Source organism: Ectopseudomonas guguanensis, from assembly GCF_900104265.1.
GTDB classification, from domain to species: Bacteria; Pseudomonadota; Gammaproteobacteria; order Pseudomonadales; family Pseudomonadaceae; genus Aquipseudomonas; species Aquipseudomonas guguanensis.
The window spans coordinates 1-226528 of sequence record NZ_FNJJ01000004.1; the positions used below are offsets into that span (position 1 = coordinate 1).

Here is a 226528-nt window from a genome sequence, read left to right on the forward strand (position 1 = left end):
GATAGCGGTGATGCAATTGCACCACCGCTTGCTCCAGCCTCGGATCGCTGCGCCCTGGGCTGCTCAGGGGACGCCGGGACCGGTCCTGCAAACCGGCATCGCCATGCTCACGGTACCGATCCAGCCATTTGTAGCCAGTTCTAGGACTGATGCCATATCGCCGACAGAGCTCCCGCACATTACTTTCGGGCTGCCCCGCCAACAGAACAAACTCTCGCCTTATCGACATAGTGCTGCGCTCCGGCCACGGCATCTCTCGATCTCCCGATTCGATGAACACCGGTAGCCTAAATGCGTTACCTATGTCTCCCGACACCCGTTACCTATGTCTCCCGGCTGAACACGTGGCGCACCCTACGGATCTGGTTGCCATCCATCTAGGGTGCGCTGTGCGCAACGGCCAGGGCGGTGGAGCATTGGTGCGCGCGGCGCCCCCGGACCTGGAGTCGCCATCCGCCCGTGCGCCTATGGACAGCGATCAGCTGCCGATCACTCCGCCATCGATGCGGGTCACCAGCACGGTGGTCGAGCGCGGGCGGCTGTGGCCGTCGCTGGCCGGGTAGCTGAGGGTCGGGTGCTGGATATTGGCCCACATCGCCTTGCCATCCGGGCTCCAGGCCAGGCCGGTGATCTCGCAGCCACGCGGGCCGACCATGAAGCGGCGCACCTCGCGGGTGGCGGGGTCGGCGCAGAGCATCATGTTGCAGCCCATGCCCTGCATCGGCGCCTCCTCGTCGTCGTAGTCGGTCTGGATCCACAGCCGCCCGGCGGCGTCGAAGGCCAGGCCGTCCGGCGAGGAGAAGACGTCGCCATCGATGGTGCCGGTGAGATTGGCCGGTACCGGCCCACCCTCGGCAGTCCGCGCGCCCCTGGCCTCGCCGGCGAGGAGGAACAGCTCCCAGGTGAAGGTGGTGGCGGTCGGGTCGCCGCCCTGCTCGTTGAAACGCAGGATCTGCCCGTGCAGGTTGTGCGGGCGCGGGTTGGCGGCGTCCGTGGGCTGCTTGTCGCCACGGCCGTCGTTGTTGGTCAGGGCGACGTAGACCTCGCGCGTTCTGGGGTGCACTGCCGCCCACTCCGGGCGATCCATGGGCGTGGCGCCAGCGCGGTCGGCGGCGGCGCGGGCGTTGAGCAGCACCTCGGCCTGGCTGGCGAAGCCGTGCTCGGCGCTCAGGCCGTTATGCCCGTGCACCAGGGCCAGCCACTGGCCGCTGCCGTCGGCATCGAAACGCGCGGCGTACAGCGTGCCTGCATCCAGCAGATCGCGGTTGGCGCGAGGATTGGCGGCGTCGAAGCGCCCGCTGGGGACGAACTTGTAGACGTACTCGCCGCGGGCGTCGTCGCCCGAATAGAAGGCCATGCGCCCGTCCTCGCCAAGGGCCAGGGCCGCGCATTCGCGGCTGAAGCGGCCGAAGGCGGTGCGCTTGATCGGCTGCGCGCCGGGATCGAAGGGGTCGATCTCCACCACCCAGCCGAAGCGGTGCGGTTCGTTGACGTGGCCGCCGTGGGGCTGGTCGGCATAGGGCGTAGCGTCGAAGCGCGGGTCGGCGGTTTCCCAGGCGTAGTTCTTGCTGGTGCCGGTGCTGGCCAGGCCATAGCGCTTGTGCGACACACGCTGCTGATAGTCGGCGGGATCGCGGTTGATGAAGTAGTTGTGCCAGTTCTCCTCGCAGGTAAGGAAGGTGCCCCAAGGCGTAACGCCGGTGGCGCAGTTGTTCAGGGTGCCGAGCACCGTCAGGCCTGCGGGGTCGCTGGCGGTCTTCATCATCTCCAGTCCGGCCAGCGGCCCGGCCAGACGCATCGGCGTGAGCATGCTGATGCGCCGGTTGTAGGGCGAATCCATCACCCTGTGCCACTGGCCGTCCGAACCTTTTCTCACCTCGATCACCGAAACGCCATGGGCGGCCTGCTCCTTGCGCACCTCGTCCAGAGGCCGCGGTCGCGACTGGTCGATCACCCCGGACGGATGCAACGGCGGGTTGACGTACTCGTGGTTCATCACCAGCAGACCGCGATCCTCTTCGCCCTCGAAGGGGAAGAAGTTCATGCCGTCGTGGTTGTCGCCGGCCTGCTTGAGCTGGGCCGGCCAGTCGTCGCTGGCGTCCGGGTGCCAGTCCGGCGCGCCGGGCTCCACCGCATCGCCCCAGGAGAAGAACGGCACGGCGCGGTAGCCCGGCGGCACCAGCACCTGGTCGAACTGGGGATCGAACTGCAGCGGCACGCTGGTGAAGTTCAGCAGCGGGCTGGCCGAGGCCTTGCTGCAGGCGGCCAGGCTGCCGCCGAACAGGCCCAGGGCGGCCAGGCCGAGGCCGCCCTTGAGCAGGTTGCGCCGGGTGGGGTCGATCAGCGTCGCCAGCGGTGGGTTGGCGCTGGGGTTGATCGACTGGTCGTCGTGAGCTTCGAGGCGTTGGTGAAAGTCCTGCGGATCGTGCTTCATCGGGTTCTCTGAACTGGCTGGTTTTCCCGGATTGCATCCGGGCTACGGAGGGATTGAGGAGCGGCGTCATTCGATGCGGTAGGTAAAGGTGTTCCTGACGCTCTCCACCGCCACGGCGCGGCCGTCGATCACCCGTGGCTGGTAGCGAAAGCTTTTCGCCGCGTTCAGCGAGGGGCGGACGAACAGCGGGTGGCAGTCGGGTTCGGCCTCGGGGTTTTCCACCCGGCCCTGCTCGTTGACCCGGTAGCGCACCGTGCACTGGCCTTCGAGGCCCTTGTCCAGGGCGCGCTGTGGGTAGGCCGGGGCCTGCTTGGCAATCGGCAGGAACTCGCGGCTGGCGGCTGCTGCTGCCTCGGCCTGGCGTGCGCGTTCGGCTGCCGCGGCCGCCTGCTGACGCTCGGCCTGTTCGCGGGCCTCGGCCTGGCGCTGCTGCTCGAGCTGTTCGCGGGCCTCGGTCTCGCGGCGCTGACGCTCCTGCTCACGCCGCTGCGCTTCGCGCTGGCGTTGCTGCTCCTGTTCCAGGCGCTGCTGCTCGGCGCGTTTGCGCGCCAGGGCGGCCTGTTCCAGACGCTGGCGTTCGATGGCCGGATCGGGCTGTACCGGCTGCGCCGGCGCTGGCGGTTCGGCAAGCGCCACGGGCGGCGGTGGCGGCGCCGGCGGGGCCAGGGTCAGCAGTTGCAGCTGCACCGTGCTGATCTGCGGTGCGGGAGGCTCGCCGACCTGCCAGTGAGCGAGCAGCAGTGCGCCCAGCCCCAGGTGCAGCGCGACGGTGGCCGCCAGCGCGCCACAACGACGGCGCCAATGCACCGGGGCCACGAGCGGGCGTCGCATGGCGTACTCGGCGGGCAGGGTCAGGCTGCTCATTGCGGCGCCTCGGTGACCAGCCCCAGACTCCGCACCCCGCCCTGCTGCAGGGCGGCGATGCCGGCCACCACGCTGGCGTAGTCGGCGGCCTGGTCGGCGCGGATGTACACCTGGGTGTCGCCCTGCTCGGCGACCAACTGAGCCACCCGCGCGCTCATCACCGCCAGGTCCACCGCCTGCTCGCTGGCCGCGCCCAGTTCGGTGTCCAGCTCGCTGCCGAGGTTCCAGTAGTAGCTGCCGTCGGCCTGCACCGAGAGGGTGAGGATGCGCTGCTGGTTATCGCTGGGCAGCGCCTCGGCGGCGACCTTGGGCAGCTCGATCTGCACCCCCTGGGTGAGCATGGGCGCGGTGACCATGAAGATCACCAGCAGCACCAGCATCACGTCGATGTAGGGCACCACGTTCATCTCGGCCTTGGGGCCATGCTTGCTCTGCGGCCTGCGCATGACGTTCCCCTCAGGCCGCTGCGGCGACGCGGCTGGCGCTGCTGTGCAGCCGGCGCTGCAGGCGTCCCTGCAGTTCATTGGCGAAGCTGTAGTAGCGCGCGCCGAGGCCTGCCACCCGCGCGGAGAAGCGGTTGTAGGCGATCACCGCGGGAATCGCGGCGAACAGGCCGATGGCGGTGGCGATCAGCGCCTCGGCGATACCCGGGGCGACGGTGGAGAGGGTCGCCTGCTGCACCTGCGACAGGCCGATGAAGGAGTTCATGATGCCCCAGACGGTGCCGAACAGGCCGACGTAGGGGCTCACCGAGCCGACCGTGGCGAGCAGCGGCAGGCCCTTTTCCAGGCGCTCCTCCTGTTCGGCGATGGCCACCAGCAGGCTGCGCTCGACCCCTTCGATCACCGCGTCGGCGGCGATGCCGGGCTCGCGCTGCAGCTGCAGATACTCGCCGTAACCGGCCTGAAACAGCTGCTGCACGCCGGCGTCCTGATCCGCGTCGACGGCGCATTCGCGCTGCAGCTGGGCCAGCTCGGCGCTGCCGCGAAAGCGCTGCAGAAAGACTTTCGCCTCGCACTCGCTGCGGCGCAGCACGGCGCTGCGCCGGACGATCAAATACCAGCTGACCAGCGACGCCAGCACCAGGCTGAGCATCACCGCCTGCACCAGGACGCTGGCCTCGCTGACCAGACCCCAGACGGTCATCTGTTCGAGTGAACTGTGCATCTTCGACTCCTTGTTTGCTGCGCCCGCCATGGGTGGCAGGCGCCCTTTCTATTGCGGTTACCGGCGAAATTGCCTCGCCGCCGTGGGAGGGGCTTTAGCCGCGAGCTTTGCGCCCCTCATGCGTCTATTCCAGGCCCAGGGCCTCGGCCACCGCGCTCCAGGGCAGGTACTTGTAGTTCTGCCGGCCTTCGGGCATGCGCTTGCGGCCGTCCTGCACCACCAGCATCCCCTGGCTCCAGGGGCCGCCAAGGTTGGCCGAGGTCACTTCCAGGCCGTCGGTTTCCGACACGCCGTCGATGCCACGCGCGGCGTCCAGGCCGATGCGGAAGGCGCCGCGCACGGTGTAGGGCGCCTGGCCGTCGAGCACCACGTAGCTGTCGTTGCCCTGGCTGGAGATCACCAGGTAGTCGCGCTGCTCGCCCTGGTAGAAGGCCAGGCCCTCGATATCGGCCCGTACCCTGTCGCCGGCGGCGATCACCTGCTGCAGCTCGGCCGGCGCCTCGGCGCGGGCATCCAGGGTCCACACCGCGACGTCCTCCTCGCCGACGAACAGGCGCTGGTTGCGGTCGTCGGCGACGCAGCCTTCCGGCTGGCTGGCGACCTTGAACTGGCGCGCCAGGGTGGCCTGCACGCGGCCGCTGCTGCCGTCGAGGCGGTACTGCACGAAGGTGCCGTCCTTGTCGTTGGCGATCGCATGGATGACCCCATCGGGCTGCTGGAACAGGCACAGGCCATAGATGTCGCTCAGCGCCGTCGGCGCCAGGCCGAGGTCGCTGAGTTCCCCACTGGCGCGGTCGATGGCGAAGAACTGCAGGGCGTTGCCGTCGCGGTGGCTGGCCACGGCCAGGTCGACGCGCTGCCCACCGAGGTCGAAGCCGGCGCGCAGATCGACGTTGTTCAGGCGACCGACGCGCAGGTCCTGCAGCTGCCTGCCCTGCAGGTCGTAGACCAGCAGGCCGCCCTGCTTGTCGGTGCCCAGCACGCGGCTGCGGCTCGGCTCATCCGGGTGCAGCCAGATCGCCGGGTCGTCGGCGGCATCGCCCAGGCTCGGCACCTCGTCGGTCTGTACCAGCGGCGTCAGCACCGACAACGGCTCGGCCAGCGCCGGCGCGTCCGGCGCCCAGTCGAGCTGGGCGCGGTACAGGCCGCTATCGCCAGCGATCAGCAGTTCCAGGCCACCCTCGAGCGGCCGCGCGCTGAGGCGCTCCGGCTCCTGAAGCCCGGGCAGCGACAGTGGCGCCTCGGCGCGCCAGCCCTTGCCCTGGCGGGCGTAGCGGTGCAGCACACCGGCCTCGGGATCGAGGGCGAGCACCCCGCCCGGCACCACCGCCATCCCGCCCATGGCCTCGGCGATATCACCGAACGGCTGGCGCAGGCCCACCGGATGGCGGATCAGGTCATCCTCGGCGCCGGCGGCGTAGGCCCACAGGCCGACGTTCTCCTCGTTGATGTAGAGCAGCTCGGCGTCATCATCCACGCGGCAATGCTCGCTGGCCGGCGGCAGGCTCAGGCGCCGCACCAGGCGCGGCTCGGCCAGCGGCTGCAGGGCCTGGGCCACCAGCCACTGCTCGCCGATGCCTTCTTCGCCGACCAGGAACAGGAACTGGTTGTCGGCCGCGTCACGCGACAGGCACAGGCCGTCGACCTTGAAGCTGGCACGCGGCAGGAACACCGGCTCGCCCCAGCGCCGGTCGGCGCCGCGCAGCGCTACCAGCATGGGCTGCTGGCGGTCGATGTCGACGCTGGCCAGCAGCAGGCCCTCGGCATCGCTGCGCTGATCCAGGGCGCCGAAACGCCCGGGCAGATGGGCCAGGCTGGCGCCCTGCTCGTCGAGCAGGTAGAGGCCCTGCTTCTCGCTGCTGAGCAGGTAGCGCGCGCCTGGCCAGAAGGCGGCCTGGTCCAGCAGGTGCAGGTCTTCCACGGCGATCCGCTCGGCCGGCTGCCAGGGCTGCGCCGTCAGCGCCGCCGGGGTCGCGGCGGCCGCCTGCACGGCCGAGGTCTGCGCCTCGCAGCCGCCAAGGGCGAGCAGGCCGGCAAGCAGGGCGACGGCCAGGGGAGCGGGAGAAAATACAGCGTTCATCAAAGGGGCGATCCTTGTTCGGGTCGCCCTGCGCTGCCCGGCGGGCGCGCAGGGCAGTGCATTAGAAGTGGGTGAAGGTCAGGCCGAGGCTGTAGGTCGGGCCGTATTCCTCGTACTGGGCGTTGTAGCGACGATTGCCGGTGTAGACGTAGTAGGACTCGTCGGTGAGGTTCTGCGCCTCGAACTTCAGCTGCAGGTTGTCGCTGAGGAAGTAGCCGGCGCTGAAGTCGACGAACAGCTGCGAATCGGCGTAGAGGTCGTGGGCCTTGTCGTCCACTGCCGCCACTTCGGCCAGGTACCTGGATTTGTAGTTGGCCGCCAGGCGCAGGCTGAGCTTGTCGTTCTCCCAGCCCAGGGTCAGGTTGCCGACCTGGTCGGACTGATTGGGCAGGTCGATGCTGCGCCTGCTGCCCTGGCCTTCGATGCGTGCGTCGGAGCGGCTGAAGGTGGCGTTGGCGCCCAGCAGCAGACCGTTCCAGGGTGCCGGCAGCCAGTCGAACTTCTGCGAATAGGCCAGCTCGATGCCGTACAGCTTGGCGCTGCTGCCGTTGGCGAAGGTGTTGGCCTCGCTGAAGTCGACCCAGGCGCCGCTGCCGGCCAGGTCCGTGGCATAGACGAAGTTGTCGATGTCCTTGTAGAAGGCGAAGGCCGAGACCACCCCGGCGCGGCCCAGGTAGCGCTCGATGCCGAGGTCGAAGTTGCTCGACTCCAGCGGTTTGAGGTCCGGGTTGCCGAAACTGGCCTCGTCGCCGTCGATGACGAAGCCCGGCGCCAGCTGGCCGAAGGTCGGGCGCACCACCGAGTGGGTCCAGGCGGCGCGGATCTGCGTGTGCTCGTCGAGCTGGTAGCGCGCATGCAGGCCCGGCAGCCAGTGGTCGTAGCGCTTGCAGCTGTCGATCGACTCATAGACATCGTCACGCAGGCCGGTGCCCTTGGCCTCGAACTCGGTGCCCTCGTAGCGCACCCCGGCGATGAAGCGCCAATCGTCGACGTCGACGCTGTTCATCAGGTAGGCGGCGTTGATGTCCTCGCTCATCTTGAAGTCGTTGATGCGCGACTCCTCCTCGTCATAGAAGTCGGACTTGTTCAGCCCGGCGAGCAGGCGCTCGATGGCCTTGGCGCTGATGCCCGGCCCGAAGCGGCCGAGACCGTAGTCGAGCTCACCCCTGACGAACTGACCGAGATTGAGCTGCTCGTCCGTCAGGCCGAAGTCGCCCAGGTCTTCGTAGACCCAGGCCTCCAAGTCGTTGTCCTTCTTGCGCCGGCTGAGCTTGCCACCGAACTTGGCCTGCGCCGCATAGCCGCTCATCTCGTAGTCGCGGGCCAGATCGAGCTTGATGTTCTTTTCGGTGTCGGTGGTCTTCTGTTTCTCCCACTCAACCTCGTCGAGGGTGAAGTTGGCCGGGTCGTAGAAGGCCGAGCCAACGCTCAGCTTAGGCTTGCGCGTGCCGCCGAAGCCGACACCGGCAAAGTCGTCGTTGCCCTCGAAAGTGGCGCCAGCGATGCCCTCCGGGGTCTTTTCGCTGGCCTTGCTGTAACCAAGCTGGCCACTGACCGTCCACAGGCCCAGGCTGCGCTCGCCGCCGAACACGTAAGACTGGATCTGCTGGGTTTCCTCGCGGCTTTTCAGTTCACGCCAGCCTTCGGCCTCGCCGGTCTCACCGGGCAACTGCGCGTCGGCGAACTCGACGCCGGCAGCGTTGCGCGTTTCCGTGTCCTTGTAGCGGCTGTAGAGCGTGCGCAGGTAGTAGCTGGACTCGTCGTCCGGCTTGTAGTCGAAGTTCAGCCCCAGGCCGGTGCGCTCGCGGCGGATGTCGTAGGCGCGCTGCTCCAGCTCCTCGAGCCGGGCGCCGTCGCTGAAGTCCCAGGCGCCACCGGTTTCCAGGTTGTCGGAGACGAAATCGCGCTGCTGCCAGCTCAGCGCCGCGGCCACGCCGAAGTTGTCGATGCCGTCGCCGAGGCTGAAGCGCTCGCTGATGGCGCCGGAGAATTTCGGGCTGGTCTGGTCGCTCTTGTCGTTGTAGCTGGCCTCGCTGCTGAGGCTGTAGAACAGGCCGTCGTGGTCGAAGGCCGACAGGCTCTCCACCTGTACGGTGCCGCCGAGGGAGTTGGCGTCCATGTCCGGGGTCAGGGTCTTGACCACCGACAGCGACTGCACCAGCTCGGCCGGCAGCACGTCGAGGGCCACCGCGCGGCGATCACTCTCCGGCGCCGGCACCAGGGTGCCGTTGATGGTCACGGCGTTGAGATCCGGGCCGATGCCGCGCACGCTGACGAAGCGCCCCTCGCCCTGGTCGCGCTCCACCGACAGGCCGGGAATGCGCTGCAGCGCCTCGGCGGCGTTGTCGTCCGGCAACTGGCCGATGCCGTCGGCGTGCACCACGCTGGTGACGCTGTCGGAGCGCCGCTGATCCTGCAGCGCCTTGTCGATGCTGGCAGCCTGGCCGACCACCTCGACGTGTTCGAGTAGCACCGGCTCCTCGGCCAGGGCGACGGCGCTGGCGGCGATGGCCAGTGCCAGAGTGCTGATACGAAAGCCCGCGTGGCGGGTCCTGCTGTGACCTAGGCGCATGGCCTGCTCTCCCCAAGAGTGAAATCCACCGGCACGGGGCCGGCTCGATGGAGGCGCAAGCTAGGTGCGGCGAATGACGCTTCTGTGACAGCACAGCGGCGAAGGCCACCAGATACGGACTTTTCGCCGCGTTTTCCCGGCGCTATGAGCCGAAAAGACCCGATGCGGCACGCTCTGGCAGCGGGGAGTGAAGGCTGCCGACCAGCGTGGTGGGTGCGCGCGGCGCGCCCAACGGTCGTGCGCAGCAAAAAATTCTGCAATTGCCCTGAGCCGAATCGACCTCCCCGCTGCAACCAAAGTGTCACGGGCATCTGTTCTGCTGCCGCCATCGAAGCCCGCGGAGTCCCGCCAATGCCGCCCCTGTTGAAACTGCATGCCTGGAAACTCGCCGGCCTGTTGCTGCTGGCCAACCTCGGCCTGCTCGCCCACCTGATCGCCGGCAGCATCAAGCCAACCAGTCTGTGGAACTGGACCGACATCCTCGGCGAGGGTGGCTCGGCGCTGCTGGTGCTGCTGTGGATCGGCCTGCTGCTGAAGAGCCGCCCGGCCGGCAGCGTGACCAACCTGCTGTTCTTCGGCCTGGCCTGCCTGTTCTTCTCGCTGTGGATGGACTCGGTGGACGAGTTCGTCCAGTTGCCGGCCGGCGTCGGCTGGGACAAGTGGCTGGAGTCCGGGCCGATGCCGGTGGGCTTCGTGCTGATGACCCTGGGCATCTATCACTGGCACCGCGAGCAGCTGGCCATCAGCGCGCAGATGGAAAAGCGCGAGCGGCTGTTTCGCGAACACCGTCTGTTCGACAAGCTCACCCCGCTGGGCACCGCCGACTACCTGCGCCTGCAGGTGCAGCAGGCCCTGCAGCAGAGCCGCGAAGAGGGCCAGCCGCTGGCCCTGGCGATTCTCGACCTGGACGGTTTCGGCCGTCTCAACCGCGAGCATGGCCACGCCGAGGGCGATCGGGTGCTGCAGAGCCTGACCCAGTTGCTGCTGCTCAACCTGCGCCGCCAGGATCTGCTCTGCCGCCTGGCCGGCGACCGCTTCGTCGCGCTGCTGCCAGCCACCGGCGCGCAGCAGGCGCAGCAGATCGCCGGCGAATTGCAGGAGGCGGTGCGTCACCTGGCCTACCGTAGCAGCCGCAACGGCGAGCGCCTGCGGCTGTCAGCCTGCGTGGCCAGCGTGCTGGCCCAGGACGAGGATGGTGAAAGCCTGCTCAGACGCCTCAACCTGGCCCTGGCGCACGCCAAGCAAGCCCCCGCCGTCAAGCGCGCCTGAGGAATCCGCCATGGCCATCAAGGGCAGTTGGTACGAACGCGACAGCCGCTTCATCGCCGCCCACCATCAGCCGGCGCTGTTGCTCGACCTGGCGCTGGCGCGCGATCTGGACAGCCACCGCCTGCTGCGCGGTAGCGGCCTGTTCCATGAAGACATCCTCGGCGGCCAGGCCTGCATCAGCCCGCAGCAGTTTCTACAGATGATCGACAACGCCAGGCGTCTGCTCGATGCCGACGACAGCAGCTTCCTGTTCGGCCAGCGCCTGCTGCCAGGGCACTACGGCGCGGCCAGCCAGGCCCTGCAACAGGCCGGCAACCTGCAGCAGGCGCTGGAGCTGCTGGTGCGCCTGCGCGCGCTGCTCAGCCCGCTGCTGGCTCCGCGCCTGCTGCTCGACGAGCAGCGCGCCTACGTGGTGTGGCTGGACGCCTGCGGTTGCGGCGAGCAGCGGCGCTTTCTGCTCGAGGCGAGCATGACCGCGCTGGCCTCCTGCAGCCGCTGGCTGGCCGGCGAGCGCCTGCCCTGGCATTTCGAATTCGCCCATGCGCAGCCGCGCTACATCGAACAGTACTGGGCGCACCTGGGCGAGGACGTGGCGTTCGCGCGCCAGGTGGACGTGATGAGCCTGCCGCGTGAATACCTGACGCGGCCCTGGCCGGGGGCCTCGCTCACCGCCGGGCGGGTGGCCGAACAGCAGAGCCTGGCGCAATTGCAGGCGCTGGGCTTCTCCGCCAGCCTGCTGGATCGCCTGTATGCCCACCTGCGCAGTCATATCCGCCAGACCCCGAACCTGGACAGCGTGGCGCAGGCCTTCGGCATGAGCCCGGCCACCCTCAAGCGCAAGCTGGGCAAGCACGACAGCCATTTCCAGGAACAGCTCGATCTGGTGCGCAAGCACATCGCGCTGTACCTGTACCGGGTCAAGGGTTACAGCAACGAGGAAGTGGCGGCCTATCTGCAGTTCAACGACAGCACCAACTTCCGCCGCTCGTTCAAGCGCTGGACCGGCCTGTCGCCCAGCGCGCTGCGTCAGCTGCTGGGTTGAGCGAGCGGTTGGCTGAGTCGGTGGGGTAATGCGAAATCGGGCGACCGCCCAAAAAAGAAAACCCCGCGATTGCGGGGCCTTGCAGACTGTTGTCCTGACATCCTTGATCTGCACACCGTCCTGGTGGCTGTCCAGCGGGTCCCTGTTTCTCTAGGCGCTTCCTGCGCTGAATCCATGCACGGCAGAGTACGCCGCTGCCGGTACCTGCGACAGTGGCGATAGACAGCAGCCTTTGTAAGCCATGGCTTACACGGGCTGTGCCCGACGTTTTTTTGTGACGGACGTCTTGCTAGACTGCGCCTTGTCCTACAAAAACAACAGACCCCGTCAACGGCGGTCATTGGGGCCGATCATGCGCACTGCCATCCTGCTTCTCGGTTGCCTGGCAACCTGTATCAGCCTTCCCGCGGTCGCCAGCGGGCAGAATCAGCTGGGCGACCCCAAGCAGGCCATCGAACAGGCCTTCTGGAAAGACCTCTACGGCGCAGGCGGAACTTCGCTGTACTGCGGCCAGACGTTCACCACGCCCGGCAGTACCTTCACCGCCAGCCCCATCTACAGCAGCAAGCAGCTCAAGAGCGCGCTGCGCTGCGTCACCGACCGCCAGTGCACCATCATGAATCCGCGCTACCCCTTTATCGCGGCGGACCTGCACAACCACTACCCGGCCCTGACCCGCGTCGAACTGGCACGCCGCAACGCCCAGTTCGCCGAGCTGGCCGACGACGTGCCGAGCAAGTTCGCCGATATCGGCTGCGACATGAAAGCCAGCTTCCAACTGGTGGAACCGCGCGACGAAGCCAAGGGCAATATCGCCCGGGCGATCTTCTACATGCACGTGGAATACGGCCTGCCCATCGTCGGCCTGGTGCCCATGTACAAGGCCTGGCACCGCATGGACCCGCCGGATGCCGAAGAGAGGGCGCGCAACGACAAGATCGAGGTGCTGCAGGGCACGCGCAACCGCTTTATCGACGATCCCTCATTGGTCGATCAGCTGATCGCCGATTGAAGTCTCGCTGCGTTCGATATCGCGACGCCGCTCCGTAGGGTGTCGCGGGGCCGCCCAGGCTGTGCGCACCGATCTGTCTGCTGAACTACAGCGTGCTTGGTGCGCACAGCGCACCCTACAAATCGCGCGCACCCTACGCTCTGCGTTTATGCAGCGAACGCAGCTTGTAGCGATCGCCGGGGTGGATCAGCCGCGCGTAGCTGATCAGGTGATCGTCCGACCAGGTACGGCGGATCACGCTCAGGCAGGGCATGGCCGGGTCGATCTGCAGCAGCTCGGCGGTACGCGCATCCACCAGCACCGCTTCGACCACATGCTCGACATCCGAGATCGGGCAGCTGGCGACCAGCACCTCGTTGGGCGTCACCTGAGTGAAGTCGCTCTGCAGGTAATGCGGCACCCAGCGCGGGTTGACGAAGCGGTCCTCGAGCTGGATCGGCAGGCCGTCCTGCAGGTGCACGAGGATGCTGTGAAACACCTCGGCGCCCAGACGCAGGCCCAGGCGCAGGGCCACCTCGTCATCGGCGGCGATGGCCTCGCAGCGCACCACTGCGTTGCTGTAGGCATGGCCGCGGCCGCGCACTTCGCTGGCGATGTTCATCACCTCGTGCAGCGGCGATTCGGCCTTGCGGTCGGTGACGAAGGTGCCGAGGCCGGCCTGGCGCACCAGATAGCCCTTCTGCACCAGGTTCTGGATCGCCTTGTTGGCCGTCATGCGGCTGACCGAGAAGTCCCGCGCCAGTTGCTCCTCGGGCGGAATCTGGTGATTGACCGGATAGGCACCGCCGTGAATGCGCTCGAGCAAGAAATCCTCGATGGCCTTGTAGCGCGGGGTGGTACTGGTCACGGCGGCTCCTTGGAAATGCCCGGTGCGCGGATGATAGCGGAGCGAAGCGCTCGGCTCCCAGCGCCGTAGCCCGGATGAAATCCGGGAGCCTCGAAATCAAGGCCCCGGATTGCATCCGGGCTACGCTATCGCCGTTCTCAGCCCACCGACGGCAGCATCCCGGCGGGCAGCAGCGGCGTCAGCACGCGCTCGGCCAGCAGTTCGTCGGCGGCGGCGATGTCCGGGGCGAAGAAGCGGTCCTCGACGTAGTACGGCACCTTGGCGCGCAGCGTCTGGCGCGCCTGCTCCAGCGCCGGCGTGCTCTTCAGGCCTTCACGGAAGTCCAGGCCCTGGCAGGCGCCCAGCCATTCCACGGCGAGGATGCCGCGGGTGTTGGCGGCCATTTCCCACAGGCGCTTGCCGGCGCCGGGTGCCATGGAAACGTGGTCTTCCTGGTTGGCCGAAGTGGGCAGGCTGTCGACGCTGTGCGGGTGGGACAACGCCTTGTTGTCGCTGGCCAGCGCCGCCGCAGTTACCTGGGCGATCATGAAGCCGGAGTTGACCCCACCATTGGCCACCAGGAAAGGCGGCAGCTGCGACATGTGCTTGTCCATCATCAGCGAGATGCGCCGTTCGGACAGCGAGCCGATCTCGGCGATGGCCAGGGCGATATTGTCGGCGGCCATGGCCACCGGCTCGGCGTGGAAGTTGCCACCGGAAATCACCTCGCCTTCGGCGGCGAACACCAGCGGGTTGTCCGATACGGCGTTGGCCTCGACGCCGAGCACTTCGGCGGCCTGGCGCAGCTGGGTCAGGCAGGCGCCCATGACCTGCGGCTGGCAGCGCAGCGAGTACGGGTCCTGCACCTTGTCGCAGGCGGCGTGGGAACGGCCGATCTCGCTGCTGTCAGCCAGCAGGTGACGGAACGCCGCTGCCGCGTCGATCTGCCCGCGCTGACCACGGGCGGCATGGATGCGCGCATCGAAGGGCGAGCGCGACCCCAGCAACGCCTCGACACTGAGCGCGCCGCAGACGCTGGCGGCGGCGTACAGGTCCTCGGCCTCGAACAGCCCGCGCAGGGCGTAGGCGGTGGACACCTGGGTGCCGTTGAGCAGGGCCAGGCCCTCCTTGGCGGCCAGGGTCATCGGCTCCAGGCCGGCGATGGCCAGCGCTTCGGTGGCCGGCAGCCATTCACCCTTGTAGCGCGCCTGGCTTTCGCCGAGCAGCACCAGCGACATATGCGCCAGCGGCGCCAGGTCGCCGGATGCGCCGACCGAGCCTTTCAGCGGGATATGCGGATAGACCTCGGCGTTGACCAGGGCGATCAGTGCGTCGATCACCTTGCGGCGGATGCCGGAGAAGCCGCGCGCCAGGCTGTTGATCTTGAGCAGCATGATCAGGCGCACCATTGCATCGCTCAACGGCTCGCCGATGCCGGCGGCGTGGGACAGCACCAGCGAGCGCTGCAGCTTTTCCAGATCGGCGTTGGCGATGCGGGTCGAGGCCAGCAGGCCGAAACCGGTGTTGATGCCGTAGGCGGTGCGGCCCTCGGCGATGATCTGGTTGACGCAGGCGACGCTGGCGTCGATGGCCTCGTGGGCGCTGGCGTCCAGGGTCAGGTGCACGGGCGCCTGGTAGGCGGCGCGCAGGTCGGCCAGGGTCAGCTGGCCGGGTTTCAGGTTCAGGGTGTTCATGTTCTGTTCTTCCACGGGTGAGATCGCGCCTGGCGAAGCAGAGCCGAATAATGGCTGAAGTCGCGGTACGTACAGTGATTGATGCGCCGGCCCATCGGGCCGACGGCGAACTTGTCTTAACCGATCATCGGCAGCTTCAGTCCCTGCTCCTTGGCACAGTCGATGGCGATCTGGTAACCGACGTCGGCATGACGCATCACCCCGGTGCCCGGGTCGTTGGTCAGCACGCGGGCGATGCGCGCGGCGGCTTCGTCGGTGCCATCGCAGACGATGACCATACCCGAATGCTGGGAGAAGCCCATGCCGACGCCGCCGCCGTGGTGCAGCGAGACCCAGGTGGCGCCGCTGGCGGTATTGAGCAGGGCGTTGAGCAGCGGCCAGTCGGACACGGCGTCGGAGCCGTCCTGCATGGCCTCGGTCTCGCGGTTGGGGCTGGCCACGGAGCCTGAGTCCAGGTGGTCGCGACCGATCACGATAGGCGCGCTCAGCTCGCCGGAGCGGACCATCTCGTTGAAGGCCAGGCCGAGCTTGGCGCGCTGGCCCAGGCCGACCCAGCAGATACGCGCCGGCAGGCCCTGGAAGCTGATGCGCTCGCGGGCCATGTCCAGCCAGCGGTGCAGGTGGGCGTCGTCGGGGATCAGTTCCTTGACCTTGGCGTCGGTCTTGTAGATGTCCTCGGGGTTGCCGGACAGCGCCGCCCAGCGGAACGGGCCGATGCCGCGGCAGAACAGCGGGCGGATATAGGCCGGGACGAAACCGGGGAAGTCGAAGGCGTTGTCCACGCCCTCCTCTTTCGCCATCTGGCGGATGTTGTTGCCATAGTCGAAGGTCGGCACGCCCATCTTCTGGAAGTCGAGCATGGCTTTGACGTGCACGGCCATGGACTGCTTGGCGGCCTTGACCACGCCCGCCGGATCGGTGGCTGCACGATCCTTGTATTCGGCCCAGGTCCAGCCGATGGGCAGGTAGCCGTTGAGCGGGTCGTGGGCGCTGGTCTGGTCGGTGACCATGTCCGGGCGCACGCCACGCTTGACCAGTTCCGGCAGGATCTCGGCGGCGTTGCCCAGCAGGGCGATGGAGATGGCCTTGCCTTCAGAGGTGTACTTGGCGATGCGCGCCAGGGCGTCGTCCAGATCGGTGGCCTGCTCGTCGACGTAACGGCTGCGCAGGCGGAAGTCGATGCTGCTCTGCTGGCATTCGATGTTCAGCGAGCAGGCGCCAGCCAGGGTGGCGGCCAGCGGCTGGGCACCGCCCATGCCACCCAGGCCGGCGGTCAGCACCCAGCGGCCCTTGAGGTCACCGCCGTAGTGCTGGCGACCGGCTTCGACGAAGGTCTCGTAGGTGCCCTGGACGATGCCCTGGCTGCCGATGTAGATCCAGCTGCCGGCGGTCATCTGGCCGTACATGGCCAGGCCCTTGGCATCCAGTTCGTTGAAGTGCTCCCAGCTCGCCCAGTGCGGCACCAGGTTGGAGTTGGCGATCAGCACGCGCGGCGCATTGCTGTGGGTCTTGAACACGCCGACCGGCTTGCCGGACTGCACCAGCAGGGTCTCGTCGTCGTTCAGCTCCTTGAGGGTCTTGACGATCGCATCAAAGCACTCCCAGTTGCGCGCGGCGCGGCCAATGCCGCCGTACACCACCAGTTCCTTGGGGTTTTCGGCCACGTCCGGGTCGAGGTTGTTCATCAGCATGCGCAGCGGCGCCTCGGTCAGCCAGCTCTTGGCGGTGAGCGTGGTGCCGCGCGGGGCGCGGATTTCGGTGTCGCGGTATTTGGTGGTCACAGCGGTTTCCTCTTGTTGTTCGGGGCTCAGAGGCTGAGCAGATGAATCAGCCGCGCCGCCACCTTGGCGGTGCGGTTGTCGATGTCGTATTCGGGGTTGATCTCGGCCAGGTCGGCCAGGCGCAGCTTGCCGCTGGCCTTGAGCCGCTCGATCAGCGGCTCGAGCAGCTCCAGGCGCACGCCACGGGCGGCCGGGGCGCTGACGCCGGGCGCCTCGCAGGCCGGCAGCACGTCGATGTCGATGGTCAGGTAGAGCGCGTCGCAGCCGGCGGCGAAGGCGTCCAGCTCGGCGCCGATGGACTCCAGGGTGGCCTCGCGGATTTCCCGGTCTTCGCGCACCAGCACGTTCAGCTCGGCGGCGCGAGAAAACAGCGCGCGGGTGTTGCTGGCGCGACTGACGCCCAGGCAGGCGTAGCGGAATGGCCAGCCGCGCGCGGCGCACTGCTCGGCGATCTGCGCGAAGGGGGTGCCGGAGGAATGCACATGGGCCGGGTCGCGCAGGTCGAAATGGGCATCGAAATTGACGATGCCGATCTGCGGCGCAGGGTTGCCGGAGAGGTGCTCGGCCAGACCGGACCAGCTGCCGAAGGCCACCTCGTGGCCGCCGCCTATCACCACTGGTAGGTGGCCGGCATCCAGCAGCGCGCAGACGTTGCGACCGAGGCGGGCCTGGGCCGCTTCCAGGTCGCCGTCTTCGCAGGTGACGTCACCGGCGTCATAGGCCGGCGCCTGACGATGCCAGGCCAGGTTGGCCAGCGCCTTGCGCACGCTTTGCGGCGCGCCGGCGGCGCCGACGCGGCCATGGTTGCGGCGCACCCCCTCGTCGCAGGCGAAGCCGAGCAGGGCCAGGCCCGGCTCGCTGGCTTCGTTGAGCGCGCGGATGCGCTGGTGCCAGCGCGCGCTGTCGGCTTCAGGATCGGTGCGGCCGGTCCAGGCGCTCATGCAATGACGGTCAGCGTGCATAAACCACTTCTCCCTTGAAAACGCGCTGGCGCAGGCGCCCGGCCTGCACTGCGTAGGCCAGTTCGGCCGGCTGCTGGATATCCCACAGACACAGATCGGCAGGCGCGCCGACAGCGATGCGGCCAAGGTCGGGCAGACCGAGGGCACGGGCGCCGTGGGCGGTCATGCCGGCCAGCGCTTCGCGCGGGGTCAGCCGGAACAGGGTGCAGGCCAGGTTGGCCATCAGCGTGGGCATGCAGATCGGCGAGGTGCCGGGGTTGGCGTCGCTGGCCACGGCCATCGGCACGCCGTACTGACGCAGCAGCTCGATGGGCGGCAGCCGGGTTTCGCGCAGCACATGGAAGGCGCCGGGCAACAGCACGGCGACGGTGCCGGCCTCGGCCATGGCGCGCACGCCGGCCTCGTCGAGGTATTCGATATGATCGGCGGACAGCGCGCCGTAGCGCGCGGCCAGGGCGCTGCCGCCGAGGTTGGACAGCTGCTCGGCATGGGCCTTGATCGCCAGACCATGGGCCTTGGCCGCCTGGTAGATGCGCTCGCACTGCGCCGGGGAGAAGCCGATGCCTTCGCAGAACACGTCCACCGCATCGGCCAGGCCTTCGGCTGCGGCGGCCGGAATCATCTCCTCGCAGACCAGGCTCACATAGTCGTCGGCGCGACCGGCGTATTCCGGCGGCAGCGCGTGGGCGCCGAGCAGGGTGGTGAGCACCCGTACCGGGCGCAGCTGGCCGAGGCGGCGGGCCACGCGCAGCATCTTCAGCTCATCGGCGACGGTCAGGCCGTAGCCGGACTTGATCTCCACCGTGGTCACGCCATCGGCCAGCAGCGCATCGAGGCGCGGCAGGCTGGCGGCGATCAGCTCGTCCTCGCTGGCCGCGCGAGTGGCGCGCACGCTGCTGAGGATGCCGCCACCGGCACGGGCGATCTCCTCGTAGCTGACGCCCTCCAGGCGCTGCTCGAACTCGCCGGCGCGGTTGCCGGCGTAGACCAGATGGGTGTGGCAATCGACCAGGCCGGGAGTCAGCACCCCGCCGCGGCCGGCGCAGGCGGCGCCCTCGGCACATGCCTCGTTGAACTCGCGCGCCGGCCACAGACCGGCGATGCGCCCGTCCTCGACCAGCACATTCATCGCCTCGCTCAGCTGCACCAGGCCATCGAAGACCTGCACGTCGCGCCACAGCCGTTTCGAAGTTGATTGTGTCGGCATGGGCTTCTCCCTGCTTGTTTTGTATATACAATATGAGTGGTTCGGTCGACCGTCAAGCCATGCCGGCTTGCCTGACCGGATGGTCATCCGACGGTGAAAGCCGCCGCTCAACCAGCGAAGCACCTGATACGGAGCCGATTCGCCCGTGAGATAGAGACTGCGCGCCGGCGCCATCGACAGCTGCCATTCGTCGGCTTACGTCTATGTATATACATTTGGAGAAAGCATGCCCTGCACCCTGCTCGACCTCGCCTCCGCCCGCGCCATGCCCTGGAAGAACGGCGGCGGTGAAACCCTGGAACTGGCCATCGCGCCAGCGGGCGCCGGGCTGGAGGATTTCGCCTGGCGCATCAGCAGCGCGCGGGTCGGCACGGCGGGCCCCTTCTCGAACTTTGCCGGCGTCGATCGCAGCCTGGCGCTGCTGAGTGGCGCGGGGTTGCGCCTGCAGCGTGGCAACGGACGGATCGAGGAGCTGCACGCCGGCGGCGCGGTGGCGCAGTTTGCCGGCGAGGAGGCGATCACCGCGGCGCTGCTGGACGGCGCGGTCGGCGACCTCAATCTGATGACCCGCCGCGGTGCCTGGCGCCATCGCCTCGTCCCGCTACCGCTGCATGGGCAGCAGGAGGTGGAGAACGATGCCGAGGTGATGCTGCTCTGGTGTCAGGCTGGCGCGGCCGTGGAATGCCGGCTGGCGGAAGGTGAAATGCGCTCGCTGGAAAGCGGCCAGGGGTTGCTGCTGGAAAGCCTGCCAGGCGCGCTGGCGCTGCATGCCCGGCAACCCGCCCTGCTCTATCTGGCCTGGCTGTGGCGCGAGACCAACGGTAGCTGAGCGGTCATCAAAACTTAACCCCGCGCCACCAGCATCGAGCCATTGCTGCCACCAGGGAGAATGGCCGATGACCACCAATGCCGATGTCTTGCCCGTCGAACCCTCGCTGCCGGCCACGCGCCAGTGGCTGTCCTGGATGCTGGTGGTGGCGCTGATCTACCTGCTGCTGGCCGGCGTTGGCGCCATCGGCGACGGCTTCAAGGCCGCCACCGGCAACAACGCCCGCGAACTCTTCGCCTTCGCCACCAACCCGCTGGTCGGCCTGATGATCGGCCTGGTGGCCACCGCACTGATCCAGAGCTCCAGCACCGTGACCTCGATCATCGTCGGCATGGTCGCCGGCGGCCTGCCGATTCCCATCGCCATTCCGCTGATCATGGGCGCCAATATCGGCACCTCGCTGACCAGCACCATCGTCAGCCTCGGCCATATTCGCAGCGGCGAGGAGTTCCGCCGCGCCTTCTCGGCAGCCACGGTGCACGACGCCTTCAACATCACCGCGGTGGCCATCCTGCTGCCGCTGGAGCTGCTGTTCCAGCCCTTGCAGCGCCTGTCCGAATCGCTCGCCGGCCTGCTGGTCAGCGATGCCAGCGTCGACATGAAGAGCGTCAACTTCATGAAGACCCTGCTGTCGCCGGCCTCCGACCTGCTCGCGGGCAGCGTCAGCTGGCTGCCCGGCGCGGTGTGGAGCGGCGTCGCGCTGATCCTGATCGGCGTGGCGATGATCCTGTTCGTGGTCACGGCCATCGGCAAGGTCCTGCGCAAGGTGGTGGTCGGCCGCGCCAAGGACATCATGCATGCCAGCGTCGGCCGCGGCCCGCTGTCCGGCATCGCCTCGGGCAGCGTGATCACCGTGCTGGTGCAGTCGTCCTCGACCACCACGGCGCTGATCGTGCCGCTGGCCGGCAGCGGCGTGTTCAGCCTCAAGCAGGTCTACCCCTTCACCCTTGGCACCAATATCGGCACCTGCGTCACCGCGCTGCTGGCTGCCACCGCGATCACCGGGCCGACCGCGGAGGTGGCCATGCAGATCGCCCTGGTGCACCTGCTGTTCAACCTGCTGGGCATCCTCATCATCTACGCACTGCCCTTGCTGCGTGGCGTGCCGCCGATGATCGCCGAGGGCCTGGCCACGCTGGCGCAGCGCAGCAAGCTCTACGTGGCCGCCTACATCGCCGGTGTGTTCTTCGCCCTGCCCCTGCTGCTGATCGGCGCCAGCCAGATCTGAGCCCTGCCAAGGAGTTGCCATGAGACGCGAACAGAGTCGCCACGAAACTCAGCAGCGCATCCACGAGCTGCGCGAAACCCTCAACGAGCTGGAGATGCAACTGGCCGGGATGGAGGAGCAGGAGCAGGCCCAGCACGAGCAGATCGAGCACCTCGACGACTATATCGATGCCGTCGATACCAAGCTCAGCAGCCTGCAGCTGTTCTGGAATTCGCTCAAACAGGAATGGCGCAAGCCCAAGGCGTGATCCCATGACGACCCGACTCTCTCTCGCCAAGCCGCTGCTCGGCGGCCTCGCCGTCAGCCTGCTCAGCGCCTGCTACGAAGCGCCACCGGTGACGTTGGCCGAGGCCGACCTGCACATCGATGGCTCCAGCACGGTGTTTCCGCTGACCCGCGAGGCGGCGCGACGCTTCGAGCGCGCGGCCGTGGGCAGCCGTATCGCAGTGGACTTCTCCGGCACCGCAGCCGGCTTTCGCCGCTTCTGCGCCGGCGAGACCGACATCAACAACGCCTCACGGGAAATCAATGCCGAGGAACTGGCCCAGTGTCAGGCCAGAGGCATCGACTTTCGCGTTGTGCCGCTGGCCATGGACGCCATCGCCGTGGTGGTCAACCCGGCCAACACCTGGGTCGATGCCATCAGCGTCGAGGAGCTGAAGAAGCTCTGGTCACCGGCTGCCGAGAAGAAGCTCAACAGCTGGCGCGACCTGCGGCCGGACTGGCCGGATGAGCCCATCGTGCTGTTCGGCCGCGGCCAGGACTCCGGCACCTACGACGTGTTCACCCAGGCCATCGTCGGCACCACGCACAGCAGCCGGCAGGATTACCAGGCCAGCGAGGACGAGGAGTTTCTCGCCAGGGCCATCGCCGCGCAGCCCAATGCCCTGGGCTTCTTCGGCATCGGCGCCTACCACCGGCACTGGGACGAGCTGAAGCTGGTGGCCGTCGACGCCGGCAAAGGCGCGGTCTTCCCCACCCTGGAGACGGTCGCGCAGAACCGCTACCAGCCGCTGACCCGGCCGCTGTTTCTCTACGTCAGCCAGCGCAGCCTGGCGGACAAGCCGCTGCTAGACAGCTTTCTGCGGCACTACCTGGACGGCCTGCCCGGCTGGATTCACTTCACCGGCTATATGCCGCTGGCCCGCGACAGCTACCGCAGCAGCCTGGAGGCCCTGAGCAAGACGCCCTGAGCGCGCGCAGGGCAAGCCGTACGCACCGCAGCGACCCGGTGCGCGCGGCGCACCCTACCATCGACACATGGTCGCGGAGGCTAGTAGCGCGACGGCACCAGCATGCTGTCCGGCACCGGCATGCGCAGATAGTCCGGGTTGTAGACCCGCGCCGGCAGTTGCACCTGTGCCCGCGGCACCGTCTGGTAGGGAATCTGGCTGAGCAGGTGGGCGATGCAGTTGAGCCGTGCGCGCTTCTTGTCGTCGGCCTCCACCACCCACCAGGGCGCCTCGGGGATATGGGTGCGCTCGAGCATCACTTCCTTGGCCTGGGTGTAGGCCTCCCAGCGTCGCCGCGACTCCAGGTCCATCGGGCTCAGTTTCCACTGCTTGAGCGGATCGTGAATGCGCGCCAGAAAGCGGCGGTTCTGCTCGTTGTCGGTGATGGAGAACCAGTACTTGATCAGCAGGATGCCCGAGCGCACAAGCATGCGCTCGAACTCCGGCACCGAGCGGAAGAACTCCTCGTACTCGGCATCGCTGCAAAAGCCCATGACCTTCTCGACGCCCGCGCGGTTGTACCAGCTGCGGTCGAACAGGACCATTTCCCCGGCGGCCGGCAGGTGCGACACGTAGCGCTGGAAGTACCACTGGGTGCGTTCGCGGTCGTTGGGTGCCGGCAACGCCGCGACCCGGCAGATACGCGGGTTGAGGCGCTGGGTGACGCGCTTGATCACCCCACCCTTGCCGGCGGCGTCGCGGCCCTCGAACAGCACCACCACCTTGAGCTGGTTGTGCACCACCCAATCCTGCAGCTTGACCAGCTCGCCCTGCAGACGCAGCAGCTCGGAGAAGTAGGTGCGCCGCGACAGATCGCCCGGCTGCAACGGAACGCCGCCTTCGGCGCGGGCGATCAGGCCATCCATGCGCGCATCGTCCAGCTCCATTTCCAGTTCCTCGTCGAGGCTGTCCTGGAATTCGGCCTGCAGCAGCTGCTCGTAGGCCTGTAACGAACTGTACATCTGATCGGTCATGACCGCTCCTCGCTGACTGGATTGCCCGGCTGGGTCACCCCAGGCTAGCGAGCAGCAATGACAGCGGCGTGACCGGCAAAAAGGCGCAGCCCCTTGCAAAGCTGCGCGTCGGTCCTACCAAGCTGGGCGCTAGAGCACGCCGATCTCCCGTGCGGTCTGGTCCACCGCCAGCTTGGTCTTGCTGACCAACTCGTCCAGGTCGGTGCGCGTGGCCACCAGCGCCGGGGCCATGATCATGCGCCCTCCAGTGGCGCGGATGATCAGGCCGTTGTCGAAGCCAATGCTGCGGCAGCGCCAGGTCAGGTCGGTTTCGTTGGCGAAGCGCTTGCGGCTGGCCGGGTCCTCGCTGAACTGCAATGCCGCGACCAGACCGCTGCCCTGAATCTCGCCGATCAGCGGGTGGCCGGCGAACACCTCGCGCAAGCACTGCTGCAGGTAGGGGCCGGTATCGACCTTGACCCGCTCGACCACGCCCTCGTCGCGCAGCGCCTTGATATTGGCGATGGCCACTGCCGCCGCCACCGGGTGGCCGGAGTAGGTCAGGCCGTGGGCGTAGACGCCGCCCTGCTCCACCAGCACCTCGGCGATGCGTTTGGACAGCACCAGGCCGCCCATGGGGATGTAGCCGCTGGTCAGGCCCTTGGCGATGGACAGGGTGTCGGGCTGGAAGCCGAAGTGCTGGTGGGCGAACCATTCGCCGGTGCGGCCGAAACCACCGATCACCTCATCGGCGCACAGCAGCACGTCGTACTGGCGGCAGATGCGCTGGATCTCCGGCCAGTAGCTTTGCGGCGGGAAGATCATGCCGCCGGCGCCCTGGAATGGCTCGGCGATAAAGGCGGCGACATTCTCGGCGCCCAGCTCGAGGATCTTCTCCTCCAGCTGCAGGGCGCAGCGGCGGCCGAACTCGGCCGGGCTCAGCTCGCCGCCGGCGGCGAACCAGTAGGGTTCGTCGATATGGGCAATATCGGGAATCAGTCCTCCCATCTCGTGCATAAATTTCATCCCGCCCAGCGCGGTGCTGGCCAGGGTGGAGCCGTGGTAGCCGTTCCAGCGGCCGATCATCACCTTCTTCTGCGGCTTGCCGAGAATCTGCCAATAGCGGCGCACGGTGCGGATCAGCACCTCGTTGGCTTCCGAGCCGGAGTTGGTGTAGACGGCGTGGCTGTAGTGGCTCGGCAGCAGGCTGAACAGCTGCTCGGAGAGTTCCACCACCGCCGGGTGGGTGGTGTGGAAGAACATGTTGTAGTACGGCAGCTGCTCCAGCTGGCGGCTGGCGGCGGCGGCCAGGTCCTTGCGGCCGTAGCCGAGGTTGGTGCACCACAGGCCGGACATGCCGTCGAGGTAGCGCTTGCCGTCGTTGTCCCACAGGTGCAGCCCCTCGCCGCGCACCATCACCCGCGGGCCCTCGGCGTTGAGCGCCTTCTGGTCGACGAAGGCATGGATATGGTGGGCCGCGTCCAGTTGCTGGTAGTCGCGGGTGGAGCGGGTGGGAGTGTGGGGGACTGTCATGGCAGTGACCTCGCCTCGATGGGTTGTCGGGTACCGGGCCGGGCCCCGGCGGAAAATCGGTTATTCGCGTAGGGTGCGCTGCGCGCACCGATACCTGCGGAGATGCTGGTGCGCACGGCCTAGGCGGCCCCGCGACACCCTACCGAGCCAGCACCTGCTCCAGCGGCTCGGGGGTGAACAGCGGCTTGCGCATCACCAGTTTGATCCACAGCACGGCGATCAGCGACACTAAGCCGAGCACCGCGCCGGCGCTGTAGAAGATGCTCGCGGTCATCTCCGGGCTGGGCGACACGTAGTAGATCGACACCAGCATGCCGGCGATGCCGAGCACTTGCGGCAGCGGGTAGAACGGCGTCTTGAACGGCCGCGCCAGGTCCGGATAGCGACGGCGCAGGGCGATCACGTCGAGATGGCAGATGATGTACGCCAGCAGCCAGGCGATGGCCGCGGCCAGCAGCAACAGGCCGATGGCGTCGGGCCGATCGCCCATCAGCAGCACCGGCGCGCCGGTGATCAGGGCGACGAACAGCACCGCCACCCAGGGCGTGTTGAAGCGCTTGCTGAGCAGCTTGAACTGCGGGAAGGCCTGGCCGTTGACCGCCATGCCGAACAACATGCGCGGGATGGCCGCCAGCGAGGTATTGAGCGTGCTGCAGGTGGCGGTGGCCGCGGCGATCACCAGGAACAGCTTGCCGCCTTCGCCGAGCAGCGCAGTAGCGAACAGGTAGTGCGGCAGCGCGGCGCTGGCCAGCTCCTCCTGCGGCACGTAGAACAGCGCGCCGATGGAGTACAGGGCGATGGTGACGAAGATCACCCCGACGCCGAGCATCATCGACCAGGGAATGTTGCGTTCCGGCTGCTTGGACTCCTCCACCAGCGGGCAGACGAACTCGGCGCCGACGAAGCCCCAGATGGCCAGCGCCACCAGGGTCAGCACCCCGGCGCCGAGCGGGTTCCAGTCGTGGGTCAGGGCCTGAGTCAGCGCCGGCTGGCTGCCGCTGCCGGTCATCGCGGTCAGCCCCAGGGCCAGCAGCACTATCACCATCACCAGCGCCAGGGCCGACTGTAGGCGGGCGAACAGGTCGATGCCGAGCAGGTTGAGCAGGGTGAACAGGATCAGCACGCCATAGGCGATGCTCATGCTGGGGACCACCCCGGGGTAGACCTCGGCGATGATCAGATCGAGCAGCAGCAGCTCGGCCGACAGGGCGAACATTGCCACCACCACATAGCCGGAAAAGGTGGCGAGGATCGCTGGGAAGTGCCCCAGGGCCACCTCGGTGTAGCTGCTCAGGCTGCCGGCGCGGGGAATCATCAGCGCCAGCTCGGAGAACGACATGACGTAGGTCAGGGCGAGGAAGAAGGCCAGGGTCAGCGGGATCAGAAAGCCCAACCCGGCGATGCCGGCGCCCTGCAGCATCAGCACCATCACGCCTTGCGACACCACCAGGCCAATGGCCACGGCGAGCAGGGCGCCGAGGCCGAGGCGGGCCCTGGGCTTGGCGACGGGCCGCTCCGTGGCCAAGGTGGAAGCGAGGCTGACATCGGGATCGATCATGGTGGTTCTCCTGCAATCTTGTTGTTGTGACAGGTGGAACGACGGGCCCGCGCGCGACTCAGCCGCGCAGTTGAACCCAGGTGGTTTTCAGGTGGTTGTACTTGTCGAAAGCGTGCAGCGACAGATCGCGGCCGAAGCCGGACTGCTTGCAGCCGCCGAACGGCACGCAGACGTCGAGGGCGTCCACGGTGTTCACCGACACGGTGCCGGCGCGCAGGCGCCGGGCCACGCGGTGGGCGCGGTTGAGGTCGTCGGTCCACAGCGAGGCAGCCAGGCCATAGACGCTGTCGTTGGCCAGGCGCAGGGCCTCGTCCTCGCTATCGAAGGCGGTCACCGACAGCACCGGGCCGAATACTTCCTCGCGGGCCAGGCGCATGCTCGGCTGCACGCCGGTGAAGATGGTCGGGGTAATGAAGTTGTCCGAGCCGCCAACGCGCAGGCGCTGGCCGCCGCAAGCCAGCCGCGCGCCCTCGCCCTGGGCCTGGTCGATAAAGGCCATGATCCGCTCGGTCTGCCGCGCCTCGACGATGGCGCCCATGCGGCTGTTTGGATCGAGCGGGTCGCCCGGCTGCCAGTCGCTAGCCTTGGCCAGCAGGCGCTCGACGAACTCGTCGTGGATCGAGCGTTCGATCAGCAGCCGCGAATTGGCCGAGCACACCTCGCCCTGGTTGAAGAAAATGGCGAAGGCGGCCTTCTCCGCCGCCAGGTCGAGGTCCTGGCAGTCGGCAAACACCAGATTGGGGCTCTTGCCGCCACACTCCAGCCAAACTTGCTTCAAGTTTGATTGAGCTGCGTAGGCCATAAAGTACTTGCCCACCTCGGTGGAGCCGGTGAAGGCCAGGCAGTCCACGTCCATATGCAGGCCGAGGGCCTTGCCGGCGCTCTCGCCGAGGCCCGGCAGCACGTTGAGCACGCCCTCCGGCAGGCCGGCCTCGAGCGCCAGCTGGCCCAGGCGCAGGGCGGAGAACGGCGACTGTTCGGCCGGCTTGAGCACCACGCTGTTGCCGGCGGCCAGTGCCGGGGCCAACTTCCAGGCGGCCAGGTCGAGGGGGAAGTTCCAGGGCACCACGGCGCCGATCACCCCCAGCGGCTCGCGGCCGATGGTGGCCAGGACGTTGCCGGCGGTAGGCGCGACCTGGTCGTAGAGCTTGTCCAGCGCCTCGCCGTACCAGGCGAAGACGCCGGCGGCGCCGGGCACGTCGACGTTGTAGGCATCCATCACCGGCTTGCCCATGTTCAGCGAGTCGAGCAGCGCCAGCTCCTCGCGGTTGGCCAGGATCAGCTCGGCCAGGCGCAGCAGCACCGCCTTGCGCTCGCGCGGCGCCATGCGCGGCCAGGGGCCCTGCTCGAAGGCGCGGCGGGCGCTGGCCACGGCGGCGTCGACATCGGCGCCGTCGCAGGCGGCGACATTGGCCAGCAGCTTGTTGGTCGCCGGGTTGATCGACGCGAAACTGGCGCCGGATGCGGCCGGGCGCAGCCGCCCGTCGATCAGTGCGCCGGTGGGGAAAGCCTGGGCGGCAGCCCGCTGCTGCCAGTCGGAGAGTTGCAACATCGCCTCGATCCTCGCCACGGCCGTCATGGGCGGCCCTTGTTGTTGTCGAGGTCGATGGTGGCGCAGGGGGGAAAACAGCGAAATTAGTAAATATATGTTCGCGACTTACGAAAAAACTGGGCTGCTGGCGGCGGGCGCTGGAGTATGTTGAGGCCTCGAAATCCATCACAAGACGGGTCTGCAGATCCGCGCCGGAGGAGCCCAATGGCCACCTACACCCTGCGTCAGCTCAAGTACTTTGTGACCACCGTGGAATGCGGCAGCGTGGCCGAGGCCTCGCGCAAGCTGTATATCGCCCAGCCGTCGATCTCCACTGCGATCAAGGGCCTGGAGGACAGCTTCGGCCTGCAACTGTTTATCCGCCACCACGCCCAGGGCGTGTCGCTGACGCCGGGCGGCGCGCGCTTCTACAAGAAAGCCCAGGAACTGCTGCGCATGGCTCGCGAGTTCGAGCAGAACGCCCTGGCCGACAATGACGTGATCGCCGGGCAGATCGATATCGGCTGCTTCGAGACCGTCGCCCCGCTCTATCTACCGCGTCTGATCGCCGGCTTCAACGCGCTCTACCCCGGGGTGGAGATCCGCATCCGCGACGGAGAGCAGCAGGAGCTGGTGCAGGGCCTGACCGCCGGGCGCTTCGACCTGGCCATCCTCTACGCCCACGACCTCGACGCCACCATCGACAGCGAACCGCTGATGCCGCCGCAGAAGCCGTACGCCCTGCTCCCCGAAGGGCACCGCTTCACCGGCCAGGCCCTGGTGTCGCTACGCGACCTGTGCCTGGAACCGATGATCCTGCTCGACGTGCTGCCGAGCCGCACCTACTTCGTCAGCCTGTTCGAGGAGCTTGGGCTAAGCCCCAACATCGTCTTCAGCTCGCCGTCGATCGAGATGGTGCGCGGCATGGTCGGCCAGGGCTTCGGCTTCTCCCTGCTGGTCACCCGCCCGCACTCGGAATGCACCTACGACGGGCGAAAGGTGGTGATGGTGGACATCGCCGAAGAGGTCAGCGGCTCCGGCCTGGTCGCCGCCTGGCTCAAGCGCGCGCAACTGACCAAGCCGGCGCAGCTGTTCGTCGAGTACTGCAAGGAGCAGTTGGCGGCGGGAGACAGGGGCTAAGGGCTGGAGCATACGGCCCGGGCATCGGCGCCAGCGTTCTGCGTCCAACTGTAGATGGTGATTGCGAAGGCTCCCGGATGCCATCCGTGGGCGTTTCAGGCGTCCTGCTGCAGCCACTGCGCCAGCCGCGCCAGCAGCACGTCGCAGGCGTCCAGCTGTTGCAGGCTGACGAACTCGTCGGGTTTATGGCCCTGCTCCATGCTGCCGGGGCCGCAGATCACCGTGGCGATGCCTGCTTCGTCGAACAGCCCGCCCTCGGTGCCAAAGGCCACGGTGCTGAAATCCCGCGAACCGCTGAGCAGTGCCAGCAGCTCGGCGGCTTCGCCCTGCGGGTCGGTGGCCAGGCCCGGGTAGGCCGACAACGCCTGGAACTCGATGGCGCTGGCCGCGCTCACCGCGCGCATCTGCGGCAGCAGCTCGGTTTCGGCGTAGGCGCACAGATCACGCGCCACCTGCTGCGGATCGTCGGCCGGCAGCGCGCGCACCTCGAAGTCGAACTGGCATTCGGCCGGGACTATGTTCAGCGCCCGGCCGCCCTGGATCAGGCCGGTCTGCACCGTCGAATAGGGCGGGTCGAAGCGTGCGTCGCGGCGCGCCGGCGCGGCCAGCTGCGCACCGATCTCGCCGAGCTTGCCGATCAGCTTGGCGGCGTACTCGATGGCGTTGACCCCTTGCGGCGCATAGGCCGAGTGGCAGGCGGCACCGTGCACCTGGCAGCGCATCGCCAGCTTGCCCTTGTGGCCGAGCACCGGGCGCATCTCGGTGGGTTCGCCGATCAGGCAGATGGCCGGGCGCTCGGGGCTGGAGCGCAGGCGTTCGACCAGGCTGCGCACGCCGAGACAGCCCACTTCCTCGTCGTAGGAGAGGGCGATATGCAGCGGTCGGCGCAACGGTCGTTTGAGCAAGCGCGGCACGGCGGCCAGCACGCAGGCGATGAAGCCCTTCATGTCCGCCGTACCGCGGCCGTACAGCAGGCCATTGCGCTCGGTCAGCGCGAAGGCCGGCACGCTCCAGGCCTGGCCGTCCACCGGTACCACGTCGCTGTGCCCGGAGAGCATCACCCCGCCGCCGCCGGCCGGGCCGATGCGGGCATGCAGGTTGGCCTTGCTGCGCTCGGCGTTGTAGTCCAGCTCGCAACTCAGGCCGAGGCCCTTCAGGTAATCGCGGACGAAATCGATCAGTGCCAGGTTGGAGTTGCGGCTGACGGTGGGAAAGGCGATCAGGCGGGCAAGCAGGTCGCGGCTGGTGAGCATGGGGGTGTCTCCTGGGATGGTTGCAACACATTGCCACCCTCTCCCCCAGCCTCTCTCCCATCGGTGGGAGAGGGCTGGGGAGAGGCGCTGCCGTTATCTACTCGTCGCCCGGCACGCCATAGCTGGGCGCAGCGGTGGGGTCGAGGGCGCGGATCAGGTAGTCCTGCATCTGCGGGGCATAGGCCTGCCAGAGTTTGTCCAGCTCGCCGATTGGGTCCTGCTCAGCCCAGTCGACGCGCAGGTCGACCATCGGCCAGGTCAGGTCGCCGACCACCTTGAGCGCCGCCGAATGCACCGGCCCGGCTTCGCCGCCGGCGGCTATGGCCGCGTGCATGGCCGCCAGCAGGCGCTCGGCCAGTTGCCCCGGGCTCTGCTCGAAGGCGCTGACCAGCGCCTCGATTACCGCCGCGGAGGCCAGCAGGTTGCCGGCGGCCACGCATTGTTCGCCGGCCAGGGCTTTATGCACGCCGAGCGCCTGGCTGCCGGAAAACAACGCGCTGCGGCCCTGGCCGTCGAGCAGCGCGACCTGGCGGTACTGGCTGTAGCCGTTGCGGGCCAGGGCCTGGTCCAGCGCCGCGGCAGGCTCGTGGCCGGCCTCGAGCAAATCGAGAATCTGCGGGCCGAGGGCCGGCAGGGTGACGTTCTGCGATGCCACCGCGCCGACCCCGGCGCGCAGCCAGGGGCAACGCGCGCCGACGGCGATGCTCGACGAGCTGATGGCGATGCCCAGCTGGCCGGTTTCACTGCAGCGGCCGACGATGGAAAAGGTCATAAAGCCTCCTTGACGACAAATTCTGAAAGCGTCGCGAGCGAAGGACAGGCAAGGCGAAAACGGCTGAGGAAGCGGAGTTTACAAACTGTAAATGAGCATTCCGAAGCCGTTTTCAACACAGCATGGCCGAGCGCAGTAGCTTTCAGTCCGGGATCACCGCGATCACGTCGATCTCCATCAACCACTGCGGCTGGCCGAGGGCCGAGACCACCAGGCCGGTGGAGATCGGGAACACGCCCTTGAGCCACTTACCGACCTCCTGGTAGACCGCCTCGCGGTAGCGCGGGTCGATCAGGTAGGTGGTGGTCTTGACGATATGCGACAGGTCGCTGCCGGCCTCTTCCAGCAGCTGCTTGACGTTCTTCATCGCTTGCTCGGTCTGCGCGCGGGCGTCGCCGAGGCCGACCAGACGGCCCTCGAAGTCGGTGCCGACCTGGCCGCGCACGTACACGGTGTTGCCGGCGCGCACCGCCTGGCACAGGTCGTTGTCCAGGCTCTGGTTCGGGTAGGTGTCTTTGGTGTTGAACATGCGGATGCGGGTATGGGTGGGCATCGACTTACTCCCAAGAGGCGGTTTGTTGGACGGTGCTGGCCTGACGCTGCCCGGCGTCACGGTACTCGGCGTACGAGCGCTGGATGGCGATGTGGTCGGCGATGTGCTTGGCGTCGTGCCACACGCCCCAGATAAAGGTGGAGCCGCGGCGCGACAGCCAGGGCAGGCCGACGAAGTACACCCCCGGCTCGCTGGACACGCCGCGCTGGTGCGCAGGCTTGCCCGCCGCGTCGAAGGCATCGACCTGCAGCCAGCTGAAATCCACCGCGTAGCCGGTGGCCCAGATGATCGAGGCGATACCGGCGGCGGCCAGGTCGAGTTCGCGAATCGGCTGACGGATGCACTCGGCATCCGGGTAGATCCGCCGCGCCTCGGGCTCTTCCGGCAGGTCGAGGCCGTTGCGCGCGACATAGGCGTCGGCGGCGTCGAGCAGCGCCAGGTAGTTCTCGTCGCCACGTGCCAGGTTCTCCGCCAGGTCGTCCTGGAAGCGCACCACGCCGCCGTCGAACGCCTCGGTCAAGCCGACCAGGGTCATGCCCTGCTGGGCCAGGCGGCGGAAATCGATGGTCTCGCCGCCCCGCGCGCCGCTGACGGCGATGGTCACGTGCTCCCTGCCCGGCTGCGCCGCCTCGGCGTCCCACAGGCCGAGCACGCCCAGCCACCAGCAGAAGTCGCGGTTGCGGTAGCGCCGCGGCGGGCGGTCGTGCGGGCCCACCGAGAGGTAGACGCGGCGCCCGGCACGCATCAGCTCGTCGGCGATCTGCACCCCTGAGGAACCGGCGCCGACCACCAGCACCCCGCCCTCCGGTAGCTGCTGCGGGTTGCGGTAGGCGGCCGAGTGGATCTGGTAGAGCGATTCGTCCTTGGGCGCGATGGCCGGGATCACCGGACGCTGGAAGGGGCCGGTGGCGGAGACCACACGGTTGGCCTGGATCACCCCGGCGGAGGTCTCCACCGTGAAGCCGACGCGGTCGGGGTTGCGCCGTACGCGGCGGACCTCCACGCCGGTGCGGATCGGCGCGTCGAACTGGCGGGCGTAGGCCTCGAAGTAGTCCGCCACCTGATCCTTGCCGGCGAAGGCGTCGGGGTCGAGGTCGAACTCCAGGCCGGGGAAACGGTCGTGCCAGGCCGGGCCGTTGGCCACCAGCGAATCCCAGCGCCCACTGCGCCAGGCTTCGGCGATGCGGTTCTTCTCCAGCACTAAGTGCGGTACGCCGAGCTTGCTCAGGTGCTCGCTGACGGCCACGCCGGCCTGGCCGGCGCCGACCACCAGAGTGTCGACTTCGCCGGGCAGGGCCGCCGCATCCCGGTAATGCTGAAAGGCGGTTTGATTCAGGTCGTTCATGGCAGAGTTCCTCGGACGCTGATCGTTGTTGTTGTGCTGTCGCGGCTAGCCGCTGGGTGTTGGCCGCATTCTGTGCAGCGCGAGAGATTCGCGAAATTATGTTTTTTGTCGTCGCTGGCGAGGAAAAAGCTGCAGGCACGGCAAGTCCGCGGCCTGGGCGGCCGAATCCGGGGGCTATAGGATTTTTAGGATCGCAAGCGACAGATTTGCGGGGTTGATGCGCGCCCGGTTGCCAGCTCACGTAGGGTGCGCCGTGCGCACCAGGGGGCCCAAAATGCAAAAGCCCCAGGCCGTAGGGTGGATGACGCTCTTTTCATCCACCACAGCGATGCGATGGCAGCCCTGGTGGATGGATAAAGCGCCATCCACCCCTACCCCGCCGGCAATTGGTGCGCACGGCGCACCCTACGGTTGTCGGTGTTCACGCGCACCAGAGACGCCAAAACGCAAAAGCCCCGGCACTGGGGCCGGGGCTTTCGGGTGTTGCGGGAGACGCTTAGAACTGCGCGGCGTCGAGCAGATACAGCGACTCGCTACCGGCCTTGACCGACGCACTCAGCGAGTGAATGCGCGGCAGCAGGCGGGCGAAGTAGAAGCGTGCGGTACCCAGCTTGCTGGCGTAGAACTCGTCCTGCCCTTCCTTGCCCAGCGCGGCCCTGGCCATCAGCGCCCACATATAGGCATAGGCGGTGTAGCCGAACACGTGCAGGTACTCCACCGACGCCGCACCGATCTCGTTGGGGTTGCTCTTGGCACGGTCCAGCACCCAGGCGGTCAGCTCATCGAGGTTCTGCACGGCCGCCGCCAGCGGCTTGGTGAACTCGGCGAGGCTGGCATCGGCCGAGGCGACGAAGGCCTTGATCTCGTCGGCGAAGTGCTTGTAGTAGCTGCCGCCGCTGCCGACGATCTTGCGCCCCATCAGGTCCAGCGACTGGATGCCGTTGGTGCCTTCGTAGATCTGGGTGATGCGGCAGTCGCGCACCAGCTGCTCCTGGCCCCACTCGCGGATGAAGCCATGGCCGCCGAAGATCTGCTGGCCATGCACGGTGGTCTCCAGCGCCATGTCGGTGAGGAAGGCCTTGGCCACCGGGGTCAGCAGCGCCACCAGTTCGTCGGCGCGCCTGGCGGTGTCCTTGTCCTCGCTGTACTTGGCGGTGTCGAGCTGCATGGCGACGTAGCTGGAGAAGGCGCGACCGCCCTCGTTCAACGCCTTCATGGTCAGCAGCATGCGGCGCACGTCCGGGTGCACGATGATCGGGTCGGCGGCCTTGTCCTTGGCCACCGGGCCGGTCGGCGCGCGGCTCTGGATGCGCTCGCGGGCGTACTCGATGGCGCTCTGGTAGCTGCGCTCGCCCAGGGCCAGGCCCTGGATGCCGACGCCCAGGCGCTCGTAGTTCATCATGGTGAACATCGCCGCAAGGCCCTTGTTCACTTCGCCGACCAGATAGCCGGTGGCGCCGTCGAAGTTCATCACGCAGGTGGCAGAGGCCTTGATGCCCATCTTGTGCTCGATGGAGCCGCAGCCCAGGGCGTTCTTCTCGCCCAGCGAGCCGTCGGCGTTCACCATGATCTTCGGCACCAGGAACAGCGAGATGCCTTTCGGCCCGGCCGGTGCATCGGGCAGCTTGGCCAGCACCAGGTGGATGATGTTCTCGGTCAGGTCGTGTTCGCCGCCGGTGATGAAGATCTTGGTGCCGCTGATCTTGTAGCTGCCATCGGCCTGGGGTTCGGCCTTGGTGCGGATGATGCCGAGATCGGTGCCGGCATGCGGCTCGGTCAGGCACATGGAGCCGGCCCAGACGCCGGCATACATGTTCGGCAGGTACTGCGCCTTCAGCTCTTCGCTGGCGTGGTTGAGGATCGACAGGCAGGCGCCGGCGGTGAGCATCGGGTACAGGCCGAAGGACAGGTTGGCCGAGTTGACCATCTCCTCGACCTGCGCGCCGATCACCTTGGGCATGCCCATGCCGCCGAACTCCGGCGAACCGCCGACACCGACCCAGCCGCCTTCGGCGTAGGTGCGGTAGGCCTCGGGGAAGCCGGCCGGGGTCTTCACCACGCCGTTATCCCAGCTGCAGCCTTCCTCGTCGCCGCTGCGGTTCAGCGGGGCGATGCTGCCGGCAGTGACCTTGCCAGCTTCTTCCAGGATGGCGCTGGCAGTCTCTGCATCCACCACCTCGGCCAGGGCCGGCAGCTCGGCCCAAAGCTTGGAAACTTCGAAAACTTCATTGAGCACGAAGCGCATGTCGCGCAGGGGGGCTTGGTAATCGGCCATGACACATCCTCGAAAAACGGACTTACGTGAGAGGGCCGAGTTTACTTGAACAACTTTACAGACACATAGGGTCGTGTTGTGACCAATTATTCGATAAAGGTCACTAACTATCTGATTGATGAAGAGCGGAGGAAAAACCTCATTGACCGCTCGTCGCCGACTCGGCTATTCGCCCCCGGAGGCCAGCTTGACGGCGCCACGACGCTGGCCGGCGCTGCGGATGCAGTTGCGCCCGGCGGCCTTGGCGCTGTACAGCGCCTTGTCCGCTTCCTTGATCACTTCCTGAGGGTTGCGCTGCTCCGCCTTGCGCTCGGCCACGCCAATGCTGACGGTCACCGACACCTCGCTGGCCCCCTTGCCGGCGCGGCGCGGCTTGCCCTCGCGATCGTCGCGTGGCCGGTTCTGCTTGTCGCGCAGTTGCATGCGGTACTGCTCGATGGCCAGGCGCACGGCCTCCATATGCGGCAGACACTGCTCCAGGCTCCTGCCGGGGAACAGCAGGGTGAACTCCTCGCCGCCGTAGCGATAGGCCTTGCCGCCACCGCCGACCTTGCGCAGCTGGCTGGCGACCAGGCGCAGCACCTGATCGCCGACATCGTGACCGTGGGTGTCGTTGAATTTCTTGAAATGATCGACGTCGACCATGGCGATCACGTAGTCACGCCCCAGACGCTGCAGGCGCTCGTTGAGTGCGCGCCGACCCGGCAGCCCGGTGAGCTCGTCGCGGAACGCCATCTGGTAGGCCTCATGAGCCACCGAAGCCACCAGCATGAGCATCACCATGCTGATCATCACCTGCAGCGCGTTGGCCAGGATGAATACCTGCGGCAGCATCCAAAGCAGGCCGCACAACCCCAGCAGTTGCGCCGCGTGCAGCGGTCGAGGACGACGCAGGTACTGCACCAGCAAGGCGACGAAGGCCAGCAGGAACATCAGATAGGCCAGCTGCGCCAGGTTCATCCAGGCGCCATGCAGCGCCGGCCAGTGAATCTGCGCCAGCCACTCGGCGATGCCCTGCGGATAACGCCGCGCCAGGCCGAAGGCCACCGCACCGATCGCCAGCAGTACCAGCGCGCGAGCCAGCATGTCCTGCGCCAGGTGCGAGCGTTCTTCCCAGCAGCCGTACAAGGCGTAGAGCAGCGGCAGCAGCAGGCAGACCAGGTGAAAGACCAGCGCGGCATCGTCGCGTACCTGACCGCTGTCACGGAAGTGATCGACCTGGATATCCAGCAGGAAATAGCCGACATACAGCGCCAGCAGCAGGAACACCTCGCGCTGGCGGCCATAGACCAGACAGAAGGCGCCTCCCAGCAGCAGCAGGAGGGTTGGCAACACGTTGAACAGGGACAGGAAGAAGTCGCCGAGCGCCGGCAAGCGTGCAGCCACCAGCCCACCGACCAGCAAGGGCAGCGAGGAGAAGAAGTGACTGAGGCGCAGATTGGCCGGACGAATCACGCTGGCATCCCGGACGGTAGATGCAGGCATTCTGCCTGCTTCAACTCCTGAAAACAGCGACAGGATGCGACATTCGCTTCAATGCACGGCGCAAAAACGACAACGCCGCCCCGAGGGCGGCGTTGTGATTCAACCTAACCGGATTAGAAACCCAGAGCGAAATGCTCTTCGTCCATCTCCATCAGGTTGTTGGCGCCGGACAGCATGGCTTCGACGTGCGCGCGGGTGCGCGGCAGGATGCGTGCGAAGTAGAAGCGCGCGGTCTGCAGCTTGGCCTTGTAGAAGGCCTCGTCTCCGGTACCGGCAGCCAGCTTCTCGGCGGCCAGGCGCGCCATGTCGGCCCAGAAGTAAGCCAGGCAGGCGTAGCCGGAGTACATCAGGTAGTCCACGGAGGCGGCACCGACTTCCTCGCGATCCTTCATCGCAGCCATGCCGATCTTCATGGTGACGTCGCCCCACTCCTTGTTCAGCTTGGCCAGCGGCTCGATGAACTCCTTGACGGAGTCGTTGCCTTCGTTGGCCTGGCAGAACTTGTGCACGATCTTGGTGAAGTTCTTCAGCGCGCCGCCCTGAGTCATCAGCACCTTGCGACCCAGCAGGTCCAGCGCCTGAACGCCGGTGGTGCCTTCGTACATCATGGAGATGCGGCAGTCGCGCAGGTTCTGCTCCATGCCCCACTCGCTGATGAAGCCGTGGCCACCGTAGATCTGCATGCCGTGGGAAGCGGCTTCGAAGCCCACTTCGGTCATGAACGCCTTGGCGATCGGAGTCAGGAAGGCCAGCAGCTCGTCGGCGGCCTTCTTCTCTTCTTCGTTCTGGCTGTACTTGACGATGTCCACTTGCTTGGCGGTGAAGTAGACCATGGCGCGGTTGCCTTCGGCGAACGCCTTCATGGTCAGCAGCATGCGACGCACGTCCGGATGCACGATGATCGGGTCAGCGGCTTTTTCCGGGGCTTTCGGGCCGGTCAGCGAACGCATCTGCAGACGCTCGCGGGCGTACTTGATACCACCCTGGAAGCCGACTTCGGCGTGGGCCAGGCCTTGCAGCGCGGTCCCCAGACGAGCGGTGTTCATGAAGGTGAACATGCAGTTCAGGCCCTTGTTGGCCGGGCCGATCAGGAAGCCGGTGGCACCGTCGAAGTTCATCACGCAGGTGGCGTTGCCGTGGATGCCCATCTTGTGCTCGATGGAGCCACAGGAAACGGCGTTGCGCTCGCCTACGCCGCCTTCGGCGTTGGGCAGGAACTTCGGCACGATGAACAGCGAGATACCCTTGGTACCGGCCGGGGCATCGGGCAGGCGGGCCAGAACGATATGGACGATGTTGTCGGCCATGTCGTGCTCACCAGCGGAAATGAAGATCTTGGTACCGGTGACCTTGTAGCTGCCGTCGGCCTGCGGCTCGGCCTTGGTGCGCAGCATGCCCAGGTCGGTGCCGCAATGCGGCTCGGTCAGGCACATGGTGCCGGTCCACTCGCCGGAAACCAGCTTGGTCAGGTAGGTGTGCTTCTGCTCGTCGGTGCCGTGAGCGCTCAGGGTGTTCATGGCGCCGTGGGACAGGCCCGGGTACATGCCCCAGGACCAGTTGGCCGAACCGACCATCTCGCTGATGGCCAGGCCGAGGGATTCCGGCAGGCCTTGGCCGCCGTGCTCGACGTCATGGGCCAGGCTCGGCCAGCCGCCCTCGACGAACTGCTGATAAGCCTCTTTGAAGCCGGTCGGGGTCTTCACGCCGGATTCGCTCCAGGTACAGCCCTCGGTGTCACCCACACGGTTCAGCGGAGCCAGAACCTGCTCGCAGAACTTGGCGCCTTCTTCGAGGATGGCGTCGACCATGTCCGGAGTGGCGTCCTGGCAACCTGGCAGGCTCTGATAGTGAGCTTCATAGCCCAGCAGCTCGTCACGAACGAAACGAATGTCACGCAAGGGGGCCTTGTAGTCAGGCATAACGGTAAACCTCTGCGGTGGATTCCTAGTAGTTGGGGTGACCGGCTTTGGCGGTCGCTCTCGGGATCACTCCCGGCTGCCTCGCACGCGGCTGCGGCCAAAGCAATCAAACAGGCGTTTGAAACATACGTTTACGCCAACCCCTTGTCAAGCGCTGCCAATCGGCCCGCTACGCGACCAGATCGACACGCGGCTCAGGCGCGGGCAATTCACCCAGACGCCGATACAGATCAAGATTAGGCGCTGACTGCGCGGCCTGCTGCTGGCCCGTCTGTTGCTGCTCGTCGCGCCGGGCCTGGGCACGTTCGTCGCGCGCCTGCTCCGCTGCCGCAGCCTCCTCACGACGCAGCTCGGCCAGCTCGACGCGTGCCTGGGCGGCCTGCGCCTGGGCCAGCGCAGCCACACGCAGGTCCTGCGCAGAGGGTTCAACCGGGGCCAACGCCGCACGCAGGACGATCTCCATCTTGCGCAAGGTGGCCTCAGGGTCGTTGGGAACGGGCGCGGTATCGATGCTGACTTCGCCGGACACGGCGTAACGCTGGCCATCGGGCCCGCGCTTGAAGCTGTAGGTGGGAGCTCCGGCGTACTGGCCGCCCACGGCCGCGTGTGCCTGCTCGTGCGCACGGACCTCGCGGTCGCGCTGCACCAGTTCGGCGATTTCCAGCTGTTCCAGGCGCTGCTCCTGCGGGCTGGGCTCGCTGTCGGCGGCACGCCCTTCGGTGGCAGGGCGATCGGCCTCCTCGCGTCCCGAGGCGGCCGAATCCGCCTGCTGTTCCTGAGCAGCGGCCACCGGCGACAGATCGGCGCGGAGCATATCGGGGGAGACATCGGACGAAAGCGGGCGGGCCGGCGCGGCGGAGGGCGCAGGTGCGAACGACGGCAGACTGTTGCCGATCAGCATGTGCTCCCTCCTGCCCCGTTGCTGGCCGCTGCAGCGGCCGGGGCGGAACTACCTATGCACGGGTGTCGATCAGGGTGCCCAGCACTTCGTCGGCGGTTTCCACCACCCGTGCGTTGGCGCGCACCTCGTTCTCACCGACGCGCAACGCCACCAGACTCTCGGCGAGGTCGGGACGGGTCTGCTCGGCAGCGCGTGGCGCCTGGTTGACCTGATTCTGTGCCGGGGTCTGCTGGCTCGCCGGCTGCTGCGCTGGCTGGCTGACGGAATTGCTGGCGATCTCGACGGCAGCCTGCTCGACACGACGCTGCCCGGCCTGAATGCCGCTCAGACCCGAGTTGAATGCATTGGCGGAGATTTCCATCGACAGCTCCCTGGGGGAAATAGAACCTGACGTCCTGTATTGAAGCAGAAGACGGCTAAAAAATGTACAGACAAAAGGCTATCGTCTGTTTGCTGTTTATTACCAGTCTGCCAGCCGCTCAAGGCTGAGATGCCCCGCCACCGCCGCGGCCTGTGCGCTCGCCAGCCGTGGCACCTGACCCAGGCAGGGTGCTGGCAAGCGCTCGGCGAGGGTCGCCAGGTTTTCCTCCAGGCGCGAAGTCTGCGGGTCGACCACGTTGGCCACCCAGCCCGCCAACTGCAGACCATCGCGGGCAATGGCTTCGGCGCTCAACACGGCGTGGTTGATGCAGCCAAGGCGCACGCCAACCACCAGAATCACCGGCAGCCCGAGTGCCACGGCGAAATCGGAAAGGTTCTCGGTGCCGGCCAGGGGCACACGCCAGCCGCCGGCACCTTCCACCAGAGCGAAATCCGCGCCCTTGGTCAGGATCGCCCTTACCGGCCCGAGCAGACTGGCGACATCCAGCTGCACCCCGGCCTCGCGTGCCGCCAGGTGCGGCGCGATGGCCGGTTCGAAGGCCAGCGGGTTGACCTCCTCGTAGCGCAGCGGCAGGGAGCACTGCGCCAGCAGCGCGAGGGCATCGTCATTGCGCAGGCCGTCGGTGCTGGCGACGCAGCCGGAGGCCACCGGTTTGGCCGCCGCCGTGCTCAGCCCGTGCAGACGCGCGGCATGCAGCAGTCCGGCAGCGATGGTGGTCTTGCCGATTTCAGTATCGGTACCAGTAACGAAGTAGGCGTGAGTCATCGGTCGAATCCTATGCCGGGGTGGTCTTGCCGGCTCCTTGGAGCAAGCCGGGTATCGGTGCCGGTCGCGAAGTAGGCGTGGGTCATCGGTCGAATCCTATGCCGGGGTGGTCTTGCCGGCTCCTTGGGGCAAGCCGGGTATCGGTGCCGGTCGCGAAGCAGCCGTGAGTCATGTTGCTTTCCTCTGCGACATCCGAATGCATTCTGCCGCGCCGCGAAACCGCGCTAGCGGGGTTTGCCCAGCACGCCGTAGACCACCTGGTAAGTGGCGGGCAGCCCGGCTGGCTGGCGGAACGTCTCATAGGCCTCGATCAGCGCGCGAATCCGCGCGGGACCGGTCAGCCCGCCCGGGCGGCCGGGGTTAAGGTTGTGCGCGCCGAGGTCCTTGAGCGAACGGGTCAGGCTACGCACATCGGCAAAATGCAGGGTTTCGGCCCGGCGCTGCAGCGCCAGCACCTGCATCTCGCTGCCTGCACAGAGCTGCTGATAGTCCTCGAAGCGGCGAAAGCGGTTGACGTGGACGAAGCCATCGACCGCCTGCCAGCTGTCGCGCAGCTCCTGCAGGGTGCCGACGCACAGGCTGGAAAAGGCCATCATGCCGCCGGGGCGCAGCACGCGCCGGGCCTCGCTCAACACCCGCTGAAAATCTCCGCACCACTGCAGGGCCAGGCTGGAGAACAGCAGATCGACGCTGGCGCCTTGCAGCGGCAGGGCTTCGGCATCACCGGCGATGAAGTGCAGCGCGCCGCCCTGAGGCCTGGCATGGCGCAACATGCCCTCGGCGATATCCACCGCCACGCCCTCGCCTGAGGGGTAACGCTCGGCCAGGGCGCGGGTGAAAAATCCCGTGCCGCAGCCCAGATCCAGCCAGCGCTGCGGTTGCAGCGACGCGGGCAGACGCGCCAACAGCTGCTCGCCGACACTGCGCTGCAACTCGGCCACGGCGTCATAACTTTCGGCAGCGCGGGAAAAGGAGGCGGCGACCTGGCGCTTGTCCGGCAGACCGCCGTACTCGGCTTGCTCGCTCATGGGCGGCCCTCGCAGACGGTGGCCTGTACGCCGGGGGATACGCACAGCTGGTGCGCGCGGCGCACCCTACGAGTGCTCGGCATCCCCGGAAAGCGGGGGTGCGACGCCTCTACGTAGGGTGCGCCATGCGCACCAGAAAATTCCGGCAGCTGGTGCGCGCGGCGCACCCTACGGGCACTCGGCATACCCGGAAAGCGAAGGTGCGACGCTTCTACGTAGGGTGCGCCATGCGCACCAGAAAATTCCGGCAGCTGGCGCGCGCGGCGCACCCTACGAGCACTCGGCATACCGGGAGAGCGAGTACGCGACGCTTCTCCGTAGGGTGCGCCATGCGCACCAAAAAATTTCGGCAGCTGGCGCGCGCGGCGCACCCTACGGATGCTCGGCATCCCCGGGAAGCGAGGGTGCGATCCCCCTGCGTAGGGTGCGCCATGCGCACCAAGGGATTGCGGCAGCTCGCGCCAGCAAGCCAGCCCCCTACACGCCACCATCGTTGGCCTCACGGATAAAGTCGAGCAACAGCGCCGCCAGCATGTGTGGCTGCTCCAGGACGAAGGCATGACCGCACCCCTCCAGCACGTCCACCTCGCCAGCCGGCACAAGCCCCAGCAGGTCATCGCTGACGGCAGCCGGTACCAGAGCATCCTGCTCGGCCAGCAGGTGCAGTTGCGGCCCAGCGAACGCGGCCAGCGCCGCGCGATTGTCCAGGCTCGCCAACAGACGCAAGCCGGCCAGCAGGGCAGGCTCGTCGCTGCGAGACAAATGGCTGTGCAGCTGTCGCGACAGGCCTCGGGCGTCGGCGCCGCCCTGTGCGCAGAGCATGGCGAAGCGCTTGAGGGTAGCGCCTGCATTGTCCTGGCAACCCTGGTAAAAGGCGGCGTAGGTGGCCGCCGGCATCGCTTGCGGCCAGCTGTCGCTGGCCACGAAACAGGCGTTGCTGGCCAGGGTGATCAGGCCCCGACAACGGTGGCCGCGGCGAGCAGCCAGGGCGCTGGCGAGCATGCCGCCAAGCGACCAGCCGGCCAGCCAGCAGTCATGCGGCAGGCGTGTGTCCAGTTCGTCGAGCCAGTCGCCTGGCGCCGCGCCGGTCAGCCGTGGCAGGGCCGGCACCTGAACTTTCACCTCGCTCCCCAGCGCATCGACCAATGGCTGCAGCACGGCTCCCTCCAGGCCCCAGCCCGGCAACAGCATCAGCGTTTCACGCATTGTTTTGTACCTGCGGCCAGCAGTCGGCCAGAGCGTCCAGCAGCAGCTCGAGCTGCGCCTCGCTGTGCGCGGCGGACAGGGTCACGCGCAGCCGCGCGCTGCCCGCCGGTACGGTCGGAGGGCGGATGGCGCCGACCAGCAGGCCGCGGTCCTTGAGCAGGGCCGAGAGTTTCAACGCCCGGGCGCTGTCGCCAACCAGGATCGGCTGGATCGGCGTCGGGCTGTCCATCAGGCTCAGGCCGATCTCGGCCGCACCCTGGCGGAAGCGCGCGATCAGCCGCTGCAGGTGCTCGCGGCGCCAGCTTTCGCTGCGCAGCAGCTCCAGGCTTTTCAGCGTGGCGCAGGCCACCGCCGGCGGCTGGCTGGTGGTGTAGATGTAAGGGCGGGCGAACTGGATCAGGGTCTCGATCAGCTCCTCGCTGCCGGCAACGAAGGCACCGGCGGTACCGAAGGCCTTGCCCAGGGTGCCGACCAGCACCTGCACATCATCCTGGCCCAGGCCGAAGTGCTCGACGATGCCGCCGCCGGTGGCGCCCAGCGGGCCGAAGCCATGAGCGTCGTCGACCATCACCCAGGCCTGGGCGGCACGCGCCTCAGCGCACAGTGCGGGAAGGTTGGCGAGGTCACCGTCCATGCTGAACACGCCATCGGTGACCACCAGGCAGTTGCCGCTGACCTTGCGCAGGCGATTGGCCAGGCTCACCGCATCGTTGTGCAGGTAGCGCGAGAATCGCGCCCCCGAGAGCAGGCCGGCATCGAGCAGCGAGGCATGATTGAGGCGATCCTGCAGCACGCTGTCGCCCTGCCCCAGCAGCGCGGTGACGACCGCCAGGTTGGCCATGTAGCCGGTGGAGAACAGCAGCGCCCGCGGGCGCCCGGTGAATTCCGCCAGCGCCTCTTCCAGCTCGTGGTGCGGCGTGCTGTGGCCGATTACCAGATGCGAGGCGCCGCCGCCGACGCCCCATTTTTCCGCGCCCAGCTGCAGGGCACGGATCACCTCGGGGTGATTGGCCAGGCCCAGGTAGTCGTTGGAACAGAAGGCCAGCAGCTCCTGATCGTCGGCGCGCACCTGCGGCCCCTGCGGGGTCTGCAGCAGCGGGCGCTGGCGGAACAGATCGGCGGCCTGGCGCTTGGCCAGGCGGCTAGCGAGATCGAAACTCATGCACGTTCCCCGTAGGAGCGAAAAGCCAGGACAGGGTGTCATTCGCGAGCGGAGCTCGCTCCTACATACAAAGGAATCAGGCCGAAGCGGCGTTGTAGAACAACCTGGAATCGCGCTGCTCGACCAGCGCCTGCTCGATGGCCGCCTGGTGCACCTCGTCGGCATGTTCCTCGCGCTCTTCCGGCTTGATACCGAGGCGCCTGAACAGGGCCATGTCCTTGTCCGCCTGGGGGTTGGCGGTGGTCAGCAGCTTCTCGCCGTAGAAGATCGAGTTGGCACCAGCCATGAAGGCCAGGGCCTGCATCTGCTCGTTCATCTGCTCGCGGCCGGCGGACAGGCGTACATGGGATTTCGGCATCATGATGCGCGCCACGGCCAGGGTGCGGATGAAGTCGAACGGGTCGACGTCCTTCTCCTCAGCCAATGGCGTGCCCTTGACCTTGACCAGCATGTTGATCGGCACGCTTTCCGGGTGTTCCGGCAGGTTGGCCAGCTGGATCAACAACCCCGCGCGGTCGTCCACCGACTCGCCCATGCCGAGGATGCCGCCGGAGCAGATCTTCATCCCCGCCTCGCGCACGTAGGCCAGGGTCTGCAGACGCTCACCGTAGGTGCGGGTGGTGATGATGTTGCCGTAGAACTCCGGTGAGGTGTCGAGGTTGTGGTTGTAGTAGTCCAGCCCCGCCTCGGCCAGCGCCTGGGTCTGCTCCTGGTCGAGGCGGCCGAGGGTCATGCAGGTTTCCAGACCGAGCTTCTTCACGCCCTTCACCATTTCCAGCACGTAGGGCATGTCCTTGGCCGACGGATGCTTCCACGCCGCGCCCATGCAGAAACGGGTGGAGCCGATGGCCTTGGCCTCGGCGGCGGCCTTGAGCACCTTCTCCACCTCCATCAGCTTTTCCTTGTCCAGGCCGGTGTTGTAGTGGCCGGACTGCGGGCAGTACTTGCAGTCTTCCGGGCAGGCGCCGGTCTTGATCGACAGCAGCGTCGAGACCTGCACACGGTTGGGGTCGAAGTGCTGACGATGGACGCTCTGCGCCTGGAACAGCAGGTCGTTGAACGGCTGCTCGAACAGTGCGCGAACCTCGGCGAGAGTCCAGTCGTGACGGGTGGTGGTTTCAGCGGTTGCGCTCATCAGAGAAGTCCTTCGACGCTTGGCGGCATCTGTTGTCGGGTCCACAGCGGGGCATTCAGGCTTTGGCCATCATAAGTGGCGATTGGATGCTGTCAACCAGCACAAAGACACAGGTTTACATCTGATCATTTATCGATCAACAGAACTTCTCACATGGCATAAGGCCAAATGCCTAACCCCTCAACAGGATGCTCTGCATGCAAGTAGAAGGTTTTTTCGAAGGACTCGGCGAAGCGCTGGGCCGCGCCATCCGTTTCATCGTCGACATGCTGTCCGGCGTGCTGGGCGCGATGGCCGATGCCATCGACGACTTTCTCCATGGGTTGGCCAGGGCCATCGGCATGGACGTGTCGATCTTCAGCATCATTCTGCTGATCATCGGTCTGCTGTTTCTCTTCAACGGCGTGCGCTCGTTCCTGCGCGGCTCGATCATCGGTGGGGTGATCTGGCTGTTTCTCGGTCTGATCGTCATGGGCTGGCTGATCCGCTGACGCTGGCTACACTTCCGGTATCCTCGCTCACGGATGAGCCGCCATGCCACTGTTCGACCTCACCTCGCTGCGCCGCCTGCCCTGGCTGCAACCACGCCGCCATTGCCAGCTTTGCGATGAAGCAACCGATCACCCCACGCACAGCATCTGCACCGCCTGCGAAGCCGAGCTGCCCTGGCTCGGCGCGCACTGTCAGGTCTGCGCGGTGCCGCTGGCGGCTCACGGGCTGATCTGCGGCGCCTGCCAGAACAAGCCGCCGAGCTTCACCCGCGTGGAAGCGCCCTGGCGCTACGCCTTTCCGGTCGACAATCTGATCACCCGTTTCAAGCACCAGGCGCAGTGGCCCCATGGTCGTCTGCTCGCCGAACTGCTGGCCGAGCATCTCGGCCACGCCTACGACGAAGGTCTGCCAAGGCCGCAGGCCCTGCTGCCGGTGCCGCTGGCACGCAGGCGACAACGGCAGCGCGGCTTCAACCAGGCGCAGATGCTCGCCGACTGGCTGGGCGCCAGCCTGAAGCTGCCAGTACACAATGACTGGCTGCAGCGCCGTCTCGATACGCCCGCCCAGCAGGGTCTGGATGCCGCCACGCGCAAGCGCAACCTGCGCCAGGCATTCAGCCTCGGCCTGCAAGCGCAGGTTGCCGGCGCTCACCTGGCGCTGGTCGACGACGTGCTTACCACGGGGGCGACGGCCGGGATGCTCGCTCAGTTGCTGCGACGCGCTGGCGCCCTGCGGGTCGACGTCTATTGCCTGGCACGTACGCCGCGGCCGGGCGATGGTTGACTTGACGCACCTGGCACAGTCGCGCACCGTGCCGACATCCTTTTTGCCATGCCCGAACCATGTCGCAGCTCGATCCCCTCGCCCAACTGCTCAGCCGTCGACCGAAACGCCTGGCCCTGCTCGAACAGATCGCCGAACAAGGCTCCATCACCCGTGCCGCCAAGGCTGCCGGGCTGAGCTACAAGGCGGCCTGGGATGCCATCGACGAGCTGAACAACCTGTCCGAACAGCCTCTGGTCAGCCGCAGTGTCGGCGGCAAGGGCGGAGGCGGCGCACGTCTGACGCCCGCCGGCGAGCGACTGCTGGCACTGCAGCGACGCCTGCAGGCGTTGCAGATGCAGTTGCTGCAGGCCGCCGGTGACGATGCCGACCTGGAGCTGCTCGGCCGCCTGATGCTGCGCACCAGTGCGCGCAACCAGCTGACCGGCCGCGTGCATGCGATTCATGCGCAGGGGCACAACGACCTGATCACTATCGAACTGCCTGGTGGCTGCCACCTGCAGGCGCTGATCACCCATGACAGCACGGAGAACCTGCAGCTGAGCGCTGGCAGCAGCGTGGTTGCCCTGATCAAGGCCGGCTGGCTGGAGCTGCAACCGCTGAGCCAGCCGGCAGACGTCGAGCGCAACGCACTGGAAGGCCGCATCGAGCAGATCCTGCCGGCCAGCGATGGCCCCAGCGAAGTGCGTGTGAGCCTGGCCAACGGTCAGACGCTGTGCGCCTCGGTCGAGCCGCAACACCTGGCGACGCTGGGCCTGGTCGACGGCGACCCGGTGCGCGCGCAGTTCGCTGCCAGTCAGGTGTTGCTGGGCACGCAGCTGTAGAAAGGGTGCGACCCGGCATAACCCTAGCGCGGATGAAATACGGGAATTTCGCAGGGGCTTGCCCCGGATTTCATCCGGGCTACAAGGCTGGGCACGCAACTGTAGGGCGGGTGCAACCCGCCAGCCATTTCAGCGGCGTGTTGCAACCGCCCTACGGCCAGACCATCCGCCAGGTACACTGTGCGTCCACCTTTGCGGAGCCGCTCATGAGCCATCCCTTTTCCACCCTCACCCCGGATCTGGTGCTCGATGCCGTGGAGAGCCTTGGCTACCTCAGCGACGCCCGCGTCTTGGCGCTCAACAGCTACGAGAACCGCGTCTATCAGGTGGGCATCGAAGACGAAACGCCGCTGATCGCCAAGTTCTATCGCCCGGACCGCTGGAGCGATGCGGCGATCCGCGAAGAGCACGCCTTCAGCCTGGAACTGGCCGAACACGAAGTGCCGGTGGTGGCGCCACTGCTGCGCGATGGCGAGACGCTGTTCGAACATGGCGGCTTTCGCTTCGCGTTGTTTCCCCGCCGCGGCGGACGCGCGCCGGAGCCGGGCAACCTCGACCAGCTGTATCGCCTCGGCCAGTTGCTCGGGCGCATGCATGCCATCGCCGCCAGCCGCCCCTTCGCGCATCGCGAAAGTCTGACGGTCAGCGGCTTCGGCCACGCCTCGCTGGCCGCCCTGCTCGATGGCGGCTTCGTACCGCGCAGCCTGCTGCCCGCCTACGAGTCGGTGGCGCGCGACCTGCTCGCCCGGCTCGACGAGCTGTTCGCCCGCGTGCGCTACACGCCGATCCGTCTGCACGGCGACTGCCACCCCGGCAACCTGCTGCACCGCGACGACGCCTTCCATATGGTCGACCTCGACGACTGCCGCATGGGCCCGGCGGTGCAGGACCTGTGGATGATGCTGGCCGGCGAGCGCCACGAACGCCTCGGCCAGCTCGCCGAGCTGGTCGACGGCTATCAGGAATTCCACGACTTCGCCGCCCGTGAACTGCCGCTGATCGAGGGCCTGCGCGCCCTGCGCCTGATGCACCACAGCGCCTGGATCGCGCGGCGCTGGGACGATCCGGCCTTCCCCCTGGCCTTCCCCTGGTTCGCCGGTGAGCGCTACTGGGGCGACCAGATTCTCTCTCTGCGCGAACAACTGGCGGCGCTGGACGAGGAGCCGCTGCGGCTGTTCTGAGGCGTCGGTAGGGTGCGCCGTGCGCACCGATGCGGGCGATGCCGAACGGTGAGCAGGTGTATCCGGAACGGCTGGTGCGCGCGGCGCACCCTACCTGGACGGCGACCCGCAACGCCAACAGTGGAATAACCCCGGATGGCACCGGGCTACGTGCTGGGTCGACCGATACAGTTATGCACGCCGCGTAAACTTTGCCTTACGACTTTGCCGGCACTTCGGTATGTGGAAAAAGCTGAACGAACAGACAAGGCAGCGGACAGAACGCTAGAATTTCGCGGCAACCGTTAGCTGCCTAACCAAGGATTTCCAATGGCCACCGCCAACCCGCAACGCGGGTACATTCTGGGCCTTACCGCCTACATCATCTGGGGTCTGTTCCCGCTCTACTTCAAAGCTCTGCAAAGCGTGCCGGCGATGGAGATCATCGTCCACCGGGTACTCTGGTCGGCGCTGTTCGGCGGCCTGCTGCTGCTCGTCTGGAAACACCCGGGCTGGTGGCGCGAGCTGCGCGACAACCCCAAGCGCCTGGCGGTGCTGGCCGGCTGCGGCCTGCTGATCGCCACCAACTGGCTGGTGTACGTGTGGGCGGTGAACAGCGAGCGGATGATCGAAGCCAGCCTGGGCTACTACATCAACCCGCTGATCAACGTGCTGCTCGGTCTGCTGATCCTTGGCGAGCGCCTGCGCCGCCTGCAGTGGCTGGCGGTCGGTCTGGCCGCGCTGGGCGTGCTGCAGCAGCTTTGGCAGGTTGGCAGCCTGCCCTGGGTATCGCTGGTACTGGCGCTGACCTTCGGCTTCTACGGGCTGATCCGCAAGCAGGCGCCGGTGGCAGCGCTGCCCGGGCTGGTGGTGGAAACCTGGCTGCTGCTGCCGGTGGCACTGGCCTGGCTGGTGCTGCACCCTGCGGCGATGAGCAGCCAGGCGAGTTTCTGGACTAGCAGCCAGGCGCTCTGGCTGGCGGCAGCCGGCCCCATCACCCTGGTACCGCTGGTGTGCTTCAACGCCGCGGCGCGGCATCTGCCCTACACCACGCTGGGCTTTCTGCAGTACCTGGCGCCGACCCTGGTGCTGCTGCAGGCCATCCTGATCTTCGACGAGCATTTCTCGCCGAGCACCCTGCTGGCCTTCGCCTGCATCTGGGCCGGGCTGTTTGTATACAGCCTGGATATCTGGCTGAGCCTGCGCAAGCGCTCGAACGCTTAACTCGGCGGTGCGCGCAGCGCACCCTAGGATTCCGCGCCGAGCATCCTCGTAGGGTGCGCTGCGCGCACCGGCTCTCTTTCACTGAACAAAAAACACCCATCCGGCGCCAGGCCTCGCCAGCCCTGGCGCTGCGCCTGTCACCCCCGGCTTATCCACAGTTCCATCCCCGGCATTTGTGCACAAGCCCTTGATCCTGCTGCATTTTTGGCCAGCCAACGAAAAGCCCCGGGGCACTAGGCAGTGCGCCGGGGCTCCCCAGTTTGCCCACAGGCCGATCCACGCCAGCCGTGGATATCACTCCTCTGCACGCAGATTCAGCTCCACCATCAGATCGTCGGCCAGGGTCTCCAGGCGCGCCTGCAGTTGCTCCAGGGCCAGCGTTTCCGGCACGGCGAGCAGCGCTTCGGCGGTGAACAGCAACTCGCCGCTCATCGGCGCCGGCGCCACCTCGGTGAGCAGGCTCTCCAGGTTGACGCCCTGCTCGGCCAGCACGCGGGTGATGTCACGGACGATACCGGGGCGGTCGTTGCCCACCAGTTCCAGACGAATCGCGGTGAAGCGCCCGCCCGGTTCGCTACCGCTGGCCGCCAGCTGCACGCGAATGCCGTGCGCGCTCAACGCTTCGAGTTCCTTGATCAGGCCGCCATGGGCCTCGGCCGGCACATCCACCCGCACGATCCCGGCGAATTGCCCAGCCATGCGTGCCATACGACTCTCCAGCCAGTTGCCGCCATGATTGGCCACGCAGCCAGCCAGACGCTCGACCAGCCCCGGTTGGTCCTGGGCAATCACAGTCAGTACCAGATGATCCATGTACTACCTCACTCGTTCACAGGATGGAAAAGTCAGCCGCGCAGCGACAGCCAGTAGGTGAAGAACTGTTCGTCACGCACATAACCGAGCCGCTCATAAAGACGCTGGCCGGCCAGGTTGGTCTTTGCCGTCTCCAGTTGCAGACCGCAGGCCCCGGTTGCCTCGGCATAGGCGCGGGCAGCGTTCATCAGCGCTTCGCCAACGCCGCAGCGGCGCGCGCTTTCGTCGACATACAGATCGCTGAGCAGCCAGGCCGGTTCCAGCGCCAGCGAGGACAGAAAGGGATACAGCTGCACGAAACCCTGCGCGGCGCCCCGCCCGTCACGGGCGATGAACAACTGCGAATCCCCGCGCTCCAGGCGCGCACGGAGGAAGGCGGCGATATCCGCATCCGCCCGCGGCACCTGATAGAAACGCAGATAGCCGGCAAAGAGCCGGGTGAGATCGACAAGATCGGCAGCAGAGGCAGCGGAAACCGTCATGGCAGGCTCCAGAAGGCGTGTCGGGCAGTATAGGCGAGGGACGCGTAGGCCATATTGGCTCGGTTGTCAGTAGCCAGGCCAATTAATCGTGTACGTTTTTACAGATTTTATGGAACAATAGATAAGTTTTTTGCGCACAAGACGCATGAGAAATGACCCAAATTAGTCTTTTGGTCGCAGTCTGACGCGCACCCACTGCATTTCCCCGAAATCTTGATGTAGTATGCCGCGCCACGGACTACAAGACGGCCAGCCCGTCTCCGACGAGCCTCTCTGAAAGCGCAGGCGGTGACCCGCAGGTCGTTTTCAGAGGTGCCCGAAGCGGCGATTGAGTAAAGCTCAGAGAGTGAGGCAAGTGATGACTGAACGCGTTCAAGTCGGTGGCCTGCAGGTCGCCAAAGCCCTGTACGACTTCGTGAACAACGAAGCCATTCCCGGTACCGGCATCGCTGCCGACCAGTTCTGGGCCGGTGCCGCTGCGGTCATCAAGGACCTGGCACCGAAGAACCGTGCCCTGCTGGCCAAGCGCGACGAGCTGCAGGCACAGATCGATGCCTGGCACCAGGCGCGCAAGGGTCAGGCCCATGACGCCGCTGCCTACAAGGCCTTCCTCCAGGAAATCGGCTACCTGCTGCCGGAGCCGGAAGACTTCCAGGCCACCACTGCCAATGTCGACGAAGAGATCGCCCGCCTGGCCGGCCCGCAGCTGGTGGTGCCGGTGATGAACGCGCGCTTCGCCCTGAACGCCTCCAACGCCCGCTGGGGCTCGCTGTACGACGCGCTGTACGGCACCGACGTGATCAGCGAAGAAGGCGGCGCCGAGAAGGGCAAGGGCTACAACAAGGTGCGTGGCGACAAGGTCATCGCCTTCGCCCGCGCCTTCCTCGACGAGGCCGCGCCGCTGACTGCCGGCTCGCACGTCGACTCCACCGGCTATGCCATCGTCGACGGCAAGCTGGTCGTCGCCCTCAAGGGTGGCAGCAACAGCGGCCTGCGTGACGACGCGCAATTGGTCGGCTTCCAGGGCGAGGCCGGCGCGCCGATCGCCGTGCTGCTCAAGCACAACGGCCTGCACTTCGAAATCCAGATCGATGCCTCCAGCCCCATCGGCAGCACCGACGCCGCCGGCGTGAAAGACGTGCTGATGGAAGCCGCGCTGACCACCATCATGGACTGCGAAGACTCCGTCGCCGCCGTCGATGCCGACGACAAGGTGGTGGTCTACCGTAACTGGCTGGGCCTGATGAAGGGCGACCTGGCCGAAGAAGTGTCCAAGGGCGGCCAGACCTTCACCCGCACCATGAACCCGGACCGCGTCTACACCAAGCCGGACGGCTCCGAGCTGACCCTGCATGGCCGCTCGCTGCTGTTCGTGCGCAACGTCGGCCACCTGATGACCAACCCGGCCATTCTCGACGCCGAAGGCAACGAGATTCCGGAAGGCATCCAGGACGCCCTGTTCACCAGCCTGATCGCGGTGCACAACCTGATCGGCAACACCACGCGCAAGAACACCCGCACCGGCAGCGTGTACATCGTCAAACCGAAGATGCACGGCCCGGAAGAAGTCGCCTTCGCCAGCGAAATCTTCGCCCGTGTCGAGGATGTACTGGGCCTGGCCCGCAACACCCTGAAGGTCGGCATCATGGACGAAGAGCGCCGCACCACCGTCAACCTCAAGGCCTGCATCAAGGCCGCCAGCGAGCGCGTGGTATTCATCAACACCGGCTTCCTCGACCGTACCGGTGACGAGATCCACACCTCCATGGAAGCCGGCGCCGTGGTGCGCAAGGCCGCCATGAAGAGCGAGACCTGGATCGGTGCCTACGAGAACAACAACGTCGATGTCGGCCTGGCCACCGGTCTGCAGGGCCGCGCGCAGATCGGCAAGGGCATGTGGGCCATGCCGGACCTGATGGCCGCCATGCTCGAGCAGAAAGTCGCGCACCCGCTGTCCGGCGCCAACACCGCCTGGGTCCCCTCGCCGACCGCCGCCACCCTGCACGCCCTGCACTACCACAAGGTCGACGTGTTCGCCCGTCAGGCCGAACTGGCCAAGCGCACCCCGGCTTCGGTGGACGACATCCTGACCATCCCGCTGGCCAAGGACACCAGCTGGTCAGCAGAAGAAATCCGCAACGAGCTGGACAACAACGCGCAAGGCATCCTCGGCTACGTAGTGCGCTGGATCGACCAGGGCGTCGGCTGCTCCAAGGTGCCGGACATCAATGACGTCGGCCTGATGGAAGACCGCGCCACCCTGCGCATCTCCAGCCAGTTGCTGGCCAACTGGCTGCGCCACGGCATCGTTACCGAGGCGCAGGTGGTCGAAAGCCTCAAGCGCATGGCGCCGGTGGTGGATCGCCAGAACGCCAATGACCCGCTGTACCGCCCGCTGGCTCCGGACTTCGACAACAACGTCGCCTTCCAGGCCGCGCTGGAGCTGGTGATCGAAGGCACCAAGCAGCCCAACGGTTACACCGAGCCGGTGCTGCACCGCCGTCGTCGCGAGTTCAAGGCCAAGAACGGTCTGTGATGCGGACGCTGCGCGAATGAATAAACCGCCCTCCGGGGCGGTTTTTTATTGGGCAGTCGCGGCTGAAGCCCCTCCCACGGAAGCTGAATGTTTGCTCTTTACGGAATACATGGGCGGGTGCAGTCTGCCCGGGCACAAGTCAGAATTTCGTCAAGACCACGCGCCCGGCACCCTACTTAGGTGCAATGGGCAACGCGGACAGTCGCGACCACACTGACACCATCCCGAAACTGCGAGGCGCACGCCCATGAGCAAGGCCGACGCGATGGCCGATGCGGGCAAAACTGCGGTGCTGCAGAACATCCACGGCACCATGGAGTTCCTGCAGAAGTTCCCGCCTTTCAACCAGATGGACACCGCCCACCTGGCGTTTCTGGTCGAGCACTGCCAGCTGCGCTTCTATGCCGAGGGCGACTCGATCATCAAGCCCAGCGATGGCCCGGTCGAGCACTTCTACATCGTCAAGCAGGGCCGCGTGCACGGCGAGCGCCCACACAGCGCGAGGCGCGGCACCGAGACCACCTTCGAGATCACGGCCGGCGAATGCTTCCCGCTGGCGGCGCTGATCGGCGAGCGCGCCACGCGCACCGAACACCTGGCCGCCGAAGACACCTTCTGCCTGCTGCTGGCCAAGCACGCCTTCATCAAGCTGTTCGCCGTTTCCAACCCGCTGCGCGACTTCGCCCTGCGCGGGGTCAGCAGCCTGCTCGACCAGGTCAACCAGCAAGTGCAGTTGCGTGCGGTTGAAACCCTCGGCGCGCAGTATTCGCTGGACACCCGCCTGGGCGAACTGGCCATGCGCCAACCCATCGGCTGCGCGCCCGACACGCCGCTGCGCGATGCCGTGCGACTGATGCACGAACAGCACGTGGGCAGCATCGTGGTGCTCGACCCGGCCGACAAACCGCTGGGCATCTTCACCCTGCGCGATCTGCGCCGGGTGGTCGCCGACGGCGTCGACCTGGCCCAGCAGATCAGCAACCTGATGACGCCCAACCCCTTCCATCTGGCGCCGGATGCCAGCGCCTTCGATGCCGCCATCGCCATGACCGAGCGACACATCGCCCACGTCTGCCTGGTGGAACACGAGAAACTCTGCGGGGTGATTTCCGAGCGCGACCTGTTCAGCCTGCAGCGCGTCGACCTGGTGCATCTGGCGCGCACCATCCGTCACGCCGGCAAGGTCGAGACGCTGGCCGGGCTGCGCAGCGACATCCGCCTGCTGGTCGATCGCATGCTCGCCCACGGCGCCAGCTCGACGCAGATCACCCATATCGTCACCCTGCTCAACGACCACACCGTATGCCGGGTGATCGAGCTGACCCTCGAGGACATGGGCGATCCAGGCATCCCCTTCACCTGGCTGTGCTTCGGCAGCGAAGGCCGCCGCGAACAGACCCTGCACACCGACCAGGACAACGGCATCCTCTTCGAGGCCAGCGATGCCGCCGAGGCCGCGGCCATTCGCGAGCGCCTGCTACCCATCGCGCGCGAGATCAACCAGCGCCTGGCACAGTGCGGTTTCACCCTGTGCAAGGGCAACATCATGGCCGGCAATCCCGAGCTGTGCCTGTCGCGCCAGGAATGGTCACGGCGCTTCGCCGGCTTCGTCCTCGAAGCCACGCCGGAGAACCTGCTGGGCTCGTCGATCTACTTCGACCTGCGCACCATCTGGGGCCCGGACGAAGGCTGCGAGCAACTGCGCGAGGAGCTGCTCCGCCGCGTCGCCAGCAACAGCCTGTTCCAGAAGATGCTGGCCGAGAACGCCCTGCGCCAGCGCCCACCGGTCGGGCGCTTCCGCGATTTCGTGGTGGCACGTTCCGGCGCCGACAAGGACACCCTGGACCTCAAGGTGCAGGGCCTGACGCCTTTCGTCGACGGGGCGCGCCTGCTCGCGCTGGCCAATGGCATCGGCGCGGTCGGCACCCTGGAGCGCTTGCGTGCGCTGATCGCCAAGGGCGTGATCGATGCGCTGGACGGCGCCGCCTATGAAGAGGCCTACCACTTCATTCAGCAGACGCGCATGCAGCAGCACCAGCTGCAGGCACGCGATGAGCTGCCCTACTCCAATCGGGTCGACCCCGACCACCTCAACCACCTGGACCGGCGTATTCTGCGCGAGTCGTTCCGCCAGGCGCAGCGCCTGCAGAGCAGCCTGGCCATGAGGTATCAGCTATGAGCAAGTTCACCTGGTTCACCGGCCGTGGTCCGGCCCTGACCCAGCAGCAGTTGCAGCGCCGCGACGAGCTGAGAATGCCGGCGCCCTTCGACGAGCGCCCGCTGCATCAGCAGCGCTTCGTCGTGCTCGATCTGGAAACCACCGGCCTGAACATGCGCCGTGATCAGGTGCTGGCCATCGGCGCGGTGGTGATCGACAACGGCGCCATCGACTTCGCCGAACAGTTCGAATGCACGCTGCACCAGCCCGATCATCAGGCCAGCGCCAGCACCCTGATTCACGGCATCGCCCCCAGTGAAGTGGCCCGCGGCGTCGATCCCGCGGAGGCGCTGCTGGAATTCATGGAGTTCGTCGGCAGCAGCCCGCTGCTGGCCTTCCACGCGGGCTTCGACCAGCGCATGCTGGCCCGCGCACTCAAGCAGCACCTGGGCTATCGCCTGCAGCACAGCTTCTTCGACGTAGCCGAGATCGCTCCGCTGCTGTGCCCGCAGTCACGCATCCGTCAGGGAGGGCTGGACGAGTGGGTCGCCGAATTCGGCCTACAGGTACACCAGCGGCACAACGCCAGCGCCGACGCCCTGGTCACCGCCGAACTGGCGCTGATGCTGTTCAGCAAGGCGCGCCGTCAGGGTATCGACAGTCTTTGCGAGCTGGAGCGTCAGCTGGCCAGCCGGCGCAGGCGCCAGCAGGCGATGTGACCAACGCGCACCACGGCGTAATTGCAACGCTTCCTTGGCCCTGACCTCTTCTGCAATAGAGCAATTCACCATCCCCGGTACGCACGGCGCACCCTACGGATTGGCGCCCACGTAGGGTGCGCCGTGCGCACCAGCGCCCTCGCGCGCTACAGATCGCGCATCAGCAGACCGTATTCCAGTTGCACATCCGCCGGCAGCGGCAAATACAGGACGTGGCCGTCGCCAGGCGCCACCGGCTGCGCCTGCCCTTGAGCGTTCTGCAGGTGCTCCAGACTGAAACGCAGGTTGCCCTGCGGCGTCATCAGCTCCAAGCCATCACCCACGGCGAAGCGGTTCTTCACCCGCACCTCGACCAGTTCGCCACGGCGCTCGCCGGTCAGCTCGCCGACGAACTGCTGACGCTCCGACACCGAGCTGCCGCGCTGGTAGTTCTGATACTCGTCATGCACATGGCGGCGCAGGAAGCCCTCGGTGTAGCCACGGTGCGCCAGTGACTCCAGGCTGCCCAGCAGACTCGGATCGAACGGCTTGCCGGCCAGCGCATCGTCGATGGCGCGGCGGTAGACCTGCGCGGTGCGCGCCACGTAGAAATGGCTCTTGGTGCGCCCTTCGATCTTCAGCGAATGCACGCCCATGCGCACCAGGCCCTCGACGTGCTGCACCGCACGCAGGTCCTTGGAGTTCATGATGTAGGTGCCGTGCTCGTCTTCGAAGGCGGCCATTTCCTCGCCCGGCCGGCCCGACTCTTCGAGCACGAAGGCCTGGGTGGTCGGCGCACCCCGGCCCAGGGTCGGCTCGACCACACGGACGATCTCGCCCAGTTCGTTCTCGCTCGCAGGCGTGGCCTGGTACTGCCAGCGGCAAGCGTTGGTGCAGGTGCCCTGGTTGGGATCGCGGCGATTGATGTAGCCCGACAGCAGGCAGCGCCCGGAGTAGGCCATGCACAGCGCGCCATGGACGAACACTTCCAGCTCCATGCCGGGCACCTCGCTGCGGATCTCCTCGATTTCCTCCAGCGACAGCTCGCGCGACAGGATCACCCGCGTCAGCCCCTGCTGGCGCCAGAACTCGACGCTGGCCCAGTTCACCGCATTGGCCTGCACCGACAGGTGAATCGGCATCTGCGGATAGTGCTGACGCACCAGCATGATCAGGCCGGGGTCGGACATGATCAGCGCATCGGGACGCATCTCGATCACCGGCGCCAGGTCCTTGAGGAAGGTCCTGAGCTTGGCGTTGTGCGGGGCGATGTTGACCACCACGAACTGCTTGCCCTGCGCGTGCGCCTCATCGATGCCGAGGGCGAGGTTGGCGTGGTCGAACTCGTTGTTGCGCACGCGCAGGCTGTAACGCGGCTGCCCGGCATACACCGCATCGGCGCCGTAGGCGAAGGCGTAGCGCATGTTCTTCAGGGTACCGGCTGGCGACAACAGTTCGGGAAAACGGGGCATGACCGCAGGCTCGAAAAATCAGGGGCTGGCGATTCTATGCAGGTGGCAGGCGTAGATATTGACCTGGGTCTATCGGGCGCTGAAAAGCGGCCGAGTCAGGCACCATCAGTGAAGGGGCGGTGCGCACGGCGCACCCTACAGTAAGAGGCATCAGCAAATAGGGCGTGGTCGCCCAGTTCACGCGCACCGATGCTGCGCTTTCGCGTAGGGTGCGCCGCGCGCACCACTGCCGCGACGCAAGAATGAAAGGCTAGCGACACACCTGCCGGTAGAGCAGGTCGTCCTTGCCGATGCGCTTGAGCTGCGCCAGCTGCGGCTGCTTCTGCGCATCCAGCGGCAGCAGTTCGGCGGTCGTGCAGTTGAGCAGATGCGCCTGGTGCGCGACGTGATCGATATGCTGCTTCTCGAAGCGATAGAGCATGAACTCGGCTACCTGCGCGTCCGCCACCTGCTCGCGCACGACGCTCTTGCTGTCGAGCACGGTGAAGGCGGTGACCATCGGCACGAAGTAGCTCCACGGGCGCCAGAACACATGGCCCGCCTCGGTCGCCACCACGACCGACTCCGCGGGCTGGCGCGCCTGCTGATGCTCGAACCAGGAGTACTCGTAGAACACCTGATAACCCAGCATCCCCAGGCCACCGAACAGCGGCACGATCCACTTCGGCAGTTTGTTGCGCGTCAGTTTGCGCAGCAGCAGGGCGATACCGGCAGCGCCGAGCCCCGCCACCACGATGGCAAGCAAAGTCCACAACATATGACTGTTCCCGAAAAAAGACGGGCCTCCACTGGAGGCCCGTCTGTCAGACCCTGGACCATCGACCGATGGCGTCAGGCCCGGATTATGCTCAGTGGCTCAGAGCGGCACCAGCACCTTTAGGGGTACGCACGCTTTCCACCAGGTCCTGGATTTCCTGCGGCGGCTCGGCGGTGACCATCGACACGGCGTAGGCCACGGCGAAGTTGATCAGGGCGCCGACGGTACCGAAGGAAGCCGGGGAGATACCCATGAACCACTGGTCCGGGGTGTTTGGCAGCATGTTGGTCCCCGGAACGAAGAACCAGCCCAGGTAGGTGAAGATGTACAGCAGGGTGATCACCAGGCCGGCGACCATACCGCAGATCGCGCCCTTGTCGTTCATGCGCTTGGAGAAGATCCCCATCATCAGCACCGGGAACAGCGTCGCCGCGGCGATACCGAAGGCCAGCGCCACCACCTGCGCGGCGAACCCTGGTGGATTCAGGCCGAGATAGGTCGCCAGCAGGATCGCGCAAGCCATGGAGATCCGCGCTGCGCGCATTTCCCCCCTCTCGCTGATCTTCGGATTGATCAAGGTCTTGATCAGGTCATGACTGATGGCCGAAGAAATCGCCAGCAACAATCCCGCAGCCGTCGACAGGGCCGCCGCAATGGCGCCCGCCGCGATCAGGCCGACCACCCAGCCGGGCAGGTTGGCGATCTCCGGGTTGGCCAGCACCAGGATGTCGTTGTTCACGGTCAGCTCATTGCCGTTCCAGCCACGCTCCTGAGCGGTCGGCGTGAAGGCCGGTGCGGCATCGTTGTACATCTGGATGCGACCGTCGCCATTCTTGTCTTCCCACTTGATCAGGCCGGTCTGTTCCCAGTTCTTGACCCACTGCGGACGCTCGTCATAGGACAGCGCCGGAGCAGAAGCGCCTTGCGGATAGATGGTGGTCACCAGGTTCAGGCGTGCCATGGAGGCCACGGCCGGAGCGGTGAGGTACAGCAGGGCGATGAAGATCAGGGTCCAGCCAGCCGACCAGCGTGCGTCGGAAACCTTCGGCACGGTGAAGAAGCGGATGATCACGTGCGGCAGACCGGCGGTACCGATCATCAGCGACATGGTGAACAGCACCATGTTCAGCTTGTTGTCGACATCGGCGGTGTAGGCAGCGAAGCCCAGCTCACGCACCACTTCATCGAGCTTCTGCAGCAGCGGCACGCCGGACTCGACGTGGTCCCCGAACAGGCCCAGCGGCGGGATCGGATTACCGGTCAGTTGCAGGGAGATGAAGATGGCCGGAATGGTGTAGGCCACGATCAGCACCACGTACTGCGCCACCTGGGTGTAGGTGATGCCCTTCATGCCGCCGAATACGGCGTAGGCGAACACCACAGCCGCGGCGATCCAGATACCGGTGGAGTTGCTCACCTCGAGGAAGCGCGAGAAGGCCACACCGGCGCCGGCCATCTGACCGATCACGTAGGTCACGGAGATGATCACCAGGCAGATCACCGCAGTCAGGCGTGCGCCGCGACTGTAGAAGCGATCACCGATGAAATCCGGCACGGTGAACTTGCCGAACTTGCGCAGGTAGGGTGCCAGCAGCATCGCCAGCAGCACGTAGCCGCCGGTCCAGCCCATGAGGAAGGTGGAGTTGGCATAACCGCCGGCGGCAATCAGGCCCGCCATGGAGATGAAGGAGGCTGCGGACATCCAGTCAGCGGCCGTCGCCATGCCGTTAGTGACCGGATGCACACCACCGCCGGCGACGTAGAACTCTTTGGTGGAGCCGGCACGCGCCCAGATGGCGATGCCGATGTAGAGCGCGAAGGACGCACCTACGAACAACATGTTGATGACGAATTGGCTCATGACTTACTCCTCGACGCCAAATTCTTTATCGAGTTTGTTCAGTCTCCACGCGTAGTGAAAAATGAGCCCGATGAAGAAGAGGATTGAGCCTTGCTGCGCGAACCAGAATCCGAGGTCGGAGCCGCCAACGGAGATTCCCGCGACCATCGGGCGCAGAATCATGGCGAATCCGTAGGAAACCAGCGCCCAGACAACCAGGCTCCAGGTGATGAGCCGCACGTTGGCCTTCCAGTAGGCCGCGGCATTTGCTTTTTCAGAAGTCATAGACGCCTCCGGTTATTGTTATTCTGATGCAGCTTCAAGCTAGCAGCAGGCCAGCTCCGGCCGACAGCTAGACATTGGTATTAGCCGCCGTGCCACGTTTCGGACAGGGGTCGGAAACGCTGGAAACTGTAGAAGAAAAACGATGGCTGCCAAGGCGAACCCTGCAATAAGCATGCATTTGATAATGATTCTCTGAATCACTGGAATCCCGGGTCCTCACCTACCCTCCGCCCCCAAGGATTCACACCATGCGACGCCTGGTCGTCCCGCTTCTCGCCCTGCCCGCTCTCGCTGCTCCCCCTCCGAACACAGCCTGCCCTGACCCATTCCAAAAGGAGCGAGAGGGCTGGTTGTGCCCGACCGGGATTTGCTCCTGGCGGACGATGCAGGAGCCGCAGGTAGGGTGCGCCGTGCGCACCACCGGCGACAGGGAAAAAGCGGTGCGCATGGCCTGGGCGGCCCCGCGACACCCTACGGTTTCCACTGCGTAGGGCGGGTGCAACCCGCCGGATTTCCCGCAGCTTCGCGCGGCGCAAATAGCGCCGCGATCCGCCGTGCCAGGCGGCGCCCGACACGCGCATCCTCGCGCAAACCGATATGCCCGCTCATGCCCGATACCACAGGCGCATAAAGCCCAGCGCCAGCAGCAGGCCAACCTGGCCCAGCGCCGCGCACAGCGACAGGAAGGAGCGCAACGTGCTGTTTTGCGCCGCATCCTGAATGCCGGTCAGGGCACTCCAGAAGCCCTCCGGCAGTACCATCAGACTCAGGCTGGCCAGCGGCTTGCCGGTCAGCAACAGGCCGTCGATCAGGTTGAACCAGCCAAAGAACATCAGGCCGATGAGGATCATCACCGCCACCACCAGACCGAGGCCCAGGCAGGCGGAAAACTGCATGAAAAGACGCATGGGATCACCTCCGGTAAAAAGGGCGCGGCCTGCACTGACCGCGCCGAACAGATTCAGGCTTGCGGGGCAATGCGACCGACGCCGTACCAGTCCAGCTTGCGGGTCAGCACCATCACGCTACCGAGCACGCCGAACACCAGCAGCGAGCCCATCAGCAGGGCGTAGTCCTCGGCGCTGAGCAGGCCATAGAGCATGGCGTATAGCGCGGCCAGCAGGCTGCCGAAGCCCAACCCGCGCCGCCAGCTATGCAGCACGAAGCTGACGTAGAAGCCGATCAGAGCGACGCAGGCACTGGCGGACAGCGCATAGGCCAGGGCGAAATCCAGGTGCTCGGAGAGCGACAAGAGCAGCAGGTAGAACAGCGCCAGCGACAGGCCGACCAGGGCGTACTGCACCGGGTGCACGGCCAGGCGCTTGAGCACCTCGAAGAGGAAGAAGGTGGCGAAGGTCAGGGCGATGAACAGCAGCGCATATTTGATCGCGCGGTCGGTCTTCAGATACTGATCCACCGGGTCGACGAAACTCACCCCGAAGTTGCGCCCGAACAGGTCCTGGCAACGGTCAGCGCCCACGCAGCCGCGCAATGCATCCTCCAGGTTGGTGGCGAAGAAGCTGGTCTGCCACTCGGCCGTGAAACCCGCAGCGCTGATCTCGCGACTGCTCGGCAGGTATTCGCCGACGAAGCTCGGATGCGGCCAGTCGGAGTGCAGCTTGACCCGGCTATCGCGCCCGACCGGCACTATCGAGAGCTGCTCGGTGCCCTGCAGTTTCAGATCGAAGGCGAACTCCAGCGTCTGCCCGCCCTGCGCATCCAGAGCTGGTAGCGGCGCATGCACACCGGCGCCGAAATTATCGTCGCCGCTGCCCGGTGCGAAACTCAACGTCTGGCCATTCAGGCGCAGTTGCAGGTCGTTGCTGATGCCACGGATATCGCTGATGCCGACGGCGAGGAAGGGTTTTTCGAAGCGGTAGAAGCCCAGGTCGTCACCCAGGCCCAGGCGCGCCGGCAGGCGGAATTGACCGCTGATCTGGCTGTCGCTGCGGTACAGACGCGCTTCGTAAATGCCGCGCGCTCGCAGCTCGGTACAGACCTGCCCTTCGAGCACGAAGCGCTCCGGCAGGAAATACAGGCGGCCGCGGCGCTGACGCTCCTCGCTATAGCGCTCGCCAGTCTTCTCGTTGGTTTTCCACTCGTGAGTGGTCTTGATGTAGGGCAGCACCAGGATCGGCCCGGTGATCTGCTGGCGGTAGCTGGAACTGCGGGCGATATCCTGCAGCACCTGATAGCGCAGGCCCTGACGCTCATCGACCAGCCCGTCGATCATCAGCAGGGGAATCATCAACAACAGCATCAACAGGGCGATGGCGCCCAGCTTGAAACCCAGGGAACGGCTCATGGCACGGCTCTCCGTAGCGAGTGAAGGTACGGCAGAGTCTGGGCGGCGCGGATGGTCGCTTTATGGAGCGCCGATGGAGGGCAGATGGAGAATGTGTGGAGTTCTAGACGTCACAGACACGCGTGATTGCACGCCTACAGCGGCAGTGCGACCGTTCGTCAATTCCACTGGAATACAGAGATTTTTGCACTAAGGTACTAACTCACTTGTTGCTCACAAGGCGACCGGTAACCGGTTTCATCACGATTTATCCAATCTGATAAGGGACAGACATGAACGAGCGCCAATGGATTTGCGTGGCCAGCGCATGCTTGCTGCTGGCCAGCACCAACCTGTTCGCCCACGGCTATATCAAGCAACCTGAAGCACGCGGCTACCTGTGCAAACTGGGTGAGAACAGCGGATGCGGTGCAGTGCAATGGGAACCGCAAAGCCTGGAAGGCTACTCCGGCTTCCCGCAGAGCGGCCCCGCCGATGGCCAGATCGCCAGCGCCGGGCTGGCACAATTCGCCCCCCTCAATGAACAGACCGTCAGCCGCTGGGCCAAACGCCCCATTCAGGCGGGACCGACGAACTTCACCTGGCGCTTCACCGCCAACCACGTCACGCGCAACTGGCGCTACTACATCACCCGCCCCGACTGGTTGGCCAATCAGCCGTTGAACCGCGCCGCGTTCGAGCTGGTGCCGTTTTGCGTGGTCGATGGCGGCATGCGCCAGCCGCCGCAGGAAGCCACCCACAACTGCGATGTACCGCCGCGCGAAGGCTATCAGGTGATCCTGGGCGTCTGGGAAGTGGGCGATACGCCGATGAGCTTCTACAACGTGATCGACGTGATGTTCGGCGATGTGATGACACCGCCCGATCCGTCCGCCTGGCACGTCAAGGGCATGCTCTACCCCTCGGTGGATCTGCAAGTCGGCGACCAGGCGCTGACCCGCGTATTCGATGCCAGCGGTGAGCGCAGTGACTTGCAGACTCGCCTGCAGATTGAAACCAGCGAGCAGGGCCAGCGCAACCAGTGGACCTACCTGCTGGCCAGCCGGATCAACCAGCAACAGAGCCAGCTCAAAGCCGGTCAGCGCGGCAGCAACGGCGCAATTGAGCCGGTGTACGGCCAGAACAGCCTGTATGCTCGCGCCGACAGCGGCATCCAGCGCATCGAGGTGCAGATCGACAAGGCCACTGCACCTGACCACGAACTGTTGGTCGACGGCCTGCAGCCCAGCTATCGCATCCGCGGCAGCCAGCTGCGGCTTGACTTCAACGTCACCGCCGTGGGGGCGCTGCAGATCAGCAGCTACCTCTACGACCACGACGGCAATGCCAAAGGCTTTGCCGCCGCCGAGCTGACCAACAGTAGCCAGCCCTTGAGCATAGAGGTCGACAACCCTGCGCCCGGCCATCACCAACTGGTGATCAGTGCCAGAGTGGCCGGCGGCGAGGAGCTGTTTCAGAAAACCTTCGACATGATGTTCGTCGCAGACGACGAGAGCGCCACCTACGACTTCACCTTCCCTGACGGCCTGCACAGTTACACGGCCGGCACCCGGGTGCTGCAACCCAAGACGGGAAGGCTGTATCAGTGTCGTCCCTTTCCGCAGAGTGGCTATTGCACGCAATGGTCAGCCGCCTCGACCCAGTTCGAGCCCGGCATCGGCAGCCATTGGCAAGACGCCTGGATAGCTGACTGAGCCAAGCACCGCGCCAGCCGAACTGCCTGGCTGGCGCGACCACCCCAATACCCCTGAAAACACCTACGGCACAGGCGCATCCGCTGCGCCTTGGCGTACCTCTTTGTGGAGCCACAGGCATGCCCAGGCACTGACCCATACCCCCTGACCGCCAGCGTTGCGTGGATCACCCCCTCCCTTTTCCGGTGTAACCGCAGATCTGGGCCAGGTACCAGCAGCAGTGTTTCCCCTCTCCTTTCGGGCGCCCAAAGGCCGCCTTAGATTTGCTATAAGCTTTTGATTTTATTGATTTTTTAACACCTTAAAAACGACGAACGGCCTTGGCATTTCGGCACAGTCTCCTAGGGTTCTGACAGCTGCACTACGCGGCACACATTTGGGAGATAACCATGCAAGGATTTCAACGCACCACCGTCTTACTGCTATTGCTCAGCGCAGGCTGCTCGGTCCAGGCCGACGAGAAACCCAGCTTCGCGGCCCAAGCGCAGATCGCTGTGGACGATCAGCAATCACCGCGCTACATCATCAAATACAAGGAGCTGGCCCCCTCACCGATGAGCCAGGCCAATCAGCCGCAACCCCTGAGTGCCGGCCGATTCGAAAGCCGCGCCGCCCAGCGCCTGCTCAGCCAGGCCCAGGTGCAACCGCTGATGCATCTGGACAGCCAGGCTGCCAGCGTGGCGCACCTGAGCCCGGCGCAACTCAAGCAGCTGCAGGCAAACCCGGCGATCGACTATATCGAGCTCGACCCACGCCGCTACCTGATGGCCGAGCAGGTGCCCTACGGCATCCCCATGGTGCAGGCCGACCTGCTACCGGACAACGCCATTTCCAACATGAAGGTGTGCATCATCGACTCCGGGTACGACCTCGGCCATCAGGATCTGCCCTCGGCGGGCATCACTGGCAATGACGGCTATGGCAGCGTCAACAGCGGCAACTGGTATGAGGATGGCGATGGCCACGGCACCCACGTCGCCGGAACCATCGCCGCGCTGGGCGGCAACAACCTCGGTGTAGTCGGCGTCAGCCCCTCGGGCAATCTGGGGCTGCATATCGTCAAGGTGTTCAACAACAGCGGCAGCTGGGCCTATGGTTCGGACCTGGTGATGGCCATCCAGCAGTGCCGCGCGGCCAGCTCGACGGTGATCAGCATGAGCCTGGGCGGCGGCGCTTCTTCGATAACCGAACGCAATGCCATGGATGCGGCCTACCAGAACGGGGTGCTGGTCGTTGCAGCTGCCGGCAACAGTGGCAACAGCACGCTCTCCTATCCTGCATCCTATGACTCGGTCGTGTCGGTCGCAGCGGTCGACAGCAGCGGTAATCACGCATCCTTCTCGCAGTACAACAACCAGGTCGAAGTCGCCGCCCCCGGCGTTGGCGTGCGCTCCACCCTGCCTGGCAACCGCTACGCGAGCTATAACGGCACCTCGATGGCCACACCGCATGTATCGGCGGTTTACGCTCTTGTGTGGAGCCAGCACCGCCAGTGCACCCCTGCGCAGATTCGCAGGGTGGTCAACATCACCGCCGAAGACCGCGGCACGCCAGGCCGCGACCCCTACTACGGCTACGGCATCGTCAAGGCCAAGCGGGCCAGCGACCTGATTGCCCAGCGCGGCTGCGATGTCAGTGATGGCGGCAGTGGTGAAGAGCAGACCTACCCCAACCTCTCCGGCGCGCGGGGAGCCTGGGTACGCCACAGCGTGGCGGTACCCAGCGGTGCCCGGCGTCTGACGGTGCGGATCAGTGGCGGCAGCGGTGATGCCGACCTTTACACCCGCCTGGGCAGCCAGCCCACTACCAGCCAATGGACCTGCCGGCCCTACCTGGAAGGCAATCAGGAAACCTGCATTCAGGAAAATCCTGCCGCCGGCACCTGGCATATTGGCGTTATGGGCTATTCCAGCTTCTCTGGCGTGACCCTCTACTGGCGCTACGAGTAGTTCGCAAGGTCCCGAGGCAGGTAACTGCCCGGGGCCTTTCCCTGTCTACCTGTACCGAACGCACCTGCAGGGTTGCAGGCCATCCGTCCCGCCGCCATTGCGTGGCAGCACAGGCACTGGTATCTGTACAAAAAACCAGTACCATGCTCCTCCTCATGCTCGCTCTCGACGCCCCCGAACTCTATTACCTGGCCAACTTCCGCAAGGCTCTCGACTGGCTCGACGCCCATCACCGCGACCTGATGGACGACGCCGAGCGCGCCTTCGTCGTGGATTTTCTCCAGCTCCCCCTGCCCGCGCAGGCGCTGTTGGTGCGCCTGGTGATGCGCAAGGGCGTCCACTTTCGTGTCAGCAAGCTGCGCTATGTGGAGATCGGCGATATTCCAACCGCCGCCGCGCCCTTGCTGGAACTGGGCTGGCTGATTGATTGCGCCGCACTGAGCTTCGACGAACTTGGCGCCCTGCTGCTCAAGGACGAACTGGCCACGCATTTCGCGGGCGACCTACCTGGCGGCAACCTGAAGAAAAGCGAAGTGCTCGACTGCCTGCGCGAGCTGCATGTCGAAGCGCGCAGCCTGAGCGACTGGTGCCCGCAACTGGACGAGTGCCTGCTGAGCCTGGCCATCGGCCCGCTGTGCGACCGCCTGCGCCTGATGTTCTTCGGCAACCTGGCGCAGGACTGGTCGGAGTTCGTCCTGGCCGATCTGGGCATCTTCCGCTACGAGCAGGTACCGATCACGCCGGGCTCGCGCGGCTTCCGCGACCGTAAGGACGTGGACGATTACCTGCACCTGCGCGCCTGCCGCGAGGCCTTCGACGCAGGCATGGCGGTCACCGAGGTGCTGCGGCAGCTTGGCGATTTTTCCAGTGACAACCCCCATATCGGTGAACGCCACCAGCGTCTGCTGCTGCAACTGGCGCAGCATCTGGAACGCGCCGGTGAACTGGAATCAGCACTGACGCTGTACCGCGATACCCACGCAGTAGGCTCGCGGCAACGACAGATCCGCGTGCTCGAGCGACTGCATCGGGATGGCGAAGCGCTGGCCCTGGCCGAGCAGGTGATCGCAGCGCCGCACAACGCCGAAGAAGCGCAACTGGCCGAACGGGCGCGCACCCGCCTACGCAGGCGTCTCGGCCTGGCACCTGCGGCCAGGGCGGCGAAGCTGATCGAAGATCGCCTCGACCTGTGCCTGCCGCGCGCCGCCAGTGTCGAACTGGCCGTGGCCATGCACCTGGCCGAACCCGATGCCCCCGTGCATTACGTGGAAAACACGCTGATCTGCGGGCTGTTCGGCCTGCTCTGCTGGGAGGCGATCTTCGCTCCGCTGCCCGGCGCCTTCTTCCACCCCTTCCACGCCGGCCCGGTGGATCTGCACCGCGCCGACTTCCACGCACGGCGCAGCGAACTGTTCGCCGCCTGCCTGGCGCGCCTGGATGATGGCAGTTACGTCGAGGCCATGCGCCGCACCCACGCCGAGAAGTTCGGCATCCAGTCGCCGTTCGTATTCTGGGATCTGCTCGACGCAGAGCGCCTGGAACAGGCACTGGCCTGCCTGCCGCCCGCGCACCTGAGTGCCTGGTTCCGCCGCCTGCTCGCAGACATCCGCGAGAACCGCGCGGGCATGCCCGACCTGATCCAGTTCTGGCCCAGTGAGGCGCGCTACCGGATGATCGAGGTGAAAGGCCCTGGCGACCGCCTGCAGAACAACCAGAAACGCTGGCTGGCCTTCTGTGCCGAACACGGCATGCCGGTCAGCGTCTGCTACGTGGAGTGGGACGATTGAGCCTGCGCGTCGCCGTACGCGAACTGTGCGAGTTCACCGCCAAGGAGGGTGACCTCGACCTGCGCTTCACCCCCTCGCCCACCGCCGCCGAAGGTATGGCCGGACACGCCACCGTGGTCGCCCGGCGCGGCCCGGATTACGTTTCCGAGCTGCCGCTGGTCGGCGAGTTCGAGGGGCTGACGGTAAGCGGCCGCGCCGACGGCTTTGACCCCGAGTTTCGTCTGCTGGAAGAGATCAAGACCCATCGCGGCGACATCTCGCGCATCCCCGCCAACCATCGCCTGCTGCACTGGGCGCAGGTCAAGGTGTACGGCTGGCTGCTGTGCCAGGAGCTGGGCTTCGAGGAACTGGATCTGGCGGTGGTCTACTTCAACGTCATCACCCAGCAGGAAACGGTGTTCCGCGAACGCCATAGCGCCGCCTCGCTGGGCGAGTTCTTCGCCCTGCACTGCCGCCGCTATATCGATTGGGCGCGCCAGGAACAGGCGCACCAGCAGGCGCGCAACAAGGCATTGGAGAGTTTGAGCTTCCCCTACGGCGAATTCCGTCATGGTCAGCGGCAACTGGCCGAAGCCGTGTACCGTGCCGCGCGCGACGGCCACTACCTGCTGGCGCAGGCCACCACCGGCATCGGCAAGACCCTCGGCACCCTGTTCCCGCAGCTCAAGGCCATGCCCGGCCAGCAGCTCGACCGCCTGTTCTTCCTCAGTGCCAAGACACCGGGCCGGCGCCTGGCGCTGGATGCCCTGCAACGCCTGCGGGGTCCGGACACCCCACTGCGCGTGCTGGAACACGTGGCCCGCGACAAGGCCTGCGAACACCCGAGCAAGGCCTGCCATGGCGACTCCTGCCCATTGGCCAAGGGCTTCTACGACCGCCTGCCAGCGGCGCGCAGTGCGGCGCTCAAGGAACGCTGGCTGGATCAGCAGGCCGTGCGCAATATCGCCATCGCCCACGGCGTGTGCCCCTACTACCTGAGCCAGGAGCTGTGCCGCTGGAGCGACGTGGTGGTGTGCGACTACAACTACTACTTCGACCTCGGCGCCCTGCTGCACAGCCTCACCCTGATCAACCAGTGGCGCGTCTGCCTGCTGGTGGACGAAGCGCACAACCTGGTGGAGCGCGGGCGTGGCATGTACAGCGCCGAACTGGATCAGGCCCGTTTCAAGGCCATGTGCCGCGACGCGCCGAAACGCCTGAAAAGCGTGCTGGAACGGGTCGACCGCCACTGGGAGCAACTGCACCGCGAGCAGGAGGTGCCCTATCAGGTATACCCGCTGGCGCCGGACTTGCTGCTGGCCGCCCTGGGCAAGGCGGTCAGCGCCATCACCGACCTGTTGACCGATCAACCCGAAGGCAATGGCGGCGAGCTGCTCAGCTTCTACCTGGACGCCATGCTGTTCTGCCGCCTGGCGGAAAGCTTCGGCCCGCACTCGCTGTTCGACATCAGCCGCGTCGAGGCTGGCAATGGGCGCAGCTACTCGACCCTGTGCATCCGCAACATCCTCCCGGCGCCCTTCCTCGGCCCGCGCTTCGAGGAGGCCCACAGCGCCACGCTGTTCTCCGCCACCCTCAGCCCCAGCCACTACTATCTCGACCTGCTCGGCCTGCCGGAAGAGACCCAGTGTCTGGATGTCGCCTCGCCGTTCAGCGCCGAACAACTGCACGTACAGGTGGTGCGCAACCTGTCCACCCGCTACCAGCACCGCGACGCCTCGCTGGCGCCGATCAGCCAGTTGATGGCGCGCCAATACGCCGAACGCCCCGGCAACTATCTGGCCTTTTTCAGCAGCTACCAGTATCTGGAGCAGGTGCTGCAGCAACTGCGCCGCGACTACCCGCAGATTCCGGTGTGGACGCAATCCCGGCAGATGGACGAAGCGGCGCGTCAGGGCTTTATCGAGCGCTTCCAGATCGGCGGACGCGGCATCGGCTTCGCCGTGCTCGGCGGCGTATTCGGTGAGGGCGTGGATCTACCCGGTGAACGCCTGATCGGCGCCTTCGTCGCCACCCTCGGCCTGGCCCAGCTCAACCCGATCAACGAAGAAATCCGCCAGCGCATGGACACCCTGTTCGGCAATGGCTACGACTACACCTACCTCTACCCCGGCCTGCAGAAGGTGGTGCAGGCTGCCGGCCGGGTAATCCGCACACCCGAAGACACGGGCGTGCTCTACCTGATCGACGACCGCTTCGCCCGCCCGCAAGTGCGCAGACTGCTGCCGAGCTGGTGGCAGGTGGAACTACTGCGCTTGCCCGCAGAAACGACGAAGGCGCCCGAACGGGCGCCTTCAGTCGAAAGCTGAGCGAGGCGGTATCAACCGATACGGCTGGCGCCAACGCGATCCGAGCCATCAGCAGCAACACGATTGGCGCCCACACGATCCGCACCATCAGCAGCGATGCGATTCACGCCCACGCGGTCCGCACCATCGGCAGCGATGCGATTCACGCCCACGCGGTCCGCACCATCTTCGGCAACCACCGGGGCATCGAGTTGTTCAACGGAAACCTGCGGCAGGGCGAAAGCGCTGGCGGACAAGGCGGCGATAACGAAGCTGGCGAGGATTTGCTTTTTCATGGTCAGGCTCCTGAGCGGGCTGGAAAGTGGCTACGGAACCTATGCTACTCATATAAATTTGATTAAAAATCGCAAATAAACAAACAAAACAATCGTATTAATCGATTAATATCACAACAACACGGACCGTAGGGTGCGCCATGCGCACCAATGCACCAATCAGCCAAGCATCCCACCACTGCGCGATGGATCGACAACCCCGTACAGGCGGTGCGCGCGGCGCACCCTACGGGTTTCCAACAAGACGGAGGGGGCAGGCCGTAGGGTGCGCCGTGCGCACCAATGCACCAATCAGCCAGGCATCCCACCGCTCGCGCTAATGATCGACACCCAATACAAGCGGTGCGCGCGGCGCACCCTACGGGGCTCCAACAAGACGGAAAAGATCAGGCCGTAGGGTGCGCCGTGCGCACCAGCACCATTCGAGCTTGCCATCCACGGTGCCCTAGGCCGGCAGTATCAGCCGCACCTCCACCCCACCTTCAACATTGCCGATACGCAGCTCACCGCCATGCAGTTCGGCCACTTCCTGGACGAAGTTCAGGCCCAGCCCGGTACTCTTGCGGCCGCCATTGGGGCGCGGCAGGGAGTAGAAGCGTTCGGTCAGTCGATCCAGCGCGTAGTCGGGAATGGCTTCACCCTGGTTGAACAGGCACAAGACGATGCGCTCGCCCTGGCGCTCGGCGGCGATGCGGATGCGCCCGCCAGGCGGGGTGAAATCCAATGCGTTGTCGAGCAGGTTGGCCAGCGCCTGGCGCAGCAGGAAACGCTCGCCGCGCAGGTTGAGGCCTGGCGACAGTGCCTGCTCGATTTGCAGATCAGCAGCAGTGATGCGTGCCTGCTGCGCCTGCAGCAGTTCGTCCACCAGTGGCGCCAGCGGCACCGCCACACGCTCCTCCAGGCCCTGGCGCTGTTCCACCTGGGCCAGGTGCAGCAGGCGTTCGATCAGGTTCTGCAGGCGCGCACTTTCCTGCTGGATATTGGCCACGAAGCGCTGGCGCTGCTCGGCCGGCATATCGCCGTCGAGCAGCTCGGCCGCGCCGCGAATGGCGGCCAGCGGGCTTTTCAGCTCGTGGGTCAGGGTATGCACATAGCGCTCTACATACGCCTTGCCCTCCAGCTCGGTGCGCATGCGCTCCACCGCCACGGCCAGTTGCCGCAGTTCGCCGCCACGTACCTGCGGCGCCTCGGCGCGCTGGCCCTCGCTGACCGCCTGGGCGTAGCGGGTAAGCTTGCCCAGCGCGGCGCTGAGCCACCAGGACAGCAGCGCGCCGATCAGCAGGCCAAGGCCGATCAGCCCGGCGCCAAGCCAGCCCAGGCGCGTCTGCGAACGTTCGATATAGGGCTGCAGGGTACGATTGGGCTTGGCCACCGAGACCACGCCGATGATGCGCTCGCCATCCCTGATCGGCGCGGCCACGTACATCACCGAGGAATCCGGGTCGTCCGGGTCCTCGCGGGTCGAACGCGCGCCGTACTGACCGCGCAGGGTCAGCAGTACGTCGTTCCAGCGCGAATAGTCCTGGCCAACCGCCAGACCGGTGGAATCGAGCAGGACGATGCCCTGGGCGTCGGTAACGTAGATGCGGTGGTTGACCTCGGCCTTGGTCACGCCCCAGATGCTCGCCTGCGGCTGACGCCGGCCATAGGCCTCCAGCGCCTCGTGCAGACGGCCCTGGCCAAGGGTGCCGGCCTTGACCTCGTCGCGCAGGATCTCGGCCAGCAGGTTGGCGGTGTCGACCAGGGTCTCCTCGGTGCTCTGGCGCACGCCGGGGCGGATCTCGTCCATCACCGTACTGAGCACGAACCAGCCGGCCAGACCGACGAAAAGGAAGTAGACGAGAAAGATGCGTACGCCCAGCGGCATGGTAAGAGCCTCTCAGGTTTCTGGCTCGTAGCTGTAGCCCAGGCCGCGATGGGTCTGGATCGGCTCTTCGCTCGGGGCGATGGCGCGCAGCTTGGCGCGCACACTCTTGATATGGCTGTCGATATTGCGCTCGTAGCCGGCCTCGCTGGCCACCCCGAGGGCGTCGAGCAGTTGCTCGCGGGAAAAGACCCGGCGCGGCTGGCCAAGCAGGGTGCGCAGCAGACGAAACTCGTGCCGGGTCAGGCTCAGCGCCTGGCCGTGGTAGTGGATGCGAAAGGCGGCATCGTCGATCTGGAAGGCGCTCGGCGCGGCGGCTTGCGGCGTTTCGCGCGGAGCCACGCGTTTGAGGATGGCCTTGACCCGGGCGGCCACCTCGCGCGGGCTGAAGGGCTTGACCACGTAATCGTCGGCACCGATTTCCAGGCCCACCACGCGGTCGATTTCCTCGCTGCGCGCGGTCAGGAAGATCACCGGCACCTCGGAGAAACGGCGCAGGCGTTTGCACAGTTCGAAGCCGCTGATATCCGGCAGGCCGACATCGAGGATGGCCAGGTCGAAGGCGCCGTTTTCCAGCAGCGTCAGCGCCTCGCCGGCAAGGCTCGTCCACCGCGTGACGAAGCCTTCGGCCTGCAGGGCATAGACCAGCGTATCGGCAATCGCGGCTTCGTCTTCGACTATGAGTATCTGCGGCATCGGGCGTCCTGCACCTTTGGGGCGACGGCGGCAGACTGCCGGGGGGCGGTTCGTGCGTCAAGCGAGCGATAACGCAGGAGGGGCAGGTCGTCGGGGAGATTGGCGGGTTACACCCGCCCTACGCGACGATCGCCGCTGCCACTGCATGGATGCAGGAGATGGAACGAAGCCGGATGCCGGAGTCGAAAGCGCCTCCCACAAGGCTTGCCGGTCGCCGCAACCGGATGCAACACGACTTCCCGGATTGCATCCGGGCTACGCGCTTACGGAATCTCGCCGCGGATGTACTGTTCCAACTGGCGGATCAGGTCAGCCTGTTCGGCGATGGTTTCCTTGACCAGGTCACCGATGGACAGCAGGCCGATCAGCTCGCCTTCGGCCAGCACCGGCAGGTGGCGCAGGCGGCGCTCGGTCATCAACTCCATGCAGTGCTGCACGCTATCGCGCGGGCCGACGCTGATCACTTCGCGGGTCATGATTTCGCTGATCTTGGTGTTGAGCAGGGAGCGCTCGGCCAGCGCCACCTTGCGCACGTAGTCACGCTCGCTGACGATGCCGACCAGGCGCCCACCGGAGAGCACCACCAGCGCACCGATGCCCTTCTCGGCAAGGATACGCAGACCGTCGAGCAGCGAATCCTCACTGTCGACGCTGTAAACGTAGGCGTGGGCCTTACTGCGAATAACTTCTGCGACGGTTTTCATGCGGGCGGCTCCTTATCGTTGTTATCCGTTTTTAGCAGAGTTGGCCGCCGCGGTCAGCCTCAGTCGAGGCTGAATCGCCCGGTATTGCGCGCCAGCCCCTCGCTGCCCCTGCGCAGTTGCTCGGCGGCACTGCTCACCGCCTGGGCGCCATCGAGCAGTTGCCCGGCAGCCTGATCGACCTGCTGGATATTGCCGCTGACCTCGTCGGCCGTGGCCGCCTGCTGCTCGGCGGCAGTGGCGATCTGCGCCAGACGGTCGCTGACGCGCTGCACCGAGTCGACGATGTTCTGCAGTTCGTCGCCCATCGCCAGCACGCTGCCGATGTCGCCATCGGCCTGGTTGCAGGCTTCCTCCATCAGGGTGACCGACTGGCCGACCACGCGCTGCAGGTTCTCCACGGTCTGGGCGATTTCCTGGGTAGAATCCTGGGTGCGCCTGGACAGCGAGCGCACCTCGTCGGCGACCACGGCGAAGCCGCGCCCGGCCTCGCCTGCGCGTGCGGCTTCGATGGCGGCGTTGAGCGCCAGCAGGTTGGTCTGCTCGGCGATGCCCTTGATCACCTCGACCACGCGGTTGATCTGCTGGGTCTGTTCGCGCAGCTGCTGCAGGGCCGCGGCGCTGTCGCCCAGGCGGCTGCTGAGCTGGCGCATGCTGGCGCTGGTGCGCTCGCTGCGCTGGTTGCTGCCGAGCGCCACCTCGCGGGTCTGCTGCGCCTCCATGGCGGCCTGCTCGCAACTTTGCGCGACGCTCTGTGCGGTCGCGGCCATCTGCGTCGCCGCGGTGGCAATCTGGCTCATCTGCGCCTGCTGCTGCTCGACGGCGTCCAGCGCATCGCGCGCCTGGCCACCCAGCAGCTGCACCGTGGCGTCGAGTTGCCGGCTTTCATGATTGACGCCTTGCAGCGAGTCGCGCATCTGCTCCACCGCGGTATTCAGTGCCTGGGCGATGGCAGCCAGGTCGTCGCGGCCGTTGACCTGCATGCGCACGCGCAGGTCGCCGTCACGCAGGCTGCGCGCTGCATCTATGATGTTGCTGGTACCGATGCGGATCGAGGCGTTCAGGCACAGCAGCACGTACATGGCCAGCAGGGTGAGGGCGACGAAGGCACCGATCACCTCGATCATCGCCTGCAACGCCTGCTGCCGATAGTCGTCGAGGCTGGCGCCGAACTGCTGATAGAGCGCCTGCTGCAGGGCCTGCAACTGGCCTTCGAGGGCTTCGACGCGCTGCACGAACTGCTCGGGCGACAGCCCCATGGGGCTGGCCTCGAACATGTCCCGATCGATCTGCGCGAGGAAGTCGTCGAATGCCTTGAGCGAGGCGTCGAACGGTGCACTCAGCTGGCGCATGGCCTGCGGCGCTTCGCGCGACAGGGTGGTTTGCGCCTTGACCAGCTGCGCGCGCTGTTCGTCCAGGCCGCGCCGCAGGTCGCGGATCAGCACGCGGCTCTGCAGGGTGAAATGCTGCGAGACCACGGCGCCATGGCCCTGCGCGGCGAAGGTGCCGAGCTGTTCGAGCAGCCGCGGCATGATGTAGGTGATCTGCTCCATCATCAGGTAGGTGTCGAGGCGCGGATCGAGAATCAGCGTGCTGTCGGTGGCCACCTGCTCGCGCAGGGCGATCAGGTAGAGCAGCGCCTTCTGGTAGCGCTCCAGGGCATCGGGCAGCGGCACCCTGGTCAGACCGGCCGCGCGCAGGCCATCGCGCTCGCCCTGCAGGGCCCGGAAGTGCTGCCGTGCCTGATCGCTGATCAGGTTGCTCTGCAGCGGCTCGGCCGCCTGCTGCAGGGCCTCGTCGAGCTGCGCCTCGCGCTGCAGCAGCAGGCCCTCGGCAGCCTTGTCGGTACCCTTCCAGCGCGCCAGCAGGGTGCGCTGGGCGATCAGCTCGTGCTGCACGCGCGCCATGCGCTCGAGCGCTTGCGCGCCTTCCACCTCATGGTCGATCGATTGCAGGCGGGACAGGTAGTCGGTGCCGATGATCCACAGCGCGTAACCGAGCGGCAGCGCGAACAACAGAAACACCAGCTGGAACTTGTGGGCAAAACTGAAACGCTGTAGCAGCCGTACACCCGGCTTGAGTACTCCCGTCATAGCGACACCTCAGCGACCTAAAGGGCCTACAGGCCTGGCAAAGAATTGCACGTAGCAAAAAGCAGGCCCGACGCCCCTGTCGGCAGGAAGTCGTTACTGGGCACTCTCCACGAGTGTAATGGCCAATGACTATCAGCCTTTTCTGAAATGCGACAATTTACTCAGCATTGCGGACGATCACGGGTGTAGCGCTCGGCCGGATCCACCGCTGCACCAAGATCGCGCATGGCACTGGCACCGATCAGCAGCGGATAGCGGAAGGTGCTGCGGTCGGTCAGGTTGACCTCGATGGTGCGCTGCTCTGCGCCCAGGCAGATCGGCATCTCGATCACCGGACGTTGCGAGTAGGCGACCTCCTGAACCTCGGCGTCGCTCTCTTCGGCGCGTTTCTTGATCTCGGCGATGCGCACCAGGGGGTGTTCGTAGACGGTGTCTTCGGCGCCCTCCACCGCCAGGCGGAAACGTACCCAGTCTTCGCCATCGCGCTTGAAGGGCTCGATGTCCTTGGCCGACAGCGACGCGGTCATGGCGCCGGTGTCCATCTTGGCCTTGAGGGTCTGGCCGAGGGCGGGGAGCTTGATCAGCTCGTAGCGGCCATAGAGATCGGGTTGCTGGTTGGCCATGGTCGGCAGGCTGATTGCAGCGGCCAGCAGAAACAGGGCGTATTTCAAGGTCGGCACTCCTGTGCAGGGAAAGTCCCGTTATCCGACTGCCCCAGCCCGGTGGTGTTCCCCCTCAAGGATGACAAAGCGTTACCGCCGGGGTCGCTGCTGGGGCATGCCGCTCCAGAGTTCATCGAGGTGTTCGAAGCCCCAGGCTGCCGCCGACTCGCGACCGACAATGCGGTCCTGAGCGGTCGGTTTGCTCAAGTCGATCACCACCGGCGGAATCTGCACCCTGGACTTGGCCAGGAAGAAGGCCTTCACCTTGGGCACGAGCAGGGATTTGGCATTCTGCTCCAGCACCACCGCCAGACGCCCGCTCTCCAGACGCACCAGCGCGCCGACCGGATAGATGCCTACGGCCTTGACGAAGGCCTGGAACACCGCCTCGTCGAAATGCCCCTTCCACTCGGCCATCTTGCGAATCGACTCGGCCGGGTCCCAGCCCGCCTTGTAGGGGCGATTGGAGGTGATGGCGTCGTACACGTCGCACACTGCGCCCATCCTGGCGAACAGGCTGATCTGCTCGCCCTGCAGGCCATGCGGGTAACCGCTGCCGTCGACCTTCTCGTGGTGGTGCAGGCAGACATCCAGCACCAGCGCGCTGACCTGCCTGCCGGCCCGAAGAATCTCGCCGCCCGCCTCAGGATGGCGGCGTACCGCCGAGAACTCGGCGTCGCTGAGCTTGCCGGGCTTGTTCAGCACGTCGTGATCGATGGCCATCTTGCCCACATCGTGCAGCAGCCCGGCCAGACCGGCCTCGCGCACCACCCCCTCACCCAGGCCAAGCTGGCGGGCCAGGGCGATCATCAGCGCACAGACCGCCACCGAATGCATGTAGGTGTATTCATCGGCATGCTTGAGCCGCGCCAGGCTGATCAGGGCATTGGGATGGCGCATCACCGAGTCGGAGATTTCCGCCACCAGCGACTCGGCCTGTTCGAAATCCAGCGCCTTGCCCATGCGCGCATCGCTGAACATGCTGATGACCGCCTGCTTGGAGCGAGCGCACAGCTTGGCGGCGCGCTCCAGTTCGAGATCCATCGGGGCGCTCGGCGCAGGGCTGCGCGGCTGTACCGCCGCCATCAGCGTGGCCTCGACCTCCTTCTGTGCCTCTGCCTCGCTACGGGCAACGGCACCGGCCTCGACATCCAGGCCCTTGCTGACGTCGATCCACAGCTCGCTGATGCTGCTGGCCTGGATGCGCCGCAGGTCCTGGGGAGAATCGAGAAGGAATTTCGACTTCCAGAACGGATGATCCATCCATGACCCGCAAAACTCCTGGATGTACATGCCGATGCGCAGATCGGCCACCGCAATGCGTTTCAACATCGAAATCATCCAGATCAGATTGGCAGGGGTTCGACCGCGACGCCTGTGCATCGTCGAACGCCCCCCTTACATTGCACACCGATCAGCATCGACCCCTTCGAGGAAAATGGCCATAGGCCAGTAGTCGCAATTTTGAGACAAAACCTTCAGGTGCTTATGATGGCCGCTTCGCGCCCGCCAAGGAGTTGATATGCGTCCCGTGCTGACCGGCCTGTTCAATATAGCCCTGCTGCTGAGCAACACCCTGCTGCTGATCGGCCCGCTGCTGCTGATCGCCCTGGCCAAGTTCGTGCTGCCAGGCCAGGCCGCGCGCGACGCCTGTTCGCGCGGGGTGATGTGGGTGGCCGAGTTCTGGGCGGAGAACTGCAAACGCATCTTCGCCCTGCTGACCCCGACCCATTGGGACATCCGCGGTACTGCCGAGCTGCGCCGCGACCGCTCCTACCTGGTGATCAGCAATCACCAGTCCTGGGTCGATATCCCGGCGCTGGTGCAGGCCTTCAACCGCAAGACGCCCTATTTCAAGTTCTTCCTCAAGCAGCAGCTGATCTGGGTGCCCTTTCTCGGCCTGGCCTTCTGGGCGCTCGACTACCCCTTCATGAAGCGCTACTCCAAGGCCTTTCTGCAAAAGAATCCGCACATGAAGGGCAAGGACCTGGAAATCACCAAGGCCGCCTGCGAGAAGTTCAAGCGCCTGCCGGTGACCGTGGTCAACTACCTCGAAGGCACCCGTTTCACCCCGGCCAAGCAGGCGCAGCAGGCTTCGCCCTACCGCTACCTGCTCAAGCCCAAGGCCGGCGGTGTGGCCTTCGTGCTCGCTACCTTGGGTGAGCAGATCGACGCCGTACTGGATGTCACCCTGGTCTACCCCGGCGAGCAGGTGCCGGGCTTCTGGGCGCTGCTCAGCGGCCAGGTGCCGAAGGTGATCATGGATATCCGCACCCTCGCGCTCGATCCGGCGCTGTATCAGGGCGATTACGAGAACGACCCGGCCTTCCGCCTGCAGATGCAGGACTGGGTTTCCGACCTCTGGCTGGCCAAGGACAAGCGCATCGAACAGCTGCGCAGCGAGGCCGACTGAGGCCGGGCAGAAAAAAGGGAGCCCGAGGGCTCCCGAAGAGAAGGCGCGGACCAATGCGCCTGGCAATAAACCTGTCTGCGACGCGCACAGCGCGCCGCCAGCGCAACTGCTGGCCCGCAACAGCGCCGGGCCATGCAGCTCGGCATCACGCCGCGCTGAACATCTTGTGCGGGTCGATGACGAATTTCTTCGGCACGCCGGCGTCGAACTCGCCGTAACCACGCGGTGCGTCGTCCAGGCTGATGACCTGTACGCCGACGATCTCGGCGATGTTGAGGCGATCCCACATGATGGCCTGCATCAGCGCGCGGTTGTACTTCATCACCGGGGTCTGGCCGGTGTGGAAGCTGTGCGACTTGGCCCAGCCGAGGCCGAAGCGGATGCTCAGGCTGCCCATCTTCGCCGCGGCGTCCACGGCGCCCGGGTCTTCGGTGACGTACAGACCGGGGATGCCGATCTTGCCGGCGACGCGGGTGACCTGCATCAGCGAGTTGAGTACGGTGGCCGGGGCCTCGTGCTTGGCGCCTTCGTGACCATGACCACGGGCCTCGAAGCCCACGCAGTCGATGGCGCAGTCGACTTCCGGCTCGCCCAGCAGCGCGGCGATCTGCTCGTGCAGCGGCGTGTCCAGCGACAGGTCGGCGATCTCGAAGCCCTGCGCCTTGGCGTGCGCCAGACGTGCCGGGTTGAGGTCACCGACGATGACCACGGCAGCGCCGAGCAGACGCGCCGAAGCAGCAGCGGCCAGACCGACCGGGCCGGCACCGGCGACGTAGACGGTGGAGCCCGGGCCGACGCCAGCGGTAACGGCGCCGTGGTAGCCGGTGGGCAGAATGTCGGACAGGCAGGTCAGGTCACGGATCTTCTCCATGGCCTTGTCGCGATCCGGCAGCTTGAGCAGGTTGAAATCGGCGTAGGGCACCAGCACGTATTCGGCCTGGCCACCGGTCCAGTCGCCCATGTCGACGTAGCCGTAGGCGCCGCCGGCACGCGCCGGGTTGACGGTCAGGCACACGCCGGTGTGCTGCTCCTTGCAGCTGCGGCAGCGACCGCAGGCGACGTTGAAGGGCACGGAAACCAGGTCACCGATCTGCAGACGCTCGACGTCGCGGCCCTTCTCGATCACCTCGCCGGTGATCTCGTGACCCAGCACCAGACCGACCTGAGCGGTGGTGCGACCGCGCACCATGTGCTGGTCGGAGCCGCAGATGTTGGTGGAAACGACTTTGAGGATGACCCCGTGCTCGATCTTCTTGCCGCGCGGGTCCTGCATTTTCGGGTAGTCGATCTTCTGCACTTCGACCTTGCCCGCGCCGAGGTAAACCACACCACGATTATCAGACATGCGTAACTCTCCTTTCTTGTTGTGGATACAAGACGCGACCGGCGGCCGCGCGGCCTTGCACTGGAGCTTTTCGTCTGTTGCCGGACACCGCCGGTACAACCTGGCAGGGCGGGTTCCGTAGGGTGAGCCGGGCGGTGATCCGCTTCAGTCCACCAATAGCGTTTTACGTTGAGACTGGTGGGCTAAAGCCCACCCTACGAGTCGCATCGTTAACGTTGGGTGGGCTTCAGTCTGTAGGGTGGGCTTCAGCCCACCGAAAGAGTCTGTGGGCTGAAGCCCACCCTACGCGACTGCGATTACCCTCACGCGTTGAGCACCACCGTACGATTGGCATTGAGGAACACGCGGCGGTCGAGGTGGTAACCGACTGCACGCGCCAGGGTCAGGCATTCGATGTCGCGGCCCTTGGCGATCAGGTCCTCGGGGTAGTGGGCATGGTCCACCGCCTCCACGCCCTGGGCGATGATCGGGCCCTCGTCGAGGTGGTCGTTGACGTAGTGGGCGGTAGCACCGACCAATTTGACGCCCTTCTGGTACGCCTGATGGTAGGGCTTGGCGCCCTTGAAACCGGGCAGCAGCGAGTGGTGGATATTGATCGCCCAGCCGTCCAGCCTGCGGCATAGCTCGGGCGACAGCACCTGCATGTAGCGGGCGAGCACCACCAGCTCCGCGCCGGTCTCTTCGATCACCTGCAGCACCTTGCGCTCCTGCGCCGGCTTGTCGGCCGGGTCGAGCGGAAAGTGGTGATAGGGAATGCCATGCCAGCGCGCCAGCGGCTCCAGATCCGGGTGGTTGGACACCACCGCCACCACGTCCATGGCCAGCTGGCCGATGCGCTGGCGATAGAGCAGATCGTTCAGGCAGTGGTCAGCCTTGGACACCATCAGCACCACCTTGGCGCGATAGCCTGGCGGCGTCAGCTCGACCTGCATGCCGAATGGTGCCAGCCGCTCGGCCACGCCGGCACGGAACGCTGCCTCGTCGAAACCCTCCGGCTGGCGGAACTCGACGCGGATGAAAAAGCGCGAGGACAGCCGGTCATCGAACGAATGGTGCTCGGTGACGTAGCAACGCTGCTCGAACAGAAAGCGCGTTACCGCATCCACCGTGCCGAGCACGCTCGGGCAGTGGGCGGTGAGAATCCAGGTGTCGGGGGTGCGGCTCATGGTAGGGGCTCCGCTTAATGGCCCCCCTCTCCCATTTATGGGAGAGGGGCTGGGGGAGAGGGTAAAGCGGCCCTCTCCCTAACCCTCTCCCGCAAGCGGGAGAGGGGACGGTTCGCGTGCGGCTCAGGCCTCGACCGCCAACCCATACTCGGCGCTGGCATCCTGCAGCCACAGCCAGAAGTAGTCGGAGAAGCTGCGACGAATCAGCAGCTCCCAGGTGTCCTCGCCCGTGTGGCGAATCACCAGCTGCGACTTGGCGAACACCGTGCCGACTGCCTTGCCCACCGGGAAGTTGCTCGGATGCACGTCGTAGCTGCTGGATTTCATCAGCAGTTCACGCACCTTGGGGCCACGCAGTTCGAGCAGGGTCTGCCCGCCGCTGACGTTGACCACCGAAATGTGCTGCCCCTCCAGCGCCTCGCGCAGCTTGCGCTCGACCTCGAACTCGGTACCGCCAGGCACGATCAGCAGCCACTCGTCCGGGCCCAGCCACTGCAGCGAGGTATCGCCGTTGGCCACCAGGGTCAGTGCCACCGGCAGCTCCAGGCCCAGGGCCTTGTGCACGCCGCCGGCGAAGTTGGCATCGTCGGCGTGGCCACGCAGGACCAGGTGGCCCAGCAGCTTCTTCTCGCGCAGGGTTACCCCGGCGCCCTTGCGGCCCTTGCCGGCCAGCTCGTGAAGGCCGGCGTGGTGCAGCGGCGATTGCCCGGCGACATCGTCGGGACGTTGCTTGTAGACATTGACGTTAGACATTCTGGCGGTCCCCTTTCGGGTCATAGAACACGGGGCTGACGATTTCGGCTTCGATCACGCTGCCATCGGCCAGCGGCGCGAACACGCGCTCGCCGATACGCGACAGGCCACCCCTGACCAGGGCCATGGCGAAGCTGTAACCCATGGCTGCGCTCATGTAGCTGGAGGTGACGTGACCGACCATGGTCATCGGAATCGGCTGCTTGGGATCGAACACCAACTGCGCGCCTTCCGGCAGAACCTTGTTCGGATCCAGCGGCTTGAGGCCGATCAGCTGTTTGCGGTTTTCCTTCAGGCAGTCCTCGCGGTTCATGCCGCGCCAGCCGATCCAGGAGAACGGCTTGGTACGACCGACGCACCAGCCCATGCCCAGATCGTCCGGGGTGACCGAGCCGTCGGTGTCCTGGCCGACGATGATGAAGCCCTTCTCGGCGCGCAGCACGTGCATGGTCTCGGTGCCGTACGGGGTCAAGCCATATTTCTTGCCTGCCTCGATGAGCTGCTCCCACACGCCCAGGGCGTAGTCGGCCTGTACGTTGACTTCGTAGGAGAGCTCACCGGTGAAGGAGATGCGGAACACGCGGGCCGGCACGCCACCGACCTTGCCTTCCTTCCAGCTCATGAAGGGGAAGGCATCCTTGTCCAGATCGATGTCGGTGACCTCGGCCAGCAGCTTGCGGCTGTTGGGGCCGGACAGGGTCATGGTCGCCCAGTGGTCGGTGACCGAGGTGAAGTACACCTTAAGCTCCGGCCATTCGGTCTGGTGGTAGAGCTCCAGCCACTCCATCACACGGCCGGCGCCGCCGGTGGTGGTGGTCATGACGAAATGGTTGTCGGCCAGACAGGCGGTGACGCCGTCGTCGAAGACCATGCCGTCTTCCTTGCACATCAGGCCGTAGCGGGCCTTGCCCACGTCCAGCTTGGTCCAGGCGTTGGTGTAGACGCGGTTGAGGAACTCGCGCGCATCCGGGCCCTGGATGTCGATCTTGCCCAGGGTCGAGGCGTCGAGGATGCCCACCGCGTTACGCACGGCCAGGCACTCGCGGGCCACGGCGGCGTGCATGTCCTCGCCATTCTTGGGGAAGTACCAGGGACGCTTCCACTGGCCGACGTCCTCGAACTCGGCGCCGTTTTCCAGGTGCCATTTCTGCAGGGCGGTGTAGCGCTTGGGCTCGAACAGCTCGCCACAGTGGCGGCCGGCGATGGCGCCGAAGGTCACCGGGGTGTAGTTCGGGCGGAACATGGTGGTGCCCATCTCGGCAATGCTGATGCCCAGCGACTTGGCGGCGATGGCCAGGCCGTTGATGTTGCCCAGCTTGCCCTGGTCGGTGCCGAAGCCCAGCGCGGTGTAGCGCTTGACGTGCTCGACCGACTCGAAGCCTTCACGGGTGGCCAGCTCGATGCCGGCGGCGGTGACATCGTTCTGCTGATCGACGAACTGCTTCGGCGCACGGGAAGTGCCCTTGTCGTGCGGCACCTGGAACAGCGCGACCGAGGCTTCCTCGATACGCTTCTCGGCCTTCGGCAGGCTGCCGGTGACGGCCTTGAAGCCGACTTCGGCTGCGGCCTTGGCGCCGGCTTCGAAGCCATCGGCCAGGGCGTCGCCCAGACCGAACACACCGTTCACGGCACCGGCGCAGTGACGCTTCTGGAAACCTTCACCCGGGACGAAGGCGAGGATGTCCTCACGCCAGATCGGACGCCCGCCCAGGTGCGAAGCCAGGTGCACCACCGGGCTGTAGCCGCCGGAGCTGACGATCAGGTCGCAGTCGAGCACTTCGCCCGGGCTGGTGACCTTGTGCTTGGCCAGATCGATGGCGCAGATGCGCGCACCGGTGACGCGCTTGCTGCCACGCGCCTCGACCACGGCACTGCCGGTAAGTACGCGCACGCCACGCCGGCGCGCTTCTTCGACCCAGCTGCCACGCGGGTTACTGCGCGCGTCGGCCACGGCCACCACCTGGCGCCCGGCGTCGAGCCAGTCGAGCACCACGCGGTAGGCGTAATCGTTGTTGGTCGACAGCACCAGCTTCTGACCGGGCGCCACACCGTAACGACGCACGTAGGTCGACACGGCATCGGCCAGCATGTTGCCGGGCACGTCGTTGTTGGCGTACACCAGCGGGCGCTCGTGGGCACCGGTGGCCAGCACCACGCGACCGGCACGCACACGGTGCATGCGCTGGCGCGGCTGGCCCATCGGCGCGACTTCGCCGAGGTGATCGGTCAGGCGCTGGTGAATGGTGAGGAAGTTGTGGTCGTGGTAGCCGTTGACCGTGGCACGCGGCAGCAGGGTCACTTCCGGCATCTTTTGCAGCTCGGCGATGGCCTTGGCAGCCCAGTCGGCGGCCGGCTTGTCATCGAGCATCTCGCGGGTGGACAGCAGGCTGCCACCGAACTCTTCCTGCTCGTCGGCGAGGATCACCCGTGCACCGCTGCGCCCGGCGGCCAGGGCCGCGGCCAGACCGGCAGGGCCGGCACCGACCACCAGCACGTCGCAGTGCTGGTTCATGTAGTCGTAGATATCCGGGTCGTTTTCCTTCGGCGAGCGCCCCAGACCTGCCGCCTTACGGATGTACTTCTCGTAGGTCAGCCAGAGGTTCTGTGGGTACATGAAGGTCTTGTAGTAGAACCCGGGCGGCATCATGCCGCCGCCGACCTTGCCGAGAATGCCCATCAGGTCGGTGTTGACGCTCGGCCAGCCGTTGGTGCTGGTGGCGGTCAGGTTCGCGTACAGCGCCTGCTGGGTGGCACGCACGTTGGGGATCTGCGCCGCCTCGGTGGAGCCGATCTGCAGCACGGCATTGGGCTCTTCGGCACCGGCGGCAACGATGCCGCGCGGACGCGAGTATTTGAAGCTGCGGCCGACCACGTCGACACCGTTGGCCAGCAGCGCGGCGGCCAGGGTGTCGCCGGCGTAACCCTGATAGGTCTGGCCATTGAAGCTGAAGGTCAGGGGCTGGCTGCGGTCGATGCGGCCACCCTGGGCAAGACGATTGACCTGGCTCATGCCGTTACTCCTTGGTCAGCGGCCTTTTTCGCGGCGACGGTGGCCTCAGTGACGCTGGGGCGCTCGCCGATCTTGTAGGTTTCGAGAATCTCGTAGCTCACCGTGTGGCGAGTGACGTTGAAGTACTGGCGGCAGCCGGCGGCGTGGATCCACAGCTCGTGGTGGATGCCGCGCGGGTTGTCGCGGAAGAACAGGTACTCGCCCCACTCCTCGTCGGTGCAGGCGTTCGGGTCCAGCGGGCGGGCGATGTGCGCCTGACCGCCAACATGGAATTCTTCTTCGGAACGCAGTTCGCCACAGTGAGGGCAGAAGATGTGCAGCATGGTTGCTACCTCCGGTAAATCTTCAAACCCGCTCGGATAACCGCGCGGGGCAAGCTTGTCTCCCCTCTCCCGCGGGAGAGGGGTTGTGGGTGAGGGGTGCGGTGTCCACCGCTCTACCCTCTCCCGCCCTTCGGGCACCTCTCCCATCAATGGCAGAGGGCGTTTGTTCTCCCCTCTCCCGCTTGCGGGAGAGGGGTTGTGGGTGAGGGTACGGTGTCGACCGCACCACCCTCTCCCGGCCCTTCGGGCCACCCTCTCCCATCAATGGCAGAAGGCTTTTGTTCTCCCCTCTCCCGCGAGCGGGAGAGGGTCATCGGATGTCATCCCTGCGGGATGAATGTTTAATGGGCCACACCGGCTGCGCCGTGCTCGTCGATCAGCGCACCGTTGTGGAAGCGCTCGATGGAGAAGGCCTTGGCCAGCGGGTGCATCTCGCCCTTGGCCAGGCTGGCGGCGAACACGTGGCCCGAACCCGGGGTGGCCTTGAAGCCGCCGGTGCCCCAGCCGCAGTTGAAGTACAGGTTCTTCACCGGCGTCTTGGCGATGATCGGGCAGGCGTCCGGCGTGGTGTCGACGATGCCGCCCCACTGACGGTTCATGCGCACGCGCGAAAGCACCGGGAACATCTCGACGATGGCCTGCAGGGTGTGCTCGATGGTCGGGTAGGAACCGCGTTGGCCGTAGCCGTTGTAGCCGTCGATACCGGCGCCGATGACCAGGTCGCCCTTGTCCGACTGGCTGATGTAGCCGTGCACGGCGTTGGACATGATCACGGTGTCGATGATCGGCTTGATCGGTTCGGACACCAGCGCCTGCAGCGGGTGCGATTCCAGCGGCAGGCGGAAACCGGCGAGCTTGGCCAGGTGCCCGGAGTTACCGGCAGCGACCACACCGACGCGCTTGGCGCCGATGAAACCCTTGCTGGTTTCCACGCCGATCACCGCGCCGTTTTCCTTGCGGAAACCGATCACTTCGGTCTGCTGGATCAGGTCGACGCCCAGGGCATCGGCGGCACGGGCGAAGCCCCAGGCCACGGCGTCGTGACGGGCCACGCCGCCACGGCGCTGCAGCGAGGCGCCGAGAATCGGGTAACGGGTGTTCTTCGAGCAATCCAGGTAGGGGATCATCTCCGCCACCTGCTTGGCGTCCACCACCTCGCCGTCGATACCGTTGAGGCGGTTGGCGCTGACACGGCGCTCGATGTCGCGCATGTCCTGCAGGGTGTGGCCGAGGTTGAACACGCCGCGCTGGGAGAACATGACGTTGTAGTTCAGGTCCTGGGACAGGCCTTCCCACAGCTTCATCGCGTGCTCGTACAGGTGCGCGGACTCGTCCCACAGGTAGTTGGAACGCACGATGGTGGTGTTGCGCGCGGTGTTGCCACCGCCCAGCCAGCCCTTCTCGACCACGGCGACGTTCTTCACGCCGAACTCCTTGGCCAGGTAATAGGCGGTGGCCAGGCCGTGACCGCCACCGCCGACGATGATCACGTCGTAAACCGGCTTGGGCGTTGGATTACGCCACATGCGCTGCCAGTTCTCATGGTGACTGAACGAGTGCTTGAACAGGCCGAAGCCGGAATAACGTTGCATGGGCATGCTCCAGGGTTCTACTGCCCTCTCGCGACTGCGCAAGAGGGACCGAGCGAGAGGTTTGGCTTAGCGATAGACCGGGTAATCCGCGCACAGCCCGGCCACCAGCTTGGCCACCTGCGCCTCGACATCGGCATCGCCGAGGTGGTCGAGGATGTCGCAGATCCAACCGGCCAGCGCCTGGCACTGGGCGACCTTGAAGCCGCGGGTGGTCACCGCCGGGGTACCGATACGGATGCCGGAGGTCACGAACGGCGATTGCGGGTCGTTCGGCACGGCGTTCTTGTTCACGGTGATGCCGGCGCGGCCAAGGGCGGCGTCGGCCTCCTTGCCGGTCAGGCCCTGCTTGATCAGGCTGAGCAGGAACAGGTGGTTGTCGGTACCGCCGGACACCACCTCGTAGCCGCGCTCGATGAACACCTTGGCCATGGCCTGGGCGTTGTCGATCACCTGCTGCTGGTAGGCCTTGAACTCAGGCTCCATGGCTTCCTTGAAGCACACCGCCTTGGCGGCGATGACGTGCATCAGCGGGCCACCCTGGGCGCCGGGGAACACGGCGGAGTTGAGCTTCTTCTCGATCTCTTCGTTGGCCTTGGCCAGGATCAGACCGCCACGCGGACCACGCAGGGTCTTGTGGGTGGTGGTGGTGACCACGTCGGCGAAGGGAATCGGGTTCGGATACAGGCCAGCGGCAACCAGACCGGCGACGTGCGCCATGTCGACGAACAGCAGCGCACCGACCTTGTCGGCGATGGCGCGAAAGCGCGGGAAATCCAGGGTCTTGGAATAGGCGGAGAAGCCGGCCACGATCATCTTCGGCTTGTGCTCGACAGCCAGACGCTCGACCTCGTCGTAGTCGATCAGGCCGGTGGCGGGGTTCAGCCCGTACTGCACGGCGTTGTACAGCTTGCCCGAGGACGACACCTTGGCGCCGTGGGTCAGGTGGCCGCCGTGGGCCAGGCTCATGCCGAGAATGGTGTCGCCGGCATTGAGCAGCGCCAGGTACACGGCGCTGTTGGCGGACGAGCCGGAGTGCGGCTGAACGTTGGCGAAGTCGGCGCCGAACAGTTGCTTGGCGCGATCGATGGCGAGCTGCTCGACCTTGTCGACGTACTCGCAACCACCGTAATAACGCTTGCCCGGGTAGCCTTCGGCGTACTTGTTGGTCAGGCCGCTGCCCTGCGCTTCCATCACGCGCTGGCTGCAGTAGTTCTCCGAGGCGATCAGCTCGATGTGCTCTTCCTGACGGCGTTCTTCCTGATCGATCGCCGCGAGCAACTCGTCGTCGTAACCCTGAATCTGATCCTGCTTGCTGAACATCTCGGCTCTCCTGCGGCGCCTGTGCGGCGGTCTTGGACGGACGGGCCGGCAAGGCCCTGTGCAGCGATGGTAGGGCCGCCCCTGCCCCCTCAGATGCCTGCCAACGCCGCGAGAGCATTCGTTTGCGACATGCCCCTGTCGCAAACAGGCGCGTCGCCAAAAGCGGGTCGCTTTGCGCACAAATGACGGGGATCAAGTTGTGGATAAGCGGTGCATAGGGTACGCCGCTCCAGAGCACCCGGGGCCTGCCGCGAAAAGGTCATTTCCTGATCGATATCAATCAGTTAACAACCTGCTCCATGCACAGAAAGGGTGGATTAACCTGTGGACAAGCTGTCGATCGATGGCTGCAGGGCCGGTAGGCTCTGAGGCTGCCGGCATTGAGTGCCTAGCGCACAGCCGAGCGGCAGCGCGGCTTATCCACCCGCGACAGCAGGAGCGCAGAGACGGCGTCTGGGGATATGCACAGAAGGTGTGGATGAGCGTGTGCATAGCCTGTTCGAGGCGGGCGCAAGGCCAATGCCGCCGGGGCCTCCCGGGATGCGTGCAAAAATCGAACAGGATCAAGGAGATAGGCTAGGCTTGTGCACAAATGTTGTGGGCGGGATTGTGCACTACCTGTGGAAATTTCGCGCCAGGCCAGAGCCAGCGGGGCTCCGACCTGAATGCGCGCTATTTGCTCAGCGGACGATCAGGGCTTGAGCTTGCTGCTGCAACTGCCCGACGCATTCACCAGGCGTTGCTGCATGGTCGGGTCAGGCGGGGACTGGCGGCTGATTTCCTGCAGCTCGGCCTCACTGAACTCCTGACTGACCTTGGTTGCAGCACAGTCGCAATAGGCGCGCAATTGTGGCTCCTCGTAGCCCGCCGGTGCGCCAGCGATGCACTGCTGAACGAACTCGGTCTTGGCGTTATCCGACCACTCGGCAGCGGAAACGGGCAGCGCCACGGCCAGAGGCAGGGCAAGGGCGAGCAGGTGACGATAGGTCATATGACACTCCTTCTCTTGATTGCGTAGGGCGGATCGAGTGCCGCCCTCTGTTAGGTGTGAGCCCCACGACACGCCTCAAGTTCCATCTCCAGGCCGGACGGCCGTCCACGAACGGACCAGGCAGTACGCATCGGCGCAACAACTCGTCGCCGCTACGGACGCATGCCAGACGCGTCAGGAGTACAGTGGGGGCTTTGCCGGCAGACCTGCCGCCAGGCTTTTCAGAAGGAACGCGCCAATGCCCGACAATGCCCAGCAATTCGCCAGTGACAACTACTCCGGCATCTGTCCCGAAGCCTGGGCCGCCATGGCCGAGGCTAACCAGGGCCACCAGCGCGCCTACGGCGATGACGAATGGACGGCGCGCGCCGCCGATCACTTCCGCCGCCTGTTCGAGACCGACTGCGAAGTGTTCTTCGCCTTCAACGGCACCGCCGCCAACTCCCTGGCCCTGGCCTCGTTGTGCCAGAGCTACCACAGCGTGATCTGCTCGGAGACCGCTCACGTCGAGACCGACGAATGCGGCGCGCCGGAATTCTTCTCCAACGGCTCCAAGCTGCTGCTGGCCAGAACCGAGAACGGCAAGCTGACGCCGCAGGCCATCCGCGAAATCGCCCTCAAGCGCCAGGACATCCACTATCCGAAACCGCGAGTGGTCACCCTCACCCAGGCCACCGAAGTCGGCACCGTGTATCGCCCGGAAGAAGTCCGCGCCATCAGCCAGGTCTGCAAGGAGCTGAACCTCAACCTGCACATGGACGGCGCGCGTTTCTCCAACGCCTGCGCCTTCCTCGGCTGCAGCCCGGCGGAACTGACCTGGAAGGCCGGCGTCGACGTGCTGTGCTTCGGCGGCACCAAGAACGGCATGGCGGTGGGCGAGGCGATCATCTTCTTCAACAAGGCGCTGGCCGAGGACTTCGACTACCGCTGCAAGCAGGCCGGCCAGCTGGCCTCGAAGATGCGCTACCTGTCGGCGCCCTGGGTCGGCATCCTGCAGGATGACGCCTGGCTGAAATACGCCAACCACGCCAACCGCTGCGCGCAGCTGCTGGCATCACTGGTGCAAGACGTACCCGGCGTGAGCCTGATGTTCCCGGTGGAAGCCAACGGCGTGTTCCTGCAACTGTCGGAACCGGCCATCGCCGCCCTCACCGCCCGCGGCTGGCGTTTCTACACCTTCATCGGTGCCGGTGGCGCGCGCTTCATGTGCTCGTGGGATACCGACGAAGCGCGTGTACGCCAGTTGGCCGCCGACATCCGTGAAGTCATGAGCGCCTGAAGACGCCATGACGCGCCTGTGGGAGGGGCTTTAGCCGCGCCCCTGGCCCGGATGCAATCCGGGAAAAAGGATCAACCACCCCGGATTGCATCCGGGCTACGAACCTTCGTGGCGATCAATAATCGATCGCCACGTCTCCTTTCGGCACGCTGCAGCACGACAGGATGTAGCCCTCGGCCACGTCCTCGTCGGTGATGCCGCCGTTGTGCTCCATGTCCACTTCGCCTGCCGTTTTCATCACCTTGCAGGTGCCGCAGATGCCCATGCCGCAGGCCTTGGGAATATGCAGGCCGAGCTTGGCGGCAGCGGCATGCACGGTTTCGCCGGGGGCGACGCGGATGCTCTTGCCGGTGCTGGTGAACTCCACCTGGTTGAGCTCGCCGATCGGCAGCTCCGGGGCCTCGGCGGCTTCGGCAGCCAGTTCCTTGACCTCGGCGCGAATCTCCGGCGGCGTCGGGCCGAAGGCCTCCTCGTGATAACGGCTCATGTCGTAGCCGGCTGCCTCGAGCAGACGCTTGACCGCGCTCATGTAGGGCGTCGGGCCGCAGCAGAAGATCTCGCGCTCGAGGAAGTCCGGCGCAATCAGCTCCAGCATCGGCTTGTTCAGGTAGCCGCGATAGCCGGCCCAGGCCTCGCCCAGACCATGCTTCTCGCAGATCAGGTGCAGGCTGAAGTTGGTGATCCGCGACGCCATGTGCTCCAGCTCGCGGTGGTAGATGATGTCCTTCGGCGAACGGGCGCTGTGCACGAAGACCATATCGACGTTGGCGTTGGTGTCGAAGAACCAGCGCGCCATCGACATCACCGGGGTGATGCCGACGCCGCCGGAAAGGAACAGCACCTTGTCGGCCGGGAAATCGATGGCGTTGAACAGCCCCACCGGACCGTGCACCGGCAGCTCGTCACCCTCCCTGAGGTTGTCGTGCAACCAGTTCGACACCTTGCCGCCCGGCACCCGCTTGATGGTGATGGAGAAGCTGTAGGGCACCGAGGGCGAACTGGAGATGGTGTAGGAGCGCATGATCGGCTGACCGTCGATCTCCAACTCCAGGGTGACGAACTGCCCCGGCTTGAAGAAGAACAGCACCGGCTGATCGGCCATGAAGCAGAAGGTGCGCACGTCCCAGGTTTCCTGGATCACCTTGACGCAACGCACCAGGTGGCGGCCATTGGTCCAGGTCTGGGTGGTAACCGGGTTGAGGAAGGCGTTGGTGGTCATGAACAGCTCTCCACGCGGCCGGATATCGGCCTATATGTCGCGGATTGTGCGAAAGGCCGCCGGTCGTCATTTATCTGCCAGCGACATCCGCATGCTTATCGCGACCTGCCTGATGGCACGGGGCCTGGCGCGTCGGAAACGCATCCGGCCATGTCGCCCATGGATAAGGTTTGCCCCTCTGCCGGCTCCACACTCCGCCTCACCAAGCATGTGCGCCCTTTGCAGGCGGCAGCGATTGATCCAGACCTTGCGGCACATACCGTATCAGCCACTTTTTCCGGCAGGCGCGCCGCGCCGCCAATGAGGAGCCAACATGGACTGCACCCAAAACCTGAGCCTGGGCGACCCACTGGAGCCCGTCCGCAAGGCCACCGCCCAGATGCTGCACGAGCGCGACCACAGCTTCTCGCTGCCGCAACCCTTCTACAACGACGAACGCCTGTTCCAGGTCGACATGCAGGAGATCTTCCACAAGGAGTGGCTGATCGCCGGCATGACCTGCGAGATTCCGACCAAGGGCAACTTCCTCACCGTGCAGATCGGCGACAACCCGATCATCGTCATCCGCGGCGCCGAAGGTCAGATCCATGCCTTCCACAACGTCTGCCGCCATCGCGGTTCGCGCCTGTGCGTCAGCGACAAGGGCAAGGTCGCCAAACTGGTGTGCCCCTACCACCAGTGGACCTACGAGCTGGACGGCCGCCTGCTGTTCGCCGGCACCGAGATGGGTGAAGGCTTCAAGCTGTCCGACTACAACCTCAAGCCGGTCAACTGCAAGACCGCCGGCGGCTTCATCTTCATCAGCCTGGCGGACAATCCGCCGGCCATCGACGAGTTCCTCGCGACCCTGGCTCACTACATGGAGCCGTACGATATGGAGAACACCAAGGTCGCGGTGCAGAGCACCATGCGCGAGCAGGCCAACTGGAAGCTGGTGATCGAGAACAACCGCGAGTGCTACCACTGCAACGGATCGCACCCGGAGCTGCTCAACACCCTGCTGGAATGGGACGACGTCACCGACCCGCGCGCCAGCCAGGCGTTCAAGGACCAGGTCGCCGAGTGCACCACGCGCTGGGACAGGGACAACATCCCCTACGCCCACGCCAGCTTCGGCCTGCGCAACCGCATCGTGCGCATGCCGCTGCTCAAGGGCACCGTGTCCATGACCATGGACGGCAAGCAGGGCTGCAAGAAGCTGATGGGCCGCATCACCGACCCGGACCTGGGCTCGATGCGCATCCTGCACCTGCCGCACTCCTGGAACCACTGCATGGGTGATCACCTGATCAACTTCACCGTGTGGCCGGTCAGCGCCCAGGAATCGATCGTCATCACCAAGTGGCTGGTACACAAGGATGCGGTCGAAGGCGTCGACTACGACGTGGCGCGCCTGCGCGAAGTCTGGGACGCCACCAACGACCAGGACCGTCGCCTCGGCGAGGAAAACCAGCGCGGCATCAACTCCACCGCCTACCAGCCCGGCCCGTACTCCAAGACCTACGAGTTCGGCGTGATCAACTTCCTCGACTGGTACAGCGAGCGCATGCTCAACAACCTCGACGACACCCCGGCGCAAACTCTGCGCCAGGTAGCAGGCGAGTGATGACGCTCAGCCTGCTGCTGGTGATCGGGCTGGCGATCTACGGGCTGCTGGCCTGTCGGCCACAGCGCGGCTGAAGGAGAACAGCCCCGGTGTCCCCGCGGACACCGGGGCCTTGTTGCGCAGCAACTCAGCGGGGCCGAGGCTCGCCCCGAGGAACCTGCATGCTCAAACGGCCTCCAGAGCCCCGCCGGAAAGGCCGCGCGCCCGGTCGCGACGCCTCTTGTTGGCCAGACTCAATCTGCGCACCAGATGCCTGAGCCGCCAGCTCAGGGGCTTGTCGATGGCGGCCAGCAGCAAGGGCACCTCTTCGACGAAGTCGACATCATCCGTTTCGTCGTGAATATCCACGAAGACCCGGCGCTCGATGGCCTTGCTATCGGACAATGGCAGTCCCGCCATCAATCGATAGAACGACCAGAAGCTCTGGTTTCCCGTGTCCTGGTAAAACCTGATGGCACGCTCCAACGCGTCGCGCGCACGCCCACGGTCAGCATCGGCGATACGCACGGCGAACAGCTCGCCATAGTCCTTGAAGGTATAGGCACTGCGCCCGTCGCGCCCGTAGAAGCGAGTTCCCTGGCTGGCCAGGATGGTGTCGATGGCTGCCTCGGAGTAATACACATCGCTGTAGAGCACCAGCAGATCCCCGGCGGCCGTCACGGCTTCAGCCGCAAGCAGGCTGTGAGCCTTGGTTTCTCGCTGCAGCGGGCACCAGCTCGGCACCGGATAACTGGCCAGCGCCTCACTCGCCGTCAGCAACCAGGGCGCCTGCACCCCGCGCTCGGCGAGCAGACGCAACGTGCGTGCGAGAAGCGCCTCACCACGCACCTGGATCAATTGCTTGGGGACTGCAGACTCAGCCCAACGCGTCTGTTTTACACCACTCTCCGCAGCCAGAATCAGCACTGCCAGACCATTCATTGGTTTACACCTTCCTAGACGCAATCATGCAGGCACCGAACCGAAGCGATCAGGCCCCGCCCCTCGATACCAACTCGTTATTCCGCACGGATAAAGAGCCTCCGTGCCTCCCTTCAACCCAACACGCAAGGCTGGAGATGAAATGCAAAGGCCCCGCCAGATCGCTCTGACGGGGCCTTGCTTTCGCTTCTAGCTTCTAGCTTCTAGCTTGCAGCCTAGACGCAGCCGCCTTAGACCTTGCTACGCTCGTAGCGCTTGCGGTCGTTCTCGTTGAGCAGCTTCTTGCGCAGACGAATGGACTTCGGCGTCACTTCCACCAGCTCGTCCTCGTCGATGAACTCCAGCGCCTGCTCCAGGGTGAACTTCAGCGCCGGGGTCAGCTGGATGGTCTCGTCCTTGCCGGAAGCACGCATGTTGTCGAGCTTCTTGGCCTTGGTCGGGTTGATCACCAGGTCGTTGTCGCGGCTGTGGATGCCGGCCAGCTGGCCTTCGTAGACTTCATCGCCCGGGGAGAGGAACAGCTTGCCGCGATCCTGCAGGGTTTCCAGCGAGTAGGTCAGCGCGGTGCCGGTGGCCATGGAAACCAGCACGCCGTTCTGGCGGTGGGCGACGTCACCGGCCTTCACCGGACCGTAGTGGTCGAAGGTGGAGGTGAGGATGCCGGTGCCCGAGGTCATGGTCAGGAAGGCGTTGCGGAAGCCGATCAGGCCGCGCGCCGGGATCACGTACTCCAGACGGATACGGCCCTTGCCGTCGGGGATCATGTTGGTCATGTCGCCCTTGCGCATGCCCATCTGCTCCATCACCGGGCCCTGGTGCTGCTCTTCGATGTCGATGGTGACGTTCTCGTACGGCTCCTGCTTCTCGCCGTCCTTCTCGATGATCACCACTTCCGGACGGCCCACGGCCAGCTCGAAGCCTTCACGGCGCATGGTTTCGATCAGCACCGACAGGTGCAGCTCGCCACGGCCGGAGACCTTGAACTTCTCGGGCGAATCGCCCTGCTCGACGCGCAGCGCGACGTTGTGCAGCAGCTCCTTGTCCAGGCGGTCCTTGATGTTGCGGCTGGTGACGAACTTGCCTTCCTTGCCGGCGAACGGCGAGTCGTTGACCTGGAAGGTCATGCTCACGGTCGGCTGGTCGACGGTCAGCGGCGGCAGGGCCTCGACGTTGGCCGGGTCGCACAGGGTGTCGGAGATGAACAGCTCGTCCATGCCCGATACGCAGACGATGTCGCCCGCCTCGGCCTCGGCGACTTCGACGCGCTGCAGGCCCGAGTGGCCCATGATCTTCAGCACACGGCCATTACGCTTGCTGCCGTCGTCGCTGATGGCCACCACCGGGGTGTTGGTCTTGATGCGGCCGCGGGCGATGCGGCCGATGCCGATCACGCCGAGGAAGCTGTTGTAGTCCAGCTGGGAAATCTGCATCTGGAACGGGCCGTCGACGTCGACGACCGGAGCCGGCACGTGGTCGATGATGGCCTGGAACAGGGCGTCCATGTTGTCGTCCATCTTCTCGTGATCCATGCCGGCGATGCCGTTCAGGGCCGAGGCATAGACGATCGGGAAGTCCAGCTGCTCGTCGGTGGCGCCGAGATTGTCGAACAGGTCGAAGATCTGGTCGATGACCCAGTCGGGACGCGCGCCCGGACGGTCGATCTTGTTCACGACGACGATCGGGCGCAGGCCGGCCTTGAACGCCTTCTGGGTCACGAAACGGGTTTGCGGCATCGGGCCGTCCTGGGCGTCGACCACCAGCAGCACGGAGTCGACCATGCTCATCACGCGCTCCACTTCACCGCCGAAGTCGGCGTGTCCGGGGGTGTCGACGATGTTGATGTTGTAGCCGTTCCACTTGATGGCGGTGTTCTTCGCCAGAATGGTGATACCGCGCTCTTTCTCCTGGTCGTTGGAGTCCATCACGCGCTCGGATTCCGCTTCTTTGCGGTCGAGGGTGCCGGAGAGCTTCAGCAGTTTGTCCACCAGGGTGGTCTTGCCATGGTCAACGTGGGCGATGATGGCGATGTTGCGCAGTTTTTCGATCACTGTGTGTATCTCGATCAGAGGATTCGGTGTGCCGTCCAGCCTGGACGACGAATATGAAGAAAACTGTTTCAGCGAACCAGACAGGGCATCGCTTGAAGCGCTAGGTCGGGAGGGCGATGGCGGATACTCCCGCCATTGAGCCCCGGCGTCCTATGCCGGACGATAAACGCGCACATTGGCATGCCCCTCGCTCAGCAGGTGATGGGCATGCAGGCGACTCATGACGCCCTTGTCGCAATAGAGCAGGTACTGGCGGTTCTCATCCAGTTCCTTGAATTTGTTGTTCAGCGCGTAGAACGGCAGCGCCTGCACCTCGACGCCAGGCACGTCCAGCGGCTCGTCTTCGGCGGCATCGGGGTGGCGGATGTCGATGACGATCTGCCCGGCCAGGGCCTCGCGCACTTCCTCGACCTGCACGTCCTTGCCCAGCTCGTCGATCACCCGATCGATGGGCAACTGGGTGGCGCGCTCCAGGGCGCGATCGAGGATGGCCATGTCGAACTGCGCCTCCTCGTGCTCGATGCGGTAGCCACGGGCCCTGGTAGTCGGGTTGACCGAGATCACGCCGCAGTACTCGGGCATGTTCTTGGCGAATTCGGCGGTGCCGATCTGCGTGGCGGTGTCGATGATGTCCTGCTTGTGGCTGGCGATCAGCGGGCGCATCACCAGCATGTCGGTGGCCGAATCGATCACTGCCAGGTTGGTCAGGGTCTGGCTGGATACCTGGCTGATCGCCTCACCGGTGACCAGCGCCTCGATCTGCAGATTTTCCGCCACACGAGTGGCGGCACGCAGCATCATGCGCTTGAGGATCACGCCCATCTGGCTGTTGTCGACCTTGGACAGGATCTCGCCGACCACCTCCTCGAACGGCACGCTGACGAACAGCACCCGCTGCGAGCGGCCGAACTTCTGCCAGATGTAGTGCGCCACTTCCATCACGCCCAGCTCGTGGGCACGGCCGCCGAGATTGAAGAAGCAGAAGTGGCTGACCAGGCCGCGACGCATCATCTGATAGGCCGCCACGGTGGAGTCGAAGCCGCCGCTCATCAGCACCAGGGTCTGTTCCAGCGAACCGAGCGGGTAGCCGCCCAGGCCTTCGTGGCGGTTGTGCACCACGAACAGGCGCTGGTCGCGGATCTCCATGCGCACTTCGACTTCCGGCTTCTTCAGGTCGATGCCGGCGGCACCGCACTCCTGGCGCAGGCGCGAACCGACATGGCGCTCGACGTCGATGGAGGAAAACGCGTGCTTGCCGCCGCGTTTGCAGCGCACGGCGAAGATCTTGCCCGGCAACTGGTCGGCGTAGTGGCGCTTGCAGTGCTCGGTGATCTCGTCCAGATCGCCCAGCGGGTATTCGTTGACCTCGAGGAACAGGCCGATGCCCGGCGTGTTGCGCAGGCGTTCGGTCATCTCGGCGAGCAGCTTGGGATCGTTCTGGTCGGTCTCGACCTCCAGGTTGTCCCAGACACCGGTGACCCGCAGCTCGGGGTCAAGATCGCGCAGCACGGCGCGGATGTTCTTCCCCAACTGGCGGATGAACTGCTTGCGCACCGGGCGACTCTTGATGGTGATTTCCGGGAAAACTTTGACGATCAGCTTCATGAATAGGCCGCCCGCTTGGGGGACGAAAAAACAGGGGCGCGGATTATAGCGGAAATTGCTCAAGCTTTGACCAAAAATACTTCAACACTCACACAGCGCACCAAAATAGGTCTTTGCGATATTTTGCAGCCCTCAAATGGTGCAAATATCCATGCGAATTTGCCGTCCAGGCGGCGTAGCGCCTGAGTTTCGCGGCTTCTGCCCAATAAAGGGCACTGGCATGCAATTTGCTCCCTTGTGAGGCAGGTCGCCCTGAAGGACTATCCCGCCGGGCTTCACCGCATATATCGGGGCTCCACGAAGCGAGCCTTTTCCACCTGGAGGACAACATGTCTAAGGCTGTTCAACTGATCAAAGAACACGACGTGAAGTGGGTAGACCTGCGCTTCACCGACACCAAGGGCAAGCAGCACCACGTGACCATGCCGGCCCGTGACGCCCTGGACGAAGATTTCTTCGAGCACGGCAAGATGTTCGACGGCTCCTCCATCCATGGCTGGAAAGGCATCGAAGCCTCCGACATGATCCTGATGCCGGTGGACGACACCGCCGTGCTGGACCCGTTCACCGAAGAACCGACCCTGATCCTGGTCTGCGACATCATCGAGCCGAGCACCATGCAGGGCTACGATCGCGACCCGCGCTCCATCGCCAAGCGCGCCGAAGAGTTCCTGAAAACCACCGGCATCGGTGACACCGTATTCGTAGGCCCGGAGCCCGAGTTCTTCATCTTCGACGAAGTGAAGTTCAAGTCCGACATCTCCGGCTCGATGTTCAAGATCTACTCCGAGCAAGGCTCCTGGATGACCGACGGCGATGTCGAAGGCGGCAACAAGGGCCACCGCCCGGCCGTCAAGGGCGGTTACTTCCCGGTTCCGCCGTGCGACCACGACCACGAAATCCGTACCGCCATGTGCAACGCCATGGAAGAGATGGGCCTGGTCGTCGAAGTGCACCACCACGAAGTGGCCACTGCCGGTCAGAACGAAATCGGCGTGAAGTTCAACACCCTGGTGGCCAAGGCTGACGAAGTTCAGACCCTGAAGTACTGCGTGCACAACGTCGCCGATGCCTACGGCAAGACCGCTACCTTCATGCCGAAGCCGCTGTATGGCGACAACGGTTCGGGCATGCACGTGCACATGTCGATCTCCAAGGACGGCAAGAACACCTTCGCAGGCGAAGGCTATGCCGGTCTGTCCGAGACCGCTCTGTACTTCATCGGCGGCATCATCAAGCACGGTAAGGCCCTGAACGGCTTCACCAACCCGTCGACCAACTCCTACAAGCGTCTGGTTCCGGGCTTCGAAGCACCGGTCATGCTGGCCTACTCGGCTCGCAACCGCAGCGCCTCGATCCGCATCCCCTACGTTGCCAGCCCGAAAGCCCGCCGTATCGAAGCGCGCTTCCCGGACCCGGCTGCCAACCCCTACCTGGCCTTCGCTGCCCTGCTGATGGCCGGTATCGACGGTATCCAGAACAAGATCCACCCGGGCGATGCAGCCGACAAGAACCTGTACGATCTGCCGCCGGAAGAAGGCAAGCTGATCCCGCAGGTGTGCGGCAGCCTGAAGGAAGCCCTGGAAGAGCTGGACAAGGGCCGTGCGTTCCTGACCAAGGGCGGCGTGTTCTCCGACGACTTCATCGATGCCTACATCGAGCTGAAATCCGAAGAAGAAATCAAGGTGCGCACCTTCGTGCACCCGCTGGAATACGACCTGTACTACAGCGTCTAAGCCAGTTTGCGCCGCCTCATGCGGCGCGTTCGAAAGCCCCGCCCGGCTCTGCCTGGCGGGGCTTTTTTCATTTCCCACCTGCAGGGTGCGCCGCGCGCACCGATAGCCACAGCGCCAGAGAGCCAGAGCGCCGGAGAATCTGCAGAATAGGATGCGCACAGCCTGGGCGGCCCCATGGCCCGAACCGATTTGTAGCCAAACATCACAGCCACGGCGCCCCGCGCTTGCCAGGAACCCATAGCAGTGCAAGGCTTAGGGCACCACCCGAGGAAGGACCGGCCCATGCGCCCATTACTCGCCTGCCTGCTGCTCGTCCTGGCCCTGCCGGCCAGCGCGCAGATCTACAAGTACACCGACGCCAACGGCAATACGGTGTTCACCAACCAGCCGCCGGACGGTACGGCGGCCGAAAGCGTCGACCTGCCGCCGACCAATACGGTCGAGATGCAGACCCCCAAGATGCCGGCCGATGCCCCTGGCAACAGTTCGACGCAGAGCGAGGCGCCCTATTCGGTGCTGCGCCTGACCGGCATTCCGGACGAGGAAGCCATGCGCGCCAACAACGGCACCTTCATCGTCAGCGTCAGCATCGAGCCACGCCTGCAGCCGGGCCATCGCCTGCGCCTGATCCTCGACGGCGAGCCCTACGGCCAGGCGAGCAACGTACCCAGCCTGCAACTGACCAATGTCGACCGCGGCGAGCACAGCCTGGCGGTGGCGGTCGTCGCCGGCGAACGCATCGTCCAGCAGAGCGCCACCGAGACCTTCACCGTGCAGCGCATCAGCGTCAACAGCCCTGCCCGCCCCCCTGTAACGCCACCGCGTCCGACCCCAAGGCCTGCGAACTGATCACGATGCGTACATTGCTGCTCTGCCTGCTGCTCATCACCCAAGCAGCTTCGGCTCAGGTCTACACCTACATCGACGCGGAAGGTAACCGCGTATTCACCGACAAACCCCGCAGCAGCAATGCCGAGCGGGTAATGCTGGCGCCTTCCAACAGCGTGCAGCTGAACCAGCCCAAACCCACGGTGCACATGGCCCCGCCTGCCGTGACCAAACCGACCGTGCACTACCAGCTGCTGCGTATCCTCGTGCCTGAGCCGGACGCCTCGATCCACAACGGTTCCGGGGACATGATCGTCACCCTCAGCAGCGAGCCGGGCCTGCTGCCCGGCCACAGCTACCGGCTGCTGCTCGACGGCGAACCGCAGGGTGAAACCAGCCGCAGCCCGGTGTTCTCCCTGCGCCATGTCGATCGCGGCACGCACCAACTGGTGGCGGAAATCATCGATTCGGCGGGCCTCATCGTCGAGCGCACCCCCGCGCAGCCCTTCCACATGCACCGCATGACCCTGGCGCAGAAGCGCAAGATCAATCCCTGCAAGAAGGACGACTACGGCGTTCGCCCCGAATGCCCGCTGAAGGACAAGCCCAAGGAAGACGTCAGCATCCTTCCGTTCTTCTGAAACAGTCGATTGCACCTTAATGGTGCAATCGAACGCACCACCTCCTAAGCTCTCCCTGTTTTGGGTCGCTTTTCGCCGCCCAGCCTTGTCGCAGCACCCGCAAGACCCGAGCAGGTCGCGTCACAAATAGCCGCAAGCCATTTTTGGCGCCCCGTACGACGGCCCAAAGAAGGGCCGCCAGGGAGGCAGATCACAAAAAATGCGTCTTTTCGGGGCCTTGGTTTGCTTCTTGCATTTTCCTGCCCATCGCCGGAACGCACTGCCTATGACCATCAACGACGCGCTGCACCGCCTGCTACTCGACAACCTGACCACCGCCACCCTGCTGCTCAACAGCCAGTTGTGCCTTGAGTACATGAACCCGGCGGCGGAAATGCTCCTGGCCGTCAGCGGCCAGCGCAGCCACGGTCAGTTCATCAGCGACCTGTTCACCGAATCGCCCGAAGCACTGTCATCCTTGCGCCAGGCGGTGGAGCAGGCGCATCCGTTCAACAAGCGTGAAGCGGTGCTGACCTCGGTCACCGGCCAGACGCTGACCGTGGACTACGCGGTGACGCCGCTGTTCAGCAAGGGCGAGACCCTGCTGCTGCTGGAAGTGCACCCACGCGACCGCCTGCTGCGCATCACCAAGGAAGAGGCGCAGCTGTCCAAGCAGGAGACCACCAAACTGCTGGTGCGCGGCCTGGCCCACGAGATCAAGAATCCGCTCGGCGGCATCCGTGGCGCCGCCCAGCTGCTATCGCGCGAGCTGCCCAACGAAGAGCTCAAGGACTACACCAACGTCATCATCGAAGAGGCCGACCGCCTGCGTAACCTGGTCGACCGCATGCTCGGCTCGAACAAGCTGCCGTCGCTGGCGATGACCAACGTGCACGAGGTGCTCGAGCGCGTCGCCAACCTGATCGAGGCGGAAGCGCAAGGCAGCATCACGTTGGTGCGCGACTATGACCCAAGCATCCCGGACCTGCTGATCGACCGCGAGCAGATGATCCAGGCCGTACTCAACATCGTGCGGAACGCCATGCAGGCCATCGCCGGGCAGAAGCACGACATGGGGCTTGGGCGCATCAGCCTGCGCACCCGTACCCTGCGCCAGTTCACCATCGGCCACACGCGCCACCGCCTGGTGGTCAAGGTCGAGATCATCGACAACGGCCCCGGCATTCCGCCGGAGCTGCAGGAAACCATCTTCTATCCCATGGTCAGCGGGCGTGCCGACGGCACCGGCCTGGGCCTGGCCATCACCCAGAACATCATCAGTCAGCACCAGGGCCTGATCGAGTGCGAGAGCCACCCCGGCCACACCGTGTTCTCGATCTTCCTGCCGCTGGAACAAGGAGCGCCCACGCCATGAGCCGCAGTGAAACCGTCTGGATTGTCGACGACGATCGTTCCATCCGCTGGGTCCTGGAAAAGGCCCTGCAACAGGAAGGCATGACCACCCAGAGTTTCGACAGTGCCGACGGTGTACTCGCCCGCCTGACCCGCCAGCAGCCGGACGTGATCATCTCCGACATCCGCATGCCCGGCGCCAGCGGCCTCGACCTGCTGGCACGCATCCGCGAGCTGTACCCGCGCCTGCCGGTGATCATCATGACCGCGCATTCGGACCTGGACAGCGCGGTGGCCAGCTACCAGGGCGGCGCCTTCGAATACCTGCCCAAGCCGTTCGACGTCGACGAAGCCGTGTCGCTGGTCAAGCGCGCCTTTCAGCACGCCCAGGAACAGCAGAGCCTGGCCGCGCCCGCTGCGCAGGCACGCACCCCGGAAATCATCGGCGAGGCGCCGGCGATGCAGGAGGTGTTCCGCGCCATCGGCCGCCTGTCCCACTCCAATATCACCGTGCTGATCAACGGCGAATCCGGCACCGGCAAGGAGCTGGTGGCCCATGCCCTGCACCGCCACAGCCCGCGCGCGGCCGCGCCCTTCATCGCGCTGAACATGGCGGCCATTCCCAAGGACCTGATGGAATCCGAGCTGTTCGGCCACGAGAAAGGCGCCTTCACCGGCGCCGCCAACCAGCGCCGCGGCCGCTTCGAACAGGCCGATGGCGGCACCCTGTTCCTCGACGAGATCGGCGACATGCCGGCCGACACCCAGACCCGCCTGCTGCGCGTATTGGCCGACGGCGAGTTCTACCGCGTCGGCGGCCACACCCCGGTGAAGGTGGACGTGCGCATCATCGCCGCCACCCACCAGAACCTGGAAACCCTGGTGCAGGCCGGCAAGTTCCGCGAAGACCTGTTCCACCGCCTCAACGTCATCCGCATCCACATTCCGCGCCTGGCCGACCGCCGCGAGGACATCCCCACCCTGGCTCACCACTTCCTCGCCCGCGCCGCCCAGGAGCTGGCGGTGGAACCCAAGTTGCTCAAGAGCGAAACCGAGGATTACCTCAAGCACCTGCCCTGGCCGGGCAACGTGCGCCAGCTGGAGAACACCTGCCGCTGGATCACCGTCATGGCCTCGGGCCGTGAAGTGCATGTCGACGACCTGCCGCCGGAGCTGCTGACCCAGCCGCAGGACGCCGCACCGGTGACCAACTGGGAACAGGCGCTGCGCCTGTGGGCCGACCAGGCCCTGGCCCGCGGCCAGTCCAACCTGCTCGACAGCGCCGTGCCGGCCTTCGAACGCATCATGATCGAGACCGCGCTCAAGCACACCGCTGGCCGCCGCCGCGACGCCGCCCTGCTGCTGGGTTGGGGCCGCAACACCCTGACGCGCAAGATCAAGGAACTGGGGATGAAGGTCGACGGCGCGGACGACGACGACAGCGACGACTGATCCCGCCAGCATTACGAAAAAGGGCATCCCATGGGATGCCCTTTTCATTTCCCCGGATTGCATCCGGGCTACGACGCGACGCCCGTAGGGTGCGCCGTGCGCACCGCCAATTGTCGCCGCCCGATCAACCGCGCTGCGCGTTCTTGATCGAGATCTGCGTATTGAGCGTCCAGAAGTCGTAGAGCACGCCGATCAGGAACAGGCCGCCGGTCAGCAGGTAGAGGATCCCGGTGATCCACTTGCCCTGATACATGCGGTGCACCCCGAACACGCCGAGGAAGGTCAGCAGGATCCAGGCGACGTTGTAGTCGGTATCGCCGGCGGTGAAGCGCAGGTCCGCCTCGCGATCCATCGAGGGGATCAGGAACAGGTCGATGATCCAGCCGATGAACAGCAGACCGAGGGTGAAGAACCAGATGGTGCCGGTCACCGGCTTGCCGTAATAGAAACGGTGCGAACCGAGAAAACCGAAGATCCACAGCAGGTAGCCGATCAGCTTGCTATGGGTGTCCTGTCGTTGCATGGCGAACTCCTTGTGCGAGATGCAGCTATGACGCTGCGCGCCGAGTGAAGGTTTCATCTGCGGCGAGGCGGTGCAACTCAACGAATGGCTTGATAGCTGTACGACGCCCATATACTGTATAAAAAAACAGTATAGATATCGCCTGCCATGCAATTGATCGACAAGCTCACCATCCTCGCCGACGCCGCCAAGTACGATGCCTCCTGCGCCAGCAGCGGCGCGCCCAAGCGCAGCTCCAAGGGCAAGGACGGCATCGGCTCGACCAACGGCATGGGCATCTGCCACAGCTACACGCCGGACGGGCGCTGCGTGGCGCTGCTGAAGATCCTGCTGACCAACTTCTGCCTGTACGACTGCCAGTACTGCATCAACCGCCGCTCCAGCGACGTGCCACGGGCGCGCTTCACCCCCGAGGAAGTGGTCACCCTGACCCTGGACTTCTACAAACGCAACTGCATCAGCGGCCTGTTCCTCAGCTCAGGCATCATCCGCTCGGCCGACTACACCATGGAGCAGCTGATCCGCGTCGCCAAGCTGCTGCGCCAGGAGCACCAGTTCCGCGGCTACATTCATCTGAAGACCATCCCCGATGCGGCACCGGAGCTGATCGCCGAGGCCGGGCTGTATGCCGACCGCCTCAGCGTCAATATCGAACTGCCCACCGAGACCAGCCTGGTGCGCCTGGCGCCGGAAAAGAACGTCGACAGCATTCACCAGGCCATGCACAGCATCCACCAGGGCGAACGCGAGGCCCAGGAAGAACGCCGCGCGCCGCGCTTCGCCCCGGCCGGGCAGAGCACGCAGATGATCGTCGGCGCCGACGCCACCGACGACAGCACCATCCTGCACAACGCGCAGAGCCTGTATCAGGACTATCGCCTGCGCCGCGTCTACTACTCGGCCTTCAGCCCCATCCCGCAAAGCCCGAAAACCGTGCCGTTCGAGGCACCGCCCCTGCTGCGCGAGCATCGCCTCTACCAGGCCGATTTCCTTATGCGCGGCTACGGATTCAGCGCCACGGAGCTATTGGCCGGCCCCGGCAACCTGGCGCTGGATATCGACCCCAAGCTGGCCTGGGCCCTGGCAAACCGCGAGCAGTTCCCGGTGGACCTGAACCGCGCCGACGAGTCGCTGATCGCCCGCGTGCCCGGTATCGGCGTACTCAGCGCCAGGCGCCTGGGCGCGCTGCGGCGAGAACGGCGCATCCGCTATGAGGATCTGACCCGCCTGCGCTGCGTGCTGGAAAAGGCCAAGCCCTTCATCGTCACTCAGGATTACCGGCCACCGCGGGCCGAACACGAATCCCAGGTGCTGCGCCAGCAGTTGCGCGACACCCCGGCGCAGATGGCCCTGTGGTGATGCACAGCCTGCGCTTCGACGGCACCTTCGCCACCTGGCGCCAGGCCGCGCGCCGCGCATTGTTGCAAGGCCTGGCACCGCATCAGCTGCAGTGGCTGGACGAAGAAGCGGCGCCCGGCCTGTTCGATCAACCCGCCGAACGCGCGCCGGAACCCAATGGTCGCCTGCGCGTATCGCCCGAACTGCTGGAGCTGCTGGAAAGCGCCGCGCAGTACTGCGGCGAGGAGCGCTGGAGCCTGCTCTACCGCGTGCTCTGGCGCTTCGTGCAGGGCGAGCGCAGCGCGGTGCTGGCCGGCGATCCCGACGGTAGCGAGCTGCATCGGCGACTCAAGGCGGTGCGCCGCGAGGCGCATCACCTGCATGCCTTCGTGCGCTTTCAGCCAAGCAAGGCGCAGGGCGCGCCGGATTTCGTCGCCTGGTTCGAGCCGGCGCACGACATCCTGGCGTCGGCCAGCGGCCATTTCGCCGAGCGCCTGGGCAAGCACAGTTGGCTGATCGCCACGCCGCGCGATGGCGTGTTCTGGGATGGCCAGCGTCTACAGCACGAGCGCCACTGCCCGGTGCAGTGGCAAGCCTGGGCACGGCAGCCCGAGGATGATGGCCAGGCCCTTTGGCGCGCCTATTACGGCAGCACCTTCAACCCGGCGCGCCTTAACCGCACGGTGATGCAGCAGCATTTGCCAGTGCGCTTCTGGAAGCACCTGCCGGAAGGCCCGCTGATTCCGCAACTGATGAGCGAAGCGCGCGCCGGCGCGCAGCGCGATGGCCAGGCATTGGTGCTGGCCGGCAGAAAGGGCAAACGCATCGCCCAGATAAACGAAGGGGACGCAGTGCGTCCCCCGTCAGGCAGCGTCAGCGGAAGCGACGCCCCGGATCTTCCTCGCTGACCTCCAGCGCCAGGCCCTGGGCCATGCTGGTCAGGTGATCGCCGTCGGTTTCCGAACCGAGCTTGATCATCAGGCGCAGGTCGTTGGCCGAGTCGGCGTAGAGCAGCGCGTCTTCATAAGTGATCTCGCCCTGGGTGTAGAGGTTGTACAGCGCCTGGTCGAAGGTCTGCATGCCCTGCTCGGTGGAGCGTTTCATCAGGCCCTTGAGCTCGTGCACCTCTCCCTTGCGGATCAGGTCGGCGGCCAGCGGGGTGTTGATCAGCACCTCGATCACCGCGCGACGGCCCTTGCCGTCCGGGGTCGGCACCAGCTGCTGGGCGACGATGGCCTTGAGGTTGAGCGACAGGTCCATCCACACCTGGTTCTGCCGGTCGGCCGGGAAGAAGTTGATGATGCGATCCAGCGCCTGGTTGGCGTTGTTGGCGTGCAGGGTGGCCAGGCACAGGTGACCGGTTTCGGCGAAGGCCACGGCATGGTCCATGGTCTCGCGGGTCCGCACCTCACCGATGAGGATCACGTCCGGCGCCTGACGCAGGGTGTTCTTCAGCGCCACCTCGAAAGACTCGGTGTCGATGCCCACCTCGCGCTGGGTGACGATGCAGTTCTGGTGCTGGTGGATGTATTCGATCGGGTCTTCGATGGAGATGATGTGGCCGCTGCTGTTCTTGTTGCGGTAGCCGATCATCGCCGCCAGCGAGGTGGACTTGCCGGTACCGGTGGCACCGACGAACAGCACCAGGCCGCGCTTGGTCAGCGCCAGCTTCTTGAGAATCTCCGGCAGCTTGAGGTCGTCGATGGTGGGGATGTTGGTCTCGATGCGGCGCAGCACCATGCCCACCAGGTTGCGCTGGTAGAAGGCACTGACGCGGAAACGACCGATGCCACGGGCGCTGATGGCGAAGTTGCACTCGTGGTTCTCGGCAAAGTCGCGGCGCTGCGCTTCGTTCATCACACCCAGCACGGTTTCGCGGGTCTGCTCCGGCGACATGGCGTTCTTGGTCACCGGCATGATCTTGCCATTGACCTTCATCGACGGCGGCACGCCGGCGGTGATGAACAGGTCGGAACCGCCTTTTTCGACCATCAGGCGCAACAGTTTTTCGAATTCCATCGTCGTTCTCGCAGCTTCGTGTGCAATGCCGTTCGGCAGCCGTCTGCCTAATCGTAGGAGCGAGCTCTGCTCGCGAACAGGGTGAAGCCAAAAGCTTCGCGAGCAGGGCTCGCTCCTACACCAGTTCCTAGAAGTTTTCCGGGCTCTTGGCCTTCTCGCGCGCACTGTCGCGGCTGATAAGACCTTTGGACACCAGCGTCTTCAGGCACGCATCGAGGGTCTGCATGCCCAGGGCGCCGCCGGTCTGGATCGCCGAATACATCTGCGCCACCTTGTCCTCGCGGATCAGGTTACGGATGGCCGGGGTGCCGATCATGATTTCGTGCGCCGCCACGCGACCGCCGCCGATCTTCTTCAGCAGGGTCTGCGAGATCACCGCCTGCAGCGATTCGGAGAGCATCGAACGGACCATGGATTTCTCTTCGGCAGGGAACACGTCGACGACACGGTCGATGGTCTTGGCCGCCGAGGTGGTGTGCAGGGTGCCGAATACCAGGTGACCGGTTTCCGCGGCGGTCAGCGCCAGGCGGATGGTTTCCAGGTCGCGCATCTCGCCCACCAGGATGATGTCCGGGTCTTCACGCAGGGCCGAGCGCAGCGCTTCGGAGAAGCCGTGGGTGTCGCGGTGCACCTCACGCTGGTTGACCAGGCACTTCTTCGACTCGTGAACGAATTCGATGGGGTCCTCGATGGTGAGGATATGGTGGTACTTGTTGCTGTTGAGGTAGTCGAGCATCGCCGCCAGGGTGGTCGACTTGCCCGAACCGGTGGGGCCGGTGACCAGCACCAGGCCGCGCGGCACGTCGGTGATCTTGCGGAACACCTCACCCATGCCCAGGTCTTCCATGGTCAGCACTTTCGAGGGAATGGTACGGAACACCGCACCGGCACCACGGTTCTGGTTGAAGGCGTTGACCCGGAAGCGCGCCACGCCCGGCACCTCGAAGGAGAAGTCGGTCTCGAGGAACTCTTCGTAATCCTTGCGCTGCTTGTCGTTCATGATGTCGTAGATCAGCGCGTGTACCTGCTTGTGATCCAGCGGCGGCAGGTTGATGCGGCGCACATCGCCGTCGACGCGGATCATCGGCGGCAGACCCGCCGAGAGGTGCAAATCCGACGCACCTTGCTTGGCGCTGAAGGCGAGCAGCTCAGTGATATCCATGGGACTCCCCAATTACAAGCAAGCAGGTAGAATGCCGCGAACCCTCTAAAGGTCGGGCTTTGTAGAGCGCAGGTAATGTCCACGATAGCAGAGAATATTGCAAAGGTCGGAGCGCGTATCCGTGAGGCGGCGCAAGCCTCGCAGCGCAATTTGGCTGACATCGGCCTGCTGGCGGTGAGCAAGACCAAACCGGCCGACGCCATCCGCGAAGCGCACGCCGCCGGCCTGCGCGATTTCGGCGAGAACTACCTGCAGGAAGCCCTGGAAAAGCAGGCTGCGCTGAGCGACCTGGCCTTGATCTGGCACTTCATCGGCCCCATTCAGTCGAACAAGACCCGGCCCATCGCCGAGCACTTCGACTGGGTGCACTCCGTGGATCGCCTGAAAATCGCCCAACGCCTGTCCGACCAGCGCCCCGCGCACCTGGCGCCGCTGAATATCTGTCTGCAGGTCAACGTCAGCGCTGAGGACAGCAAATCCGGCTGCAGCCCGGAGGAACTGCCGGAGCTGGCCAGAGCCGTTAGCGCCCTGCCCAACCTCAAGCTGCGCGGGCTGATGGCGATTCCCGAACCCACCGACGACGTCGCCGCGCAACATGCCGCCTTCGCCCGCCTGCGCCAGTTGCGCGATGACCTGGCGCTCGACCTCGATACCCTGTCCATGGGCATGAGTCATGACCTGGAAGCCGCCATCGCCGAGGGTGCCACCTGGGTGCGCATCGGCACTGCCCTGTTCGGCGCCCGCGACTACGGCCAGCCCACTCACTGAATGAAGGAATTCCCGTAATGAGCAACCCGATCATCGCCTTCGTCGGCGCCGGCAACATGGCCGCCAGCCTGATTGGCGGCCTGCGCGCCCAGGGCGTGGCGGCCAGTGCCATCCGCGCCAGCGAGCCTGGCGGCGAGCAGCGCGCGCGCCTGCAGCAGGAGCACGGCATCGCCACCTTCGCCGACAACGGCGAGGCCATCAAAGGCGCCGAGCTGATCGTGCTGGCGGTCAAGCCGCAGGTGATGAAGGCGGTGTGCCTGGATCTGGCGCCGCACCTGTCCGCCAACCAGGTGATCATCTCCATCGCCGCCGGCATCAGCTGCGCCAGCCTGGAAAACTGGCTGGGCGAACATCCGGTGGTGCGCTGCATGCCCAACACGCCGGCGCTGCTGCGCCAGGGTGTATCCGGCCTGTTCGCCAATCCGCGCGTCAGCGCCGCACAGAAGGCCCAGGCCGAACAGGTGCTGAGCGCCGTCGGCCTGGCCCTGTGGCTGGATGAAGAAGCCCAGCTCGACGCCGTTACCGCGGTGTCCGGCAGTGGCCCGGCCTATTTCTTCCTGCTGATCGAAGCGATGACTGCGGCCGGCGAGCAGCTCGGCCTGCCGCGTGAAACCGCCGCCCGCCTGAGCATCCAGACCGCACTGGGCGCCGCGCGCATGGCCAGCGAGAGCGATGTCGATGCCGCCGAATTGCGTCGCCGTGTGACCTCGCCGAACGGAACCACCGAAGCGGCGATCAAAACCTTCCAGGCCGGCGGCTTCGAAGCGCTGGTACAACAGGCGCTCAACGCCGCCGCCAATCGCTCGGCCGAACTCGCCGAACAACTGGGTCAATAAGGAAGCACACATGTCCGGACTCATCGAAGCCCTCATCTATATCATCCAGACCCTGGGCAGCCTGTATCTGCTGATCGTGCTGCTGCGCTTCATCCTGCAGCTGGTGCGCGCCGACTTCTACAATCCGCTGAGCCAGTTCATCGTCAAGGCCACCCAGCCGCTGCTGACGCCGCTGCGGCGCATCATCCCGGGCTTCGCCGGGCTGGACCTGGCCTCGCTGGTGCTGGCCATCCTGGTGCAGCTGCTGCTGATGGTCGTCACCCTGACCCTGATGGGCTACAACGTCGGCGGTTTCATTGCGCAGTTGCTGGTGTGGTCGGTGATCGGCGTGACCTCGCTGTTCCTCAAGGTGTTCTTCTTCGCCCTGATCATCAGCGTGATCCTCTCCTGGGTCGCCCCAGGCAGCTACAACCCTGGCGCGCAACTGGTGAACCAGATTTGCGAGCCGCTGCTGGCACCGTTTCGCAAGCTGCTGCCGAACCTCGGCGGCCTGGATATCTCGCCGATCTTCGCCTTCATCACCATCAACCTGATCGACCGCTTCGTCATCGGCGCTCTGGCCGCCTCCACCGGCCTGCCGCCGATGCTCAGCCCCTTCCTTTGATAGCGTGAGCTACTTTCGCTGGGACGGCGAGGACCTGATCCTCGACTGTCGCCTGCAGCCCAAGGCGAGCAAGGACGAGTTCGCCGGGCTGCATGGTGAGCGGCTGAAGATCCGTCTCACCGCCCCGCCGGTCGATGGCAAGGCCAACGCCCATCTGCTGGCCTTCCTGGCCAAGGCGTTCGGCGTGGCCAAGAGCCAGGTGAGCCTGGAAAGCGGCGAACTCAATCGGCAGAAACGCCTGCGCATTCGCGCCCCACAGAGCCTGCCGCCGATTCCCGGCCTGCAGCGCCTATGACGACCATTCAGCCACCACAGCCGACCATAAGGCGGGACTGTAGAAGTGGCCAATTGACGGCCGCCTTGCAGCTCGCATAATGCAGGCTGTTCTCGCGCAATGCCGTGCTTCCTGGCGGCACACCCAACCCAACCGTCATGCAACCCCAGCAAGTGGATGAACTTGCCGAGAGGAGAGCCAGGATGAGCATGGAACGTCTCAGCCAGCAGGTTGACGCCTACGTCGCCTGGAAACGCGAACTGATGCGCGAAATCACGCGCTATCGCAGTTGGCTGGAGCACAACCGACTCAACTCCGAGGCGGTTCAGGCCAAGCTCGAACGCGCACTGAAGATCCTCCGTACCGACCACATCACCCTGGCCTTCGTCGGCGAGTTCTCGCGCGGCAAGACCGAGCTGATCAACAGCCTGTTCTTCTCCGAATACGGCCAGCGCATGCTGCCTTCGCATGCCGGGCGCACCACCATGTGCCCGACCGAGCTGTTCTTCGACCCGCGTTCGGAACGCCCCTACATTCGCCTGCTGCCGATCGAGACCCGCACCGCTTCGGCCAGCGTCGCACAGTTCAAACGTATTCCCCGGCACTGGGTGAACATTCCGCTGGATACCAGCGACCCAGCCAACATGGCCCTGGCCTTCAGCCAGGTGGCCAAGACCAAACCCATGGCCGTGGAACAGGCGATCCAGCTCGGCTTCCACCCGGATATGCTCGAAGGCACCGGCAAGCGCGGCCAGGTGCTGGTGCCGGCCTGGCGCCACGCCATGGTCAACTTCGACCACCCGCTGCTGCGCCAGGGCCTGCGCATTCTCGACACGCCCGGCCTCAACGCGCTGGGCAGCGAGCCGGAGCTGACCCTGTCGATGCTGCCCAACGCCCAGGCGATCATCTTCCTGCTCTCCGCCGATACCGGCGTGACCGCCAGCGACATGAGCATCTGGCAGCAGCACATTCGCCAGCTCGACGAAGACACCCAGACCTGCCTGTTCGCCGTGCTGAACAAGATCGACGTACTGTGGGACGACCTGGCCGGCGAAACCTTCGTGCAGAACGCCATCAGCCAGATCCAGGGCGCCACCGCCAAACAGCTGGGCATCGCCAAGCAGGACGTGCTGCCGCTGTCGGCCAAGCAGGCGCTGCTGGCCAAGGTGCGCAAGGACGAAGAACTGCTGGCACGCAGCCAGATGGCCAACCTGGAGAACCTGCTGTGCGAGCGCATCGTCGCGCAGAAGGAACGCCTGATCGAAGATCAGGTGGTGCGTCAGGTCCTGGCGCTGCTGAACAACAGCCAACACGTACTCAACCTGCGCCTGGAGAAGGTCAGCGAACAACTGGCCCTGCTCGGCAATCACCAGCAGGACAACGGCCAGTTGCTGTTCGAGCTGACCGCCAAGACCAAGGAAGACCACACTCAGCATCACAAGCGCCTGCTGAGCCTCAAGACCAACCAGCGCCTGCTGCAACGCCAGGGTCAGCTGCTGCGCCACGCCGCGCGCGCCGAGCGCCTGGAACAACACCTGAGCGAGGTGCGCCGCAACCTCACCGGCAGCTGGACCACCCTCGGCATCAACCAGGCCATCCTGCATTTCTTCCGTGCCGTCGAGCAGGACCTGCACAACCTGCAGCACGAAGCGGAGATGGCCAACAAGATGGTCGCCGCCATTTATCGCCGGCATAACGAAGACAACCCGCTGGGTGGCGTCGATGCGCCGCAGTTCAGGATCCAGCGCTATTTGCGCGAGCTGAAGAAACTGCAGGACAAGGGCGATCAGTTCCGCCTGCATGTGAAGACCCTGCTCACCGAACAGCGCAGCCTGACCCGACGCTTCTTCGCCACCCTGGCCCAGGAAGTGATCGGCCTGCACCAGCGCCTGCGCCTGGACGCCGAGCAGTGGGCCGCCGATGCGCTGATGCCGCTGATGCAGCACACCCTGGAGCACAAGCAGATGCTGGAAAGCCACATGCTGCGCCTCAAGGCGCTGGCCCAGGAAACCCAGCAGACGCGCAAACGCAGCCAGCAACTGGCGCGCTACCGCGAAGAGCTGGAGCAACAGCTGGCCCTGGCCAGCGACATGCTCCGCGTGCTGCGCCGCCCGGCTCCAGTGCAACGCCAGGGCAAGGTGGTCAGCCTGCCGGTGGCGGCGCGCCCGCAAAGTCTGTAAATCCTATATTCATGCACGCTTTGCCCCCTCTCCCATTCATGGGAGAGGGCTGGGGAGAGGGTGATTCGGGCGACTCGGAGACGCCAGGTAGATAGACCCTCTCCCCTGCCCCTCTCCCGCAAGCGGGAGAGGGGAGACCAGACCGCTCGCTTGCCGCTCGGGTCACCGCTCTTTAGACTGGCGCCCTCCTCCGATTCGTTAGCCACGTCCATGCCCACTGCCTTTCCCGAAGATTCCGTCGGCCTGGTCAGCCCCCAGGTATTTCGTTTCAGCGAGCCGCTGGCGCTGGCCTGCGGGCGCAGCCTGGCCGAGTACGAACTGGTCGTCGAAACCTACGGCGAGCTGAATGCCGCGCGCAGCAATGCCGTGCTGATCTGCCACGCCCTGTCCGGCCATCATCATGCCGCCGGCTACCACAGCCCGGATGATCGCAAGCCCGGCTGGTGGGACAGCTGCATCGGCCCCGGCAAGCCCATCGACACCAACAAGTTCTTCGTCGTCAGCCTCAACAACCTCGGCGGCTGCAACGGCTCCACCGGCCCCAGCAGCACCAACCCGGCCACCGGCAAGCCTTATGGCGCGGATTTCCCGGTGATGACCGTGGAAGACTGGGTGCATAGCCAGGCACGCCTGGCCGATGTACTCGGCATCGAGCAATGGGCGGCGGTGATCGGCGGCAGCCTGGGTGGCATGCAGGCCCTGCAGTGGACCATCAGCTACCCCGAGCGCGTGCGCCACTGCCTGACCATCGCCTCGGCCCCCAAGCTGTCGGCGCAGAACATCGCCTTCAACGAGGTGGCGCGCCAGGCGATTCTCACCGACCCGGAATTCCATGGCGGGCATTTCCAGGAGCAGGGCGTGATTCCCAAGCGCGGGCTGATGCTGGCGCGCATGGTCGGCCATATCACCTACCTGTCCGATGACGCCATGGGCGAGAAATTCGGCCGCGGTCTGAAGAGCGAGAAGCTCAACTACGACTTCCACAGCGTCGAGTTCCAGGTGGAAAGCTACCTGCGCTACCAGGGCGAGGAATTCTCCGGACGCTTCGACGCCAATACCTACCTGCTGATGACCAAGGCCCTGGACTACTTCGACCCGGCCGCCGCCCACGATGGCGACCTGGCCAGGACCCTGGCCGTGGCCAAGGCGGACTTCTGCCTGATGTCCTTCACCACCGACTGGCGCTTCTCCCCCGCCCGCTCGCGGGAGATCGTCGACGCGCTGCTGGCGGCGAAGAAGAACGTCTGCTACCTGGAGATCGACGCACCGCAGGGTCACGACGCCTTCCTCATGCCGATCCCGCGTTACCTGCAGGCATTCGGCAGCTACATGAAGCGAATCGAGGTATGAGCATGCGAGCGGATCTGGACATCATCCAGGAATGGATCGCCCCGGGCAGCCGCGTGCTCGACCTGGGCTGCGGCGACGGCGAACTGCTCGCCTGGCTGCGCGACAACAAGCAGGTTTCCGGCTACGGCCTGGAAATCGACCCGGACAAGATCGCCCTGTGCATCGAGCGCGGCGTCAACGTCATCGAGCAGAACCTCGACCTGGGCCTGGGCAACTTCGCCAGCAACAGCTTCGACGTGGTGGTCATGACCCAGTCGCTGCAGGCGCTGCACTACCCGGACAAGGTGCTGGCCGAGATGCTGCGCGTCGGCAAGACCTGCATCATCACCTTCCCCAACTTCGGCCACTGGCGCTGCCGCTGGTACCTGACCACCAAGGGCCGCATGCCGGTGTCGGACTTCCTGCCCTACACCTGGTACAACACGCCGAATATCCACTTCTGCACCTTCGAGGACTTCGAGCGTCTATGTCACGCCCAGGGTGCGCGAGTGGAGGAACGCCTGGCCGTGGACCGCGACCACCGCCATGGCTGGGCCAGCCGTGCCTGGCCTAATCTGTTGGGTGAGATCGGCATCTACCGCATCCGCGGAGCGGATCTCGCAGCCCACCGCGTCGCGGTCTGAACCTGCCCGAGGAGAACCATCATGCGTCGCATCATCCCCTTTCTGATCGCCCTGTGCCTGGCCCTGCCGGCCGCCGCCGAACGCAAGCAAAGCTTCGGCGACCTCGACGTGCACTACAGCGTGTTCAATTCCAGCTTCATCCAGCCAGACATCGCCGCAGCGGCCGGCCTGGTGCGCAGCAAGACCCAGGGCGTGGTCAACGTCGCCGTGCTCAAGGCGGGCAAGGCCAGCACCGCGCAGGTCAGCGGCCAGGTGAAGAACCTGCTGGGACAGAGCACCGCGCTGACCTTCAGGCAGGTCACCGAGAGCGGCGCCATCTACTACCTGGCGCAGTTCCCCTTCTCCAGCCGCGAGATAATCAGCTTCACCCTCGACGTGCGTCAGGGCGACAACACGCAGCGCATCACCTTCAACCAGGAAATGTTCCCGGATGACTGATGCCGCAAGCGCTGCCGGCGTCTTTGCGTAGGAGCCCCGCCCCGGGGGCGAAGCTTTCATCCTGATTCGCGGCGGGGCGCCGCTCCTGCAGGTTCTGTAATTCAACGCTCAACCAACAGGCAATATCCGCATGATCGACTTCAAGGAACTGGTGCTGGCCAGCCATAACGCCGGCAAGCTCAAGGAACTGCAGGCCATGCTCGGCGACGCCGTGCGCGTGCGTTCGATCGGCGAATTCTCTAGCGTCGAGCCGGAGGAAACCGGCCTGTCGTTCGTCGAGAACGCCATCCTCAAGGCGCGCAATGCCGCACGTATCTCCGGGCTGCCGGCGCTCGCCGACGACTCCGGTCTGGCGGTGGACGCCCTCGGCGGCGCGCCGGGTATCTACTCGGCGCGCTACGCCGATGGTCAGGGCGATGCGGCGAACAATGCCAAGCTACTCGCGGCGCTCAGGGACGTACCGGATGCCGAGCGCGGCGCCCAATTCGTCTGCGCCCTGGCACTGGTGCGCCACGCCGACGACCCGCTGCCGATCCTCTGCGAAGGCCTGTGGCACGGCAGCATCCTGCACGAGGCGCGCGGCGAGCACGGCTTCGGCTACGACCCGCTGTTCTGGGTACCGGAAACCGAATGTTCCAGTGCCGAACTGCCGGCCGAACAGAAGAACCGCCTGAGCCACCGCGCCCGCGCCATGGCGCTGCTCCTGCAGCGCCTGGGGCTATGAAAGCGTCCCCAGGCAGGCCGCAGGCCACAGGCTCGAACCTGCAGCCTGCAGCCTGCAGCCTGCAGCTACCGCCTCTGGCGGCTTACATCCATATCCCCTGGTGCGTGCGCAAATGTCCTTACTGCGACTTCAACTCCCACGCTGCCGGGCCGAGCCTGCCTGAAGAGGAATACGTCGACGCGCTGCTGGCCGACCTCGACGTCGACCTGCAACACGTGCACGGCCGGCCGCTGACTTCGATTTTCTTCGGCGGCGGCACCCCAAGCCTGTTCTCCGACCGCGCCCTGGGCCGTCTGCTGGAGGGCATCGAACGGCGTGTGACCTTCGCGCCGGATATCGAGATCACCCTGGAGGCCAACCCCGGCACCTTCGAGCAGGCCAAATTCAAGGGCTATCGCAGCCTCGGCATCAATCGCCTGTCCATCGGCGTGCAGAGTTTTCAGGAAGCCAAGCTCAAGGCGCTGGGGCGCATCCACGATGGCAACGAGGCAATCCGCGCTGCCGATATGGCGCGCGCCGCCGGCTTCGACAATTTCAACCTCGACCTGATGCACGGCCTGCCCGAGCAGAGCATCGAGGACGCCCTGTTCGACCTGCGCACCGCCATCAGCCAGGGCCCGACGCACCTCTCCTGGTACCAGCTGACCATGGAGCCGAACACGGTGTTCTGGAGCCAGCCGCCGGTGCTGCCGGAGGACGATCTGCTGTGGGACATCCAGGAGGCCGGCCAGGCCCTGCTGGCGGCCGAGGGTTACCTGCAGTACGAGGTGTCCGCCTACGCCCGGCCAGGCAAGCAGGCGCGGCACAATCTCAACTACTGGACCTTCGGTGATTTTCTCGGCATCGGTGCCGGCGCCCACGCCAAGCTGAGCACGACTGACGGGCGCATCCTGCGCACCTGGAAGACCCGCCTGCCCAAGGACTATCTGGACCCGGCCAAGCCCTTCCAGGCGGGTGAGCGCGTGCTCGGCGCCGACGAGCTGCCCTTCGAATTTCTCATGAACGTGCTGCGCCTGACCGAAGGCGCACCCGTCGAGCTGTTCAACCAACGCACCGGCCTGCCGCTGCAGCAGCTCGAGCAGGCACGCCGCGAAGCCGAACGCCAGGGCCTGTTGCAGGCCGATCCGGCGCGCCTGGTGGCCACCGCCAGGGGCCAGCTGTTCCTCAACGACCTGCTGCAGCACTTCCTGCCCTGAGGCGCGCCCGGCTGCCGGCTGGAAGGCCGGCGTCCGCCTCGCGCGTGGCGCGCTGGCGTCGTGCCCCGCCACTCGGGTGCCATGTCCGCCCGCTCCAACAGAACCGCACCGGCAAACGACCAAACGAGACGCAATAGACCCTGCAGGTGAGACAGGCGTCCAACTTAGCGCCCTCGCCTCGCGCCGCTCGGCCTGGCTGTGAAGTGCATAGCGATTTTCTGGCACCCGCGTACCTAGACTGCCCCCTTTCGCCTTACCAGAGGAAGGAGCAATGGCATGTCAAAACGCTGGATAACCGCCGTGGTCGCCACGGTAATAGTGGGCGGCACCCTGGGCTTCGTGCTGTCGGAAGCCCTGCAGCCAGAAGGCGACACGGCGCAGAAGCAACCGGCAGGCTCGCCGGCCAGCCCCGCTGCTCCGGCCCTCGCCACCGCCGCCGCACCGGCCACGCTGCCGGACGCTGAGGGCAGGACGCAAGCGCAACCGAGCGCCAGCACACCGGCAGCGGCGCAAGTGACGCTGTGGCAAGCCGCGTCGCTGCAGGAAGAGGAAACGGACGGCATCGTCCGTCACCTCACCCAGCTCGATCCTCAGCAGCTGACAACCCTGCATACCGGCCAGGTCGTGGCCTTTGCCCTGCCGGGACGCCAGCACCCCGTGCGTGCGCGCCTTGGCGAAACCCGCAATACCGCCGGCAGCGCCGTCTGGCATGGCGCCCTGCTCGACGGCGATGCGATGGAAAGCATGACCCTGGTGCGCGGCACGCTGGAAACCCACATCACCCTCGCCACCCTCGACGGCAGCCTGTCGATCATCGTCGACAACGCCACCGGCAAGACCGTGATCACCGACGAGAACCAGCTGGTGTTGCGCGCCGACCCCAACGATCACCTGCATTACCAGCACAAGGAACTGCCTCCCCTGCCGCCGCCCGCCCAGGGCTGATGCACCTCTCTTACCCCCCCGCACAAGGATCGCAGACATGAAGAACGTGCAATGGTTATCCGCTCTGGCCCTGGCTCTGGCCGCCCATCACGCCCAGGCCAGCCCCGAGACCGTCGATATCATGGTGCTCTACACCAAGGACGCCCAGGCCCTGCCCAATGGCCGCGACATCGACGCGCGCATCGCCAGCTACATTGAGTACACCAACAACGCCTACGCCAAGAGCGGGGTCAACCTGCGCCTGCGCCTGGTGCACAAGCAGCTGCTCGACTGGGCCGACTACTACGACGTGTCATCGGCCAACCTCAACAAGTTCACCTACGACACCCGCGTGCAGCGTCTGCGCGAGCAGTACGGCGCGGACCTGGTGCAGCTGATCAACCGCACCACCCAGGGGCAGGGCTACGGCGTCTGCGGCATCGCCTGGATGGGCACCGGGCCGAAGAACAGCGACCGCTTCAACAGCGGCGCCAAGGAGATGGCCTACGGCCTGACCGGGGTCGACTGCAGCCTCAGCACCTTCGCCCACGAGGCCGGCCACAACATGGGTCTGCGCCACTCCTACGAGCAGGATCTGCAGGAAGGCTACTACAACGCCAACGGCCACAACGGCACCCATGAGTGGAGCCGCGGCTACGGCGTGCAGGGTCAGTTCAGCACCATCATGGCCTACCCCCAGGTGTTCGGCGCGCGCCGCCAGGCGCCGGTGTTCTCCAACCCGCAGCTGCGCGACAGCGAATGCGCCAATCAGGCCTGCGGCCAGCACGAGCTTGCCGACGCGGTGCGTGCGCTGAACGCCATGGCCAGCCAGATCGCGGCATTCCGCCCGACTCTGGTACCCATCACCGGCAATCCGGGAACCACCAACCCCGGTACGCCGCCGGCCGAGCTGGCATGGTGCAGCAAACCGGCGCTGCAGGGGCTGGTACGCAATGGCGAATTCACCAACAGCGAAGGCTGGCGTGGACTCTTCGGCCAGTCCGACCTGAGCCTGGTCAACGTGGCCCTGAACTGCCGCGACAATGCCCTGCAGATGGACGCGCGCGGCTTCGACATCCTGGCCACACCGGTCAGCGGCCTGCGTGAGGGTGTGCAGTATCGGCTGAGGGCCAACAGCATGCTCAAGGCCCGCAACAGCCGCGAAGACGTGCGCCTGGCGATCCTCCAGGAGGGCGTCGACGGCCGCCTGACCTACAGCGCGGAGCAGTCGACCAGTCTCTCGGTCAGCGGCAACGAGTTCAGTCGCCTGGAAAAAACCTTCACCTACCGTGCGCCCGCCAACGCGCGCGAGCTTTATGTGGCGGTCTGGAGCGAAAGCGGCAGCAGCCTGCTGATCGACGAAGTGGAGCTGCAGGAGGTTCAGAGCAACACGCCGCCAGCGGCACCGGCGCAGTTCGGCTGGGACTTCGAGAGTGGCATCGGCGGCTGGTCCGGTTACCACGGCAGCACGCGAATGAGCACCTACGCCAGCAGCGGTCGCCAGGCGCTCGAGGCCTACCAGCGCGAGTACGAAGGCTCCGGCGCCAGCGTCAGCCTGCTCGGCAACCTGGAGGCCGGCAAGCGCTACCGCATCGAAGCGGACCTGAGCATCGGTCGCAGCGCCTCGGTCAGCGCCGTCGCCTATGCCTACCTCTACGTGGAGGACAGCAGCGGGCGCGGTCAGTACCTGCCGCTCGGTCAACGCAACACCCGCGGCGGCAGCTGGAGCAGGCTGCAGCATGAAGTGCAGCTGCCTGCCGGCCCCCTGCGCCGTGCCGAGCTGTTGCTGCTTGGCACGCAACGCAGCCAGTCGCTGTTCATCGACAACGTCAGCGTGACCCGGCTGTAAGCCAGCGCGCCCGTGGCCCACGCAAACACGGGCGCGTCAGCGCCGAATGCGCCCGGCTCAGGCCGGGTGCGGCCTGGATAGCCGCGCACACGAGACCGGCCCGCGCGGGTGCACACAGGTCGATACGAATCCGTTAGTCTATGGCGCCGGAACGTGCGCCAACAGAGCTCGCCCGCGCGCTAGCCGCACGCAGGCACCTCGACGCCCGCCAGTGCGGCATCCCCTTTCGTTTGCCCGGCACCGGCCAGCTGCGCAGAGACGGCCAATGCCGTTCATGCCCCTTCGCCGTGCGGTCGGCCAACCTGCTGCGCGACCCGTTCTGCGCCGCGTCAACAAGGAGCCCCAATGGATTTGCTACTGGACCTGATCGTCACCCTGTCGCGCTGGAGCCGCAGCCACCTTGGCGACATTTCCCTGGCCATCATGGCCACCCTGCTGGTGCTGTTCGGCCCGGCCATCAACGCCTGGGTTCAGCGCACCATCGGCAACCTCAACTTCGTGCTGCGCACCCTGCTGTTCGTGGTGTTCTGCGCGGTCGGCTACGGCCTGGCGATCGTCTTTCTCACGCCCTGGCTGGCCAAGGGCCTGGCGCACTTCAACAACTACACCCTGGCCCCGGTGCTGATCCTGATCTTCGTGGTGATCGGCATCATGGCCGACCGCAATTAGGGCCTGCCGCCAGCGGCAGGTGCTCACAGCTGCCGCGCGCAAGGTGCAGCGTGCGCAGCACATAACGAGTTGCCGGCGGTTCGCACGGCGCACCCTACGCAGCCACCGGCCAATACCAGAGCCCCCATGAAAAACGCCGCGCTCCGGTGAAGGAGCGCGGCGTTTCGCTTGTACCAGCGCCGCTGGCCGCCTGGCTCAGTTACCTTCGCGACGCAGGGCCTGCGGGGTGAAGTCGCGCGGGCTCAGCCGGGCGTTGAAGTCGTACATCTTCTCGTTGTTGTCCAGGCCGTCAGCGAAGTAGCGGCCACCCTTGAGGTCGTAGATGGTCTCCAGGGTCGAGCCAAACATCGGTACGTCGTAGTAGCTGATCGGGTGCGCTTCCTGCAGGCCGATCAGCGCGCCGCTGCGGTCATACAGGTCGACGGCGAGGATCTGCCAGCTGTCCTCGTCCAGGTAGAAGCGGCGTTTGGCGTAAGGGTGGCTGAAACCGGTGCGCAGGTCCGCCTCCACCACCCAGACGCGATGCAACTCGTAGCGCAGCAGCTCGGGGTTGATGTGCCTGGCCTGCAGGATGTCGGCATAGGGAATGCCCTGCTGGTGCACCGCGTAGCTGTTGTAGGGCACCAGCATCTCGCGTTTGCCCAGCAGCTGCCACTCGTAGCGATCCGGCGCACCGTTGTAGGCGTCGACCTGGTCGGCAGTGGCCATGCCGTTGGTATCGGGCTGCAGGGTGTCGTAGGCGAGCATCGGCAGGCGGCGCACGCGACGCTCGCCGCGGTTGAAGCGCCAGGCCTTGCGGATCGCCAGCACCTGATCGAGGGTTTCCTGCACCACCAGGGCAGAGCCGGCCAGCTTGGCCGGCGCCACCACCTTGTACTTGTAGTGGAACAGAGTGTTGTCCAAGTCCTGCGGAGCTATGCCCTCACGGCCGTAGACGAAGTAGATGTCACGCTCGAGCTTGAGCAGGTTGTAGCTGCCGTTGGCGAGCACCGCCGCCTGGTTGGTGGCCATGCTGATCTGGTCGCCGCGGTAACGCATGACGTGGTTCCAGATCGCCTCCTGGCCGTTCTGCGCAATGGGGAACGGCACGCCGGCCGCGGCGCCCTGCACGCCATTGCCGCCGGAGATCAGCTCGGCATTGAGCGCATTGAAGCGCGTGGCATCGTAGATGCGCTGTGGCGCGGCGGCGCTGCGACGAGTCGGGAACACGCGCAGGTAGAAGCTGGGGTTCTGCTGCAGCAGGGCCTTGAGGCCGACCGGCAGTTGTTGCTCGTACTGCGCCAGGTTCTGGCCATCGACGCGATACAGCGGCTTGTCGCCTACGTAGGGGTCCGGGTGGTGCATGCCTGGCTGGTAACCGGCTGGCGGCGTGGACAGGCCGCCTGACCACGCCGGGATGGTGCCCGCCGCATTGCCCGCACGCTCGCCGCCCAGTGGGGTCAGGTCCTGCTCCAGGCGTGCAGCCTGGCTGGCGTCGACCTTGGCCTGAGCCTGAAAGGCCAGGGCGGTCAGCAGAAGAATGGAAACCGATCTCAACACAATGCTCTCCTTGCGGCGCCATGGCAGCGGCGTCGCCAATATCTACAGGCCTTGCAGGCATGCTTATCGTTGTTGTGTATTGAGAGCCTTTTCACGATCTCGCGAGCTAGCGCGATACAAGGCAAAAGCAAGCGAGGAAGCAGAGTTTACAAGTGGTAAAAGAGCATCCGAGCTTGTTTTTAACGCAGTAGCGCCGACGCGCAGCAGATCGTGAACAGGTTCTGAGGTGAGGCGCCATCCTGGCCGTCGGTTTATCCCGATCTAGTCATGCATCCTTCAGGTTCTAGCCTAGGCGATCCCTGTCGACAGGGATCGCCCGGTCATCATTGCTGGCGCTGGAACTTGAGGTCCCATACGCCGTGACCGAGGCGTTCGCCACGGCGTTCGAACTTGGTTACCGGGCGCTCCTCGGGGCGCGGCACGTAGGTGCCATCGGCAGCCAGGTTGCGATAGCCCGGTGCCGCGTTCATCACCTCGAGCATGTGCTCGGCATAATTCTCCCAGTCGGTGGCCATGTGCAGCACACCGCCGATCTTCAGCTTGCTGCGCACCAGCTCGGCGAAGGCCGGCTGCACGATGCGGCGCTTGTGGTGGCGGGACTTGTGCCAGGGATCAGGGAAGAACAGCAACACGCGATCGAGACTGGCATCGGCGACGCAATCACGCAGCACTTCCAGCGCATCGCAGCTGTACACACGGATGTTGCTCAGGTTCTGCGCCATGGCGCCATTGAGCAGCGCACCGACACCGGGCTTGTGCACCTCGACGCCGATGAAATCCTGCTCGGGCGCGGCGGCGGCCATCTCCAGGGTGGAATGGCCCATGCCGAAGCCGATCTCGAAGGTGCGCGGCGCGCTGCGCCCGAACACCTGATCGAAGTCACGCAGGCCGTCTTCCAGTTCCAGGCCGAACAGCGGCCAACCCTTGTCGATGCCACGCTGCTGGCCTTCGGTCATGCGCCCGGCGCGCATCACGAAGCTCTTGATGGTACGGCGCTGGCGACCGTCTTCGGTCAGTTCGGGCTGTTGGGTATCGGTCATGTGAAGCTCGTTAGTTGATCAGGCCGGTGAGGGGCGACGACGCACTGGCATAAAGTTTCTTCGGCATACGGCCGGCCAGGTAGGCCAGGCGACCAGCCTCGACGGCATGCTGCATGGCACGCGCCATCAGCACCGGGTTCTGCGCTTCGGCGATGGCGCTGTTCATCAGCACCGCCTCGCAGCCCAGCTCCATGGCGATGGTGGCATCGGAGGCCGTGCCCACGCCGGCATCGACCAGCACCGGCACCTTGGATTCCTCGAGGATGATGCGCAGGTTGTAGGGGTTGCAGATGCCCAGGCCCGAGCCGATCAGGCCGGCCAGCGGCATCACCGCGATACAGCCGATCTCGGCCAGCTGGCGAGCAATGATCGGATCGTCGCTGGTGTACACCATGACGTCGAAGCCGTCCTTGACCAGCACTTCGGCGGCCTTGATGGTTTCGATCACGTTGGGAAACAAGGTTTTCTGGTCGGCCAGCACTTCCAGCTTGACCAGGTTGTGGCCGTCGAGCAGCTCACGCGCCAGGCGGCAGGTGCGCACGGCCTCGACGGCGTCGTAGCAGCCGGCGGTGTTGGGCAGGATGGTGTACTTGTCCGGGCTGATCACGTCGAGCAGGTTCGGCTCGCCGGGATTCTGGCCGATATTGGTGCGGCGCACGGCCACGGTGACGATCTCGGCGCCGGAAGCGGCGATGGCGTCACGGGTTTCGTCCATATCCTTGTACTTGCCGGTCCCCACCAGCAGGCGCGACTGGAACGTACGACCGGCCAGGGTGAAGGGCTTGTCGCTGCGAACTTGGCTCATGGAATACTCCTCGTGAAGTCAACCGCCGCCGATGGCGTGCACCACTTCCACCTGATCGCCTTCGGCGAGCTGGGTGCTGTCGTGCTGGCTGCGTGGAACGATGTCCAGATTGAGCTCGACCGCCACACGGCGCCCGGTCAGGTCGAGGCGAACCAACAGGTCGGCGACGCTCTGGTTATCCGGCAGTTCGAAGGGTTCACCATTCAACTGGATACGCATGACGACTCGGTCACAACTAGGAAGAGGGCCGGCATTCTAGCCCGACAGCCGTCTGCGACCAAGGCTAAAAGGCGCCATTCGTCCTCATTTCTGACGCCAGGGTCAGGTCGGACACAGTAGGGTGCGCCGTGCGCACCGCCAGTCGTCCCAGCGCCTGAACAGCGCACGCGGCCTAGGCCAGCCTCCAGGCCGCCAAACCCAGGCACAGCCAGCCGATCAGGAAGGCGACGCCGCCGAACGGGGTGATCATGCCGAGCTTGCCGATGCCGCTGAGGGTCAGCAGGTAGAGGCTGCCGGAGAACAGCAGGATGCCCACGGCGAAGGCGCCGCCAGCCAGGTTTATCAAACGTCCGGGCATGTGCAGCGCCAGCAGACCGACGCCGAACAGGGCCAGCGCGTGGATCAGTTGATAGTGCGTGCCGGTCTGGAAGACGGCCAGATACTCAGGCGTCAGACGATTCTTCAGACCGTGAGCGGCAAAGGCGCCCAGAGCGACGCCGGTAAAACCGGCAAAAGCGGATAACAGCAGCCAGAGACGAGCCATGCAACCTCCAGAAGGGATCGAGCTGGCTCAGTTTAACCACTGAAAGCACAGGCGAGAGAGGCACTATTGTCACACCCGGAGCTTATCCGGAAGTGTTGGCGGCAATGTCTGCGGATTTTCTTGTGAAACCATCCCGGACAGAGCCGACGCCATCCCTGGTGGCAACCCTTCGGGCCGTCGGCAGAGCCGACGTCAAAAATCGCTCCCGGCGATTTTTTGTTTTAATAGCGCCTCGCCCAATCATTGCGAGAACCCATGCTGCGAGCCCTGACCCGTCGCCTGCTGAAACTGCTGCTCTGGCTGATGCTGGCCAGCGCCCTGCTGGTGCTCGTGCTGCGCTGGGTGCCGCCGCCCGGCACGGCGCTGATGATAGAACGCAAGATCGAGTCCTGGGGCAGCGGGCAGTCGCTGCAACTCAAGCGTCAGTGGCGCCCGTGGAACGAGCTGCCGGATCACCTGAAGATGGCGGTGATCGCCGCCGAAGACCAGAAGTTCGCCGAGCACTGGGGCTTCGACATGAATGCCATCCAGGCGGCACTGGCACACAACCAGAGCGGCGGCTCGCTGCGTGGCGCCAGCACCCTCAGCCAGCAGGTAGCCAAGAACCTGTTCCTCTGGTCCGGGCGCAGCTGGCTGCGCAAAGGGCTGGAAGCCTGGTTCACCGCGCTGATCGAGCTGTTCTGGTCGAAAGAACGCATCCTTGAGGTCTATCTCAACAGCGTCGAATGGGGCGATGGCATCTTCGGCGCCGAAGCCGCCGCACAGCATCATTTCGGCGTCGGCGCCCCTTACCTCAATCGCCAGCAGGCCAGCCAGCTGGCGGCCGTGCTACCCAACCCGCGGCGCTGGAGCGCAGGTCGGCCGAATGGCTACGTGATCCGCCGCGCGGCCTGGATTCGCCAGCAGATGAATCAGCTCGGCGGCAGCCACTACCTCAACCAGCTCAAGCCCAGGTCACCGGAGTGGTGGCCACGCTGGCTATAGAATCCGCCCCGGGACGCTGCTGCAGTCGCTACGCGCGGCGAACGCCGTAGGGTGCGCCGTGCGCACCAGGGATATCGATCGGCGCGCCTCAACCCCTAGCGCTGTGGCGCGAACGCGCGCCTGGGCACCGCGTGCAGCAACGCGACATCATCGCCCTGCAGATGCACGGTCAGCCCCCATTGCGGATAGACCCAGGCCCGCCCGTCGGCAAGCTCCAGGGTCAGGCGTGGCTGGCCGAAACTGGCGGCCAGGCGCTCGCTGGCCAGCGCCTGCGGTGCACCCAGATTGAGGCTGGCAATAGTGAACGCGGCCATCTGCTCGGCCAGTGACTCATCCAGTGCCACACCGGCGTCGCCGGGCCTGAGCCCTTGCGCGGCCATCAGACTGTCGCGCTGATTCTTGCTCAAGGCCAGTTCAGCCTGCAGCGACCACTCGCCCTCATCCCCTTCGAGCGTCGCTCGATAGGACAGCCGTGCGCCGTCCAGACGCGGCTCCAGCCACAGCTCGCCCGCGGCCAGCGCCTGCACATCACGCAACGTCAGCCCATCTTCGGCCAGCGGCTGCAACAGCGCATCGCGCCACTGCTGCAGGTTGGCCACCGGCTGAACCTCGCTGCTGCGCATCAACCAGGCGCCCCAGGCGAAGAACAGCACGGCAACGATCGCGAATATCAGCCAGTGCTGCGCTTTCAGCGGGGTTTTGTTCAAGGCGGTTGCTCCAGACAGCAAAAAGCCGCACCAGGGTGCGGCTTTTCGGGTTGCGGCAGACTCAGGCGGCGATACAGCCCTTGAGCTTGTTCATCGCGTTCTTCTCGAGCTGGCGGATACGCTCGGCCGAGACGTTGTACTTGGCAGCCAGGTCGTGCAGCGTCGCCTTCTCTTCGGCCAGCCAGCGCTGGTAGAGGATGTCGCGGCTACGCTCGTCCAGGCTTTCCAGCGCTTCGTGCAGGTTGCTGCTGGAGCTGTCGCTCCAATCGGCATCCTCGAGCTGGCGAGCCGGGTCGTAGCGGTGATCTTCCAGGTAATGCGCGGGCGACTGGAAGGCGCTGTCGTCGTCGGCATCGGCTGCCGGGTCGAAGGCCATGTCCTGGCCGGTCAGGCGACTTTCCATCTCGCGCACTTCGTGCGGCTCGACGCCCAGGCTTTCGGCTACCGCGGTGACTTCATCGTTGTTCAGCCAGGCCAGACGCTTCTTCTGGCTGCGCAGGTTGAAGAATAGCTTGCGCTGCGCCTTGGTGGTGGCCACCTTGACGATGCGCCAGTTCTTCAGGATGAACTCGTGGATTTCGGCACGAATCCAGTGCACCGCGAAGGAAACCAGACGCACGCCCATTTCCGGGTTGAAGCGCTTGACCGCCTTCATCAGGCCGACGTTGCCTTCCTGGATCAGGTCGGCCTGGGCCAGACCATAACCGGAGTAGCTGCGGGCGATATGCACCACGAAACGCAGGTGGGCCAGCACCATCTGGCGGGCGGCCTCGAGGTCCTGCTGGTAGTAGAGATTTTCGGCCAGTTCACGCTCCTGCTCGGGCGTCAGCAGCGGGATGCTGTTGACCGCATGCACGTAAGCTTCCAGGTTGGCGCCTGGAACAAGGGCATGAACAGGTTGCAAGGAAGTGGACATTCGAATCCTCCGATTCACGAAACTCGTGCAGTGTAGCACTGCGCTATCTGATTAAGAGCCTGTGGATAAGTTCCCTGTCAGATAGTCAATATCAACCAAAACAATGACTTGTCAGCTGGCGTTCAGCCTTGCCGAAAGGCGCCTCAACGGGGCGCCAGTTCGTTCAGATGACGCGCCACTGCCAGCCAGGCGCCAATATAGCCCAACAGCACGGCGCCAAGCAGCAGCGAAAAACCGTCGGACGAAGGTACGCCACCCAGGGCGAAATCGCTACCGTAAAGTCCGGCCAAACGTACTACGGCATCGTTCAGCCAATCCAGCCCGAAGGCCAGCAGCAACCAGGCGAAGATGCCTGCGCCGAAACCATACAACGCGCCCATATAAAGGAAGGGACGTCGCACGTAGCCATCGGTTCCACCTACCAGCTTGATCACCTCGATCTCGGCGCGGCGGTTCTCGATGTGCAGGCGGATGGTGTTGCCGATCACCAGCAGCAGCGCCAGGATCAGCAGCAGGCTGAGGCCGAAGACGAAGCGATCGCCCAGTTTTAGGATGGCAGTCAGACGCTCGACCCAGACCAGATCGAGCTGTGCCTGCTCCACCTTGGGCAGCTCAGCCAGACGCTGGCGCAGGGCTTCGAGCTTGGCCTTGTCGACTTCCTTCGGCGTGACCAGGACCACGCCCGGCAGCGGGTTCTCCGGCAGTTCCTTGAGCGCCTGGCCCAGGCCGGAGAGCTGCTGGAACTCTTCCAGCGCCTGCTCACGGCTGATCCACTCGGCATCGGCCACGTCATCCATCGCCGCAATCTGCTCGCGCAGCGACTGGCCTTCACGCTCGCTGGCCGACATATCGAGGAACAGGGAAATCTGCGCCGCGCGCTGCCAGGAGCCGCCGAGCTTCTCGACGTTGTCCAGCAGCAGCGACAGGCCCATGGGCAGGCTCAGCGCCACGGCCATCACCCAGCAGGTGAAGAAGCTGCCGATGGGCTGGCGCGCCAGGCGACGCAGGCTGTCCACCAGGCTGGCGCGGTGACTTTCCAGCCAGGCATGGAACAGCGTGCGGAAATCCGGCTCGTCGGCCGGGCCGTCCACCACCTTGTTGCGCGGCGCCGCGCCGACCCGTTCGGCCGGTTGCGGGGTGGGCATCTTCGATGCGCTCATCAGGCAGCCTCCCCGTCACCGATCAGGCGACCGCGTTGCAGGGTGAGCATGCGCTGGCGCATGCGCGCGATCAGCGCCAGGTCGTGGCTGGCGATCAGCACCGTGGTACCCAGCTGGTTGATGTCCTCGAACACGCCCATGATCTCGGCAGCGAGGCGCGGGTCGAGGTTACCGGTGGGCTCGTCCGCCAGCAGCAGGGCCGGCCGGTGGACAATGGCGCGGGCGATACCGACGCGCTGCTGCTGACCGGTGGACAGGTCCCCCGGCGCCTGCGCGGCCTTGTCGCTGAGGCTGACGCGCTCCAGCGCAGCGCCGACGCGCTTGGCGATCTCCGGCTTGGACAGACCGAGAATCTGCAGCGGCAGGGCGACGTTGTCGTAGACCGTGCGATCGAACAGCAGTTGGTGATTCTGGAACACCACGCCGATCTGCCGACGCAGGAAGGGAATCTGCGCGTTGGTGATGGTCGACAGGTCCTGCCCGGCCAGCAGCAGCTTGCCGCTGGTGGGCCGTTCCATCGCCAGCAGCAGGCGCAGCAGCGTGCTCTTGCCGGCACCGGAGTGGCCGGTGACGAAGAGAAATTCGCCGGGGCGAACGCGGAAAGTCAGCTCGTGCAGCCCGACATGGCCATTGGGGTAACGCTTGGCGACCTGCTCGAATCGGATCATCCGCGCTCACGCTCCTCGAAGAGTGCCTGGACGAAAGCCTGCGCCTCGAACGGACGCAGATCATCGATACCTTCACCCACGCCAATGTAGCGAATCGGCAGGCCGAACTGCTTGGCCAGGGCGAAGATGACGCCGCCCTTGGCGGTGCCATCGAGTTTGGTCAGCGCCAGGCCGGTGAGGTTCACCGTCTGGTTGAACTGCTTGGCCTGGCTGATGGCGTTCTGCCCGGTGCCGGCATCGAGCACCAGCAGCACTTCGTGCGGCGCCGTCTCGTCCAGCTTGCCAATCACCCGACGGACCTTCTTCAGCTCTTCCATCAGGTTGTCCTTGGTGTGCAGGCGCCCGGCGGTATCGGCGATCAACACGTCGATGCCGCGCGACTTGGCGGCCTGCACCGCATCGAAGATCACCGAGGCCGAGTCGGCGCCGGTGTGCTGGGCAATGACCGCGATGTTGTTGCGCTCACCCCAGACCTGCAGCTGTTCCACGGCGGCAGCGCGGAAGGTGTCGCCGGCGGCGAGCATGACCTTCTTGCCGTCTTGCTGCAGCTTCTTGGCCAGCTTGCCGATGGTGGTGGTCTTGCCCACGCCGTTGACGCCAACGACGAGGATCACATAGGGCTGCTTGGCGCCGTCGATCACCAGCGGCTGCTCGACCGGCTTGAGCAGGCTGACCAGCTCTTCCTGCAGGGCCTTGTACAGCGCGCCGCTGTCGGCCAGTTCCTTGCGCGCCACGCGCTTGGTCAGGTTGCCGATGATGGTGGTGGTCGCCTCGACACCGACGTCGGCAGTGAGCAGGCGGGTTTCCAGATCGTCGAGCAGGTCGTCGTCGATGGCCTTCTTGCCGAGGAACAGGCTGGCCATGCCTTCGCCGAGGCTGGCGCTGGTCTTGGACAGCCCCTGCTTGAGACGGGCGAAGAAGCCGGGCTTGTCCTGCGTGGCCGGCGCGGCGCCAGGCGCCGGCTCAGCCGCCACCGCAGCGGCCTCGACCACGGGCTCGGCTACGACGGGCGGCGGTTCGATGACCGCAGGTGAGGCAACCGGGGTGTCGGCAGCTGGCTGCTCGGGCTGCGGCGCTGGAGCAGGTGCAACTTCAGCCGTCGCGGGCGAGACTGCCGGCACGGTTGCAGGCACAGGCTCGGAGGCCGGCGCCTCGACAGGAGCCTGAACCGGCGCGGATGGCTCGACAGGCGCGGGCTGCGTCGGCTCGGTAGCACTCTCTGCCGGTTTCTTGCGCCACCAGCTGAACAGGGATTTCTTTTCTTCACTCACAGGCTGGGCCTGATTACCGGCCTCGGCCGGTGGATTCTTGTCGTCTTTGGAACCGAACATGGGTCATCTCAAAGGGGCGAGCAGTCATCGCAGACAGCCGGTGCCGCGTGCCGCATCCAGAAAAATTCGCTTGCCGGGAACGTCCCGGGGCAACCGCCCGCACGGGCACATCAAAAGGGCTTGCGCTGTAGAACAGCGCGAGACTTTACCACTTTAGAGCGTTGCCGCGCAGCGTTGCAGCGGGCCAGTTGCCTGCCGCCGATCAGGCGCCCGCAGCAAGCGGTACGCCAGCAGGGTGTCGGTAGCGATGGCGCCCAAAAACCTATACAAAATTTGTACATTCTGGCGCACAATCGTCCAACTTCTCTCAGTCCAGCCTTGCGGGGTCGCCAGCATGCTTGTTCGCCTTACCTATGCCAGCCGTGCCAGCCATGGCATCACTTCGCAGCTGATCCGCGACATTCTTGAAAGTTCGCAGCGCAACAACCCGGCTCGCGGCCTCACCGGCATCCTGTGCTGCAATGCCGACACCTTTCTGCAGGCCCTGGAGGGGCCGCGAACGGCGATCAACTCCCTGTACAACCTGCTGGCCGAGGATACACGCCACAAGGATCTGACGATTCTCGACTACGAAGAGATCGACGTACGCCGCTACGCCAACTGGAGCATGGGCTGGGCCGGTGCCAAGCAGGCCAACCGGGAACTCTTCCTGAAATACTCCTGCAGCGATCGCCTCGACCCCTTCAGCATGAGCGCCGAGCAGATCAGAGGCCTGCTGCTGGAACTGTCGGCCACCGTCAGCACCATCAGCGCACCGATAGTCGACTGAGCACTCTTCGCCAGCGCGCAGAACCTAAACACCTGCGCCGATGTCGGAACGGCGGGCGGTGCCTCGTCGCATGGATGGGGTATCCTGACGCCCTTTCGTCAACGGCGGCTCGACCGCCTCGGCCATCCAACAGGACGACACCTGATGATTGTCTCTGCACGCCGCACCCTCGGTCTGATCATGGGGGTGCTCTGCCTGCCAATGGCGGCGCTCGCCGCCGCGCCGCAGCCCACCCACGAATTCACCCTCGATAACGGCCTCAAGGTCATCGTCCGCGAGGATCACCGCGCGCCCGTGGTGGTCAGCCAGCTCTGGTACAAGGTCGGCTCCAGCTACGAGACGCCCGGCTCCACCGGGCTTTCCCATGCGCTGGAACACATGATGTTCAAGGGCAGCCGCAAGTTCGGCCCCGGCGAAGCCTCGCGCATCCTGCGCGAGCTGGGCGCCGAGGAAAACGCCTTCACCAGCGACGACTACACCGCCTATTACCAGGTGCTGGCCAGCGACCGCCTGGGCGTGGCCCTGGAGCTGGAAGCCGACCGCCTGGCCAGCCTGCAGCTGCCGGCAGACGAGTTCGCCAAGGAGATCGAGGTGATCAAGGAAGAGCGCCGTCTGCGCACCGACGACCGCCCCTCCTCGCTGGCCTTCGAGCGCTTCAAGGCCATGGCCTACCCGGCCAGCGGCTACGGCATTCCCACCATCGGCTGGATGGCCGACCTCGACCGCATGCACATCGACGAGCTGCGCGCCTGGTACCGGAAGTGGTATGCGCCGAACAACGCCACCCTGGTGGTGGTCGGCGACGTCGGCGTGGATGAGGTCAAGACCCAGGTGCAGCGTTACTTCGGCGACATTCCGCGGCGCGAGGTGCCGACCGCCAAGCTGCCGCTGGAACTGGGCGCAGCGGGCGAGCGCCGCACCACCCTGTATCTCAAGACCCAGCTGCCAAGCCTGCTGATGGGCTTCAACGTGCCTGGCCTGGCCACCGCCGAAACGCCGCGCCAGGTCTATGCCCTGCGCCTGGCCGCCGCCCTGCTCGACGGCGGCTACAGTGCGCGCCTGTCGACTCGACTGGAGCGCGGCGAGGAGCTCGTTTCCGGCGCCAGCGCCTGGTACAACGCCTTCACCCGTGGCGACAGCCTGTTCGTCCTCACCGCTACGCCGAACGTGCAGAAGGGCAGAACCCTGGAACAGGCCGAAGCCGGCCTGTGGCGCGAGCTGGAAGAGCTGAAGAAGACCCCGCCGTCCGCTGCCGAACTGGCGCGCGTACGCGCCCAGGTCATCGCCGGCCTGGTGTTCGAGCGCGACTCGATCACCAGCCAGGCCACCAGCATCGGCCAACTGGAAACCGTCGGCCTGTCCTGGCAACTGATCGACCAGGAACTGGCCGAGCTGGAAGCCGTGACCCCGGCGGACATTCAGCAGGCCGCCCGTACCTTCTTCGTTCGCGACCGTTTGAGTGTCGCCCACGTTCTGCCCGAAGAGTCCCGCCATGAGGAGTCCCGCCCATGAAGACTGAGCAACGCCGCCTGGGCCTGCTCGGCCTGATCCTGTCCAGCGCCCTGGCACTGGGTGCCTGCGCCAGCCTGTCCGCTCCGACGCTGAGCGGCGATGCCGCGAAACTGCAGTCGCTGGCCGAGCTCGATGGCCAGGCACCGACCCGCCGTACCCTGGAAATCCAGACCTGGACCACGCCACAGGGCGCCAAGGTACTGTTCGCCCCGGCCCATGAGCTGCCGATGTTCGACCTGCGCCTGACCTTCGCCGCCGGTAGCAGCCAGGACGGCGGCGTGCCGGGTCTGGCCACCCTGACCAACGCCATGCTCAATGAAGGCGTACCGGGCAAGGACGTCGGCGCCATCGCTGCCGGCTTCGAGGGCCTCGGCGCCGAATTCGGCAACGGCGCCTACCGCGACATGGCCGTGGCCAGCCTGCGCAGCCTGAGCGCCAGAGAGCAGCGTGACCCGGCACTGGCACTGTTCGCCGAGGTACTGGGCAAGCCGACCTTCCCCGAGGACTCGCTGGCGCGGATCAAGAACCAGCTGCTGGCCGGTTTCGAGTTCCAGAAGCAGAACCCCGGCAAGCTGGCCAGCCTGAAGCTGTTTGAGCGCCTGTACGGCCAGCACCCCTACGCGCATCCGAGCGACGGTACCGCGCAGTCGATCCCGGCCATCAGCCGTCAGCAACTGCAGGCCTTCCACGCTCGCGCCTACGCCGCCGGCAACACGGTGATCGCCCTGGTCGGCGACCTCTCGCGCAGCGAAGCCGAGGCCATCGCCAACCAGGTGTCCGCGGCCCTGCCGCAGGGACCGGCACTGCCGCGCATCGCCCAGCCGCAAGCGCCCAAGCCGGGGGCTAGCCACATCGAATTCCCCTCCAACCAGACCCACCTGCTGATCGCCCAGCTCGGCATCGACCGTCGCGACCCGGACTACGCCGCGCTCTATCTGGGCAACCAGATCCTCGGCGGCAGCGGCTTCGGCACCCGCCTGATGACCGAAGTGCGTGAGAAGCGCGGCCTGACCTACGGCGTCTACTCCGGCTTCAGCGCCATGCAGGCGCGCGGCCCGTTCATGATCAACCTGCAGACCCGTGCCGAACTGAGCCAGGGCACCCTGGCCCTGGTCAAGCAGCTGCTCGCCGACTATCTGCGCGAAGGCCCGACCCAGCAGGAGCTGGACAATGCCAAGCGTCAGCTGGCCGGCAGCTTCCCGCTGTCCACCGCGAGCAACGCCGATATCGTCGGCCAACTGGCGTCGATGGGCTTCTACGACCTGCCGCTGAGCTATCTGGACGACTTCATGCGTGACGTGCAGGCGCTGAGCATCGAAGAGGTCAAGACCGCTATGGCCAAGCACCTCGACCCCGAGGCCCTGGTGGTGGTCAGCGCGGGTCCGACGGTAGCGCAGAAGGAACTGCCACCGCCCACCGACCGCCCGGCCGAACTGCCCAGCACGGTGCCGCACTGATGCGCGGTCGCGCTCCGCAGAAACCCGCCGCGGGCAAGGCCCACGGCGGCCAGGGCCAGTTGCGCATCATCGGCGGGCAGTGGCGTTCGCGGCGCTTCGCCTTCCCCGATGGCCCGGGCCTGCGCCCGACCCCGGACCGGGTGCGCGAGACGTTGTTCAACTGGCTGGCGCCCTATGTCGAGGGTGCTCATGTACTCGACCCCTTCGCCGGCAGCGGCGCGCTGCTGCTCGAAGCCTTGTCGCGCGGCGCCGCCAGCGGCCTGGCCTGCGACCTCAACCCGGCCTCGGTGAGCGCCTTGCGCGGGCATCTGACGACGCTGCAGTGCAGCACCGGCGAAATCCAGCTGGGCGATGCCCTGCAGCTGCTGGCCCGGCCGGCGCCGCGGCGCTTCGATATCGTCCTGCTCGACCCGCCGTTCCACAAGGATCTGCTGCAAGGCGCCTGCACGCTGCTGGAAACCCAGGGCTGGCTGGCCGACGACGCCTGGATCTACACCGAAAGCGAGACAGCGCCCTCGACGCTGGGCCTGCCCGGCAACTGGCGCCTGCATCGGGAGAAGCACACTGGTCAGGTGCATTACGCGCTGTGGCAGCGTGGATGAAGGACTTTATCTACGCCCACCTGCCCTACCTGCTGCTGATCGCACTGGCGCTGCCGGTACTGTTCAGCCAGCAGGAAATTCCGCTGAATTTGAATCGCACGATACTGTTGGAGCATCAGCAAGGTATCGTCATCGGACTTACCAATCAGCGTATCGTCGCGTTACTGGTATTGGCCTGGTGCGCTTGGCGCATACTCCGCAAGCGCCGACGCTGAATAGCTCCGTAGCCTGGATGAAACCAGGGCCACCATTCCCGGATTGCATCCGGGCTACGTCTACTGCCGACGATCGACTGCACCATGAACACTGAATTTCGCCCTGCCTGGTGGCTCCCCGGCCCGCATCTGCAGACGCTGTGGAACCCCTTCTGCCGCAAGCCGCCGCAACTGCAGCGGCAGCGCGAGCGGCTGTGGCTGGACGATGGCGACTTTCTCGACCTCGACTGGTACGGCCCGCATGACGCCCATGCGCCTCTGGTGCTGGTGCTGCATGGCCTGACCGGCAGTTCCAATTCGCTCTACGTGCTGGGGCTGCAACAGGCCCTGGCCGCACGCGGCTGGGCCAGCGTGGCGCTGAACTGGCGTGGCTGCTCCGGTGAACCGAACCTGCTGCCGCGCGGCTATCACTCCGGCGCCAGCGAGGATCTGGCCTCGACCGTGGTGCATCTGCGCGCGCAACGACCGATGGCGCCGCTATACGCCGTCGGCTATTCGCTGGGCGGCAACGTGCTGCTCAAGTACCTGGGCGAAAGCGGCGCGCAGAGCCAGCTGCAGGCCGCGGTGGCGGTGTCGGTGCCGTTTCGTCTGGATCAGTGCGCCGACCGCATCGGCCTGGGCTTCTCGCGGGTGTACCAGGCGCATTTCATGCGCGAGATGGTCGCCTATGTCAGCAACAAGCAGCGCCTGTTCACCGAACAGGGCCACAGCGAGCGCCTGTCCGTGCTGGAGCGCCTCGGCCCGCTGGATGGCATGCGCACCTTCTGGGACTTCGACGGGCGCATAACCGCGCCGCTGCACGGTTTCGCCGATGCCCACGATTACTACCGGCGCGCCTCCAGCCGCTTCTACCTGGGCGACATTCGCACGCGCACGCTGATCATCCAGGCCGAGGACGATCCCTTCATCTTCCGTCACAGCCTGCCCGAGGCCAGCGAGCTGGCCCCCGGTACCGAGTTCGAGCTGCATGCCAAGGGCGGCCATGTCGGCTTCGTCGAAGGCAGCCCGCGCCGCCCCGTCTACTATCTGGAGCGGCGCATTCCCGAGTGGCTCGGCGCACTCACCTGAATCAGCCGGCCGCAGGCTGCTCCGGCATCGCCGAGGAGTGGTGCTTGAGGATTTTCCACTCGCCATCGACCTTCTGGTACACGAAGGTGTAGCGCGCCTGCACCTGGCGTACCGCATCGCCCTGGGTCAGGGCGAAGGTGTAGACCCCCGAGTCCACCGCCGCATCCGGGCCGATCTGGCGAATTTCACGCATGTTGATCGTGCCCACCGGCTTGGCCTGTAAAAAATGGTCGAAATAGTCCTGGATCGCCTCGTGGCCTACGCGCACCCGATTCGATACCGTGGGCTGCAACACGCCGTTGTCGGCATAGAGCGCAGCCACCTTGGCCGAATCGCCCGTCTGCAGGGCGGCGTTCCAGCGCTCGAACAGGCTGGCGATCTGCTGCTCCTGCGCATCGCTCGGGGCGGCTGCGGTTTCTTTGTAGACATAAGGCGCATCGGCCGCCTGAACCAGCGGCACGGACAGGGCGAACACCAGGGCGCAGCCGCTGAACAAGGGTTTCAACATGGTCGAATCTCCGGCTATTGAAGGACGCCGTCAGCATGCAACCGGCGCGGCGCCGGCACATCGGCCGGATGGAGGCGGCGGCCTATGCCAGGTGGCAGATGCCAGACGCGCTTGGAGCCATTAGCCTGCGCCGTCCGATGACGCGCACTTCGTGGAGGCGTAGATGCAGCACACCCCACCCGACAGCGTGCTGGCCCTGCGCGCCGATTACCGCCAGGCGGAAAGCCGCGCCGCGCGCCTGCGCCTGCTGGTGGAGAGCGGCCGCGCCCTCAGCGCCTTGCCGGCCACCGAAAGCGGCGCACTGGCCCTGCAACGGGCCTGCAGCTTCTGCGCCATGGATGGCGGCGTGCTGCTGCTCAGGCAAGCCGATGGCAGCCCGAGCCTGAGCGCCGGCTTCGGTCCAGCCGCCCTGCAACAGCAGCTCGCCACGCTGCCCTGGCCGGGCGCCGCCCAGGTGCTCGAAGCGCCGCTGGCGCAGGTTGCCCTGGCGCTCTGCCTACCCTTGCATGCGGCCTCGGGTGAAGCATTCGGCGCCCTACTGCTGGGCAACGCCAGCGCCATGCGCCGTCCGGACGAGGAAGACCTCGAAGCCCTGCAGCTGCTCGCCACCCTGCTCGCCGCCCACCTGCACAACAGTCAGCTGCTGGAGGCGCTCAGCCTGCGCGAGCGGACCATGTCCGAGCTGGTGCACCGGCAGATGAGCGCCCAGGAAGAGGAACGCGCGCGCGTGGCCTATGACCTGCACGACGGCCTGGCGCAGACCCTGGCCGGGCTGCACCAGCGTCTGCAGGGCTTCGCCCAGCATCGCCAGCTCAATGACGAGCTGCGCGCCGCCCTGGCGCCCATCCTGCAACTGGCGCAACGCAGCATGGGCGAGACGCGCCAGGCCATCAGCGGTCTGCGTCCGACCCTGCTGGACGACTTCGGTCTGGCGCCGGCACTGGACCGCGAGCTCGACCGCCTGCGCGGCCGGGGTCGCCAGGTGCAATGGCTGCGCCGCGATACCCAGCGCCTGCGCCCGGCGGTGGAGATCGCCCTGTTTCGCATCGGCCAGGAGGCCATCAACAACATCTGCAAGCACACCGCCGAGGGCGCGGTCAGCCTGGATCTGCACCTCGATGGCGAGACCGCCCACCTGCAGATAGAGGATCGCGGCCCCGGCTTCGCCGCTACGCATAAACCAGCAGCAGGTGGAGGCGGCATGGGCCTGGTGGCCATGCGCGAACGCTGCCGGCTGCTCGGCGGTCAGTTCGCCTGCCACAGCCAACCCGGCCACGGCACCCGCGTGCTGGCCAGCATTCCACGGGCCCTGCCGGATGAGGAAAACGCATGAACGAACCCATTCGCCTGCTGCTGGCCGACGACCACGAGGTGACCCGCGCCGGTTTCGCCGCAATGCTCGCCGACTGCCCGGAATTCAGCATCGTCGGCCAGGCGGTGGACGGCCGCCAGGCGCTGGAGCTCTGCCAGCGCCTGAATCCGGACATCGCCATCCTCGATATCCGCATGCCGCAGCTCAACGGCCTGGCTACCGCGCGCCTGCTGCGCGAACAGCAGCCGTCGATCAAGGTGCTGCTGTTCACCATGTACGACAGCCCCGACCATCTGGAAGCGGCGGTCAACGCCGGCGCCGTCGGCTATCTGCTCAAGGATGCCAGCCGCCAGGAGGTCATCGACGGCCTGCGCCAGGTGGCGGCCGGCCAGTGCGCGCTCAACGGCATGGTCAGCGCGCAGCTACTGCGCCGCGTGGTCCAGCGCAACCAGGGCGGTGCGCCGGGCAGTGCGCTGACGCCGCGCGAGCATCAGGTGCTCGGCCTGATCGCCGCAGGGCTCACCAATCGCGAGATCGGTGAAGAGCTGGGCATCGCCACCGGCACGGCCAAGGCGCACGTCGAACGGGTAATCGGCAAGCTGGGGGTCGCCGACCGTACCCAGGCCGCCGTGCAAGGCATTGCCCTGGGCCTGGTGGCGCCGCTGGAGCACAGGGCATGAAGGGCCTGATCACGCGCTGGACCGACCGCCCGCTGCGCAGCAAGAGCCTGGTGATCATCGCCCTGCCGCTGGCGGTGCTGCTGATCTCCCTGGTGCTGGTGTACGTCACCGAACGCCAGACCTCGCGGGTCGAGGACGACGTGCGCCGGGCACTGCGCGTGCAGGGCGACGTGCAGGCGGTACACAGCCTGCTGGCCGAAGCAGCGGCCAGCGTGCGCGGCTACCTGCTGATCCAGCGCAGCGACTTCCTGCCGTCCTACCGCAGTGCGCTGGAGCGCATCGACAGCACGCTGCGGCGCCTCGATGCGGACATCCGCGACCCGCAGATGCGCGGCAGCCTGGAACGCCTGCGCCCGCTGATCGTGATCAAGCTGGAAGGCCTGGAACAGCTTATGGCGCTGGCCAGCAGCGACGACCGCGCGGCGATGACACGCATCCTGGTGGACAACAAGCACGTGCTCGACGCGCTGCGCCAGGAGATCCAGCAGATGCTCGAGCGTGAGCAGACCCTGCTCGACGAGCGCAACGCAGAAGCCAGCGCGGTGCGCTCGCGCATGCTCCTGGCCACCGGCCTGGCCGCCATGTTCGGCGTGCTCGGTGCGCTGTTCGCCGTGGTGCTGCTGTCCACCGGCATCGTCCATCGGGTGCAGCAGGTCGAGCGCAATGCCCGGCGCCTGGCCCTGGGCCAGCCGCTGATCCCCCAAGGCCCGGCGGCCGACGAGATCGGCCAGCTCGCCGCCAGCCTGGAAGAGGCCGGGCAGCTGCTGGCCGAACGCGAGCGCGCCCTGCGCGACAACGAGGAGCGCCTGCGCCTGATCATCGACGGGGTCAAGGAATACGGCATCTTCGGCCTCGACCCCAGCGGCCACGTCACCTCCTGGAACACCGGCGCCGAGCGCATCAAGGGCTACAGCGAGGCGGACATCCTCGGCCGCCACTTCTCCCTGTTCTACCCGCCGCAGGCCCGCGACACCGCCCCCTACCTGGCCCTGCAGGCAGCCACCCGCGAAGGGCGCTACGAGGAAGAGGCCTGGCGCCAGCGCCGCGATGGCTCGCTTTTCTGGGCCAACGTGGTGATCACCGCGCAGCGTGACGCCAGCGGCACCTTGCGCGGCTTTTCCAAGATCACCCGCGACATCACCGACCGGCGCAATGCCGAGGCCGCCCTGCGCACGGCGCGCGAAGAGGCGGAGAACGCCAGCCGGGCGAAAAGCGAGTTTCTCTCGCGCATGAGCCACGAGCTGCGCACGCCGCTCAATTCCATCCTCGGCTTCGCCCAGCTGCTGGAAATGGACCGCGGCACACCGGCGCAGCAGGCCCAGGTGCGTCATATCCTGCGCGCCGGCCGGCACCTGCTGGGGCTGATCAACGAGGTGCTGGACATTGCCCGCATCGAATCCGGGCGGCTGGCACTGAGCCCCGAGCCGTTGGCGTTGCGCCCGCTGCTGCAGGAGGTCAGCCTGCTGCTGTCGCCCCAGGCCGACAGCGCCGATATCCGCCTGCGCCTGCCGGAGGAGCTGCCAGCCGAACTCTGCGTGCAGGCCGACCGCCAGCGCCTGGTGCAGGTGCTGCTCAACCTGCTCTCCAACGCGATCAAGTACAACCACCCTGGCGGCCATGTCGAAGTGCGGGTGCAGGCCGACAGCGACACCATCACGCTGAGCGTGATTGACAACGGCCCCGGCATCGCCGCCGAGGATCTGGAGCGCCTGTTCATTCCCTTCGAGCGCCTCGGCGCCGCGGCCAGCGAGGTGGAGGGCACCGGCCTGGGCCTGGCCCTGAGCAAGAGCCTGCTGGAGCAGATGGATGGCAGCCTCGGCGTGCACAGCACGCCCGGCGAGGGCAGCACCTTCAGCCTGACGCTACCACGGGCGCAGGGGCATGACGGCCTGCTGCCGGCGCCGGCCGCGGCGCCACCACCCGCGGCCAGCGACATCGCCCCGCCGGAGCGGCCGCTGCGCGTGCTGTGCATCGAAGACAACCTGTCCAGCCTGGCGCTGATCGAGACCCTGCTGTCGCGCTGGCCACAGGTGCAGGTGATCTCGGCCATGCAGGGCCAGCTCGGTCTCGATCTGGCCTGGCAGCACCGCCCCGAGGTGATCCTGCTGGATCTCGACCTGCCCGACCTCTCAGGCCAGGAAGTGCTCAAGCGCCTGCGTCTGAACCCCAGCAGCAGCGATACACCCGTGCTGCTGATCACCGCCGACGTCAGCGCCGGCACCCGGCGCGACCTGCAGCAGGCCGGCGCCACCGCGGTGCTGAGCAAACCCCTGCACGTGCCGACCTTTCTCGCCGCCCTGCGCCAGCATCTGGATGCCGCCACGCCCACCCCGCCTCTCGGAGCCTGACCATGAACCACCCAGCGCCCGCCGACGATTTTCGTATCCTGGTGATCGACGATCAGCCCGCCAACCTCGAACTGGTGGAACAGCTGCTGGCCCGCGAGGGCCTGCACAACGTGCTCAGCTGCACCGACCCGGCCCAGGCGCTGGCCCTGTTCAGCAGCTTCGAGCCGGACCTGCTGATTCTCGATCTGCATATGCCCGGCCTGGACGGCTTCGCCGTGCTCGAACAGCTGCAGCGGCGCATTCCCGCCGACGATTACCTGCCGATTCTGGTGCTCACCGCCGACGCCACCCGCGAGGCCCGGCTGCGCGCCCTGGCACTGGGCGCACGCGACTTCATCAGCAAGCCGCTGGATGCCATCGAGACCCTGCTGCGGGTGTGGAATCTGCTGGAAACCCGCGCGCTGTATCGCCAGTTACGGCGCCTGCAACCCGATCAGCAGCCCTTGCGGGCCAGACCCATGGCGCTGGGCAACAGTAGCTGATCGCCTCAGAGCACCTGCTCCAGCGGCACGTGCAGGCGATCGTACAGCGCCTCGACCGCCGCGCGCGCCGAAGGCGCGATATAGCCGCCCTCCAGCGCCAGCACCTGGTAGATGCCGCGGCGCAGCATGTCCTGGCTGAGGTTGTCCGGGCTGGCGCCCGCCGTGCAGAGAAAGCGCACCCAGGAGGTCATGATGATCCAGGCATTGAGCGTCAGCGCCTCGATCTGCGCCGGCGTCATCAACAGGATGCCGGCCTCGACGAAGCCCTGGTAGATCGACTGCGCCCCCACCAGGCAGCGCTGGGCGAAGGCGCGGTAACGCGCGGCCAGCTCGGCGTCGGACTCCAGCAGGTGCTCCAGGTCGCGGTGCAGGAAGCGGTAGTGCCACATCGCCGCCAGCAGCGCCTCCAGATAGAAGGTCTTGTCTTCCACCGTCAGCGCGCGGCCTTCGGGGCGGCGCAGAAAGCTGTCGACCTGCGCTTCGTACTGGGCGAACAGCTCGGCGATGATCATCTGCTTGTTGCGGAAGTGGTAATACAGATTGCCCGGCGAAATGCCCAGGTGCGCGGCGATGTGGTTGGTGGTGACGTTGCGCTCGCCCTGGCCGTTGAACAGGGCCAGGCTCTCGGCAACGATGCGGTCGCGGGTCTTGGGTGGCGCCATGACGCAGCTCGATCTCGACTTCAAAAGTGGCAAAGGTACAGGCGAAACAGCCGAAGTGTTACCCCTCGACGCACCCAAGAGGTTGCTGCTGGCCTTTGGTTAGGGTGCGACACGGGCAGTGACGCGGCATCCTATTTGACACATTAGAGTAATTGCTCTAAAAATCCAGCGCAGTCCCAAGCAGCCCGCTGGAACGTCGAGGAGAAACCCATGGTCGCCGACATCGCCTACCTGCAGCAGAGCCAACAGCAGATCAACCAGCTGGACGCCACCTTCGCCCTGCAGCGCGCGGCCTTTGCCGCCAACCCGATGCCCTCGGCCGAGCAGCGTATCCAGTGGCTGAAATCCCTCAGCGAACTGCTGACCGAGCAGCAGGATGCGCTGATCGCAGCGATTTCCCGGGACTTCAGCAATCGCTCGGCCGACGAGACCCTGCTCGCCGAGCTGATGCCCAGCCTGCATGGCATCCATTACGCGTCCAGGCGCATCAGGAAGTGGATGAAGCCCTCGCGGCGCAGCGTCGGCCTGCAGTTCATGCCCGCCGCAGCCAAGGTCATCTACCAGCCGCTGGGCGTGGTCGGCATCATCGTGCCGTGGAACTACCCGCTGTTTCTCGCCATCGGCCCGCTGACCGGCGCGCTGGCCGCCGGCAACCGGGTGATGATCAAGATGAGCGAGTCCACCCCGGCCACCTCGCAGCTGGTCAAGGACCTGCTGGCGCGCGTCTTCCCCGAGGACCTGGTCAGCGTCGCCCTGGGCGAGGCGGAAGTCGGCATGGCCTTCTCCAAGCTGCCGTTCGACCACCTGCTGTTCACCGGCGCCACCAGCATCGGCCGGCACGTGATGCGCGCCGCCGCCGAGAACCTCACTCCGGTGACTCTGGAGCTGGGCGGCAAGTCGCCGGCCATCGTTTCCGCCGACGTGCCGCTGGACCACGCCGCCGAGCGCATCGCTTTCGGCAAGACCCTCAACGCCGGGCAGACCTGTGTGGCGCCTGACTATGTGCTGGTGCCCAGAGACCGGGTGGAGGGCTTCGTCGCCGCCTATCGCCAGGTGGTGCAGCGCTTCTACCCACAGCTCAAGGACAACCCCGACTACACCGCGATCATCAACGAGCGCCAGTTGGCGCGCCTCAACGGCTACCTGCAGGATGCCCAGACCAAGGGCGCCCGGATCATCCCGCTGTATCCCGAAGCACAGGGCCGACGCTTGCCGCAGAGCCTGCTGCTGGACGTCAACGACGACATGAAGCTGATGCAGGACGAGATCTTCGGCCCGCTGCTGCCGGTGGTGCCCTATGACCGCATCGAAGACGCCTTCGCCTACGTCAACGCCCGGCCGCGCCCGCTGGCGCTGTACTACTTCGGCTACGACAAGCGCGAGCAGCAACGCGTGCTGCACGAAACCCACTCCGGCGGCGTATGCCTGAACGACACCCTGCTGCACGTGGCCCAGGACGACATGCCGTTCGGTGGTGTCGGCCCGTCGGGCATGGGCCACTACCACGGCCACGAAGGCTTCCTGACCTTCAGCAAGGCCAAGGGGGTGTTCATCAAGCAGCGCTTCAACGCCGCGCGGCTGATCTACCCGCCCTATGGCAAGACGATCCAGAAGCTGGTCTACAAGCTGTTCGTACGCTGAACAACGCGGGCAGCGCCCGTTTTACGCCTGGTGACAACAACAATGAACGACACCACCCTCAACGCGCCGCAACTGTCGCGGCGCAATCTGCTCAAGGTCGGCCTGCTGGGCACGGCGCTGCTTGGCACCGCCGGGCTGACCGCGACGCTCAGCGGCTGTTCGGCCAGCACGCCGGCCAATGGTTACCTGATCCTGCGCAGCAGCGACCTGCCCTTTCTGCGCGCACTGATCCCGGTGATGCTCGACGGCGCCGTCAGTGCCGAGCAGATGCCGCAGGCCATCGACGGCACGCTGAAGAGCCTCGATACCAGCCTGGCGCACCTGTCGCCGGAAATGCTGAAACTCACCGTGCAGCTGTTCGACGTGCTCGCTCTGCCCCTCACCCGCGGCCCGCTGACCGGGGTCTGGGGCAGCTGGGACAACGCCAGCGCCGATGACGTGCGCAACTTCCTCGCACGCTGGCAGAACAGCAGCCTGAGCCTGCTGCGCATGGGCCACGCCTCGCTGCTGCAACTGGTGATGATGGCCTGGTACAGCCGCCAGGAGGCCTGGGCGCATTGCGGCTATCCGGGGCCGCCCACCGTATAACGGCGCAACTGGAGAGATTTGTAGGGTGGGCTTCAGCCCACCAACCAGAGGACAGCTTTGGTGGGCTGAAGCCCACCCTACCCACTGTCGCGGATGCCGTAGGGTGCGCCTGCGCACCACCAAACGACGCGGGTAATTCGGTGCGCGCGGCGCACCCTACCCGCCCCGTCTCGCTCGCTGTGAATGACAAGAAGAGAGCCTGAAATGCCCGTACCCGATCTGTTCAAGCAAGGCCTGGCCAGGGGCTGGAAGACATACGACGGTTCGCGCCTGGAAAACGACCTGACCCTGGAAGCCGATGTCGCCATCGTCGGCAGCGGCGCCGGTGGCGGCACCACGGCGGAAATCCTCAGCGCCGCCGGTTACAAGGTGCTGCTGATCGAGGAAGGTCCGCTCAAGACCAGCGACGACTTCAAGATGCGCGAGGCCGATGCCTACCCGACCCTCTATCAGGAGGGCATCGGGCGCATGAGCAAGGACGGCGCCATCACCATCCTACAGGGCCGCGCCGTTGGGGGCACCACGCTGGTCAACTGGACCAGCAGCTTCCGCACACCGCCGCAGACCCTGGCGCACTGGGCCGAGGTGCATGGAGTGAAGGGCCATGACGTCGAGTCCATGGCGCCCTGGTTCGAGAAGATGGAGCAGCGCCTGGGCGTGGCGCCCTGGGCGGTGCCACCGAATGCCAACAACGAGGTGCTGCGCAGCGGCTGCGACAAGCTCGGCTATCACTGGGCGCCGATCCCGCGCAACGTGCGCGGCTGCTGGAACCTCGGCTATTGCGGCATGGGCTGCCCGACCAACGCCAAGCAGTCGATGCTGGTCACCACCATCCCCGCCACCCTCGACGCCGGCGGCGAGCTGCTTTACCTGGCGCGCGCCGACAAGCTGCTGATCGAAGGCGACAAGGTGGTCGGCATCGACTGCCTGGGCATGGACGAACGCTGCGTGGCGCCCAGCGGCAAGCGCATCCGGGTCAAGGCGCGGCATTACGTGCTGGCCGGCGGCGGCATCAATACGCCCGGCATCCTGCTGCGTTCCAATGCGCCCGACCCGCACCAGCGCGTCGGCCGGCGCACCTACCTGCACCTGGTGAACTTCTCCGCGGCGCAGTTCGAGCAGGTCATCAACCCCTTCTACGGTGCGCCGCAGTCGGTCTATTCGGATCATTTCCAGTGGGACGACGGCACCGACGGACGTCTCTCCTACAAACTGGAAGTGCCGCCGCTGCAACCGGCACTGACCGCCACCCTGCTCGGCGATTTCGGCCGCGAGAACGCCCTGCGCATGGCGCAGCTGCCGCATACCAACGTGATGCTCGCCCTGCTGCGCGACGGCTTCCACCCGGATTGCGCCGAAGGCCGCGTGGAGCTGCGGGGCGACGGCAGCCCGGTGCTCGATTACCAGATGACCGATTACACCTGGGACGGCGTGCGCCGCGCCTACCTGACCATGGCGGAAATCCAGTTCGCCGCCGGCGCCAGGGCGGTGATGCCGACCCATGCCGATGCGCGTTACGTCGGCAGCTGGAAGGAGGCCCGGGACATGATCGAGAACCTCGACCTGGCGCTCTATCGCACCCGCCTGGGCAGTGCCCACGTGATGGGAGGCTGCGCCATGGGCGAGGATGCGCAGCAGGCGGTGGTCGACAGCCTCGGCCGCCACCATCACCTGGCCAACCTGTCGATCCACGACGGCTCGCTGTTCCCCACCAGCATCGGCGCCAACCCGCAGCTGTCGATCTATGGCCTGACCGCCAAGCTCGCCACCCTGCTGGGCGAACGCCTGAGGGCCTGAGATGAGCAAGCTGATCGCCGTTCTGCTGCTGGTGGCCGGTGTCATCCATCTGCTGCCGCTGGTCGGCGTGCTCGGGGGTGAACGCCTCAATGCGCTGTACGGCATCGCCCGGGACGAGCCCAACCTGCAGATCCTCATGCGCCACCGCGCCGTGCTCTTCGGTCTGCTCGGCGCCCTGCTGGTGGCCGCTGCCTTCCTCCCGGCGCTGCGCAGCGCGGCGCTGATCGGCGGGCTGATCAGCGTGCTCGCCTTTCTCCTGCTGGCATGGAGCGCGCCTGTCTACAACGAGGCTCTGCGCCGTGTGGTGATCGCCGACTGGATCGCCCTCGCCTGCCTGCTGCCCGCGCTGCTGCTGCATCTGCGCGGCAACTGAGCTTTCGTCGCGCTTGGCCGCAAGGGAAACGCTGCGCTACCATCCGCGACTCTTGCCGCCTCGAACAGGACGAAGCGATGAATCGAGTGTTGTACCCGGGTACCTTCGACCCCATCACCAAAGGCCATGGCGATCTGGTCGAACGCGCCGCGCGACTTTTCGATCACGTCATCATCGCCGTCGCCGCCAGCCCCAAGAAGAACCCGCTGTTCCCGCTGGAACAACGCGTCGAGCTGGCCCGTGAGGTGACCAAGCACCTGCCGAATGTCGAAGTGGTGGGTTTCTCCTCGCTGCTGGCGCACTTCGTCAAGGAACAGGGCGCCAATGTGTTCCTGCGCGGCCTGCGTGCGGTATCCGACTTCGAGTACGAGTTCCAGCTGGCCAACATGAACCGCCAACTGGCGCCGGATGTGGAAAGTCTGTTCCTCACCCCGTCGGAAAAGTACTCCTTCATCTCCTCGACCCTGGTGCGCGAGATCGCGGCCCTGGGCGGCGATATCTCCAAGTTCGTCCATCCGGCCGTCGCCGACGCGCTCAACGCGCGCTTTCGCAAAAGCTGAAGAGCACTTGTGGGAGGCGCTTCAGCGGCGACTGTCGCGGCTAAAGCCCCTCCCACAGATGCAGTACGGGCGCATGACACAAGCTGCACCAATCCGGCACAATTCGCGCATCGTTGTCTGCCAGTGTCTCGGCGTCGCCGCGACAGGAGTTACCCATGTCCCTGATCATCACCGACGATTGCATCAACTGCGACGTCTGCGAACCCGAGTGCCCCAACGGCGCCATTTCCCAGGGTGAGGAGATCTACGTGATCGACCCCAACCTGTGCACCGAGTGCGTCGGCCATTACGACGAGCCGCAGTGCCAGCAGGTCTGCCCGGTGGACTGCATCCCGCTCGACGAAAACAACGTCGAGAGCAAGGATGAACTGATGCAGAAGTACCGCATCATCACCGGCAAGGCCTGACGCTTCCGAGGAGGCCGGCGGCCTCCCGCTTTCTCCGCGCCCGTTGTGCCCCCTCGCCCGAGCGAGGCTGTTAAGCTGCAAGCTTCCTTCAGCCGCCTCTGGTAGATCGCATGTTGCGCAAACTCCTGCTATCGACCCTGCTGCTCGGCGCCAGCCTGCTGGCCCATGCCGCCCCGCAACAACCCGCCATTGCCACCGCTCACCCCGCCGCCACTGCCGCCGCGCAGCAGATGCTCGACGCCGGCGGCAATGCCTTCGACGCCGCCGTCGCCGCCAGTGCGGCCCTGGCCGTGGTCGAGCCCTACGGCTCGGGCCTGGGTGGCGGTGGTTTCTTCCTCCTGCGCAGTGGCGGTGACACGCCTGTCTACGATTTTCTCGACGCCCGCGAGCGTGCGCCGCTGGAAGCCAAGCCGGATCTCTACGTACGTGACGGCAAGGTGCAGCGCGAGCTGTCGCTCAATGGTGCGCTGGCCGCTGCCATTCCGGGGCTGCCGGCAGCCTTGGTCGAGCTGGCCGAGAAGCACGGCCGCCTGCCGCTGAAAAGCAGCCTGGCACCGGCGATTCGCCTGGCCAACGAGGGCTTCGCGGTCGATCGCGTCTACCGTGAGCGGGCGACCTGGCGCCTGGCAGCGCTGCGCGACGACGCCGAAAGCGCCCGCCTGTTCCTCGACCAGGGCGAGGTGCCGGCAGAAGGTTACCGGCTGCGCCAGCCGGAGCTGGCGACCACCTTGCAGGCGCTGGCCGACCACGGCCGCGCCGGGTTCTATGGCGGCGAGCTGGGCAAGCGCCTGATCGCCGGCGTGCGCAAGGCAGGCGGCATCTGGAACGAGGACGATCTGGCGGAATATCGCGTGCAATGGCGCGCACCGCTGCGTTTCGCCCTCGAAGACGGCCGCGAGCTGATCAGCGCCCCACCACCTTCGGCCGGCGGCATCGCGCTGGCGCAGAGCCTGGCGATGCTGCAGCAACTGCCCTGGCGCGAGGCCGAGCCGGTGCAGCGCGTGCACTACGTGGTCGAGGCGCTGCGTCGTGCCTACCGTGACCGCGGCCTGCTCGGCGACCCAGACTTCGTCAAGAACCCGGTCGAGCAACTGCTTTCGCCGGGGCATCTGGCGGTACTGGCCGGCAGCATCGACCCCGAGCGCGCCACCCCCAGCGCCAGCCTGCCGACTGCCGGCACCTGGCACGAGGGCGACCACACCACGCACTTCGCCGTGCTCGACACCGAAGGCAACGCGGTGGCCGCCACCCTGTCGATCAACCTGCCCTTCGGCGCCGCCTTCACCGTGCCCGGCACCGGTGTGCTGCTCAACGACGAGATGGACGATTTCGCTGCCGACGTGCAGGGCGCCAATGCCTACGGCCTGACCGGCAGCCAGGCCAACACCATCGCAGGCGGCAAGCGTCCGCTGTCATCGATGAGCCCGAGCTTTATCGAAAGCGTGGATGAGTTCGCCGCCTTCGGCACACCGGGTGGCAGCCGCATCCCCAGCATGGTGCTGCTGTCGATGCTGGAGTACCTGGACGAACAGCCCATCGCACGCTGGCCGACCGTGGCGCGCTATCACCACCAGTTCCTGCCGGATGTGATCGAGCACGAGCCGGATACCTTCAGCGACGCGCAGATCGCCGAGCTGGAGAAACGCGGCCATGAACTCAAGCGCCTGGACCGGCAGTACGGCAATCAGCAGGTGCTGCTGTGGGACAAGGCCAGCGGCGAGGTGCAGGCGGCCAGCGATCCTCGCGGGATTGGCGAGGCGACGCCCTGATGCGCACCGACCGCATGTGACCGTAGCCCGGATGCAATCCGGGGAAATTGCCCAACCGCTGCCGGATTTCATCCGGGCTACGTCTTGCGTCAGGTGAGCCGGATCAGGCTCTCCTGCTCGTCACCGAACTTGCGCAGCTCGCGGAACAGCGCCTGTTCGTTGCCCAGCATCAGCACGTTGCGCAGGCTCTGGAAGATGCGGCTGACATAGCCCAGATCGTTCATCAGCGAGCTGGTCTGCAGGCCATCGAGGTGGCCGTAACGCACCTCGCTGAACAGACGCTGGCGGAACTGCGCATCGAAGGTCGCTGCCTGCTCGTCCAGCCAGGCCAGACGCGAACGCCAGACCTCATCCTCCAGTTCGGCGCGAGCCAGCTCGCGCAGCTCATGCAAGGCCAGCAACAGGTGACGGCGCAATTCGACATAACAGGTGCGCGCGCCCGACGGCGGCTGCTCCAGGTAATGGCCGAGGTTCTTCTGCAGATGCTTGGCATCCTTGACCGCGTCCACCAGCTGCAGTGCCGCCAGCTGGCAACTGACCCAGAACTGCTGGTGCGCTTCGTCCATGGGCAGTTCCATACGCCCCATGAAGCTAAGCAGATCGCCGTACACGCCCTTGATATGACGGCGATAGAGCTGGTCGGCGTCGAATCCCGCCTGCGCGGGTCTGGCCTGCAGCAACTGTTCGTCCGCCCTGGCCTGCGCCAGCTGCTCCACCGGCAGGTAGAGCGCATGGCAGATCACCTCCACGCTCAGGCGGCCAAGATGCCCCAGCTCCTGCACCACCGCGACGGACGCCGACTCCACCGAGTCCAGCGCACGCTCGTTGAGATAACGTGCCCGGGTCGGCTCGGGTTCGGCCACTTGCGCAGGCGCCACCTCGGCGATCAGCACCTGCGGCTCGGCCCGCTCCGGTAGCCAGCGGATCAACAACTGCGCCAGGCGCCCCTGCAACGGCCAGAACAGCGCCACGCCCATGGCGTTGAACAGGGTGTGGAACATCGCCAGCTGGATCAGGCTGTTCTCGCCCAGGCCCAGTGGCTCGGCCAGCGCATGCACCAGCCAGGTCAGCGGCCCCAGCAGGCAGAAGGCGATAAAACCGGTGGTGATGTTGAACAGCACATGGGCAAGCGCCAGGCGCTGGCCGCTGCGATTGCCGCCGAGCGAGCCGACGAAGGCGGTGGTCACGCTGCTGCCGATGTTCGAGCCAATGGCGATGGCCAGGCTCTGCCCCAGCTCCAGTTGGCCGCTGGCCAGCGCGGCCAGGGTCAGCATCAAGGTGGCATGGCTGGACTGCAACACCACGGTAATGGCCATGCCGATGGCGGTGAACAGCAGCGCACCACGCCAGCCGACCTCCTGATAGCCGGTCATGTCCAGGCCGTCGCCGAAACTGGCGAAGCCATCCTTGATCTGGTCGATACCGAGAAAGATGAAGGCGATACCCAGCACGATGCGCCCGGCCGCCTTGCTCCTGGGCCCGAAGAAGCCGGCCAGCACGCCGAACACCAGCAACGGCAACGCCAACGGGCTGAGGCTGAGGTTCTGCCCTGCCATTGCCAGCAACCAGATACCGCTGGTGGCACCGAGATTGGCGCCGAAAAGGATGGCGATACCGCCGGCCAGCTGGATCAGCCCGGTACTGATGAAGGCAATGGTTAGCAGCGACACCAGGGTGCTCGATTGCAGCAGCAGGGTGCCGCCGACGCCGAACAGCAGGCTCTTGAAGGGGGTCGAGGTGCTGTGTCCGAGTATCTGCTCCAGCTTGCTGCCGGCCAGCTGGCGCAGGCCCTCTTCCAGGCACTGCATACCGAACAGAAAGATCGCCAGGCCGGCGCACAGCTGCAACCAGCCCTGACTGAACCAGAACGAGGCGATCAGCCCCGCCGCCACCAGCAGCAACATCACCCAGCGCAGGTACTTGATTACCACCGCTTCTTCCTTTTCCCGGCGTTCAAACGCAAGCGGCCCCTCGCCTCATGAGGAGGCGAGAGGCCGCAACGAACCGATTAGCGAATCAGTCTTGCTTGTAGCCGCTGCTGGTGCAGCCCAGGCAGCGCACGAAGGCTTCGCGCCCCGGCTCGACCACCAGCGACTGGGCGGCCTCGCCGACGTTACCGCCCAGTGCGGTGAACGGCAGGCTGACGATGAAGGCAGCGGCGCCGATGGCGGTTGCGCCGATCAGCAGCGGGCGGGCGATGACCAGATCGCCGACCATGGCATAGCCCTTGGGCGCCTCGACGGTGTAGAGCGGGTCGCCGCTGGCGTTCTGCTGAACCACTTCCGCCTGCGCCGAGAGCGCCAGCAGGCCAGAGGTCAGCGCCAGGACAGCAGCGGAGGTGCGCAACGCTTTCATGGATCGATCCTTCAGGTTATTCGGGAAAGTGTCAGTAACTATAACAGCGCATTGGTAATTGTCAGCGTGACGGACGTCAATCGCCATGAAAGGCGTATTCCGGCTTTTTCGGCACGTAGGGCCGGAAGAACGCCAGCATGGCGGCCAGATCGGCCTTCTCGTCACCGGTCGGCTGGAAGGTCGGGCCGATCACTACACGCCGGTTCCGGTAATCCAGCGCGCCCAGCACTATGGGTACGCCGGCACCCAGGGCGATATGGTAGAAGCCCATCTTCCAGCGCTCGACCTTCTTGCGCGTGCCTTCCGGCGACAGCACCAGGATGAACTGATCATGCTCGCGAAAGGCCTGAACGGCCTGTTCGACGGTGTTGAGCTTGCGATTGCGACGGATCGGGATGCCGCCCCAGCTGCGCATCAGGCCGCCGAAGGGCCAGCGAAAGATGCTGTGCTTGCCGAACCAGCGAGCGTTGAGGCGTAGCACGAATTTCAGCGCGATGAAGATCACGAAGTCCCAGTTGGAGGTGTGGTGAGCGCCAATGGCTACGAACTTGTCGAGCTTCGGCAGCTCGCCCTCGATTCGCCAGCCCATGAGTTTCAGCACGCTGCGCCCCAGCCATTCGGCGGCCGGATAGCGTGGCAGGTAGTTACCGGACATCGATCAACCTCGGTATTTCTTGTTGTTTTCTTACCAGAACGTGTTTTACGAGCTCGCGAGCTAGAGCCATACAAGGCAAAAACAGGCGAGGAAGCGGAGTGTACTTTTGTACATGAGCATTCCGAGCCTGTTTTTAACGCAGTAGGGCCGACGCGCAGCAGATCGTAAACAGGTTCTCAGCGTTGGCACTTGGGACAGTACACACTCGCCCGCTGCCCCAGCTTGACCTCACGCAGCGTGCTGCCGCAGACCTTGCAGAACTCGCCGCCGCGGCCGTAGGCGAACAGTTCCTGCTGGAAGTAGCCGGGCTGGCCATCCCCGCCGACGAAGTCGCGCAAGGTGGTGCCGCCACGCTCGATGGCATGGGCGAGGATGCGTTTGATCTCCTCGGCCAGGCGCAGGTAGCGGGCCCGCGAGATCGACCCGGCTTCGCGGCGCGGATCGATACCGGCGGCGAACAACGCCTCGGTCGCATAGATATTGCCCACGCCCACCACCACCGCGTTGTCCATGATGAAAGGCTTGACCGCCATGCTGCGCCCGCGCGAGAGCTGGAACAGCCGCTCGCCATCGAACAGGCCACCCAGTGGCTCCGGCCCAAGCTTGCTGAGCAGCTCATGGCGCAGCGGGTCTTCGCTCCAGAGCAGCGCGCCAAAACGGCGCGGGTCGGTATAACGCAGCGCCAGGCCGGACTCCAGCTCGATATCCACATGTTCATGCTTGGCCGCCGCCAGGCCGCACTCGACCAGACGCAAGCTGCCGGACATGCCCAGATGACCGATCAGACTGCCGACTTCGGCCTTGATCAGCAGGTACTTGGCGCGCCGTTCGACGCCCTCGATGCGCTGGCCGGACAGGCGAATGTCCAGATCTTCGGGGATGGGCCAGCGCAGGCGGCGCTCGCGCACGATCACGCGGCTGACGCGCTGGCCTTCAAGATAGGGGGCAATACCGCGGCGGGTGGTTTCGACTTCAGGTAATTCGGGCATGGCAGTACGGCAGAAGAACGGCGGTGCGCCACCTTAGCAGGAGCGGCGCGCAAAACGGTAGCACGCAGCGAAGCCCGCACGCGGGCACCGCCCGGCACAGGGATCAGAGTACGGCCAGGTCGCGAATGCTTTCGCGCAGGTTCTCGAAGTCGTACTCCGACAGCCCGACGTATTCGAGAATCGGCTGGGCGATGTACTGCCATTCCATGTCGACGGCCTGGGCACCCAGCACGCGGTGAGTCTCGCAAATATGCTCGGCCATCTTCAGGATGCCCAGCAGCGTCTTGAGCTGGGCATCGCGCCCGGAGTCGTCGCTGAAGATCGACAGGGCGTTGTGGTGGTTGGCGATGACCTCGCAGAGGTGCTCCGGCAGGCGCCAGGAACGCGCGGTGAAGTACCCGACTACCGCGTGATTGGTAGTCAGCAGGCGGTTTTCCGTATCGACCACGCGACACTGGTCGCTGGCGCTGGCATAGGCTTCCTCGAGCACCTGCATGTAATTGGGGAAGCGCTTGAGCATCAGCGGGATGCCGCAATTGTGGAACAGCCCCAGGCTGTAGGCCTCGTCCGGCGACTGGTAACCCAGACGCTTAGCCAGGGTCAGGCAGGTCATGGCCACGTCCTGGGCGCTGTCCCAGAAGCGGTTGAGCACCAGGATGGCTTCGTCGGTCAGCTCGCCCTTGATCGACTGCGCATTGATCAGGTTGATCACCGTGTTGCAGCCCAGCAGATTGACCGCCTGCTGGATCGAGGCGATGCGGTTGGCCAGGCCGAAATGCGGCGAGTTGACGATTTTCAGCAAGGCGCCGGACAAACCCGGGTCCTGGCTGATCAGCCTGGCGATGCTGCGCAGATCCGGGTTGGGCATGATCTGCTCCATCTGCAGGTCGACCATGATCTGCGGTTGCGGCGGTACGCTGATGCCCTGCAGGACTTGCTGAATCTGTTGGGCGGTGAGTTCGTAGGTCATGGAAGCGCGATCGTGCAGTGTGAGAAGTAGCGCACAGTCTAGCCAATGCAGGGGCAGGCCCGCAGTCGACTTTTGTAACCGCCGGGCCGGCCTGCAAACCGCTATAATCCCGCTCTTTTCCCCGCGGAGCCCGAACTCATGTCTTCCCTGCCCAGTCTGCGCCTGAAAGCCAACGCCGACCGACGCCTGCGCGCCGGCCATCTGTGGGTGTACAGCAACGAGATCGATGTCGCCGCCACCCCGCTGCATGGCTTCAAGGCCGGCGACCAGGCCGTGCTCGAAGCGGCCGGCGGCAAACCGCTGGGCATCGTTGCCATGAGCCCGAACAACCTGATCTGCGCCCGCCTGCTGTCGCGCGACGTCAAGCACGTGCTGGACAAGTCCCTGCTGGTGCATCGTCTCAACGTCGCCCTGAGCCTGCGCGAGCGCCTGTTCGACAAGCCCTGCTACCGCCTGGTGTACGGCGACTCCGACCTGCTGCCGGGCCTGGTGGTCGACCGCTTCTTCGACATCCTGGTGGTGCAGCTGGCCTCGGCCACCATGGAGGCGCACAAGGACGACGTGCTCGCCGCGCTGATCCAGGTGCTCAAGCCCAGCGGCATCCTGTTCAAGAACGACTCCAGCGCACGCGATGCCGAAGGCCTCGAGCGCTACGTGGAAACCGCCTACGGCGAGGTGCCGGAGTGGGTCGCACTGGAAGAGAACGGGGTGAAGTTCGAGGCGCCGGTGATCGAAGGGCAGAAGACCGGCTGGTTCTACGATCACCGCATGAACCGCGCGCGCCTGGCGCCCTACGTCAAGGGCAAGCGCGTGCTCGACCTGTTCAGCTATATCGGCGGCTGGGGCGTGCAGGCGGCCGCCTTCGGTGCCAGCGAAGTGTTCTGCGTGGACGCCTCCGGCTTCGCCCTCGACGGCGTGGAGCGCAACGCCACGCTCAATGGTTTCGCCGAGAAGGTCACCTGCGTCGAAGGCGACGTGTTCGCCGCGCTGCGCGAACTGAAATCCGCCGAAGAGCGCTTCGACGTGGTGATCGCCGATCCACCCGCCTTCATCAAGCGCAAGAAGGACATCAAGAACGGCGAGGCCGCCTACCGCCGCCTCAACGAAACCGCCATGCGCCTGCTCAACAAGGACGGCATCCTGGTCAGCGCCAGCTGCTCCATGCACCTGGAGGAGGACAACCTGCAGAACATCCTGCTGACCAGCGCACGCCATCTGGATCGCAACATCCAGCTGCTCGAGCGCGGCGCCCAGGGCCCGGATCACCCGGTACACCCGGCCATCGCCGAGACGCGCTATATCAAGAGCCTGACGGTACGGCTGCTGCCCAATAGTTAAACCCGCGAACCAAGACGGTTGCAGCCGTAGCCCGGATGCAATCCGGGAATGGCCTGGCGCCAGGCACCGCCCCGGATTGCATCCGGGCCATGGACTGACGGTGGCTCGCGGCGCAACGGCCATGTGATCGGCAACCGACGCCCGCCCCAGGCTCGAGCGACACGCACCAGCCCAGTGCGTGTCGTCAGGTGCCTTCCCTCCTCCCGCCTGTTACTTCCTCCCACACCTGCTCTGCACCTGCGCCCAGGCTGAACTAGGCTGTAACCGGCGAAGCAGAGCACCATCGGCCGAGCAACGGTCGAGTGGCGTGCTTATTGCTTTTGGCTATTTACATAACGAACGGCCTACACGATAGGGCCGCATCGATTCAGGATGTTGGCGCCGGCCACGAGCTGGCTCCAGATTGCGGGTGATGGGGAGGACTATGACTGCACAGGCTGGGAACGACGCGTTCCTGCGATTCACCAACGTCAAGAAGACCTACGACCACAAGACCCTGGTGGTCAAGGACTTCAACCTCAACGTGGCCAAGGGCGAGTTCATCACCCTGCTCGGCCCCTCCGGTTCCGGCAAGACCACCTGCCTGATGATGCTCGCCGGTTTCGAGGACGTGACCAGCGGCGAGATCCTGATCAACGGCCGCAACGTCACCAGCATCGCCCCCTACGACCGCAACATCGGCATGGTCTTCCAGCAGTACGCATTGTTCCCGCACATGACCATCCGCGAGAACCTGGCCTACCCGCTGAAGATCCGCAAGCTGCCCAAGGACGAGATCCGCGCCAAGGTCGAGGACTACCTCGCCCTGGTCGAGCTGCAGGCCTTCGGCGGCCGCTACCCCGGCCAGCTCTCCGGCGGTCAGCGCCAGCGCGTGGCCCTGGCCCGCGCGCTGATCTTCGCCCCGGACATCGTGTTGATGGATGAGCCGCTCGGCGCGCTGGACAAGAAGCTGCGCGAGCAGATGCAGTTCGAGATCAAGCGCCTGCACGAACAGCTCGGCTTCACCGTGATCTACGTCACCCACGACCAGACCGAAGCGCTGACCATGAGCGACCGCATCGCCGTGTTCAACAACGGCGTGGTGCAGCAGTGCGCCGCGCCGCACGTGCTCTACGAACGTCCGGCCAACCTGTTCGTCGCCGACTTCATCGGCGAGAGCAACAAGCTGGCCGGAGTGATCGAAAGCGTCGCCGACGACAGCGTGCAGGTGCGTCTGGACGATGGCGGCCTGGTCCGGACGCTGAAGGCCAACTGCACCGAAGTCGGCCAGCCGACCACGGTGTCGGTGCGCCCGGAGAAGCTCAACTTCACCGACCGCCTCGGCGGCAGCGGCAACCAGGTCAAGGCGCGCTTCGTCACCCGCCACTACGTCGGCGAATACATCCGCTATCACTTCGAGACCGCCAGCGGCAGCGAGCTGGTGGTGAAGAACCTCAACGACAGCTCGGCCCCGCACCTCAACGCTCATGACGAAGTCGCCCTCGCCTGGCTGCCGGAAGACAGCCAGGCACTGGATCGATCGGAAGTCCCACCCCACAACTAGTAGAAGCAAATGGAGCACAGCAATGGCTAGATCACTGACTACCAGCGTTTCCACCTTCGCCCTGGTGGCGGCGCTGGGACTCACCGCGAGCACCGCAACGGCCCAGGACAGCCTCACCGTGGTGTCCTGGGGCGGCGCCTATGGCGCGGCGCAGAAGAAGCACGTCATCGACCCCTACCAGAAGGAAACCGGGGTCAAGGTACTGTTCGAGGACTACTCCGGCGGCGTCGCCGAGATCAAGGCGCAGGTCGAGTCGGGCAACATCCAGTGGGACGTGGTCGACTTCGAGGTGATCGACCTCGAGCGTGCCTGCTCCGAAGGCCTGCTGGAAAGCCTCGACCACAGCGCCCTGCCGCCCGGCATCGACGGCACCCCGGCCGCGCAGGACTTCATCCCCGAAGCCCTGGCCAGCGAGTGCGCGGTGGGCAATATCGTCTGGTCGGTGGTGTTTGCCTACAACCAGAACACCATCGGCGGTACCAAGGCTGCCAGCATTGGCGACTTCTTCGACACCGCCAAGATTCCCGGCAAGCGCGCCATGCGCAAGCGCCCGCAGGTGAACATGGAATGGGCGCTGATGGCCGATGGCGTCGCGCCCGCCGAAGTCTACGAGGTGCTCGCCACCCCGGAAGGCCAGCAACGCGCCTTCGACAAGCTGGACAGCATCAAGAAGGACATCGTCTGGTTCGACTCCTGGTCGCAGGCGCCGCAGCTGCTCAATGACGGCGGCGCCGTGCTGGTGCAGTCGGCCAACGGCCGCTTCTACGACGCCATCGTGCAGGAGAAGAAACCCTTCGAGATCGTCTGGGACGGCCACGTCTACGACCTCGACGCCTGGGCCATCGTCAAGGGCTCGAAGAAGAAGGACCTGGCGATGGAGTTCATCAAGTACGCCACCGGCTCCAAGCCGCTGGCCGGCATGCCGGACGTGGCCTACGGCCCGACCCGCAAGTCGTCCATGCCGCTGGCCGACCAGAGCGCGGCGCCACACCTGCCCACCGCCCACCTGGACAAAGGCATCCAGGCCGGCTCGGAGTTCTGGGCCGACTACGGCGAATCGCTGGGCGAGAAGTTCAACGAGTGGCTGTTGAAGTAAAGGCCATCGGCTCCCCTCTCCCACTTGTGGGAGAGGGGTTGGGGGAGAGGGAGAGTCTGCCACCCTCTCCCCAGCCCTCTCCCCTAAACGGGAGAGGGAGCTATTTAGGCATTCGCTCTACGCCCTGCTTTACGGAGTAACACCTTGTCATCGCTCACCACCAGCGAAGCCGGCCAAGCCGCCAGCGCCCGCCGCAAGAAGCGCCTCACCGCCTTCCTGTTCGTGGCGCCGCTGCTGCTGTTCATCCTCGTCACCTTCGTCGCTCCCATCGGCAGCATGCTGTGGCGCAGCGTGTATCACCCGACGGTGGCCGAGCTGATTCCCCTGACCCTGGCCGAACTGGAGCGCTGGGACGATCACAAGCAGTTGCCCGACGAACGCACGCTGAGCGTGTTCGTCAGCGAACTGCACGCCCTCGACAAGCAGCGCCTGTCCGGCAAGCTGTCCGAGGAGTTCAACCGCGCCTTCACCGGCATGTCCAGCGTGGTCAAATCCACCGCGCGGCGCATCGGCCGGATGGATGCCGAAGCGTTGTCGAGCCAGGGCGTCGAGACCCTGCTCGAGAGCCACCGCAACTGGAGCCGCCCCGAGCTGTGGTACGCCATCGAACGTGCCGGCAAGGTCTACACCTACGACTACTACCTGACCGCCCTGGACCTGGAGCTGCATCCCGATGAAGGCATCCAGGTGCGCCAGGACACGCAGATCTATCTGCAGCTGTACTCCAAAACCCTGAACATGGCGCTGGTCATCACCCTGCTCTGCGCCCTGCTCGGCTACCCACTGGCCTATTACCTGGCCGGCCTGCCGTCGAACCGCGCCAACCTGCTGCTGGTGCTGGTGTTGCTACCGTTCTGGACATCCCTGCTGGTGCGCACCACCTCGTGGATCGCCCTGCTGCAGACCAACGGCGTGATCAATTCCACGCTCATGGGCATCGGCCTGATCAGCCAGCCCTTCGAAATGCTCTACACCTCGTTCGCCACCGTGGTGGCGATGACCCACATCCTGCTGCCGTTCATGATCCTGCCGCTGTACAGCGTGATGCGCGGCATCGACCCCAGCTACATGCGCGCCGCCCTGAGCCTGGGCGACAAGCCGATCCCGGCCTTCGCCCGCATCTACTTCCCGATGACCCTGCCCGGGCTCAGCGCCGGAGCGCTCCTGGTATTCATCATCTCCGTGGGCTACTACATCACCCCGGCGCTGGTGGGCGGCACGGACGGGCAGATGATCAGCAACATCATCGCCTTCCACATGCAGCGCTCGAACAACTGGGAGCTGGCCGCCGCGCTGGGCTCGCTGCTGCTGGGGCTGATCCTGCTGCTGTACTGGGTCTACGACCGCTTCGTCGGCGCCAGCAATATCAAGTTGGGATGAACATGGCCGTATCAGCATCGCAGCAACACGGCGTAGCCCGGATGCAATCCGGGAAACTCGTGACCTCTTGGTTCCCGGACTGCGTCCGGGCTACAGGCGGCAGCGGCCGTCACCTCGCCCCGGGCACGGCGCCATGAAAATCCCCGCCTACTACGGTTTCTGGCACCACCTCGGCAACTGGCTGCTCAAGGTCAGTTCCTGGCTGGTGCTGCTGTTCCTGATCCTGCCGATCCTGGTGATCGTGCCGCTGTCGTTCAATGCCGAGCCGTTCTTCAGCTTCACCGAAGGCATGCTCACGCTGGACCCGGAGGCCTACTCGCTGCGCTGGTATCGGGAGATCCTCAACGACCCGAAATGGATCCTGGCGATCAAGAACAGCTTCGTCATCGGCATCTTCGCCACCATCCTGGCCACGGTGCTCGGCACCTGCGCCGCGGTGGGCCTGGCACGCGACGACATGCCGTATCGCCGCTTCATCACCGCCCTGCTGCTGTCGCCGATGATCGTGCCCCTGATCATCACCGCCGCCGGCATGTTCTTCTTCTACTCCAACCTCGGCCTGGCCGGCAGCTACCTGGGGGTGATCCTCGCCCACGCCGCGCTCGGCACGCCCTTCGTGATCATCACCGTCACCGCGACGCTCACCGGCTTCGACTACAGCCTGGCGCGCGCCGCCCTCAACCTCGGCGCCACACCGCTGCGGGTGTTCTTCGACATCATCATGCCGCTGATCCGCCCCGGGGTGATCAGCGGCGCGCTGTTCGCCTTCATCACCTCGTTCGACGAGGTGGTGGTGATCCTGTTCATGGCCGGCCCGCAGCAGCGCACCATTCCGCGGCAGATGTTCTCGGGCCTGCGCGAGCAGATCAACCCGAGCATCCTGGCCATCGCCACCCTGCTGATCCTGGTGTCCATCGCCCTGCTGGTGACCCTCGAACTGCTGCGCCGTCGCGCCGAACGCCTGCGCGGCATCGAGCTTCCGACCTGATGCCCCGCCCCGCAGGGCGGAGCATCACGCGCCGCTAGAAACCGCGACGGTCCACCGACCACAGCAGGCTGCTGCACAGGCTGCACAGCGCGCCGTAGAAGGTGCCGCGCGCGCCCTGGTCATCCATCAGCTGGAGGCGGAACCAGGCCGTGCTGGGGCCGCGGTAGGCACCGCCGTCGCCGACCGGCTCGAAGTGGCTGACGTAACGCCGCTCACCCCAGAACACCGGCACGTTGGCGCGCAGGTAGACCGGCTGGGCGTTGAGGTAGGGAATGGCAATGGTGTCGCCGCCGCCGGACATCAGGAACATCGGCCCCTGCTGGCGGCGCTGCGAGGCGCTGTCGTGCCCCAGACCGATGGTGTAGGGCTGGATTGGCGCCGTGGTACGCACCCGGGTGTCCTGCCCGGCCATGATCGAACCGCCGCCGCCCTGGGAATGCCCGGAGGTGCCGACGCGCCCGGTATTGAGCTTGCCGGCGTAGGTGCCGTAGGGGTTGTTGTTCTCCCGCACCAGATAGTCCAGGCAGGCCAGCATTTCCCGGCCGGTGCCGGCATTGGAGGTTTCCGCTGCAGCCACCACGAAGCCATGGCTGGCCCAGTGCGACAGCAACCCGGCGTAGGTGCTTGGCCCGGTGCCGGTGCCATTGCCCCAGAGAATAACCGGATGACGCACGCCGCCCTGCCCCAGGTTGCTGGGCCGGTAGATGCGACAACTCGGCCCCTCGCTCTGGCTACTGGTGGCGTACGGGCCACTGCGGTCGAAATTGGCTACGGCCGGAAATGGCGCTCCCGGCGTGTCCGGCAGGGGAGCGGCCAGGGCGGTGGAGCAGAGCAGCAGGCAGGCGGCCGCCAGGCCACCGAATTTCAAGTCGAACATCGAAGCTTCCTCGTTCCATTGTTGTTGTACGAGTCGCCATCGCCCTGCGAACCACCACATCGGCAGAGCGGCGCAGCACACATCCTTGCGCTGGCGAGTGCGGGCGCCGATGGAGCAGAGCACACCCTCGCGCAGCCTAGCTGACCGACCGGTCAAACCGGCAATCCCCCAAAGGGTGCAACCGGATGAATGGCATCGCACCAAGGAATGACGGCCACCTGCACCGACAATCAGCCGCGCCTTGGCGCTGTGCCGGTGGCGGGCGTAGAATCGGGGGCATTCCTCGCCACCCATCCCCTGGCGGGCCCTGAGCACGGGCCAGACGCGCGGCCACCCCGCGGCGTCCTGCGGCCCCACCGAACGCGCGGCCACCTTCCGTTTGCATCCGGTCCAGTCGACGCTCACCATACGAACATCACCTGATCAGCCGCAGGAACCGTGTCATGCCCGATTACCGCTCGAAAACCTCCACCCACGGCCGCAACATGGCCGGCGCCCGTGCCCTGTGGCGCGCCACCGGGATGAAGGATGAAGACTTCAAGAAACCGATCATCGCCATCGCCAACTCCTTCACCCAGTTCGTGCCCGGCCACGTGCACCTGAAGGACCTGGGTCAGCTGGTTGCCCGCGAGATCGAGAAGCACGGCGGCGTGGCCAAGGAATTCAACACCATCGCCGTGGACGACGGCATCGCCATGGGCCACGACGGCATGCTCTATTCGCTGCCGAGCCGCGAGATCATCGCCGACTCCGTGGAATACATGGTCAACGCCCACTGCGCCGACGCCATCGTCTGCATCAGCAACTGCGACAAGATCACCCCCGGCATGCTGATGGCTGCCCTGCGCCTGAACATCCCGGTGGTGTTCGTCTCCGGCGGGCCGATGGAAGCCGGCAAGACCAAACTGGCCAACCACGGCCTGGACCTGGTCGACGCCATGGTCATCGCTGCCGACTCCTCGGCCAGTGACGAAAAGGTCGCCGAATACGAGCGCAGCGCCTGCCCGACCTGCGGCAGCTGCTCCGGCATGTTCACCGCCAATTCGATGAACTGCCTGACCGAAGCCCTGGGCCTGTCGCTGCCGGGCAACGGCTCGACTCTGGCCACCCACGCCGACCGCGAGCAGTTGTTCCTGCGTGCCGGGCGCCTGGTGGTCGAGCTGTGCCAGCGCTACTACGGCGAGAACGACGAGTCGGTGCTGCCGCGCAACATCGCCAACTTCAAGGCGTTCGAGAACGCCATGATGCTCGACATCGCCATGGGCGGTTCGACCAACACCATCCTGCACCTGCTGGCCGCGGCCCAGGAAGCCGAGCTGGCCTTCGACCTGCGCGACATCGATCGCCTGTCGCGCAAGGTACCGCAGCTGTGCAAGGTGGCGCCGAACATCCAGAAGTACCACATGGAAGACGTGCACCGCGCCGGTGGCATCTTCTCCATCCTCGGCGAGCTGGCCCGCGGCGGCCTGCTGCACACCGACGTAGCCACCGTGCACAGCCCGAGCATGCGCGATGCCATCGCCCAGTGGGACATCACCCAGACTCAGGACGAAGCGGTTCACCACTTCTTCAAGGCTGGCCCTGCCGGCATTCCGACCCAGACCGCGTTCAGCCAGAGCACCCGCTGGCCGAGCCTGGACGACGACCGCGAGAATGGTTGTATTCGTAGCGTCGAGCACGCTTATTCCCAAGAGGGTGGGCTGGCGGTGCTGTACGGCAACATCGCCCTCGATGGCTGCGTGGTGAAGACCGCCGGCGTCGACGAGTCCATCCATGTGTTCGAAGGCACCGCCAAGGTGTTCGAGAGCCAGGACAGCGCGGTCAAGGGCATCCTCAATGATGAGGTGAAGGCTGGCGACATCGTCATCATCCGCTACGAAGGCCCGAAAGGCGGCCCGGGCATGCAGGAAATGCTGTATCCGACCAGCTACCTGAAGTCCAAGGGCCTGGGCAAGGCCTGCGCCCTGCTCACCGACGGCCGCTTCTCCGGCGGCACCAGCGGCCTGTCCATCGGTCACGCCTCGCCGGAAGCCGCATCGGGCGGCGCCATCGGTCTGGTCAACGACGGCGACAAGATCCTCATCGACATTCCCAACCGCAGCATCAACCTGCTGGTCAGCGATGAAGAACTGGCCGCCCGCCGTGCCGAGCAGGACAAGAAGGGCTGGAAGCCGGCGCAGCCGCGCGCGCGCAAGGTCTCGACCGCGCTCAAGGCCTACGCCCTGCTCGCCACCAGCGCCGACAAGGGCGCGGTGCGCGACAAGGCGATGCTCGACGGTTAAACCTGTTCAGTAGTTTAAAAGCGCCCCGCAATAGCGGGGCGCTTTGCTTTCTGCGCCACTGATCAGCCCTGTATTCTGCTAGGTATGCGGCTTTGAGGGATAAGGACGATGCTGGTAGCCAGGCGAGTGCAGAAAGTTGCGGAAACGCAGGATAAAGAACAGAGGCTAGAAGAGTTACCACTCAACAACTTTCGCATGACGCCTGCATGGGTTCTGCTGGGCGAGCCCGGAGCGGGCAAGAGTGAAGCCCTGAAGCAGGCCGCTCTGGAGGTCGAGGGCGTATATGTCACAGTGAACGAACTTATAAACACGACACCACCGCTAGAGGAGTGGCGCGAGAAAACTCTGTTCATCGACGCACTGGATGAGGCCCGCTCCGCAGGTGCTGACAGCCTACCTCTACGCATCCGCCAACAACTACTTCGGCTTAGCAAACCTGCTTTCCGACTCTCCTGCCGCGCAGCTGACTGGTATGGCTCGACCGACGTCGCTGACCTGCAAGGCGCCAGCCCCGATGGCCTGTTGATGATATTGCAGCTGTGTCCGCTGAGCGGTGAGGACATCCAGCAAATCCTGCACAGCAATTACAACGTCAACGACCCCAAAGCGTTTATGGAACAAGCCGAGCGTCACGGTATTGCCGCGCTGCTGAGTAACCCTCAGATGCTCGGTCTGATGGCTAGGGCCGTCAGCGGTGAAAAATGGCCGGAAAGCCGCAGCGAGGTCTATCGAATCGCCTGCGAGAAACTGGCGGAAGAAAACAATGTTCGCCACCGGCAAACCAGTGAAGCCAAAGCAGTCGATAACGACACCATGTTGAAAGCGGCAGGGCAGTTGTTCGCTGTGCAGCTGCTTTCTAGCAAGGCAGGCATTTCCAGCGACTCAGACTCCAGTGACAGTAACTACCCAGAACTCAACCAGTTCAAACCAGAGATTCCTGCTGCAGCCAGAAGAGCACTACAGTCAGCTTTATTCACCCCCGCCCCTGGCAACACCGATCATCTAATCCCTCACCACCGCAGCATCGCCGAATATCTGGCAGCAAAATGGCTGGCGGACAAGCTGGATCGGGAGAGTCTTCCCCATGGCCGGCTACTTAACCTGTTACTCGGCTTCGACGGAGGAGTAGTCGCGGACTTGCGGGGGCTACTCGCATGGCTAGCACAACAAAGCACGTCAATACGCAGGCGCCTGATAGAAGCAGATCCTCTTGGCATTGTGCTGTATGGCGATGTCGGCCCATTCAGCACCGCAGACAAGCGCTACCTGCTGCAGGCTCTGCGCCAGCAAGCGGAGAGATTCCCCGGATATCGCTGGCACCTTTGGCAAGACATGTCTGGATTCAGAGCCTTGGCAGACGAGTCGCTGCTCGGGGACTTTCAACGCATTCTGCTGGCTTCCGAGCGCGATGATGGGGCCCAGTCAGATATGGACTGTGTGCTGGATATTCTTAAATACGGGCATGCTGATGTCACCTTAGCAGCACCGCTGCTCGCGATGATCAAAGACGCTTCGCTTTGGCCACGACTCAGAACTAGCGCACTCAGTATCTGGCTTAAAATGGCCTCTCCTGTTGAGACCAAGGATTTGCTGTCGCAAATCTGCAGCAGTCAGGTTGACGACAACGATGACCAGCTACAGGGAAAACTGCTGGATTTTCTATACCCCGAACATCTGTCGCCCACTGAGTTACTTCTGTGTTTCCACTCTCCCAAAGACTCTCGACTGATCGGCAGCTACCGAATGTTCTGGGAGCGCTGGCTGCCGGAGCGAGCGCCACAGGCACATCTGCCAGCGCTGTTGGATGGACTTTGCGGCAAACAGGAAGTTTTCAACAAGTACAGATCCGATTGGATGATTTCTCGATCTATTGGTCGTTTGCTTGCTCATACCCTCGATGAGTTAGGTGAATCGACCACGAGCGAGCAACTATTTAACTGGCTGGGCGTCGGAGCAGATCAGCATGGCTACTTCAACCGGGATCACGACTCACAGCTGAAGATTCAAAATTGGCTTGAACGCCACCCACAGCAGTACAAAGCCGTGCTTGAGCAATGCATCAAAGCTGAAGCCTTTCCTTATCAATCCCTTCGGCTACATGGCGCCAAGCCAGCAGAAGATATAGGGCTTTGGCATCTGCATTTGGCCGGAACCACAGATGAGGCGGAAGCAAGAGTTCATTTACAGCAAGCTGTTTACGCTCTTTTGCAGGATCGCGGAGCCAGGGGACTATCGCTGGAAGTGCTGGATGAATGGGGTCAGAAATTTCCAAGCAGGGCTGATTGGCTTAGTGAATGGCTCACTTGCGATTTAGAACAAAGTTACTGGCGCTTAAAAGATGCAGCACAAAGCCTTACTGACAAGAAGCAACAAGCCGAGGAACGACACCAACGAACCCAGAGCCTTCGCCCCGAACTTCACACAATTGCTACTGGTACAGCCACTGCCGGCCTTCTTGACGAACTGGCAACCGTTTGGCTGTTCGGCTTCTGGGATATCAATGGAGAAACCGCGAGCGAGCGCTTCGCCAACTATAGCGATCTAGGCAATGAGCTCATGCAGGCCGCCGAATCTGGGTTTCGTAAATCCCTACAGCGCTCTGACTTGCCTTCTGCTGCAGAGATCATAGCTCTGAATCAAACCGGAGAGCGTTATTACATTAGCCTGCCGTGCCTGCTTGGCCTGCAGCTGAGCTGGATCGATACACCCGCACAGGTAGCTGAACTACCAGATGACCAAGTCGAAAGACTGTTGGCTATGCATCTCTGCACACCATACCCTGGGCTGGATGAACTGAACGCTTGGCGCGCACAAGTCGCACAGCAGCGCCCCGAACTATTTAGCCGCGTACTATTGCTCCACGCTGCCAGCGTTTTTGCTACAGGCAATTCCTCGGCCGGCATGGAGTACGCGTTGAGTGAGGATAGTTCCTATACAAAAGTTGCCCAGCTCGCCAGTTCAGAATTGCTGCGGCAATTTCCCGAAACAGCAGCGGCCCAGCAGCTCCATGACCTGCGCCAGTTGCTGAAAGCAGCTCTAGCTTTTGCTCCGGAATGTCTCGCTGCGCTGACACGGCAAAAGCTGAAGTCGCCACAACTCCATGCTGAACAGCGCCTTCTGTGGCTGGCGCTACAGGTTCTGACTGGCAGCGCAGACGAATCAGAGGAGTTCTGGCAACGCCTCGGCGAAGCAGAGGCGGCCGATGTAGCCATGCAGCTAGCGGTGGAAGTCCTGATGCAAGGCATTCAGCTACAGGCCCTACGCCCCTCCCAACCCGAACATATTCTGGGCCGCTTGATCGAGACACTTATCCGTCACGCTGATATGGAGCGGGGTCGAGGAGGCTTCGTCACAGCCGCGATGGATCTGGGTGAGGAACTGCGCGGGATGATCGACTGGTTGGGTACGCAAACTACGGCAGAAGCCCGCAATGAGCTTCAGCGCCTGCTTGATATCCCAGTTCTGGCGTCTCAGCACTACCGTATTCGGAGCACATTGGAGCAGCAGCAAGCACGCAAGAGAGAAGCTGAATTCCACTTCCTTGGTTTGGAAGCGGTCGCCGATGTGTTAGCCAACCAGGCGCCAGCAAATGTCGCCGATCTAATGCACCTGACCTTGTGTCATCTAGACGACATCGCCCATGAACTACGCCACGCTAATGACGACGGCTATCGGATGTTCTGGAATATCCCCACTAGGCAGCCGCGCAGCCGCCGCGGGGAGAACCTATGCCGCGATGTCCTACTGGCCCGCTTGCGCTCACGCCTGGATGCGCACGGCATTGGCATTGCTCCGGAATATGACCATGCAGGCGACAAGCGCGCCGATCTTCATCTCGACTACCGCAACCTATCCGCACTGCCAATTGAGATCAAGCGTGACGATCACGAAAAGCTATGGACAGCTTTGCGCGATCAACTCATTACCCAATATGCACATGCACCGAAGTCTGCAGGCCACGGGATCTATTTGGTGCTTTGGTTTGGCGACAGCAAGAAACTGAAAAGCCCTCAGAAAAGGAAGCCAAAACCCTCGACACCCAATGAACTAAGGGCTCAATTGGAAAGCCAACTATCGGAGGAGGAGCGGAAAAGGGTTTTCGTACGCGTGCTGGATGTCAGCTGGCCCTGACGTACATTAGCGCTGGGCCTAACTGGTATAGGTGAATACCTACAGAGCCCTGCTCTACGCCTTAACTTGCACGGAGCGGATGTAATGAGCACCAATGATTATCAGCCTATGCGCATCGGCCTGATCGCCGATACTCACAACCTGCTGCGCCCCGAAGCGCTGGCAGCGCTGCATAGCGTCGATCATCTGATCCATGCCGGCGATATCGGTGGGCCGCATATCCTTGCCGAACTGCAGCGCATCGCGCCGCTGTCGGTGGTGCGCGGCAACAACGATGACCAGGCCTGGGCCGACGCCATTCCTGAGCAATTGGTCCTGCACTTCGACGCGGTCAGCATTTATGTACTGCACGATCTCAAGCAATTGGCCATCGATCCCAAGGCCGAAGGCATCGACGTGGTAATCGCCGGGCATTCGCACAAGCCGCAGCAGGAAGAGCGCGACGGCGTGCTCTATCTCAACCCCGGTAGCGCCGGACCGCGACGCTTCAAGCTGCCCATCGGCGTGGGCATCCTGCATATCGAGGATGGCCGGGTACGGGCCGAACTGATCACGCTGCAGGTCTGATGCGGGAGCTGGAATTGGTGGGCTGAAGCGGATTTCCGCCCGGCCCACCCTACTCGATCGGGCATGGCTGTAGGCTGGGCTTCAGCCCACCAGTCAAAACACCACGCCAGAAAGGCAGATGAAAGAGTCCCATCCACCCTGCTGTGACATTCGACCTTGAAAAACGCCATGGGCGAAGCCATCTAGGCAGATACGGCCTTTCAGCGCCGACCCCATTCCCGCCTGATGGAGAACCCCATGACCCTCGACGAGCTCAACGCCATTCCCGGCGTGACCGCCAAGCCCGACGTCGCCACCGCCGACTTCGTCTACAACCACACCATGATCCGCGTGAAGGATCTGCAGAAATCCCTGGACTTCTACACCCGCGTGCTGGGCTTCACCCTGCTGGAGAAGAAGGACTTCCCCGACGCCGAATTCAGCCTGTACTTCCTCGCCTTGATCAATGACAAGTCGCAGATCCCGGCCGATCCGGCCGCCCGCCATCAGTGGCGCAAGTCCATCCCCGGTGTGCTGGAGCTGACCTATAACTACGGCACCGAGAAAGACCCGGAGTTTTCCTACCACAGCGGCAACAGCGACCCGCGCGGCTTTGGCCACCTGTGCGTGTCGGTGCCGGACATCAAGGCGGCCTGCCAGCGTTTCGAAGACCTCGGCGTGCCCTTCCAGAAGCGCCTGACCGACGGGCGCATGCGCGACATCGCCTTTATCAAGGACCCGGACGGCTACTGGGTGGAGATCATCCAGTTCACCGAAGTGATCTGACGCTCGAACCTAGCGAGGGGCTGCCTCCCGCGAGGCTGCCCCGCGTTCGTTGCAGGGATCAACTGACGCCGACGTAACGATCGGCCCGGTGATTGATCGCCAGCACCAGATTGAGCATCACCGCCCCCAGCACCGAGAGCAGCACCTTGTCTGGCGACACCACGAAGATGGCCGCCAAGACGATGCTCGCGTCGATGGCCATCTGCACCGCACCCGCACGAAAGCCGAAGCGTTCCTGCATGTACAGGGCGAGAATGTTCACCCCGCCCAGGCTGGCGCGATGGCGGAACAACATGAGCAACCCCAGGCCCATCGCAGCGCCACCGAACAATGCGGCATACACGGCGTTGAGATGGGCGAAAGCGACCCAGTGCGGTGTCGCCTCGGCCAGCAGCGAAACCAGCAGCACCGCGCAACCGGTACGCAAGGTGAAGCCCCAGCCCATGCGCCAGATACCGAGCAGGTAGAACGGCAGGTTGACCAGGCAGAACACCAGCCCGAACGACCAGCCAGCCTGATAGTTGGCCAGAAAGGCAATGCCGACGGTGCCGCCGGTCAGCAGCCCGGCATGGGCATAGAAGGCGATGCCCAGGGCCACCAGGGCGGTGCCGAACAGCAAGGCCAGCGCATCCTCCCACAGCGGGTGACGCACGAAGAGTGCAGCGACGGCGCCCGGGCGTTCGTCGACGGGTGATTGATCGGTCATCGAAATACCTGCAGCAACATTCAAATTACGGCAGAGGCAAGGCAATGGCCGTCTTGCGCGCTGGTGGGATCAGGCGGCAGAGACGGCCGGAAAGGTCGTTATGCTTATGCGCCGCGCCGTTCCCACACCTCGAAGGCATAGAAGGGCGTCTCGGCAGAGGCTGGATGCTCGACGCTGGAGGTCATGTGCCACAAGGCCTCGTCGATTTCAGGAAAGAAGGCGTCACCATCGGGGTCGAGGCCGACACGTGTCAGATACAGGCGATCGGCCTGGGACAGGCCCAGTTCGTAGAGCTGCGCGCCGCCGATCAGCATCAGTTCTTCGGCGTCCTCTTCACGCGCCCAGGCATCGGCGCGCTCAATGGCCGCTTCCAGGCTGGCGAACACCTCGGCGCCCTCCAGGGTGAGGCCCGGCTGGCGGCTGACCACGATATTGAGCCGGCCCGGCAGCGGCCGACCGAGCGAATCCCAGGTCTTGCGCCCCATGATGATCGGCTTGCCCAGGGTCAGGGCCTTGAAATGCCTGAGGTCCGCCGGCAGGTGCCAGGGCAGTTGGTTGTCGCGGCCGATCACGCGGTTGTGCGCGAGCGCAGCGATGAGGGAAAGAGGCAGTGTGGTTTTCATGGCCGCGAGCATAGCAGAGCACCCGGCGCACCCGCAGCCCACCTTTGGCTTTGCCGAATGGCGCACAGAACCGTCTAGGCTTGGACCTCTGTAGCAGAATCGTCACCCTTGCCGGTGCAGGCTTGGGTTTCCATCCCCTGTGCAAGGAGGTACCACCATGTTGACCAAACCGCTTCGCAGCTGGCTGCTCTGCGCTGGCCTGTTGCTACCGACCCTCGGCCTCGCCGCGCCAGCCAAGCCCGACAGCGTGCAGGCCGCCATCGACTGGGCGCAGCAGCAGCCCCTGGCGCACAAGGGCAAGCCTCATGGCGACGCCAAGCCGCTGGTCATCGCCCACCGCGGCGCCAGCGGTTACGTCCCGGAACACACCCTGGCCGCCTACGCCCTGGCCATCCTGCAGGGCGCGGATTACGTCGAGCCGGACCTGGTGATGACCCGCGACGGCCAGCTGGTGGCCCGTCATGACAACGAGCTGGGGCTGACTACCGACGTGGCGCAGCGTCCGGAGTTCGCCAGCCGCAAGCGCACCCAGACGGTGGATGGCGTCAGCCTGGAAGGCTGGTTCAGCGAGGACTTCAGCCTGGCCGAACTCAAGACCCTGCGCGCCATCGAGCGCATCCCGCAGGTACGTCCGGCCAACACCCGTTTCGACGGCCAGTTCGAGATTCCCACCCTGCAGGAGATCATCGACCTGGTTAAGAGCCTGCAGCTCAGCCAGCAGCGGGTCATCGGCCTGTATCCGGAAACCAAGCACCCGACCCACTTCCAGCAGATCGGCCTGGCCATGGAGCAGCCGCTGGTCAAGGTACTCAAGCGCAACGGTTACAACAGCGCCAAGGCGCCGGTGTACATCCAGTCCTTCGAGGTGGAGAACCTCAAGACCCTCAGCCGTCTGACCCAGGTGCGCCTGGTGCAACTGCTGTGGACCGAGGGCCAGCCCTATGACCAGCAGGTGCTCGGCAGCGGCCTGAGCTACACGCAGATGATCACGCCCAAGGGCCTGAAGGCCATCGCCCGCTACGCCAGCGGCATCGGCCCGGAGAAAGGCATGGTCATCCCGCGCGATGCCGCCGGCAATCTGACCACGCCCACCAGCCTGGTGCGTGACGCTCATGCGGCCAAGCTCAAGGTCCACCCCTACACCTTCCGCGCCGAGAACGCCTTCCTGCCCACCAGCCTGCGCAACGGCAGCGAGCCAGCCGAGCGCGGCGATATCGAGGCCGAACTGCGCGCCTTCCTCGCCACCGGCATCGATGGCCTGTTCATCGACCAGCCGGACATCGCCGTGCGCCTGCGCGAGCAGCGCTGAGTCGCGCCATGACGGATCAGGGGTTATCCTCAACCCCTGATCCGCACGACGAGACGCCGCGTGACTGACGCCTCCTCCCCTACGCCCCTGCAACGCCTCTGGCTCAGCGAGACCATTCGCCTGCGCGAGGAACACGCCGGCCCGCTCGAAGACGCCGAGGCCAATCGCCTGGCCCGCGCCGAGAACGGCGACCTGGCCGAGCGCATCCAGCATCGCGCCCTGCTGCTGGCCCGCCGTGACGGGCAGTGGCAGGCGCTGCTGCACTGGCTGCAGGGCGCCCGCCTGGCCGGCTTGCTGCTGGCCCTGCTGGCCCTGCTCAGCGGCGCAGGACTGGCCTTGACGGCGCTGGGCGACGGGCGTCAGCCGGTCAATGTGTTCTGGGTCCTGGGCAGCCTGCTCGGGCTCAACCTGCTGATGTTGCTTGGCTGGCTGCTCGGCCTGCTGCTGACCCGCGACCACCCCGGCGCACTCGGTCGTCTGTGGCTATGGCTCAGCGAGAAGCTGGCGCGCGACGCCAGCGCCGCGCAATTGGCCCCGGCCCTGCTGCTGATGCTGCAACGCCAGCGCCTGACTCGCTGGGGCCTGGGCCTGCTGGTCAACGGCCTGTGGACGCTGGCCATGCTCGCCGCGCTGACCACCCTGTTGCTGCTGCTCGCCACCCGCCGCTACGGCTTCGTCTGGGAGACCACCATCCTCGCTGGCGACACCTTCATCGCCCTGACCCAGGCCATCGGCGCCCTGCCCGCGCTGCTCGGCTTCAGCCTGCCGGACATCGACGTCATTCGCGCCAGCGGCGACGCCGCCATCGCCAGCGAAGCCGCCCGGCAGAGCTGGGCCGGCTGGCTGGTCGGCGTGGTGCTGGTCTATGGCCTGCTGCCACGCCTGCTGCTGGCGCTGCTGTGCCTGTGGCGCTGGCAGTCGGGCACGCGCAGGCTGCGTCTGGATCTCGACCTGCCGGGCTACAGCCTGCTGCGACAGCGCCTGCAACCGGATAGCGAACGCCTCGGCGTCTGCGACCTGGCGCCAGCCGCTCTGCACCAACCGCAAGGCGGCGTCAGCGCACAACCCGGTAGTGGCGCCCTCCTGATCGGCCTGGAACTGGACGAGCGCCGCCCCTGGCCACCGCTGCCGCTACCGAAGGGCGTGGCCGATGCCGGGGTGATCGACAGCCGCGAACAGCGCCGCCAGTTGCTCGAACAGCTGACCCGTTTCCCGCCCCAGCGCCTGGCCATCGTCTGCGATCCACGCCGCTCGCCGGATCGCGGCACGCTGGCGCTGCTCGGCGAACTGGCACGCTCGTCTTCTGCCACACGCATCTGGTTGCTGCCGCCAGCGCCCGGCGAATGCCTGGACAGCGCCCGCCTGGCGGACTGGCACCAGGCCCTCGGCACGCTGGGACTGCCCCATGGCGACACCGCGCCGCTGAACTGGCTGGAGACAGGGCATGACTAGAGAGCCGCAGGCACACGGCCTTCATGTAGGAGCGAGCTCTGCTCGCGAACCATGGCAAACGGCAAAAGCTTCGCGAGCAGAGCTCGCTCCTACCCCAATGCCCACTCTGTTGCCTCCGAGCTACCCGGCCGAGACCACGCCATGAGCCCACCACTGAAACTCGCCCTGGTCGGCCATACCAACGTCGGCAAGACCTCGCTGCTGCGCACCCTGACCCGCGACGTGGAGTTCGGCGAAGTCTCGCCGCGCGCCAGCACCACGCGCCATGTCGAGGGTGCGCGCCTGTCGGTGGATGGCCAGGCGCTGCTGGAGCTGTACGACACCCCCGGCCTGGAGGACGCCATTGCCCTGCTCGATTACCTGGAGCGCCTCGACCGCCCCGGCGAGCGGCTGGACGGCCCGGCGCGCCTGGCCCGCTTCCTCGAAGGCAGCGAGGCGCGCCAGCGCTATGAGCAGGAGGCCAAGGTGCTGCGCCAGTTGCTGGCCTCCGACGCCGGCCTGTACGTGATCGACGTGCGCGAGCCGGTGCTGGCCAAGTACCGCGACGAACTGGCGGTGCTGACCATGTGTGGCCGCCCGCTGCTGCCGGTGCTCAACTTCGTCGCCAGCGCCAGCCACCGCGAAGGCGAGTGGCGCGAGGCCCTGGCGCGTCTCGGCCTGCACGCGCTGGTGGCGTTCGACAGCGTGGCGCCGCCGGAGGATGGCGAACGGCGTCTCTACGAAAGCCTCGCCCTGCTGCTGGAGCGCTCGCGCCCGCAGTTGCAACGCCTGATCGAGGATCACGAAGCGCAGCGCCGCACGCGGCGTCAGGCCGGTCAGCGCCTGATCGCCGAGCTGCTGATCGACTGCGCCGCCTGCCGCCGCAGCGTCGCTGCTCAGCCGTTGCTGGAGCAGGCCGCCGTGAACGAGCTGCGTGCAGCCATTCGCCAGCGCGAACAGCGCTGCGTCGAGGCCCTGCTGCGCCTGTACGCCTTCCGCAGCAGCGATGCCAAGGCGGCCGACCTGCCGCTGCTGGACGGTCGCTGGGGCGACGATCTGTTCAACCCGGAAACCCTCAAGCAGCTGGGCATCAAGGTCGGCGGCGGCATGGCCGCAGGTGCTGCCACCGGCGTAGGGGTCGATCTGCTGGTCGGCGGCATCACCCTCGGCGCGGCTGCCGCATTGGGCGCGGTGATCGGCGGCAGCGCGCAGACACTGCGCAATTACGGGGAACGACTGAAGGGAAAACTCAAGGGCCAGCGCGAACTGACCGTCGACGACGCCGTGCTGCGCCTGCTCGCCCTGCGTCAGCAGCAACTGCTGGCGGCACTGGATAAACGCGGCCACGCCGCGATGGACGCCATCACCCTCCACGCCCCGCAGGAAACCCTGTGGCGCCAGGGCAAGCTGCCCGCCCCGTTGAACGTGGCACGCGCCCATCCCGAATGGTCGTCGCTCAACCCCGGCGCACGCCTGGAAGAGGCCGAACGCGCCGAGCAGGTAGAGCGTTTGTGCAGTGAAATCGCCTTGCAAGCGGTGGGCTGAAGCCCACCCTACAGGCGTATATCGAAGCCCCGCGTAGGGTGGGCTTCAGCCCACCTCTTCACCGCCAACACACAAGCAACTGCTACTCCCCAAACTCCCCATCACCATCATTCCACCCACCCCAATCTGCCGGCAGCAGCCCACGCGCGACATAACGGTGGAAGCTCGAATAAGGCCAGTCACCAACCTGGCTCACCAGCCCATGCTTGACAGGGTTGAAATGGATGTAATCGACGTGCCTCGCGAGATCATCCTCATCTTTAATGCGGTGCTCCCAGAAGCGTCTCTGCCAGACGCCCTTCTCACGCTTTCTGGATTTGCTGGCGCTGACGCTAGCCATGGCGGGTAGCGCACGCGAGAACTGGCTTTTGATCAATGCCCAACGCAGGGAATAGTCGCGGTCATCCTCAGGCAGCTCCCAAACAGCATGCAGATGGTCGGGCAGGACGCAGATGGCGACGGTCTTGAACGGCATGCGCTTGCTGGCCTCGCCGTAGATCTGGCGCAGCAGCGCAATTTCTTCCACCAGTATGCGGGAACGACGATCAGCGAGAGTGACCGTGAAGAAGTAGGTTGCACCGGCAATCCGTTCGCGGCGGTAGTGGGGCATGGGCAATCCTTTGCCTGTTGGGTGTCGGTGAAGGGGCAGGCGGCATGGTGGATCGGTGGGCTGAAGCCCACCCTACATCCTGGCCGGTAGGGTGGGCTTTAGCCCACCAGAGCCCACCCAATTCCATCTCAGACGGCCACCGGCGCCTTGATATGCGGGTGCGCCTCATAGCCGACCAGCTCGAAGTCCTCGAACCTGAAGGCCAGCAGGTCCTTCACCTCGGGGTTGAGCTTCATGGTCGGCAGCGGCAGCGGCTGGCGGGTCAGCTGCAGGTCGGCCTGCTCGATATGGTTGGCGTACAGGTGGCAGTCGCCGCCGGTCCAGATAAACTCGCCCGGCTGCAGGTCGCACACCTGCGCCACCATCAATGTCAGCAGCGCGTAGCTGGCGATGTTGAAGGGCACGCCAAGGAAGATGTCCGCCGAACGCTGATACAGCTGGCAGGAGAGCTTGCCGTCGGCCACGTAGAACTGGAACAGCGCATGGCACGGTGGCAGGGCCATCTGGTCGACCAGCGCCGGGTTCCAGGCCGAGACGATCAGGCGGCGCGAGTCCGGGTTCTTCCTGATCATCTCGATCAGTTTGGCGATCTGGTCGATGGACTCGCCATTGGGCGCCGGCCAGCTGCGCCACTGGTAGCCGTAGACCGGGCCGAGTTCGCCGTTCTCGTCGGCCCACTCGTCCCAGATGCTGACGCCGTTGTCCTTGAGGTACTTGATGTTGGTGTCGCCCTGCAGGAACCACAGCAGCTCGTGGATGATCGAGCGCAGGTGACACTTCTTGGTGGTGACGATGGGGAAGCCATCGGCCAGGTCGAAGCGCATCTGGTAGCCGAACACGCTGTATGTGCCGGTACCGGTGCGGTCTTCCTTGAAGGTGCCGTGCTCGCGCACGTGGCGCATCAGGTCGAGGTACTGTTTCATCAGGCGGCTCCTTGTACGGGCTGGCGCTTGTAGGCGTAGGCGATCAGGCCGATGCCGCCGAGAATCATCGGCAGGCAGAGGATCTGCCCCATGGTCAGCCAGCCCCAGGCCAGGTAGCCCAGCTGGGCATCCGGCACACGGACGAACTCGACGATGAAGCGGAACACGCCGTAGCAGGCGGCGAACATGCCGGACACGGCCATGGTCGGCCGCGGTTTGCGCGAATAGAACCAGAGGATGGTGAACAGCGCCACGCCCTCCAGGGCGAACTGGTACAGCTGCGACGGATGGCGCGCCAGTTGCTGCGGATCGGTGGGGAAGACCATCGCCCAGGGCACGTCAGTGGCCTTGCCCCACAGCTCGGCGTTGATGAAGTTGCCGATGCGTCCGGCGCCCAGACCGATGGGTACCAACGGGGCGATGAAGTCCATCAGCTCGAAGAAGCTCTTGCCGTTGCGCTTGCCGAACCACCAGGTCGCCAGCATCACCCCGATCAGCCCGCCGTGGAAGGACATGCCGCCTTCCCAGACTCGCAGGATCTTCGCCGGCTCGGCGACATAGGCGGCAAAGTCATAGAAGAACACGTAACCCAGGCGCCCTCCGAGAATCACCCCCATGGCCACCCAGAACACCAGATCGGACAGCTTTTCCTTGCTCCAGCTGGCGTCGAAACGCTCCAGCCGGCGCGAAGCCAGCCACCAGGCACCTCCAATACCCACCAGGTACATCAGGCCGTACCAGTGGATTTTCAGGGGGCCGAGGGCAATGGCCACCGGGTCGATCTGCGGATAAGGCAGCATCAGGAACTCCTTAGATCAGAAAACTCAGGCCCACACTGAACAACAGCAGGGCGAACAGACGTTTGAGCAGACGCGGCGACAGGCGATGAGCCAGACGCGCGCCGAAACGGGCAAAGAACATGCTGGTCAACGCAATCCCGAGCAATGCCGGGAGATAGATGAAGCCGACGCTCCACTGCGGCAGATTCGGATTCCCCCAGCCGGTAAACATGAAACTCAGCGCGCCGGCGATGGCGATCGGCAAACCACAGGCTGCCGAGGTGGCCACCGCCTGCTGCATCGGTACGCTGCGCCAGACCAGAAAGGGCACGGTCAACGAACCACCGCCGATGCCGAAGATGGCCGAAGCCCAGCCGATCACCCCGCCAGCCACCGCCAGCGTCGGCTTGCCTGGGACATCGCCACTGGCCTTGGGTTTCAGGTCCAGCGCCATCTGCACGGCGATGACGATGGCGAAGGTGCCGATGATCTTCTGCAGCAGCGGCCCCTGAATCAGCGCCGCGGTCAGCGCCCCCAGCGCCGCACCGAGCAGGATACCCAGGCTCAGCCAGCGAAACAGCGGCCAGCGCACCGCGCCCTTGCGGTGATGTTCGAGCAGCGAATTGATCGAGGTAAAGACGATGGTCGCCAGCGAGGTGCCTACAGCCAGATGGGTGAGGATCTCGCTCGGCATGCCTTGCGAGGTGAAGCTCAACACCAGTACCGGCACGATGATCAACCCGCCACCCACGCCGAACAGGCCAGCCAGCACACCGGCGGCCGCACCCAGCACCAGGTAGAGCAGCAGTTCCATCGACACCCCCAAAAACAAAGCGGCATGGTAACGGAATTGCCTGGGCAACGGCAGGCTCCGGGCGTCGGGGACAGGCGATTGCGCCCCCTGCGGCTTGCGAAGCGATGGCGATACTGAGAATGAATGTGCATCTGATAGCTAGAACGCCAGCTTATCGCTCGTGCTAGCCTGCTAGGCGACACTCACACCAGGATCGCCCCATGTGCCTGATCGTTCTTGCCTGGCGCCCCGGTCATCCGCAGCCGCTGCTGCTGGCCGCCAATCGTGACGAATTCTACAGCCGCCCAGCCTGGCCCCTGCGCGAATGGGAGGACGCCCCCGGCCTGTTCGCCGGGCGTGACCTGCAGGCAGGCGGCACCTGGCTGGGAGTAACCGCGGACGGGCGCTTCGCCGCGCTGACCAATATCCGCGACCCCAGCCAGCCGCCCGGACGGCGTTCGCGTGGCGAGCTGCCGGTCGACTTCCTGCGCGGCACGCTGGAGCCCCAGGCCTACCTGCAGCGAGTGGCGAGCAAAGCCGCGGATTACGCCGGTTTCAACCTGCTGCTCGGCGATAGCCGACAGCTCTGGTACTACAACAGCCAGGAAGACCAGCCGCGCCCCCTGGCGGAAGGCCTCTACGGCCTGTCCAACGCCAGGCTGGACAGCCCCTGGCCCAAGCTACAACGGGCCAAGGCCGCGCTGGAGAACTGCCTGGACGCACCGCACAGCGAACGTCTGCTGGCCCTGCTGGCGGATACCACGCAGCCCGCCGAACACCTGTTGCCCGACACCGGCGTCGGCCCGGCGGTGGAACGCCTGCTGGCCACCAGCTTCATCGCCAGCGCCAACTACGGCACGCGCGCCAGCTCCGCGCTGCTGCTCGGCGCCGACGGTAATTGGGAAATGGTCGAGCGCAGTTTCGGGCCACATGGCGCGCCACTGGGCGAGGTTGCCGTGCGCAGATAGGTGCGGATGATGCCTGCCCCGGACGGGGCAGTGCGAGCGGGCGTGGGCAGAAGGGCCGCTGGTGCGCACGGCGCACCCTACGATCTGTTCAGCCCTGCGGCTGCTTTTTCAGGCCTGGATATTCGAGGCGGGGTTGATCACCCGGCCCAGGCCGAGGTTGCGCAGCGCCAGGTGCAGGGTGCTGTAGATCAGGTGCGGGTTGTCCATGGTCATCACCTGGCCGAGCAACTCCTTGGCCTTGCTCTGGGTGATCTGGCGCAGCAGCCATTTCACCTTGGGCAGGTTGGTGGCGTTCATCGACAGCGAATCGAAGCCCATGGCCAGCAGCAGCACGGCCGCGGCCGGATCGCCGGCCATCTCGCCGCAGATGCTCACCGGCTTGCCTTCGAGATGCGCGTCGTTGACCACCTTCTGCAGCGCCTGCAGCACCGCCGGGTGGAGGAAGTCGTAAAGATCGGCGACCCGCGGGTTGTTGCGGTCGACCGCCAGCAGGTACTGGGTCAGGTCGTTGGAGCCGACCGAGAGGAAGTCCACCTGGCGCGCCAGCTCGCGGGTCTGGTAGACCGCTGCCGGAATTTCGATCATCAGGCCGATGGGCGGCAGCGGCACGTCTGTGCCCTCGTCACGCACCTCGCCCCAGGCGCGGTGGATCAGGTGCAGCGCCTCTTCCAGCTCCTGGGTGCCGGAAATCATCGGCAGCAGGATACGCAGGTTGTTCAGCCCTTCGCTGGCCTTGAGCATGGCGCGGGTCTGCACCAGGAAGATTTCCGGGTGGTCGAGGGTGACGCGAATGCCGCGCCAGCCGAGGAAGGGGTTCTCTTCCTTGATCGGGAAGTAGGACAGCGCCTTGTCGCCACCGATGTCCAGGGTACGCATGGTCACCGGCAGCGGGTGGAAGGCCTGCAACTGCTCGCGGTAGGTGGCGAGCTGCTCCTTCTCGCTGGGGAAGCGCTCGTTGATCATGAACGGCACTTCGGTGCGGTACAGGCCGACGCCCTCGGCGCCGCGCTGCTGGGCACGGGCCACATCGGCGAGCAGGCCGGTGTTGACCCACAACGGCATGCGCTGGCCGTCGAGCGTCTCGCAGGGCAGCGCGCGTAGGGCATCGAGCCCTTCGGTGAGCTGGCGCTCCTCCTCGACCACGTCGGCGTACTGCTTGCTCAGCAGTTCGCTGGGGTTGGTGAAGACTTCGCCGTGGTAGCCATCGACGATCAGCTTGATGCCGTCGATCTTCGAATACGGCAGGTCGACCACGCCCATGACCGTGGGAATGCCCATGGCGCGGGCGAAGATCGCCACGTGGGAGTTGCCCGAGCCGGTGACCGAAATCAGGCCGACCAGCTTGCCTTCGGGGACCTCGCCGAGCATCGCCGGCGACAGCTCCTCGCTGACCAGGATGGTGTTGTCCGGGTAGACCAGCGAGGTCTTGCGTTCTTCCTGCAGGTAGGCGAGCAGGCGTCGGCCAAGGTCGCGCACGTCGCTGGCACGCTCGCGCAGGTAGGCATCGTCCATCAGCTCGAAGCGCGCCACGTGATCCAGCACCACCTGACGCAGGGCGCCCTGCGCCCACTGCCCGGTACGAATGACCTTGCGCACCTCGTTACCCAGGGCGGCATCGTCGAGCATCATAAGATAGACGTCGAACAGCGCGCGTTCTTCCTTGCGCAACTGCGTGGCGAGTTTCTCGGACAGCTCCTGCATGTCCTCGCGCACCCAGCCCAGCGCCTTGTCGAACAGCTCCAGCTCGGCGTCGATGTCATCGACGCTGCGATCCGGTACCACGTTCAGATCCGCCGGGGGCAGCACCACCACCGCAGTGCCTACGGCCGCCCCCGGCGCACCCGGCACGCCGACGAACTTGGCCTCCTGCACACCCTTGCCCTGGCGCCCCAGACCGCGAATCGAACCGGTGGCCTCGGCGTGGGCGATAACCCCGGCGAGCTGCGCGCTCATGGTGACCAGGAAGGCTTCTTCGCCCTCGTCGAACTGGCGGCGCTCCTTCTGCTGCACCACCAGTACGCCCATCACGCGGCGGTGGTGGATGATCGGTGCGCCGAGGAAGGAGGCGTAGCGCTCCTCGCCGGTCTCGGCAAAGTAGCGATAGCGCGGGTGATCGGCGGCATTTTCCAGGTTCAGCGGCTCCTCGCGAGTGCCGACCAGGCCGACCAGACCTTCGCTGGGGGCCATGCTGACCTTGCCGATGGAGCGCTTGTTCAGACCCTCGGTGGCCATCAGCACGAAGCGGTTGGTCTCGGGGTCGAGCAAATAGACCGAACACACCTGGCTGCCCATGGCTTCCTTGACACGCTGCACGATGATCGACAGCGCCGCCTTGAGATCCTTGGCGGCGTTCACTTCCTGGACGATCTTGCGCAGCGTATTGAGCATGCTCGATTGGGGTCCGTATCAGTCGCGCACTATCAGGCGCGGGGCAAGTTCCTTGAGCGCTCGGCGATAGACCTCACGCTTGAATGTGACCACCTGGCCCAGCGGGTACCAGTAGCTGACCCAGCGCCAGCCATCGAACTCCGGCTTGCCGGTCAGGTCCATGCGCACGCGGTCCTCGGCACCGGTCAGGCGCAGCAGGAACCACTTCTGCTTCTGGCCGATGCACAGCGGCTGGCTGTGGGTGCGCACCAGGCGCTGCGGCAGACGATAACGCAACCAGCCGCGGGTGCAGGCGAGGATCTTCACATCCTGCTCTTCGAGCCCGACCTCTTCGTTCAGTTCACGGTAAAGCGCCTCTTCCGGCGACTCACGATCGTTGATGCCACCTTGGGGAAATTGCCAGGCATCCTGATTGATACGCCTGGCCCAGAGTACCTGGCCGACATCATTGGTCAGGATGATGCCGACATTCGGGCGGAAACCATCAGAATCGATCACGGCAAGCAACCTCGTACACGCAAGTTCCGGCATTGTTCCACAAAGCCGACAACAGCAGCAACGCGGGTTTGGGGGCAGTGGGAAAGCCCGGCCAAAGCGGCTATTCTGGCGCGCCCCGAACATGCAAAGAACAGGTAGAGAACCGTGCGCTTGGCCCTTTTCGATCTCGACAACACCCTGCTGGCTGGCGACAGCGATCACAGCTGGGGCGAATTCGTCTGCCAGCGCGGCCTGGTCGACGCGGCCGAGTACCTGGCGCGCAACGACGCCTTCTATGCCGACTACTGCGCCGGCAAGCTGGACGTGGTGGCCTATCAGAATTTCAGCCAGGCGATCCTGGGCCGCAGTGAGATGGCGCAACTGGCGCAGTGGCACCGCGAGTTCATGGCCGAGGTGATCGAGCCGATCATCCTGGCCAGGGGCGAGGCGCTGCTGGCCGAGCACCGCGCCGCGGGCGACAAGCTGGTGATCATCACCGCCACCAATCGCTTCATCACCGCGCCCATCGCCGAGCGCCTGGGTGTGGAGACCCTTATCGCCACCGAATGCGGCATGCAGGACGGCCGCTACACCGGGCAGATCACCGGCACGCCGTGCTACCAGGGCGGCAAGGTGACGCGCCTGAACCAGTGGCTGGCCGAGACGGGGTACAACCTGGACGGTGCCTACTTCTATAGCGACTCGCGCAACGACCTGCCCCTGCTCGAAGCCGTGGCCAACCCGGTGGCGGTCGATCCGGACGAGGTGCTGCGCGCCACCGCCCTCGAACGCGGCTGGCCGGTGATTTCGCTGCGCTGAGCGCACGCCGCGCAACGCCGTAGGGTGCGCCGCGCACACCGCAGGTTCCGGCATCAGCAGCCGGTGCGCACGCCTCGGCGGCCCCGCGACACCTACAGGGCTGGGCAATCGAGAGTCATCGAGCCACAAGCCCACTCCCGCCCTTCGGGCACCCTCTCCCAGCGGGAGAGGGTCATCAGAAGCCGCTCTGCGGCTGCTTTAGACCGGCTTGGCGCCCATCAGCGCCATGATGGCGATCAACAGCAGCAGAATCAGCCCCGCATAGATCAGGCACAGACGCTTGAGCGACGTCGGTGCCGGCGCATCACCCAGCGCACGCCAGGCCGCCAGGCGGCCGGCCAGAAGCAAACCGAGCAGCATCATCAGCGCATAGAGAATGCTGCCCAGCAGCAGCCAGGTCTGCCCCAGCGGCCAGCCGGCGGTATCCACCAGCCAGTAGCCGGTCACCGGCAGGCTCAGCGCCAGCAGGGCGAATGCCGGGAAGCTGAACAGCAGGGTCACGCGCAGCTTGCGCGCCAGCACCGCGGCATCAGGGTTGCGCTGTGCCTTGAACAGCATGACGCCGTGAGCGATCAGGCCGAGCAGCAGCAACACGCCCGGGGCGCTGTGGAGAATGCGAACCAGCAGGTAGTGTTCCATCAGGGGCTTCCTTGGTTATCAGGCAATTGCGTAGGGCGGCTGTAACCCGCCAGCGCGCTTTGGCGGGTTACACCCTCGAAAGCAGTGCTCAGCCGAGAAACAGGCGGTAGGCCGGGTTGTCGCTCTCGTCCCAGTAGGGGTAACCGATGGCATCCAGCGCCGCCGGCACCAGATGGCGCTCGCCTTCCGGCACCTGCAGCGCGGCCAGTACGCGGCCATCGGCGGCGCCGTGGTTGCGGTAGTGGAACATCGAGATGTTCCAGCGCCCGCCGAGCTTCTGCAGGAAGTTGAACAGCGCGCCGGGGCGCTCGGGAAACTCGAAGCGCAGCACCATTTCGTCGCTGACCTGCGCCGCATGGCCACCGACCATATGGCGGATATGCAGCTTGGCCAGCTCGTTGTCGGTCAGGTCCAGCACCGGGAAGCCCTGCGCGCGCAGGCCCTCGACCAGCGCCTGGCGCGGGTCGTTCTCCGGATGGGTCTGTACGCCGACGAAGATGTGCGCCTCGCGGTCCGTGTGGTAGCGGTAGTTGAACTCGGTGATCTGGCGCTTGCCCACCGCCTCGCAGAAGGCCTTGAAGCTGCCCGGCTGCTCGGGGATGGTCACGGCGATGATCGCCTCGCGCTTCTCGCCCAGCTCGGCGCGCTCGGCCACGTGGCGCAGACGGTCGAAGTTGACGTTGGCGCCGGAATCGATGCCCACCAGCACCTCGCCGTTGGCGCCCTGGCGTTCGACGTACTTCTTGATCCCGGCCACCGCCAGCGCGCCGGCAGGCTCGGTGATCGAGCGAGTGTCGTCGTAGATGTCCTTGATCGCCGCGCAGATTTCATCGGTGCTGACGGTGATCACCTCGTCGACATGCTGCTTGCAGATATCGAAGGTGTGCTGGCCGATCTGCGCCACCGCCACGCCGTCGGCGAACAGCCCGACGCTCGGCAGCACCACACGCTCACCGGCGGCCATGGCGGCCTGCAGGCAGTTGGAGTCGTCCGGCTCGACGCCGATCACCTTGATTTCCGGGCGCAGGTATTTGACGTAGGCGGCGATACCGGCGATCAGGCCGCCGCCACCGACCGGCACGAAGATGGCGTCGATATGCCCCTGGTGCTGGCGCAGCACCTCCATGGCCACGGTGCCCTGGCCGGCGATCACCAGCGGATCGTCGTAGGGGTGGATATAGGTGTAGCCCTTCTCCTCCACCAGCTTCAGCGAATGCGCCAGCGCCTCGGGGAAGGCATCGCCGTGCAGCACCACCTTGCCGCCACGCGAACGCACGCCCTGCACCTTCAGCTCCGGCGTGGTGCGCGGCATGACGATGGTCGCCTTCACCCCCAGGTGCTTGGCCGCCAGTGCCAGACCCTGGGCGTGGTTGCCGGCCGAGGCGGTGACCACGCCGCGCGCCAGCTCTTCGGCGGGCAGTTGCGCCAGCTTGTTGTAGGCGCCACGAATCTTGAACGAGTACACCGGCTGCAGATCCTCGCGCTTGAGCAGAATCTGGCTGCCCAGCCGCTCACTGAGCTGGCGGGCGGGTTGCAGCGGGGTTTCCACCGCGACGTCGTAGACGCGCGAGGTGAGGATCTTCTTCACGTACTGTTCGAGCATGGCGATTTCGCAGGCGTTCGGGCTTGAAAGGGAGCTGCCGAGTCTACCCCATGCGCGAGCACCCGGGCACCCGACCAGCGGAGCGGAATCTCCGGCCACTTCGCCAGTCTGCTTTCATGAGCCGAGCAGTGCACCGTCAACCAGAGGACTTCCCCATGCCCATAGGTATTTCCCGCCTGCTCGTGCAAGGCACCCCAGCCGACGACCTGCTGGTCGCCCATCCCCAGCCCAGCCGCCTGCTCGGCGGCGCCGGCAACGACGTGCTGATCGACGGCCCCGGCAGCGACTCGCTGCTCGGCGGCAGTGGCATCAACCGCCTGTATGGCGGGCTCGGCGACGACTACTACACCTACGACATCAACGCCGACGGCCGGGACGTGATCCTCGACTTCGACCCCACGCCCGGCAACATCGACACCCTGATCATCAACGAGAGCCTGGAAGAGTTCGGCCCGTTCGAACGCTATCAGGACGATTTGCTGATCGGTCTGTACAGCACCCCGGCAGTGGTGACCATACGCAACTTCTTCCTCGACCCCGCGTTTCGCATCGAACGCTTTCGCTTCGGCGCCGTACAGGTCACCGACAAGGATATTCTGCGCAGCTTCCACATCGACCCGCTGGCCCCGCCCGGCCGTACCGCGGACGATCCGCCCAGCTACACCGGCGAGCGCATCCGCCTGACCGGCAAGCAATGGGCCGACAGGCTGGTGGCCGGTGACCAGCCGACCTACATGCTCGGCCGCGGCGGCAACGACCTGATGATCGGCAGCCGGCACAGCGACGTGCTCAACGGCGGCACCGTCAAGCCGATGTTCTTCGGCGACAATCAGTGGAACCAGCTCTACGGCGGACCCGGCAACGACTACTACCAGGTCGACTACAGCTGGGATTTCAGCAACCACCGCATCTACGACTACGACACCACCCCCGGCAACATCGATACCCTGCAGATCCGCGGTCCAGTGAGCGCCGACCAGGTGCGCCTGTATGGCGCACAGGGCGGCTCGCTGTATATCGAGCTGGATACCGAGCAACGCATCGTCATCGTCAACTACCTGCTGGACAAGGCCTTCGTGGTCGAGAGAATCCGCTTCGACGATGGCTCCGAACTGACCGAGGCCACCATTCGCCAGCGCCTCGGCCTGCCCGCCCCGACCCAGGCCAGCCTGCTCACGCCCGCACCAGCCTGGGCCGGCGAGCCGCCGGCAGCGGCGCCGGATGGCGTCGGCCTGCTGCTGGCGGCAGCCGCGCTATGGGGCGGATGACAGGCGCTGCGGGAAGCGGGGGTGGATGGCTATAATTGCGCTTTTCCCGTCCGGCAGAACTCCATGACCCAGAATCAGCTCAAGCAGGCGGTGGCCCAGGCCGCCGTCGACCACATTCTCCCGCGCCTCGACAGCAAGAGCATCGTCGGCGTCGGCACCGGTTCCACCGCCAACTTCTTCATCGACGCGCTGGCCAGGCACAAGATGGACTTCGACGGCGCCGTGGCCAGCTCCGATGCCACCGCCGCACGCCTCAAGGGCCACGGCATCCCGGTCTACGACCTCAACAGCGTCAGCGAACTGGAGTTCTATGTCGATGGCGCCGACGAGAGCGACGAGCGCCTGCACCTGATCAAGGGCGGCGGTGCCGCGCTGACCCGCGAGAAGATCGTCGCCGCCGTGGCCAAGACCTTCATCTGCATCGCCGATTCCAGCAAGCTGGTGCCGGTGCTCGGCGCCTTCCCGCTACCGGTGGAAGTGATCCCCATGGCCCGCAGCCACGTGGCCCGCGAGCTGGTGAAGCTGGGCGGCGACCCGGTGTACCGCGAGGGCGTGCTGACCGACAACGGCAACGTCATCCTCGACGTGCACAACCTGTCGATCACCGACCCGGTGAAGCTGGAGGCGGACATCAACGCCATCGTCGGCGTGGTCACCAACGGTCTGTTCGCCGCGCGCCCGGCCGACCTGCTGCTGCTCGGCACCGCCGAAGGCGTGAAAACGCTCAAGCGCTGAAACGCCAACGCTCGCGTCAATCGTAGCCCGGATGAAATCCGGGGCAGGCGCACTGGGCTTTCCCGGATTGCATCCGGGGCTACGTAGTTGAACCGCTTCGTAGGGTGCGCCGTGCGCACCAGAGCTAGCGCAAGCTGTGGTGCGCACGGCCTAGGCGGCCCCGCGACACCCTACTCGAGCAGGCGGCGCAGCTCCTCGCTGATCGGCATCGGCCGCAAGGCGCTGACCCGCGCCCGCCCGGTGTTGCCGAGCGGCACCCAGATCCGCGAGAACAGCAGCGCCGCCAGAATACGCGGCATCTGCCCCAGCACCTCGCGCCTGTCACCCGACTGCCAGCCGGCACGCAGCATCAGCCAGTGCGAACGGGCATGCAGCAGCGGGTGGCGCTGGGTCAGGATATGCGCCCGCTCCAGCCAGACCAGCGCCTCGCTGGCGCGCCGGGCCCGTAGCTCCAGCAGCGCCTGAGCAAAGGCCTGGTCGATGGCTTTGCGCAGCTCCATTCGCATGCTCGACTCCTTCACTTGCGCAGCAGGCGCAGGCCGTTGAACACCACCAGCAGGCTCACGCCCATGTCGGCGAACACGGCCATCCACATGGTCGCCTCGCCAATCAGGGTCAGGGCCAGGAAGATCGCCTTGATGCCCAGCGCCAGCACGATGTTCTGCACGAGAATGGCATGGGTCTGGCGGGACAGGCCGACGAAGGCGGGAATCTTGCGCAGGTCGTCGTCCATCAGCGCGACATCCGCCGTCTCGATGGCCGTATCGGTGCCGGCCGCGCCCATGGCGAAGCCGATCTGCGCCCTGGCCAGCGCCGGCGCGTCGTTGATGCCATCGCCGACCATGCCGACCACCCTGCCGCGCGCCTGGCTCGCCTCGACCCAGGCCAGCTTGTCCGCCGGCAGCAGGTCGCCGCGCGCCTCGTCGATGCCGACCTGCTCGGCGATGGCCGCCACGGTATGGGCGTTGTCGCCGCTGAGCATGCAGGTACGCACGCCCAGCGCGTGCAACTGCTGCACCGCCTCGCGACTGGTCTGACGCAGCGTGTCGGCCACGGCGAAGAGCATCAGCGCACGCTGCTCGTCGCACAGCAGCACCACGCTCTTGCCCTGACGCTCCAGTGCCTCAAGGCGCTGTTCCAGTGCCGGCGAGCACAGCCCGAGGTCCTCGACCAGGCGGTGATTGCCCAGGTGCAGCAGGCGCCCGTCGATACGGCCGCGGGTGCCGCGCCCCGGCAACGCCTCGAACGCCTCCACTTCGGCCAGCGCCTGGCCCTTCAGGGTACGGGCCAGCGCCTGGGAGACCGGGTGATCGGAACGCGCCGCCAGGCTGGCAGCCCACAGCGCGAACTGCTGCGCATCGCCATCGCCCAGGCTCAGGCAGTCGGTCTGCACCGGTTTGCCATGGGTCAGGGTGCCGGTCTTGTCCAGCGCCAGCAGCGCCAGGTGTCGACCGCTTTCCAGGTACACGCCGCCCTTGATCAGGATGCCCTTGCGCGCTGCCGCGGCCAGGCCGCTGACGATGGTCACCGGCGTGGAGATCACCAGCGCGCAGGGGCAGGCCACCACCAGCAGCACCAGGGCGCGATAGACCCAGTCGAGCCAGGCGCCGCCGATAAGCAGCGGCGGCAACACGGCCACCGCCAGGGCGAAGGCGAAAACCGCCGGGGTATAGATGCGCGAGAAGCGATCGACGAAGCGCTGGGTCGGTGCGCGCGAGCCCTGCGCCTCCTCTACCGCATGGATGATGCGCGCCAGGGTGGTGTCGCGCGCCGCCGCCGTCACCCGGTACTCCAGCGACCCCGCCTGGTTGATGGTGCCGGCGAACAGCGTGTCGCCGACGCCCTTGTCCAGCGGCAGGCTCTCGCCGGTGATCGGCGCCTGGTCGACCGTCGAGGCTCCGGCGATCACCTCGCCATCCAGGCCGATGCGTTCGCCCGGCCGCACCCGCAGCACATCGCCGACCGCCACCGCCTGCACGTCCACCTCCTGCCAGCTGCCATCGGCCTGGCGCCGCGTGGCGCGCGGCGGCGCCAGGTCCATCAGGCTGGCAATGGCGTTGCGCGCACGCTGCAGCGAACGCGCCTCGATCAGCTCGGCCAGGGTGAACAGCACCATCACCATCGCCGCTTCCGGCCACTGGCCGATCAGCACCGCGCCGGTGACGGCGATGCTCATGAGCGCATTGATGTTGAGGTTGCGGTTCTTCAGGGCGATCCAGCCCTTCTTGTAGGTGGTCAGCCCGCACAGGCCGATGGCGGCGAGCGCCAGCACGGCTACCAGCCAGTCGGGACCGAGCGCCATGAAGTGCACCAGCTCCGAAGCCGTGGCCAGCACGCCGGCCAGCGCCAGCGGCCACCAGGGCTTTTTCGCAGGCGCGGCGACCGTCTGTCGAGCGGCGCCTTCATCCTCCACCCGCGGGGTAAAGCCCAACGCCCGAATGGCAGGCACCACCTGGGCCAAAGCCCCTTCGTCATGGCTGACGGTGAGCACGCGCTGCAGCAGGTTGAACTGCAAACCCGCGACACCGGGCAGGCGACCCAGGGCGTCGCGAATCAGGCGCTCTTCCGTGGGGCAATCCATCTGCTCGATATGGATGCGCGTAGTGAACGCACCGCCCAGCGCCTCGTCAGAGTGCAGCTGGGGAGCAGCGTGGTGCTCATGCCCGACGGGCTGCCCGCCCCCGGCAACGGGTTCGTGCGAATGGTCGCAGCAACGGCTCATGGAAATCCTCCTTCAGATCACTGTTGCCGAGTACACACCCTGTAGTCACTATAGGGTCAAGCACTGGGGAGGACATCGCATGAAAATCGGTGAACTGGCGAAAAAGGCCGGCTGCCAGGTGGAGACCGTGCGCTACTACGAGCGCGAGGGCCTGCTGCCGGCGCCCGCGCGCAGCGAGGGCAACTACCGCCTGTACGGCCCGGAGCATCTGGAACGGCTGGTATTCATCCGCAACTGCCGCACCCTGGACATGACCCTGGAGGAAATCCAGCGCCTGCTCGCCTTGCGCGATCTGCCCAGGGAAAGCTGCGCCGACATCAACGACCTGGTGGACGAGCACATCGAGCATGTGCAGGCGCGGATCAACAGCCTGCAGGCGCTGCGCGACCAGTTGCTGGAACTGCGCGACCGCTGCAACGGCACGCAGGAGGCGCAGGCCTGCGCGATTCTGCGCCAGCTCAATGCCAGCGGCGGCGTGCAGCCGTTACCGGACGATGGCCATACCCATGTCGGCAAGAGCCACTCGCACTAGCAGTGCCGCTGAAAAACTACCTACGTTGCCATTACTGCGTTAAAAACAGCCTCAAAATGCTCATTTACAGCACGTAAAGTCGGGCGCGACCCCGGTCGTTTTTCGGCTGTTTTTGTGGGGCCGCCATCGGTATTGCACTGGCTGCCTCGCCTACGTTTTTCAACGGCCTGCTAGCAGCCGCGCCTACTGCGCCTTGCGAAAGACATAGAACAGGTTCGGCTCGCTGATCAGGTAGAGGGTGCCTTCATCGTCCGTCGCCACACCCTCGGCCTGCGGTACGCCGCGCTTGAGGCCGTGCTGGCCGCGCAGCAATGACAGCGTGCTGATCGGCTTGCCCTCGGCGTTCAGCTCGATCACCAGCCGCGACTCGTCCGACAGCGCCAGCAGGTGGCCGGTGGCGGCATCGAAGTCCAGGCTCGACAGATCGCGCACGAACAGCCGCGCATCACGCTTGGGGTCGGTGTTGACCTGCAGCGCCAGCGGCTTGCTTTCATCCACATGGGGGAAACCCAGGACCTCGAAGATGCGCACCGGGTCGCGCTCCTTGGCCACCTGCAGGCGCTGGTTGGCGGCATCGAAGGCCAGTCCCTCGAAGCCCTTGTTGCCGTTGCGCCCGATACCCAGCGAGAGCTGCTGGAAGTCGGCCGCATCGAGCACGCGGGTGGCGTCGTCGATACGTACCTTGACCAGACGCTGCTCGCGCTCGTCGGCGATCACGTAGGTACCGGGCGCCACGTATTCGATGGCCTCGGGATCGCCGAAACCCTCGAGGTCGATGGTGCGCTTGAGATCGCCTTCCAGGCTCAGCTCGATGACCTTGGCCGGCTTGTTGGTAACGCTGAACAGGCTGCGCCGGTCCGGATCGTAGGTCAGCGCCGAGACGTCGCTGATATCGGCAATCGGCTTGGCCTCGATCACCACGCGGTAGTCGCTCAGCCACAGCGACTGCTCGCGCCACTGCGCGCCATGCCGCCACTCCTGCACGGAAAACCAGACCCGCTCGAACACTCGGTATTGCTGGCCGAGAACGGCGCCGACCAGCAGCACGAAGCACAACAGATACAGCCAGGGGTTGAAGGTAAGCAGGCGACGCATGGCGAAGATTCTCTAACGGACACGGAAAAGCCCGCCACGCATCAGGCGCGGCGGGCATACGGACACTTCGATCAGTTGATCAGTTCGACCCGATCGACATCGATCTCGCGGCTGTTGAAGTCCTTGTCGACCTCACCGGTCAGGCGCACCTTGGCGTTTTCCGAAACGCTCTGGCCCGGCCAGTCTTCGTCGTCGATCTCGACCTGGATGGTGCCGGTGGCGTCCTTGAACTCGTAGAGCTCGTCCTGCAGGCGCTTGACGATCTGGCCTTCCAGCACGACATGGGTATCGTCGGCAGCTTCCAGCGCAGCAGCGACGGTGGTGACCTGCGGCGTGGCCCCCGGGCCGGTGTAGCCGGTGGCGAAGGCGGCGGTGCTGAGCAGTGGCAGAACCATCAGAGCGAGAGCGGTACGTTTCATGGCGTGAACCTCGTTGTTCGTAAGTGACGAGGTCAGATTAGTGCCGCTAGCTGAAGCCAGACTGAATCGCCGCTTAAGCCAAGCTGAATTGGCCATCACCCGGCGTCAGCCGGTTCCTTGCTGAAGACGTAGAACAGGTTCGGCTCGGCCACGATATAGATATTGCCTTCTTCGTCCATGGCCACGCCCTCGGCCTGTTCGATGCCGTGCTCCAGGCCGTTGAGGCCGCCGATGAGACTGAGAAAGCTGACCGGTTGCCCGCTGCGGTCCAGCTCCAGCAGCATGCGCGACTCGTCGGACAGCACCAGCGCGTGGCCGGTGCGCGCATCGATGCTCAGCGAGGAGATATCGCGCATGCCCAGGTTGCCATAGCTGAACGGCTGCATGACGCCGGCGGCGCCGTCCTCACCGGGAAACGGCAGGCTGAACAGCCCCATCGGGCCTCGCTCCTTGCCCAGCACCAGACTGCTGCTGCGCGCATCCCAGGCCAGGGCCTCGAAGCCCTTGTTGCCAGCATCGGCGAAGCCAAGGTCGAAACCGGGAAAATCCGCAGCGTCCAGGCTCAGATCATGATCGCTCAGGGTGATGGTGGTCAGCTGCCGGCGGCGCTCGTCGACGATGGCCAGGCGCCCGTCGCCGAGCACCTCGACGCCTTCGGGATCGGCGAAGCCCTTGAGTTCAATGCGCCTGAGTACCTCGCCCTGACGCGACAGCTCCAACAGCAGCGGGTTCTTGCCGGTGACGGCGAACAGCGTACCGGTGGCCGGGTTGTAGGTCAGACCGGAGGTTTCATCCCGCTCCAGGCCCGGCAGGGCCTTGGCCTGAATCACCGCGCGATAGCCGGGCAACCAGACGCTGGCCAACTGATCGACCAGTGGCGTGCGGCTCTCCTGCCACCAGAGCGTGGCGCGATCATCCAGATGCTGGGTCTGCACCACGGCGCCCAGCGCCAGCACGGCGACGCCGGACAACCAGTAGCGGGGGCGAAACAGGCGGAAACGGGGAAGGGACATCGGCGACGGCTCGGCTGCTTGATGGCAATCCGACATCCGCTGTCGAAAGGAGTTCCGCCGCCCCTCGGGCGGCGGTCAGGCGTTATAACACGCGGCTGGTGAAACTACTGTGACCGACCAATTCCAGCACCAGCTCGTCACCCTTGTTCAGCGCACCGACACCCACCGGCGTGCCGGTGAGGATGACGTCGCCCGGCTGCAGGGCGAAATGCCCGGCCATATGCTGGATCATCGCGATGATGGGGTTGAGCATGTCGCGGCTGTTGCCGTCCTGGCGGGTGTCGCCATTGATGCTCAGGCGGATGCCGATATCGGCCAGGTCCTCGATGGCATCGCCGGGCACGAAGCGCGCCAGCACGCAGGCGCCGTCGAAGCTCTTGGCGATTTCCCAGGGGTAGCCCTTTTCCTTGAGTTTGGCCTGCACGTCGCGCAGCGTCAGGTCCAGAGCCGGAGCGAAGCCGCTGATGGCGTCGCGCACTTCTTCGGCATCGGGCTTCGATGACAGCGGCTTGCCGATCAGCACGGCGATCTCGGCCTCGTAATGCACCGAGCCACGGTCTTCGGGAATGGCGAAACCACCATCGAGCGGCACCACACAGGAACCCGGTTTGATGAACAGCAAAGGCTCGCTGGGCACCGGGTTGTTCAGCTCCTTGGCGTGCTCGGCGTAGTTGCGACCGATGCAAACGACCTTGCCGAGAGGGAAGTGGACGGTGGTGCCGTCAACGTACTGGTGCTGATAGCTCATCGGGGGACTCCTGTAGGGTGCGCCGTGCGCACCAGGGTGCGTTTGGTGTCTGGTCGCTGTTGCGCGCAGCATGTAGGGCGGGCACCAATCGGCGCTGGCGGGTTTCACCCGCCCTACGCAGGTCTCAGGCGAAAATCTTGCCGGGGTTCATGATGCCGTTGGGGTCGAACACCGCCTTGACCGCCTTCATGCAGGCGATCTCCGCCTCGCTGCGGCTGTAGTGCAGGTAGTCGCGCTTGGTCATGCCCACGCCGTGCTCGGCGCTGATCGAGCCGTTGTACTTCTGCACGGTCTCGAACACCCATTTGTTGACCACCGCGCACTTGGCGAAGAACTCGTCCTTGCTCAGGTTCTCGGGCTTGAGGATATTCAGGTGCAGGTTGCCGTCGCCGATATGGCCGAACCACACCACCTCGAAGTCCGGGTAGTTGGCCTCGACGATGGCGTCGATGTCCTTGAGGAAGGCCGGCACCTGGCTGACAGTGACCGAGATGTCGTTCTTGTACGGCGTCCAGTGGCTGATGGTCTCGGAGATGTACTCGCGCAGCTTCCACAGATTCTGCAGCTGCTGCTCGCTCTGGCTCATCACGCCGTCGACCACCCAACCCTGCTCGACGCAGTGCTCGAAGGTTTCCAGCGCCTGGTTGGCCACCTCCTCGGTGGTCGCCTCGAATTCCAGCAGGGCGTAGAACGGGCACTCGCTCTCGAAGGGGGCCGGCACGTCGCCACGGCCGAGCACCTTGGCCAGGGCCTTGTCGGAGAAGAACTCGAAGGCGGTCAGGTCGAGCTTGCCCTGGAAGGCATGCAGCACCGGCATGATCGAGTCGAAATCGGGCGTGCCGAGGACCATCGCGGTGAGGTTCTTCGGCGCGCGATCCAGACGCATGGTGGCCTCGACCACGAAGCCCAACGTCCCTTCGGCACCGATAAACAGCTGGCGCAGGTCGTAGCCGGTGGCGTTCTTGATCAGGTCGCGGTTCAGCTCCAGCAGCTCGCCGGTGCCGGTGACTACCTTCAGGCCGGCCACCCAGTTGCGGGTCATGCCGTAGCGAATCACCTTGATCCCGCCGGCATTGGTGCCGATATTGCCGCCAATCTGGCTAGAGCCCGAAGAGGCGAAGTCCACCGGGTAGTACAGGCCCTTGTCCTCGGCGAACAGCTGCAGCTGCTTGGTCACCACGCCCGGCTGGCACACCGCGGTGCGGTCGTACTCGTTGAACGAGAGAATCTGGTTCATATAGTCGAACGCCACCACCACCTCGCCGTTGGCCGCCACCGCGGCAGCCGACAGCCCGGTGCGGCCGCCGGACGGCACCAGGGCGATGCGATGCGCGTTGGCCCAGCGCACGATGGCCTGCACCTGCTCGATGCTCTTGGGGAAGACGATGGCCGAAGGCGCCGGGGCGAAATGCTTGGTCCAGTCCTTGCCGTAGGCCTCCAGGGAATCGGCGTCGGTCAGCACCTTGCCGGGTTCAACCAGGGTCTTCAGCTCTTCGATCTGGGCAGGGGTGGTCATCTACGGAACTCTCAAAGGATTCATGGTCGCCCTGAGAACCATTCAGGTCGCAACCGAGCATTGAAAAAGGCGGACATGCTAGCATACGCACCCCGTGAATCGAGCCATGCGGTGATCTACGGGCGCTGGCTGAATTTCTCAGCCCTTCCCTGCCAACATCCCTGGGACAACAGGTACTCCGATGAGCAAGACCTCTCTCGACAAGAGCAAGATCAAGTTCCTTCTTCTCGAAGGCGTCCACCAGAATGCCGTGGACACTCTGAAGGCCGCCGGCTACAGCAACATCGAGTATCTCAAGGGCGCGCTGTCAGGCGAAGAGCTGAAAGAAAAGATCGCCGATGCCCACTTCATCGGCATTCGCTCGCGCACCCAGCTGACCGCCGAAGTCTTCGACTGCGCGAAGAAGCTGGTCGCCGTCGGCTGCTTCTGCATCGGTACCAACCAGGTCGACCTGGACGCCGCCCGCGAACGCGGCATCGCCGTCTTCAACGCGCCCTACTCCAACACCCGTTCGGTGGCCGAACTGGTGCTGGCCGAGGCCATCCTGCTGCTGCGCGGCATTCCGGAGAAGAACGCCTCCTGCCACCGCGGCGGCTGGATCAAGTCGGCGGCCAACTCCTTCGAGATCCGCGGCAAGAAGCTGGGCATCATCGGTTACGGCTCCATCGGCACCCAGCTCTCGGTACTGGCCGAGGCCCTGGGCATGCAGGTGTACTTCTACGACACCGTGACCAAGCTGCCGCTGGGCAACGCGCAGCAGATCGGCGATCTGTACGAGCTGCTGGGCCTGTGCGACATCGTGTCCTTGCACGTGCCGGAGCTGCCGTCGACCCAGTGGATGATCGGCGAGAAGGAAATCCGCGCCATGAAGAAGGGCGGCATCCTGATCAACGCCGCACGCGGCACCGTGGTCGAGCTGGATCACCTGGCCAACGCGATCAAGGACGAGCACCTGATCGGCGCGGCCATCGACGTGTTTCCGGTCGAACCCAAGTCCAACGACGAGGAGTTCGAAAGCCCGCTGCGCGGCCTGGATCGCGTGATCCTCACCCCGCACATCGGTGGTTCCACCGCCGAAGCGCAGGCCAACATCGGCCTGGAAGTGGCCGAGAAGCTGGTCAAGTACAGCGACAACGGCACCTCGGTGTCCTCGGTCAACTTCCCGGAAGTGGCCCTGCCGGCGCACCCGGGCAAGCACCGCCTGCTGCACATCCACGCCAACGTTCCGGGCGTGATGAGCGAGATCAACAAGGTGTTCGCCGACAACAACATCAACATTTCCGGCCAGTTCCTGCAGACCAACGACAAGGTCGGCTACGTGGTGATCGACGTCGACGCCGAGTACTCGGACCTGGCCCTGGAGAAGCTGCAGCAGGTCAATGGCACGATCCGCAGCCGCGTTCTGTTCTAAACCGGAGCTGCTGCGCGTCGGCGATACGGCGTTGCAGAAATGAACAAAGGGAGGCTTCGGCCTCCCTTTGTCGTTCCGTAGGGTGCGCCGCGCGCACCGCCGTGCCCCGCATTGCCTCCGGGCTACCTCAATCCCGCTCCAAGCGCGCCAGTTCGGCTGCTGCTTCGTCCAACTGCATTTCGTTGAATACCTTCACTCCAGCTCGTTTCAGCAGGGCAGCGGTCACGCCCTCGCCCGGCACGCGCACGCCACTGAAGCTGCCGTCGTAGTTTTCCAGATTGCCACACGAAGGGCTGCGCGCTTTCAGCAGTGCCAGGCGGATGTCGTGTTCGCGCACCAGCCTCAGCGCCTGTTCGGCGCCATCGACGAACGCGGCGGTAACGTCCTCACCCTCGACGGTGAGAACCGGCACCCGGCCGTCCAGTACCGCAGCGCCCTGGCCGCCGTTAATCTCGGCCGGCGGGCGCGGCGTGGGCAGGCCGCCCGCGACCTCCGGACACACGGCTACCACCCGCCCCTCGTCCAGCCACTGCTGGAGCTGGTCGAAGGGGCCGTGGGCGCCGCCGTCGTAACGCACCCGATGCCCGAGCAGACAGCGACTGACCAGAATCTTGTGCATCGCCTTTCCTCTCTCGACTGTGAGCGCCCGGCGCAACTTCGCCAGCCTCGGTGCAGGAGGTTAGAACAGGCCGCCACCGCGGCGCCTGAACCAGCCCGTCAGCGACAGCCGTTCGCGGCTGGCTGGCAACACCTCGTGCGGCATGGCGTCGGACATGAACAGCGCCAGCGTACCGGCCTCAGGCAGCACGTCATGCTCGCGCTCATCGGCCAGATACAGGCGCAACGCGCCGCCCTGCTCGGCCTGCCAGTTCTCGTTCAGGTAGAACACCGCCGAGACCGTACGCCGGTCGTCATCGCGAAAACGATCGACATGGCGTTGATAGAAAGCACCCGGCGCATAGCAGGCGAAGTGGCACTCGAAGTCCTCCAGGCCGAGAAACAGCGCGCGGTTGAGTGCCTGGCGCAACTCGCCCATCAGCGCCAGATAGCGGTCGCAGGCAGCGCTCTGCCCAGGTTCGAGCCACTGGATGCGGTCCCCGCGCACGCCCTCCTGCACCTGCAACGCGGCGCCGCGGCCGACGCCCGCGGCGCTGAGCGCACCACTGCGTGCACGCGCATGGCACTCGGCGGCCAGTTCGCGGGTCAGAGCTTGGGGGGCGAACAGCCGTTGCTGCGACCAGCCCTGGCTGGCGAGGTCGTCGACAAGACTGGAAAAGAGATGTGGCTGGCTGGATTCGTTCATGGCGGCGATTGTACAGCGCCCGATGGCCGCCAGACATAGCTCGACAAGCCCCGGTCAGCCGCCGAAAATAGCCGGCCGCAGCAGCCTGCGGCCAGCCAGGAAAGTTGCCAAGGAGTTATCGATGCGCGTTCTGTTTGTCCTGTTGCTGATTGGCCTGAGCCTGCCGACCCTGGCCGACGACTACCTGCGCCTGTACCAGGCTGCCGGCTGGCCGCAACAGCGTGAACACTTCAACCAGGCGCTCGACGCTGCCCAGCAGCGCTACCGCAGCACCCTGCCCCCGGCGGTGTTCCAGGCGCTGGTGGACAACAGCAACCGCCGCTTCGCCGCCACCGCCATCGACCAGCGCGCACAGCACAGCCTGCGCACCGAACTGGCCGACCCGCAGCCGGCGCTGGCCTTCTTCGAGTCCCCGCTGGGCCGCAGGATAGTCGCGGCCGAGACGCTGGCCACCCGCAGCGATCAGCTGGCCAGATATGCCAACGGTCTGCCACGCACCGACGCCGATGCCACCCGTCGTCTGCTGATTCGTCACCTGGCCCAGGCCATTCCCGCCAAGGAGGCCGGCGCCGAAGTCAGCCTGGCGCTGGCCGGCGTGGCGGCCGACAGCCTCAGCCAGATGATTCCCGGCCTGCTCGGCGGCGGCCAGGCGCAGGGCCTGCTCAACGGCCAGCGCCAGCGCCTGATGGCACAGATCGAGCAGGATCTGGACAACACCCTGCTGCATGTCTATCGCGAGCTGAGCGACCCGGAGCTGGAGCAGTTCGTCGAATTCGCCCAGTCCGAGGCCGGCAAGGCCTACTACCAGGCTGCCCTGGCCGCGCTACGCGCCGGCCTGGCAGTGGGCATCAGCAGCAACGAGCTGGAGCCCGCACCCCGAGGCATCTGAGGCCAGCCTGAGTCGGCGCCCTCATATAGCGAGTTCATTCGCGATTCTTGGGGTTTCAGCGCTAACGCCCATTGCGGATAAGTCCCTGGCAGCACATGGCCAACCACGGAGCCGCATCAGAAGGCGTCCGAAGCCAGCACGACTCGCCGCACCTTGTAGGAGCGAATTCATTCGCGATTCTTACGGTGTATTGCTAACGCTATCGCGGATAAATCCGCTCCTACCCTTGCTGGCCCACAGTCGTTGCCGTGAGGTATCTAGGCCAGACGCTCGCGCAGGAAATCGAAGTAGCGCCGCCGCAGCGCCTCGTTCTCGTTGGCCAGGTGGTGGCGCGCCTCGGCCAGGCGCAGGATCTGCGGCTGGCGAAACTTGTCCTGCAGCACCTCGAGGTTGTAGCGCCAGTCCACCGTCATGTCCGCCTCGCCCTGAATGATCAGCGGGCTGTGCTCGCTGCGCCCGGCCGCCTCGATTCTCGGCACCCACTGGGCCAGCGCGCCGACCCAGGAGGTCGGCAGGCTGCGCGGCTGCAGCGGGTCGAGGTTGTGCACGAAGTCGATGAAGGTGGCATCGCTGGAGTTCTCGCTGAAGCGCCGCGGGATCTCGCGAACGAAGGGGCTGAGCAGGCGATAGCTGAGCTTCGACCAGGCCCAGGCGCGCGGCCGCACCAGCGGCGCCAGCAGGATGCTCTGCCCCAGTTCCGGGCGCTTGCCGTCGGCGAGCAGATAATCCAGCAGGATCGCCCCGCCGGTGCTCTGGCCACACAGGTGCCAGGGCTGCGGCAGGCCGAGCTCGCCGGCCTGCTCGAACAGGCCGGCGAGCACCTGCTGATATTCGGCGAAATCGCCGATGCTGGCGCGCGCCCCGCTGGACAGGCCATGCCCCGGCAGGTCACAGGCGAGCACGGCGAAATTCATGCTCAGCGCCCAGTCGACCACGTGCCGGTACAGGCCCATATGGTCGTAATAGCCGTGCAGCAACAGCAGGGTGCCCTGCGGCTCGGCTGGCGCCCACAGCTGCACGGCGATCTGGTAGCCGGCGGCATTGAAGCTGCCGAGCCGGTTGTCCAGCCCGGCGAAACGCGCTGCCTGATCGAAGCCGTAGAAACTGCGATAGGCCTGCAGCGCCGGCAAATCCAGGTGCGCTGCGGCCAAGGGTCGCAGCAGCGGGCGCAGTTGTTCGGGCTCAAAGGGCTCTGACATGGGGCTTTCCATATGCAAATGGCAGGTTGCGACGACCGCGCATCGCAGGCGCTGATATTCAGCTGCCGGGCGCATCGTGGCAAGCTAGGCGCCCTTTTCAGCATCACCTATCCGCCATGCCCCGGTTCTCACGCAAGACCCTGTTCGCCGCCCTGCTCGCCCTCGTCTGGCTGGGCGGCATGCTGCTGGCCTTCTGGTGGTTCGAGGCACGCTATCTGCGACCGTTCGACGAACGCGCCGCCGTGTTCGCCGGGGCCGACCTGCGCCTGCCCGACGCGCTCGCCGGCCCCGGAGCGATACGCCTGGTGCACTTCTGGGACCCGGCCTGCCCTTGCAACGTGGGCAATCAGCAACACCTGGCCGAACTGATCGAGCGCTATGCGCCCAAAGGCGTGCAGTTCCATGTGCTGCAGAAGGCCGGCAGCCAGGGACGACTACCCGCCGCACTGGCCGCGCTGCAACCCATCGACGAGTTGCCCGGCAGCGCCAACCTGCCGGCCAGCCCTGCCGTGGCGATCTGGGATGGTCAGGGCCAGCTGGCCTACTTCGGCCCCTACAGCGAAGGCCTGACCTGCAGTTCGAGCAACAGCTTCATCGAGCCGATCCTCGAGGCGCTGGCCGAAGGGCGCAAGGTCGATGCCAGCAACACGCTGGCGGTCGGTTGCTTCTGCGACTGGCAATGACCTTGGTGAAACCCGACACCGGCATGTACCGGGCCGCCGAGAGGCTGCCGGCATGCGCACGCCGTCCGGCGGAAACTTATACATTAAGTTGTACATAATAGAATTTTTGTACAATTATTACTCGCAAGCACCTCCACCCTTCTTGCGAGCCGTCATGAGCAGTCATCTCCAGGCCCACTACCGCAAAGCCGATCGCATCATGCTCGGCGTTCTCTGGCTCATGTTCCTCTACGCGCTCGGGCTTGCCGCCTGGCATTCCACCTGGGCCCAGGCGTTGCTGGTCGGCGGCACGACCGTCATCACCATGAGCCTGCTGCAACAGCTGATTCCCGGCCGGCGGCTGCTGCGCTGCTGCATCGCGGCGGCGTTCATGGTCATGTCCGCGCTGCACATCAACCAGAGCGGCGGTATGGTCGAGATGCACTTCGGCATCTTCGTGCTTCTGGCCTTCATGGTGTTCTACCGTGACTGGCTGCCGATCGTGGTGGCGGCAACGGTGATCGCCGTGCATCACCTGAGCTTCTTCGCCCTGCAGCTGCAGGGTGCCGGCGTCATCGTGGTGCCGCAGGGCAGCTGGCCGACGATTTTCCTGCACGCCTTCTATGTGGTGCTGGAGAGTGCCATCCTGATCTATCTGGCCCAGCAGACCTATGGCGAGGCGCGCGAGGGCGCGGCCCTGAGGCAGACCGCCGAGCACCTGACCCAGCGCGAGGGCAGCGTGGATCTGCGCTACCGCAGCGCCGAAGCGGGGGAGGTTGTACAAGGTTTCAACCGCTTCCTCGATCAGCTCGACGAGCTGGTCAGCGAAACGATCGGCGACAGCCGCGACCTCGACCAGTTGGGTCGTCAGCTCTCCGCGGCCACCGCCGAGCTGCGTCAGGGCGCGCAGCGCCAGCAGCACGAGGTGGGCTACATGAGCGAAGCCATGCGCCAGATGGGCCGCGCCATAGACGAGGTGGCCGGCCACGCCGACCAGGCTGCCCTGTCAGCCCAGACCGCTACCCGCCAGGCCAGCGAAGGCAGCGCCGCGGTAGCGCTCATCCGCCGGGAAATCTCCAGCCTGGCGACGCACATCGAAGGCACCGACCAGGAAGTCCAGTCACTGGCCGAGCAGTCGCAGCAGATCGGCACGGTTCTCGACGTGATTCGCGCCATTGCCGAACAGACCAACCTGCTGGCGCTCAATGCCGCCATCGAGGCGGCGCGCGCCGGCGAGCAGGGCCGCGGTTTCGCCGTGGTGGCTGACGAGGTGCGCAACCTGGCGCGCAAGACCGCCCAATCCACCGCCGAGATCCAGCAGATCATCACCCGCCTGCAGGACAGCAGTCGACGCGCGGCAGACGCCATGCAACAGAGTCGCGGCGGCGTGCAGCGCTGCGTCGAGGACAGCGGCAGTGCAGCGGACAGGCTGGAGCAGATGGCTCGCGCCATCGCCGCGATCAGCCAGATGAATGAACTGATCGCCAGCGCCACTCATGAGCAGGCTGCAGTGACCGGCGAGGTGGCCCAGCATCTGGACAGCGTGCAACTGGTCGCCCAGCGCAACGCCACGGACGCCGACAGCCTGGCCAGCCAGAGCCTGCGCCTGGCCTCAGTGGCCGAACGCCTGGGCCTGCTCAGCCGACGCTTCATCGTCACTCCCTGAGGCAGCGGCACCCCGCGGCGTGCCGCCCTGCCAGCGGCGAAAGGCACGGTAGAACGGCGACAGCTCGGCGAAACCGCAGGCGCGCGCCACCTCGCGCACGCCCAGGCCCTGATCGAGCAGGCGCAGCGCACGCAAGCGACGCACTTCGTCGTGCAACGTACGAAAGCTGCTGCCCTGCTCGCCCAGTGCCCGCTGCAAGGCGCTGCGATTGCTGCCCAGGGCCTGCGCACAGGCCTGCAGGCTGCAGGTCATGCTGCCCAGGTTGAGCTCCAGCCAGTAGCGCACCCGCGCCAGCAACTGGTTCTCCACCAGTTCCGCCAACTGCTTCTCGGCTTCCCCACTGAGCACCTCGAACAAACGCGGGCTGGCGCTGCGTGAAGGCCGCGAGAGCAGCGCTCGCGGCAGGATCAGCACGTCGTGCGGCTGCGCGAAACGCGGCTCGACGCCAAGCAGGCGGCGATGCTCGGCAAGCCTGCGCGGCGCCCGGTGGCGAAACTCGACGCCCGACAGGGGCAAGGCGTCGCCAGCGGCCGCGGCCAGCATCTTGCTCAGCAGCACGGCCAGGCATTCCATCTGCTGACGCAACGAGCCGACTTCGCGGTAGTTGAGGTCGATCACCAGGCGCGCCTCGTCGCCCTGCTCCACCAGCCGCGCGGCAAAACCACCGGAGAGGATGTGCTGGAAGCGTACGAAGGCCTGCAAGCCCTGACGCAGGTCGCGCGCCGCCAGCAGCAGGTAGCCGACCACGTCCATCGGTCGCGGCTGCATCATCTCGCCCAGGTGCAGGCCGATATCGACATCCCCGCTGATGCCTTCCAGCGCCCGCCAGAAGCGCGGCGCGTTGTCGTGCTCCTCGCGTGCCTCCAGCAGCGGCGCCGCCAGCGCCACCCCGGCGTAGGCGCGGCGGTAGGTATCGGTCGGGTCGAGCCCCAGCGCCGCCAGGGCTTCGTAGAGCAGCCGGCGCAGGGTCGAGGAATGGGTCAGGGCAACGAATGCGCGATCGGCCATGGCGGCTCCGCTGGACAATTGACCATAGACTTTCAGCCTTGAGGCATATGGTCAATGCCGATGCCCATGCAGCTTGAGCAAAATGCTCGCATGCCCGCTCTACAACAATAAGGATCGCTGGATGAAACCTTCCCTGACCGCCCTTGCGCTGGTGATTGCCGCCGCCGCAGGCGGCCTGACCTGGTACCTGCACGACAAGCAACCGCAACGCGACGGCGAACTGGTGCTCGGCGTCCTGCAGGCGCCGGTCAGCGTCGACTACGACGAACGCGGCGTGCCGCATATTCGCGCCGAAAACGAGGCGGACATGCACCGCGCCCTGGGTTTCGTGCATGCCCAGGATCGCCTGTTCCAGATGGAACTGCTGCGGCGCCTGGCACGCGGCGAACTGGCCGAGGTGCTTGGCGACAAGCTGGTGCCCACCGACCGCCTGTTCCGCACCCTGGAAATCGGCCGCCATGCCGATGCCTACGCTGCCCGCCTGGACGCAGGCAGCCCGTCCACCCAGGCCCTGCAGCACTACCTCGAAGGCATCAACCAGTACCAGGCCAGTCGCCCACGCCCCCTGGAGTTCGACCTGCTGGGCATCGAGCCACGCCCCTTCACCATTGCCGACACCCTCAGCGTCGCCGGCTACATGGCCTACAGCTTCGCCGCGGCGCTGCGCACCGAACCGGTGATGACCCACATCCGCGACGAGCTGGGCGCGGACTACCTCGAGCTGTTCGACCTCGAATGGCACCCGCAGGGCGTGATAGGCACCCCCCTGGCCGCCAGCGACTGGCAGGACCTTGCCGCCCTCGCCCAGCTCAGCAACGACGCCCTGCAAGGCAGCGGCCTGCCGCAGTTCGAGGGCAGCAACGCCTGGGCCGTGTCCGGCAGCCGCACCGCCAGCGGCAAGCCATTGCTGGCCGGCGACCCGCACATTCGCTTCTCGCTGCCGGCGGTCTGGTACGAAGCGCACCTGCAGGCCCCCGGCTACGAGCTGTACGGCTACCACCATGCGCTGATACCCAGCGCCATGCTCGGCCACAACCGCGACTTCGCCTGGAGCCTGACCATGTTCCAGAACGACGACCTCGACCTGATCGCCGAGCGGGTCAACCCGGACAACGCCAACCAGGTCTGGTATCAGGGCAGCTGGGTCGACCTCCAGCAACGCACGGAAACCATCCAGGTCAAGGGCGCCGAGCCGGTGCAGATCACCCTGCGTCGTTCCCCGCACGGGCCGATCATCAACGACGCCCTGGGCCAGACCGGCGGCAGCACGCCGATCGCCATGTGGTGGGCCTTTCTCGAAACCGACAATCCGATGCTCGATGCCTTCTACCAGCTCAATCGCGCGGACGAGCTGGGCAAGGCCCGCGCCGCCGTCGAGAAGATCGAAGCCCCCGGCCTCAATGTGGTCTGGGCCAACGCCCGCGGCGATATCGGCTGGTGGGCGGCGGCCAAGCTCCCGCTGCGCCCCGAGGGCGTCAACCCGACCTTCATCCTCGACGGCGCCAGCGGCGACGCGGACAAGCTCGGCTATCACCCCTTCAGCGCCAACCCGCAGGAAGAGAACCCGCAGCGCGGCTACATCCTCTCGGCCAACTACCAGCCCGTGCCGGCCAGCGGTATCGAGATTCCCGGTTACTACAACCTGCCTGATCGTGGTCAGCGCCTGAACCAGCACCTGAGCGATGCCTCGGTGAAATGGGATACGCAGAACAGCCAGGCACTGCAGCTCGACCCCGGTACCGGCTACGGCCCGCGCCTGCTGGCACCGATCCTCGACGAACTGCGCAGCGCAGCGGCGAACGACAAGGAGCGCGCACTGGTGGAACAACTGGCCGAGTGGAACGGCGACCACGCACTCGATTCCATGGCCGCCACCCTGTTCAACCAGCTGACCTACCAGCTCGCCCACGAAGCCATGGCCGACGAGCTGGGCGAGGCGTTCTTCGACAGCCTGCTGCAAACCCGCGCGCTCGACACCGCGCTACCACGCCTGACCGCCAATGCCGACTCGCCCTGGTGGAATCGCCAGGGCAGCGCGCAGCGAGAGAGCCGCGCGCAGATCGTCGCCGAGGCCTGGCGAGCCAGCCTGGAGCACCTGCACAGCCTGTTCGGCGAAGATGCCCAGGCCTGGACCTGGGGCCGTGGCCATACCCTCACCCACAGCCATCCGCTCGGCCTGCAGCAGCCGCTGGCCTGGCTGCTCAACGTCGGCCCGCTGGCTGCGCCTGGCGGCCATGAAACGCCGAACAACCTGTCGCACAAGATCGGCCCGGCGCCCTGGCCGGTGGTCTATGGTCCCTCGACCCGGCGTCTGATCGACCTGGCCGACGCGGAAAAGGCCCTGGGCGGCATACCCGTGGGCCAGAGCGGCGTACCGTTCGACGCTCATTACGGCGATCAGGCCGCCGCCCACGTGGCCGGCGAATATCAGCCGCAGCACCTCAGCGAGGCGGATGTGAAAGCGCACAGCCAGGGCAGGCTGCGCCTGCTGCCGCGCTGATCGCCATCAAGAGTCTGCACACAGCGTGGTGCACCCTCGGTGCATCGCGCTGCACGCTGGTGCACCCTGGCGCTGCAAATGCCGCCGCAGCCGTCGCCCGATGGCTCTGAACCCAGCGAAATCGGCCCTTGCCGCTTCGGTAATAAAATTGGCACACGCCCTGCATAGGCTAAGGCAATCCCGGTTTTGGGGACCTTGGTACAGGCAGGCCGGGGAATCCCCTTCTTTATTCGACGCGTCAGCGCGTAACCAGCGCGCCGCGGTTCGCTCGACGAACACGGCGCCACAGTTTCGGGGACCTTGGTACAGGCAGGCCGGGGAATCCCCTTCTTTATTCGGGACGTAGCGCCAGGCGCGCACGCCAACGTCCATCCTCCTGCGCACCGCGCCACTCCCCCTGCAGCGGGCGGGGTGATACCAGCACCAGCAGCAGATCCCGCCCGTCGCGCTCCAGGCGCCAGTTCACCAGGCCCAGCGGCAGCCTGAGCTGGCCATCACGCACGCGCCCATAGGCATCTTCGTAGCGATACACCAGCGCGCCGTCGACATGCTCGGCCTGCGCCTGTGGCTCACGATTGAACCAGAGCTGCAGCCCCTGCTCCCAGGCCTCGACCTCCTCGATGCGCAAACGCGGCGGATCGAACACCCGGCCAATCATCATGCCGACGAGGAAGGCAATCAGCATCACCGACGCCATAAAACGCCAGCGCAAACGCGGCCGCGGATCTTCCGGCGGCGTAGAATGGCGCTCGTCCCAGTGCTCGGAGTGCTGCATGTTCCACGTCATCCTCTTTCAACCGGAAATTCCGCCCAATACCGGCAACATTATCAGGCTGTGCGCCAACAGCGGCTGCCAGCTGCACCTGATCGAGCCACTGGGCTTCGAGCTGGACGACAAACGCCTGCGTCGTGCCGGGCTGGATTATCACGAGTACGCCACGCTCAAGCGCCATCCTGACCTGCAGAGCTGCCTCGAAACCCTCGGCCAGCCGCGCCTGTTCGCCTTTACCACCAAGGGTTCGCAACCCTTCCACGAAATCGCCTACCAGCCGGGCGACGCCTTCCTGTTCGGCCCGGAAAGCCGCGGCCTGCCGGAGGAAGTCCGCAACGCCCTGCCGCCCGAGCGGCGCGTGCGCCTGCCGATGCGTGCCGGCTGTCGCAGCCTGAATCTGTCCAACACGGTCGCGGTCACCGTTTACGAGGCCTGGCGGCAGAACGGTTTCGCCTAAGCCGAGTGAGGACGCCCCTGTCGCCGGCGCCCCACATAAAGCAAAAACGCCGCGAACCTGTTGCCAGGAGCGCGGCGTTTTTCAAGCGATATGACGCTTAGTGCTCGGTGGTCTCGCCGGCCTGCTGCATGCGCTGCAGCTCCTGCGCGTACAGCGCATCGAAGTTCACCGGCGACAGCATCAGGGCCGGGAAGGAACCGCGGGTCACCAGGCTGTCCAGCGCCTCGCGGGCGTAGGGAAAGAGGATGTTCGGGCAGAAGGCGCCGAGGGTGTGGCTCATCGAGGCAGCGTCCAGGCCCTTGATCAGGAAGATGCCGGCCTGCTGCACTTCGGCGATGAAGGCCACTTCTTCGCCATTCTTCACGGTCACCGACAGGGTCAGCACCACCTCGTGGAAATCACCTTCCAGCGTCTTCTGGCGGGTGTTGAGGTCCAGGCCGACGCTCGGAGTCCACTCCTGACGGAAGATTTCCGGGCTTTTCGGCGCTTCGAAGGACAGGTCCTTGACGTAGATGCGCTGCAGGGAGAATTGCGGGTTCTGCGATTCGGCAGCGGCTGCGCCGCTGTTGGCTTGCTCGGTCATGGCGTTAGCCTTCCTTAACGTTGAGGTTTCAAGCGGGGTTCTGCAGCAGGGCGTCGAGCTTGCCGGCGCGCTCCAGGGCATAGAGGTCGTCACAGCCACCGACATGGGTGCTGCCGATCCAGATTTGCGGCACCGAGGTACGCCCGGCCTTGCGGGTCATCTCCGCGCGCACGGCCGGCTGGCCGTCGACGCGGATCTCCTCGTAATCCACCCCCTTGCTGGCCAGCAACTGCTTGGCGCGGATGCAGTAGGGGCACCAGTCGCTGGAGTAGATGACCACGGCGGTCATGTCACTTCACCAGCGGCAGGTTGTCGCCGCGCCAGGTGGCGATGCCACCGGACAGCTTGGCGGCGGTGAAGCCGGCCTTCTTCAGCTCGCGGGCGATGCTGCCGGCGTGCTGGCCCATGGCGTCGACGACGACGATGGTCTTGGCCTTGTGCTTTTCCAGCTCGGCGATGCGCGCAACCACCTTGTCGTAAGGGATGTGCAGCGAGTCGACGATATGGCCGGCAGAGAAGTCCTTCTGCGCACGCACGTCGAGCACCACGCCCTGGTCGCTGTTGACCAGCGCGGTGAGTTCGCGGCTCGACAGGCTCTGCCCGCCCTTGCGCATCTCGGTGACGATCAGCAGCACCAGCAGCACGGCGAACATGCCGCTCAGCACATAGTGATTAATAATGAATTCAATCAGGTTGGCGAACATCTATATGGCCCAGGACGGTAAAATGCCGGCCAGTATACACAGCCCCACAAGTCGGCCAAACCCCGTCCGGCAGTGACGCGCCAGGCGCTTGGCCCTAAAATGCCGGGCTGTTTCCTTGCCCCCTCAGACGCAGAGCGAGCCCGCTTAATGAGTGCCACGCCAAAACCCTTGGTTCTGATCATCCTCGACGGCTTCGGTCACAGCGACAAACCCGAGTACAACGCCATCCACGCCGCAAACACGCCGGTCTACGATCGCCTGCGCGCCACCTACCCGCACGGCCTGATCTCCGGCAGCGGCATGGATGTCGGCCTGCCGGACGGGCAGATGGGCAACTCCGAAGTCGGCCACATGAACCTCGGTGCCGGGCGCGTGGTGTACCAGGATTTCACCCGCGTGACCAAGGCGATCCGCGACGGCGAATTCTTCGAGAACCCCACGATCAATCAGGCCGTGGACAAGGCCGTGGCCGCCGGCAAGGCCGTGCACATCCTCGGCCTGCTCTCCGATGGCGGCGTGCACAGCCACCAGGACCACATCGTCGCCATGGCCGAGCTGGCCGCCAAGCGTGGCGCCGAGAAGATCTACCTGCACGCCTTCCTCGATGGCCGCGACACGCCGCCGAAAAGCGCGCAACCGTCCATCGAGCTGCTCGATGCCGCCTTCGCCCGCCTCGGCAAGGGCCGCATCGCCAGCCTCACCGGCCGTTATTTCGCCATGGACCGCGACAACCGCTGGGACCGCGTCGAGCAGGCCTACCACCTGATCGTCGACGGCGCCGGCCAATTCAACGCCGCCAGCGCCGTGGAAGGCCTGCAGGCTGCCTACGAGCGTGGCGAGAGCGACGAGTTCGTCAAGGCCACCACCATCGGCGCGCCGGTGCAGATGGAAGACGGCGACGCCGTGGTGTTCATGAACTTCCGCGCCGACCGCGCCCGCGAGCTGACCCGCGCCTTCGTCGAGCCCGGCTTCAAGGAATTCGCGCGCAAGCGCGCGCCGCAGGTCGGCTTCGTCATGCTCACCCAGTACGCGGCGAGCATCCCGGCGCCCGCTGCCTTCGCCCCGGAGGCGCTGACCAACGTGCTCGGCGAATACCTGGCGAAGAACGGCAAGACCCAGCTGCGCATCGCCGAGACCGAGAAATACGCCCACGTCACCTTCTTCTTCTCCGGCGGGCGTGAAGAGCCATTCGAGGGCGAAGAGCGCATCCTCATCCCCTCGCCGAACGTCGCCACCTACGATCTGAAGCCGGAAATGAGCGCGCCGGAAGTCACCGACAAGATCGTCGATGCCATCGAGAACCAGCGTTATGACGTGATCATCGTCAACTACGCCAACGGCGACATGGTCGGCCACACCGGCGTGTTCGAGGCGGCGGTCAAGGCCGTGGAAACCCTCGACACCTGCGTCGGCCGAATCACCGAGGCGCTGGACAAGGTCGGCGGCGAGGCGCTGATCACCGCCGACCATGGCAACGTCGAACAGATGGAAGACGAGTGCACCGGCCAGGCGCACACCGCGCACACCTGCGAGCCGGTGCCGTTCATCTACGTCGGCAAGCGCCCGGCGCGCATCCGCGAAGGCGGCGTGCTGGCCGACGTGGCGCCGACCCTGCTCAAGCTGATGGGCCTGGAACAGCCGGCCGAGATGACCGGCAAGACCATCGTCGAACTGGAGTAGAGCAGCTTCAGGCGGCAGGCCGCAGACCGCAGGCGAAATCCAAAGCCTGTGGCTTGTGGCCTGCAGCCTGCCGCCGCTTTTTTAGGCATACTAAGCGCCATTCGCACTCCGTTCAGGTGTCGCCTCGCCCATGCTTCGCATCCTTGCCCTGATTCTGCTCAGCAGCCTGATCGCCCCGGCCATTGCCGACGAGCGCGCCGATACTCAGCGCCAGCTGGAGGCCGCGCGCCAGGACGTCGCCGAGCTGAAGAAGCTGCTGGAGAAACTGCAGCAGGAAAAATCCGGCGTACAGCAGCAGCTGAAGAAGACCGAAACCGAGATGGGCGATCTGGAAAACCAGGTCAAGGAACTGCAACGCGAGCTCAAGGGCAGCGAGCAGGAAATCCAGCGCCTGGATCAGGAGAAAAAAAAACTCCAGGGCGCGCGCACTGAACAGCAACGCCTGATCGCCATCCAGGCCCGCGCCGCCTATCAGAGCGGCCGCCAGGAGTACGTCAAGCTGCTGCTCAACCAGCAGAACCCGGAAAAGTTCTCGCGCACCCTCACCTATTACGACTACCTCAGTCAGGCGCGCCTCGAGCAGCTCTCCGCATTCAACGAGACCCTGCGCCAGCTGGCCAACGTCGAGCAGGAAATCACCCGCCACCAGGCCCAGCTGCAGGCGCAGAAGGCAGACCTGGATGAACGCCACGCCAAACTCGCCGAGGCGCGCAAGGAGCGCCAGCAGGCATTGGCCAAGCTCAATCGCGACTTCGCCAGCCGCGATCAGCGGCTCAAGGCTCGCCAGCAGGAACAGGCCGAACTGGGTCGCGTACTCAAGACCATCGAGGAAACCCTGGCTCGCCAGGCGCGCGAAGCCGAGGAAGCGCGCAAGCGCGCGCTGGCCGCACAGCAGGCGGAGCAGGCGCGCCCGGGCGGCCAGCAAAGCAGCCAGCCCAGCGGTCCGCTGGTCAGCTCAGGCGCGGTATACGGCGGGCCTTTCGCCAGCGCGCGCGGCAAGTTGCCATGGCCGGTCGATGGCCGATTGGTAGCACGCTACGGAACCCCACGCGGCGGCGACGCTCGTACTAAGTGGGACGGCGTGCTGATCGGTGCGCCCGCCGGCAGCCAGGTGCGCGCCGTGCACGGCGGCCGAGTGGTTTTCGCCGACTGGTTGCGTGGCGCCGGTCTGTTGGTCATTCTCGACCATGGCAATGGTTATCTGAGCCTGTACGGCCATAACCAGAGCCTGCTGAAGAACGCGGGTGACCTGGTCAAGGCCGGCGAACCCATCGCCACCGTTGGCAGCAGCGGTGGTCAGGACACATCGGCACTGTACTTCGCCATTCGCCAGAACGGTCGCCCGAGTGATCCGGCACAATGGTGCCGCGCGCAGGGATGATCAGGCCCAGAGCCTGATAGCGCTTCATTCATTTAGGAGTTGTCTTCATGCCCCATCGCTTTCGCCCCACCTGCCTGGCTCTGGCCCTCGGGCTGCTGCTCGGCGCTCCAGCCCTGCAAGCGGCAGAGCCTGCCCCTGCGCCAGCACCGGCGGCGAGCGGCAAGGCCCCGCTGCCCCTGGATGATCTGCGTACCTTCGCCGAGGTGATGGACCGCATCAAGGCTGCCTATGTCGAGCCGGTCAGCGACAAGACCCTGCTGGAAAATGCCATCAAGGGCATGCTCAGCAACCTCGACCCGCATTCGGCCTACCTCGAGCCGGAAGCCTTCGCCGAGCTGCAGGAAAGCACCAGCGGCGAGTTCGGTGGCCTGGGCATCGAGGTCGGCATGGAGGATGGCTTCGTCAAGGTGGTATCGCCCATCGACGACACGCCGGCATCCAAGGCCGGTATCCAGCCCGGCGACCTGATCGTCAAGATCGATGGCCAGCCGACCAAGGGCCTGTCGATGATGGAAGCCGTGGACAAGATGCGCGGCAAGGCCGGCAGCAAGATCGAGCTGACCCTGGTGCGTGACGGCGGCCGCCCCTTCGACCTGACCCTGACCCGCGCGGTGATCAAGGTGCGCAGCGTCAAGAGCCAGATGCTCGAGGATGGCTATGGCTACCTGCGCATCTCGCAGTTCCAGGTCAACACGGGCGAGGAAGTCGGCAAGGCGCTGACCAAGCTGCGCCAGGAAAACGGCAACAAGAAGCTGCGCGGCCTGGTCATGGACCTGCGCAACAACCCGGGCGGCGTGCTGCAGGCCGCGGTGGAAGTGGCCGACCACTTCCTCAAGAGCGGGCTGATCGTCTACACCGAAGGCCGCCTGGCCAACTCCGAGCTGCGCTTCAACGCCGACCCGGCCGATGCCAGCGAGGGCGTACCACTGGTGGTGCTGATCAACGGCGGCAGCGCCTCGGCCTCGGAGATCGTCGCCGGCGCCCTGCAGGACCACAAGCGCGCAGTACTGATGGGCACCGACAGCTTCGGCAAGGGCTCGGTGCAGACCGTGCTGCCGCTGAACAACGACCGCGCGCTGAAGCTGACCACTGCGCTGTACTTCACCCCCAACGGTCGCTCGATCCAGGCCCAGGGCATCATTCCGGACATCGAGGTGGCACGCGCCAAGGTCACTCGCGAGCAGGACAACGAAGGCATCAAGGAAGCCGACCTGCAGGGACACCTGGGCAACGGCAACGGCGGCGCGGATCGCCCCAGCCGCGCCAAGGCCGCGCGCACCGAACGCCCGCAGGATGACGATTACCAGCTGAGCCAGGCACTCAACCTGCTCAAGGGCCTGAGCGTCACCCGCGGCAACTGAGGCGACAGACGCAACGAAAAAAGCCCGGACAACTGTCCGGGCTTTTTCTTGACACTGGAGCCTCTCACACCCGTAGGGTGCGCCATGCGCACCAAGCCTGTCAGGCACCGCCCTCCGAGGCTGAAAGGCCCGAGCTCCTGAGGTTCTTTACAGATAGTTCTCGGTGATATCGTCGATAAAGCCTTCGGCGCGCATCTCGTTCAGGGCCTTCTGCAGACGCTCGATGACCTCGTCCGGGGTGTCCTTGTTCAACGCCAGGTACAGCTCGGCATCGTTGAAACGCAGCACGGTGTTGAGGCCGCTGACGTCTTCCTGCTTGGCCAGGTAGCGGCCGACCGGGTCGGTGGTGGCCCACAGGTCGATCTGCCCGCGCACCAGCTTCTTCACGTTCTCCTGGTCACGCAGGGCATTGATCGGCGCCAGGCCCTGGCTTTCCAGGTGCTGGCTGACCGCATCGTTCTTGTACGCGCCGATGCGGTACTTGGCGGCATCCTGCAGGCTCGACACCTTGATATCGTTACCCGGTGCGGCGAGCAGCACCCAGCCGGTCTTGGCCAGCGGGCCGACCCACTTGAACAGCGGCTGACGCTCGGGCGTGTAGGTGGTGGAGAACAGGCCGTAGTTGGGCTTGTCCAGGGTCAGGCGATACAGGCGATCCCAGGGGAAGCGCAGGGTCAGGGTGTAGTCGATGCCGGCACGCTTGAACATCTCGCGCACGATGTCGGCGCTGATGCCGTCGATGCCATCGTCACGGGCGAAGTTCTTGTCGTCCACCGCCATGTTGAAGGGCGGGAAATTCTCGGTCAGCAGCACCACCTTGTAGTCTGCCGGCAGCTGCGCATGGGCGAAGCCGGTGGCGAGAAACAGGGCGATGAAAAGGCTTTTCTTCAGAGTATTCAGCATAAGACGTACCGCTCGCATGATGAGGTTATGGCTAGCGACATCCCTGCGTGGACCTGAGCCCGGTCATTGGCACTCAGCGGCTCTGCCATCCATGGCAAGCGACCGGCTCGTGGCCGGTCGCGTATTCGGTGCCTACAGGTAGTTGTTCAGGGTGGCGTCGACGAAACCTTCGGCGCGCATCTGGTCCAGCGCGGCCTGCAGCCTGGCAACGATCTCGTCGGGCATTTCCTTGTTCAGCGCCAGATACAGCTCGGCGCTGTCGAAGCGCAGCACCGTGCGCAGCCCGGAGATACCTTCCTGCTTGGCCAGGTAGCGACCCGCCGGGTCGCCCGTGGCCCAGAGGTCGATCTGCCCGGCCACCAGCTTGCGTGCATTCTCCTGATCGCGCAGCGAGGTGCTGTGCTCGACGCCCTTTTCGCTCAGGTATTCGGAGATGGCGTCGCCCTTGTAGGCGCCGATGCGGTATTGCTTGGCCTCATCCAGGCTGGCGAGGTTGATGGCGCTATCGCCCCTGGCCAGCAGTACCCAGTCGTCCGGGCCGATGGGGCCGACCCATTTGAACAGCTGCTCGCGCTCCGGCAGACGAGCGGTGACGAATACGCCGTAGCCCGGTTTTTCCAGCGCCAGCTTGTAGATGCGATCCCAAGGGAAACGCAGGGTCAGGCTGTACTTGACCCCGGCGCGCTTGAACATTTCCTTGACGATGTCCACGGCGATGCCGTCGATACTGTCTTCCTGGGCGAAATTCTTGCCATTGATCGCCATGTTGTACGGCGGGAAGTTCTCGGTAAGCAGGACCACGCTGTAGTTCGGGTCCACTTCGGCGCGCGCGGCACCGGCCAGCACCACCAGGGTGCCGCCTAGCGCAAAAAGCAGGCGTTTGAACATGGCATTTTCTCTTTCTATGTGTAGACAGACGCCATCAGCATAACCGCCGAGCCCTCCCCGGCCCAGCAATTACTGGCAGTGTGCCTCAATAGCGGGCTTCGATGGTTTTCAATGCCCCCCCGGCCCGCAGCGAATCCAATGCCTTTTGCAACTTCTGCACCACCTCGTCCGGCGTCTGCAGGTTGAGCGCCAGATAGAGCTCGGCCGTATGCAGGTGCTGCACGACCCTGAGGTTCTCCACGCCTTCCTGACGCGCAACGAAACGGCCAGCCTGATTGGAGGTGACCCACAGATCGATCTGCCCGCGCTCGAGCTTGCGCACGTTCTCGATGTCACGCAGCGCGGTCTGCACTTCCAGGCCTCTGTCGAGGAGGAACTGGGTCTTGGCGTCGCCCTTGTAGCCACCGATGCGGTAACGCCGCGCGTCCTCGATGCCGGTCAGCTGGATCGGGCTGTCGCCCTTGGCGAACAGCACCCACTCGTTCCTGGCGATAGGCCCGACCCATTTGAACAGGCCCTCGCGCTCGGCGGTACGCGCAGTGGAGAACAGGCCGTAGCCAACCTCGTCCAGCGTCTGCTGGTACACGCGCTGCCAGGGGAAGCGCAGGATCAGCTGGCACCCGACCTCGGCTCGCTCGCACACGGCACGCAGGATATCGGCACTGATGCCGGTGACGTTGTCGTCGCGGGCAAAGTTGTTGCCACTGACGGACATGTTGAACGGCGGCAGATTCTCGGTCAGCAGCACCAGCGGTTCCGCGCGCGCGAGGCTGAGGCCGCAGGTCAGGGCCAGGATGGTCATGAATCGAAGAAGCAACATGGAGACTCCGTGTCGAAATGCTCGGCAGAAAGCAGCCCTCCGCAATTGCGGAGAACCAGAATGGAGGGATATGCACCAATCCTAGCCGGATCGCTGGCACTTTGCCGTCGACTCGCCCGCAGCTTTGAGCGAAAGCGGCGTCAAACGGACGATCCGGGAGGAAGCTCGCAGCGCCCGGCGCCACGTTTTTGTGGCCCCGAGCGACGCGGCGTATCAGCGTACGACGATGCCGCGACTGGCCAGGTAGGCCTTGGCCTCGGGCACGGTGTACTCGCCGAAGTGGAAGATGCTCGCGGCCAGCACGGCATCGGCCTTGCCCTCGAGAATGCCGTCGGCCAGGTGCTGCAGGTTGCCGACGCCGCCTGAGGCGATCACCGGCACGCGCACGGCCTCACTGATGGCGCGGGTCACGCCCAGGTCGTAACCGCTCTTCACGCCGTCCTGATCCATGCTGGTGAGCAGGATCTCGCCAGCGCCAAGGCCTTCCATCTTGCGCGCCCACTCCACGGCATCGAGGCCGGTCGGCTTGCGCCCGCCATGGGTGAAGATTTCCCAGCGGCCCGGCTCGCCGGGTGCGGACACGCGCTTGGCGTCGATGGCGACGACGATGCACTGCGAGCCGAAGCGCGCTGCGGCCTCCCCGACGAACTCGGGATTGAACACCGCGGCGGTGTTGATCGATACCTTGTCGGCGCCGGCATTGAGCAGGTTGCGAATATCCTGCACGGTGCGCACGCCACCACCGACGGTGAGCGGGATGAACACCTGGCTGGCCATGCGCTCGACAGTGTGCAGGGTGGTGTCGCGACCGTCGACGCTGGCGGTGATGTCGAGGAAGGTGATCTCGTCGGCGCCCTGCTCATCGTAGCGACGGGCGATCTCCACCGGATCACCGGCATCGCGGATGTTCTCGAACTTGACGCCCTTGACCACGCGGCCGTTGTCCACGTCGAGGCAAGGGATGATGCGTTTGGCGAGGGCCATGTGGAACTCCGTAGGGTGGGTGCAACCCACCAATAAAAGTTGCGTCGGTCGCGGCGGGTTTCACCCGCCCTACGGTCAACGGCCGTAGCTATCGCAGAAGGCCTGGGCCTCGGCCACATCCAGGGTGCCTTCGTAGATGGCACGGCCGGTGATGGCGCCGATGATGCCCGGCGAGCGTGCCAGCAGCAGCTTCTCGATATCGCCGAGGTTGTGGATGCCGCCGGAGGCGATCACCGGAATGCGGCTGGCAGCAGCCAGCGCGGCGGTGGCTTCGACGTTGCAGCCCTGCATCATGCCGTCCTTAGCGATGTCGGTATAAACGATGGCAGACACGCCGTCGGCCTCGAAACGCCTGGCCAGATCGGTGGCCTGCACGCTGGAGACTTCCGCCCAGCCGTCGGTGGCGACGAAACCGTCCTTGGCGTCCAGGCCGACGATGACCTTGCCGGGGAAGGCCTTGCACGCCTCGGTGACGAACTCAGGCTCTTTCACGGCCTTGGTGCCGATGATCACGTAGCTGACACCGGCGCGCACGTAGTGCTCGATGGTCTCCAGGGTACGGATGCCGCCACCGATCTGGATCGGCAGGTTCGGGTAGCGCTTGGCGATGGCGGTGACCACTTCGCCGTTGACCGGCTGCCCTTCAAAGGCGCCGTTCAGGTCGACCAGATGCAGACGACGGCAACCGCCCTCGACCCACTTGGCGGCCATGCTCACCGGGTCATCGGAAAATACCGTGGAGTCTTCCATGCGGCCCTGACGCAGACGCACGCAAGCGCCGTCCTTGAGATCGATAGCGGGGATAATCAGCATCGGTTGAACCTGCTCAAGTTTGAATTCGGTAAGGCGCTCAGCTCTTTTCGAGCGCCCAGAGGTCGCTCTCGATGCTTTCGAACCTGTCCTTCAGGTGCGCCTGCACGTCGAGAATCGCCTTGTTGTAGTAGTGCGGCGCCAGCTCGCGGGTGATCTGGTCGAGGATTTCCTGCACTTCGAAGGTGCCCAGCTGCAGCTCGAAACGCTCATCGAGAAAGCGCTGCAGCATCAGCAGCGCGGCCTGCTCCTGGGCAGGCTCGAGCGCCAGACTGGGAGCCTTGTTGCGCGCCATTACCAGCGGCCATCCCAGGCGGCGAAGTTCTGCAGCAGCTGCAGGCCGTGGGTATGGCTCTTCTCCGGGTGGAACTGCACGGCGAAGCGCGAGCCCTCGGCCAATGCCGCAGCGAAGTCCTTGCCGTAGTGGCCGCGACCGACCACCTGCTGCGGCTTGCCGGCCTCGATGTAATAGCTGTGCACGAAGTAGAAGCGCGCATTTTCCGGGATGTCGTGCCACAGCGGGTGCTTGACCGCCTGACTGACCTCGTTCCAGCCCATGTGCGGCACCTTGAGGCGCTCGCCGTCTTCGCTCAGGTCCTTGCCGAAGAAGCGTACCTGGCCGGGGAACAGGCCGATGCAGTCGACGCCGTCGTTTTCCTCGCTGCGCTCGAGCAGCGCCTGCATGCCGACGCAGATGCCGAGGAACGGACGGTCGGCGCTGACTTCACGCACCAGCTCATCGAAGCCCAGGCGCCTGATCTCGGCCATGCAGTCGCGGATCGCGCCGACGCCGGGGAACACCACACGGTCGGCCTCGCGGATCACCTTGGCGTCGCTGGTTACCAGCACGCGGCCGGCGCCGACATGCTCCAGCGCCTTGGCCACCGAGTGCAGGTTGCCCATGCCATAGTCGATTACGGCTACCGTCTGCATTTACAGGCAGCCCTTGGTCGACGGCATCTGCCCGGCCATGCGCGGGTCCAGCTCCACCGCCATGCGCAGCGCACGGCCGAAGGCCTTGAACACGGTCTCGATCTGGTGGTGGGTGTTGTGCCCGCGCAGGTTGTCGATGTGCAGCGACACCAGCGCGTGGTTGACGAAGCCCTGGAAGAATTCCTGGAACAGGTCGACGTCGAAGTTGCCGACCACGGCGCGGGTGAACGGCACGTGCATCTGCAGGCCGGGGCGACCGGAGAAGTCGATCACCACGCGCGACAGCGCTTCGTCCAGCGGCACGTAGGAGTGGCCGTAGCGGGTCATGCCCTTCTTGTCGCCGACGGCCTTGGCGAAGGCCTGGCCGAGGGTGATGCCGACGTCCTCGACGGTGTGGTGGTCGTCGATATGCAGATCGCCCTTGCACTCGATATCGAGGTCGATCAGGCCATGACGGGCGATCTGGTCGAGCATGTGCTCGAGAAACGGCACGCCAATATCGAATTTGGCCTTGCCGGTGCCATCCAGGTTGATCGAGACCTTGACCTGGGTCTCCAGGGTGTTGCGCTCGACGAATGCCGTACGTTCGGCCATCACCAGCTCCACGAATTGCCAACGGAAAAAGGCCAGCATTATAGGCGCGCCGGGGCCGCAACGGCTACCGGCGATGGTCGGATGAAGCGCGCAGACCGACATGCCCTTTCCCGAGAGCGCAACGTGGCTCTTGCTATGCTCCCGCCAACCAGCAAACACACCGTTAGAGCCATGCACGAAGTCGATACCCTGATCATTGGCGCCGGCGCCCTCGGTCTGGCCTGCGCCGCCCGCCTGGGCAAACCCGATACGCTGATTCTGGAGGCCGAAGGGCTGATCGGCAGCCACACCTCCAGCCGCAACTCCGAGGTCATTCACGCCGGCCTCTATTATCCGCCCGGCTCGCTCAAGGCCGAGCTGTGCCTGGAGGGCCGCGAACGCCTGTACGCCTGGTGCAACCAACACGGCGTGGCGCACCGGCGGATCGGCAAGCTGCTGGTGGCGGTGCAGGAGAGCGAAATCGGCAAGCTCGAGGCGCTGGCCGGCAATGCCGAGGCCTGTGGCGTAACGGATCTGCAGCAGATCGACCAGCCACGCCTGCATGAGCTGGAACCGGCCCTGCGCGGCGCACGCGCCCTGCTCTCGCCGAGCACCGGCATCATCGACAGCCATGCCTATCTGCAGTCGCTGCTGGCGGTGGCGCAGAGCCGCGATGCACAGCTGGTGCTGCACAGCCGTGTCGAACGCCTGCAGCGCGACGGTGACGCCTGGATCGCCAGCGGCCACAGCGCGGGCGAGGCCTTTACCCTGCGCGCACAACGGGTGATCAATGCCGGCGGCCCCTTCGCCCAGCGCCTGGCCCGCACCATCGAAGGCCTGCCGGTGCCGCCGCTGCACCTGTGCCAGGGTCGCTACTTCAGCTACAGCGGGCGTTCGCCATTCTCCCGGCTGATCTATCCGATGCCGGAGGCCAATACCGCCGGCCTGGGCATCCATGCCACCCTCGATCTGGCCGGGCAACTGCGCTTCGGCCCCGATGTGCACTGGCTGGAGACCCTCGATTACGCAGTCGACGAGAACCTGCGCGCGCCTTTCGCCGCCGCCGTCGCCCGCTACTTTCCGGCGCTCGACGCTGCCCGGCTGCAACCCGGCTATGCCGGCGTGCGCGCCAAGCTCAGCGGCCCCGGGGAACCGGCCGCCGACTTCCTGATCCAAACCCCTGCCGATCACCGCCTGCCCGGCCTGGTCAACCTGTTCGGCATCGAATCGCCAGGACTCACCGCCAGCCTGGCCATTGCCGAGCGGGTCGCCGGCGCCCTGTAAGGCTATAATCGGCGCCCATTATCGACGGCTGCGCCTCCACTGGCTGCCCGCAATTTTCGTCATCGAAACAAGGACTCGTCCATGAAAGCGCTCGGCAAGATCCTGGGCCTCTTCCTTCTCGGCTTGCTGCTGATCGTAGTGGCATTGCTGTTCGCCCTGACCCATCTGTTCGACCCCAACGACTACAAGGACGAGATCCGCCAGATCGCCCGCGACAAGGCCAACCTCGAGCTGCAGCTCAGGGGCGATATCGGCTGGAGCCTGTTCCCCTGGCTGGGTCTGGAGCTGACCGACGCCACCCTGGCCAGCGCCGACACGCCGGACAAGCCCTTCGCCGACCTGCGCATGATCGGCCTCTCGGTGCGCGTGATGCCGCTGCTGCGCAAGGAGGTGCAGATGAGCGACATCCGTGTCGACGGCCTCAACCTCAACCTGCAGCGCGACGACAAGGGCCATGGCAACTGGGAAGGGGTCGGCCGCCCGGCCCAGGCCAGCACCACGCAACCAGCGCCCAGCGAACCCGCACCGAGTGAAGATGCGCCGCCGAGCCAGCCGAGCGAAAAGCCGGCCGGCCAGCCGGTCAAGCTGGATATCGACAGCCTGACCCTGAGCAACTCGCGCATCGACTACAGCGACGCGCAGAAGGGCCAGCAATTCACCGTCGAGAATATCGAGCTGAAAACCGGCGCGATTCGCGAAGGCGCCAGCATTCCGGTCAAGTTCAGCGCCTTCTTCGGCACCAACCAGCCGGTGCTGCGTGCGCGCAGCGAGGTCGAAGGTCAGCTGCGTTTCGACCGCGCGCTCAAGCGCTACCAGTTCGAAGACCTCAAGCTGGCCGGCGAAGCGTCCGGCGAACCGCTCAAGGGCAAGACCCTGAACTTCTCCGCCCAGGGCCAGTTGCTGCTCGACCAGGCGGCCAACATCGCCGAATGGAACGGCCTCAAGCTTTCCGCCAACCAGTTGCGCGCGCTCGGTGAGATCAAGGCGCGCGAGCTCGGCGAGGACGCCAAGATCTCCGGCGGGCTGTCCATCGCCTCACTCAATCTGCGCGAGTTCCTCGATGGCATCGGCGTCGAATTGCCGCCCATGCAGGCCAGCGATGCCCTGAACCAGTTCGAACTGGTCAGCCGCCTGAACGGTTCGAGCAAGGGCATGATTCTCGAGGAGCTCAACCTCAAGCTCGACGGCAGCACCTTCACCGGCAAGCTCGGCGTGGCCGACTTCGCCAGGCAGGCGCTGCGCGCCGACCTCAAGGGCGACAAGCTCGACCTCGATCGCTACCTGCCACCGAAAGCCAAAGACAGTGCCGGTACCGCACGCAAGGCCGAGGTCAAGGAAAGCATCGCCGACGCCGGCAAGGACGGCACCACCCCGCTGCCCAATGCCCCGACCCAGCAGGCCTGGAGCAACGAGAAAGTGCTGCCGGTGGATCAATTGCGCAAACTCGACCTGCAGCTGGCGCTGAGCCTCGGCCAGCTCACCTACGACAAGCAGCCCTTCACCGACGTCAACCTCAAGGCCAATGGTCGTGGCGGCCTGATCACCCTGGAGGAAGTGCGCGGCAAGATGCAGGGCGGCAGTTTCGTCGGCAATGGCCGCATCGACGTGCGCCAGGCCGAGCCGATGATCAGCGTGGAAAAACGCCTCAGCCGCATGCCGCTGGAGCCGCTGCTGAAGAAGGACGATCAGTCGTCGCCGATCAAGGGCCTGCTCGATCTGGATGCCAAGTTCAACACCCGCGGCAACAGCCAGAAGGAGTGGGTCGAGGCGCTCAACGGCAACGCCAGCTTCGTCCTCAACGATGGCGTGCTGGTCGACGCCAATCTCGAACAGCAGCTGTGCCGCGGCATCGCCACCCTCAACCGCAAGTCGCTGAGCAACCCGCCAACCGGCAAGGACACCCCCTTCCGCGAACTCAAGGGCAGCCTCAGCGTGCGCGACGGTGTCGCCCACAACCCGGACCTCAAGGCCCAGGTGCCGGGCCTGGCGGTCAGCGGCAACGGCGACCTCGACCTGCGCGTGCTCGGCCTCGACTACAAGGTGGGTATCACCCTGGAAGGGGACCAGCGCGAAATGCCCGACCCGGCCTGCCAGGTCAACGAGCGCTACGTCGGCATCGAATGGCCGCTGCGCTGCCGCGGTCCGCTGGAGCTGGGCGCCAAGGCCTGCCGTCTGGATCAGGACGGGCTCGGCAAGATCGCCGCACGCCTGGCTGGCAACAAGCTGACCGAGAAGCTGGAAGAGAAGCTCGGCGATAAGGTCAGCCCGGATCTGAAAGACGCACTCAAAGGCCTGTTCAACCGATGAGTCCGGAGCAGTTCAACAACGCCGTGCTGGCCTGGTACGACCAGCACGGGCGCAAGGATCTGCCCTGGCAGCAGAACATCACCCCGTATCGCGTCTGGGTTTCGGAAATCATGCTGCAGCAGACCCAGGTCAGCACTGTGCTCGGCTACTTCGATCGCTTTATGGCCGCACTGCCGACCGTGAAGGACCTGGCCGAAGCGCCCGAGGATGAAGTGCTGCACCTGTGGACCGGCCTGGGCTACTACACCCGCGCGCGCAACCTGCAGAAAACCGCGCAGATCATCATGCGCGAGCACGACGGCGAGTTCCCCCGCAGCGTCGAGGCGCTGGCCGAGCTGCCCGGCATCGGCCGCTCCACCGCCGGCGCCATCGCCAGCCTGAGCATGGGCGTGCGTGCACCGATCCTCGACGGCAACGTCAAGCGCGTGCTGGCACGCTACGTGGCTCAGGAGGGCTACCCAGGCGAGCCGAAGGTGGCCAAGCAGCTGTGGGACGTCGCCGAGCGCCTCACCCCGCACGAACGGGTCGGCCACTACACCCAGGCGATGATGGACCTCGGCGCCACCCTCTGCACCCGCAGCAAACCCACCTGCCTGCTGTGCCCGGTGCGCAGCGGCTGCCAGGCGCATCTGCTCGGCCTGGAAATCCGCTACCCGGTGCCCAAGCCGCGCAAGATGCTGCCGCAGAAGCGCACTCTGATGCCGCTGCTGGTCAACGCCGCCGGCGACATCCTGCTCTATCGCCGCCCCTCCACCGGACTATGGGGCGGGCTGTGGAGCCTGCCGGAACTGGATGACCTGTCTCAGCTCGACGAGCTCGCCCAGCAACAACAGCTCGAGCTTGGCGAGCGCCAAGAGCTGGAAGGCCTGACCCACACCTTCAGCCACTTCCAGCTGGCCATCGAACCCTGGATGGTGCGAGTGACCGAGCAGCCGAGCCGCGTGGCCGAGGGCGACTGGCTCTGGTATAACCTCGCCACCCCGCCGCGCCTGGGCCTCGCCGCCCCGGTGAAGAAGTTGCTGAAACGCGCGGCGCAAGCCATTACCGCTGGAGAACCGACATGACCCGCACCGTGCTGTGCCGCAAATACAAACAGGAACTGCCCGGCCTGGATCGCGCGCCCTACCCCGGCCCCAAGGGCGAAGACATCTTCGCCAACGTATCCAAGCAGGCCTGGGACGAATGGCAGAAGCACCAGACCATGCTAATCAACGAGCGTCGTCTGAACATGATGAACGCCGAAGACCGCAAGTTCCTGCAGACCGAGATGGACAAGTTCCTCTCCGGCGAGGAATACGCCCAGGCCGAAGGCTACGTACCGCCGAGCGAGTAAGAGGTAGGGTGCACGGCTTCAAGTAGGGTGCGCCATGCGCACCAGCCGTCGGCTCTCGATAGCGGTGCGCACGGCACACCCTCCCCTCACGAACCTAAGCGCCCGAAATAATTAAATATTTTTCAAACCCGCGCTTGACACTGATCCTTCAAATCCGTCTAATAGCGCCCCGTTGGCCCAGGTAGCTCAGTTGGTAGAGCAGGGGATTGAAAATCCCCGTGTCGGCGGTTCGATTCCGTCCCTGGGCACCATGAATACCGAAACCCCCGATGCTACTGGTGTCGGGGGTTTTCTGTTTATAGAGCCCCAAGTTGCGCCCTCATGGTCGTACAAAGGAGGCGCACAAATTGGGTGCCATGCCACAGCCGTTTCAGCACCCAAAAAGACCGGGGTCTTACTACCACCGCAAGACCATCCCTAAGCCCCCTCGCCCGATGATGGGTCGCGGACGTGAGTGGAAGGTATCCGATCTCTCGACAGCGCGGTTAGATCTGCGACCACCCATCACATTGACGAACGGGCTATCTACAAATAACGTAAAGTTCACCGCCCTAAGAGGGCGCTTTGAGATGAGCCAAGGAGAAGGGCCATGCCAGATAGCTATGATCGAATCAGGCCGAACACATCTGCTGGCAATGCCGTCAAAGACCCTACTTACCTCTTCGACTCGCTCGTACTGCCATGACCCAAGCAGCCTTGGTAAATCCGACCATTCTCACATGGTCCCGCGAACGCGCAGGCCTGTCTACTGAACAGGTCGCCAAGAAGCTTCCCGTTAAACCTGAGAGCGTCAAAAAATGGGAAGCAGGAGAGGCAAAGCCTACGTTCTTACAGGCTCAAAAGTGGGCAAATGTTGCTCATATCCCTTTTGGCTTTCTCTTTCTTCCAAAGCCTCCGGCAGAAGAACTTCCTCTACCAGACCTGAGAACAGTACGAGGAATCGCTCCTGAGCAGCCCAGCCTTAACCTGCTGGACACAGTAAAAGATGCCATACGTAAGCAAGACTGGTACCTTGAATACCTTCAAGACCAACAGCGTGAAGAGCTGCCCTTCGTGGGTCGATTTACGCCTCAATCCCCAGTAAAAGCAGTTGTAGCCGACATGCGCGCAACCCTGGGAGTTAACCCTGATGCTGCACGCCTGGATTACGACAAATATAGCCGCGCACTCATCAAGGCAGCAGAAGATGTCGGCGTGCTTGTAATGCGTAGCGGCATTGCCCTTGGGAACACTCACCGTAAATTAGAGGTTGATGAATTTCGTGGCTTTGCTATCAGCAATGCGTACGCACCAGTTGTTTTCATCAACAGCGCTGATGTACCGACCGCACGCCTCTTTACGCTAATGCACGAGCTTGCCCATATATGGATCGGTAGCAGTGGTGTTTCTGATGGAAATACAGCGGCAGGCAGAGAAGAGGAGCGTTTCTGCAACGCAGTAGCCGGTGAGTTCCTCGCCCCAGAAGACCTATTCCGAGCAGCTTGGAATGCCCAAATTGACTGGGAGGATAATCTTGCCCCCCTGTCCACGCGCTTCCATCTCAGCAAGCTGGCCATAGGCCGTCGAGCGCTTGATCTTAGGTACATTACCCAGCATCAATACAGTGCCTATTATCGACGTGTCCTCAAAGATTTTCAGGACAAAGAAGGCGGCATGGGCGACTATTACAGGAATGCGACTGCAAAGAATAGCGCGCGCCTAAGTAGAGCAGTATTAAACGAAGCACTGAGCGGCCGACTGCTGTTACGAGACGCAGGGCTCATCCTGGGAGTCCAGCCGGCCAAGTTAAGGACACTCGCCAATAAGCTCACGGAATGAAGCATCTACTCGACGCGAATACTCTAATTGA

204 protein-coding genes and 1 tRNA gene (1 of these 205 cut by a window edge) are annotated in these 226528 nt (G+C 65.4%); 94 read left to right on the plus strand and 111 right to left on the minus strand.

Translation table 11 applies throughout. From position 1 onward, the window contains the following. The 7 genes from BLS61_RS23820 to BLS61_RS06875 form a co-directional block, all read right to left on the minus strand. The coding region (locus BLS61_RS23820) for a helix-turn-helix domain-containing protein (protein WP_244157924.1) at positions 1–253 on the minus strand (253 nt) is incomplete at its 3' end. Positions 254–478: 225 nt separating this feature from the next. Continuing rightward, positions 479–2434, minus strand: coding sequence for a PhoX family protein (locus BLS61_RS06850; RefSeq protein WP_090429189.1), 1956 nt, complete (start codon positions 2432–2434; stop codon positions 479–481). Positions 2435–2500: 66 nt separating this feature from the next. Continuing rightward, positions 2501–3298 carry an energy transducer TonB gene (locus BLS61_RS06855; protein WP_090429191.1) on the minus strand — a complete coding sequence of 266 codons (798 nt, stop codon included), beginning with the start codon at positions 3296–3298 and terminating at the stop codon, positions 2501–2503. Then, entirely contained in the window at positions 3295–3744 is a 450-nt protein-coding gene (tolR, locus tag BLS61_RS06860) for a protein TolR (protein WP_090429194.1), read from the minus strand. The genes BLS61_RS06855 and tolR overlap by 4 nt, the downstream gene beginning before the upstream one ends. Positions 3745–3754: 10 nt before the next feature. Continuing rightward, the gene (tolQ, locus tag BLS61_RS06865; RefSeq protein WP_090429197.1) at positions 3755–4465 is read right to left on the minus strand and encodes a protein TolQ; all 711 of its coding nucleotides are present in this window, start codon (positions 4463–4465) and stop codon (positions 3755–3757) included. A gap of 124 nt (positions 4466–4589) precedes the next feature. Then, positions 4590–6545 (minus strand): phytase, encoded by a 1956-nt coding sequence (locus tag BLS61_RS06870; protein WP_090429200.1) that lies wholly within the window; start codon positions 6543–6545, stop codon positions 4590–4592. Between the two features lie 61 nt (positions 6546–6606). Beyond that, positions 6607–9117, minus strand: coding sequence for a TonB-dependent receptor (locus BLS61_RS06875; protein ID WP_090429203.1), 2511 nt, complete (start codon positions 9115–9117; stop codon positions 6607–6609). Positions 9118–9468: 351 nt separating this feature from the next. Between BLS61_RS06875 and BLS61_RS06880 the strand changes: the two genes are divergently transcribed. The 3 genes from BLS61_RS06880 (at position 9469) to BLS61_RS06890 (ending at position 12440) form a co-directional block, all read left to right on the plus strand. After that, a complete protein-coding gene (locus BLS61_RS06880) occupies positions 9469–10386 on the plus strand; it encodes a GGDEF domain-containing protein (protein ID WP_090429205.1) in 918 nt (305 codons plus the stop codon). Positions 10387–10396: 10 nt separating this feature from the next. Continuing rightward, positions 10397–11428 carry an AraC family transcriptional regulator gene (locus tag BLS61_RS06885; RefSeq protein ID WP_090429208.1) on the plus strand — a complete coding sequence of 344 codons (1032 nt, stop codon included), beginning with the start codon at positions 10397–10399 and terminating at the stop codon, positions 11426–11428. A 352-nt stretch (positions 11429–11780) separates the two neighbouring features. Then, positions 11781–12440, plus strand: coding sequence for an endonuclease (locus tag BLS61_RS06890; RefSeq protein ID WP_090429211.1), 660 nt, complete (start codon positions 11781–11783; stop codon positions 12438–12440). Between the two features lie 133 nt (positions 12441–12573). Here the strand turns inward: BLS61_RS06890 and hutC are convergent, their stop codons facing one another. The 5 genes from hutC to hutI all read right to left on the minus strand — a co-directional run bounded on the left by hutC (position 12574) and on the right by hutI (position 18910). After that, on the minus strand, positions 12574–13287 hold the full coding sequence (hutC, locus tag BLS61_RS06895; protein ID WP_090429214.1) for a histidine utilization transcriptional repressor HutC: 714 nt from the start codon (positions 13285–13287) through the stop codon (positions 12574–12576). Between the two features lie 137 nt (positions 13288–13424). Further along, the gene (gene hutH, locus BLS61_RS06900) at positions 13425–14960 is read right to left on the minus strand and encodes a histidine ammonia-lyase (protein ID WP_090429217.1); all 1536 of its coding nucleotides are present in this window, start codon (positions 14958–14960) and stop codon (positions 13425–13427) included. 116 nt (positions 14961–15076) lie between these two features. Beyond that, entirely contained in the window at positions 15077–16741 is a 1665-nt protein-coding gene (hutU, locus tag BLS61_RS06905) for a urocanate hydratase (protein WP_090429220.1), read from the minus strand. A 26-nt stretch (positions 16742–16767) separates the two neighbouring features. Further along, positions 16768–17703 (minus strand): formimidoylglutamase, encoded by a 936-nt coding sequence (gene hutG / locus BLS61_RS06910; protein ID WP_090429223.1) that lies wholly within the window; start codon positions 17701–17703, stop codon positions 16768–16770. Continuing rightward, complete coding sequence (gene hutI, locus BLS61_RS06915; protein WP_090429226.1) at positions 17693–18910, minus strand: imidazolonepropionase; 1218 nt, start codon at positions 18908–18910, stop codon at positions 17693–17695. Before hutI ends, hutG begins: the two co-directional genes overlap by 11 nt. 226 nt (positions 18911–19136) lie before the next feature. On the opposite strand from hutI, the gene BLS61_RS06920 reads away from it, so the two are divergent. The 4 genes from BLS61_RS06920 to BLS61_RS06935 all read left to right on the plus strand — a co-directional run bounded on the left by BLS61_RS06920 (position 19137) and on the right by BLS61_RS06935 (position 22160). Continuing rightward, positions 19137–19739, plus strand: a complete 603-nt coding sequence (locus BLS61_RS06920; protein WP_090429230.1) for a HutD/Ves family protein — start codon at positions 19137–19139, stop codon at positions 19737–19739. Positions 19740–19806: 67 nt separating this feature from the next. Continuing rightward, entirely contained in the window at positions 19807–20967 is a 1161-nt protein-coding gene (locus BLS61_RS06925) for a Na/Pi symporter (RefSeq protein WP_090429234.1), read from the plus strand. 19 nt (positions 20968–20986) lie between these two features. Continuing rightward, positions 20987–21214 (plus strand): hypothetical protein, encoded by a 228-nt coding sequence (locus BLS61_RS06930; RefSeq protein ID WP_090429237.1) that lies wholly within the window; start codon positions 20987–20989, stop codon positions 21212–21214. Between the two features lie 4 nt (positions 21215–21218). Beyond that, positions 21219–22160, plus strand: a complete 942-nt coding sequence (locus tag BLS61_RS06935) for a PstS family phosphate ABC transporter substrate-binding protein (RefSeq protein ID WP_090429240.1) — start codon at positions 21219–21221, stop codon at positions 22158–22160. A gap of 80 nt (positions 22161–22240) precedes the next feature. On the opposite strand, the gene ppk2 is transcribed toward BLS61_RS06935, so the two are convergent. The 4 genes from ppk2 to BLS61_RS06955 form a co-directional block, all read right to left on the minus strand. Then, positions 22241–23173: a polyphosphate kinase 2 gene (gene ppk2 / locus BLS61_RS06940; protein ID WP_090429243.1), complete on the minus strand. Its 933-nt coding sequence runs from the start codon at positions 23171–23173 to the stop codon at positions 22241–22243. 129 nt (positions 23174–23302) lie between these two features. Further along, the gene (locus BLS61_RS06945) at positions 23303–24685 is read right to left on the minus strand and encodes an aspartate aminotransferase family protein (protein WP_090429245.1); all 1383 of its coding nucleotides are present in this window, start codon (positions 24683–24685) and stop codon (positions 23303–23305) included. Between the two features lie 139 nt (positions 24686–24824). Next, positions 24825–26243 (minus strand): APC family permease, encoded by a 1419-nt coding sequence (locus tag BLS61_RS06950; RefSeq protein ID WP_090429249.1) that lies wholly within the window; start codon positions 26241–26243, stop codon positions 24825–24827. A 58-nt stretch (positions 26244–26301) separates the two neighbouring features. After that, positions 26302–27795, minus strand: coding sequence for an aldehyde dehydrogenase (locus BLS61_RS06955; RefSeq protein WP_090429251.1), 1494 nt, complete (start codon positions 27793–27795; stop codon positions 26302–26304). 204 nt (positions 27796–27999) lie between these two features. On the opposite strand from BLS61_RS06955, the gene BLS61_RS06960 reads away from it, so the two are divergent. Then, the gene (locus BLS61_RS06960) at positions 28000–28914 is read left to right on the plus strand and encodes a LysR substrate-binding domain-containing protein (protein ID WP_090429254.1); all 915 of its coding nucleotides are present in this window, start codon (positions 28000–28002) and stop codon (positions 28912–28914) included. A gap of 95 nt (positions 28915–29009) precedes the next feature. On the opposite strand, the gene argE is transcribed toward BLS61_RS06960, so the two are convergent. The 14 genes from argE to bioB all read right to left on the minus strand — a co-directional run bounded on the left by argE (position 29010) and on the right by bioB (position 45095). Beyond that, positions 29010–30167, minus strand: coding sequence for an acetylornithine deacetylase (gene argE / locus BLS61_RS06965; protein WP_090429256.1), 1158 nt, complete (start codon positions 30165–30167; stop codon positions 29010–29012). Between the two features lie 97 nt (positions 30168–30264). Further along, positions 30265–30939 (minus strand): DUF1028 domain-containing protein, encoded by a 675-nt coding sequence (locus BLS61_RS06970; protein ID WP_090429260.1) that lies wholly within the window; start codon positions 30937–30939, stop codon positions 30265–30267. A gap of 142 nt (positions 30940–31081) precedes the next feature. Further along, positions 31082–31492 carry a RidA family protein gene (locus tag BLS61_RS06975; RefSeq protein ID WP_090429263.1) on the minus strand — a complete coding sequence of 137 codons (411 nt, stop codon included), beginning with the start codon at positions 31490–31492 and terminating at the stop codon, positions 31082–31084. Positions 31493–31496: 4 nt separating this feature from the next. Next, positions 31497–32837: a flavin-containing monooxygenase gene (locus tag BLS61_RS06980; protein WP_090429266.1), complete on the minus strand. Its 1341-nt coding sequence runs from the start codon at positions 32835–32837 to the stop codon at positions 31497–31499. Between the two features lie 496 nt (positions 32838–33333). Next, complete coding sequence (locus BLS61_RS06985) at positions 33334–35112, minus strand: acyl-CoA dehydrogenase C-terminal domain-containing protein (RefSeq protein ID WP_090429269.1); 1779 nt, start codon at positions 35110–35112, stop codon at positions 33334–33336. Positions 35113–35277: 165 nt separating this feature from the next. Next, a complete protein-coding gene (locus tag BLS61_RS06990) occupies positions 35278–36597 on the minus strand; it encodes a GGDEF domain-containing protein (RefSeq protein WP_394328137.1) in 1320 nt (439 codons plus the stop codon). Between the two features lie 113 nt (positions 36598–36710). Then, positions 36711–38516 (minus strand): phenylacyl-CoA dehydrogenase, encoded by a 1806-nt coding sequence (locus tag BLS61_RS06995; RefSeq protein WP_090429276.1) that lies wholly within the window; start codon positions 38514–38516, stop codon positions 36711–36713. A 169-nt stretch (positions 38517–38685) separates the two neighbouring features. Further along, positions 38686–39417 carry a putative metalloprotease CJM1_0395 family protein gene (locus BLS61_RS07000; RefSeq protein WP_090429279.1) on the minus strand — a complete coding sequence of 244 codons (732 nt, stop codon included), beginning with the start codon at positions 39415–39417 and terminating at the stop codon, positions 38686–38688. A gap of 52 nt (positions 39418–39469) precedes the next feature. Next, positions 39470–39778 (minus strand): hypothetical protein, encoded by a 309-nt coding sequence (locus BLS61_RS07005; protein WP_090429284.1) that lies wholly within the window; start codon positions 39776–39778, stop codon positions 39470–39472. Positions 39779–39877: 99 nt separating this feature from the next. Further along, positions 39878–40564 carry a dethiobiotin synthase gene (gene bioD / locus BLS61_RS07010; protein ID WP_090429287.1) on the minus strand — a complete coding sequence of 229 codons (687 nt, stop codon included), beginning with the start codon at positions 40562–40564 and terminating at the stop codon, positions 39878–39880. A 224-nt stretch (positions 40565–40788) separates the two neighbouring features. Beyond that, on the minus strand, positions 40789–41592 hold the full coding sequence (bioC, locus tag BLS61_RS07015) for a malonyl-ACP O-methyltransferase BioC (RefSeq protein WP_090429290.1): 804 nt from the start codon (positions 41590–41592) through the stop codon (positions 40789–40791). A 477-nt stretch (positions 41593–42069) separates the two neighbouring features. Next, positions 42070–42798: an alpha/beta fold hydrolase gene (locus tag BLS61_RS07020; protein WP_090429291.1), complete on the minus strand. Its 729-nt coding sequence runs from the start codon at positions 42796–42798 to the stop codon at positions 42070–42072. Continuing rightward, positions 42791–43960 (minus strand): 8-amino-7-oxononanoate synthase, encoded by a 1170-nt coding sequence (gene bioF / locus BLS61_RS07025; RefSeq protein ID WP_090429294.1) that lies wholly within the window; start codon positions 43958–43960, stop codon positions 42791–42793. Before bioF ends, BLS61_RS07020 begins: the two co-directional genes overlap by 8 nt. 76 nt (positions 43961–44036) lie before the next feature. Continuing rightward, a complete protein-coding gene (gene bioB, locus BLS61_RS07030) occupies positions 44037–45095 on the minus strand; it encodes a biotin synthase BioB (RefSeq protein WP_090429297.1) in 1059 nt (352 codons plus the stop codon). A gap of 197 nt (positions 45096–45292) precedes the next feature. Here bioB and BLS61_RS07035 point away from each other — a divergent pair, with 197 nt between their 5' ends. The 5 genes from BLS61_RS07035 (at position 45293) to rarD (ending at position 49578) form a co-directional block, all read left to right on the plus strand. Further along, a complete protein-coding gene (locus BLS61_RS07035; RefSeq protein WP_090429300.1) occupies positions 45293–45586 on the plus strand; it encodes a hypothetical protein in 294 nt (97 codons plus the stop codon). Positions 45587–45629: 43 nt separating this feature from the next. Beyond that, the gene (locus tag BLS61_RS07040) at positions 45630–46370 is read left to right on the plus strand and encodes a ComFC family protein (RefSeq protein WP_090429303.1); all 741 of its coding nucleotides are present in this window, start codon (positions 45630–45632) and stop codon (positions 46368–46370) included. Between the two features lie 59 nt (positions 46371–46429). Next, entirely contained in the window at positions 46430–47194 is a 765-nt protein-coding gene (locus BLS61_RS07045) for a TOBE domain-containing protein (protein WP_090429304.1), read from the plus strand. Between the two features lie 206 nt (positions 47195–47400). Beyond that, complete coding sequence (locus BLS61_RS07050) at positions 47401–48375, plus strand: serine/threonine protein kinase (protein WP_090429307.1); 975 nt, start codon at positions 47401–47403, stop codon at positions 48373–48375. A gap of 309 nt (positions 48376–48684) precedes the next feature. Continuing rightward, positions 48685–49578, plus strand: coding sequence for an EamA family transporter RarD (gene rarD, locus BLS61_RS07055; protein WP_090429310.1), 894 nt, complete (start codon positions 48685–48687; stop codon positions 49576–49578). Between the two features lie 294 nt (positions 49579–49872). Here the strand turns inward: rarD and BLS61_RS07060 are convergent, their stop codons facing one another. Both BLS61_RS07060 and BLS61_RS07065 read right to left on the minus strand, forming a co-directional pair. Then, complete coding sequence (locus tag BLS61_RS07060; RefSeq protein WP_090429314.1) at positions 49873–50391, minus strand: glycine cleavage system transcriptional repressor; 519 nt, start codon at positions 50389–50391, stop codon at positions 49873–49875. A gap of 32 nt (positions 50392–50423) precedes the next feature. Continuing rightward, the gene (locus tag BLS61_RS07065; RefSeq protein WP_090429317.1) at positions 50424–50873 is read right to left on the minus strand and encodes a GNAT family N-acetyltransferase; all 450 of its coding nucleotides are present in this window, start codon (positions 50871–50873) and stop codon (positions 50424–50426) included. A 358-nt stretch (positions 50874–51231) separates the two neighbouring features. On the opposite strand from BLS61_RS07065, the gene BLS61_RS07070 reads away from it, so the two are divergent. The 3 genes from BLS61_RS07070 to BLS61_RS07080 all read left to right on the plus strand — a co-directional run bounded on the left by BLS61_RS07070 (position 51232) and on the right by BLS61_RS07080 (position 56286). After that, the gene (locus BLS61_RS07070) at positions 51232–53409 is read left to right on the plus strand and encodes a malate synthase G (protein WP_090429320.1); all 2178 of its coding nucleotides are present in this window, start codon (positions 51232–51234) and stop codon (positions 53407–53409) included. Between the two features lie 247 nt (positions 53410–53656). After that, positions 53657–55588 (plus strand): putative nucleotidyltransferase substrate binding domain-containing protein, encoded by a 1932-nt coding sequence (locus BLS61_RS07075; protein WP_090429323.1) that lies wholly within the window; start codon positions 53657–53659, stop codon positions 55586–55588. Further along, a complete protein-coding gene (locus BLS61_RS07080; protein ID WP_090429326.1) occupies positions 55585–56286 on the plus strand; it encodes a 3'-5' exonuclease in 702 nt (233 codons plus the stop codon). The genes BLS61_RS07075 and BLS61_RS07080 overlap by 4 nt, the downstream gene beginning before the upstream one ends. A 146-nt stretch (positions 56287–56432) precedes the next feature. Here BLS61_RS07080 and trhP read toward each other — a convergent pair whose 3' ends face one another. From trhP to creD, 6 genes are all read right to left on the minus strand, one after another. Continuing rightward, positions 56433–57737, minus strand: coding sequence for a prephenate-dependent tRNA uridine(34) hydroxylase TrhP (trhP, locus tag BLS61_RS07085; protein WP_090429330.1), 1305 nt, complete (start codon positions 57735–57737; stop codon positions 56433–56435). A 250-nt stretch (positions 57738–57987) separates the two neighbouring features. Continuing rightward, the gene (locus BLS61_RS07090) at positions 57988–58494 is read right to left on the minus strand and encodes a hypothetical protein (protein WP_090429333.1); all 507 of its coding nucleotides are present in this window, start codon (positions 58492–58494) and stop codon (positions 57988–57990) included. A gap of 91 nt (positions 58495–58585) precedes the next feature. Further along, on the minus strand, positions 58586–60355 hold the full coding sequence (locus tag BLS61_RS07095) for a sodium:solute symporter family protein (protein ID WP_090429336.1): 1770 nt from the start codon (positions 60353–60355) through the stop codon (positions 58586–58588). Positions 60356–60358: 3 nt separating this feature from the next. After that, entirely contained in the window at positions 60359–60619 is a 261-nt protein-coding gene (locus BLS61_RS07100; RefSeq protein ID WP_090429339.1) for a DUF4212 domain-containing protein, read from the minus strand. 605 nt (positions 60620–61224) lie between these two features. After that, complete coding sequence (locus tag BLS61_RS07105; protein WP_090429342.1) at positions 61225–61527, minus strand: hypothetical protein; 303 nt, start codon at positions 61525–61527, stop codon at positions 61225–61227. 53 nt (positions 61528–61580) lie between these two features. After that, positions 61581–62924, minus strand: a complete 1344-nt coding sequence (creD, locus tag BLS61_RS07110; protein ID WP_090429344.1) for a cell envelope integrity protein CreD — start codon at positions 62922–62924, stop codon at positions 61581–61583. Positions 62925–63196: 272 nt separating this feature from the next. Here creD and gbpA point away from each other — a divergent pair, with 272 nt between their 5' ends. From gbpA to BLS61_RS07130, 4 genes are all read left to right on the plus strand, one after another. Then, complete coding sequence (gbpA, locus tag BLS61_RS07115; protein WP_090429347.1) at positions 63197–64618, plus strand: N-acetylglucosamine-binding protein GbpA; 1422 nt, start codon at positions 63197–63199, stop codon at positions 64616–64618. Between the two features lie 389 nt (positions 64619–65007). Continuing rightward, on the plus strand, positions 65008–66567 hold the full coding sequence (locus BLS61_RS07120; RefSeq protein WP_090429350.1) for a S8 family serine peptidase: 1560 nt from the start codon (positions 65008–65010) through the stop codon (positions 66565–66567). A gap of 155 nt (positions 66568–66722) precedes the next feature. Then, a complete protein-coding gene (locus BLS61_RS07125) occupies positions 66723–68354 on the plus strand; it encodes a VRR-NUC domain-containing protein (RefSeq protein WP_090429883.1) in 1632 nt (543 codons plus the stop codon). Continuing rightward, entirely contained in the window at positions 68351–70660 is a 2310-nt protein-coding gene (locus BLS61_RS07130) for an ATP-dependent DNA helicase (protein WP_090429353.1), read from the plus strand. The genes BLS61_RS07125 and BLS61_RS07130 overlap by 4 nt, the downstream gene beginning before the upstream one ends. Before the next feature lie 11 nt (positions 70661–70671). Here BLS61_RS07130 and BLS61_RS07135 read toward each other — a convergent pair whose 3' ends face one another. From BLS61_RS07135 to BLS61_RS07165, 7 genes are all read right to left on the minus strand, one after another. Further along, positions 70672–70935, minus strand: a complete 264-nt coding sequence (locus BLS61_RS07135; protein WP_090429356.1) for a hypothetical protein — start codon at positions 70933–70935, stop codon at positions 70672–70674. Between the two features lie 445 nt (positions 70936–71380). Beyond that, positions 71381–72802 (minus strand): two-component system sensor histidine kinase CreC, encoded by a 1422-nt coding sequence (gene creC, locus BLS61_RS07140; RefSeq protein ID WP_090429359.1) that lies wholly within the window; start codon positions 72800–72802, stop codon positions 71381–71383. 12 nt (positions 72803–72814) lie between these two features. After that, on the minus strand, positions 72815–73495 hold the full coding sequence (gene creB / locus BLS61_RS07145; RefSeq protein ID WP_090429362.1) for a two-component system response regulator CreB: 681 nt from the start codon (positions 73493–73495) through the stop codon (positions 72815–72817). Positions 73496–73758: 263 nt separating this feature from the next. Beyond that, a complete protein-coding gene (locus BLS61_RS07150) occupies positions 73759–74199 on the minus strand; it encodes a CBS domain-containing protein (RefSeq protein WP_090429365.1) in 441 nt (146 codons plus the stop codon). A 59-nt stretch (positions 74200–74258) separates the two neighbouring features. Beyond that, positions 74259–76289 carry a methyl-accepting chemotaxis protein gene (locus BLS61_RS07155; protein WP_090429368.1) on the minus strand — a complete coding sequence of 677 codons (2031 nt, stop codon included), beginning with the start codon at positions 76287–76289 and terminating at the stop codon, positions 74259–74261. Positions 76290–76450: 161 nt separating this feature from the next. Continuing rightward, entirely contained in the window at positions 76451–76960 is a 510-nt protein-coding gene (rloA2, locus tag BLS61_RS07160; protein ID WP_090429370.1) for a retropepsin-like aspartic peptidase RloA2, read from the minus strand. An 81-nt stretch (positions 76961–77041) separates the two neighbouring features. Further along, entirely contained in the window at positions 77042–78283 is a 1242-nt protein-coding gene (locus BLS61_RS07165) for an HD-GYP domain-containing protein (RefSeq protein WP_090429373.1), read from the minus strand. 190 nt (positions 78284–78473) lie between these two features. Between BLS61_RS07165 and BLS61_RS07170 the strand changes: the two genes are divergently transcribed. Then, positions 78474–79364: a 1-acylglycerol-3-phosphate O-acyltransferase, YihG family gene (locus BLS61_RS07170; protein ID WP_090429375.1), complete on the plus strand. Its 891-nt coding sequence runs from the start codon at positions 78474–78476 to the stop codon at positions 79362–79364. Positions 79365–79509: 145 nt separating this feature from the next. On the opposite strand, the gene fdhA is transcribed toward BLS61_RS07170, so the two are convergent. From fdhA to BLS61_RS07210, 8 genes are all read right to left on the minus strand, one after another. Then, on the minus strand, positions 79510–80709 hold the full coding sequence (gene fdhA, locus BLS61_RS07175) for a formaldehyde dehydrogenase, glutathione-independent (protein ID WP_004373711.1): 1200 nt from the start codon (positions 80707–80709) through the stop codon (positions 79510–79512). A gap of 302 nt (positions 80710–81011) precedes the next feature. Beyond that, complete coding sequence (gene purU, locus BLS61_RS07180) at positions 81012–81875, minus strand: formyltetrahydrofolate deformylase (protein WP_090429377.1); 864 nt, start codon at positions 81873–81875, stop codon at positions 81012–81014. Positions 81876–81998: 123 nt separating this feature from the next. Continuing rightward, complete coding sequence (locus tag BLS61_RS07185; RefSeq protein ID WP_090429379.1) at positions 81999–82628, minus strand: sarcosine oxidase subunit gamma; 630 nt, start codon at positions 82626–82628, stop codon at positions 81999–82001. After that, positions 82621–85638, minus strand: a complete 3018-nt coding sequence (locus BLS61_RS07190; RefSeq protein ID WP_090429380.1) for a sarcosine oxidase subunit alpha — start codon at positions 85636–85638, stop codon at positions 82621–82623. The genes BLS61_RS07185 and BLS61_RS07190 overlap by 8 nt, the downstream gene beginning before the upstream one ends. Then, a complete protein-coding gene (locus tag BLS61_RS07195; RefSeq protein WP_024309820.1) occupies positions 85635–85961 on the minus strand; it encodes a sarcosine oxidase subunit delta in 327 nt (108 codons plus the stop codon). The genes BLS61_RS07190 and BLS61_RS07195 overlap by 4 nt, the downstream gene beginning before the upstream one ends. A 341-nt stretch (positions 85962–86302) precedes the next feature. Continuing rightward, on the minus strand, positions 86303–87553 hold the full coding sequence (locus BLS61_RS07200; protein WP_004373722.1) for a sarcosine oxidase subunit beta family protein: 1251 nt from the start codon (positions 87551–87553) through the stop codon (positions 86303–86305). A 66-nt stretch (positions 87554–87619) separates the two neighbouring features. Further along, complete coding sequence (gene glyA / locus BLS61_RS07205) at positions 87620–88873, minus strand: serine hydroxymethyltransferase (RefSeq protein WP_004373724.1); 1254 nt, start codon at positions 88871–88873, stop codon at positions 87620–87622. Between the two features lie 691 nt (positions 88874–89564). Beyond that, on the minus strand, positions 89565–89864 hold the full coding sequence (locus BLS61_RS07210) for a hypothetical protein (RefSeq protein ID WP_090429381.1): 300 nt from the start codon (positions 89862–89864) through the stop codon (positions 89565–89567). Positions 89865–90102: 238 nt separating this feature from the next. Here BLS61_RS07210 and BLS61_RS07215 point away from each other — a divergent pair, with 238 nt between their 5' ends. After that, entirely contained in the window at positions 90103–91143 is a 1041-nt protein-coding gene (locus BLS61_RS07215; protein WP_090429382.1) for a threonine aldolase family protein, read from the plus strand. A 115-nt stretch (positions 91144–91258) separates the two neighbouring features. On the opposite strand, the gene gbcB is transcribed toward BLS61_RS07215, so the two are convergent. Then, positions 91259–92362 (minus strand): glycine-betaine demethylase subunit GbcB, encoded by a 1104-nt coding sequence (gbcB, locus tag BLS61_RS07220; protein ID WP_090429384.1) that lies wholly within the window; start codon positions 92360–92362, stop codon positions 91259–91261. A 313-nt stretch (positions 92363–92675) separates the two neighbouring features. Here gbcB and gbcA point away from each other — a divergent pair, with 313 nt between their 5' ends. After that, complete coding sequence (gbcA, locus tag BLS61_RS07230) at positions 92676–93968, plus strand: glycine-betaine demethylase subunit GbcA (RefSeq protein WP_090429386.1); 1293 nt, start codon at positions 92676–92678, stop codon at positions 93966–93968. Between the two features lie 165 nt (positions 93969–94133). Here the strand turns inward: gbcA and BLS61_RS07235 are convergent, their stop codons facing one another. The 3 genes from BLS61_RS07235 to thiI all read right to left on the minus strand — a co-directional run bounded on the left by BLS61_RS07235 (position 94134) and on the right by thiI (position 98542). Then, on the minus strand, positions 94134–94889 hold the full coding sequence (locus BLS61_RS07235; protein ID WP_090429388.1) for an NTP transferase domain-containing protein: 756 nt from the start codon (positions 94887–94889) through the stop codon (positions 94134–94136). Positions 94890–95119: 230 nt separating this feature from the next. Further along, positions 95120–96937 (minus strand): translational GTPase TypA, encoded by a 1818-nt coding sequence (gene typA, locus BLS61_RS07240; protein WP_090429390.1) that lies wholly within the window; start codon positions 96935–96937, stop codon positions 95120–95122. A gap of 150 nt (positions 96938–97087) precedes the next feature. Next, complete coding sequence (gene thiI / locus BLS61_RS07245) at positions 97088–98542, minus strand: tRNA uracil 4-sulfurtransferase ThiI (RefSeq protein ID WP_090429392.1); 1455 nt, start codon at positions 98540–98542, stop codon at positions 97088–97090. 329 nt (positions 98543–98871) lie between these two features. Here thiI and glnA point away from each other — a divergent pair, with 329 nt between their 5' ends. The 5 genes from glnA to ntrC all read left to right on the plus strand — a co-directional run bounded on the left by glnA (position 98872) and on the right by ntrC (position 104531). Beyond that, positions 98872–100278: a glutamate--ammonia ligase gene (glnA, locus tag BLS61_RS07250; protein WP_004373746.1), complete on the plus strand. Its 1407-nt coding sequence runs from the start codon at positions 98872–98874 to the stop codon at positions 100276–100278. A 282-nt stretch (positions 100279–100560) separates the two neighbouring features. Further along, positions 100561–101127, plus strand: coding sequence for a DUF4124 domain-containing protein (locus BLS61_RS07255; RefSeq protein WP_090429394.1), 567 nt, complete (start codon positions 100561–100563; stop codon positions 101125–101127). A 5-nt stretch (positions 101128–101132) separates the two neighbouring features. After that, positions 101133–101747 (plus strand): DUF4124 domain-containing protein, encoded by a 615-nt coding sequence (locus BLS61_RS07260; RefSeq protein ID WP_090429396.1) that lies wholly within the window; start codon positions 101133–101135, stop codon positions 101745–101747. 265 nt (positions 101748–102012) lie between these two features. Beyond that, a complete protein-coding gene (glnL, locus tag BLS61_RS07265) occupies positions 102013–103101 on the plus strand; it encodes a nitrogen regulation protein NR(II) (protein WP_090429398.1) in 1089 nt (362 codons plus the stop codon). Beyond that, positions 103098–104531 (plus strand): nitrogen regulation protein NR(I), encoded by a 1434-nt coding sequence (gene ntrC / locus BLS61_RS07270; RefSeq protein ID WP_090429399.1) that lies wholly within the window; start codon positions 103098–103100, stop codon positions 104529–104531. Before glnL ends, ntrC begins: the two co-directional genes overlap by 4 nt. 124 nt (positions 104532–104655) lie before the next feature. On the opposite strand, the gene BLS61_RS07275 is transcribed toward ntrC, so the two are convergent. Further along, positions 104656–105054 carry an NINE protein gene (locus BLS61_RS07275; RefSeq protein ID WP_090429401.1) on the minus strand — a complete coding sequence of 133 codons (399 nt, stop codon included), beginning with the start codon at positions 105052–105054 and terminating at the stop codon, positions 104656–104658. Positions 105055–105201: 147 nt separating this feature from the next. Between BLS61_RS07275 and BLS61_RS07280 the strand changes: the two genes are divergently transcribed. Next, positions 105202–106413: a putative DNA modification/repair radical SAM protein gene (locus tag BLS61_RS07280; RefSeq protein ID WP_090429403.1), complete on the plus strand. Its 1212-nt coding sequence runs from the start codon at positions 105202–105204 to the stop codon at positions 106411–106413. Then, positions 106413–107300 carry a TIGR03915 family putative DNA repair protein gene (locus tag BLS61_RS07285; protein ID WP_090429884.1) on the plus strand — a complete coding sequence of 296 codons (888 nt, stop codon included), beginning with the start codon at positions 106413–106415 and terminating at the stop codon, positions 107298–107300. The genes BLS61_RS07280 and BLS61_RS07285 overlap by 1 nt, the downstream gene beginning before the upstream one ends. Here BLS61_RS07285 and BLS61_RS07290 read toward each other — a convergent pair. Beyond that, positions 107266–108411, minus strand: coding sequence for a PilT/PilU family type 4a pilus ATPase (locus BLS61_RS07290; protein WP_090429404.1), 1146 nt, complete (start codon positions 108409–108411; stop codon positions 107266–107268). The two genes, BLS61_RS07285 and BLS61_RS07290, sit on opposite strands and share 35 nt — an antisense overlap. 127 nt (positions 108412–108538) lie before the next feature. Next, positions 108539–109573 carry a type IV pilus twitching motility protein PilT gene (gene pilT, locus BLS61_RS07295; RefSeq protein WP_090429406.1) on the minus strand — a complete coding sequence of 345 codons (1035 nt, stop codon included), beginning with the start codon at positions 109571–109573 and terminating at the stop codon, positions 108539–108541. 75 nt (positions 109574–109648) lie between these two features. On the opposite strand from pilT, the gene BLS61_RS07300 reads away from it, so the two are divergent. The 13 genes from BLS61_RS07300 to BLS61_RS07360 all read left to right on the plus strand — a co-directional run bounded on the left by BLS61_RS07300 (position 109649) and on the right by BLS61_RS07360 (position 122008). After that, entirely contained in the window at positions 109649–110341 is a 693-nt protein-coding gene (locus BLS61_RS07300; RefSeq protein WP_090429408.1) for a YggS family pyridoxal phosphate-dependent enzyme, read from the plus strand. Positions 110342–110358: 17 nt separating this feature from the next. Further along, positions 110359–111177: a pyrroline-5-carboxylate reductase gene (proC, locus tag BLS61_RS07305; protein ID WP_090429409.1), complete on the plus strand. Its 819-nt coding sequence runs from the start codon at positions 110359–110361 to the stop codon at positions 111175–111177. 10 nt (positions 111178–111187) lie between these two features. Next, positions 111188–111781, plus strand: coding sequence for a YggT family protein (locus BLS61_RS07310; RefSeq protein ID WP_024309838.1), 594 nt, complete (start codon positions 111188–111190; stop codon positions 111779–111781). Between the two features lie 4 nt (positions 111782–111785). Continuing rightward, positions 111786–112076 (plus strand): DUF167 domain-containing protein, encoded by a 291-nt coding sequence (locus BLS61_RS07315; protein ID WP_090429412.1) that lies wholly within the window; start codon positions 111786–111788, stop codon positions 112074–112076. 182 nt (positions 112077–112258) lie between these two features. Continuing rightward, positions 112259–114235: a dynamin family protein gene (locus BLS61_RS07320; RefSeq protein WP_090429414.1), complete on the plus strand. Its 1977-nt coding sequence runs from the start codon at positions 112259–112261 to the stop codon at positions 114233–114235. Positions 114236–114445: 210 nt separating this feature from the next. Then, positions 114446–115585, plus strand: coding sequence for a homoserine O-succinyltransferase MetX (gene metX / locus BLS61_RS07325; RefSeq protein WP_090429416.1), 1140 nt, complete (start codon positions 114446–114448; stop codon positions 115583–115585). 2 nt (positions 115586–115587) lie between these two features. After that, positions 115588–116208 carry a methionine biosynthesis protein MetW gene (metW, locus tag BLS61_RS07330; protein WP_090429418.1) on the plus strand — a complete coding sequence of 207 codons (621 nt, stop codon included), beginning with the start codon at positions 115588–115590 and terminating at the stop codon, positions 116206–116208. Positions 116209–116229: 21 nt separating this feature from the next. Continuing rightward, positions 116230–116646, plus strand: coding sequence for a DUF4426 domain-containing protein (locus tag BLS61_RS07335; RefSeq protein WP_090429420.1), 417 nt, complete (start codon positions 116230–116232; stop codon positions 116644–116646). A 130-nt stretch (positions 116647–116776) separates the two neighbouring features. Next, positions 116777–117370, plus strand: coding sequence for an RdgB/HAM1 family non-canonical purine NTP pyrophosphatase (gene rdgB / locus BLS61_RS07340; RefSeq protein WP_090429422.1), 594 nt, complete (start codon positions 116777–116779; stop codon positions 117368–117370). Further along, positions 117367–118566 carry a radical SAM family heme chaperone HemW gene (hemW, locus tag BLS61_RS07345; protein WP_244157920.1) on the plus strand — a complete coding sequence of 400 codons (1200 nt, stop codon included), beginning with the start codon at positions 117367–117369 and terminating at the stop codon, positions 118564–118566. The genes rdgB and hemW overlap by 4 nt, the downstream gene beginning before the upstream one ends. A 276-nt stretch (positions 118567–118842) precedes the next feature. Next, on the plus strand, positions 118843–119511 hold the full coding sequence (gene bamI / locus BLS61_RS07350) for a biofilm-associated metzincin protease inhibitor BamI (RefSeq protein ID WP_090429424.1): 669 nt from the start codon (positions 118843–118845) through the stop codon (positions 119509–119511). A gap of 37 nt (positions 119512–119548) precedes the next feature. Then, a complete protein-coding gene (mep72, locus tag BLS61_RS07355) occupies positions 119549–121339 on the plus strand; it encodes a biofilm-associated metzincin protease Mep72 (protein WP_090429426.1) in 1791 nt (596 codons plus the stop codon). A gap of 345 nt (positions 121340–121684) precedes the next feature. Then, the gene (locus BLS61_RS07360) at positions 121685–122008 is read left to right on the plus strand and encodes a DUF3392 domain-containing protein (protein WP_024309848.1); all 324 of its coding nucleotides are present in this window, start codon (positions 121685–121687) and stop codon (positions 122006–122008) included. 195 nt (positions 122009–122203) lie between these two features. Here BLS61_RS07360 and BLS61_RS07365 read toward each other — a convergent pair whose 3' ends face one another. The 5 genes from BLS61_RS07365 to BLS61_RS07385 all read right to left on the minus strand — a co-directional run bounded on the left by BLS61_RS07365 (position 122204) and on the right by BLS61_RS07385 (position 126155). Then, positions 122204–123547 (minus strand): DUF1329 domain-containing protein, encoded by a 1344-nt coding sequence (locus BLS61_RS07365; RefSeq protein WP_090429428.1) that lies wholly within the window; start codon positions 123545–123547, stop codon positions 122204–122206. Positions 123548–123870: 323 nt separating this feature from the next. Further along, positions 123871–124587 (minus strand): tRNA (guanosine(46)-N7)-methyltransferase TrmB, encoded by a 717-nt coding sequence (trmB, locus tag BLS61_RS07370; protein ID WP_090429430.1) that lies wholly within the window; start codon positions 124585–124587, stop codon positions 123871–123873. Positions 124588–124597: 10 nt separating this feature from the next. Beyond that, entirely contained in the window at positions 124598–125392 is a 795-nt protein-coding gene (locus tag BLS61_RS07375) for a thiazole synthase (RefSeq protein WP_017363115.1), read from the minus strand. An 18-nt stretch (positions 125393–125410) separates the two neighbouring features. Beyond that, the gene (gene thiS, locus BLS61_RS07380; protein ID WP_003463964.1) at positions 125411–125611 is read right to left on the minus strand and encodes a sulfur carrier protein ThiS; all 201 of its coding nucleotides are present in this window, start codon (positions 125609–125611) and stop codon (positions 125411–125413) included. A 172-nt stretch (positions 125612–125783) separates the two neighbouring features. Beyond that, the gene (locus tag BLS61_RS07385) at positions 125784–126155 is read right to left on the minus strand and encodes a DUF423 domain-containing protein (RefSeq protein WP_090429433.1); all 372 of its coding nucleotides are present in this window, start codon (positions 126153–126155) and stop codon (positions 125784–125786) included. Positions 126156–126410: 255 nt separating this feature from the next. Between BLS61_RS07385 and mtgA the strand changes: the two genes are divergently transcribed. After that, positions 126411–127139 carry a monofunctional biosynthetic peptidoglycan transglycosylase gene (gene mtgA / locus BLS61_RS07390; RefSeq protein WP_090429435.1) on the plus strand — a complete coding sequence of 243 codons (729 nt, stop codon included), beginning with the start codon at positions 126411–126413 and terminating at the stop codon, positions 127137–127139. 95 nt (positions 127140–127234) lie between these two features. Here the strand turns inward: mtgA and BLS61_RS07395 are convergent, their stop codons facing one another. The 5 genes from BLS61_RS07395 to ftsY all read right to left on the minus strand — a co-directional run bounded on the left by BLS61_RS07395 (position 127235) and on the right by ftsY (position 131921). Next, on the minus strand, positions 127235–127846 hold the full coding sequence (locus tag BLS61_RS07395; RefSeq protein WP_090429437.1) for a hypothetical protein: 612 nt from the start codon (positions 127844–127846) through the stop codon (positions 127235–127237). A gap of 61 nt (positions 127847–127907) precedes the next feature. Continuing rightward, positions 127908–128762: an RNA polymerase sigma factor RpoH gene (gene rpoH, locus BLS61_RS07400; RefSeq protein ID WP_024309858.1), complete on the minus strand. Its 855-nt coding sequence runs from the start codon at positions 128760–128762 to the stop codon at positions 127908–127910. A gap of 143 nt (positions 128763–128905) precedes the next feature. Continuing rightward, entirely contained in the window at positions 128906–129922 is a 1017-nt protein-coding gene (ftsX, locus tag BLS61_RS07405) for a permease-like cell division protein FtsX (protein WP_090429439.1), read from the minus strand. Continuing rightward, positions 129922–130590 (minus strand): cell division ATP-binding protein FtsE, encoded by a 669-nt coding sequence (gene ftsE, locus BLS61_RS07410; protein ID WP_013717545.1) that lies wholly within the window; start codon positions 130588–130590, stop codon positions 129922–129924. Before ftsE ends, ftsX begins: the two co-directional genes overlap by 1 nt. Beyond that, positions 130587–131921 (minus strand): signal recognition particle-docking protein FtsY, encoded by a 1335-nt coding sequence (ftsY, locus tag BLS61_RS07415; protein ID WP_090429441.1) that lies wholly within the window; start codon positions 131919–131921, stop codon positions 130587–130589. Before ftsY ends, ftsE begins: the two co-directional genes overlap by 4 nt. A 334-nt stretch (positions 131922–132255) precedes the next feature. On the opposite strand from ftsY, the gene BLS61_RS07425 reads away from it, so the two are divergent. From BLS61_RS07425 to BLS61_RS07450, 6 genes are all read left to right on the plus strand, one after another. Next, complete coding sequence (locus BLS61_RS07425) at positions 132256–132690, plus strand: BLUF domain-containing protein (RefSeq protein ID WP_090429443.1); 435 nt, start codon at positions 132256–132258, stop codon at positions 132688–132690. Positions 132691–132834: 144 nt separating this feature from the next. Beyond that, on the plus strand, positions 132835–134202 hold the full coding sequence (locus tag BLS61_RS07430; protein ID WP_090429445.1) for a M16 family metallopeptidase: 1368 nt from the start codon (positions 132835–132837) through the stop codon (positions 134200–134202). Further along, on the plus strand, positions 134199–135659 hold the full coding sequence (locus BLS61_RS07435) for a M16 family metallopeptidase (protein WP_090429447.1): 1461 nt from the start codon (positions 134199–134201) through the stop codon (positions 135657–135659). The genes BLS61_RS07430 and BLS61_RS07435 overlap by 4 nt, the downstream gene beginning before the upstream one ends. Beyond that, on the plus strand, positions 135659–136261 hold the full coding sequence (gene rsmD / locus BLS61_RS07440; protein WP_090429450.1) for a 16S rRNA (guanine(966)-N(2))-methyltransferase RsmD: 603 nt from the start codon (positions 135659–135661) through the stop codon (positions 136259–136261). Before BLS61_RS07435 ends, rsmD begins: the two co-directional genes overlap by 1 nt. After that, a complete protein-coding gene (locus tag BLS61_RS07445) occupies positions 136258–136476 on the plus strand; it encodes a hypothetical protein (protein ID WP_090429452.1) in 219 nt (72 codons plus the stop codon). The genes rsmD and BLS61_RS07445 overlap by 4 nt, the downstream gene beginning before the upstream one ends. 84 nt (positions 136477–136560) lie before the next feature. Next, positions 136561–137544 (plus strand): hydrolase, encoded by a 984-nt coding sequence (locus BLS61_RS07450; protein ID WP_090429454.1) that lies wholly within the window; start codon positions 136561–136563, stop codon positions 137542–137544. A 1-nt stretch (position 137545) separates the two neighbouring features. Here BLS61_RS07450 and BLS61_RS07455 read toward each other — a convergent pair whose 3' ends face one another. Continuing rightward, positions 137546–138052 carry an SgcJ/EcaC family oxidoreductase gene (locus BLS61_RS07455; protein WP_090429456.1) on the minus strand — a complete coding sequence of 169 codons (507 nt, stop codon included), beginning with the start codon at positions 138050–138052 and terminating at the stop codon, positions 137546–137548. 163 nt (positions 138053–138215) lie between these two features. Between BLS61_RS07455 and BLS61_RS07460 the strand changes: the two genes are divergently transcribed. The 4 genes from BLS61_RS07460 to BLS61_RS07475 are packed head-to-tail and all read left to right on the plus strand — an operon-like array spanning position 138216 to position 142874. Then, positions 138216–139385, plus strand: a complete 1170-nt coding sequence (locus BLS61_RS07460; protein ID WP_090429458.1) for a sensor histidine kinase — start codon at positions 138216–138218, stop codon at positions 139383–139385. Beyond that, entirely contained in the window at positions 139382–140044 is a 663-nt protein-coding gene (locus BLS61_RS07465; RefSeq protein ID WP_090429460.1) for a response regulator, read from the plus strand. Before BLS61_RS07460 ends, BLS61_RS07465 begins: the two co-directional genes overlap by 4 nt. Then, positions 140041–142392: an ATP-binding protein gene (locus BLS61_RS07470; RefSeq protein ID WP_090429462.1), complete on the plus strand. Its 2352-nt coding sequence runs from the start codon at positions 140041–140043 to the stop codon at positions 142390–142392. The genes BLS61_RS07465 and BLS61_RS07470 overlap by 4 nt, the downstream gene beginning before the upstream one ends. Positions 142393–142394: 2 nt before the next feature. Then, positions 142395–142874, plus strand: a complete 480-nt coding sequence (locus tag BLS61_RS07475; RefSeq protein ID WP_004373852.1) for a response regulator — start codon at positions 142395–142397, stop codon at positions 142872–142874. Between the two features lie 5 nt (positions 142875–142879). Here BLS61_RS07475 and BLS61_RS07480 read toward each other — a convergent pair whose 3' ends face one another. Next, positions 142880–143536, minus strand: a complete 657-nt coding sequence (locus BLS61_RS07480; protein ID WP_024309870.1) for a TetR/AcrR family transcriptional regulator — start codon at positions 143534–143536, stop codon at positions 142880–142882. Between the two features lie 210 nt (positions 143537–143746). Between BLS61_RS07480 and BLS61_RS07485 the strand changes: the two genes are divergently transcribed. The 7 genes from BLS61_RS07485 (at position 143747) to ggt (ending at position 150671) form a co-directional block, all read left to right on the plus strand. Further along, on the plus strand, positions 143747–145177 hold the full coding sequence (locus BLS61_RS07485; protein WP_090429464.1) for a coniferyl aldehyde dehydrogenase: 1431 nt from the start codon (positions 143747–143749) through the stop codon (positions 145175–145177). Between the two features lie 42 nt (positions 145178–145219). Then, positions 145220–145765, plus strand: a complete 546-nt coding sequence (locus BLS61_RS07490; RefSeq protein ID WP_090429466.1) for a twin-arginine translocation pathway signal protein — start codon at positions 145220–145222, stop codon at positions 145763–145765. Between the two features lie 204 nt (positions 145766–145969). Continuing rightward, positions 145970–147562 carry a GMC family oxidoreductase gene (locus tag BLS61_RS07495; RefSeq protein ID WP_090429467.1) on the plus strand — a complete coding sequence of 531 codons (1593 nt, stop codon included), beginning with the start codon at positions 145970–145972 and terminating at the stop codon, positions 147560–147562. Between the two features lies 1 nt (position 147563). Further along, entirely contained in the window at positions 147564–147935 is a 372-nt protein-coding gene (locus BLS61_RS07500; RefSeq protein ID WP_090429469.1) for a phosphopantetheine adenylyltransferase, read from the plus strand. A 77-nt stretch (positions 147936–148012) separates the two neighbouring features. Next, on the plus strand, positions 148013–148495 hold the full coding sequence (gene coaD, locus BLS61_RS07505) for a pantetheine-phosphate adenylyltransferase (RefSeq protein WP_090429471.1): 483 nt from the start codon (positions 148013–148015) through the stop codon (positions 148493–148495). 155 nt (positions 148496–148650) lie between these two features. Beyond that, positions 148651–148902 (plus strand): YfhL family 4Fe-4S dicluster ferredoxin, encoded by a 252-nt coding sequence (locus BLS61_RS07510; RefSeq protein WP_004373873.1) that lies wholly within the window; start codon positions 148651–148653, stop codon positions 148900–148902. A gap of 110 nt (positions 148903–149012) precedes the next feature. Continuing rightward, complete coding sequence (gene ggt / locus BLS61_RS07515) at positions 149013–150671, plus strand: gamma-glutamyltransferase (protein ID WP_090429473.1); 1659 nt, start codon at positions 149013–149015, stop codon at positions 150669–150671. A gap of 89 nt (positions 150672–150760) precedes the next feature. On the opposite strand, the gene BLS61_RS07520 is transcribed toward ggt, so the two are convergent. The 5 genes from BLS61_RS07520 to BLS61_RS07540 form a co-directional block, all read right to left on the minus strand. Then, a complete protein-coding gene (locus BLS61_RS07520; protein WP_208598785.1) occupies positions 150761–152575 on the minus strand; it encodes a Na/Pi cotransporter family protein in 1815 nt (604 codons plus the stop codon). 112 nt (positions 152576–152687) lie between these two features. Further along, the gene (locus tag BLS61_RS07525) at positions 152688–153026 is read right to left on the minus strand and encodes a multidrug transporter (RefSeq protein WP_090429475.1); all 339 of its coding nucleotides are present in this window, start codon (positions 153024–153026) and stop codon (positions 152688–152690) included. 76 nt (positions 153027–153102) lie between these two features. Beyond that, positions 153103–153681 carry a lysophospholipid acyltransferase family protein gene (locus tag BLS61_RS07530; protein WP_090429477.1) on the minus strand — a complete coding sequence of 193 codons (579 nt, stop codon included), beginning with the start codon at positions 153679–153681 and terminating at the stop codon, positions 153103–153105. Between the two features lie 176 nt (positions 153682–153857). Continuing rightward, positions 153858–154670: a bifunctional DNA-formamidopyrimidine glycosylase/DNA-(apurinic or apyrimidinic site) lyase gene (gene mutM / locus BLS61_RS07535; protein WP_090429479.1), complete on the minus strand. Its 813-nt coding sequence runs from the start codon at positions 154668–154670 to the stop codon at positions 153858–153860. Positions 154671–154773: 103 nt separating this feature from the next. Next, positions 154774–155640, minus strand: a complete 867-nt coding sequence (locus tag BLS61_RS07540) for an HDOD domain-containing protein (RefSeq protein ID WP_090429482.1) — start codon at positions 155638–155640, stop codon at positions 154774–154776. A gap of 138 nt (positions 155641–155778) precedes the next feature. Here BLS61_RS07540 and BLS61_RS07545 point away from each other — a divergent pair, with 138 nt between their 5' ends. From BLS61_RS07545 to BLS61_RS07565, 5 genes are all read left to right on the plus strand, one after another. After that, positions 155779–156978, plus strand: a complete 1200-nt coding sequence (locus tag BLS61_RS07545) for a class I SAM-dependent rRNA methyltransferase (RefSeq protein WP_090429484.1) — start codon at positions 155779–155781, stop codon at positions 156976–156978. Positions 156979–157402: 424 nt separating this feature from the next. Next, on the plus strand, positions 157403–158521 hold the full coding sequence (locus BLS61_RS07550; RefSeq protein WP_090429486.1) for an ABC transporter ATP-binding protein: 1119 nt from the start codon (positions 157403–157405) through the stop codon (positions 158519–158521). A 22-nt stretch (positions 158522–158543) separates the two neighbouring features. After that, complete coding sequence (locus tag BLS61_RS07555) at positions 158544–159617, plus strand: ABC transporter substrate-binding protein (protein WP_090429488.1); 1074 nt, start codon at positions 158544–158546, stop codon at positions 159615–159617. A gap of 144 nt (positions 159618–159761) precedes the next feature. Continuing rightward, on the plus strand, positions 159762–160997 hold the full coding sequence (locus BLS61_RS07560; RefSeq protein WP_090429490.1) for an ABC transporter permease: 1236 nt from the start codon (positions 159762–159764) through the stop codon (positions 160995–160997). A 133-nt stretch (positions 160998–161130) separates the two neighbouring features. Then, positions 161131–161985 carry an ABC transporter permease gene (locus tag BLS61_RS07565; RefSeq protein ID WP_090429492.1) on the plus strand — a complete coding sequence of 285 codons (855 nt, stop codon included), beginning with the start codon at positions 161131–161133 and terminating at the stop codon, positions 161983–161985. Positions 161986–162019: 34 nt separating this feature from the next. On the opposite strand, the gene BLS61_RS07570 is transcribed toward BLS61_RS07565, so the two are convergent. Next, complete coding sequence (locus BLS61_RS07570) at positions 162020–162862, minus strand: poly(ethylene terephthalate) hydrolase family protein (protein ID WP_090429494.1); 843 nt, start codon at positions 162860–162862, stop codon at positions 162020–162022. Positions 162863–163305: 443 nt separating this feature from the next. Here BLS61_RS07570 and ilvD point away from each other — a divergent pair, with 443 nt between their 5' ends. The 4 genes from ilvD (at position 163306) to gloA (ending at position 170607) form a co-directional block, all read left to right on the plus strand. Then, positions 163306–165144 (plus strand): dihydroxy-acid dehydratase, encoded by a 1839-nt coding sequence (gene ilvD, locus BLS61_RS07575; RefSeq protein ID WP_090429496.1) that lies wholly within the window; start codon positions 163306–163308, stop codon positions 165142–165144. A 108-nt stretch (positions 165145–165252) separates the two neighbouring features. Beyond that, a complete protein-coding gene (gene eruA / locus BLS61_RS07580; protein WP_090429498.1) occupies positions 165253–169275 on the plus strand; it encodes an NACHT domain-containing antiphage protein EruA in 4023 nt (1340 codons plus the stop codon). A 108-nt stretch (positions 169276–169383) separates the two neighbouring features. After that, the gene (locus BLS61_RS07585) at positions 169384–169842 is read left to right on the plus strand and encodes a metallophosphoesterase family protein (protein WP_090429891.1); all 459 of its coding nucleotides are present in this window, start codon (positions 169384–169386) and stop codon (positions 169840–169842) included. A gap of 237 nt (positions 169843–170079) precedes the next feature. Next, the gene (gene gloA / locus BLS61_RS07590) at positions 170080–170607 is read left to right on the plus strand and encodes a lactoylglutathione lyase (protein ID WP_090429500.1); all 528 of its coding nucleotides are present in this window, start codon (positions 170080–170082) and stop codon (positions 170605–170607) included. Between the two features lie 58 nt (positions 170608–170665). On the opposite strand, the gene BLS61_RS07595 is transcribed toward gloA, so the two are convergent. Both BLS61_RS07595 and BLS61_RS07600 read right to left on the minus strand, forming a co-directional pair. Then, a complete protein-coding gene (locus BLS61_RS07595; protein ID WP_090429502.1) occupies positions 170666–171313 on the minus strand; it encodes a YitT family protein in 648 nt (215 codons plus the stop codon). A 104-nt stretch (positions 171314–171417) separates the two neighbouring features. Beyond that, positions 171418–171948: a dihydrofolate reductase gene (locus tag BLS61_RS07600; RefSeq protein ID WP_090429504.1), complete on the minus strand. Its 531-nt coding sequence runs from the start codon at positions 171946–171948 to the stop codon at positions 171418–171420. Between the two features lie 145 nt (positions 171949–172093). Between BLS61_RS07600 and BLS61_RS07605 the strand changes: the two genes are divergently transcribed. The 3 genes from BLS61_RS07605 to BLS61_RS07615 all read left to right on the plus strand — a co-directional run bounded on the left by BLS61_RS07605 (position 172094) and on the right by BLS61_RS07615 (position 176221). Next, positions 172094–173245, plus strand: a complete 1152-nt coding sequence (locus tag BLS61_RS07605; RefSeq protein ID WP_090429506.1) for a glycerophosphodiester phosphodiesterase — start codon at positions 172094–172096, stop codon at positions 173243–173245. A gap of 60 nt (positions 173246–173305) precedes the next feature. Then, a complete protein-coding gene (locus BLS61_RS07610; protein WP_090429508.1) occupies positions 173306–174697 on the plus strand; it encodes a DUF2868 domain-containing protein in 1392 nt (463 codons plus the stop codon). 141 nt (positions 174698–174838) lie between these two features. Continuing rightward, positions 174839–176221, plus strand: a complete 1383-nt coding sequence (locus BLS61_RS07615) for a GTPase/DUF3482 domain-containing protein (protein WP_090429510.1) — start codon at positions 174839–174841, stop codon at positions 176219–176221. A gap of 82 nt (positions 176222–176303) precedes the next feature. Here BLS61_RS07615 and BLS61_RS07620 read toward each other — a convergent pair whose 3' ends face one another. The 4 genes from BLS61_RS07620 to BLS61_RS07635 form a co-directional block, all read right to left on the minus strand. After that, positions 176304–176831, minus strand: a complete 528-nt coding sequence (locus BLS61_RS07620) for an REP-associated tyrosine transposase (RefSeq protein ID WP_090429512.1) — start codon at positions 176829–176831, stop codon at positions 176304–176306. Between the two features lie 128 nt (positions 176832–176959). After that, the gene (locus tag BLS61_RS07625; RefSeq protein ID WP_090429513.1) at positions 176960–177754 is read right to left on the minus strand and encodes a thymidylate synthase; all 795 of its coding nucleotides are present in this window, start codon (positions 177752–177754) and stop codon (positions 176960–176962) included. Further along, positions 177754–178554, minus strand: a complete 801-nt coding sequence (lgt, locus tag BLS61_RS07630) for a prolipoprotein diacylglyceryl transferase (RefSeq protein ID WP_090429514.1) — start codon at positions 178552–178554, stop codon at positions 177754–177756. The genes BLS61_RS07625 and lgt overlap by 1 nt, the downstream gene beginning before the upstream one ends. A 10-nt stretch (positions 178555–178564) precedes the next feature. Next, on the minus strand, positions 178565–179347 hold the full coding sequence (locus tag BLS61_RS07635; RefSeq protein ID WP_090429515.1) for a sulfite exporter TauE/SafE family protein: 783 nt from the start codon (positions 179345–179347) through the stop codon (positions 178565–178567). 200 nt (positions 179348–179547) lie between these two features. Here BLS61_RS07635 and BLS61_RS07640 point away from each other — a divergent pair, with 200 nt between their 5' ends. Continuing rightward, positions 179548–180294, plus strand: coding sequence for an NRDE family protein (locus BLS61_RS07640; RefSeq protein ID WP_090429517.1), 747 nt, complete (start codon positions 179548–179550; stop codon positions 180292–180294). Between the two features lie 108 nt (positions 180295–180402). Here the strand turns inward: BLS61_RS07640 and ptsP are convergent, their stop codons facing one another. Continuing rightward, positions 180403–182682, minus strand: coding sequence for a phosphoenolpyruvate--protein phosphotransferase (ptsP, locus tag BLS61_RS07645; protein WP_090429520.1), 2280 nt, complete (start codon positions 182680–182682; stop codon positions 180403–180405). A gap of 18 nt (positions 182683–182700) precedes the next feature. After that, entirely contained in the window at positions 182701–183180 is a 480-nt protein-coding gene (locus BLS61_RS07650; protein WP_004373919.1) for an RNA pyrophosphohydrolase, read from the minus strand. A gap of 144 nt (positions 183181–183324) precedes the next feature. Between BLS61_RS07650 and BLS61_RS07655 the strand changes: the two genes are divergently transcribed. Continuing rightward, positions 183325–183978, plus strand: coding sequence for a histidinol-phosphatase (locus tag BLS61_RS07655; protein ID WP_090429522.1), 654 nt, complete (start codon positions 183325–183327; stop codon positions 183976–183978). Between the two features lie 198 nt (positions 183979–184176). Here BLS61_RS07655 and BLS61_RS07660 read toward each other — a convergent pair whose 3' ends face one another. Together BLS61_RS07660 and ilvA are read right to left on the minus strand one after the other, a co-directional pair. Then, positions 184177–184617, minus strand: coding sequence for a DUF2269 family protein (locus BLS61_RS07660; RefSeq protein ID WP_090429525.1), 441 nt, complete (start codon positions 184615–184617; stop codon positions 184177–184179). An 88-nt stretch (positions 184618–184705) separates the two neighbouring features. Further along, on the minus strand, positions 184706–186220 hold the full coding sequence (gene ilvA / locus BLS61_RS07665) for a threonine ammonia-lyase, biosynthetic (RefSeq protein WP_090429527.1): 1515 nt from the start codon (positions 186218–186220) through the stop codon (positions 184706–184708). Between the two features lie 128 nt (positions 186221–186348). Here ilvA and BLS61_RS07670 point away from each other — a divergent pair, with 128 nt between their 5' ends. Further along, the gene (locus BLS61_RS07670; protein ID WP_244157921.1) at positions 186349–187488 is read left to right on the plus strand and encodes a calcium-binding protein; all 1140 of its coding nucleotides are present in this window, start codon (positions 186349–186351) and stop codon (positions 187486–187488) included. A 63-nt stretch (positions 187489–187551) separates the two neighbouring features. After that, complete coding sequence (rpiA, locus tag BLS61_RS07675) at positions 187552–188223, plus strand: ribose-5-phosphate isomerase RpiA (RefSeq protein ID WP_090429531.1); 672 nt, start codon at positions 187552–187554, stop codon at positions 188221–188223. Positions 188224–188393: 170 nt separating this feature from the next. Here the strand turns inward: rpiA and BLS61_RS07680 are convergent, their stop codons facing one another. Continuing rightward, complete coding sequence (locus BLS61_RS07680; protein WP_090429533.1) at positions 188394–188729, minus strand: DUF3703 domain-containing protein; 336 nt, start codon at positions 188727–188729, stop codon at positions 188394–188396. Positions 188730–188740: 11 nt separating this feature from the next. Continuing rightward, positions 188741–190945, minus strand: a complete 2205-nt coding sequence (locus tag BLS61_RS07685) for a heavy metal translocating P-type ATPase (RefSeq protein WP_090429535.1) — start codon at positions 190943–190945, stop codon at positions 188741–188743. A 79-nt stretch (positions 190946–191024) separates the two neighbouring features. Here BLS61_RS07685 and cadR point away from each other — a divergent pair, with 79 nt between their 5' ends. After that, positions 191025–191477: a Cd(II)/Pb(II)-responsive transcriptional regulator gene (cadR, locus tag BLS61_RS07690; RefSeq protein WP_090429537.1), complete on the plus strand. Its 453-nt coding sequence runs from the start codon at positions 191025–191027 to the stop codon at positions 191475–191477. A 183-nt stretch (positions 191478–191660) separates the two neighbouring features. Here cadR and BLS61_RS07695 read toward each other — a convergent pair whose 3' ends face one another. The 5 genes from BLS61_RS07695 to BLS61_RS07715 all read right to left on the minus strand — a co-directional run bounded on the left by BLS61_RS07695 (position 191661) and on the right by BLS61_RS07715 (position 196268). After that, entirely contained in the window at positions 191661–192572 is a 912-nt protein-coding gene (locus BLS61_RS07695) for an SdiA-regulated domain-containing protein (protein WP_090429539.1), read from the minus strand. Between the two features lie 71 nt (positions 192573–192643). Further along, positions 192644–192991, minus strand: a complete 348-nt coding sequence (locus BLS61_RS07700; RefSeq protein ID WP_090429541.1) for a NirD/YgiW/YdeI family stress tolerance protein — start codon at positions 192989–192991, stop codon at positions 192644–192646. Between the two features lie 95 nt (positions 192992–193086). Beyond that, positions 193087–194004, minus strand: a complete 918-nt coding sequence (locus BLS61_RS07705) for an SdiA-regulated domain-containing protein (RefSeq protein WP_090429543.1) — start codon at positions 194002–194004, stop codon at positions 193087–193089. 82 nt (positions 194005–194086) lie between these two features. Further along, the gene (locus tag BLS61_RS07710; protein ID WP_090429545.1) at positions 194087–194752 is read right to left on the minus strand and encodes a fumarylacetoacetate hydrolase family protein; all 666 of its coding nucleotides are present in this window, start codon (positions 194750–194752) and stop codon (positions 194087–194089) included. Positions 194753–194876: 124 nt separating this feature from the next. After that, a complete protein-coding gene (locus BLS61_RS07715) occupies positions 194877–196268 on the minus strand; it encodes an FAD-binding oxidoreductase (protein ID WP_012020023.1) in 1392 nt (463 codons plus the stop codon). A gap of 181 nt (positions 196269–196449) precedes the next feature. Between BLS61_RS07715 and serA the strand changes: the two genes are divergently transcribed. Beyond that, positions 196450–197679, plus strand: coding sequence for a phosphoglycerate dehydrogenase (gene serA / locus BLS61_RS07720; protein WP_090429547.1), 1230 nt, complete (start codon positions 196450–196452; stop codon positions 197677–197679). Between the two features lie 127 nt (positions 197680–197806). On the opposite strand, the gene BLS61_RS07725 is transcribed toward serA, so the two are convergent. Then, positions 197807–198298 (minus strand): 2-thiouracil desulfurase family protein, encoded by a 492-nt coding sequence (locus BLS61_RS07725; protein WP_090429549.1) that lies wholly within the window; start codon positions 198296–198298, stop codon positions 197807–197809. A 60-nt stretch (positions 198299–198358) separates the two neighbouring features. Further along, positions 198359–198982 carry a 2OG-Fe(II) oxygenase gene (locus BLS61_RS07730; protein ID WP_090429551.1) on the minus strand — a complete coding sequence of 208 codons (624 nt, stop codon included), beginning with the start codon at positions 198980–198982 and terminating at the stop codon, positions 198359–198361. Between the two features lie 121 nt (positions 198983–199103). Between BLS61_RS07730 and BLS61_RS07735 the strand changes: the two genes are divergently transcribed. Then, positions 199104–199871, plus strand: a complete 768-nt coding sequence (locus BLS61_RS07735; protein WP_090429553.1) for a hypothetical protein — start codon at positions 199104–199106, stop codon at positions 199869–199871. A 257-nt stretch (positions 199872–200128) separates the two neighbouring features. On the opposite strand, the gene bipL is transcribed toward BLS61_RS07735, so the two are convergent. Further along, on the minus strand, positions 200129–201070 hold the full coding sequence (gene bipL / locus BLS61_RS07740) for a phospholipase BipL (RefSeq protein ID WP_090429555.1): 942 nt from the start codon (positions 201068–201070) through the stop codon (positions 200129–200131). Positions 201071–201186: 116 nt separating this feature from the next. On the opposite strand from bipL, the gene BLS61_RS07745 reads away from it, so the two are divergent. Further along, a complete protein-coding gene (locus BLS61_RS07745) occupies positions 201187–201753 on the plus strand; it encodes a DUF6436 domain-containing protein (protein ID WP_090429557.1) in 567 nt (188 codons plus the stop codon). Between the two features lie 154 nt (positions 201754–201907). Continuing rightward, entirely contained in the window at positions 201908–203398 is a 1491-nt protein-coding gene (locus BLS61_RS07750) for a methyl-accepting chemotaxis protein (protein ID WP_090429559.1), read from the plus strand. Here BLS61_RS07750 and BLS61_RS07755 read toward each other — a convergent pair. Next, positions 203345–204406 (minus strand): AraC family transcriptional regulator, encoded by a 1062-nt coding sequence (locus BLS61_RS07755; RefSeq protein ID WP_244157922.1) that lies wholly within the window; start codon positions 204404–204406, stop codon positions 203345–203347. The genes BLS61_RS07750 and BLS61_RS07755 overlap by 54 nt on opposite strands. 121 nt (positions 204407–204527) lie before the next feature. Between BLS61_RS07755 and BLS61_RS07760 the strand changes: the two genes are divergently transcribed. Then, positions 204528–206906 (plus strand): penicillin acylase family protein, encoded by a 2379-nt coding sequence (locus BLS61_RS07760; RefSeq protein WP_167358706.1) that lies wholly within the window; start codon positions 204528–204530, stop codon positions 206904–206906. Positions 206907–207237: 331 nt separating this feature from the next. On the opposite strand, the gene BLS61_RS07765 is transcribed toward BLS61_RS07760, so the two are convergent. Further along, positions 207238–207681: a hypothetical protein gene (locus BLS61_RS07765; protein ID WP_090429562.1), complete on the minus strand. Its 444-nt coding sequence runs from the start codon at positions 207679–207681 to the stop codon at positions 207238–207240. Between BLS61_RS07765 and trmL the strand changes: the two genes are divergently transcribed. Continuing rightward, positions 207680–208135 (plus strand): tRNA (uridine(34)/cytosine(34)/5-carboxymethylaminomethyluridine(34)-2'-O)-methyltransferase TrmL, encoded by a 456-nt coding sequence (gene trmL, locus BLS61_RS07770; protein WP_090429564.1) that lies wholly within the window; start codon positions 207680–207682, stop codon positions 208133–208135. The two genes, BLS61_RS07765 and trmL, sit on opposite strands and share 2 nt — an antisense overlap. 97 nt (positions 208136–208232) lie before the next feature. Here trmL and secB read toward each other — a convergent pair whose 3' ends face one another. The 3 genes from secB to BLS61_RS07785 are packed head-to-tail and all read right to left on the minus strand — an operon-like array spanning position 208233 to position 209422. Beyond that, a complete protein-coding gene (gene secB, locus BLS61_RS07775) occupies positions 208233–208718 on the minus strand; it encodes a protein-export chaperone SecB (protein WP_090429566.1) in 486 nt (161 codons plus the stop codon). Positions 208719–208746: 28 nt separating this feature from the next. Next, complete coding sequence (gene grxC / locus BLS61_RS07780) at positions 208747–209007, minus strand: glutaredoxin 3 (RefSeq protein WP_090429568.1); 261 nt, start codon at positions 209005–209007, stop codon at positions 208747–208749. 1 nt (position 209008) lies between these two features. Further along, positions 209009–209422 carry a rhodanese-like domain-containing protein gene (locus BLS61_RS07785; protein WP_090429570.1) on the minus strand — a complete coding sequence of 138 codons (414 nt, stop codon included), beginning with the start codon at positions 209420–209422 and terminating at the stop codon, positions 209009–209011. A 147-nt stretch (positions 209423–209569) separates the two neighbouring features. Between BLS61_RS07785 and gpmI the strand changes: the two genes are divergently transcribed. From gpmI to BLS61_RS07800, 3 genes are all read left to right on the plus strand, one after another. Then, complete coding sequence (gene gpmI, locus BLS61_RS07790) at positions 209570–211102, plus strand: 2,3-bisphosphoglycerate-independent phosphoglycerate mutase (RefSeq protein ID WP_090429572.1); 1533 nt, start codon at positions 209570–209572, stop codon at positions 211100–211102. A 130-nt stretch (positions 211103–211232) separates the two neighbouring features. Further along, positions 211233–212483, plus strand: coding sequence for a murein hydrolase activator EnvC family protein (locus BLS61_RS07795; protein WP_090429574.1), 1251 nt, complete (start codon positions 211233–211235; stop codon positions 212481–212483). A gap of 47 nt (positions 212484–212530) precedes the next feature. Beyond that, positions 212531–213844 carry a S41 family peptidase gene (locus BLS61_RS07800; RefSeq protein WP_090429577.1) on the plus strand — a complete coding sequence of 438 codons (1314 nt, stop codon included), beginning with the start codon at positions 212531–212533 and terminating at the stop codon, positions 213842–213844. A gap of 147 nt (positions 213845–213991) precedes the next feature. Here BLS61_RS07800 and BLS61_RS07805 read toward each other — a convergent pair whose 3' ends face one another. The 8 genes from BLS61_RS07805 to hisB form a co-directional block, all read right to left on the minus strand. Beyond that, the gene (locus BLS61_RS07805) at positions 213992–214747 is read right to left on the minus strand and encodes a substrate-binding periplasmic protein (protein ID WP_090429579.1); all 756 of its coding nucleotides are present in this window, start codon (positions 214745–214747) and stop codon (positions 213992–213994) included. A gap of 132 nt (positions 214748–214879) precedes the next feature. Then, on the minus strand, positions 214880–215635 hold the full coding sequence (locus tag BLS61_RS07810) for a substrate-binding periplasmic protein (protein ID WP_090429581.1): 756 nt from the start codon (positions 215633–215635) through the stop codon (positions 214880–214882). An 85-nt stretch (positions 215636–215720) separates the two neighbouring features. Next, positions 215721–216455 (minus strand): substrate-binding periplasmic protein, encoded by a 735-nt coding sequence (locus BLS61_RS07815; protein WP_090429583.1) that lies wholly within the window; start codon positions 216453–216455, stop codon positions 215721–215723. A 213-nt stretch (positions 216456–216668) separates the two neighbouring features. Continuing rightward, positions 216669–217439 carry an imidazole glycerol phosphate synthase subunit HisF gene (hisF, locus tag BLS61_RS07820; protein ID WP_004374000.1) on the minus strand — a complete coding sequence of 257 codons (771 nt, stop codon included), beginning with the start codon at positions 217437–217439 and terminating at the stop codon, positions 216669–216671. 75 nt (positions 217440–217514) lie between these two features. Beyond that, positions 217515–218252 (minus strand): 1-(5-phosphoribosyl)-5-[(5-phosphoribosylamino)methylideneamino]imidazole-4-carboxamide isomerase, encoded by a 738-nt coding sequence (gene hisA, locus BLS61_RS07825; protein WP_090429585.1) that lies wholly within the window; start codon positions 218250–218252, stop codon positions 217515–217517. 37 nt (positions 218253–218289) lie between these two features. Further along, positions 218290–218544 (minus strand): DUF2164 domain-containing protein, encoded by a 255-nt coding sequence (locus BLS61_RS07830; RefSeq protein WP_090429587.1) that lies wholly within the window; start codon positions 218542–218544, stop codon positions 218290–218292. Next, positions 218544–219182, minus strand: a complete 639-nt coding sequence (gene hisH / locus BLS61_RS07835) for an imidazole glycerol phosphate synthase subunit HisH (protein WP_090429589.1) — start codon at positions 219180–219182, stop codon at positions 218544–218546. The genes BLS61_RS07830 and hisH overlap by 1 nt, the downstream gene beginning before the upstream one ends. Further along, on the minus strand, positions 219183–219776 hold the full coding sequence (hisB, locus tag BLS61_RS07840; protein ID WP_004374009.1) for an imidazoleglycerol-phosphate dehydratase HisB: 594 nt from the start codon (positions 219774–219776) through the stop codon (positions 219183–219185). 171 nt (positions 219777–219947) lie between these two features. Between hisB and BLS61_RS07845 the strand changes: the two genes are divergently transcribed. From BLS61_RS07845 to BLS61_RS07875, 7 genes are all read left to right on the plus strand, one after another. Then, complete coding sequence (locus BLS61_RS07845) at positions 219948–221039, plus strand: NAD(P)/FAD-dependent oxidoreductase (protein ID WP_090429590.1); 1092 nt, start codon at positions 219948–219950, stop codon at positions 221037–221039. 81 nt (positions 221040–221120) lie between these two features. Then, positions 221121–223346 carry an AsmA family protein gene (locus BLS61_RS07850; protein ID WP_090429592.1) on the plus strand — a complete coding sequence of 742 codons (2226 nt, stop codon included), beginning with the start codon at positions 221121–221123 and terminating at the stop codon, positions 223344–223346. Further along, positions 223343–224410 carry an A/G-specific adenine glycosylase gene (mutY, locus tag BLS61_RS07855; protein ID WP_090429594.1) on the plus strand — a complete coding sequence of 356 codons (1068 nt, stop codon included), beginning with the start codon at positions 223343–223345 and terminating at the stop codon, positions 224408–224410. The genes BLS61_RS07850 and mutY overlap by 4 nt, the downstream gene beginning before the upstream one ends. Next, positions 224407–224679 carry an oxidative damage protection protein gene (locus BLS61_RS07860; protein ID WP_004374015.1) on the plus strand — a complete coding sequence of 91 codons (273 nt, stop codon included), beginning with the start codon at positions 224407–224409 and terminating at the stop codon, positions 224677–224679. The genes mutY and BLS61_RS07860 overlap by 4 nt, the downstream gene beginning before the upstream one ends. Positions 224680–224854: 175 nt before the next feature. After that, positions 224855–224930: transfer RNA gene (locus BLS61_RS07865), tRNA-Phe, on the plus strand. A 430-nt stretch (positions 224931–225360) separates the two neighbouring features. Then, complete coding sequence (locus BLS61_RS07870; RefSeq protein WP_090429596.1) at positions 225361–226497, plus strand: ImmA/IrrE family metallo-endopeptidase; 1137 nt, start codon at positions 225361–225363, stop codon at positions 226495–226497. Beyond that, positions 226494–226528, plus strand: partial view of a DUF4411 family protein gene (locus BLS61_RS07875; protein WP_090429597.1) — the 5' portion only. The gene runs 466 nt beyond the window's last position; 35 of the gene's 501 nt are visible here — the first part of the coding sequence; its start codon is at positions 226494–226496; the stop codon falls past the right edge of the window. The genes BLS61_RS07870 and BLS61_RS07875 overlap by 4 nt, the downstream gene beginning before the upstream one ends.

Bases quoted from the DNA above. Each gene is read 5' to 3' on its own strand.
- BLS61_RS06850 (WP_090429189.1), bottom strand. From the start codon at position 2,434: ATGAAGCACGATCCGCAGGACTTTCACCAACGCCTCGAAGCTCACGAC.
- BLS61_RS06855 (WP_090429191.1), bottom strand. From the start codon at position 3,298: ATGAGCAGCCTGACCCTGCCCGCCGAGTACGCCATGCGACGCCCGCTC.
- tolR (WP_090429194.1), bottom strand. From the start codon at position 3,744: ATGCGCAGGCCGCAGAGCAAGCATGGCCCCAAGGCCGAGATGAACGTG.
- tolQ (WP_090429197.1), bottom strand. From the start codon at position 4,465: ATGCACAGTTCACTCGAACAGATGACCGTCTGGGGTCTGGTCAGCGAG.
- BLS61_RS06870 (WP_090429200.1), bottom strand. From the start codon at position 6,545: ATGAACGCTGTATTTTCTCCCGCTCCCCTGGCCGTCGCCCTGCTTGCC.
- BLS61_RS06875 (WP_090429203.1), bottom strand. From the start codon at position 9,117: ATGCGCCTAGGTCACAGCAGGACCCGCCACGCGGGCTTTCGTATCAGC.
- BLS61_RS06880 (WP_090429205.1), top strand. From the start codon at position 9,469: ATGCCGCCCCTGTTGAAACTGCATGCCTGGAAACTCGCCGGCCTGTTG.
- BLS61_RS06885 (WP_090429208.1), top strand. From the start codon at position 10,397: ATGGCCATCAAGGGCAGTTGGTACGAACGCGACAGCCGCTTCATCGCC.
- BLS61_RS06890 (WP_090429211.1), top strand. From the start codon at position 11,781: ATGCGCACTGCCATCCTGCTTCTCGGTTGCCTGGCAACCTGTATCAGC.
- hutH (WP_090429217.1), bottom strand. From the start codon at position 14,960: ATGAACACCCTGAACCTGAAACCCGGCCAGCTGACCCTGGCCGACCTG.
- hutG (WP_090429223.1), bottom strand. From the start codon at position 17,703: ATGCACGCTGACCGTCATTGCATGAGCGCCTGGACCGGCCGCACCGAT.
- hutI (WP_090429226.1), bottom strand. From the start codon at position 18,910: ATGCCGACACAATCAACTTCGAAACGGCTGTGGCGCGACGTGCAGGTC.
- BLS61_RS06920 (WP_090429230.1), top strand. From the start codon at position 19,137: ATGCCCTGCACCCTGCTCGACCTCGCCTCCGCCCGCGCCATGCCCTGG.
- BLS61_RS06925 (WP_090429234.1), top strand. From the start codon at position 19,807: ATGACCACCAATGCCGATGTCTTGCCCGTCGAACCCTCGCTGCCGGCC.
- BLS61_RS06930 (WP_090429237.1), top strand. From the start codon at position 20,987: ATGAGACGCGAACAGAGTCGCCACGAAACTCAGCAGCGCATCCACGAG.
- BLS61_RS06935 (WP_090429240.1), top strand. From the start codon at position 21,219: ATGACGACCCGACTCTCTCTCGCCAAGCCGCTGCTCGGCGGCCTCGCC.
- ppk2 (WP_090429243.1), bottom strand. From the start codon at position 23,173: ATGACCGATCAGATGTACAGTTCGTTACAGGCCTACGAGCAGCTGCTG.
- BLS61_RS06945 (WP_090429245.1), bottom strand. From the start codon at position 24,685: ATGACAGTCCCCCACACTCCCACCCGCTCCACCCGCGACTACCAGCAA.
- BLS61_RS06950 (WP_090429249.1), bottom strand. From the start codon at position 26,243: ATGATCGATCCCGATGTCAGCCTCGCTTCCACCTTGGCCACGGAGCGG.
- BLS61_RS06955 (WP_090429251.1), bottom strand. From the start codon at position 27,795: ATGTTGCAACTCTCCGACTGGCAGCAGCGGGCTGCCGCCCAGGCTTTC.
- BLS61_RS06960 (WP_090429254.1), top strand. From the start codon at position 28,000: ATGGCCACCTACACCCTGCGTCAGCTCAAGTACTTTGTGACCACCGTG.
- argE (WP_090429256.1), bottom strand. From the start codon at position 30,167: ATGCTCACCAGCCGCGACCTGCTTGCCCGCCTGATCGCCTTTCCCACC.
- BLS61_RS06970 (WP_090429260.1), bottom strand. From the start codon at position 30,939: ATGACCTTTTCCATCGTCGGCCGCTGCAGTGAAACCGGCCAGCTGGGC.
- BLS61_RS06975 (WP_090429263.1), bottom strand. From the start codon at position 31,492: ATGCCCACCCATACCCGCATCCGCATGTTCAACACCAAAGACACCTAC.
- BLS61_RS06980 (WP_090429266.1), bottom strand. From the start codon at position 32,837: ATGAACGACCTGAATCAAACCGCCTTTCAGCATTACCGGGATGCGGCG.
- BLS61_RS06985 (WP_090429269.1), bottom strand. From the start codon at position 35,112: ATGGCCGATTACCAAGCCCCCCTGCGCGACATGCGCTTCGTGCTCAAT.
- BLS61_RS06990 (WP_394328137.1), bottom strand. From the start codon at position 36,597: ATGCCTGCATCTACCGTCCGGGATGCCAGCGTGATTCGTCCGGCCAAT.
- BLS61_RS06995 (WP_090429276.1), bottom strand. From the start codon at position 38,516: ATGCCTGACTACAAGGCCCCCTTGCGTGACATTCGTTTCGTTCGTGAC.
- BLS61_RS07000 (WP_090429279.1), bottom strand. From the start codon at position 39,417: ATGCTGATCGGCAACAGTCTGCCGTCGTTCGCACCTGCGCCCTCCGCC.
- BLS61_RS07005 (WP_090429284.1), bottom strand. From the start codon at position 39,778: ATGGAAATCTCCGCCAATGCATTCAACTCGGGTCTGAGCGGCATTCAG.
- bioD (WP_090429287.1), bottom strand. From the start codon at position 40,564: ATGACTCACGCCTACTTCGTTACTGGTACCGATACTGAAATCGGCAAG.
- bioC (WP_090429290.1), bottom strand. From the start codon at position 41,592: ATGAGCGAGCAAGCCGAGTACGGCGGTCTGCCGGACAAGCGCCAGGTC.
- BLS61_RS07020 (WP_090429291.1), bottom strand. From the start codon at position 42,798: ATGCGTGAAACGCTGATGCTGTTGCCGGGCTGGGGCCTGGAGGGAGCC.
- bioF (WP_090429294.1), bottom strand. From the start codon at position 43,960: ATGAGTTTCGATCTCGCTAGCCGCCTGGCCAAGCGCCAGGCCGCCGAT.
- bioB (WP_090429297.1), bottom strand. From the start codon at position 45,095: ATGAGCGCAACCGCTGAAACCACCACCCGTCACGACTGGACTCTCGCC.
- BLS61_RS07035 (WP_090429300.1), top strand. From the start codon at position 45,293: ATGCAAGTAGAAGGTTTTTTCGAAGGACTCGGCGAAGCGCTGGGCCGC.
- BLS61_RS07040 (WP_090429303.1), top strand. From the start codon at position 45,630: ATGCCACTGTTCGACCTCACCTCGCTGCGCCGCCTGCCCTGGCTGCAA.
- BLS61_RS07045 (WP_090429304.1), top strand. From the start codon at position 46,430: ATGTCGCAGCTCGATCCCCTCGCCCAACTGCTCAGCCGTCGACCGAAA.
- BLS61_RS07050 (WP_090429307.1), top strand. From the start codon at position 47,401: ATGAGCCATCCCTTTTCCACCCTCACCCCGGATCTGGTGCTCGATGCC.
- rarD (WP_090429310.1), top strand. From the start codon at position 48,685: ATGGCCACCGCCAACCCGCAACGCGGGTACATTCTGGGCCTTACCGCC.
- BLS61_RS07060 (WP_090429314.1), bottom strand. From the start codon at position 50,391: ATGGATCATCTGGTACTGACTGTGATTGCCCAGGACCAACCGGGGCTG.
- BLS61_RS07065 (WP_090429317.1), bottom strand. From the start codon at position 50,873: ATGACGGTTTCCGCTGCCTCTGCTGCCGATCTTGTCGATCTCACCCGG.
- BLS61_RS07070 (WP_090429320.1), top strand. From the start codon at position 51,232: ATGACTGAACGCGTTCAAGTCGGTGGCCTGCAGGTCGCCAAAGCCCTG.
- BLS61_RS07075 (WP_090429323.1), top strand. From the start codon at position 53,657: ATGAGCAAGGCCGACGCGATGGCCGATGCGGGCAAAACTGCGGTGCTG.
- BLS61_RS07080 (WP_090429326.1), top strand. From the start codon at position 55,585: ATGAGCAAGTTCACCTGGTTCACCGGCCGTGGTCCGGCCCTGACCCAG.
- trhP (WP_090429330.1), bottom strand. From the start codon at position 57,737: ATGCCCCGTTTTCCCGAACTGTTGTCGCCAGCCGGTACCCTGAAGAAC.
- BLS61_RS07090 (WP_090429333.1), bottom strand. From the start codon at position 58,494: ATGTTGTGGACTTTGCTTGCCATCGTGGTGGCGGGGCTCGGCGCTGCC.
- BLS61_RS07095 (WP_090429336.1), bottom strand. From the start codon at position 60,355: ATGAGCCAATTCGTCATCAACATGTTGTTCGTAGGTGCGTCCTTCGCG.
- BLS61_RS07100 (WP_090429339.1), bottom strand. From the start codon at position 60,619: ATGACTTCTGAAAAAGCAAATGCCGCGGCCTACTGGAAGGCCAACGTG.
- BLS61_RS07105 (WP_090429342.1), bottom strand. From the start codon at position 61,527: ATGCGTCTTTTCATGCAGTTTTCCGCCTGCCTGGGCCTCGGTCTGGTG.
- creD (WP_090429344.1), bottom strand. From the start codon at position 62,924: ATGAGCCGTTCCCTGGGTTTCAAGCTGGGCGCCATCGCCCTGTTGATG.
- gbpA (WP_090429347.1), top strand. From the start codon at position 63,197: ATGAACGAGCGCCAATGGATTTGCGTGGCCAGCGCATGCTTGCTGCTG.
- BLS61_RS07120 (WP_090429350.1), top strand. From the start codon at position 65,008: ATGCAAGGATTTCAACGCACCACCGTCTTACTGCTATTGCTCAGCGCA.
- BLS61_RS07125 (WP_090429883.1), top strand. From the start codon at position 66,723: ATGCTCGCTCTCGACGCCCCCGAACTCTATTACCTGGCCAACTTCCGC.
- BLS61_RS07135 (WP_090429356.1), bottom strand. From the start codon at position 70,935: ATGAAAAAGCAAATCCTCGCCAGCTTCGTTATCGCCGCCTTGTCCGCC.
- creC (WP_090429359.1), bottom strand. From the start codon at position 72,802: ATGCCGCTGGGCGTACGCATCTTTCTCGTCTACTTCCTTTTCGTCGGT.
- creB (WP_090429362.1), bottom strand. From the start codon at position 73,495: ATGCCGCAGATACTCATAGTCGAAGACGAAGCCGCGATTGCCGATACG.
- BLS61_RS07150 (WP_090429365.1), bottom strand. From the start codon at position 74,199: ATGAAAACCGTCGCAGAAGTTATTCGCAGTAAGGCCCACGCCTACGTT.
- BLS61_RS07155 (WP_090429368.1), bottom strand. From the start codon at position 76,289: ATGACGGGAGTACTCAAGCCGGGTGTACGGCTGCTACAGCGTTTCAGT.
- BLS61_RS07165 (WP_090429373.1), bottom strand. From the start codon at position 78,283: ATGTTGAAACGCATTGCGGTGGCCGATCTGCGCATCGGCATGTACATC.
- BLS61_RS07170 (WP_090429375.1), top strand. From the start codon at position 78,474: ATGCGTCCCGTGCTGACCGGCCTGTTCAATATAGCCCTGCTGCTGAGC.
- fdhA (WP_004373711.1), bottom strand. From the start codon at position 80,709: ATGTCTGATAATCGTGGTGTGGTTTACCTCGGCGCGGGCAAGGTCGAA.
- purU (WP_090429377.1), bottom strand. From the start codon at position 81,875: ATGAGCCGCACCCCCGACACCTGGATTCTCACCGCCCACTGCCCGAGC.
- BLS61_RS07185 (WP_090429379.1), bottom strand. From the start codon at position 82,628: ATGTCTAACGTCAATGTCTACAAGCAACGTCCCGACGATGTCGCCGGG.
- BLS61_RS07190 (WP_090429380.1), bottom strand. From the start codon at position 85,638: ATGAGCCAGGTCAATCGTCTTGCCCAGGGTGGCCGCATCGACCGCAGC.
- BLS61_RS07195 (WP_024309820.1), bottom strand. From the start codon at position 85,961: ATGCTGCACATCTTCTGCCCTCACTGTGGCGAACTGCGTTCCGAAGAA.
- BLS61_RS07200 (WP_004373722.1), bottom strand. From the start codon at position 87,553: ATGCAACGTTATTCCGGCTTCGGCCTGTTCAAGCACTCGTTCAGTCAC.
- glyA (WP_004373724.1), bottom strand. From the start codon at position 88,873: ATGTTCAGCAAGCAGGATCAGATTCAGGGTTACGACGACGAGTTGCTC.
- BLS61_RS07210 (WP_090429381.1), bottom strand. From the start codon at position 89,864: ATGACCTATCGTCACCTGCTCGCCCTTGCCCTGCCTCTGGCCGTGGCG.
- BLS61_RS07215 (WP_090429382.1), top strand. From the start codon at position 90,103: ATGCCCGACAATGCCCAGCAATTCGCCAGTGACAACTACTCCGGCATC.
- gbcB (WP_090429384.1), bottom strand. From the start codon at position 92,362: ATGACCACCAACGCCTTCCTCAACCCGGTTACCACCCAGACCTGGACC.
- gbcA (WP_090429386.1), top strand. From the start codon at position 92,676: ATGGACTGCACCCAAAACCTGAGCCTGGGCGACCCACTGGAGCCCGTC.
- BLS61_RS07235 (WP_090429388.1), bottom strand. From the start codon at position 94,889: ATGAATGGTCTGGCAGTGCTGATTCTGGCTGCGGAGAGTGGTGTAAAA.
- thiI (WP_090429392.1), bottom strand. From the start codon at position 98,542: ATGAAGCTGATCGTCAAAGTTTTCCCGGAAATCACCATCAAGAGTCGC.
- glnA (WP_004373746.1), top strand. From the start codon at position 98,872: ATGTCTAAGGCTGTTCAACTGATCAAAGAACACGACGTGAAGTGGGTA.
- BLS61_RS07255 (WP_090429394.1), top strand. From the start codon at position 100,561: ATGCGCCCATTACTCGCCTGCCTGCTGCTCGTCCTGGCCCTGCCGGCC.
- BLS61_RS07260 (WP_090429396.1), top strand. From the start codon at position 101,133: ATGCGTACATTGCTGCTCTGCCTGCTGCTCATCACCCAAGCAGCTTCG.
- glnL (WP_090429398.1), top strand. From the start codon at position 102,013: ATGACCATCAACGACGCGCTGCACCGCCTGCTACTCGACAACCTGACC.
- ntrC (WP_090429399.1), top strand. From the start codon at position 103,098: ATGAGCCGCAGTGAAACCGTCTGGATTGTCGACGACGATCGTTCCATC.
- BLS61_RS07275 (WP_090429401.1), bottom strand. From the start codon at position 105,054: ATGCAACGACAGGACACCCATAGCAAGCTGATCGGCTACCTGCTGTGG.
- BLS61_RS07280 (WP_090429403.1), top strand. From the start codon at position 105,202: ATGCAATTGATCGACAAGCTCACCATCCTCGCCGACGCCGCCAAGTAC.
- BLS61_RS07285 (WP_090429884.1), top strand. From the start codon at position 106,413: ATGCACAGCCTGCGCTTCGACGGCACCTTCGCCACCTGGCGCCAGGCC.
- BLS61_RS07290 (WP_090429404.1), bottom strand. From the start codon at position 108,411: ATGGAATTCGAAAAACTGTTGCGCCTGATGGTCGAAAAAGGCGGTTCC.
- pilT (WP_090429406.1), bottom strand. From the start codon at position 109,573: ATGGATATCACTGAGCTGCTCGCCTTCAGCGCCAAGCAAGGTGCGTCG.
- BLS61_RS07300 (WP_090429408.1), top strand. From the start codon at position 109,649: ATGTCCACGATAGCAGAGAATATTGCAAAGGTCGGAGCGCGTATCCGT.
- proC (WP_090429409.1), top strand. From the start codon at position 110,359: ATGAGCAACCCGATCATCGCCTTCGTCGGCGCCGGCAACATGGCCGCC.
- BLS61_RS07310 (WP_024309838.1), top strand. From the start codon at position 111,188: ATGTCCGGACTCATCGAAGCCCTCATCTATATCATCCAGACCCTGGGC.
- BLS61_RS07320 (WP_090429414.1), top strand. From the start codon at position 112,259: ATGAGCATGGAACGTCTCAGCCAGCAGGTTGACGCCTACGTCGCCTGG.
- metX (WP_090429416.1), top strand. From the start codon at position 114,446: ATGCCCACTGCCTTTCCCGAAGATTCCGTCGGCCTGGTCAGCCCCCAG.
- metW (WP_090429418.1), top strand. From the start codon at position 115,588: ATGCGAGCGGATCTGGACATCATCCAGGAATGGATCGCCCCGGGCAGC.
- BLS61_RS07335 (WP_090429420.1), top strand. From the start codon at position 116,230: ATGCGTCGCATCATCCCCTTTCTGATCGCCCTGTGCCTGGCCCTGCCG.
- rdgB (WP_090429422.1), top strand. From the start codon at position 116,777: ATGATCGACTTCAAGGAACTGGTGCTGGCCAGCCATAACGCCGGCAAG.
- hemW (WP_244157920.1), top strand. From the start codon at position 117,367: ATGAAAGCGTCCCCAGGCAGGCCGCAGGCCACAGGCTCGAACCTGCAG.
- bamI (WP_090429424.1), top strand. From the start codon at position 118,843: ATGTCAAAACGCTGGATAACCGCCGTGGTCGCCACGGTAATAGTGGGC.
- mep72 (WP_090429426.1), top strand. From the start codon at position 119,549: ATGAAGAACGTGCAATGGTTATCCGCTCTGGCCCTGGCTCTGGCCGCC.
- BLS61_RS07360 (WP_024309848.1), top strand. From the start codon at position 121,685: ATGGATTTGCTACTGGACCTGATCGTCACCCTGTCGCGCTGGAGCCGC.
- trmB (WP_090429430.1), bottom strand. From the start codon at position 124,587: ATGACCGATACCCAACAGCCCGAACTGACCGAAGACGGTCGCCAGCGC.
- BLS61_RS07375 (WP_017363115.1), bottom strand. From the start codon at position 125,392: ATGAGCCAAGTTCGCAGCGACAAGCCCTTCACCCTGGCCGGTCGTACG.
- thiS (WP_003463964.1), bottom strand. From the start codon at position 125,611: ATGCGTATCCAGTTGAATGGTGAACCCTTCGAACTGCCGGATAACCAG.
- BLS61_RS07385 (WP_090429433.1), bottom strand. From the start codon at position 126,155: ATGGCTCGTCTCTGGCTGCTGTTATCCGCTTTTGCCGGTTTTACCGGC.
- mtgA (WP_090429435.1), top strand. From the start codon at position 126,411: ATGCTGCGAGCCCTGACCCGTCGCCTGCTGAAACTGCTGCTCTGGCTG.
- rpoH (WP_024309858.1), bottom strand. From the start codon at position 128,762: ATGTCCACTTCCTTGCAACCTGTTCATGCCCTTGTTCCAGGCGCCAAC.
- ftsX (WP_090429439.1), bottom strand. From the start codon at position 129,922: ATGAGCGCATCGAAGATGCCCACCCCGCAACCGGCCGAACGGGTCGGC.
- ftsE (WP_013717545.1), bottom strand. From the start codon at position 130,590: ATGATCCGATTCGAGCAGGTCGCCAAGCGTTACCCCAATGGCCATGTC.
- ftsY (WP_090429441.1), bottom strand. From the start codon at position 131,921: ATGTTCGGTTCCAAAGACGACAAGAATCCACCGGCCGAGGCCGGTAAT.
- BLS61_RS07425 (WP_090429443.1), top strand. From the start codon at position 132,256: ATGCTTGTTCGCCTTACCTATGCCAGCCGTGCCAGCCATGGCATCACT.
- BLS61_RS07430 (WP_090429445.1), top strand. From the start codon at position 132,835: ATGATTGTCTCTGCACGCCGCACCCTCGGTCTGATCATGGGGGTGCTC.
- BLS61_RS07435 (WP_090429447.1), top strand. From the start codon at position 134,199: ATGAAGACTGAGCAACGCCGCCTGGGCCTGCTCGGCCTGATCCTGTCC.
- rsmD (WP_090429450.1), top strand. From the start codon at position 135,659: ATGCGCGGTCGCGCTCCGCAGAAACCCGCCGCGGGCAAGGCCCACGGC.
- BLS61_RS07445 (WP_090429452.1), top strand. From the start codon at position 136,258: ATGAAGGACTTTATCTACGCCCACCTGCCCTACCTGCTGCTGATCGCA.
- BLS61_RS07450 (WP_090429454.1), top strand. From the start codon at position 136,561: ATGAACACTGAATTTCGCCCTGCCTGGTGGCTCCCCGGCCCGCATCTG.
- BLS61_RS07455 (WP_090429456.1), bottom strand. From the start codon at position 138,052: ATGTTGAAACCCTTGTTCAGCGGCTGCGCCCTGGTGTTCGCCCTGTCC.
- BLS61_RS07460 (WP_090429458.1), top strand. From the start codon at position 138,216: ATGCAGCACACCCCACCCGACAGCGTGCTGGCCCTGCGCGCCGATTAC.
- BLS61_RS07465 (WP_090429460.1), top strand. From the start codon at position 139,382: ATGAACGAACCCATTCGCCTGCTGCTGGCCGACGACCACGAGGTGACC.
- BLS61_RS07470 (WP_090429462.1), top strand. From the start codon at position 140,041: ATGAAGGGCCTGATCACGCGCTGGACCGACCGCCCGCTGCGCAGCAAG.
- BLS61_RS07475 (WP_004373852.1), top strand. From the start codon at position 142,395: ATGAACCACCCAGCGCCCGCCGACGATTTTCGTATCCTGGTGATCGAC.
- BLS61_RS07480 (WP_024309870.1), bottom strand. From the start codon at position 143,536: ATGGCGCCACCCAAGACCCGCGACCGCATCGTTGCCGAGAGCCTGGCC.
- BLS61_RS07485 (WP_090429464.1), top strand. From the start codon at position 143,747: ATGGTCGCCGACATCGCCTACCTGCAGCAGAGCCAACAGCAGATCAAC.
- BLS61_RS07490 (WP_090429466.1), top strand. From the start codon at position 145,220: ATGAACGACACCACCCTCAACGCGCCGCAACTGTCGCGGCGCAATCTG.
- BLS61_RS07495 (WP_090429467.1), top strand. From the start codon at position 145,970: ATGCCCGTACCCGATCTGTTCAAGCAAGGCCTGGCCAGGGGCTGGAAG.
- BLS61_RS07500 (WP_090429469.1), top strand. From the start codon at position 147,564: ATGAGCAAGCTGATCGCCGTTCTGCTGCTGGTGGCCGGTGTCATCCAT.
- coaD (WP_090429471.1), top strand. From the start codon at position 148,013: ATGAATCGAGTGTTGTACCCGGGTACCTTCGACCCCATCACCAAAGGC.
- BLS61_RS07510 (WP_004373873.1), top strand. From the start codon at position 148,651: ATGTCCCTGATCATCACCGACGATTGCATCAACTGCGACGTCTGCGAA.
- ggt (WP_090429473.1), top strand. From the start codon at position 149,013: ATGTTGCGCAAACTCCTGCTATCGACCCTGCTGCTCGGCGCCAGCCTG.
- BLS61_RS07520 (WP_208598785.1), bottom strand. From the start codon at position 152,575: ATGTTGCTGCTGGTGGCGGCGGGGCTGATCGCCTCGTTCTGGTTCAGT.
- BLS61_RS07525 (WP_090429475.1), bottom strand. From the start codon at position 153,026: ATGAAAGCGTTGCGCACCTCCGCTGCTGTCCTGGCGCTGACCTCTGGC.
- BLS61_RS07530 (WP_090429477.1), bottom strand. From the start codon at position 153,681: ATGTCCGGTAACTACCTGCCACGCTATCCGGCCGCCGAATGGCTGGGG.
- mutM (WP_090429479.1), bottom strand. From the start codon at position 154,670: ATGCCCGAATTACCTGAAGTCGAAACCACCCGCCGCGGTATTGCCCCC.
- BLS61_RS07540 (WP_090429482.1), bottom strand. From the start codon at position 155,640: ATGACCTACGAACTCACCGCCCAACAGATTCAGCAAGTCCTGCAGGGC.
- BLS61_RS07545 (WP_090429484.1), top strand. From the start codon at position 155,779: ATGTCTTCCCTGCCCAGTCTGCGCCTGAAAGCCAACGCCGACCGACGC.
- BLS61_RS07550 (WP_090429486.1), top strand. From the start codon at position 157,403: ATGACTGCACAGGCTGGGAACGACGCGTTCCTGCGATTCACCAACGTC.
- BLS61_RS07555 (WP_090429488.1), top strand. From the start codon at position 158,544: ATGGCTAGATCACTGACTACCAGCGTTTCCACCTTCGCCCTGGTGGCG.
- BLS61_RS07565 (WP_090429492.1), top strand. From the start codon at position 161,131: ATGAAAATCCCCGCCTACTACGGTTTCTGGCACCACCTCGGCAACTGG.
- BLS61_RS07570 (WP_090429494.1), bottom strand. From the start codon at position 162,862: ATGTTCGACTTGAAATTCGGTGGCCTGGCGGCCGCCTGCCTGCTGCTC.
- ilvD (WP_090429496.1), top strand. From the start codon at position 163,306: ATGCCCGATTACCGCTCGAAAACCTCCACCCACGGCCGCAACATGGCC.
- eruA (WP_090429498.1), top strand. From the start codon at position 165,253: ATGCTGGTAGCCAGGCGAGTGCAGAAAGTTGCGGAAACGCAGGATAAA.
- BLS61_RS07585 (WP_090429891.1), top strand. From the start codon at position 169,384: ATGCGCATCGGCCTGATCGCCGATACTCACAACCTGCTGCGCCCCGAA.
- gloA (WP_090429500.1), top strand. From the start codon at position 170,080: ATGACCCTCGACGAGCTCAACGCCATTCCCGGCGTGACCGCCAAGCCC.
- BLS61_RS07595 (WP_090429502.1), bottom strand. From the start codon at position 171,313: ATGACCGATCAATCACCCGTCGACGAACGCCCGGGCGCCGTCGCTGCA.
- BLS61_RS07600 (WP_090429504.1), bottom strand. From the start codon at position 171,948: ATGCTCGCGGCCATGAAAACCACACTGCCTCTTTCCCTCATCGCTGCG.
- BLS61_RS07605 (WP_090429506.1), top strand. From the start codon at position 172,094: ATGTTGACCAAACCGCTTCGCAGCTGGCTGCTCTGCGCTGGCCTGTTG.
- BLS61_RS07615 (WP_090429510.1), top strand. From the start codon at position 174,839: ATGAGCCCACCACTGAAACTCGCCCTGGTCGGCCATACCAACGTCGGC.
- BLS61_RS07620 (WP_090429512.1), bottom strand. From the start codon at position 176,831: ATGCCCCACTACCGCCGCGAACGGATTGCCGGTGCAACCTACTTCTTC.
- BLS61_RS07625 (WP_090429513.1), bottom strand. From the start codon at position 177,754: ATGAAACAGTACCTCGACCTGATGCGCCACGTGCGCGAGCACGGCACC.
- lgt (WP_090429514.1), bottom strand. From the start codon at position 178,554: ATGCTGCCTTATCCGCAGATCGACCCGGTGGCCATTGCCCTCGGCCCC.
- BLS61_RS07635 (WP_090429515.1), bottom strand. From the start codon at position 179,347: ATGGAACTGCTGCTCTACCTGGTGCTGGGTGCGGCCGCCGGTGTGCTG.
- BLS61_RS07640 (WP_090429517.1), top strand. From the start codon at position 179,548: ATGTGCCTGATCGTTCTTGCCTGGCGCCCCGGTCATCCGCAGCCGCTG.
- ptsP (WP_090429520.1), bottom strand. From the start codon at position 182,682: ATGCTCAATACGCTGCGCAAGATCGTCCAGGAAGTGAACGCCGCCAAG.
- BLS61_RS07660 (WP_090429525.1), bottom strand. From the start codon at position 184,617: ATGGAACACTACCTGCTGGTTCGCATTCTCCACAGCGCCCCGGGCGTG.
- ilvA (WP_090429527.1), bottom strand. From the start codon at position 186,220: ATGCTCGAACAGTACGTGAAGAAGATCCTCACCTCGCGCGTCTACGAC.
- rpiA (WP_090429531.1), top strand. From the start codon at position 187,552: ATGACCCAGAATCAGCTCAAGCAGGCGGTGGCCCAGGCCGCCGTCGAC.
- BLS61_RS07680 (WP_090429533.1), bottom strand. From the start codon at position 188,729: ATGCGAATGGAGCTGCGCAAAGCCATCGACCAGGCCTTTGCTCAGGCG.
- BLS61_RS07685 (WP_090429535.1), bottom strand. From the start codon at position 190,945: ATGAGCCGTTGCTGCGACCATTCGCACGAACCCGTTGCCGGGGGCGGG.
- cadR (WP_090429537.1), top strand. From the start codon at position 191,025: ATGAAAATCGGTGAACTGGCGAAAAAGGCCGGCTGCCAGGTGGAGACC.
- BLS61_RS07695 (WP_090429539.1), bottom strand. From the start codon at position 192,572: ATGCGTCGCCTGCTTACCTTCAACCCCTGGCTGTATCTGTTGTGCTTC.
- BLS61_RS07700 (WP_090429541.1), bottom strand. From the start codon at position 192,991: ATGAAACGTACCGCTCTCGCTCTGATGGTTCTGCCACTGCTCAGCACC.
- BLS61_RS07705 (WP_090429543.1), bottom strand. From the start codon at position 194,004: ATGTCCCTTCCCCGTTTCCGCCTGTTTCGCCCCCGCTACTGGTTGTCC.
- BLS61_RS07710 (WP_090429545.1), bottom strand. From the start codon at position 194,752: ATGAGCTATCAGCACCAGTACGTTGACGGCACCACCGTCCACTTCCCT.
- BLS61_RS07715 (WP_012020023.1), bottom strand. From the start codon at position 196,268: ATGACCACCCCTGCCCAGATCGAAGAGCTGAAGACCCTGGTTGAACCC.
- serA (WP_090429547.1), top strand. From the start codon at position 196,450: ATGAGCAAGACCTCTCTCGACAAGAGCAAGATCAAGTTCCTTCTTCTC.
- BLS61_RS07725 (WP_090429549.1), bottom strand. From the start codon at position 198,298: ATGCACAAGATTCTGGTCAGTCGCTGTCTGCTCGGGCATCGGGTGCGT.
- BLS61_RS07730 (WP_090429551.1), bottom strand. From the start codon at position 198,982: ATGAACGAATCCAGCCAGCCACATCTCTTTTCCAGTCTTGTCGACGAC.
- BLS61_RS07735 (WP_090429553.1), top strand. From the start codon at position 199,104: ATGCGCGTTCTGTTTGTCCTGTTGCTGATTGGCCTGAGCCTGCCGACC.
- bipL (WP_090429555.1), bottom strand. From the start codon at position 201,070: ATGTCAGAGCCCTTTGAGCCCGAACAACTGCGCCCGCTGCTGCGACCC.
- BLS61_RS07745 (WP_090429557.1), top strand. From the start codon at position 201,187: ATGCCCCGGTTCTCACGCAAGACCCTGTTCGCCGCCCTGCTCGCCCTC.
- BLS61_RS07750 (WP_090429559.1), top strand. From the start codon at position 201,908: ATGAGCAGTCATCTCCAGGCCCACTACCGCAAAGCCGATCGCATCATG.
- BLS61_RS07755 (WP_244157922.1), bottom strand. From the start codon at position 204,406: ATGGCCGATCGCGCATTCGTTGCCCTGACCCATTCCTCGACCCTGCGC.
- BLS61_RS07760 (WP_167358706.1), top strand. From the start codon at position 204,528: ATGAAACCTTCCCTGACCGCCCTTGCGCTGGTGATTGCCGCCGCCGCA.
- trmL (WP_090429564.1), top strand. From the start codon at position 207,680: ATGTTCCACGTCATCCTCTTTCAACCGGAAATTCCGCCCAATACCGGC.
- BLS61_RS07765 (WP_090429562.1), bottom strand. From the start codon at position 207,681: ATGCAGCACTCCGAGCACTGGGACGAGCGCCATTCTACGCCGCCGGAA.
- secB (WP_090429566.1), bottom strand. From the start codon at position 208,718: ATGACCGAGCAAGCCAACAGCGGCGCAGCCGCTGCCGAATCGCAGAAC.
- grxC (WP_090429568.1), bottom strand. From the start codon at position 209,007: ATGACCGCCGTGGTCATCTACTCCAGCGACTGGTGCCCCTACTGCATC.
- BLS61_RS07785 (WP_090429570.1), bottom strand. From the start codon at position 209,422: ATGTTCGCCAACCTGATTGAATTCATTATTAATCACTATGTGCTGAGC.
- gpmI (WP_090429572.1), top strand. From the start codon at position 209,570: ATGAGTGCCACGCCAAAACCCTTGGTTCTGATCATCCTCGACGGCTTC.
- BLS61_RS07795 (WP_090429574.1), top strand. From the start codon at position 211,233: ATGCTTCGCATCCTTGCCCTGATTCTGCTCAGCAGCCTGATCGCCCCG.
- BLS61_RS07800 (WP_090429577.1), top strand. From the start codon at position 212,531: ATGCCCCATCGCTTTCGCCCCACCTGCCTGGCTCTGGCCCTCGGGCTG.
- BLS61_RS07805 (WP_090429579.1), bottom strand. From the start codon at position 214,747: ATGCTGAATACTCTGAAGAAAAGCCTTTTCATCGCCCTGTTTCTCGCC.
- BLS61_RS07810 (WP_090429581.1), bottom strand. From the start codon at position 215,635: ATGTTCAAACGCCTGCTTTTTGCGCTAGGCGGCACCCTGGTGGTGCTG.
- BLS61_RS07815 (WP_090429583.1), bottom strand. From the start codon at position 216,455: ATGTTGCTTCTTCGATTCATGACCATCCTGGCCCTGACCTGCGGCCTC.
- hisF (WP_004374000.1), bottom strand. From the start codon at position 217,439: ATGGCCCTCGCCAAACGCATCATCCCTTGCCTCGACGTGGACAACGGC.
- hisA (WP_090429585.1), bottom strand. From the start codon at position 218,252: ATGCTGATTATCCCCGCTATCGATCTCAAGGACGGCGCTTGCGTGCGT.
- BLS61_RS07830 (WP_090429587.1), bottom strand. From the start codon at position 218,544: ATGGCGCGCAACAAGGCTCCCAGTCTGGCGCTCGAGCCTGCCCAGGAG.
- hisH (WP_090429589.1), bottom strand. From the start codon at position 219,182: ATGCAGACGGTAGCCGTAATCGACTATGGCATGGGCAACCTGCACTCG.
- hisB (WP_004374009.1), bottom strand. From the start codon at position 219,776: ATGGCCGAACGTACGGCATTCGTCGAGCGCAACACCCTGGAGACCCAG.
- BLS61_RS07845 (WP_090429590.1), top strand. From the start codon at position 219,948: ATGCACGAAGTCGATACCCTGATCATTGGCGCCGGCGCCCTCGGTCTG.
- BLS61_RS07850 (WP_090429592.1), top strand. From the start codon at position 221,121: ATGAAAGCGCTCGGCAAGATCCTGGGCCTCTTCCTTCTCGGCTTGCTG.
- mutY (WP_090429594.1), top strand. From the start codon at position 223,343: ATGAGTCCGGAGCAGTTCAACAACGCCGTGCTGGCCTGGTACGACCAG.
- BLS61_RS07860 (WP_004374015.1), top strand. From the start codon at position 224,407: ATGACCCGCACCGTGCTGTGCCGCAAATACAAACAGGAACTGCCCGGC.
- BLS61_RS07870 (WP_090429596.1), top strand. From the start codon at position 225,361: ATGACCCAAGCAGCCTTGGTAAATCCGACCATTCTCACATGGTCCCGC.